The organism is Streptosporangium sp. NPDC004631 (assembly GCF_053601935.1).
The window spans coordinates 57041-287726 of the sequence record NZ_JBSGCR010000002.1; the positions used below are offsets into that span (position 1 = coordinate 57041).

Below are 230686 nucleotides of genomic sequence, written 5' to 3' on the forward strand. Positions count from 1 at the left end.
GTCGTGGCTCGTGCCCATTCGATCCGGCGTCGAGCACGTCGATGTGGAGCGTTCCATTGTGAGTGGCGACCGAGACGCTCACCCGGCCGCCGGGGACGCGGCCCGAGTCGGAGTGCCGTACGGAGTTCGTGACAAGTTCGGTGACGAGCAGCAGCGCGTCGTCGGCCTGGGGGTGGCCGACGCCCTCCAGCAGGTGGCGGACGTAGCGCCTGGCCCGGGGGACGGTCGCCACCTCCGCCGGGAGGTCGACCTGCCCCAGCAGCCCCGACGACGCCCTCACCGCGCCACCTCCGCGATCCACAGGAAGACCTCCCACGCCTCGGCCGGGGTGTTCGGGGTGCGGCCCCGGTCCCAGGTGAAGGCCGAGGTACGGCCTCGCCGCGCGCTCCTGATCGTCGGCCGTCCCGAGGGTGCGAAGACCTCCAGGCTCGGCCGCCCGCCGAGCGGGAACCTGACCGTGGCATCGAACCCGAACTCGTCCAACTCCCACGCCAGCCTCACCAGGTAACCGCCCCACCCTTCGAGAGTGCTCGCTCTCATCTGATCGCCGTCCCTTCGTCTGCTCCAAAGCCGCTCGACCCGAACTGTGTCTCTCGCTCCCAGCTCCAGATGGCTGGTGCACGGAACGAGAGACGTGACTCCCCGTGATGACTTACTCTCGGAGAGCACATGGTTAATCTGCACCTGCAAAACTGCACCTGCAAGCGCTTTGGCACAAACAGTCAAAGATTCATTACGATGCGTGATGGCCGTGTGGCCCAGGAAGGAGACCCATGACTGGCTTCTCGCCGACAGTCCGTCATCGACGCTTACTGCAGGAGTTGCGGCGACTTCGTAGTGCGGCCGGTCTCAAGCAGGAAGAAGTGGCCGACCATCTGGACTGGTCGGCATCCAGGATGACCAAGGTCGAAGGTGGGACATTGCGGATCTCCGTCAATGATGTCCGCGCCATGCTCCAGCTCTACGGCCTTCGCGATGGAGCCAAGTACGAAGCGCTCCTCCAGCTGGCCAAGCAGGCGAGGGAGCGAGGATGGTGGCACACCTACAGCGATGTCATCCCGCAATGGTTTCAGGTGTACGTGGGCCTGGAAGCGGAGGCGTCAGCACTCCGCAACTACGAATCTGATCTTGTCCACGGGCTCCTTCAGACTGAGGACTACGCTCGTGCCGTCTACAGAGCGGGGAAGGTGACAGATGCGCCCGGCGAGATAGAGCGACATGTCAGCCTCCGCATGGCTCGTCAGGATGTCATCACGCGGTCCGAGCGTCCCATGGACTTCTGGGCGATCGTGAACGAGGCGGCTCTGCGTCGTCGTGTCGGTGGTGCTCATGTCATGAAGGAGCAGCTCAAGCACCTCCTGGACATGTCGGCGCTGACCAACGTCACCCTCCAGGTCTTGCCGTATGCGATCGGCGCGCACGCGGCGATGCTCGGATCTTTCGCCGTCCTCTCTTTTTCGGAAGGAGGAAGTGAGGTTGCCTATCTGGAGTACATGACTGGGAGCCTTTATTTGGAAAAGCCCGAAGAGATCCGGGGATATACGCTGGCATATGACCACTTACGTGCTTCAGCCCTCGATCCCAGGGACTCGGTCGCCGCGATCGCGAAGCTCGTCAAAGAAGATCTTTAAGTGCTATGGAAGGAGATGCGGTGTCCTACGAGGAGCTGTCCGGGGCTATCTGGCGCAAGAGCACCCTTAGCGGTGGGAACGGTGGCAGCTGTGTCGAGATCGCCTCACTGACCAAAGGACGTGTCGGTGTCCGCGACAGCAAGGACCGTAGCGGACCAGCTCTGATCTTCGCCCCTAACGAGTGGCAGGCCTTCATTGGGGGGGTCAAGAGCGGGGAGTTCGACGATCTGGTCTGACCGTTATGGCGGTACGGCGTTGGCCGTTTTGCTGATGGCCGTACCGTCGGCTGAGACCTGACCGGAGGCCGTCTCCCAGGACGGTCATCCCTGTCCCCTGCGCGCCCATATTGTTATCAGGCTGGCCCGGCACATCGTGTCGAACTTGTCGGATCGGCGGTGCATCATGGCACTTCGTGGTGCACGCCGGTACGGACAGTGGCCGGCCGCTGGTGACGGGACGCGAAGGGTGGGGTGCAGGTGTCGGTTATCTCCGCCGTACTGCTCAAGGATCTCCAGAAGCAGGCGGCGCGTGTCGCCGACGACCTGCGTGAGCAGGCGAGCCGAGTCCCGGAGATCGGTGATCGGCTGACGGAGATGCACCGCGCGGCCAAGGGCATCGGCCGGACCGGCGAGAGCTGGAACGACTGGCTCACCGCCCAGTGCGCCCAAGCCGCCAGCTCCTGGGTGATCGCCTGCGCCTTCATCCGCTTCTGCGAGGACAACGACCTCACCGCCAACCGCTGGATCGCCTCCCGCGACGCCGCCGGGCACGCCACCTCCGAGGCGGCCGACGCTGAAGCTGCCTGGATTCAGCGCAACCCTCGCCTGACGGCCCGCGAGTGGCTGCGCGAGTCCTTCACCTGGCTCCGCTCCACCCGCGCCGGGCACGGGCTCTTCCCCGACACCGACTTCGTCTGGTGGTGGGACATCTCCGCCGACCAGGCCGAGGAACTGATCGCCGTCTTCCGGCGACGGGACGCGGACGGCATACGGCTGGCGCACGACGAGTTTTATAGCGCCGATCTGGACACCCGCTTCCTCGGCGACCTCTACCAGGACCTGTCCGAGCACATCCGCAAGCGCTATGCCCTGCTGCAGACCCCGGTCTTCGTCGAGGAATTCATCCTCGACCGGGTCCTCGACCCAGCGCTCAAGGACTTCGGCCTCGAAGAGCTCAAGCTGATCGACCCGACGTGCGGGTCGGGCCACTTCCTCCTTGGAGCGTTCGATCGACTGCTGGAGAAGTGGAGTGAATACAAGCCCGGCATGGATGAGCGAGTGCGAGTGCAGAAAGTGCTCGATGCCATTCACGGTGTCGATATTAATCCGACTGCCACGGCGATCACTAAATTCCGGTTGATGGTGACCGCGTTGAAAGCGTGCGAAGTCACTCGTCTTAACGCTCAGGACGCGCCTGCACTCAACCTCAATATCGCAACGGGCGACACGCTATTGTACGGTGGTGGCAAGCTCGGTGGCGGACGCCAGATGACTCTCGGTGTTCTAGACAATGATCCGCTCGCCTCGCACCTCTATGATTGGGAGGATGTCGACCAGTTCGAGGGTATTCTCGACTACAGTCGTTATCATGTCGTCATAGGAAATCCCCCTTACATTCAGGTCCAAGACAAGGCGCTCAACGAGGCGTATCGAGACCGATATAAGACCTGTTTTAGGTCTTATGCGCTTTCGGTGCCGTTCGCTGAGCTGTTCTTTCGGTTGGCGATTCAGGATAGCGGGCGCCCGGGACGAGTTGGTCAGATTACTGCTAACTCATTCATGAAGCGAGAGTTCGGCAAGAAGCTGATTGGTGACTTCTTTGCTTTTAAAGTGGACCTGACGTATATTGTTGACACCTCGGGTGCTTACATTCCAGGTCATGGTACACCGACCGTTATTTTGGTGGGTAAAAACCGTGATCGGAGCCGGCTATCTAAGGTTCGGGCTGTTCTCGGTGTTCGTGGTGAGCCCTCCCAGCCTGTTGATCCAGCCCAAGGTTTGGTCTGGCGATCCATTGTGGAAAATGTTGAATCTCCTGGCGTTGAAACTGACTACGTCTCTGTTGTTGATTTGCCGCGCGAGGACTTGGCTAGCTTTCCGTGGAGCTTGTCCGGAGGTGGATCATCAGCTCTTCAAGAGCTGATTGAGAGTGTATCTGTGGAGCGGCTTGGTGATCAGGTGCAGAGCATCGGTCGGACCACCTCTTCGGGTGAAGACAGCTTGTACTGGTTGCCGGATGTGCAGACAGCCTGCCGAGTCGGTGACGCTCCCTATGTGAGAGACCTGGTTATTGGCGATGCTGTAAGAGATTTTCGGGTCACAGATGTCGTGAAGATTCGAAATCCATACTCTGATCAGAGAAATTCAAAGCCGATTTCAAGTAGTCATTGGCTGGCCATGCGGAGCCTTTGGCCGGGTAGGGTTATTTTAGAGAATCGGATTATTTTCGGTAAATCTATGCGCGACCAAGGGAAGCCGTGGACTAGTCATCTGGAGAACTATTCTAGTAAGCTTGGAACACCGCTTGGGGTCACCTTTGCTTTTGTTTCAACTCACAATCAATTTGCTTTTGATCGAAATGGATCACTTTTTAATCGCACCGCACCGGTGATTAAGTTAGCGGAAAGAGCTGTGGAGGATGATTACCTGCGGTTGCTTGGGTTGCTCAACTCCTCTACTGCCTGCTTCTGGCTCAAGCAAGTGTGCCACGACAAGGGTAGTCAATCTGGCACTGGCGGGTTCATGCATGATGAGTGGGAGCGATTTTATGAGTTCACTGGGACAAAATTGCTGGAGTTTCCACTACCCAGTGATGCGCCGCTAGAGCGGGCTCATCGACTTGATGAACTTGCCCAGGAATTAGCTGCCGCCACTCCTCGGGTCGTCTGTATGCAAGCCGTACCGACCCGTGAAGCTCTCGCAGAGGCGCGAAAGCGATATAACGCGATTCGGGCTGAGATGATCGCCGTCCAGGAGGAACTGGACTGGGAGGTTTATCGGCTTTATGGAATCCTCGATGAGGATCTTGCTTACTCTGGCGATGACCTGCCTAGTTTGGCGCTAGGCGAGCGAGTATTCGAGATCGTGCTCGGCCAGAAGTTTCTTGGTGGGAATAGCGAGACCGTGTGGTTCGACCGGCATGGCTCCACGCCTATCCGCGATATCCCCTCCCACTGGCCGCAGGCGTACCAGGACCTTGTCCGGCGGCGTATCGAGGTCATCAAGGACAAGCCCCTGATGAAGCTCGTCGAGGCCCCCGAGTGCAAGCGGCGCTGGTCCGCCGAGCCGTACGAGAAGACGCGGGCCGAAGCCTTGCGCGACTGGCTGTTGGACCGGCTTGAGGACGAGAGCCTCTGGATCGTCGACGAGGCGCCCAGGACGCTGACCGTCGCCCAGCTCGCCGACCTCGTCCGGACCGACGCCGACTTCCGGCAGGTCATGGACCTCTACGTCGGCCGCCCCGACTACGACCTCACCTCCGAGCTGGTCGCCCTGCTCAAGGACGAGCACGTCCCCTACCTCGCCGCGCACCGCTACTCCGCCACCGGCCTGCTCAGGCGGCAGGACTGGGAGCACGTCTGGGCGCTGCAGCGCAGGGAGGACGCGGGGGAGAAGGTGGAGATCCCGGTCCCGCCGAAGTACGCCTCCAAGGACTTCGCGAACGTCTCCTACTGGAAGCACCGGGGCAAGCTCGACGTGCCCAAGGAGCGGTTCGTCGGCTACCCCGGCGCGCAGCGGGAGAACGACGCCACCCCCGTCTACGGCTGGGCGGGCTGGGACCACCTCAGGCAGGCCACCGCGCTGGCCAACATGATCATCGAGCGGAGCTACCCGGCCGACGACGAGCGGGCCGTGCCGCTGCTCGCGGGCCTGGCCGAGCTGGAGCCGTGGCTGCGCCAGTGGCACGGCGAGTACGTGGACCTCTACGCCGGCTCGCCCGCCGAGTACTTCACCGGATGGCTGGAGGCCCAGCTCGCCGAGCGGGGCCTGACCCGTGAGACGCTTGCCGCCTGGCGCCCCGAGGCCGGACGACGTGGCGCGAGAACCGTGAAGAGGGAGGGCTGAGGGCATGGCGACCCCGCTCAGGGACGTCCTCTACATCAGCGAGGAGCTGAGCGCGAACGACTTCGTGCTCAGGCTCAGCGACGGCGTCTCCCAGGTCAAGGCGACCCTGGAGAACTATGTCGTCACGCCGCAGCTCGCCGATGCCTTCGACGCCGCGCTGTCGCTGGTGAAGGGCGCGCTGGAGAAGAACACCAGCGACGCGGCGTTCCTGCACGGCTCGTTCGGCTCCGGTAAGAGCCACTTCATGTCGGTGCTGCACGCCATCCTCAGACACGACCCCGACGCCCGGGGTCTGCGCGGCCTGGAGCCGACGATCGCCAAGCACGACCGGTGGCTGGCCGGGCGGAACATCCTCTGCCTGACCTACCACCTGGTCGGCGCCGAGACGCTGGAGGCCGCCGTGCTCGGCGGCTACGTCGAGCAGATCCGCCACCTGAAGCCGGGGGCGTCGCTGCCCGAGGTGCACAGCACCGACGGCCTCTTCACCGACGCCGACAACCTCCGGGCCCGGCTCGGGGACGAGACGTTCTTCGCCGGGCTCGGGCAGACCTCCAACCCCGGCTGGGGCGACCTGGCGACCGGCTGGAACGCCGACTCCTACGAGGCGGCACGCCGGGCGCCGGTGGGCGACGCCACGCGGGGCAGTCTGGTCTCCGCGCTCGTCGGGGCCTACTTCACCGGATACACGCGCGGCGCGTCCTACCTCTCGCTGGACGAGGGCCTGGAGGTCGTCAGCGCCCACGCCAAGCGGCTCGACTACGACTGCGTCGTGCTCTTTCTCGACGAGCTGGTGCTCTGGCTCGCCTCGCGCAGCTCCGACCCCGCCTTCGTCGGCAGGGAGGGTTCCAAGGTCGCCAAGCTCGTCGAGTCGGCCTCCAGCCACCGCGCGCTGCCGCTGGTGTCATTCGTCGCCCGCCAGCGTGACCTGCGCGACTTCCTCGGCACGAACATCCCCGGCGCGGAGAAGCACGCCATCGGCGAGACCTTCCGCTGGTGGGAGGACCGCTTCAACCGGGTCACGCTGGAGGACCGCAACCTCCCGGTGATCGTCAAGCGCCGCCTGCTGAAGGAGCGGCCCGGGGCCGAGGGGGTGCTGGAGGGCGCCTTCGTCAAGGTGACCCGCGAGCCCAAGGTGTGGAACGTCCTGCTGGAGGGCCCGGACGGCTCCTCCGACGCGGCGGCGTTCCAGCACACCTACCCCTTCTCCCCGGCGCTGGTCTCCACCATGGTCGCGCTGTCCGGCCTGCTCCAGCGCGAGCGCACGGCGCTGCGCACCATGGCCGAGCTGCTGCGGCGCGGCCGTGGCGAGCTGACGATCGACGACATCATCCCGGTCGGCGACGTGTACGACGTGCTGATGGACTCCGGCGTCGTGCCGCTCACCGACGACATGAAGCAGCACTTCACCAACGCGCGCACGCTGTACGAGGACAAGCTGCTGCCCCGGCTGCTGGCCAAGCACCGGCTCGATTCGGCGGAGGCCGCCGGCGGGCTGCCACGCACCCACCCGTTCGTCACCGACGCCCGCCTGGTGAAAACCGCCCTGCTGGCCGCGCTCGCCCCCGGTGTCCCGGCGCTCGGCGCGCTCACCGCGCAGAAGCTCGCCGCGCTCAACCACGGCACCATCGCCACCCCGCTCAAGGGCATGGAGGCCCAGCGGGTCCTGGCGCTCTTCCGCGACCTGGCCGCCTCCGGGGTCAGCGAGATCCACCTCGCCGACGACCCGGCGAACCCACTGATCAGCGTCCAGCTCGCCGGGGTCGACTACGAGAGCGTGCTGGAGCGGGTCCTCAACCAGGACACCAAGGGCGAGCGCCGCCGTCTCGTCCGTGAGCTGATCTTCGAGTCGCTCGGCGTGAGCCTGTCGTCCGACACGATCAGCGGCGCCTACACCCACTCCTTCGTCTGGAGAGGCAGCCGCCGGGTCGTCGACATCGTCTACGGCAACATCCGCGACGAGGACGAGCTGGACCTGAACGCCCTGTTCGCCGACGGCGAGCGCTGGAAGCTGGTCATCGACTTCCCCTTCGACGACACCGGCCACGGCCCCGGCCACGACCTCGCCCGCTTCGAGAAGCTGGAGCGCGAGGGCGTCGAGAGCAGGAGCGTGGCGTGGATCCCCGCGTTCTTCACCCAGGAGCGCGAGCGCGACCTCGGCGAGCTGGTGGCGCTGCGCTACCTGCTGGCCTCCAACGACCGCTTCGAGCAGAACGCCAGCAACCTTTCCCTGCAGGACCGCGCCGCCGCCAAGGCCCTCCTCCTCAACCGGAGGGACACCCTGGAGGCCAAGATCAAGCAGGTCATCCAGCAGGCGTACGGCGCGGCGAAGCGTGAGCCCGCCGACATCGACACCACCCAGGGGCACAGCGCGCTCTTCGCCACCCTGGAGCCCCGGCTCAACCTCGGGGCGCCCGTCGGGGCGCGGCTGGCGGACTGCCTGCTTCACCTGCTCGACCAGATGCTCAGCTCGCAGTACCCCGACCACCCGAAGTTCGCGGGTGAGGTCCGCAAGCCCGAGACGGCCCTCGTGCTGCAGTACCTCGACAACGCGGCGGCCGACGAGTCGCGGCGCGTCCCCATGGCGCCCAAGGACCGCGAGACGATCCGCAAGGTCGCCAACCCGCTCGGCGTCGGTGAGGCGCTGGAGAACGCCTTCCTGTTCAACGCCGACACCTTCCCCTGGCGCAGGCGTTTCACCCAGCGCGCCGCCCAGGAGGGCCTCGACGAGGTCATCGGCGTCGACCGGCTGATCGAGTGGCTGGACCAGCCCCAGCCGCGCGGCCTGGACGCCTCCACCCGGGGTCTGGTCATCGCGGCCTTCGCCCTCGACCAGGACCGCGAGTGGTTCCACAACGGTGCCTCCGTGGCCAGACCGCCGCTGGAGCGCATCGACGGCGGCTACGAGCTGCGCCTGCCCCGCCTGCCCGACGAGACGACCTGGCGCAGGGCGGTCGACCGCGCGGCGAAGATCTTCGGCGTGCACGTCACGTCGCTGAGGACGGCGGCCAACGTCAACCGCCTCGCCTCCGACGTCCGAGAGCAGGTCCGCGAGCTGCAGACCCCCGCCAGGGAACTCGTCACCGTCCTCAACGCCCACCGCGACGTCCTCGACCTGACCGAGAACTCCGGCCGGCTCTCCACCGCCCAGGACGTCGCCTCGCTGGTCGCCAGGCTTCTCGGCGAGAGCGACGCCGCCGACCTCACCGAGGCGCTCGCGGACGCGAAGACCTCGGTCGTGGAAGAGGTCCTCGCCAAGTCGCTGAAGTCCGCGCGGGACGTCGTGGCGCGTCTGGAGGACATGGACTGGGGCCTGCTGGACGCCGTCGCCTCCATGTCCCACGACCCGCAGGCCGTCTCGACGCTGCGACACCTCCGAGACGTGGCGGCCCACAACGAGTTCCAGGTGTCGCTGGGGCCGGTGCTGGGAGAGACGCGGCGCACGGCTCAGATGATCCTGGCGAGACAGGCCAGAGTCGTCCCGCAGCCGCAGCCGCAGCCGCCCGCCGACCTCTCATCCTCCGGTTCGGCCGTGCCCGCGGGCCGGACCTCCGACCGGTCCGTCGTCGTGCCCGTCGACCCGGGCAACGGCAACGGCGCGGTGCCCGCGGCGAGCGGGTCGGCCACCGTCGGAGCCGCGCGGATCGCCGAGCTCCTGGAGGAACTGCGGGCCTTCGCGGGCCGGCATCCCGACGCGGAGATCACCGTCACCTGGAGCGCGCGCACGTGAGCGAGATCCGCCCGAACCTGGCCGCGGCGACCCCGCCACTGGTCCGCACGATCGTGCGCGACCTGCGGAGATCCGGCAGCAGGAAGCACGTGGTGGGCATCCAGGCCCGCCCCGAGTGGGCGGGCGACCAGGAGTTCCCCGTGGACGACAGGCCCGTGCGGGTCGAGGTCTGCCCCTCCCCGCTCGCCGTGCGTGAGGCGATGCTCCGGCACGGCGACGGCTACCTCGTCGTCCTGACCGACCTCGACGACGCCGACCTCGGCATCGGGATCCGTGCGCACCTGGCCAGGGGACGGCTGGTCACGCTGCGGCCCTGGGACATGCTCAAGCAGTCCTTCGAGGCACGGGACGTCGACCCGCTGCTGCTCGACGAGGGATGGGCCGCCGGAGCCCTGGCCCGCTGGGAGCCGGCCGACGGCTGGCCGAAGGCGCCCGGAGGCACGCTCACCCGCGACCACGCCCTCGGCCATCTCGCCTCCGCGGTATTCGGCGCCTGCCCGAACGGCAACCGCTACGTCTCGCCCGCCCACCCCGACGCGCTCGGACTGCTGCGCTGGAGTCTCGACCCGGTCGCCGTCAACCGGGTCACCTCGCTTCCGGTCGACATCCGCGAGGGGCTCGCAGACTGGCTGAGCGAGGTCACCGGGGTCGCCGGGACCTGGACGCTGCGCGCCGCCGAAGCCGGGCACGGAGGCGACGCCGTACCGCTGGCGCTGGTCGCCGGTCTGCTGTGGGGTGACGCGCGGGCCGCCGCGGAGGCTCGTGGCCTGGTCAGGGCCAGGGTCGGCGGGGCGGACCTGCCCGCGGAGCAGGCCCAGGCCTGGGCGAGGGCGGCGGACGCGCTGATCGGCCAGCTCGACCACTCGGACAGCCTGCTGGAGCGGGCCGAGGCGCTGCTGAAGGAGTTCAACGCGGAGAAGCTCCTCGTCAACTCCACCCTCCTGCCCGGCTCCTACACGCTGCGGCTGCGCGCCTTCGCCACCGCGCTGCGGCGATGCCTCCCGATTCCCGACGCCGGGGCGCTGGAGCAGCTCGAGAAGGCACACGCCACGCTCGTCGCGCACGAGCTGGCCGGGTTCAACGGCCGCACGAACGCGGCGCGGATGGCACTGCGGCTGGTCCGCCGGCTGGCCACCCCGGACGAGCCGGCCGCCACCCTCGCCGACGCCCTGCACGACCAGGTCAGGACGGGCTCCTACGTGGAGTGGGCCTTCCGGCGGGTGGACGACATCGACGACAGGGTCGCCGCGGTCTACCGGGAACTGCTGGCCACCGTCGCGGCCCGTCGAGGCGAACGCGACCGTAGGCTGGCGGATCATCTGGCCGTCGCGGTGGCCGCCGACAGTGACCCCGGAACCCTGGTTCCGATCGAGTCCGCGCTCGGCACGCTCGTGCGCCCGCTGGGCCGGTCGCTCCTCGTCGTCCTCGACGGCATGTCCGCGGGCGTCCTCGCCGAGCTGGCCGACAGCCTTGCGGACAAGCGGTGGACCGAACTGGTCGACTCCTCCCTCGGGCACAGGCGGGTGCTGCTCCCCGCCCTGCCAACCGTCACCGAGGCGTGCCGTACCAGCCTGCTCACCGGGGCGCTGCACACCGGCGGTCAGTACGACGAGAAGACGGCCTTCCCCGGCGCGGTCGGCGACGCGCAGGCCAGGCTGTTCCACAAGGACGACCTGCGAGCCCCTGACGGGCACGCCCTCCCCCCGGCGGTGAAGTCGGCGATCGAGGGGCCGGCCAGGGTGATCGGTCTCGTGCTCAACGACGTCGACGACTCGCTGGACAAGATGGATCCGACCGTCGAATGGAAGGTCGAGCGGGTGCGGCGTCTGTCGGCCCTGCTGGACAGCGCCCGCACCGCCGGGCGGCTGCTCATTCTCACCTCCGACCACGGCCACGTGGTGGAACGCGGCAGCACGCTGCGCTCCGGCACCGGTTCCGAGTCCGGGCGCTGGCGCCCCGGCAAGGTTCCGCCGTCGGATGGGGAGACCCTCTTCAGAGGCAGGCGGGTCCTGCTGGGAGGAGGGGGCGTCGTGCTTCCCTGGCGGGAGGACATCCGTTACGGCCACAAGCGCGCCGGTTACCACGGCGGCGCGTCCGGGGCCGAGGTCGCGGTGCCGTTCGCGGTGTTCAGCGCCACCTCCGTGGACGAGGTCGCCGGGTGGCGCCCCGCTCCGGCCCAGGAGCCCGCCTGGTGGAACAGCGCGGTCACGATCCGCCGGGGGGCGACGCTCGAACCGCCTCCCTCGAAGGCCCCCGACGGCCAGGCCGAGCTGATCGGTTTCGAGGAGATGGTCGCCGCTCCTTCCCGGCCAGGCTGGGAACGTTTCCTCGACGACCTCCTGGCCTCCGAGCTGTACGCCGCGCAGCGGGCCCGCGCGGGCAGGGCAGCCCCGGACGACGCACGCGTCCGCGCCGTGCTCGCCACGCTGCTCGCCCACGGGGGCCGCCTGCACGAGAGCACCCTCTCGGCGGTGGCGGAGGTTCCCGCCGCGCGGTTGAGAAACGTGCTGGCAGCGGTCCGCAGAGTGCTCAGCGTCGACGGCTACGATCCGGTAAGTTACGGCCTCGACGAGGTGACGGTTGAACTGGACATCGGCCTGCTCGCCGAGCAGTTCGGGGTCGCCAAACCGTGAAGGGCAGGGCGGGCCGTGAAGAACAGGGCGGGCCGTGAGGTCCGACGCAGGTCGCGAGGTGCGGTGCGGGCCGTGAGGGCAGGGGCAAGCAGTGAAGGTCAGTGAACGCCGCCGCCGCGAGGTGATCGACGCCCTGCGGCGCGGGACTGTTCCCTCGGCGGGGCTCGACCTGCTCGCCGTTGGGCTCGACCGCTTCACCGGTGCGCTGGACGCCGAACTGGACACGGCGGTCCAGGGTGGCTCCGTCTTCAAGGCGGTTCGCGGGGAGTACGGCTCGGGCAAGACGTTCTTCGCCCGGTGGCTGGCCGAGCGGGCCAAACAGCACGGCATGGCCGTCGCCGAGGTGCAGATCTCCGAGACCGAGACGCCGCTGCATCGGCTGGAGACCGTCTACCGGCGGCTCTGCGAGAACCTGTCCACGGCCGAGTTCCCGCCGAGCGCGCTGCGCTCGATCGTCGACGCGTGGATGTTCACGTTGGAGGAGGACGCGCTGTCCGCCGGTGTGTCCGAGTCGGACTCCGCCGCCCTGGACCAGGCCGTCGAGTCGCTGCTGGAGAAGAGGCTGGCCGAGGTCAGCCGGTCGGCACCCACTTTCGCCGCGGCGCTGCGCGGCTACCGTACGGCGGTCGCCGCGGGAGATCCGGCGACCGCCGAGGGCGTGCTCGCCTGGCTGGGCGGGCAACCGCACGTGTCGGCGTCGGCCAAACGGTCGGCCGGGGTGCGCGGAGACCTGGACCACTTCGGCGCGCTGGGCTTCCTCCAGGGACTGCTGACGGTCCTGCGCGACTCCGGCCATCCCGGGCTGCTGCTCGTTCTGGACGAGGTCGAGACGTTGCAGCGCGTCCGCTCCGACGTCCGGGACAAGGCGCTGAACGCGCTGCGGCAGCTTGTCGACGAGATCGACTCCGGCCGGTTCCCCGGACTCTACGTGCTCGTCACCGGAACCCCGGCGTTCTTCGAGGGACACCAGGGCCTGCAACGCCTGCCCCCGCTGGCCTCCCGGCTGGCGACCGACTTCACCACCGACCCGCGCTTCGACAACCCGCGTGCCGTGCAGATCCGGCTGCCGGGCTTCACCCGGGAGGGCCTGCTGGAACTGGGGGGCAGGGTCCGCGACCTCTACGCCGTGGGCGCCTCCCCCCGCGTCCCCGACCTGGTCGACGACGACTACGTCGCGTTGCTGGCGGAGGCGGTCGCGGGTTCGCTCGGAGGCAAGGTCGGTGTCGCCCCCCGGGTCTTCCTGAAGAAGCTCGTGGGAGACATCCTGGACCGGGTCGACCAGTTTCCCGACTTCACCCCCCGTGAGCACTACCGGCTCACCGTCGGTACCGCCGAGCTCAACGAGGTCGAGCGCAACGCGATGTCGGTCGACGACGTCGAGCTGGACGTCCTTTGAGCGCGGACGACCTCCACCCCGTCGTCCTGCACCACATCGTCAACACCCTGGGCTGGCCGGGGCTGCGACCGCTGCAGGAGGCGGCGGTCGAGCCGCTGATCGCCGGCTCGGACGCCCTGCTGCTGGCCCCAACCGCCGGAGGAAAGACCGAGGCGGCGATGTTCCCCCTGCTCAGCCGGATGGCCTCGGCCAACTGGCGCGGGATGTCCGTGCTCTACGTCTGCCCGATCAAGGCACTGCTCAACAACCTCCTGCCGCGTCTGGAGGGCTACGCGAGCTGGACCGGCCGCCGTGTCGCGCTCTGGCACGGTGACGTCTCCGGCACCCGGCGCAAGCAGATCCTGCGCGACCCGCCGGACATCCTGCTCACCACGCCCGAGTCGATCGAGTCGATGCTGGTCAGCGTGAACGTCGACCACCGGCAGTTCTTCGAGGGACTGCGGGCCATCGTGGTCGACGAGGTCCACGCATTCGCCGGCGACGACCGGGGCTGGCACCTGCTGGCCGTGCTGGAACGGCTCACCCACCTGATCGGCCGGCCGGTCCAGCGCGTCGGCCTGTCGGCCACCGTGGGCAATCCGGCCGAACTGCTCGCCTGGCTCCAGGGGTCGGGGAAGGGGAGCAGGCCGGGGAAGGTCGTGGCCCCGGAGGCGGTCGCCGTACCGTCGCGGACGCCATCCGGTGACGTCCAGCTCGACTACGTCGGGTCGGTGTCCAACGCCGCCGCGCTCGTCGCCACGCTGCACCGGGGCGAGAAGCGGCTGGTCTTCTGCGACTCCAGGCGGCTGGTCGAGGAAGTCGGTCACGCGCTGCGCGCCCGGGGCGTCACCACGTTCCTGTCCCACGCGTCGCTGTCGGCGGACGAGCGCCGCCAGTCCGAGCAGGCGTTCGCCGAGGCCCGGGACTGCGTCATCGTCGCCACCTCCACACTGGAGCTCGGCATCGACGTCGGCGACCTCGACCGGGTGATCCAGCTCAACGCGCCGTCCACGGTCGCCTCGTTCCTCCAGCGGATCGGCCGTACAGGGCGAAGACCCGGAACGGCCCGCAACTGCCTGTTCCTCGCGCTGGACGAGGAGTCGCTGCTACAGGCCGCCGGGCTCCTGCACCTGTGGGGACAGGGGTTCGTCGAACCGGTCGTCGCGCCCGCCGAGCCCCGGCACATCGTCGCGCAGCAGATCCTCGCGCTCTGCCTGCAGGAGCGCCGCGTCGGCGACCGGACCTGGCAGGAGTGGTGGAACGGCCTCGGCCCGTTCGGCCCGCAGGCCACCGTGATCCTCAGGCACCTGGTCGGCAACGGCTATCTCGACGGGGACGGGGGCATGCTCTTCGTGGGCCCCGAGGCCGAACGACGCTTCGGCCGCCGCCACTTCATGGAGATGACCGGGGTCTTCACCTCCGCCCCCGAGTTCACCGTGCTGTCCGGGCGCAGGGAGATCGGCCGGACCGACCCCGCGCTGCTCACCGAGCGGGTCGAGGGCCCCCGCCTGCTGCTGCTCGCCGGCCGTACCTGGCGGGTCACCTACATCGACTGGTCACGTCGGCGCTGCTTCGTCGAGGCGGCAGACGGCCGGGGCAAGGCCCGCTGGGGCGGCACCGGCTACGGCGGCCTGTCCCGCGCGCTGACCCAGGGCATGCGAGAGGTTCTCCTCGGGACGGATCCCCCCGTCCGGCTCAGCAGGCGGGCGGTCGAGCGACTCGCCGTCGTCAGGGAGGGCGCCGTCGACACCGTCCACCCCGGGGGAACCGTCATCACCCGGGATCCCGCGACGGACGATGTGCGCTGGTGGACCTGGGCGGGTTTCCGGGCCAACGCCACGCTGGCCGCGACCCTCGACGGCATCGCGGTGCCCGGTCAGCGAGTCGACGAGGTGTCCATTCGCCTCCGGAGCGACCTCACCCGGGAGATGTGGAGGGCCGGAACGGCCGACGCCACCGACCGGCTCTGCCTTCCCGACGTGGACGAGAGGGCCCTGCACGGCCTGAAGTTCAGTGCCGCCCTTCCGGAACGCCTCGCTGTCGCGACCCTGGCCACCCGCCTGGCCGATCTCGACGGTGCCGACACGACGCTCGGCCAAGCGGTCCGCTGGATGATGTCCCGGTAGGGGCCTTGACCGTTCGCCCTGGGTTTGGTCTCCGAACCAGGATTCCCGCGAACGGGGTGTGCCGGAAGCCGTCTCCAGGTGGGGGTCATCCGGGCTCGTTCATAGCGAGGTGGGCAGGCGCCGTGCGGAACCTCCCCGCTCAATGACAGGACCGTCGAACAGCTTGGACAGGAACCTCTGGGTTTCGGGATCCACGGCGTGGATGACGACGCCCCGGAGGCCACGGGTGAGCAGGACCTTGTAGGTGTTGCGGATCAGGCGATCGGCCTGCTCGTCGGTGACGTCACGCTTTTTGAGCTCCGGATCCCTGCTGGCTGTTCGGACGGTGACAAGTCCACCGTCGCGATAGACCAGGTCAGGGCCGATGATCACGCCGCTCCAGTCGTATTCGAAGCCCTGGGCGGTGTAGACGCAGCCGACCTGCCCGAAGCCGCCGTCCATGGTCGCCCACAGGGCGCTCGCGGGGGCGTTGCCCATGGCTCTGTCACCCTTGACGTTCCACGGACGGGACCAGTCGCCGACCTGGACGTCGTGGACGAGTGTGTCGTCCTTGCGGGGATCGCTCCAAGGCCAGCAGAAGCCGGCCGTCATCCGAGCCGAATAACCCCCGTCCAGCTTCGAACGGAGCGAGGCCTCGAGTTCGCGGGGGGATCCTGTGAGGGACACGGCGAAATGCTCGTCGCCCGCCCACGGCTCGGGAGAGCCACCGTCCAGGCCGAGAAGCCGCAGCACCCACTCCTGGTACGTTCTGCTGCCTCCGCACCGGAACTGCTCGTCGAGGGAGATCACGTGGACGGGGAACCCGCGGGCCTCCGCATGATTCCTGATCTCGGCGACCGTACCCATCTCACCAGGCCGTACGACCTGGTGTTCGTCCAGCAGGAAGACGGGAACCCGTGCGGCGTCGATCAGCTCGTCCACTTGGCGGCGATCGCTGCGGAGACGGGCCGGGGTGTAGCGGTTCTGTGACGTCTCCCGGATGCGATGTGCCTCGTCGCAGATGAGGACGTCAAGGCCGTTGCGCTCGGCTCTCATGAAACTGTTGAAGTATTTGAAGAGGTTCTTCACCCGGGAAGAGCCCTTTCCCGGAACGCGGCGCAGCGTCTCGGTGAACGAGCGGGATCCCGTGGCGTGCATGACGAGACGTCCCTGTCGCGACAACTCGCCCAGCAGGGAGAGCGCGATGACGCTCTTGCCGCTTCCCGGACCGCCGGTGACGATGACGACTTCCTTCGAATCGGCTCTGCGGGCACTGTCCACCGAGTTCAGCGCGATCTCGTACGCGAGCCGCTGCTCCGCCAGAAGAACGAACTGCTCCCGCTCCCTGATCTCCTGGGCGGCCAGCTTGAGGAGCTGTTTGGAGGGGCGGACGGCGCTGCCGAGCAGCCGGTCAGCCGCCTCGGCGCCGGAGTCGGGAGCGAACCGATCGCGAAGATAGGCGAGGAAAGCCCCGCGCCGGGACTTGGTGAACAGACGGCTCCGCTCGTCCTGGTCTCGCGCGTAGAGATCCTGGACATCGAGGTCGGCCGCGTTGTGGAGGTATGCCACGCCTCTGATCGCGTCGTCTCGGCCCTCCAGAGCGCCGACGAAGTCGGAGATGTAGTCGCAGTAGCCCTGGACTTGAAGCGCGGGGTGCAGTCTGGGGCCGCCGGGACCGCCTTCGACGAGGACGAGCTTCGGATCGTTCTCGAAGAGTTCGGCCTGGCTCCACTGCTTGAGCTCCACGACGACGTAGGCATCGCCCGCCGTACGGCGATCCACCCCCGCGAGCACGACGTCGGCGCGCTTGCTGGTCAGCGGGAGTTGGTATTCGACCAGCATCTCGACGCCGCCGAGACCGGCGTCGACCAGGTCACGGGCGAGAACCGGAAGACTGCGGTCCCAGGACCTGCGTTCGGCAGGAGAGGGGTTGATGCGCGACGTCCTTCTGAGGTGCTCGGCGATGACCTCGCTGAGCCGTCTTTCGGGAACCGAATCGTCGGTTGCCAGCGTGGTCAGACTTTCGGCCGAATGCCGAAATGCCGTCACGGACCTACCCCCAGGCAGCACGAGAGACTCGTGCGGTATGGGAGCGTGTCCGCGATCAGTCGATCAGCGGAAGCCCGTCGGGCCGCATCACTATGCGAAGCACATTACAGCGATCATCCGACAAAATCAGACGAGTGGCGGCGCCTTCCTGGCCGACCCACGATAGGTCTCCACGCTGTAGCGCCTGCCGCTCTCGTCGAGCTTGGCGTGGGCTGCGTCGATGAGGTCGATCTTCAATACGTCGGCGAGCCGGGTCAGATAGATCATGACGTCGGCCAGCTCGGATCTGAGACGTGTGGCCGTCCCCTGGTCGTCCATGACCTTCGCCGCTTCTTCGGGCGTCAACCACTGGAGCTCCGCGAGCAACTCGCCGACCTCGCCCGCCAAGGCCATGGCGAGGTTCTTCGAGGTGTGGAACTGCTCCCAGTCCCTGTCCTGTGCGAACCTCCGCAGTCTGTCGGTCAGCTCTTCCAGCCCTGTCATGGAAGCACGTTACAAGGAGACGCTCGGCTGGGAGCCGGCCGCGGGACGATGTCGGCGCACTGGCCACTGCTGCGGAAGGCCTGGGCCGACGTCGGCCGTCCCGAACCGCGGCAACAGCCGCTGCCCGAGCGTCACACGGCGTACCTGGACATGATGGCGCAGGTCATCGACGCGGGGCGGGACATCGAGGTCGCCCGGCAGCACGGCGCGCCGCCCATTCACTACCGGCGCCCTCATGGTGGAGAGCCACCTCATCGCCCTGCGGGACCAGATCCTCGCCTCCACCGAGGGGACGGTCGCGCGCCTCGCCGTGTTCACGGACGACGGGCAGGTGGCCGGCCGTTCACGGTGGACCACGGCCGGGTCCGGCTGACCGAGCTGGGCCTGCACTCCGCGCGCGCGGGCGTGCGCTACACGCCGAAGGAGAGCCGGCAGAAGCTGCTGATCGAGCGTTTCACCGGCAGGCCGCTGCCGCGGCGGCACTATCAGGGATCGCTCAGTGTGCTGCCCAGCTCGGAGGTCCCCGCGGAAATGCTGGCCGACCGGACGCGCTTCCTTCCGCTGTTCGTGGCCACGGCGTTTCAGCCGCAGATGGTCGACGCCCTCGCCGCTCGCCCCGACCGGACCGACTACAACCTTCCCGACCGGCTCCGGGAGATCAGAGATGTCGCGGACCAGGATGCCTATCCGCCCGCTTACCTGATCGAGACCGACGATCGCTCTCTGCTCGCCTACACCGCCGTCGGCGCCGAACGGGACGCCTTCCTCGAAGGTGTCTGCCGTGACGTGCCGGCGATCCACGCGAGGATCGAGGCGGAGAGTCGCGAGGATCCACGTGACCTGTGGACCCGATGGCTGGCCGACAACGCGCTCGGCCCCGGCCTGCCCCGGCAACTGCCGAACGGCGTCTGGCGGGTCGCCTTGAAACCGGCCGCCTTCGCCGGACCCCCCAAGTTGCCGCTGAGCCGCGTGGGCTCTTTCCAGCTGCGCGAGCGCCACTTCCTCCAGCTGTGGTGCGACGACGCGGCGCTACGCCGCCGCGCCGTCCAGGAAAGAGCCCTTGGTATGGCACGTCTGCGCGAGGTCCGTACCCAGGAGGACCTGGTCGCCCGGATCGACGGCCTGGCCACTCAGCTTGAGGTCACTCCCCCGACGCTCGCCCACCTGCGTGCTTACGCCACCAGCAGGCGCATGCACGACCACCTCGTCCATCTCGACGCACTCGAATAAGCAAAAGTAAATTGGCGACTTTGGTATGTATATTTACATGTCAGGGTTTGTCGATTATTGTCATTCTGGAAAATCTGGTGGCGTGATGTGCGATGACATCTCCATGCGATATCGGAGCATTGTTCTTCGTTATCGTGGCATGATCGAAGATCGAGAGCATTTCTGTTATACCGTGACCACGCCCCTTACCCTCGACGAAGCTCTCCGGCGCATTGGCGTGGAGAGGAGAGACCTCGTTCCGGCCGATGGGGTCGACACCCTGGCCGAGGAGGGACATCTCCTTATCGGACAGTACGGGCAGGCCGTTGTCACGTTCGACGAAGCCGGGGTCGGCCGCTTCCTCCGAGGCGAAGCCCTCGCGAGAGGGTGTGACCGCTGGGTCGTGCAATGGGACTTCTACAACCTGATGTTCAGCTATTCCTCCCGAGATGGCGGCGGCAGTTGGGACGAGGAGTTATGCGATGACGAGCGGTCTTCGGAGAAGATGGTCGAGGCATTGCGGGAGGGGCCCCTCGCGGAGTACGCCGACCTGTTCCACCGCTATGTTGAGATGGAGCGGGGTGATGTCGACGAGGAGGCCGACCCGGCCTACCTGCAAGCCGTCATGTTGACGGTCCTCGAACTGCGGACAGGTGTACGGCTCGACGACGGGCTCATCGACGGCCTTCCCTGCGCTGTCCGTGTCCCGCAAAGTCTGCGATAGAAGGGGTCGGCTGGGCCGCAGCCCTCTTGATCTCGATCGGTGCTCCAGGGTCAAGGACGAGAAGCTCTATCCCCGGGCCACGGCCGAGGGATTTCACGTCGTGCTGACCAACGACGCCCGGCGGATGCGGCGGCTTGAGCCGTACGGCGACGGCGTGATGGTCCGCGAGTTCCGCGACCACCTGAACAGCGAGCTCGCCGCCTGACGAGCGCATCGTCCGGGATGTGGCGATCGACTGACATCCTCGTTGCCGAATGTGATGATGTGTTCACCTGGTGTCATCGTCTTTTCCTGGCGGCGACATCTGACGTTCAGCGGTGAAAACAACCGAAGGGGTACGGTGGCAGTGGGGCGGATCGTGGGAGGAGCGGTGATGAGCATGCCTCTTGAGTCACCCAATCCCCTGGCCAGCGCTGTTCTGGCGGTGCTGAAGGCGGCTCGCGAGCTGGAGTTCGAGATCACCAAGACGAAGCTGGCGAAGCTGCTCTACCTTGCCGATCTGGAGGCCGTCGAGTCGGGGCGCACGCAGTTCAGCGGTGCCACCTGGCGGTGGGACAACTACGGTCCCTACGATCACGCGCTCATGCGTGCCGAGGACTGGGTGGTGGAGAGCGAGTTGGTGGAGCGCCGCGACAACCGGAACGCGGACTACGGCTCGTGTGTGCTCACCGTGACCGTCGACATCGAAGATCCGCTGGACACAGACGACATGGAATGTGTGCGGAAGGTCGTCCGCCTGCACGGCGGCAAGAGTCCGGCCGGTCTCAAGGATCTCTCCTACGAGACCGTTCCCATGGTTGAGGCGCGGGCGGGTGGTGAGCGGGGAGTTCTGCTCGATCTCAACCGCGCACGGCGCCGCAGGCAGGTGGCCGCCCTTCGGGAGCGGTTCCGTTCGCGGCGTGGAGTGCTGCCTCCGCAGCAGGACGATCCGGGGGCGGGGGAAACGCTGAGAGCGGAGTTCCTGGAGGCGAGAGACAGCCTCCGGCGGGCCAACGCGAAGACACTGGGTGATCAGTGAAGGCATCCATCCGCAAGGGTGGCGTCTATCTCGTATCCGATCGGTCGCTCACGATGCCCCCCAACGACCAGCGCAACTACCATCCGAAACGGCCAGTGATCGTTCTCAGCGGTGACGCGAAGAACGAGCAGGCCGACTGGCCCCTGGTGTATGTCGTCCCAACCTCGACGGCGACCACGCTCAAGACGGAATACTGCGTCAAGCTTGCCCAGGGAACCGGCAACCTGCCGAGTAAATGCTGGGTGCGGACGGTCTGCGCCCAGCCCTTCCTCAAAGAGGAGCTCGGTGACTACCTGGGACAGTTGCCGGCCCAGGTTCTCTGTCTGATCGAGGAGAATCTGTTCGCCTACATGGGTCTTGTCGACTGAGGGCGTAACGACTGGATCCAATCGCTTGATCCATGATCGTGATTTTCTGGAAGCGGAGGCCGAACGCCATGCGGGTGGTGTCACTGATCGGCCGGTTCGTTCCTGCCTGGCCCCCTTTCCAAGGGCCCCTACCGTCTTACCGAAGACCGTGGCGATGCCCCTATCCGGCTTTCGGCCGGACCCCGGCCCTATGGGTCAATGTCGTGCGGTGGAAGAGGGAACCTTCGCAGGGGCGGAGCGGATCTCCTCTTCGAGGGTGCTGACGAGTGCCTGGGCGGCCTGGCGCAGCCGTACGCGGCGGGCGCTGAGGTCTTCGGCGAACCGCCGGGCCGTCGGTCCCACCCACGTGGGCCGGCCGGTGAACTGGGCGTGGGCGGGGTCAAGCGCGGCCTCCAGGATGGCGACCCGCGCCCTGACCTCAGCCAGCGTCTGTTCCAACACCTGGCGCCGAGGGTTGGGCACCAGGCCCTCCGGCTGAGGATTCATACGCGCCTCTTCGGACGGGGGTACGTCGGATGGATCTATTGGACATTATTAGATCTACGGCACGTCGGCCAGTCCCGGAGGAATTCATGGCATGTTCTGTACGGCGCGGCGTCATGGTCTGTGCGGTGGCGTTGCTGGCGGTGTCCGGATGTGGGGACGGCGGCCCCACGGTGGCTCAGGCGGGGGAGACGCTCAAAGCTCACATCACCGAGCTGATGAAGAAGCGTTATGCCTTGGATATCCGCATCACCGATGCGGGTGGGCGTGACCTTCCTTGTGGTGAGGGCAGAGCCAAACGGACTTTTGCCGCCACCGGTAGAGATCCTGCCTCGCAAAGCGAGCCGGACAGTCTCAATACCCTCCTGCTGGGTACGCTTTCCGGGGTCGCTCCCTACCGTATTGTCGAAGACCGCGGTAACGCCCCCATCCGGCTTGCCAACGACGAATCCAAGACAAAGATCACCTTGGAGTCACCAGCCAACGGGCAGTACGCGGTCAGAGGCGAAACCGAGTGTCTTCCAACCTCGTGAGTTAACTGTCGAAGGCTAGACCACGTTCCCGGCCCCGCTTGCTGCCGCCCTCGAACCAGCTCGATGTGTCGTTGGACAGTGTTCCAAGCGCAACCTTGTCAGTGCCGCCCATGCCGTTGGCGGCCACCCACCTCTCGAAGGATTCAAGTCCCCGGTTGCCCTGTTTGATCAGGTCGGCGAAGGGTTTGAGGTTGCCCTTGGTGTCGGTTATCGCCACGCCGGGTGGGCACGTGGCCTGCCACTCGGCGGGTGTCACCTTCGGGGCGAAGCCGTTGGCCATGAGGAGTTGAGCGTAGGTGTGCTGGCGGCCGAGGGTCTCCATGGCGTCCCTCTTGTCCGCCCGGTCCACCCGGGTCTCGTCCTCTTCGCCGAAGACCTCTTGGACGGTCTCCTTGGTGGAGATGGAGGCGCTCAGCAGGAACCAGGCGTAATCCGCCGCCCTGATCGGTGAGAAGTAGAGGCTCAGCACTCCGATGCCGTTGTCACGGAAGTACTTCACAATGCTCTGTCGCTTTTTATCGATACTGTCCAGGTTGCCCTGGACCTTCTCGATGGCGGCCAGTTCGAAGCCGCGCAGGTTGCCCAGGGCGGTGAACACCTGGTCCATGCGCTTGACGTCTCCGGTGCTCCTGGTCGTCGCCGAGGCGTCGGCGATCAGTTTCAGGGTGAGGGCGCCCATTCTCTTTTCGAATGGGGTGAGGTTCTTGTCGGAGTCGGCGAAGGTCTTCAGGAAGCGGTAGGTGTCCTTCGGGCTCAGGGTGAACGCCGACGTCGTGCCGAAGGCCGAGGTGAAGGGCTTCAGCGTGCTCGCCTCGGTCATGTTGGCGTCGCCGATGTTCGCGCCCTCGACGAGTTCGGTGGCGTACGCGCCGGCCAGCTCCGACATGAAGATCCGGGCACCCGGCGCGACCTCCATCGGCGTGCCCGGCGCGTCGTCGGTGCCGTCGACGTCCCTGAGGTCTCCCATGATGGTCATGACATTGAAGGCGTACTTCGCGGCCTCGGGGCTGTGCGGGCCCTTCTCGTAGGCTCCTCCTATGGAGGCGAGCATCCGGCCGAACTCCGCGCTGACGTCGAAGTCGACGCTCGGATACCTGGAGGCGGGTTCAAGGCTCTTCGTGCGGTTGAGCTCGGTGAACAGATCTCTGAGGTCCTCACGCGACAGGGTGTCGAACAGACCCCTGGTCATCTCTGGGTTGTTCGCCAGGACGGGCAGGAACGGGGTGAGATCGGTCTTCCACCGCCGGGGGCGGCTGCCGTCGCCGGCGCCGATCGGCTTTCCCGCCCTGCCCTGCATGATCTCGGTGAGCCACGCGGTGGGGAACGTACCGTACTGGAGCAGAGACGCCAGACCGTCGTCCGAGGCTTTCCTGAGACTGCCCGCCTTCCACGCCGAGCCGAGGACCCCCGGCTGCGCGCGCAGCGCCGTGGCCAGGGCGCCGCTGATGACCCGCCGATGTTCGCCGTTCGCCTTCTCGCCGTACCTCGTCAGGCGGTGAATCATGGTGAGCACGCCTTCGGGGCCGAGGATCCGGAAGAACCCGGCGGTGAAGTAGGCGTCCCCCCGCTTGTCGGCGAGCTTGTCGAGGATCCGGTCGTAATCGGCGTCGGGCAGGCCGAGAGGGGAGGAGGGGAGGCGCTTGAACCGGGCGGCGAGTTTGGCGCCTTCCTTGGCGTTGGTCGCCGACGTCTTTCCCGTCTTCTCGTCGTAGGCCAGCAGTCCCCAGCTGATCGGGTCCTGGAGCCAGTCGCCGGTCCACGCCGAGACCTGCTCCGGAGTGCCGATCGCTCCTCCTATCATGGGGAGGTCCTGGTTGATCGTCTGCAGGCGTTCGCGCAGCCCCGGGAGCTCGTCGCCGATCCAGCCCTCGATCTCCCTGATCGGCCGCAGGGCCGTCGCCGACGTCTCGGCCGTGGCGAGCAACTGGCGGATCCGCTCGGACTGCTCGCCGATCACGTTGCGACCGCGTTCCAAGGCGGTGACGAAGCCCTGCATCAGATCGGGGTCGATTCCGGCGAAGTCCGGCGAAAGAGGCCCCGTTTCCGACGGCATCGACTCCACCATTCCCCTTCCGCTATTTTTAATTGTTTCACTCTAGCTTTGCGATGGGCGTATTCAGTCGCGGCTGAGAACCGAGGCGATGTGGAGTCCCGCCTTGTGGTGGACGGCGGATTTCTCGGTGTGCCCGGCGATGCCGCGCCACTGTTTGAGACTGTCGATGACAGCGGCCGACGTCGGCCGTGAGGAGAATCCCGGACGTGTCCGCGCTCCCCGGACACCCGTGCGAAGGCCGAGAGATCGCGGCTCGCGGGTCGGGGTCACAGGTGACACGCGCAACGGTCTGCTGAGACGGGAGGGCCGGAGGCCGAACCCGTGGAGAGGCGAGAATCAGTCCCACGTCCGGACGTCCGTCTTGATCCACGGACGTTGGCGGAGGCCCACACCGGTGGGGGCCGGGAGGTGGAGGAGCCTGGTCCGCGCCTCACCCATCAGGTGATTTCGGGGGTTTGGTGGCGGGGGAGCAGCCGTAGGTCATGAGGTAGATCTCCATGGAGATCGACCCGCTGGGGGCGGCGAGGTCGTGGAAGTTCCTGGTCACGGCCGTTCCGAAGATGCGCGGGTACGCCTCACGGATGGCCGTGTTGACCCGGGTGGCCAGGCGGACGCCGTCCCCGGCGGCGCCGTCGGCGCCGAAGGTCAGGACCATGCCCGCGTGCTGTCCCGCCAGGTGCTCCCGGTGTTTGAGCAACTCCTGCCGGACCTGCGAGGCCAGCGCGCCGTCCCCGACGCCGGGGGCGATCTGGAACGAGATCGTGATCGGCTTCGCCTGAACGTCTCCGAGGGGGCCGGTACAGGGGGAGGGAGTCGGCGAGGAGCCCGGAGGGCTCGGCCGGGCGGGTGCGGGATTCTTCTCCGCCGGAGGCGGGGTGGGTGCGGGGCTCTCCTCCACCGGGGGCCGGGCGGGCGTGGGGTTCTTCTCCGCCGGGGGCCGGGTGGCGTCGGGGGGAGGCTGCTCGGCCTCCGGCAGGGGCTGGACGATTTCCGGCAGGGGCCGGGCGGTCTCCGCCAGGGACTGGGCATGCGAGGGAGGCGGCGCCTGGGCGCCCAGCATGATGATCGTGACTCCGAGCAGCAGGTCGGCGAAGAGCCAGCCGGCCAGCAGGGGTGAGGCGGAGGTCCTTCTGCGGGCGGTCATCGCCGGGTCCCCTGGGGGGTGTCCGGGCCCTCGTCGACGCTTTCCGGGGCGGGAGGGCCGGTCGGGCCGGCCGCGAGCTGGAGCTCGGTGATCGCGTGCTTCAGGTCGGTGAGCTCGCCGTCCGTGAGCTCCCTCACCTTCGCCGGTAGTTCGGCCAGGACCTCTCCCAGTACGCCGGGGAGCCGGTCGAGCGTGTCGGTGACCCGTTCACCGAGGAGGTTGACGGCCTTCTCCGTCGATGAGCCGACCGAGTCGATCGAGACGGCCGCGCGGCCGACCGCGTAGCCGATGCTCGCCGTCGCGTCGACCAGCTTGTCGACCCGGGTGTCCAGGCCGGATACGGTGCCCTGGACCGACCTCATGGATCGTACGATCTCGTCGTTGAACGCGCGCCGCATGTCGAGGGTGGTCTGCGAGAGGGTCGTGGACAGCTGGTTCCCCGCGTTGGTCACCGCCTGACCGGTCCTGGACCCCGCGCTGTCGATCAGGGCTGAGGCCCGCACCACCGCCGCGGTGAGATCGTCGCAGGTGCTGTTGATGGACGCCAGGTGCTTGCCGAGGAGGTCGACGGCGTCGCCCACGTCGATCGCACTGGTGGCCAGCGCGTCCGTGGTTTTCCGCGTGGACTCCAGGCTCAGGGTGAGCGCCTCCACCAGCTCGGTGTGTGTCTTGCGCGCCATGACGCCGACGGAGCCGATGTCGGCCGCCACCTTGCCGAGCTCGGCTCCGAATCGGACGGGGGAGGAGAGCCGGACGCCGCCGAGCACCAGGCTCGCCTGGGTCGTCGCCCGGCGGAGCCGGACCCGGAGAGCCGCCAGTTCCCGCTCGGAGGTCTCTTCTCTGCCACTGCTCGTGACGTTCTCGAACACGGTCCAGAGGATGAGGCAGAAGATGGCCGCGAGGGTGCAGAGCGCGATGTTGTCGAACTTGAAGAACCCCGGCAGCCTGCCGTCGAAGCCCTGCTGCCACATCTCAAGGAAGGGCCGCCGGGCCGCCTCCAGCCCGTCGCTGTCGAGAACCTCGCCGTAGGCGCCCGTGGCCATCATCAGCCCGAGCCAGGTGATGAGGATCGGCACGAAGACGAGGGCGGGGCCGACGGCGGCGGCGAGTCCCCGGCGCCGTCCCGGTTTTCCCCGCGGGGACGCGGTCTCCGCCGCTTCGCCGTCCACCAGGATGGTGTCGTCGGGGGAGAAGGCGGCGAACAGGTCGATCTCACACCAGCGCTCGGCCTTGCCGGGGTCGGTGATCGCGTCCGCGAGGTCACGTAACTGGTCCTGGCGAGCCGTCAGACGGGGGTGGTCGGCGAGCTCGCGAAGCTCGGTGACAAGCTCCTGGTCCGTCACGGACAATCGACGTCCTCTCCTCAATGGCGCTGGGCACGGTCCCAAGGTCCGGATGGACCGATTCACGCCGCCGGGAGGCGTGATCATTTCGGCATACGGCGTATCTGTCAAAGGACGAAGGGGGCGATAGGCGGGTTTACCGCGGCGCGGTGTGAAGGTGGAATCGAGCGGCGCCCCGCCCCCGACCGTACCGGGCACAGGATGCCGAGTCCGCCGGGGCGGGTCCCGTCCAGCGTGAGTGATCGAAAGCGGAGGGAGGGCTGGGATGCCGGAGCGGCTGAACCAGGCCATGGATTACATCGAGCGCCACCTCGATCAGCGGATCGAGGTGGCCGAGCTCGCGCGGACCACCGTCACGTCGGAATACCACTTCCGGCGGCTGTGGATCCCCGTGGAGCGGACCACGGGCTGAGAGGGGGCCGGCCACCCCGGCCACCCCGGCCGCCGCGAACGGTTGGCCGATATCCGGTCACCGCGGCATCGGACGGACGGCACGTGCCGCCTCACGTCACCTCTTCTTGATATCGGCGTCTTCTCCGTGCGATGCCGCCTGCGACGGATGCGGCGGCCAGGAGTCCCAGGAGCAGCAGGATCCGTCCCCTGGGATGTGCCGTGAGGCGGCGTCTCATCCTTGACAGGAGGGAGCTCTCCGGGACGGGGTGAGGAGTGTCCCGGGGCGGGGCGGGAACCGCGTGGTAGACCTCGTCGAGGATGTGGTTGAAGCGGCGTTCTCGCCGGGTTCCCGCGCTCAGCGTCCGTCTCTTCCGGGTGTCGGTCCAGAACCTCCAGCCGACGGGGCCCGACAGGACGACGGCGGAGACCGCCCGTAGGTGCGCCTCGGTGATGGCGCGGAGCTCCCACATCATCAGCCAGTGGTTGACGATCATGTTGACGTACATGTGCGCGCGCTGTCTGTCCGGGTTCTCGGAGGTGAAGAACGCGCCCCAGCAGGCCCGGTACACGGGGTCCTCCATGGCCATCCGCATGAGGTCGCCGTGTAGCGCGCGCAGTGTCTGCTCGCGGTTCGCCTTGTTCTCGCGCGCCTGGAGGATCAGCGAGGCCGTCACGCCCATCAGTGCGAACACGGCGAGTACGGCGGAGGCGGCCCCGTAGGTCTGGCCGATGTCGCTCAGCCTGTTCCAGTCGGTGACCTGGTCCTTCAGGAGTGAGAGGAAGAAGGGGGAGACCACCACGAAGCCGGGCACCGCCAGAACCATGAGGAGGAGCAAGATGATGGTGAGAAGGCGGCGCCCGCTGCCGGCCAGTCGGCTGAGCGGGAGCCGCCTTCTCACTACCGAGACTCTCGACCGGCGGTCTGTAGTGGGGGAGGGAGGGCGGCGCGGTCGTTCTCCAGGAAGGTCAGGAGGTCCTCGGCCCGGGAGAAGAGGTCTTCGACCTCATGCCGGCAGGACTCCATCAACCGGGGGTCCACGATCTTCCGGGCGCCGCTCAGTGTCCCACCCTCGTCGTAGAGCACCTCGTACATGACCGACGAGCCCAGGATGACGAGCTCGGGCAGGGACCGATGGTCTCGCCCCCTCCCCAGGGCTTCGGAGTCCAGGATCCGGACCTGCTCTCCGGCTTCCGCCCTCAGCCGGATGAAGTACAGCTCCCACTGCAGGTAGGGCGTGTAGGGGCGCTCCACGACGCGGACCCGGCGCATCGGGAAACCCGGAGCCTCCAGGATCGGAGCCTGGATCTCCTGTCTGGTCTCGTCGACGATGCGCAGCGCCTCGTGCCAGTCTCCCCGGTTCAGCGCCTGCCAGCTGGGGTTGCGCGGTTCCCTGAACGATTGGCGGCATTCGAGCTTCCAGAACACCCCTTCGAGGTTCTGGAAATACGGCCAGAAATCGGAGAGATACTCCTCGGCACTGAGATTCTCCGCCCGATGTCTGCTTACATCGTCAAGCATCTGGTATATCCCGCTTCGCGGAGATGAGTTGGTTTCTGGGAATCACCACGAGACGTTCGTCGCGGCTGAGGCTCATCCCCTCGGGGAGCCGGTTCCGGTATGAATCGGTGAGGTCGCGGCCGATGACGGCGATGTCGCCATTGGAGAGTTCCCAGATGTCCGGGCAGTCCGGGCTCGCGGTCGTGTTTCCGAGTTCGAGGGGAGATTTCCCCAGGCGTCTGTGCAGTTCGGCGGCCGGATCGGCCTCCCACGGACGAGACATGGCGCTCCTCGTTTCGTAGATTTTTCCAGCGCCCACCGAGTTTCACACGACCCCTCCGGACGTGCAATGTTCCCCGCCGATCAGCCTTCCGTATCGCCATGGTCGCAATCCGTCCGGACAGGTAAGCCCTGGCCGCCGAGAAGAGGAGCCAGAAGTGATTCGGACACTCCGGTAGCCGGAGATGTATATGCCAAATATGAACAACCTTGATAATTGGCGGCAGGGTGTTCTCCGCAGGGCGGGGAGTTCAGACCGGAGCCTCGGCTCCCTTCCCCGAGTGACCCGCGCCCTTCCCCGAGTGAAAGGCCGGCCGGCTCGCTGCCGGAGCCGGCCGCCGGTGCCCACTCGCCTCGGTGCGGAGGACCCTCTCCGGGACATGGTCGTGATCACCGCCGGGTAGCCGGTGGGTGAGTGCCGAGACCCGGCGGCCCGGACCATGCCGCCGGGCCATCGGGCGCGCCTCCTCGGAGAGTGAAGGCGAGCCCTCTTCTCCGAGGAGGCGGTCAGCAGGCCGGAGAGGTCAGCGGATCAGCAGGTCGGCTCGCCGGCCCGCGCCGGGACGTTGACCGCGCTCCAGGCTGCCTTGACCGCGTTGAACTCGGTGCAGCTGCCCGGGAACAGCGCCTTGGCGCCCTTCAGGGTCGCCACCCGCGCCTTGGCGTGCGTCCACGGGATGGTCTTGCCGTTGAGCCCGGCCTGGAAGATCCGGCCGGCCTTCTGGATGCCGATGCCGGTCAGCTGGGCCGGGCCGGAGCAGACCGTGCTGGCGGGCTTGCCCGCCGGGTTGGTGCCCTCGGCCAGCAGGTAGAACCAGTGGTTCTGCGGACCGGCCGCGGAGTGCACCTCGGTTCTGGGGATGGCGGAGCTGTAGCAGTTCGGGTCGCCGACGGTGGACGGGTCGTACATGTAGCGGATCGGGCCCTGGCCGACCAGGTCGACCTCCTCGCCGACCGTGTAGTCCGGCGTGTCGAACCGGTTGGCGGCGTAGTGTTCGGTCAGCGCGCCGAAGATGTCGCCGGTCGACTCGTTCAGCCCACCGGTCTCGTTGCCGCTGCCCGAACCCCCGGCCCCGGAGTACTGGAAGATGGCGTGGCCGTACTCGTGGCCGACCACGTCCATGGGGGTGGCCTGCTGGTTGCCGGCCTGGTTGCGGCCGAAGTTGGTGTAGGAGCCGTTCCAGTAGGCGTTGACGTCGGCCAGGCCGACGCGCACGGGGAAGCCGCCGCCGGCTCCGGTGAAGCCGTTGCGGCCGAGCCAGTCGCGCAGCATGTTCCACTCGGTCTGCGCGGCGTACAGGGCGTCGACGCAGGCGGTCTCCAGGCTGGTCCCCGAGCCGTTGCCCCAGGAGTCGGTGCTCTTGGTGTAGGTGGCGCCGTTCTGGCCGCCGCAGCGCAGACCCGGCCGGGTGGTGTCGGTCATCGAGTATGAGCCCGAGGTCTGGATGGTGACCGGGTTGCCGTTGTAGAAGCTGTTGCCGGTGCCCTCCTTGACCTCGTCCACCTTGTCGATGACGGCGCCGGTGTGGGCGTCGACGTACACGTGCAGCACGCTCTCGGCGTGTTCGGTGCGGCCGGTGAGCGCCACCTCCCACGCCAGCGTGGGCTTGTCGGTGGCCGCGTGCACCACGAGTACGGGCGGGGCGGCGGTCTCGACGGTCGCGAGCTGGCCGCGGGCGGTGGCCGTGGCGGTGTCCGCGCTGACGGTGGCGTTGGTGTCCAGCTTCAGTGTGACGCGCTGGCCCGAGGTGACGTCCTCCACCCGCCCGCCCGCCCTGTCGGTGACGACGATCACGTCGCCGCCGTAGACCGGCAGGCCCTGGTAGGTGCGCTTGTAGTGCAGATACTGGATGCCCTGCGTTCCCACGACGACTCTGTCGCGGGTGAACCTGTCTCCTGAGGACTTGCGCAGGGACTGTGACTCCGCCGCCAGCGCCTTGTCGGCGGTGGCGATCGCACGCTCACGGCCCTTGGCGTCCGGTGGCGCGAAGGCGCTCTCGGAGCTCGCCGCGGGGGTCGGGTCCGTCAGCGCGTTGTTCTGCGCGTTCGCGCTGGTCGCATTCACGAGCGTGGATGTGGCGAGGGCGGCGACCGCCAGGACGGCGATCCCTCCCAACCTCTTTGTGGACCTCACTGCGAATGGCTCCTCTCGAAGACCCGTGGGGGGAAGGGGCTAAGGAGCCGTGGCCGGCCAGGGCTGAGCTAAAGGTGCCATCCGGAAGAGTTCTTACCAAAGTCCAAAACTCCATAACATTTAGATATGTAGCGTCACTTGGGCATTGTTACGGCACGTGTTCACCACGGTGCTCATCTCTCCGGGCAAGGGGCGCATCGCACGGCCGGGCGCGTGGCGGTCATGCCGCCCCTGATCTTCCGCCTTCGGAACGCCCGATTCGCCGCCCTCCACCGTCGCCTGCGAGAAGGCGACCCCGTCTCCGGGAGTCCGGTTCGCCGCCCCCGCGATTTTTTCCTGTTTTCCTATTCGTTGTGGCGAAAAAAGACAATTAACCCTTATGGAATGGACAATTCCGTTCGGTGTATGCGAATCGGGGTATGCGAATGCATTCCCGGTAAAGGCGTCGGCCGACGGGCTCTCCGCTCCGCCCGCGCGGTGAGCGGCGCGCGATACCTTCCGTGCGGCCGTCGGCGGCCTCCGCCGTCCCGTCGCGGATGGTGCCCTCACCCGTTCGGGGCTGCCCCTATGGCTGTTCGTGATCTGTGGAGGCCCGCTGTCCGGGATCCTGTCCGGGATCTCCCCGGCCGAGATCCGCCGAGAGGCCGAGCGTTATCGACCCGGTGATGTCACGGCCTTGGAACACGGGGCCGTGCACGGTGCCGCCGCTGATGGTGTTCGTCACGCCGCCGTCATCCGGGCGAGGTGTGGAGGTGGCCCCCTCGGAAGGCTCGCCGGGAGCGCGGCGGGTGAGCAGAAGGCCGTAGCCGGAGAGCCCGAGGCCGACGACGCCGACCAGGCTGCCCACCACACTCGCCAGTCTGTCCGCCTCGTCAAGCCCTATCGCCACGAAACAGCCGCCCAGCCCTGCCAGGGTCACGCCGATCGCACAGGCTCCCACCCACGTCAGCACAGGGCGCAGTCCGCTCATTTTCCGCTCTCACCGGCCGGTGGATTCGCTGGATCGCGTAGGTTCCGCACGCCCCAGGTTCGTCGGCCCTCGGGTGCCTGTCAACGCCGCCGATCGCCTTTCTCTCCGGGGAGTCCCCTCCCGGTCCGTGAGGGGTCTCCTCCGGGCGAGAGGATTCGACCGGCGGTGGAGCCGTCCTGGATAACCTGTGGCGAATGCCCTATGGGAGTGGTCTTCGCTGTGCCGGGCATAGAAGACCTGCCCATTTGAGCCGATGCCGCTCACGGTTGAGAGATGACCCCATCCTTCCTGTGGGACACCGGTGTCCCCTTGTGGAGTAGCCGATGGGGGAGTCGCCGGTGCTGTTGGACGGATAGGTCAGGCGGCCGTGCTGCTGCGCACCACCGCGTCGGTCTCATGGCTGGAGTGGCCGGATCTGTTGAGACGGCGGGGACTTCTGGGGAAGGGTGTAGGAGACGGTCAGTTTGGGGATGCCGGGGCCGCCCGCCTCGGCGGAGTCGAAGATGCGGCTGTAGTCCGGCCGGGAGGCCGACTCGTCCACCCCGCTGAGCATGATGCCGTGGTTGGCCGCGCCGTCGGCCCACGCCTGGACGATGCCGGTCATGGGCCAGGTCGTCGTCTGACGTGTTCCGCAGCGGGCGGAGTCCCTCGCCACTCCTTCGCCCGCGGTCGTGGTGGCCGGCTGGGTATGCCAGGTCAGCGTCCACTCGTCCCAGGCCGTTGTGATCCGCTGGGCTTTGATACCGGAGAGACCGTCGCCGCACCCGGTGGCGAAGTTCTGTGTCAGGGCCAGGGAGGCGCTCTGTACGGCACGGCCCGAGACGGCGGAGGTGTCGAACATGAGGAACGAACGGTCGATGAGATACGGGCCTGAGAAGGGGTCGGTGTAACCTCCCGCCCACAACTGGGTGTCGAGGTACTGGGAGTCTCTGTAGACCGCGGAGTTCTCGACCCAGGTGTCGGCCCGCACCCCGAGAGTGATGGTCGGATCCACGGTCACGGGGAATCGGGTGGCCGGATCGGCCAGAAATCGCGCGTCGGGGGTGAGCACCAGCGTTTGACGTCCCTCGCCGCCGTCTATCGCCGTGTCAACCGAGGTACGCCGTGATCCCCGCTCGCCGCCGCGCGCACCGCCGTCCCACATGATCGGCGGGGAACCCGCGGTGACCTTCTTGCCGCCGGCGTCGGTCAGCGTCAGACCGCCGTCCGCGCCGGTGCTCAGGCTCAGGCCCTTCGCCTGCACGGGCAGCCTGAACTTCAATGGCGCCTTCGGACGCTCGCGCAGCACCACATCGAAGCGGAACCCGGAGGTAAGCGCCGTCACCACGAGATCCGCACCGGGCGTGGCCGCGGCGTCTTTATAGGTGGCGACATTGCCGCTGATTGTTGGCCTGGGTAATGATTCCGGCCATATCAGCGCCAGTTCCTGACTCTTCTCTGCGACACGCATTGAGGCGAAGGGGCGGCCCTGCCCGCCGGCGGACAACTCCACCGCCACCTTGGCCCCGGAAACCCTGGGCCTGAGCACTCCATCACGCTCGACCAGTGAATTGTCGATCCAGGACCACGGCCCGCCTGCCGGTTTCACCCGGGCGGGGGCCGCATACGTGTCGGTCGTGATGTGACCGTCGGGGAAAGCCCAGGATTCGCTGTTCTCCGTCGCCGAACTCAGCACCTCGACCGGTCTTTTCTGTTTCCGTGCCTCCGCGACGGCGGCGCGCAGGCCGGCGTCCGGATCCTTGGGGCGGGGAAACGTCGCCGTCGTGTGCTTCGATGACGGAGCGCCTGGTGCCGGCTCTGCCCGTGCTGCGGATGCTGTGGTGGCGACGGCCGTCATCGACGCCAGTGTGCCGCTTATCGCCACCACTCCGACCATACGGCGTAGCTTCGCACCGGCTTTCCGGCGCCGTCCTCGTGGGATGGATTCATGATTTTGAAATGGGCCTAATGGGGATAGGCGATTCATGTCACTCCATCGAAATATGGACGCCATGGATAGCACAAGGGAACAGAAAACATTGACATGAGTCAAGCTTGACAGAGGGTAGTCAATTCACTACGAATATAAATATGCCCGGATCGATCCGAGCGGTATTCGCCTGCTCGGGCAATGTGGATCACGTGCCGGTAAACGGCCGGCGGCGGGGTGGGTACGGCCCGCGGTTCGCCTATTCGATGCCAAAACGTGATCGGGGCAAGGGAGTTCTCGGTTGTCGCCCTGCCGGGTCGACGGTTCTCACTTGCGAAGTGAGCCGGTGCCCACCGGGAAAGTCCGAGCGGACGGCGGTTCGAGGCTCGGGCCGGTTCCGGCGGCGGGCGCGCCTCGGTCCCGCTCGGCGTGTCCCTTCCCGGTCTGTCCGGTGAGGGGCCGGTGTCCCGGGTGGAGCGTTTCCGCTGGAGGGGTCAGTCCGGGTGGTGCTGGTGTTGCAGGTAGGCGGCGGTCTCGGGGTTGGCCGGGAAGTAGGCCTCGATGGCCAGTTCCGCGATCGTGATGTCCAGCGGGGTGCCGAAGGTGGCCATCGTGCTGAAGAAGGCGAGTTCGCGGTAGCCGCGCCGCAGGCGCAGAGGGACCACTATGTCCCCGGGGCCGGGCCGTTCTATCTCGGGTTCCGGCTGGTCGCAGGGGTAGCCGTCGAGTTCGCGCCAGAGCGCGGCCAGGTCGGGGTCGGCGGTGAGGCTGATCTGGCGGCGGAGCCGGTGCAGCAGGTGGGCCCGCCACTCGCCCAGGTTGATGATCCGCTGGGCCATCCCCCTGGGGTGCAGGCTCAGCCGGAGCACGTTGACCGGCGGGGTGAGCAGTTCAGGCGCGACACCGCGGAGCAGCAGGCCGGTGGCGGAGTTGCGGTCCATCAGGTTCCAGCGCTGGTCCACGACCACCGCGGGGTACGGCTCGTGCCCGCTCAGCACCTGGCCCAGCGCCTCCCTGACCGAGGCCATCTGCGGTGAGTTGAGGGGGGTCTCCGCGTAGACCGGGGCGAACCCTCCGGAGAGCAACAGGTGGTTGCGTTCGCGCAGCGGCAGTTCCAGCTCCTCGGCGAGGCGCAGGATCATCGCCCGGCTCGGTTTGGACCGGCCGGTCTCCACGAAGCTCAGATGTCTGGCGGAGATGTTGGCCTGGATGGCGAGATCCAGCTGACTCATGCGCCGGCGCTCCCGCCATTGCCGGAGAAGTTCGCCGACTGGCCGGGAAGCGCTGGTCGTGGTCACAAAACCCAAGATAACCGGTCTAACTTTGCGAAACCATTACCATGCGCATAATCGTGGAGAGTACCTGACAGCCCCCGGGGGGCAGGGATCCGGGAGGGCGTACGGCCCCTCGCGAGGGGGGCGGTTCCGGTCAGGGCGGATGGTTCTCGGTCCGGGTATGTGGGCGGGGTGGTGTCCCGGAACCGGGTGTGCGATGGCAGGTGCGAGCTGTGGAAGCCGATCGGCATCGCATCTTCCAGCCCGACCGCCGATTGAGGCTTGAAAATTCAAGGGATATGGTGATGAGTTGTGACGACGTTCCGGATCAGCGAGGCCGCGGCACTGCTCGGGGTCAGCGCCGACACCGTGCGCCGCTGGGTCGACACCGGTCGGCTGCCCGCGCAGCGTGACGACAACGGCCACCGCCTGATCTCCGGCGCCGAGCTGGCCGCGTTCGCGCGGTCCCAGTCGGGCCGCGACGACCAGGGCTGCGGCGCGTCCTCGGCCCGCAACCGCTTCCGGGGGATCGTGACCGAAGTGATCAAGGACACGGTGATGGCCCAGGTGGAGATCGCCGCTGGACCGTTCCGGGTGGTGTCCCTGATGAGCCGCCGGTCCGCCGACGAGCTCGGCCTGGAGCCCGGCGTGGTCGCGGTCGCGGTGGTGAAGTCCACCACCGTCGTCGTCGAGGTCCCCGAACCCCTCTGATCATTGGAGATCGCATTGAAACCGATCCGGATGGCATCGGCCGCGGTGGCCCTGCTGCTCGCGCTCACCGCCTGCGGCACCACCCGGGCCGCCGAACCGGATGCCGCCACCGGCACGGGGACGGGCGCCGGGGGCGGAACGGTGACGGTGTTCGCCGCCGCCTCCCTGACCGGGGTGTTCACCCAGCTCGGAAAGGACTTCGAGGCCGCGCACCCCGGTACGCGCGTCAGGTTCAACTTCGGCTCCAGCGCCACTCTGGCCCAGCAGATCGTCCAGGGCGCACCCGCCGACGTGTTCGCCGCCGCGAGCCCCGCCACCATGAAGACCGTCACCGACGCCTCCCTGGCGGACGCCCCCGTCACGTTCGCGCGCAACCGGCTTCAGATCGCCTTTCCCAAGGGCAACCCGGCCCGGGTCGACGGACTGAAGGACCTGACCGACCCCAAGGTCAAGGTCGCGCTCTGCGCCGTCCAGGTCCCCTGCGGCGCCGCCGCCGTCAAGGCCCTGGACGCCGCGGGCCTGAAGGTCACCCCGGTCACCTTCGAGCAGGACGTGAAGGCCACCCTGACCAAGGTCGAGCTCGGCGAGGTCGACGCCGCCCTGGTCTACCGGACCGACGTCCTCGCCGCCGCGGGGAAGGTTCAGGGGCTCGACTTCCCCGAGTCCGACAAGGCCGTCAACGACTACCCGATCGCGAAGCTGTCCAAGGCCCCGTCTGGAGAGCCGGCCGGGCAGTTCGTCGAGCTGGTCCTCTCCCCGAAGGGCCGGGCACTGCTGACCGGCGCCGGCTTCGAGCTCCCCTGAGGGGTTCCGGCATGGGAGCGGCTCACCGTACGGCGGGGCGGATGCCGTGGGTGCTGACCGTCCCGGCGGTCGGTGGGCTGGTGTTCCTGGTCCTGCCCCTGGCCGGCCTGCTGGTCAGGGCGCCCTGGTCCACGATGGGGGAGCGGCTGGCCGATCCGAGGGTGCTGGAGGCGCTCCGGCTCTCACTGGTCACCGCCACCCTCGCGACCGCGATCTGCCTGGTGCTCGGCGTGCCCCTGGCCTGGCTGCTGGCCAGGGGAGACCTCCCCGGCCGGCGATTTCTCCGGGCGCTGGTGACGGTGCCGCTGGTGCTGCCGCCGGTGGTCGGCGGGGTGGCGCTGCTGCTGGTGCTCGGCCGTAACGGCCTGGCCGGGCGCTGGCTGCACGAGGCGTTCGGGCTCTCGCTCCCCTTCACCACGGCCGGGGTCGTGGTGGCCGAGGCGTTCGTGGCCATGCCGTTCCTGGTCATCAGCGTGGAGGGCGCGCTGAAGGCCGCGGACTCGCGGTTCGAGGAGGCCGCGACGACCCTCGGCGCGTCCCGCTGGCGGGTGTTCAGCCGGATCACCCTCCCGCTGGTCGCGCCGGGGGTGTCGGCGGGGGCCGTACTCTGCTGGGCGAGGGCCCTGGGCGAGTTCGGGGCCACCATCACCTTCGCCGGAAACTTCCCCGGCACGACCCAGACCATGCCGCTCGCGGTCTACCTGGCGCTGGAGACCGACCCGGAGGCCGCGATCGTGCTGAGCCTGGTCCTGCTCGCGGTCTCGGTGGTCGTGCTGGCCAGCCTGAGGGAGCGATGGGTCGGCACGTCGTGATCGAGAGCAGGCTGGTCGTCGAGCGGCCGAGGTTCCGCCTGGACATCGAGCTGGACGTGGCGCGGGGGGAGGTGGTCGCGCTGCTCGGCCCCAACGGCGCGGGCAAGACCACCGCGCTGCGCGCCCTCGCCGGGCTGGTGCCGCTGACCGGCGGGCACATCCGCCTCGACGGTGAGCCGATCCAGGACGCGTCCGCCGAGCGGCGCCCGATCGGCATGGTGTTCCAGGACTACCTGCTGTTCCCGCACCTGTCCGCGCTGGAGAACGTGGCCTTCGGGCCGCGCTGCCACGGCATGTCCAGGAAGGCGAGCCGGCTCCTCGCCCGGGAATGGCTGGACCGGGTGGGCCTCGGCGAACACGCGGCCACCAGGCCGGGCGAGCTCTCCGGCGGACAGGCCCAGCGGGTCGCCCTGGCCAGGGCCCTCGCCGTACGGCCCCGCCTCCTGCTCCTCGACGAGCCGCTGGCCGCCCTCGACGCCCACACCCGTCTGGACATTCGGGCCCGGCTCCACCACCACCTCGGAGACTTCGACGGCGCCGCCGTCCTGGTCACGCATGACCCGCTGGACGCGATGGTGCTGGCCGACCGCCTGGTGGTGATCGAGAACGGCGCCGTGGTCCAGCAGGGGCCGCCCTCGGCGGTGGCCAGGCACCCCCGCACCGAGTATGTCGCCCGGCTGGTCGGGCTGAACCTCTACCGAGGGGTCGCCGACGGGCACGTCGTACGGCTGGACGGCGTCGCCTCCGGCGGGGCCGGGCGGCCGGTCTCTCAGGAGGACGGGCGTCTGGGCGATCTCTCCCCAGGTGGGGCCGGGTGGCTCGGGAGCATCACCCTCAACGTGGCCGAGTCCCAGTCCGGCCCGGTCTTCGTCGCCTTCCCGCCCTCCGCCGTCGCGATCTACCGCAGCCGCCCGGACGGCAGCCCTCGAAACCTCTGGGAGGCGACCGTCGGCGGGGTCGAGCGTCACGGTGACAGCGTGCGCGTGCTGCTCACCGGCCCGATCGAGGCCGCGGCCGACGTCACCGCCGCCGCGGTCGCTGAGCTGGATCTCCGGCCGGGCAGGCGGGTCTGGGCGGCGTTGAAGGCCACCGAGACCCACGCCTACCCGGCCTGACGGCCCGCCTTCGTCTGAGGGTTCGCCCCCGTCTGACGGTCCGCTCCGGGGCGCTCCGGCCGGGCGCCTCAGCCGGCGAGCGGTCAGCGGCGGCGGACCTTGGTGGTCAGCCGGTTGAGGATGCGTTCCCACTCGGTGCCGAAGGGGTTCTCCTGGACGAGGTAGGTCCAGGTGGCGGTGGGGCGTCTGAGACCCGCGCCGTCGAGGTCGAGGCCGTCCGGGGTGATCGTGGCGGTCTCGAAGGTGGCGATCGAGCGGGCCTCGATCTCGGCCAGCATGCGCTCGTAGGCGGGCTTGGCCTCCTTGTTGAACTCGTCGATCGGGCTGAGGCGGCCGAGGGCGCGCAGATGGATGCCCTCGCGGAGGTCGGCGAGGTCGGCGAGGTGGTCGGCCCAGCAACGGTCGAGGTGGAACAGCACGATCTGCCGGGCGGCCTCGTGCAGCACCTCCTCTCCCACGGTCTCCGCCAGCTCGGACCACCGTTCCGGGGCGGCCGCCGAGAGCGCGCTGCCGCCGGAGTGCCCGTGCAGGACCTTGTCACGCAGGTTGAGGACCAGACTCCGATGCTGTTCGAGCAGCCGGGTGTAGCGCCAGGTGTTGCGGTGGATCTCCATGTCGACGCCCTCGGCGACGCGCTGGGCGTGCCCCACGAGGTCGCGGTCGGGGACGCCCCTGGCGTACTCGTCGGCCACGTAGTGGGTGATCAGATCGTCCTCGCCGCTCACGAAGAAGACCGAGCCGCCCGGGTCGCCCTGGCGGCCGGCGCGACCGCGCAGCTGGTCGTCCAGGCGGCTGCTGGTGTGCCGGCCGGAGCCGATGACGTACAGCCCGCCAAGCTCGTCCACGCCGTCGCCGAGGCGGATGTCGGTGCCCCGCCCGGCCATCTGGGTGGAGACCGTGATCGCGCCGTGCTCCCCGGCCCGCGCGATGATCGACGCCTCCTCGGCGTCGTTCTTGGCGTTGAGGACCACGCACTCCAGCCCCCGGCCGCTCAGGGTCAGCGACAGCCGTTCCGACTCGGCCACGTCCAGGGTGCCGATCAGGATCGGCCGCCCGGTTGCGTGCACCTCGACGATCTCGTCGATCAGCGCGTGGTCCTTGTCCATCCGGTACTCGAACAGCCGGTCGGGCGCGTCGGTCCGCACGCACGGCCGGTTGGGCGGGACCACGGCCACCCTGAGGTCGTAGAACTCGCGGAGCTGGTCGCCGACCGCGACCGCCGTACCGGTCATGCCGCACTTCTGCGGGTAACGGGTGATCAGACCCTGGACGGTGATCGAGTCGAGGATCTCGCCGGTCGCCGAGGGCGGCAGCGCCTCCTTGGCCTCCACCGCGGCCTGCAGGCCGTCCGGCCAGCGCTGCAGCAGCGCCACCCGGCCCCGGGAGGGGTTGATCAGATGCACCTTGCCGTCGCGGACGATGTAGTCCACGTCCTTGGTCAGCAGGGCGTGCGCGTGCAGGGCGAGGTTGACCTCGGTCAGCGTGGAGGGGCTGTCGTAGAGGTCCACCTCCAGCGCCTGCTCCACGCTGTCGATGCCCTTGCCCGTCAGATGGACGTTGCGCGCCTGGTCGTCGAGCTCGTAGTGGTAACCCCTGACCAGCTGGCGGACCAGCGCCGCCATCTGGGGCACCGCGTCGCCGGGATCGGCGGCCCCGGCCAGCACCAGCGGCACCCTGGCCTCGTCCACCAGCACCGAGTCGGCCTCGTCCACCAGCGCCACGTCCGGCGCCGGCACGACCAGGTCGGCCGCGTCGGCGCACGTCCGATCCCGGAGCACGTCGAAGCCGATCTCGCTGACCGAGCCGTACGTCACGTCCTTGGCGTAGGCCGTCCTGCGCTCCTCCGGCGAGGAGGTCTGCCCGATCCAGCCGACCGAGACGCCCAGCGCCGCGTACAGCGGCCCCATCCACTCGGCGTCCCGCCTGGCCAGGTAGTCGTTGACCGAGATCACGTGGACGTGCTTGCCCTGCAGGGCGTATCCCGCGGCGGCCATCGCCCCGGACAGGGTCTTGCCCTCGCCGGTGGCCATCTCCGCGACGTTGCCGGAGAGCATCGCGAGCATGCCGACCAGTTGCACGTCGTACGGCCGGAGCCCCAGCGTGCGGTGCGCGGCCTCCCTCGCGACCGCGCAGAACTCGGCCAGGTCGTCCACCGACGGGGCGGGGAGCTCGTCGAGATCCCTGAAGCGCTCCTCCTGTGCTCCGGCCACGGCCACGGTCCGCTCGAAGGGGGCCAGATCGATCGAGCCGGGACGCTCCAGAAGCCGCCTGATGAGCTGAGTTATCGAGGCCACGTTCCCTCCAACGCCCGTCTCCGGGCTCACGTTCCCGGGCTCACACTCCCGCTTGCGCCTCACCGTACCGATCGGACGGATCACCGCGCGCCGCAGACCGCCGCGAGGAACGCCGGTTTCCGGCCCGCGCGACGGCTCACCCCGGCAGCCGGATTCTCCCCCTCTCTCCGAAGGTGAGCAGGCCGACGGCGCCGAGCAGCAGGACGGCCCCGCAGACCGCCTGCGGAGTGAGCCGTTCACCGAGAAGGAGCACCCCGATGATCGCCGCGCCGACCGGTTCGACCAGGGAGATCACGGTGGCCGTCGTGGCACGTACCGCTCCCAGCCCGGTGAAGAAGAGGCCGTAGGCGAGGGCCGTCGGAACCCCGCCGAGGTAGGCGACGATCGCCGAGGAGGCGAGCAGGTCGCCTTCGGGCAGCAGGCCCTGGGCCAGGGCCAGGGGCAGCAGGCAGACGCTCCCGACCGCGAAACCGCCCACGGCGACGGCGTACGGCTCGCCGGCGGAGGCCCGGTTGAGCAGGGTCACGCCCGCGCAGCCCGCCGCCGACAGCAGGGCCCAGCCGAGACCGGGCACCGAGAAGGTGACCGACCCGCTGTCCAGTGCCAGCAGGACCAGGCCGGCCAGGGCGGTCACGGTGGCCGCGAGCCCGGCCGGGCCAAGCCGTTCTCCCAGCAGCGGGTGTGCGCCGGCGGCCACCAGGACGGCCGTGGCCCCCATCGTGACCACTGTGGCCACGGCCAGGCCTGACTCGGCGATCGCCGCGAAGTACGCCGTCTGGTAGACGGCCATCGCCACGCCGGTGGTCACGATCCGCCCTGGGCCGGGCAGTCGCCCCAGCCCGAGGAGGCGGGAGGCCAGCAGCAGTATCGCCGCGCCGGTCGCGAACCGCCAGAACGAGACCGAGATGGGGCCGAGCCCACTCGTCCGGTGAAGAAGCGCCCCGGCGGCGCCGCCCGTACCCCAGGCGGTCGCCGCGATGGACACGTACAGCAGGCCCCGCCGTACGGAGACATGAGTCATGGAGATCTCTCCAGATGAGGTGGTTGTCGTCAGGCCGCAGATATGCGGGCAGCAGCCACCCACCGGACCGTTCGGATCCGGTTGTCAGGAGAGAGGACCGCCCGCTAGCGGGCGGTCGGCGGGGAAACGATGGTTATCGGCACACGTCAACCCTAACGAGACGATCGGCGATGCCTCCAGCCGTTATCCGAGCCCCCGGATCCGCCGTCGAACCTGACGTCACCTGACAGGTATGGGCGGAACGATGAGAGCCATGACGACGACTGCACAGTTTCTCGCCGTGAACATCGACTGCGCGGAGCCCAAGCGGCTCGCGGAGTTCTACGCGGCGGTCTTCGGATACGAGATCCAGCACGTGGAGGACGAGTACGCCGGGATCGGCGACGGCACGACGAGCATCTACTTCCAGCGCAACCCCGAACGCGAGGCGGCGGCCTGGCCCGGCCCGGGCAAGCAGTTCCACCTGGACGTCCGGGTCCCCGACGTGGACAGGGCGGTGGCGGACTATCTGGCACTCGGGGCGACCAGGCCCGACTTCCAGCCCGGCGGGGAGAACTGGACCGTGCTGGCCGACCCCGAGGGACACCTGTTCTGCGTCTGCCCGACCCGCGAGTGAGATGTGGCCCTTGGGGATACCCCCGCACCGGCTTGGGCGGCCTCTTACCCACTCGCCGGGCGCTCTAAGCTTGCGAGGTGACCCAAGAATCGCTCCTTTACCCATGCCCGATCACTTCCGGCAGGTGGTGATGACCTGGGTGGGGATGTCGATCGCTCTGATCGGTGCGCTGGGCTACGCCCTGGGGGCGGCTCTCCAGCAGTTCGAGGCGGTGTCCGAGGGGGCGTCGCTCAGGTTGATGAGACGGCCCCGCTGGTGGCTGGGCGGGGTGATCGGCTTCACCGGGGCGTCCCTGCACGCGGTCGCTCTGAGCCTCGCGCCGCTCGTCGTGGTCCAGCCGATCAGTGTGGCGACCCTGGTGTTCGCCGTACCGCTGGCCGCGGCGATGCACGGCAGGCGACCGCGGAAAGAGGAGATCATCGGGTCGATCGCGGTGGCCGTCGGCCTCCTCGGCCTGATGCTGCTCGTCCCTTCGAACGCCGTGCCGCCGCACATGACGGACGGGGAGGCGCTCGGCTTCCTCGGCTGCGTCGGGCTGATCGTGCTGATGACACACCTGTTCGCCCGGAAGGTGAAGGGGGCGGCCAAGGCGCTGCTGCTCTCGGTCGGAGCGGGCGCGGTGACCGCGAGTGTGTCCACCTTCGTCCGGGTGGTGGGGGGCGGCCTCAACGGGGATCTGAGCAGGCTGCTGACCTGGTTCACGGTCGTGATTCCGGTGTTGCTCGTCTGCGCGGTGGTACTGCTGCAGAAGTCCTACGAGGTGGGATACTTCGGCATCGCCTACGCGGCGGTCCAGGTGGTGGATCCCCTCACCTCCATTCTCGCTGGAGCGTTCCTCCTCGACGAGCCGATGCCGGCCGGGGTGGCGAACGTGATCCCCGCCCTCTTCGCCGCGGCGCTCCTGATCTGGGGAACCGTCACGCTGGGGCGGCTCTCCCCCGATCACGGCGGCGGCCACACCACCGCCCGCGAGGCGGCCTCGGCCGTCTCATAGGGCTCGTTTCAGTCCCGGGGCCGCCCAGCCGCGTCAGGTCCCGGGGGCGCCCATCCGAGAATGTCGTCCACCGCGCCGATCACGCGCCCCGGGGCGAGCCGCCAGGCGAGCGCCATCGCCGTGTCGCGCAGCCGTACGGCCTGCGGGTTGCGCAGCCGGGTGGCCCGGCAGATCGACGCGGACCTGGCCACGATCCGCGCGGTCCGCTCCAGGCGGGCCGCGGTGTAGCCGGCGAGCCCGGCGCCCCGGTCGGCGACGTGGGCCAGCACCACCGCGTCCTCGATCGCCTGGCAGGCGCCCTGCCCCAGGTTGGGGGTCATCGCGTGGGCCGCGTCGCCCAGCAAGGCGATCCTGCCCCGGTGCATCGCAGGCAGCGGGGTGGCGAGGTGGTGGACGTCGTTGCGGAGCACGTTCTCCGGCGAGGCGGCGGCGAGCAGCGCCGGGATCGGGTCGTGCCAGCCGCCGAACAGCCGGAGCAACTCGGCTCGCTGGTCCCCGCCGCCCCCGCCGGCCGCGGCCGTGTAGGTGGCGTAGCAGTAGGCGGACCCGCCGGCCAGCGGCATGATCCCGAAGACCCCGCCCCGGCCCCAGCTCTCGCAGGTCTGGCCGGGGACGCAGCCGCCGGGGACGAGCACCCGCCAGCTCGTGACCCCGGCGTAGCGCGGGCCGGGGTGGCGGGGGAACAGCGCGGCCCTGGTGGGGGAGTGGATGCCGTCGGCGGCCACCACCAGGTCGGCCTCCAGATCGCCCCCGTCGGTCGTCACCCGGCCGCTGTCGGGGTCGGCCCCGCTCACCGTGGTGCTCAGCCGGACCGTGCCGGGGGCGATCCGGGCCGAGAGCGCGTCGACCAGGTCGGCGCGGCGCAGCAGGACCACCGAGTCGCCGTGGCGGGCGGAGGCGGCCTCCTCGGTGGTCCTCATCAGCCAGCGGCCGTCGGAACGCCGAATCCCGGCCTCCCCCTGGACCGCCGACAGCTCGCGGATCTCGTCTCCGGCGCCGATCGTGTCCAGGGCCTTGAGCGCGTTGGCGGCGACGGCGAGCCCCGAGCCGACCGGCTCCAACGAGGGTGCCCGCTCGCACACCGTCACGTCCCATCCCCGCCGCTGGAGCGCCACGGCGGCCGTCAGCCCGCCGATGCCCGCCCCGATCACCACTGCGCGCGCCACGACCTTCTCCTCACCAACTACCCCCAGCGTGGACGCCCCGTCCTTCAGGCGGGTGAGGACGTCAACAAGGATGTAGTGACACTAAGGGGTGATATCCGCTGCCGTCGTCGGAGCCGGGACGCCTCCCCCTGAATGATCTCCGCTGACCGGCAGGTATCCGGGTTGTGTTAGTTCCATCACCTTTGGATGCCCGCGACCCCCGGCTGGGTATTGGATGACCAAGGATCTTCAGCGTTGTGGATCCACGTGCCCACCCACCACTCGACTCTCGGGAGTTCGCTGTGCCCGGCGGATCGATCTACGTGACGAGCGACGACCCGGTTCACGGATTGTCGCCCCAGGTCATGTACGAGCAGTTCTGGCGCAAGGAGGCCGACCAGCGCAGGAAGATGCGCTGGGTCAAGGCGGCGGGCGGCGTCGCCGTGGGCCTCGTGCTGGCCTACCGGTTCGCCATCCCGGCACCGGTGCTGGCCGGGCTCGTGTGCGGGGTGCTGGCCGGTGCCGCCGACATGCTCTGGACCTGGTACTCCTACGAGGCCACCGCGGTCTGGCGGGGCAGGCGCCGGGGCGAGACCATCACCGGAAGGCTGCTCCGCCGCAGGCTCGGCAGGCGCGGCTACCGCGTCCTCGACGGCCGCGCCGTACCCGGAGAGGCGTCGATCGACCACCTGGTCATCGGCCCCGGCGGCGTCTGGGCGGTCGACAACGAGGCATGGCACCCCGAGACCGAGATCGCCCGGTACGGTGAGCGGCTCTTCCTCGGCGAGAAGTACGGCTCGTCGGTGGCCAAGGCGCTCGTCGACGCCTCCGACTCGCTGGCCGCGGTGCTCTCGCGGGAGGCCGGCATCCCGGTGACGATCGAGCCGCTGCTCGCCGTACACGGCGGGGAACTCCGGCGTACGGTCACCGCCGAGGGTCTCACCCTGCTCAAACCGCGCCTGGTGGCGCGCTGGATCCTTTCAGGGTCGCGGATGGAGCTGGACGAGCAGCAGGTGGAGCTGCTCGCCAGGACCGCCGCCCGCGTCCTACGCCGCATGCCCTGAGATCCCCGCATGCCCTGAGCCTCCACGTTCTTTGCGTCCCCGCGTGTCCGGGTCGCCGGACGGCGTCACACCCCGATCCTCCGGTCTCCGGCCCTTGCCGTCTCGGTCCCGTCCGGCCAGGCCCCCGGGCTCCGCTGGATTTCGAAGTCCCGGCGGAAATACGCTATTCTTCAAGGGCTTCACGCGCCGCTAGCTCAGTTGGTTAGAGCAGCTGACTCTTAATCAGCGGGTCCGGGGTTCGAGTCCCTGGCGGCGCACAGCGGTTCCCGCCAGCGCGTTCACGGCTTCGGTCGTGGGCGCGCTGGTGGCATTCAGGGGCGGATTCGTCCCTCGCGTTAGCTTCATGTTCGCTCGAACGCCGCCCGTCCGGCGCAAACGGTCATCCGGCCGGCAGCCATCTCTCGGAATCCGCCCGCTTCCAGGAGTCGCTCTTTCCACACGCGTGGCCCCTCGCTCCGCTCGGGACTGTGCTCATTGAGGGCCGAGCCCCCCACCTCCGGAAGGGGGCTCGGCCCCCTGTGCCCCCCCGCTTGGGCCGTCCCCTCGTCGATCATCAAGGGCAGCGGCCTGCACCGTCTCAAGGAGCTCAGGCTTGGCTCACGCGGCCGGTCCGAGATCAGGATCATCTTCGCCTTCGATCCAACCCGATCAGCGCTTCTGCTGCTCGGTGGCGACAAGGCCGGCAACTGGGAGCGGTGGTACCGCGACAACATCCCACTGGCCGAACGGCCCTACATCGCCTACACCGTTGAAGAGGAGGAGTGACCATGCCAAAGCACACTCCGCAGGACTGGGAAATCCTGGAACGAGAGCTGTACGACGCCGGCGTCTCCCCCGCCGAGGTCGTAGCCGGAGCTCGCCGGCTGCTCGCCGAGACACGCGGGCGCCAACTCGCCGAGGCGCGCAAGCACGCTGGGCTCACCCAGAAAGACCTCGCAGTGGGCATGGGCGTGAGCATCGCGCGCATCTCCCAGATCGAGCACGGTGAAGTGACCTCCATCGAAGTCGTCGCCCGATACGTCGAAGCGCTCGGCGGACACCTCGACCTGGTCGCCGACTTCGGAGACCACACCATGAGGTTGCCCGTCAGTGACCGGCTCACCGACACCGCCGCATGACACCGAACCGAGCCGCCGCACGAGCGAACGCGTGCCGCTCGCGCCGCTGATCTCCAACGCCGGCTTCGCTTGTTCGTCAAGGTTCTCTGCCGGAGCGGGTTGTCCACAACTGGACGGGGCGCAGTGGGCTTCCCGGATTGCCGCCGATTGGTGGTTCAGGTATTGGTATTGGTAGTGGCGTCCGGATGGGCGGGTGGGTTCCGGGTCCTTCCACCCCCTGGGGACCTTGGCATCAGAGACGCACATGGATATCGCGCCCGGGGGATCGTCGGTCCTCTCCGCCGGAGTCGAAGGTGACTCCCTGAACCCCGTCCCCTGGAGGCCTTGCGGTGGCACGACGACGGACATCCGCCGGCCGGAGACCGCGTCGGCGTAAGGGCCGGCGCAAGCAGAGTGGGAACGGGCTCCTGTGGCCGGTTGGCGCCTTCGCCCTCGTGGTGGCCGTCGCCTGGCTCGTCGACATCGTCGCCGCCAACTGGGCGCTGGTCCTCGGCGTCACGATCGTGTCGATCGTGGGACTGGCCGGGGTGCTCCTGCTCCGCCGCCGGATGATCGAGACCCGGAGACGGGAGTGGCTGAGGGGCAACGCGCGCCTCGAACGCGTCGACCGTATGACGGGTGACCAGTTCGAAGTCCTGGTGGAGAGCCTGCTCCGGGACGAGGGTTTCCACCAGGTCCGTCGGATCGGCGGCAGCGGCGACGGCGGTGTCGACGTCATCGGAACAGCCCCTACCGGCGACCTCTTCGTCATCCAGTGCAAGCGCTGGAGCAACTCCGTGGGCTCGCCCGCGATCCGCAACCTCCTCGGCGCACTCCACGCCTATCCCGGCCACCGAGGCGTCCTCGTCACCACGTCGCACTTCACCGCCCCGGCCAGGGAGTGCGCCGCGAGCACGGATCTGATCCTGATCGACCGCGCGCGGCTCGTCGCCTGGCTGGCCGGCTCCTACGCCCTCGCCCCGCCGGTCCGCCGGAGGGGCGCCCCCTGGTCGCTGCCGAGGCGTGGTGCGCCTTTTCTTTGACCTGTGAATGAGCTGGAAACTCTCAAGAATCCGGATATTTCCGGCTTTGGCCTGACGGGGATATCGGGGATGGGCAGACCTTGCCGAGCCTGTCAGGGCGGCCCGGAGACGCCGGAAGCACCGGAGATGCGAGGAGCACCGGGGGCGCCGGAAGCGCCGGAGGTGCGACCGCCTCCGGGGGCGGACGGCATCGCCCGGGCGTGCAGCGCCCGCCGCCAGGACCCCAGCCGCGCCGACATCCGCGCCTCGACGGCACGGCCCTGAGAGTCCACCCACCCGCGCACCGGCCGGATCCCGTGCAGCGCGTTCAGCGTCCACACCTCCAGCCTCTGGAGATCGTCCGTGGTGCTGTGCTCGGCCTGGAGCCGGCACCTCCGGTCCAGGGCCAGTCGTTCCAGCATGACGCGGGTGACCGAGGGCAGCACGGGCAGGCCGGCGGCGGGGACGCAGAGCGTGTCACCCCGCCACCACACGAGCGCGGAGTGGGCGGCTTCGAGCGCGGTGCCGTCCTCGCTGTACAGCAGGGCGTCGTCGGCGCCCGCCGCCCGCGCGTCGGCCCGCAGGGCCGCCAGGGCCGCGAGGTCGGGCCCCTTCACCCCGGGCCGGGTGCGCGGATCGGACCGGGAGGGGATCCACAGGGCGACCGTGTCGCCCCTCTCCGGGGCGGGCCGCAGCCAGAGCGTCAGCTGCGGCGAAGGGGCGCGATACGCCTCGATCCGGGGGAACCAGTGTCCCTCCGTGGGAAGTTCGCGGCGGACCGCGGCCAGGAAGCGCCGTACGGCCTCCTGCGGAAGGGTGGGCGCGAGCCCGGTGCAGGACTGCCGGAACCGCCGCTCGTGCAGATCGAGCCCCCGGACCCTCCCATCCGTCACCAGCCAGGAGTCCACCACCGAGGGTTCGCCGCGCGGCTCGCCCCGATCGGGCGACCAGGCGCCGTCCGAGGACCAGAGAAGCCGCTGTCCGGCGGGCGCGGAGCCGCGGGGGACCGTCATCTGACCGCCGACCTCCCTTGCGTACGGCGAGGCGACGTGGACGCCCCGTGTCTCCTGTGATCCCGTGTCTCCCGTGTTCCGCCATGGGCATCTGCGGGCATCCGCAGACATTCTCCGGTATCTGCTGGCATTCGCAAGCGTTCACGGAGGTTTGTCACCATCTGTGGATCACTGTCTGTGGATCACGGTCTGCGGACGGCCGACATCGTCCGCGGCGCTCCGGGGCCGCCCCGGAGTCCTATTTTCGAGTAGGGCTCATGTTAGGTCTTGACTGGAGACCTGACAACGGCGGATGCTGTCGGCATTCCGCCCCCCCGCCGGTTGTGTGAGGTGCCCGTGGCCAGTTCCCGTTCCGTCATCCGGGTGATCGTCATCGCGTTGTCAATGATCGGTGCGGTGCTCCTGGCGGGCAGTACGGCCGGCGCCTCGCCACCCCGGCCGGGGGCCGGGGTCAACGCCCTGGGCGAACCGTTTACGGGCACGGCGCCCGACGGCACGGTCCGGGGCTTCGTCGACGCCCACAGCCACCTCATGTCCTACGAGGGGTTCGGCGGCAAGCTGCTGTGCGGCAAGCCGTTCGATCCCGGCGGCATCGCCAGGGCGCTGGTCGACTGCCTGGACCACCACCCGCACGGTGAGGCCGCCTGGTTCGAGAACTTCACCAGGACCGGCTCCCCGACCGGCACCCACGACCCGGTCGGCTGGCCCACCTTCAAGGACTGGCCCGCCTACAACTCGCTGACCCACCAGCAGGCCTACTACACCTGGATCGAGCGGGCCTGGCGCGGTGGCCTGCGCGTCATGGTCAACGACCTGGTGGCCAACCGGCAGCTGTGCGAGATCTATCCGCTCAAGCGGAACTCCTGCGACGAGATGGCCACGATCAGGCTGGAGGCCCGGCGGACCACCGAACTGCAGGATCACATCGACGCCGAGTACGGCGGGCCCGGCCGGGGCTGGTTCAGGATCGTGCGCGACCCCGCGGAGGCCAGGAAGGTCATCGCGGACGGAAAGCTCGCCGTGGTCCTCGGGGTCGAGACCTCCGAGCCGTTCGGCTGCCGCCAGAGTCTCGGCATCCCGCACTGCACCAGGGCGCAGATCGACCGGGGCCTGGACGAGCTGCACGGTCTCGGCGTGCGCAGCATGTTCCTCTGCCACAAGTACGACAACGCCCTGTGCGGGGTCCGCTTCGACTCCGGCACGCAGGGGGCGATCGTCAACCTGGGCAACCTGCTGAGCACCGGTACCTTCTGGAAGGCGGGGACCTGCACGGGACCGGAGCACGACAACACGATCGAACCCGGCGGGATCATCCCCGCCCCCCTGGCGAAGTGGCTGCCCCCCGGCGTCTCGTCGCCGGTCTATCCGCCGGCCCCGCACTGCAACGTCAAGGGCCTGACCGGCCTCGGTGAGTACACGCTCAGCGCGATGATGAGACGCGGGATGCTCGTCGAGATCGACCACATGAGTGTGAAGGCCGCCGACCGGACGCTGGACATCCTTGAGGCCGCCCGCTATCCGGGCGTGATCTCCTCCCACAGCTGGATGGACCCGGGCTACTACCGCCGGATCTACGGCCTGGGCGGCATGATCACGACCTACGGGTTCCCGGCCGAGCGCTTCGCCGAGGAGTGGCGCAAGACCAGGGGGCTCAGGAGCGGCGAGCACCGCGCCGGGTTCGGCTACGGCCTCGACGCCAACGGCATGGGCCCGCTGCCCGCCCCGCGCCCGAACAACTCGGCCAACCCGGTGACCTACCCGTTCAGGTCCTTCGACGGCGGGGTGACCCTGGACCGCCAGCGCACCGGTGAGCGGGTCTGGGACGTCAACGTCGACGGCGTCGCCCACTACGGCCTGGTCCCCGACTGGATCGAGGACATGCGGATCGTCGCCGGAGACGAGATCGTCCAGGACCTGGCCGCCGGGGCCGAGTCCTACCTGCGAATGTGGGAGGCGGCCGGCCCCCGCTGAGCCGACGCCCCCCGGAGCCCCCGAAGGCCCCCGGATCTCCGGGGGCTCCGGCGTAAACGACCGAGGCGCGAAAGGCCGCCGTTCTGACCGTGCGGCACTTGTCTCGCCCCTTCCTCAAGGGGATCGGGCCGCTTTCTTCTCTGTTCAGTCAGAGCGGGATGGCCTGTGCCGCGGGAGACCCGCGCCCTCATCGGGGCGTCACGCCGGGCCGGGGATGAGGTCGAGATCGTCGGGCGGATCTGGTCGGCTTCTTCGCCGAGCCGTTCCGCCCGTCGGGACCGCGCCTGCCTGGAGGGGGCCGTACGGCGGGGTGGTGTCTCCTCGCCTCGCCGCCGCAGGCGTCCGGTCTGTGACACCGGCATGCCGTTCGTTTTTACCCACTGTGGGGGAGAACTGTCGCTCGGGACGCTTGACACGTCAAAATTGATCCGTGGTCAGGATCGGATCGGCAGGGATGAGCGATTGTGAGCGTGGGCAACTTCCCCCAGTGCTGGGCCAGCTGTTCACCGGCGGCGGTGACGGGCGGGTGCTCTCGATCGAGTTGCCGCCGGGGGACGTGGTCTGGCCCGACCCCGGCTACTCACAGTTCTCACTCGACCACCGTCCGGCGTTCTGGCTGAGCGACACGGTGGTCTCCGGCGACCTCTGGGCCGGGCTGAGGGCCGAGCACGGGCGTTCGGGCCTCTGGCCGGTGCTGCTGGAGGACTCTGTTCAGCCGTGGTCGGCGGGACAGATCGCCCCGGACGCGGTGGCCGAGATCGACAACTACCATGCCGCCGCGTTCATGGCCGAGGTCTGGGCAGACTGGGTCCAGAAGGCCGATGCCGGGCAACTGGAGCTGCTCGACCCGTTCGGTCCGGGGTGTCCGGGACCGGCCCCGTCGGGCGAGCTCGCCGCCGACCCCGGCGCGGTCGCCGACTGGTACGCCGGGGTGATCGCCGAGCGCCGGACCCCGCTCGGGCTGGTCGCGGCCGACCGGGGTGCCGACGCGCTGGCCGTCATGGGGTGGCAGGGGGCGCTGAACCACAACGAGTGGATGGTCCCGCTGGCGGCCGTGGTGCGCAGCTGGGAGGACCGGTTCGGGGCGCGGCTGGTCGGCATGGGGTTCAACACCCTGGACCTGAGCGTCGCCGCGCCTCCGGTCACCCCGGAGCACGCCCTGCACGTCGCCGCCGAGCACTGGACGTTCTGTCCCGACAGCGTCATCTACAGCGCCGGGACGCTGATCGACTACGCCGAGCAGATCAGGGGGAGGAACGCCTGGTCCTTCTGGTGGGACTGACCGTCCGGGTCGCGGAGGCGGGACGGGCCGCACGGGTGAGGGCGGACCCGGCCGATTGGGCTCTCCGTGGATCCGTGGGCATATGCCGGGGCGGGCGGCGTCGTTGTGAGAAGGATCGGCGCACCGGCTGGGGGCGGCGGCTGCGACAATCGAGCGACTTGTTCGTAAAGCCCGTCTTCTTCGGGGATTAAGGGGAAGAAGCCGCAGGTCAGGTGGGTGATGACGATAAGATCATTAGGTAGGTTTCCTAATGGTTTCGCCGAACCTAACAGCGTGGAGTGAGGATGGTCAAGGCCTGGCCAATGGCTCTTTCTTGGCCGTTGAAGGTAGATCTTCTGGGGTTTTCATGGCTTTTGTTTTGCTTTGTCCCCATCTGGTAGGTAGTGTCCTAGTCGTTATCGGTCGGCGACTTGCCCTTCAGGAGAAGGAGCGGCCAACCGACGTCGAATCCCGAAGGCCCCCAGGGGGCCGCGGGAACCGGGGACCCACTTCATGGGGTGAATCCGCCGCAGGCCTGCGGCGGTAGGGCAACTCCAGCGCCCGAACCCGTCAGCTAACCCGGTAGACGAGATGGAGAGGAGATCCCCTTCATGGATCGCTGTATCGCCTTCGTCCCGGTGCCGCCTACCGTGTTCGTGCCGATCATCTAAGACTTCCTCGCCGCGCCCGGTCGCGGCACCACCTCGCATCGCGCCTCGCGTAGCGTCCGGCCCCTCCGGCTACGCCTTCTCTTCTCCGTGAGCGCGTACGCGTATACGCCCGTGTCTTCCTTGACCTCTTGTGCGGGCTGTCCTGTTCCCTCGCGAAAGAGTCTGCTTCCTATGCGTTTTTCCCCTCGTCTGCGCCATCACGTGTTCGCCGCCACCATCCTGGGTGCGAGCATCCTCACCTCCGCCGGCGTCGTCTCGGCACTCCCGGCCTCGGCCGACACCGGCTCCTCCTCGTCCGCCGACTCCGAGACCATCCTGCTCAAGGGCTCGACCAAGGCCTCCTACTTCTGGGACGACTCCTCAGGCCGGGCCGGGGACACCGGTCTGCCCGCGAGCGGCAAGCCCATGCAGAAGGGCATGATCGCGAGCCCGAGCTGGCCGCTGTTCACCGAGGGCTATGTCGTCTACAAGGGCAAGAAGGCCAAGTTCTTCGTCGGCGACCGAGGCCCCGGTATTCCCTCCAACAACGGTGTCATGATCGACCTTGACGCCAAGAGCTTCGCCGACCTGACCGGCGGCACGTTCAACCCCAGCACGCTGGGTGTGGACGGCGTCGGCGGCATGGGCCACATCAAGGTCGACTACGTCGTCACCAAGTGGGGCAACGGCGTGGGCAAGAAGAACCACCCCGTGGCGTTCGCCAGCGGCGCCTGGAAGGTCATGGACTCCAACCCGGCCGAGCCGCCGAAGGTCGTCCTCGCCGACCCGGCGCAGCCGAAGAAGGACCGGGAGGCCGACAAGACCGACCTCGCCGACGCGCCCGGGATCCTCATGCCCAACGGCGGCGTCGCCCCCGCGGCTCTCGCGCCGAAGGGCTTCCGGGACCTGAGCGGGTCACAGACCGCCCCCATCACCTCCGGCTCCGCCAACGCGCTGGCCGGCGCGGCGGGACTGGCCGCCGTGGGCGGCGCCACCTTCCTGATCGCCGGTCGTCTCAGCCGGTAGATCACGGAGCACCGCGCACCCCGGTGGATCACGGGCCGCCACATCCCGGTAGATCATGGGACGCCGCGCCCGGTGGGCCGTCAGGCGCCGCACTCCGGTGGATCACCGGTCGTCTCACCCCGGTGGGCCGCCGGCGAACGGGGTCGAGATCGCCGGGGCCCGCCGTACCGGAGGGTCAGATCTCCAGCTTCTCCTCGATGGCGCGCAGGCTGTGCCGCGCGAGCGCCAGGTTGGCCCTGACCCGGTCGAGGGCCATGTAGAGGAAGAGCCCCTTGCCGCCGCGGCCGGTGACCGGGCGGATCACGTGATACTGGTTGGTGAGCGTGATGAGGATGTCCTCGATGCCGTCCTTGATGCCCAGCGACTCCATGGTGCGCATCTTCGCCCTGACGACCTCGGTGTTACCCGCCGCCGCCACCTGGAGGTCGAGCTCCTTGGAGCCGCCGAGCGCCCCCAGGGCCATGCCGCTGTTGTAGTCCACGACCACCGCGCCGACGGCGCCGTCGATCGCCATCATCTCCTTGAGAGAGATGTCCATATTGCCCATTTCTACCTCCGGTCATTGAGTGGTCCATGTGCGGGAAGTGATGGCGGCCAGGTTCGCCGCCGTCTTGCGGCCTTCCAGTCGCAGCAGCCCGAGGTTGGCTCCCGGGCGGGCGAGGACTGTAAGGACGATCTTGGGGCCGGCCGCGTAGAGGGCCGTGTAACCGTGGGTGCCGGAGATCAGGGTCTCCTCGAAGGCGCCCTTGCCGGCCAGGCCCGTCATCCGGCGGCTGAGGGCCAGCAGGGCCGAGGAGAGCGCCCCGATCTGGTCGGCGGCACCGTTCACGTCGCTGGCTATCGGCAGACCGTCCACGCTGCACGCGATGCTTCCTTCCACGTCGGGGATCCGCTCGCGTAGCAGCGTCATCTCCCGGCGCACCTCATCACGTAGTTCCACGGGAATCCTCCTTCCGGTCCGCCTCAGCGTCCGCAGCCTTATCGGCATCGGGCCGAGCTCACGTGAGTGCCTCCAATGCGTTCCTGAGCCGGACGAGCAGGTTCACGTCGGTGGGGTCTCCCGTCGCCGGGGGAAGCCAGGGGGGTGTCTCGGCGGCGCCGGTCCAGCCCTCCCCCCAGCCGGCCCCGTTCCCCCATCCCGGCTCGTCCGCCCCGTCCGGCACGGCGTCTCGCCTCCTGGCGGTGCAGGCGGTACGTCTGGGCAGTCCGTCCGCCGACGCGCCGGGCGGTACGGCGGCCACCGTGCCGGCCGCCGCGGCGAGGGCGGCACCGGGTTCGGCGGCGGGCCCGATGACGGGGGCGGCGGGGAGCTCGCCCCTGGGCAGGCGGAGCAGCCCGGCCGCGGCCAGCTGCCGTACGGCCAGCAGCACCGAGTAGGCCGGCCGGCCGAGCCTGTGTGCCAGGTCGGCGGGGGTCGCCGTGGCATCGGCTCCCACCACCACCTCCCACTGCAGTGAGGTCAGCACCACCCCGTGGGCCGGGACGCGTCGTACGGGAACGACCGGAAGCGCGTCCAACTCGCTGGACGGCCAGACCTGGTTCAACTGCGCTCTCCTTCGCTTGCACTCCCGGAACAGTCCGGTCACGTCGAAGTGCCACTGGGCGCCGAGCCAGTGCCGCTCTCCCGGCTGGAAGGCGGACCGGCACGCCGTGGCGTCGGACAGGAAGTACGCGGCGTCGAGCACCGCGCCCAGTACGCACAGCTCCAGCTCGCCCCTGGTGAGCACGCCCTGGCGGATCAGCCGCAGGCCGCCGGGGCGGTCGTCGGTGGCGGCCCGCACGGCCTGTCGTACGGCATGGACGGAGACCCGGCCTGAGGAGGTCAGCAGGTCCTCCAGCGGCGGGGCGGCCGGGCTCTCGGCGTAGGTCACGCACCCGTCCGTGAGATAGAACGTTCCCGCCCCCTCCAGGCGGAGTGCGCCGGTGACGTGATCGCCCGCGAGCCCGCTGAGTACGTTCTCCACCGTCGGCACGGTTTCACGTTGTTATCAGTCGGCCGGAAAGGGCCTGAAGGTGGTGACGTGCCAGGGCCAGGTTGGCGCGCTGGGAATCGAGCCGCAGGTAAATCACCAGCGGACCGTCAAATACCGTTTCGAGTGGTTTTAATAAATGGTGTCCGTCGTCGGTGGTGATGATGACATCGCGGATCCGGACGGTCCCGCCGGACGAGGTCGAGGCGAGTCCGTCCACGGTCGCCCTGAGGGTCTCGCTCAACCCCGCGGCGGATCGTTCCACGTCGACGCGGCTGCTCCCGCCACGGGTCGCCACCGCCGTCCCGCTGGTCTGATCGATCAGGATCACGTCCAGCGCGCCGGGGATAGCCATGACCTCAGCCAGGCAGTCTTCGATTCCGAGCACGGGCTCTCCCTCGCCAGCGACTTCACAGCGTCGCTCGGTTAGCGTAGGGATACCACTTTGAATCCGGGAGTGTTAGACAAAAGTGAGATATGTAGGGGGAGAGGATCCGTTGCCTGGGTAGAAGATTACCCCTCCCGTGAGGGAGGTCTCTTCTTAGGTTTAGGTGATTAATGCATTTTCGTCCCGCCGAAAAGCGGTGACATGCTTCACGGGTGACTCCACGGAGGCGGCCGGCTCAGTTTTCGCGGCGGGGGAGGCGGGGAGGGGTCAGCGCCCGCAGCGCCACCGCGGAGAGCTCTTCGGCGGTGAGCACCCGGGGTTCGGTGACGGCCCTGGCCCGCACGTAGACCTCGCAGAGCCACTCCAGCAGCCGGGTCGCCTCGAAGGCCGCGGGCAGGTCGTCGCCGACGGTGATCCCGCCGTGGCTGGCCAGCAGCGCCGCCCGCCGGTCCTGGATCGCGGCGCCGACGTTGGCGGCCAGCTCCGGGGTGCCGTAGGTGGCGTAGCCGGCGACCCGGACGGTCCCGCCGAGCAGCAGCGTGTTGTAGTGGATCGCCGGTAGCTCGGTCATGGTGGTGGCGACCACCGTGGCGAAGGTGGAATGGGTGTGCACCACGGCGCGGGCGCCGGTCGCCGCGTAGACCGCCAGGTGCATGGGGGTCTCGGAGGACGGTCGCAGCTCCCCGTCGACCAGGTGTCCCTCGACGTCGATCACCGGGCAGGACTCCGGTTCCAGGTGGTCGAGGGCGATCCCGCCGGGGGTTACCGCGACCAGTTCGCCGACCCGGACGCTCAGATTTCCCGACGTCCCGATGACCAGACCGGCTTCGGCGGCCCTGCGGCCGTACTCACACAGCAGCCGACGCTGCTCCGCCAGCAACATGTCCTAAAAGTAGGGGCTTGCGGTGATGTGCGGCAAACGACCATTATCTGGTCTAGACCGGCTGACGGCCATGGGTCGTCGGGAATCGTGGATTCATTACTGTCTGACGGTTTGAGAGTCAATGATTTCGGGTGAATCGCTGGACATTGAGGATTGTTCCGTCAGAAGGCGCGCTCTTGAGCGCTCGGGATCCGGACGTGCCGCGGAGATGTCACGGCTTGGTCTAGACCGGCTTGGATCTCTTGACGGTGGACGTCGCGGATATGTGGGTTCGGGCACGAGTTCAGGAACTTTCCTTACTGATTTCCGATTCGGAAGGGGCGCGATGTCCAGCTCGGCTGGTACACCCGGAGACGTCACCCGGCGGCAGCTGTTCCGCCGGATCGGCCTGACCGCCCTGGCGGCGGGCCCCGCCACCGGGCTGCTCGGCGCGTGCGCCATCCCCGGGTCCGCCCCGGTGGCCACCTCCCCCGGCGGCCCGGTCTCCGCGGCCAACCCGTTCGGCGTCGGCGCCGCGGCCCCGCTCGAAGTGGTCATCTTCAAGGGCGGCCTCGGCGACGGCTACGCCACCGAGGTCCACGAGCCGCTCTACAGGAAGGCGTTCCCCAAGGCCACGGTCGAGCACATCGCCACCCAGCGGATCGCGCAGACCCTGCAGCCGCGCTTCGCCGGCGGCGACGTGCCGGACGTGATCGCCAACTCGGGCGCCGACCTCATGGACGGCGGAGCCCTGCAGCAGGAGGGGCAACTCCTGGACCTCACCGAGCTCTGGGAGGCCCCCGCCATCGACGATCCGAAGCGGAAGGTGCGCGACATGGTCGCCCCGGGCACCGTCGAGTCGGGTCTCATCGCCCAGCGGCCGTACCTGATGAACTACGTCTTCTCGGCCTACGGCCTCTGGTACGACTCCGTGCTGTTCGACAAGCACGGCTGGAGCCCGCCGGAGTCCTTCGAGGAGTTCAGGGCGTTCTGCGAGAAGGCCGAGGCCGTCGGCGTCACCCCGTTCGCCTACGCGGGCAGGAACGCCGCCTACTACGCCTACTGGATGATCCTCATCTCCGCGGCGAAGATCGAGGGCAACCAGTTCCTGATCGACCTCGACAACCTCGTCGACGGAGTCTGGAGGCGCGACTCGATCAGGCAGGCCGCCGCGGCCTGGGCCGAGATCGGCACGTACATGGACGGGGCGTTCGAGGGCCTGAGCCACACCGAGGTGCAGACCCAGCAGAACCAGGGCAAGGTCGCCCTCTATCCGTCCGGCTCCTGGCTGGAGAACGAGCAGAAGAGCCAGACCCCCAAGGACTTCAGGTACACCCTGGCGCCCACCCCCAGCGTCACCGCGGCGGACCAGATGCCGTTCGAGGCCATCAGGGCCGTGGCCGGTGAGGCGTATCTCGTCCCGGCCAAGGCCAAGAACCCCGAGGGCGGCCTGGAGTATCTGCGCATCATGCTCTCCAGGGAGGGCGCGCGGGGCTTCACCGAGAAGTCCGGCAGCCTCACCGTGGTGACCGGCGCCGCCGACGGCCTGCGCCTGTCACCGGGCAACGCCAGCCTCAGCGCCGCGCAGAACGCCGCCGGCGAGAACCTCGTCACCTTCAGCAGTTTCGAGAACTGGTACAGGGAACTGGAGACCGAGCTCCGCAGGCAGACGAACGCGCTGATGTTCGGCCGCGTCTCGGCCGACGAGTTCTGCGACGCCATGCAGAAGGCCGCCGACAAGACCATGGCGGACTCCGCCGTCACCAAGCAGAACCGGACGGTGTAGGCCCCGATGCGGTACGGCAGGCACCGGTTCGTCGTCGGCTTTCTCGCCGCGCCGGTGCTCCTCTACCTGGTCTTCGTGGTCAGCCCGTATGTTCAGGCGCTCTCCATCTCGCTGACCGACTGGAAGGGCGTCTCGGCCGGCCCCGGGTTCGTCGGCCTGGCGAACTACTCCCGGCTGCTGGACGACGAGGTCTTCTGGGCGGCGGTGCGGCACCACGGCGTTCTGCTGCTTGTCGTGCCGCCGGTCACCATCGCGATCGCGCTGTTCCTCTCCTTTCTGCTCAACCTGGGCGGTGGGCGGCGGGGCGGCCGGATGGCCGGGCTCGGGGGTTCGAAGGTCTACCGTGTGATCTTCTTCCTGCCCCAGGTCCTGGCGGTGGCCGTCGTCGGCGTGCTCTTTCAGGCGGTCTACCGCCCGGACGGGACCGGTGTCGTCAACGGCCTGCTGGGCAGGGTCGGCGTCGGGCCGGTCGGGTGGCTCGTCGACCCGGACCTCGCGCTGTGGTCGATCATCGGGGTGATGATCTGGCAGGCCGTCGGCTTCTACACGGTGCTGTTCTCGGCGAGCATGTCCTCCCTCCCCGGGGACGTGTTCGAGGCCGCCGCGCTGGACGGCGCGGGCCGGTTCACCCTCTTCTTCAGGATCACGCTTCCGCTGTTGTGGGACACCGTGCAGGTCGGCTGGGTCTACCTGGGCGTCGCGGCCTTCGACGGCTTCGCCCTGGTGCAGGTGCTCTCGGTGGACCGGGGCGGTCCCGACAGCTCCACGACGGTGCTCCCGCTGGAGATCTGGCGGACGGCGTTCACCTTCTCCAGGTTCGGCTACGCGTCGGCGATGGGGGTGGCGCTGTTCTTCATGACCATCACGTTCGCGGCGCTCACCCTGCGGGTGACCCGGCGCGACAGGGTCGAGTTCTGATGGCCGTGGAAGCCGCGGAAGCCGTGTGCCGCCCAGGGGCCGGCCTCCCCGCCCGGCCGCGCCGGCGCGGCCGTAGGCGCCGGCTGGGCGCGTTCGGCCCGCTGGCGCACCTCGCGCTGCTGCTCTGGGCGGCCCTGATCGTCGGCCCGATCCTCTGGACGTTCCTGGCCTCCTTCAAGACCACCACCGAGATCTTCGGCGACCCCGTCACGCTCCCGTCCTCCTACGCCTGGGACGCCTGGGGCCGGGCCTTCCAGAAGGCCCACATCGGCAGGTATCTGCTGAACACCGTCTCCGTGGTGGCGTGCGGCACCGCCGCGACCATGCTGCTCGGCTCGATGGCCGCCTACGTGCTGGCACGCCACCCGTTCCCCGGCAACCGGGTGATCTACTACCTGTTCGTCTCGGGCATGACCTTCCCGGTCTTCCTCGCCCTGGTCCCGCTGTTCTTCGTGGTCGGGAACCTCGGCCTGCTCGACACCCACCTCGGTGTGATCGTGGTCTACACCGCCTACTCGCTGCCCTTCACCGTCTTCTTCCTGTCGGCGTTCTTCAAGACGCTGCCCACCTCGGTGGCCGAGGCGGCGATGATGGACGGCTGCTCGCACACCAGGACGTTCTTCCAGATCATGGTGCCGATGGCCAGGCCCGGCCTGATCAGCGTCACGATCTTCAACATCCTGGGCCAGTGGAACCAGTATCTCCTGCCGCTGGTGCTGCTCTCCGGCAACGTCGAGGACAAGTGGCTGATCACCCAGGGGATCGCGAACATCTCCGTCAGCTCCGGCTACGAGGCCGACTGGCCCGGCCTGTTCGCCGCGCTGAGCATGGCGATCATCCCGGTCGTGATCGTTTACATCGTCTTCCAGCGCCAGATCCAGTCGGGCCTGACTGCGGGGGCCGTCAAGTGACGTCCCCGGCGGGGGCCGCGGGGGCGGCGCGCCGGGGCGCGGCCGGGCCTGGCGGTCCGGCGGCGGACGTGATCTCCTGGGCCGATGGACCTGCTTGACGACTCCGCGGTGGAACAGAGGCTGGCCGCCGTCCCCGGATGGCGGCGCGAAGGCGACGAGCTCCGCCGGACCATCAGAGCCGCCGACTTCCCCACCGCGATCCGCATCGTCGACGAGGTGGCGGTCGAGGCCGAGAGGCTCAACCACCACCCCGACATCGACATCCGCTGGCGCACCCTGCACCTGACCCTGTCCACCCACGACGCCGGCGGCCTGACCGAGCTGGACTTCACCCTCGCCGCCCGCATCGACGAGATCGCCGCCTCGCACGGCTGAGGTCCGGCCCCGGCCCCGGCGCGGCGGAGCGGGGCCGTGACGGATCCGCCGCGCCGGAGAGCGGGCGCCGGAAAGGGCCGGGAAGAGCACGGAAAGAGCACGGCCCGCGCCACCCGGAGGTGACGCGGGCCGTGTGTCCTGGTCGGGCGGGCCGTCGTGTTCAGGTCACGCCGGCCGTGCCCGGGGTCAGGAGGCCGGTCCGACCTGGACGGTCGCGCGGGCGCCGTCGTTCAGGACCGTGATGCGGGTGTTGGTGTCGGGCACCTTGACCCCGAGATCGGGGTTGGCGGCCGACCAGTAGACCCCGCTGTGGTCGTCGAAGGAGCGGACGCCGGGCTGGGAGCGGATGACCTTGGCCACGCCGTTCTTGTGAAGCTCGACCCGATCGCTGGCCGCCCTGCTGAAGGGGGCGTCGAACACCTGTGACCTGCCGTTGAGCAGTGTGAGGTCGGTCCAGGTCAGCGGGGTCGGGCGGGCGTCGATGGGCAGGATCATGCCCTCACCCGGGTGGTCCCTGGTGGTGTTGTCGGTGCGGTAGGTGTCCCAGAGCCAGACCAGCACGCCCTCCTGGTAGGGGTAGTGCTCGACGAGGTCGGTCTTGGCGGGGTCGCTGCGCCAGCCGAAGTTGTAGGGACCGGTCTTCAGGTAGGCGTTGTAGCCGGCGTACCGGCGGTTCTCCACCAGGTAGGCGCGGGAGTGGCTCTTCACGCCGACCTTGCCGATCCGGCTGAAGCCCACGGCGGTCCAGCCGTTGTCGCCGCTCTCCACGTCGTCCTGGACGACGCCGCCGATCGCGTCCACCAGGAAGCCGTTCTCCGAGGTGTTCGTGTCGGTCGAGTAGCGGAACCGGAAGTCGATCTTCTTGCCCGCGTAGGCGGTCAGGGGGAGGACAAGATCGTTCCAACCGCTGGTGCCGGTGATGCCGGTGGTGAACGGCGTGCCGCCCACGGTGCCGGGCACGGCCTGCCAGGTCTTGCCCCCGTCGATCGAGGCCTCGGGGTAGAGGAAGTCGTAGCCGTCCTCGATCTGGTACCAGACCTTGGCGGTCAGCTCGGCGGTGGTCAGTCCGGTGAGGTCGATCTGCCGGGTGAGCGTCTCGTTGAGATAGTCGCCCCTGCCGCTCCACCACTGGTAGGAGCCCTGCGCCGGGTCCACCAGCTCGGTGGAGACCACCCGCTTGGGCAGGTCGACGAGGACCGCCTGCGGATCCTTGGTGTTGTAGGAGCTGACGCCCAGGGTGTGCTTCGACGCCGTGGCGGCACCCGCCCGCTCGTAGTTCAGCCACCCGAGCTGGAGCTTGCTCCAGGCGTCCAGGTCGCCGGCGTACTCACCGGTCGGGCCGTTCTTCGAGCCGAGGTAGGACCCCGACGACATCAGCGACCAGTAGCCGACCGCGTTGTCGCCCGCCGAGGCGTACAGGTCGGGCAGGCCCAGGTCGTGGCCGAACTCGTGGGCGGTCAGGCCGACGCCGCTGTTCTCGCCCGCGGTCAGGTAGTCGCCGACCCAGATGCCGGTGTCGCCGATCTGGGTGCCGCCCTGCTTGTTGCCCGAGGGGCCCGCGGTGCCGCGCTGGTTCCAGTAGGCGAAGTAGCGGTGCGCCCACACGGCGTCGGCGCCCTGCGCGCCGCCGCCCCAGGTCTCGTCGATTCCGGCGTGCACGACCTGGTAGTGGTCGAGGTAGCCGTCGGGCTCGTTGAAGTCGCCGTCGTTGTCGTAGTCGTAGCGGTCCCAGACGTCGAAGGACTGCAGCTGCGCCTTCACGTCCTGGGCCGAGCGGCCACGGGCCAGCTCACCGGTGTACCAGGTGTTCACCGAGTCGCGGACCAGGTCCCAGTTGCTGTGGCAGATGCCGCTCTCGGTGCACCGGTCGCTGCCGTAGCGGGCCTCGTTGAACGGCACGCGCACCCAGTCGGAGACGTAGCCGTCCATGTCGTAACGGCCGGAGGACTGCACCTGGTAGAAGTTGCGCAGCGAGTTCGCCCCGGAGCGGTCGTCGAAGTACATGCCCTGGTAGGAGGACCGGCTGAAGTCGGGCTTCCAGAGGGTGTGGTTGTCCTTGCGCTTGTCCGGCTTGGGGATCTGGTTGTGCCGGGGGCCGGGCGTGCCGCCGTACTTGACCTGACCGTTGATCATGGTCTCGTTGTCGACCTGGTCGCCGAACTCGGCGAGCACGACAAAGATCCGGTCCTTGCGTTCCTGGTCCAGCTCGACGTACTTACGGCCGACGCGGACGCTCTTGCCCGCCGCGGAGCGCAGGTTCTGCCCGCCGGAGGTGATCGACTCGACGGCCTTCTTACGCAGCGACTGCTGCTCCTGCTGGAGCGGGCTGAGCTGGTTGTCGTGCCGATCGGCCGGTTTGGCGGTGTTCGCCGGCGCCGGGCGTGGATCGGCCGGGTCGGCGGAGGCGAGGCCGGGTACGGCCAGCGCCGCGGCCAGTCCGGCCGCTAGTAACACGGAGATTCTTCGCACTGGGGAGAAGTCCTTTCGGGGGTCCGCCCGGGCGTGGAGGCACGCCGGAGTGGAGGATCTTCAATGCGAAGTAATATGTCACATGTGATCTATTGGAACTAGGCCCCAATTTATGGAATACGGGACATCATGCGCTCCATGCCGTTGACCCAGTTGTTGCGGAGAGCGGCTATGGCGCCCTTCTGGTCCCCGGCGAGCAGGCGCTCGGCGATCCGGCAGTGCTCCTCGGCGGCACGTTCCATCGGGGTGCTCTCGCCGGCCACCAGGTGGGAGTAGCGGCGCATCCCGGCCTTGACGCTGGTGATCAGGTCGAGCAGCCGCTCGTTCAGGCAGCCGCCGACCAGCAGGTCGTGCCACTCGTCGTCGTGCCGCTCGATGTCCTGCTGCTCGGCGATGTTGTCGGAGAAATCCTGGGCGAGCCGGAGCAGTCTCGGCGCGATCTTCTCCAGGTAGACGGGGTCGGAGGTCTCCAGGGCCAGCGCCTCCAGCGCCGCCACGATGGCGCAGATCTCGCGGAACTCCTTCCGGCTCACCGGTGCGAACCGGAAGCCCCTGCCCTGGTTGCTCTCCAGTACGCCCTCGCCCGCGAGCGTTATCAGGGCCTCGCGCAGGGGGGTGCGGCTGACGCCCAGTTCCGCGGCCAGGGACGCCTCGTTGATGTCCGTCCCCGCAGCGAAGTCGCCTCGGTCGAGCCGGAGCATGAGCTCCTCGCGGATCTGCTCGCGGAGAGGGCGCCGCTCGATCGCCATGGCACTCCTTGTGTTGATCTTGTACGAAATCGCACCGCTTGACGCGATGCAAAATATTGTACTATGAATTCTGCATACAAAATATTACAGGTCGTAGATCGGAGTTATGGGTGGGTCTGACCAGAGTTCCCGGTCTCCTGTTCGGCGGTGACTATAACCCCGAGCAGTGGCCGGAGCATGTCTGGGACGAAGACGTCCGGCTGATGGCCGAGGCCGGGGTGAACATGGCGACCGTCGCCGTCTTCTCCTGGTCCCGCCTCGAACCCCGGCCGGGGGAGTACGACTTCGGCTGGCTGGACCGGATCATGGACCTCCTCCACGAGCACGGTGTCGCCGCCGACCTGGCCACCGCCACCGCCACCCCGCCGCCCTGGCTGGTCCGGGAGCACCCCGACGTGCTGCCGGTGGACGCGGCCGGGACGCGCCTGGACTTCGGCTCCCGGCAGAGCTACTGCCCCAGCTCCCCGGTCTTCCGCGCCGCCACGGTACGGCTGGCGCGCGTCATGGCCGAGCGCTACCGGGACCACCCGGCACTGGCCATGTGGCACATCGGCAACGAGTACGCCGACCACACGGTCGAGTGCTTCTGCGAGGAGTCGGCCAGGCACTTCCGCCGCTGGCTAGGGGCCCGCCACGGCTCGATCGACGGCCTGAACACCGCCTGGGGCACCTCCTGCTGGGGGCAGCACTACACCGCGTTCGACCAGGTCAACCCGCCCCGCAAGGCGCCGGGTCCGGTCAACCCCGCGCAGGTCCTCGACTGGCGCCGCTTCTGCTCCGACGCGCTGCTTGAGTGCTTCGAGCTGGAGAAGGCCGTGCTCCGCGAGGCCACCCCGGACGTCCCGGTGACCACCAACTTCATGAGCATCCTGCACGGCCTGGACTACTGGAAGTGGGCCGAGGCCGAGGACGTCGTCAGCGACGACGCCTACCCCGACCCCGCCGACCCCGCCTCGCACGTGGCCGTCGCGCTCAGCTACGACCTGATGCGCTCGCTGAAGCGGCAGCCGTGGATCCTGCTGGAGCAGGCCGCGAGCGCGGTGAGCTGGCGCGAGGTCAACGCGCCCAAGCCGCCGGGCCTGATGCGCCTGCACAGCCTGCAGGCCCTCGCCCACGGGGCGGACGGCGCGATGTTCTTCCAGTGGCGGCAGGCGAGGTACGGCCCGGAGAAGTTCCACTCCGCGCTGCTGCCGCACGGCGGAACCGCCGCGCGCGGCTGGCGGGACACCCTCAGGCTCGGCGCCGACCTCCGGCGGCTCGCCGAGATCGCCGGGTCGCGGACGGACGCCGAGGTGGCGCTGGTCCTCGACTGGGAGAGCTGGTGGGGGCTGGAGGCCCCCGAGTCGATGCCCTCCAACCGGCTCAGGCTCAAGGAGCTCCTGCAGGCGTGGTACGGACCGCTGCACGCCCGCGGCTTCGCGGTGGACCTCGTCCCGCCGGGCCGGGACCTGTCCGGCTACCGCGTGGTGATCGCCCCCAACCTCTACATGTGCACCGAGGAGCAGGCCGGGTGGCTGGCAACCTTCGGCGGGCACCTCGTCGTCGGCCCGTTCAGCGGTGTCGTGGACCCGGACGACCAGGTCCACGACGGCGGTGCCCCCGGCCCCCTGCGCCCCCTCCTCGGCCTGACCGTGGACGAGTTCTGGCCGCTGCCCGACGGCCGCGTCCAGCGGGTACGGCTCGCCCCCGGAACCCCGGAGGGCGAGCCGCGGGCCGTACCGGCGCGGACCTGGGCCGAGTGGCTCAGGGTCGCCGACGCCGAGGTGCTCGCCCGCTACGAGGGCGGGGACCTGGACGGCCAGGCCGCGATCACCCGGCGCGGGAACGTGACCTACCTCGGCTGTCTGCTCGACGACGTCACCCCGGTGCTCTCGGAGGTCCTGGCCGCCGCGGGCGTCGAGCCGGTGGCCGACGTGCCGCACGGTGTCGAGGCCACCCGCCGGGACGGCTACCTCTTCCTGCTCAACCACCAGACCTCCGCCGCCGTGGTCGACCTCCGGGAGCCGGGTGTCGACCTGCTCACCGGACGCGACCTGAGCGGCCGGATCGAGATCCCGGCCCGTGACGCCGTGGTGCTCCGCACCGCCCCCCGGCCGACCGGCGCCGGCCCCCGGACCGGCACCGCCCCCGAGGCCGGAACCGGCCCCCAGACCGGCACCGCCGCCCCCCGGCCGCTCGGTCCCGACCCCGAGACCGGAACCGGCCCCCGCCCCACCGGTCCCGGGGCGGGGCCGAGCGGCGCCGGCGCCGTCCCCCATGCCCTCATCGACGCTGGCGCCGGCCCCCTCACCGGCACCGGCGTCCAGTCAACCGAAGGAGAACGGTGACACATCCCTACATCCCCAACGCCGAGCCGGGCGTAAGGGCCGAGATGCTCGCCGCAATCGGCGCCGCGAGCGTCGAGGACTTCTACGCGGACATCCCGGCCGGCCTCCGCCTCGACCGGCCCCTGAACCTGCCCGAGCCGATGGCCTCGGAGCAGGAACTGGTCACGCACATGCGGCGGCTGCTGGCTCGCAACACCGACACGACCGAGGCCCTCAGCTTCCTCGGCCACGGCTGCTACCCCCACCACGTGCCGGCCGTCTGCGACGAGGTCAACGGCCGGAGCGAGTTCCTCACCGCCTACGCGGGCGAGCCGTACGAGGACCACGGCCGTTTCCAGGCGACGTTCGAGTATCTCAGCATGATGGCCGAACTCCTGGAGCTGGACGTCGTCAACGTCCCCACCTACGACGGCTACCAGGCCGCGGGGACCGCCCTGCGGATGGCCGCCCGCTACACCGGCAGGTCCAAGGTGCTCGTCAGCGGCGCCGTCGCCGCGGACAAGATGAGCAAGATCCGCGACTTCCTCACCCCCGACATCGAGATCGTCGTCGCCCCGGTCGGACCGGCGGGCGAGATCGGCGAGGTGCGGATCGACGAGACCTTCGCAGCGATCTACCTGGAGACCCCGAACGTCTACGGCGTCGTGGAGACCAGGGGCCGTGAGCTCGCCGACCTGGCACACGCCGCCGGCGCGCTGCTGGTCGTCTCCACCGACCCGATCTCGCTGGGCGTGCTCGCCCCGCCCGCCTCCTACGGCGCCGACATCGCCTGCGGTGACATCCAGTCGCTCGGCATGCACCAGAGCTACGGCGGCGGCCAGGCCGGATACATCGCCACCCGCGACGAGGAGCGCCTGGTCGCCGAGTTCCCCTCGCGGATCTTCGGCATCGCGCCCACCAAGGTCCCCGGCGAGTACGGCTTCGGCGACGTCTTCTACGACCGGACCTCCTTCGCCATCCGCGAAGAGGGCAAGGAATGGGTGGGGACCGCGGCCGCCCTGTGGGGCATCACGGCGGGGGTCTACCTCGCGCTGATGGGCCCCGAGGGCATGCGTGAGATCGGTGAGACGATCCTGGCCCGCACCCGCTACGCGATGAACCGGCTGTCGGAGGCCGGGGCCCGGGTGTTGCATGGCGACGCCATCCACTTCCGCGAGTTCGCGATCGAGGTGCCCTCGGCGGACGCGCTCCTGGCCGCCCTCCGTGAGCGCGGCATCTTCGGCGGTGTCCGGCTGGACGACCGCACGCTGCTGGTCTGCGTGACCGAGCGGCACTCCAGGGACGACATCGACAGGCTGGCGGCAGCCGTACAGGAGGAGCTCGCATGAGTGGGCACGCAGGAGAGCCGTTCGCCGAGCTGCCGGTCGCACCCAAACCGGGGCTGCGCCGGTTCCACCAGGCTCGCTGGGACGAGCCGATCATCTTCGAGCAGTCGCGGCCGGGGCGCCGGGGCATCGCTGTACCGGCCGCCGGTGTGCCGGCCGTGGAGCTCCCCGACTCGGTACGGCGCGCCACGCCGCCGAAGCTGCCCGAGATGTCGCAGCTGCACGTGCTGCGGCACTACGTCCGGCTGTCGCAGGAGAACCTCGGCGTCGACCAGGCCATCGCGGTCGGCCAGGGCACCTGCACCATGAAGTACAGCCCCAAGGTCAACGACCGCTTCGTCAGCGACCCCAAGGTGGCCGAGCTCCACCCGCTCCAGCCCGACGACACCGTCCAGGGCGTTCTGGAGATCTACTGGCGGCTGGAGAGGATGCTCAGCGAGATCTCCGGCATGCACCGGGTCTCGCTCCAGCCCGGCTCGGGGTCGGCCGCGATCTACGCCAACGTCTCGATGATCCGCGCCTACCACGCCTCGCGCGGCGAGGGGGAGCAGCGCGACCAGATCATCACCACCATGTTCTCCCACCCGTCCAACGCGGCCTGCGCCAAGACCGCCGGGTACGAGATCATCACGCTGATGCCGGACGCGGACGGCTACCCGGACATCGAGGCCCTGCGCGCCGCCGTCGGTCCCCGCACCGCGGCCCTGCTGATCACCAACCCCGAGGACACGGGCATCTTCAACCCGCGCATCGCGGAGTTCGTGGACATCGTCCACCGGGCCGGCGGCCTGGCCTGCTACGACCAGGCCAACGCCAACGGGCTGCTGGGCATCACCCGCGCCGCCGACGCCGGGTTCGACCTGTGCCACTTCAACCTGCACAAGACCTTCTCCACCCCGCACGCGTGCGGCGGCCCGGCGGCCGGAGCGTGCGGCGTCTCCGAGGCGCTCGTGCCGTTCCTGCCGGGCCCGACCGTGGAGTTCGACGGGGAGCGCTACCGGCTCGACGCCGACCACCCGCGGTCGGTCGGCAAGATCCGCCCGTTCCTCGGCGTCACCCCGAACGTGGTCCGCGCCTACGCCTGGGCCATGGCGCTGGGCGCCAAGGGCCTGCGCGAGGTCGCCGAGATCGCGGTGCTCAACAACAACTACCTGTTGCACAAGATCCTGCAGATCCCCGGCGCCTCGGCCCCCTGGGACCGGCGCCGCGTGGAACAGGTCCGCTACTCCTGGCAGGAGCTGTTCGAGGAGACGGGCGTGCACTCGGAGGAGATCGGCGTCCGCGCCGCCGACTTCGGCGTGCACTACTGGACCAGCCACCACCCCTTCGTGGTCCCCGAGCCCTTCACCCTGGAGCCGACGGAGTCCTACTCCCAGGAGGACCTCGACGAGTACGCCGCGATCCTCTCCAACGTCGCCGACGAGGCCCGTCGCGACCCCGAGTTCGTCAAGGGAGCCCCGTACAACCAGACCGTCCACAAGATCGACCAGACGTCGCTGGACGACCCCAAGCAGTGGTCGCCCACCTGGCGTGCCTACACCCGGAAGCATCTGACATGATCTCCGACCGGCCGGTGGCCTCCACCACGCCCCGGACCGCCGCGCAGCCGGCGGTCCCCGCCACGCGCAGGGCCGTCTCGCACGAGCCCGCGTCCCCGGGGAACGGAACCTTCACGGTCGGGTTGATCGTCAACCCGGTCGCGGGGGTGGGAGGCCCGGCCGGGCTCAAGGGCAGCGACGGCGCCGACGTCCAGCGGGAGGCACTGGCCAGGGGGGCCTCCCGGAGGGCCGCCGACCGCGCGGCGCAGGCCGTACGGGCCCTGCTGGCCCGGCGACCCGGCACCAGGATCGTGACCGTCGCCGGGGCGATGGGCGAGGACAGCGTGCGGGCCGCCGGCGGCGTCCCCGAGCTGCTGCGGCTCGTCCCCGGCGACCCGTCGTCCTCGCGGGACACCACGGCGGCCGTCGAGGCGATGAAGGACGTCGACCTGCTGCTGTTCGCCGGGGGGGACGGTACGGCCAGGGACGTGCTCGACGGCTCGCCGTCCTACCCGGTGCTCGGCATCCCCGCGGGGGTGAAGGTCTACTCCGGTTGCTTCGCGGTCAGCCCGGCCACGGCGGGGGTCATGGCCGCCGAGTTCGTCCCCGGCGCCCGGGAGGCCGGGCAATCCGGGGGCGCCGGGGACGCCGGTGGCACGATCGAGGCGGAGGTGGTGGACCTCGACGAGCGGGTCTACCGGAGAGGCGGGGTGAGTCCCCGGCTGTACGGAACGCTCCAGGTGCCCGCGGTCAAGGCGCGCCTGTCGGGCCGCAAGGTCGGCTCCTCGGCGGCGGCCCCCGGGTCGGCCGAGGGCATCGCCTGGGAGGTCGTGGCCCGGATGCGGCCCGGCGCCCGCTACATCCTCGGCCCCGGCGCCACCACCATGGCCCTCGGCCGGCTGCTCGGCCTGCCCACCACGTTGCTGGGGGTGGACGTGGTCCAGGACGGCGAGCTGATCGCCGCGGACGTGGCCGAGCAGGAGCTGCTGGACCTCGTCGAAGGACGGGAGAGCTACGCCGTCCTGTCGGTGATCGGGGGGCAGGGGTTCGTGCTCGGGCGGGGCAACCAGCAGATCAGCCCGGCCGTACTAAAAAAGATCATGACCTCCGGAGGGCTGGTCGTCCTGGCCACCCAGCAGAAGCTCGCCGATCTGGGTGGGCGTCCGCTGCTGGCCGACACCGGAGACCCGGAGGCGGACGCCCTCGTCGAGGGCCACGTCCGTGTCATCACCGGATATCGCGAGAGCGCGATGTACCGGATCCGTTCCGCTATGGAGGAGTGCCCGGCATGACCACCCTGACTCAGGCCCTGAACGGCAAGGTCGCCATCGTCACCGGCGGCGCGTCCGGCATCGGCCGGGCCACCGCGCTGCTCTTCGCCCGCCAGGGCGCGGCCGTGGTGGTCGCCGACATCGACGGCTCCGGCGCCGCCAAGGTCGTGAAGGAGATCGAGGCCGAGGGCGGCAGGGCGGTGGCGGCCGAGACGGACGTGGCCTCCGAGCCCGACTGCGAACGGGCCGTACGGACCGCGGTGGAGACCTTCGGGGGCCTGCACGTGCTGTTCAACAACGCCGGGATCATCCGCCGCACCACCGCCCTGGATCTCTCGGCCGACGAGTGGGACCGGGTCATGGCGGTCAACGTCCGCTCGGTCTTCCTGATGTGCAAGCACGCTATCCCCGCCATGACCGAGGGCGGCGCGATCGTGAACACCGGCTCCGGCTGGGGGCTCAAGGGCGGCGGCAACGCCATCTCCTACTGCGCCTCCAAGGCGGCCGTGGTCAACATGACCCGGGCGCTGGCCATCGACCACGCCAAAGCCGGAATCCGCGTCAACTCCGTCAACCCCGGCGACACCGACACCCCCATGCTCCGCGACGAGGCCCGCCAGCTGTCGGAGGACTGGACGGCCTTCGCCGCCGACGCCGCCGACCGCCCGATGGGCCGCTCCGGAACCCCCGACGAGATCGCCCAGGCCGTTCTCTTCCTGGCCAGTGACGCCGCCAGTTACGTCACCGGAGCGGCCCTGGTCGTCGACGGTGGCGGACTCGCGTAACCCACCCCCGTAATAAAAATCCCCCCAGGAGGCACACCGTGTCTTTTTCCGTTTCCAAAAAAGCTCTGGCCGCGGCGGCCCTCGCCCTGGCCGCCGTCACCACCGCCGCCTGTAGCGGCAGTGGCGGCGGCGCGTCCACCGGCGGCGCGTCCGCGGGCGGAAAAGTCACCATCAGGTGGTCCACCTGGGGCTCGGCCGACGACGTCAAGCTCTACAAGGGCTTCAACGACGACTTCATGAAGCGCCACCCGAACATCGTGCTGAAGCTGGAGTCGGTCCCCAAGTACGAGGACTACCACCCCAAGCTTCTGACCCAGCTCACCTCCAAGACCGCGCCCGACGTCTTCTTCGTCGGTGACGACCACGTCGGCAAGTTCGTCGCGGCCGGGGTGCTCGCCCCGCTCAACGACAAGCTCTCCGGCGCCGACAGCAAGAGCAGGCCCGAGGACTTCTTCGACGGCGTGTACGGCGGGGCCAAGAAGGACGGCCAGATCTACGGTGTGCCCAACGACACCAACCCCGAGGTGCTCTGGTACGGCAAGAAGGCGCTCAAGGACGCCGGGATCACCGAGGACCCGGCCGAGCTGAACGCGGCCGGCACCTGGACCATGGCCAAGTATCTGGAGATGAACGCCAAGCTCAAGGCCGCGGGCAAGGCCGGCTCCCTCTTCTGGAACTGGTACGGCTCGACCTACAGCGTCATCGGCGGCTTCGGCGGCAAGGTCTGGGACGGCGGCAGGTTCGTCGCCACGACCGACCCCAAGTCCCGCAAGGCCCTGGAGACCCTGGCCAAGGGATACGCGGACAAGACCTTCCTCTCCGTCGACGTGCTGCCCGCGGGCAACGGCGCCGAGACCCGGTTCCTCAAGGGCGACGCGGGCTTCTACGCCGGCGGTCGCTGGGTGATCGACGCGCTGAGGAAGGGCGGTGACCTGGCCAACTACGACATCGTGCCGTTCCCGTCGGAGACCGGCCAGCCGATGTCCGGCGCGGTCGCGGCCTCCTACCTCGCGCTGAACAAGGACTCCAAGAACGCCAAGGAGGCGTTCACCTTCCTGACCGAGTTCGTCAGCAAGGAGGGCCAGCTCCTGCGGCTCAAGGGCGGCGGCGCGGTCCCCTCGATCAAGGGCGCCGAGCAGGTCGTGCTGGACGACAACTACCCGGCGCACGCCCAGACGTTCCTCGACGTCCGGAACACCGGCTTCGCCAACTACCCCGACGAGGTCGCCGTGCCCGGCCTCACCAAGGAGATCAACGACCACCTGCTGAAGGTCTGGACCGGGAAGATCCCGTTCGAGCGGGGCATGACCGAACTCCAGTCCCTCGTCGACGGCAAGATCGGATAGGGGGCGTGGGCGCAGTCACCGGGACGCGCCCCACCCCGAAGACCCGGACCGCACGCGCGACGGCGCGCGTGCGGCACCGGGACGGCTGGTGGGCCGCCTTCTTCCTCGCCCCGCAGGTGCTCGGCCTGCTCGCGTTCCTGGTCTTCCCGCTCGGGTTCGCGATCGTGCTCGCGTTCATGAAGTGGGACGGGCTGGGGGAGAAGTCCTGGGTCGGCTTCGACAACTTCGCGGCCCAGTTCTCCGACCCCGAATTCGGCATCGCGGTCTGGAACACCGTCAAGCTGGCCTTCTTGACGGTCCCCGTGGGGCTGGCGCTCGCGCTGCTCGTCGCGGTCGCGCTGAACCACGTCAGGGGCAAGACCTTCTACCGGGTCGTCTACTTCCTGCCGGTGATCACCAGCTCGGTCGCGGTGGCCGTGATGTGGCAGGTCATCCTCTCCAGCGGCGACTACGGCGTCCTGAACACCACCGTGCGCGACTGGTTCGGCGTCACACTGCCCGACTGGCTCGACGACCCGGCCTGGGTGATGGTGGCCATCGCGGTGGTGACCATCTGGTCCTCGCTCGGCCTCAACGTCGTGATCTTCCTGGCCGGGCTGCAGACCATCCCGCCGTCGCTGGTGGAGGCCGCCCGCATCGACGGCGCCGGCCCGGTCCGCGTCTTCCGCTCGGTGACGCTGCCGATGATCTCGCCGACCCTCTTCTTCTCCACCGTGGTCGCGGTGATCAGCTCGTTCCAGGCTTTCGACCAGATCTACGTGCTGGTCAACCCGGCCCACAACGACGGTGCCCGCACGATCGTCTACCAGGTCTACGACCTGGGCTTCGTGGACTTCGAGTTCGGCATGAGCAGCGCCGCCTCGCTGATCCTGCTGGCGCTGACCCTGCTCGTCACCCTCGTCCAGTTCGGGGCGCAGCGGCGCTTCGTGCACTACGACTCCTAAGGGGACCGTCGATGGCTGCTACCCCCGGCATCCCCGTCTCCCGCCGCCTGGGACAGGCCGGCCTGCACGCCGCGCTCATCGCCGGCGGCCTGGCGATGCTCTTCCCGTTCGTCTGGATGCTGCTCACCTCGTTCAAGAGCGTGCACCAGATGCTCAACGCGCCGCTCGACTGGCTGCCCAACCCCTGGCGGGCGCAGAACTACCCGGACGCGTTCGGCGCGCTGCCCTTCGCCCAGGCGTACTGGAACAGCTTCTACATCGCGGTCCTCAACGTGGTGCTCACCCTGGTCACCTCGGCGATGGCCGCCTACGCCTTCGCCAGGATCCGCTTCCGCGGCTCCGGCCTGCTCTTCGGCCTCTTCCTGGCCACCCAGATGGTGCCGGTGCAGACGACCGTCGTCCCGCTCTACCTGATGCTGGCCCAGCTGGGCTGGGTCGACTCGCACCTGGCGCTGATCGTGCCCGGCTACGTGAACCCCTTCGCGGTCTTCCTGCTGCGCCAGTTCATCCGGGCGGTCCCGATCGAGCTGGAGGAGGCCGCCCGCATCGACGGCGCCAACCGCTGGACGATCTTCTGGCGGATCGTGCTGCCCAACATCAGGCCCGGCATGGGCGCGCTCGGCATCATCGTCTTCCTGGCCAGCTGGAACAGCTTCTTCTTCCCGCTGATCTTCCTGAACTCGCCGGAGCTGGCGACCGTGCCGCTGCTGGTCAGCCAGTTCGCCGGGCAGCACGGCGCCGTCGACTACGGCCTGACCCTCGCCGCCTCGGCCATCTCGGTCATCCCGATGATGATCGCCTTCCTGATCGGCCAGCGGCGCATCCTCAACAGCATGGCCATGTCCGGCCTGGGAGGACGCTGACCATGCTCGACCTTCGCGACCTGCGGACGTGCCCCTTCACCGACCGGGGCTCCCGGCTGCTGGTGATGGCCGCCGATGACGGCTCGCTCTGGATCGCCCGCGCCGAGTACGAGACCCGGCTGTCGGACGCCGTCGTGCTGACCGGGCTCCGGCTCTTCTCCGGGGACACCGAGCTGCCCGTACGGCACGCGCGCGCCGACCGGGTCTCCTTCGAGGGCGGCGTGGACCTGGTCTTCGCCGACGCCGGGACGCTGGTGCTGACCGGTTCGGGGGCGCGTGCGGCCTGGGACGGGGGCTCGGCGGAGGTCGAGGGCGCGTTTGTGCTGGTGGGGGAGGAGCGCCGGTACGACGGCCCGGAGCTGCTGGCGGCGGCCGAACGCCGGTGGCGGGGGTGGTTCGGCCGGATGCCGGCCGTACCCGAGGGGCTGCGGGAGCGGGCCGAGCAGGCGTGGTGGACGCTCGGCGTGAACCTGCTGCCCATCGCGTTCGCGGGGGGCCGCGAGGGCGTCGTCCCCTCCAAAATCGGATATGTCGGCGTATGGAACTGGGACGCGTACTTCCACGCCATCGCCCTGCGGCACGCCGACCCCGAACTGGCCCGCGACCAGATCCGCATCCTGCTGGACCACCAGCGCCCCGACGGCCTCATCCCCGACGTGGTCCACGACCTGGGTGTGCTCGCCGAGACCACCGACCTGCCCCGCTCCGACCAGGTCCGCCTGGCCCAGCACGTCGGCCAGGCCGTCGCCGCGGCCCCCGGCTCCGGCTCCGCCGGCTCCGGGCAGGAACAGGGGCAGGAGTCGGGACAGGAGCGGGCCGAGCCCGCGGGCCCCGTCGGCGGCGTGGTCCCGGTGACCAAGCCCCCGCTCACCGCCTGGGCCGTCTGGAAGATCCACGAAGCCGCCCCCGACCTGAACTTCCTCGCCGAGGTCTACGAGCCGATCACCCGCTCTCAGGAGTGGTGGCTGACCGTCTCCGACCCCGACGGGGACGGGCTCGCCGAGTATCTCCACCCCTACTCCTCCGGCCTGGACGACAGCCCGATCTGGGACCACGGCCCCAGGGCCGAGCCCCCGGATCTCAACTCCTACCTCGCCCTCCAGGCCGACCGCCTCGGCGACATCGCCGAGGCGCTGGGCCGTACCGGCGAGGCGGAGGCCTGGCGCGAGCGGGCGGCCCGGCAGACCGCGCTGCTGGTGACCCGGCGCTGGAACGGCCGGCGGTTCGTGACCCTGTCGAAATCCCTCCCCCCGGCGGAGGGCGGGCGGCCCCCGGCCGGGACCGAGGTGGCGACCCGGACCCCGCTGGAGCTGATGCCGCTGCTCACCGGGCGCCTGCCCAGGGAGATCGCCTGGCGGCTGGTGGCCGACCTCCTCTCGGAGAGCTTCTGGAGCGGGCATCCGGTGCCCACGGTGGCCTTCGACGATGCGGCCTTCGATCCGGAGGCGATGTGGCGCGGGCCGGTCTGGCTCAACGTCAACTATCTGCTGATCGAGGGACTGAACCGCTCGGGCTTCACCGAGGTGGCCGAGGAGCTGACCGGGCGGACCTTGGACATGGTGAACGCCGGTGGCGGCCTGTACGAGTACTGGAATCCGCTCACCGGCGCCCGCGCGAGCCAGGCCGTCGCCGGCTTCGGCTGGTCCGCCGCGCTCTTCGTGGATCTGGCCACCCGTCAGGCGTGACCGCCCGGCGGGCAGGGCAGACCGCGAGCGGGCCGTACGGCGCGGTGGCTCTGGCGTCGCTCATGGATCGCGGGCTCCTTCGCGATCGAGGAACCCCGTATGGCCTGTCCGCCTGCGGGGTTTCGCTTTACACAGGGCTGACGGGTGTCATAGTTGAGTCACACAGTGTGCAGGACGGGCCACACAACGTCGCAGTGAAGTCGGTGCGACGGGTGCGACGGATCGCGAGGACAGGCGTGTCTGGACAATCGACATCGAACGCCTCAGTCGAGTGGCGGGAGTTCGGCCGTGCTCTGCGCGCACGAAGGGAGCAGCGTGATCTGAGCCTGCGTGACCTCGCCGAGCAGGTCTGCTGGCATTTCTCAGTGATCGGCAAGTGGGAGCAGGGCAAAAACCGCCCATCCTTCGAGGCGGTCATGGCCCTTGACGCCAAACTCGGCGCCGAGGGTGAATTGGTGTCCCTCGCACTTCGTGCCTCAATGGCCGACACCGACCGGACACGAAGAGGTACGGTCGATGGCAAAACCTCACGCCAAGACGAGGATGATGAGATGGAACGCCGTGTCGCGTTGCAGTTCCTCGCCGCCCTTGGCGCCGGGACGATCGTGCCCGTCAACGTCGTTGACACGATCCTTTCCGGCGTGAATCGCGCGGCCGGTGAGGGAGACGATTTTTGTCTCGACGACTGGGAGGAGGTTGTCTGGGAATATTCCTACCAGCTCAACACCGGCCCATTCGGATCATTGATCCGCGACGTGTCGGCAGACTTGGTTGACATCGGCCGCCTTCTCGACGCGGGTCCATCTGAGTTCGTACGTGTTGGATTGTTCCGCATCAGCGCCCAGCTTTCCTTCCTGCTCGCCGAGGATCTCGCGAATGTCGGGGCGAGGAGCGCGGCTCGCCGGTGTTACCGTGCCGCTCATCGGTCCGCTGACGCCTCTGGCGATCGTGATCTGCGCGTATGGATGCGTGCAAAGGAAGCGCAGCGGGGGTTCTGGCAGGGGCGGCCCGAAGAAGTTGTCCTTCGACTGGCTGACGACGCCGTACGGCTGGCCGGAGACATCCCCAGCTCGGGAACTGCTGCGGCCTACAAGGCGCAGGCGTTCGCTCTGGCGGCACAAGGCGACGCGGACGGTGCCCGAGGCGCGCTGCGGCGCGTCGGCGACGTTTTCGAGCGACTGTCGACCAACGTCACCAACGACCCTCACCTCATGTGGGGCTTTCCGGAAACCGACCTTGTGTTTGGTACAGCATACGTTTCGTCTCTCATCGGAGACAGGCGAGAATCGCAACGGGCAGTGGATCATGCGCTCGCCCTTTATCCACATGAGCGCGTTTACGGCATCGCCAACCTGAGGCTCATCGAGATCATGAACGCCGTCCGACACCGGGACGACGTCTCAGGTGCTCTCGACTACGCTGTCTCGACCGGCCAGAACATCCCCGTTACCGCAGCGCGCCGGCGGATTACCGGTCAGATTGTCGAGGCCCTACCTCAGGAAACCCGCGCCCTTCCCGCTGCCCGCAAACTTCGCTTTTTAACCGCTAACCTAAGGTCATCCTGAGTAAGGGCTCATCGTGCTCCAGGGGACCTCTCTAAACAAGAGCACGCCTAATATTGGTGACGCAACCAGGCGGTGTGATGATCGCTGGTTGAGCAACTGAAGGAAATCGCGTTCCCCGCCGTACGAAAGCCCAGGTGAACAAGATCGGCCCCGCGAACGCGGGGATGGTCCGACCGATGGTGGGTTACGTGGGGCTATTGGATGACGGCCTTCCACCCGCCCCGTGTCAGGGTGACGCGGCCGTCCGGCCGGACCACCGCCCTGGCTCCACGCACGGGCAGCTCGCCGTGCTCCAGCCAGTGCCGACGGATGTCATCGACGAGGTCCCATAGCCGCCGCTTCCCTCCTTGATGGATGGCCGATCCTCCCTCGGGAAGGGAGGTCGCCCGCGCCCAGGAGCCGTCCTGGTGCCAGAGGTAGGCCGCGCGCTCGCCGCTGTCACCCTCGGTGAAGTCGTGCTGGATGCCAGGCTCGGTGATCTCCAGCATGGCTGCCAGGTCCCACGACTCTGAAGGGAAGACGACCGGATACGGGCTCAGCGCCACAGTCTCTCCCTCCCCGTCGGCTTGGGGCGGCCGATCAGGACGTGGTGGATACCTCCCGGCGCCCGCCCGGGTGGGCATGAACATCGCGCGCTCCCACTCGATGCGCCCCACCGCAACGCCGCGCTCGTTCTTGGTCGCCGTCAAGATCAAGGAGGTTCCGGCGATCACCGTGACCAGCCGTCCGCCCGGCCGCAACGCCTCCAGCCAACTCGGGGGAACGGGCCGGATCCCGACCATGGAAACGATGCGGTCGAAGGAGCCGGGAAGCTCCTTGCGGGCGTCCAGGGGCAGCATCGTCGGGCGGTACCCGATCGCGGCCAGTCGCTCGGCTGCGGCATCCACCAGGTAGGGGTCTACGTCCAGGCTGCTGACGTGGTGGTCGCCGAGCCGGTGGCAGAGCAGCGCGGCCGAGTACCCCGAGCCCGTAGCGACGTCCAGCACGTCGGCGCCCGGGTAGACGTCGCCGTACCCCAGTATGCGGACCACCAGGCTGGGCAGGGTTGATGAGCTGGTTGGCAGCCCCTCGCAGGTCGCTCCCGGCTCGGTGTGGTCGGCATGGTGGCCGTCGACCTGCGTGACCAAGGTCTGGTCGGCGTAGGTCGCGGCCAGCCACGCCTCCTCATCGCGCGGACCAGCCCAGGACATCCACTGCCCGAAGGGCACCCCATCCGGGGTATCCCACCAGGACGGGACGAACCGGTGGCGCGGCACCGACGCGACGGGTTCTCGCCACGACGAGTCCCGCCCCGTCACCGATTCGGCCAATCGGGCGGCGAATGCCTCCCAGTCCATGGGCGTGGCCTCTCTTCGCATTAGTCGGGGTCGCAGGGCTCGTACTCGGTTTCGGCGGGCGCGCAGTCGCTCCCGTCACCGGAACTCGGCTTGCAGTCCGGGTTGCAGGTCCGGTTGTGGCGCGGCGCGGGCACGGTGGCGACCAGCTCGCACCAGCGCGGGCCACCGATGATGTCGCCGAGCGGCGTCTCACGGACGTTGCCCGCCGTCATCCACCGGGACATGACGCAGGGCCAGACGTCCCCATCGGGGTTCACGGCCGCCTTGCCGTCGCCGCACCGCCCACAGAGCTTGGATACGTCGTTGACGGGCCGATCGCCGACGCCCCGGCCGTAGGGGCGAACCCAGTCCGTCCCGATGGTCACGACGCCCATGCTCTTGAGGTCTGCGATGGCCCCCTGCACATCTTGGTCGTCGTGGACGCCGACGATAGCGGCCCTGATTTTGATCCCCAGCTCCAGCGCCTTGACGATGTTGGCCCTGGTGCGAGTATGGCTGCCGACCCTGCCGGTGATGCGGTCGTGTTTATCGGCCTGAGCGGAGTAGTAGCTGGTCGCCAGAGAGACACCCGGCAAGCAGAACAGCCTCCACCAGGAGTCGCGGATAGCCACCAAGTTGGAGAAGACCTCCACAGTCGGACCATAGCCCAAGGCGACCAGCAGGATCCGCTCGAAATCCGGGTGGGTGGTCGGCTCACCACCGATGAGCTGGACGCGGGTCACGCCGAGGCCGGCGCCTTCCTCCAGCAGTTCCGTCCAGTCGGACAGGGCCATGGTGCCGTGGCCGCCGTTCGGGCCGGAGGCGGCGTAGCAGTGGAAGGGGCATTCGAGGGGACACTTGCCGGTCAGTTCCAGGTCCAGCCTGGTGAGGGTTGCGGACACGGGTTCTCCTTTCCGGTGGGGGTGGCTGACCTTGTGGAGGAGGCCGCTGGGGCGGCGGGGATGGTCGGCTCGGCGACCTGTCCTTCGCTGAACCCGGCGGCCATGGCGGTCATAGTTCGAGCGTTGAGGCGCGTTCACCTGGGCGTCTACAAGGTTTCACGAGATTGCAGGAACTCTCGTGCCCCCTCGATCAACTCGCGGGCTGCGGCCCCGTAGACGGCCTGCTCCTGAAGGGCTGTGAACGCCTTGAGGAAGAACGCGAGGTCCTCGGCCCGCGTTGTCTGGAAGCGCCCTGTCCACAATTCGCTGCGCACGAGGGAGGCGTCGAACATGTAGAAGCACTCGCCGCCCCAGAGCTTGCGGAAGCCCGGCGGAATGATCCCCAAGGCCACATTGGGCAGACGGGTGACACGCGAGAGGAAGTCGAATTGCTCGTTCATGGTGGCCAGGTCGCCGAAGGCGTAGGTAAGGACGGCGGCCTCCATGACGAAGCCATACATGTGGGCGGTGCCGCCGGTCACCAGGTGCTGGCGCTCCAGCCGCGCTTGGACCGCCTCCTCCACCCCGTCGAGCGGTAGTCCGTGAAGGGTGGCGTTGGCAGTGAGGACGCCTCGCAGGTAGCCGGGCGTTTGGAGGATGCCGGGCACTACGATGGCCTCATAGGCGCGCAGGAGCCTGGTCTGCTCATAGAGGGGGGTACCGGCCGCCTGGATGGCCTTCTGGCTCTTCTTACGGAAATCCTCCCGATACTCCTCCCACATGCGCCGTACGTCGCGGTAGACGGCGATCAGTTCGGGGATGAGCCGGTCCGCGCCGCAGGCAATGGGCCAGGCGCGGATGTCGTCTTCGGACGGATTCTGCCGGGCGTGCTCGATGCGCGAGATCTTGGTGGGGTGCAGGCCGGTGAGAACGGCCAGTTGCCTGCCGTTCAGCCCGGCGTCGCGGCGGAGATCCCGCAGCCTGATCCCGAATGCCTTCTTGGCTTCGGCCGACTGGTCTTGCACGGCTGGGGTGTCTTAAGCGGGCTTGTACTCGTGATGAGGGATGGCCAGAGCCCAGGCCGCCTTGAAGGCGTCCAGGCACAGCTTGACCACCTCAGGCTCGGTGTAGAGCTGGATTCCGGCGCGGTCCCCGTTGCCGTCAAGGACGTTGAACACGGCGGTGTGACCGTCCAGCACGAAGAAGTCATTGCCAGGCAGGGGCAGCGTGGAGGTCAGCCGCCGGGGGAGCCATCGCAGATCCTCGCCCGCGTCTACGGCCGGACCGCTGTATTGGACGGCCATCCGCTGATAATCCGACAGGGGTTCAGAGATTACGCGGACGCGCCGTAGACGCTCCCCGGCCTGCTCCATCTCCGCGACGCTGTCCGCCCAGACCTGATAGGAGGCCGCCACGGCGTCGAGATCGCCCGCCAGGAACAGTTCCAGGTCCTCGGCGTCTACCGCGTAGAAGTCGCGCTGTTCAAGTTTGAGGGTCTCGCGCACGTCCTTGAGCAGCTCCGACCGCTGCTTGGCCGAGATCAATTCCATACCGCTCCTCGACATACATCTGAACGAACCGCTCGGCCAGCGCCTCCGGGATCTCCAGAAACGTCTCGTCATCTCCGAGGGCGCGCAACTGAGCTCCGATGCCGTCTTCTCGGCGAATGCCCTGTACTACCCAGCTCTGGCGGTCCGTCCGGTAGAAAGCGGGGCAGTCGTCCTTCGTCTTGGAGGTGGGGCTTTTGCAGTAGAAGGTAAGCCGTACGTCATCGCCGTTGCTGGGGTGTTGCATGAGATTGCACCTCCGAGGTCGCGAATCGCCTCCCCGAGGGTGCATGCCGTTCCGACTCGCGTCAAGCGGTCTTGAGCGCAGTTGGCGGGCGAGGCGTTGGCGGGCTTCCTACGCTGAAGGAGAGGCTGAGACGGGCATGGTGGTTCACATGTCCCCGGGGTGTCCTCGCCGGGGAGGCTGGCGAGGACACCGGGGGCGACCGGCGCGGGTTTCCCACCCCTCTTGCGGGGTCTTCTGGGGTGGGGTGGTCGTCGGCGCTCTTCGTGGATCTGGCCGCGCGTCAGGCGTGACCGGCGGGGATGGTGCCGAGACGCCCCGCCTGGTAGTCCTCGAACGCCTTGACCAGCTCCTCCTGCGTGTTCATCACGAACGGCCCGTAGTGCGCGACCGGCTCGCCGATCGGCTCTCCGCCAAGCATGACGACCTCCAGCCCCGAGGTGGGCGAGGCGGTGATCGTGATGGTCTCGGCGTCGGTGGCGAGGCCCGGCCGGTTGCCGAAGCCCTCGAAGACGGCGAGCTGTCCAGCGCCGATGGGCGCCTTCTCCGCGCCGGCGCCGCCCTTGCCGGACAGCACGTACGCCAGGGCGTTGAAGTCCTTGCGCCAGGGCATCGTGAGTTGTGCGCCGGGGCTGACGCTGGCGTGGAGCAGGGTGATCGGGGTGTGGGTCGAGCCGGGACCGGTGTGCCCGGCCACGTCACCGGCGATCAGGCGGACCAGGGCGCCTCCGTCGTGGCTGCTGAGCAGGACGACCTTGGCACGTCCGATGTCCTGATATTTCGGGGTGAGCATCTTGTCCTTGGACGGCAGGTTCACCCAGAGCTGGATGCCGTGGAAGAGCCCGCCCTGCTGGACGAGCCACTCCGGCGGGGCCTCGATGTGCAGCAGCCCGGATCCGGCGGTCATCCACTGGGTGTCCCCGTCCGCGATGACACCGCCACCGCCGTGGGAGTCCTGGTGGACGAACGTGCCGTCGATGATGTAGGTGACGGTCTCGAAGCCCCGGTGCGGGTGCCAGGGGGTGCCCTTGGGCTCTCCGGGGGCGTAGTCCACCTCGCCCATCTGGTCCATCATGATGAACGGGTCGAGGTACTCGGGCTTGATCGTCGCCAGTGCCTTGCGGACGGGGAAGCCCTCTCCCTCGAAGCCGCTCGGCGCGGTTTCGACGGCGAGCACCTTCCGGCCGATTCCCAGGTCCTGCGGGATGCGGGGCAGGGTCAGCGGGTTCTCTACGGTCACGGCGGGCATGTGGGGCTCCTTTCTGCGGGGCTCGCCGGTATCAACTCAGTTGATTCTTCAACTATTCCGCGGGGGTGCCGCCACCCCTCAGCCGGACACCTCCGGCGGGACGAAGTCGACGACCGGGTCGCCGTCGTGCGGCGGCGACCCCCGGCCACGACGGCGTCCTCGGGGAGTGTGAACACGCGGTTTGACCTGAATGGATGACCGGCGGCGGCCGACCACCCCGCCGCCGGCGGCCCTTCAGGGCCGATCATGAGGAACCGACCGCCGGACGATGTCCTGCGCCTCGCGAAACGAAAGATCAGAGCGACTGGCCCCCAAGATCAGATGATCAATGGCCAGCAGGCAGTTCACGGCCTCTCGGCGCGTCAACATGGCGGTGTCGAATTCCAGCCCCAAGCGCACGCCGGTGGGAGCGGGATGATAACCCAGGTAGAATGCGTACCCTGTCGCTCCAGGTTCGATATCCCCGAATTCTCCGAAGGTCGGCGACATGTGGTCGAGCCTGTCCAGGGGAAGGCCGGATCCAGCTACGGGCAGGCACCATCCAACTATGTCATTCACCACGAAGGGAATTGAGGGGAGATCAAAATAGGGGTCCAGATCGCCGGAGACGGAACGTTTAAGTTGCTCTGAGTCAAGCGGGTTGTATTGGCTGTTGGCATACGCGGCCCGCGCTGACCTTTCGGCATTCCTGACGGTCGACGTGAAATCCGCCCCGTCGAGCGTGAATTCTGCGACTCCAAATTGAAACAGGTTTCCGCAAGATTTCGCCCAGGCCCCAGAGCGATTTGCGCATGCTATCTCTATGATCATGCCGGACTGTTCGGCAACGGTTGCGTATGCGAATGTCGCTGCTGCTAGAAGCAGCGTAGAAGGCGTGGTGGTGTATCGGCGCGCCGCGACTGACGCCGACGACGCGAGCCGGGGCGACACCATGGAGATGGTACGGGTTCCGTCGATCGAGTCGCCATGGCGCCGACGAGACTGCTCGGAGCCGTAGTATCGACGTAACACTTCTTCCCAGTATTTGATTGTGCGAGTATTGCGAGCCTGGCCGTCCGGGGACTGCTGATAGGCGGCTATCTCCAACTGCCGGAATGCGACACTGTTATTCTTTGGTGCTTTTCCCGGCGACAGCAGGGTCCTGAACTCCCGCTCAAAGAGGAAGCTTCCGAACCCATCCGTTGTCAGGTGGGAGAAAATAACCATAAGAAACGCAGGGGCTCCCGCCCTGCAGACGAGGCTTGCGCGGTAGGGCCACGTCGATCCCAGGTCGAACTCTTCCCCGTATAGCTGTACGAACAGAGACCGGCACTCTTCGGATTCGGCGGAAAATGAGTCCGGCCGGTGAATGACATCAATTTCCACCTTTCCGCTCCCCATGACGCGCTGCCTGAGACCGCCGTCCGCGTCAATTTCGTACACGGTGCGAAGGTTTTCGTGCCGCTCGATCAGGGCAAGAAACACCTCGGAAACACGCTCAAATGACACGTCTTCGGGAATCGTGATGAACGCGCCGATGTTGAATTGACTGCGTGTTCCCGCCTCGGCTCTGTGGATCATGTTCCACATATAGGTTTGTGCCCACGTAAACGGGCCGAGGCCGTCGGTAAGCCCGGAAAACTCAACAGTCAGCATATTCGATCCTCTCGGAGATCGGCAGCTAAGGCTCCAGCTCCAACTGGATCCAGGCGATCAGTCCGGGCATGGCCGTTTCGATCATTCGAAGGGCTTCGTCGAAGCCTTCCAGATCCCCGAAATACGGGTCTGGAATATTCAAATCCTGGCTACTGGCTGGATCAAATTCACGTAGCAGGCGAACCCGTAACGGGTCCGCGAGGCCGAGGAGAGTGGACTTGTGGCCTTCGTCCATCGGCACCAAAAGATCTGCGGTGAGATGAATGTCATTGACATGTGAGGCCGAATGTTCGGTTGGATAACCGTTCCGCGCCAATACCGTGATTGATCGCTCATCCGCAGGGTTGCCCGCATTCCAATCTTCTATGCCCGCACTGCTGACAGTCACTCTATCGCTTAGTCCAGCCTTGTGGAGATACTGTTTTGCGACGATCGCGGCCATGGGGGATCTGCAGATGTTCCCAGTACAGATGAATGAAACGTGCAAACGCTCCTCCAGCCCTTCGGTGGATGGGAGTTCCTATCTGAGAAACAGAGACCGAATCTCTCCGGGCCAGCCATGATAAGTTTCATCCGAAACTTCGAGTGACCTGTCGTGGCGATATCCAAACCATTTGCGTTTGTACACAAGAGAGAGCATCGCCCTGTGCTCTTGCGTCTTGTTGGGCGTTCCCCGATGCCAGAGGCGTGCGTCACGGATGATAATGGATCCCGCAGGGGCGTTGAGACGGCATGATGTCATCCTCATTGACCGAGCTTCGAGGTCGGCCGCGTGGCCTCCGCCCTCCCGGTCCGGAAGAAGATGACTTCCCGGCCAGATCTCGGTGCTTCCGTTCTCGACGGTGAAATCACACAGCAGGATGTTCACCGCGAGCATGAACGGGGGTGTCGGCAGTGAGATTTCCGAACCGAACAACAGCCGCACATCGCGGTGGATCTCCTGGAAATCGGAGCCCGGCTCACAGATGTTGGAATTGTAGTAGGCCAGTCGGGCGTCGCTCCCCAGCATCGACCGCACACAATCGAGGACGATGCGGCTCGCAAACACATCTGGATTGGAGAATACTCCGCGTATGGGAGGTTGTATCTGATAGTGGTTCTTCCCGCTGTGGCTGGACTCCAGGGGCTGGGCCTCGTCCACTCGCCGCAGCTCATCGTAGAGCTTCGAATACTCAACGCGAACCTGCTGGAGAAGCTCGGGACTCAGTGCCCGGGTGAGGACCGCATACCCTATGTCAGCGATCTGGTCGCAGACCTCGGAGAGCTCGAATTCCGGGCCGTCATGCATTTGCTTTTCCCTTTACACGGGTGCTCTTCTGGAGATCGCGGCCGGTGCCGACACCATAGAGGAATTCCTCTGCCGACAGCAGTTGTGGAAGCCTGTCCACCGACTTCAACCAGTAGTGGTGCTCACGCACGGGATTGATGATCGGCTTCGCTGGCCGGTCCTCGTGATCCAGCGCGAGCCGACAGTACAGATCGGGAAAGTTCACGCCGAGCTGCGCGAGAAAGAAAATCGACGAGTAGAAGCGCGCGGGCTGGACCTCCGTGGGGAGGGGGTTCCCCCGGCGATCATAGGTGAAGTCGACGCCGATTACGCCATGTGGTCGAGCACTGGTCGTATGGACACATCGAATCGCCAGCTCGTGCAGCCTCTCGTCCCATACGGTCCGCTGCGCGCCGGTGACACCGGTTACCCCGGAGGCGGTGGCCGAGGGATATTTCCAGGAGAGCCTCTCACGCAGTTGCGAGCAGACAAGGCTCCCGTCATACCAGAGTCCGCTGAAGGTGGCGGTCCGCGTGGTCAGCTTCTCTGCCGCCGTGAAGTCACACCAGCCCTCGTGTTCGTCCAACCACGCGTGAGCAAGCGCCGGCGAGCTGGTCGACAGGGAGCCCGAGCCGCCGCTTCCCCACCGACGTCGAAGCCAGACTTCGGGATGTCTCCGCATGACATCGTCGATGGCTGCGCCATCAGTGACAAGGACGGTATCCGGAACCGGGACACCGGCGCCCTTCAACGCCAGCCAGGTTTCCCATTTGTCCTCCATCCGGCGGTGGTCGGGTTTATCGGGAAGAAGCGTGGGGCGGACGAGGTCTTCGCGGGACTCGCTGATGGCGAGGAGCTGCGGGCCGGTGTCCGCGGCGTAGATCAGGTCGACGTCCTCGGCTTCGGCGATCTCGTTGATCGTGTCGACAAGGCCGGACGGATCTTGCCAGGAAATGAGATGTTTCCGGCTGGCCTCGCTCGTGTGAAAGTCTTCTACCGAGGTGTCCAGTCCCACAACCCGATAGCCACCGGCCGATTCGAGAGACCGGGTGAAGTTCAGACCCGTGCCGTCACCGGAGTTGATGACAAGAATGGACTTTTCAGAGGAGCGGGACATTGGGCAGTCCAAACACTGATGGATTGTTCCGGACCAGATCACGAAGATCGATGTCCTGTTCACCTGTCCAGGGCCTGAGCGGCGCGGCGAGGTCCGGATTGACGAAATACATGATGGCGATGCGATTGGCCAGCCTGTGGTTGCGCACCTGGTGGTCGAGGGGCGCGACCTTCCCTCCCGACAGGGCCGTAAGAACTGAGCCCGCCATGATGAGCACTTCGTTCTCGCCTGTTGAAACGGGTAGCGGTTCGTCCTGGTCCAGCCAGATCTCCAACCCGGGGGCGGTCGTGTGGATGACCGTCAACAGGTGGCCGTCCTCGTGGCGATCCTGGAGGAGATCGCGTGCCGACGACGATTCGGGGTAGAAGTTCACCTGCAGGTAGGAGGCCGCGGCGAAGGTGGACGGCTCCATATCGCCGAAGGTGCCGGCAAGGTGGGTTATGACGTCCGTCACGAAGGGAACGAGCAGGCCGCGCCAGGCCAGCAGAGAGTCCATGAGCGCGGTCAGACTCTCGGCTCCGGGGACCAGGTCCACTCGATCGTTCCACAGGGTGAAGCATTCATTGAGGTCGGGACGGTCGGGCGAGATCGAATACTCGATGCCTATGGGCCTGTAACCAAAGTTGAGGTCATGGCTGGAATGTCTTCTCTTGGCCTCCATCGGGAGGCCGAAGAACTCCCGGCTTCGGGCGAGGGCACTTTGCAGAACCATGCTCGCCCCCGCAGGGAGTGATACGGATGAGTAGCCGTTGGAAAGCAGATTTTCATTGGCTCTGTTGTCCAGGGGGTCGATCATCAACGTCCTCCAATGACGTCTCTTCAGGTCTTACGAGTCGGCGATAGAGTCGTTCGTAGCCGCTGACCATCTGCGGGGCGGAGAAGCTCCTCTCCGCAGCCGACCGGCAGTCCCTCGGACTGATCTCCCCCGTTCGGGATATATACCCGGCCAGGTCCTGCGGACGGTCCGCGACGAACCCGGTCACCCCATGCTCGATGAGCTCCGGAGTCGCCCCCATACGCAGGGCGACCACGGGGGTCCCACATGCCAGTGACTCGGCGGCGGTGAGTCCGAACGGCTCCTCCCAGAGCGTCGGGACGACGGTGCACCGTGCTTCTCGGTAGAGCTCCACCTTCTCGGCGAAGCCGACCTCGCCCAGTAGTTCCACCTGGCCGCCGAGCAGCGGCTGGATCTGGGTGCGGAAGTACTCCTCCTCCTTGGGAAACTCGACGGGTTTTGTCGCGACGAGCAACCGTAGCCCGGCTTCTTTCGCCGCGGTGATGGCCAGGTGCAGTCCCTTGCCGTACTTCATTCGGCCGATGAAGAACACGTAGTCACCCTTGGATGCGGAGTAGTCGAATCTCTCCAAGGGCAGGCCGTGATGAATAACATCACTCACGCGCAGATCCGGAATCATCGCGCGTTGAGCCGCACTGACGGCGACAAGATGAACCCGGTCATGGATCTGCTCGTAGAGCCGGCGTATCTGGCTCTCGCCCGGAGTCGTGTGGATTGTATGAACGACAGGCCTGACCCTTGACGCTATCGCTCCGAAGGCGGGACCGATCGGATCCGTGTGATCATGAATAACGTCGTATTGATCAGCATCGAGATAGGCTGCCAGAACATGGTTCAGCTCGAAGAACGGCGATTCGAACGACTTTCCCCAGCCCGGCGCCCTGGAATAGTAACTTCGTACTTCAGCCGTGGTCGTCGAGTCCCCGGAGGCATATACGGTCACGTGGTGGCCTCGCTTTACCAGCCCCTCGGCCAGGATGCTCGCTATCTGCTCGATAGCCCCATACATGGGTGGTGGCGTCGGAAGCCAGACGGGGGAGACAATCGCTATTCTCATGGGATTACCTGACGTTGACACGGTTCCTCCCGGTCAAACATCCGAAACAAAAGCCGACAACTCGGTGTCACTGCCCGCCTCCCGTTTGGGCAGTTGAGTCACCAAGGGGGGCTCGAAGGCGAGCGCACGGATCCGCTTTGAATAGCGCCTGCGCACATCAGTTCTCGGATGATCAAGATACATGGCGGGGAGAAACTCATCCATGGGAATGATGCCGCGGTGCAGATCAGAGGCCAGGAAGGCCTGCACGGCCGTGCGATTGACAAGGTATCCGTAGGATCCATAGCTGAAACCGGGTGCCAGAAACCCGTTCTCCCGCGGCGCATCCGGCTCCTGCGGATCGCGCCCGAGGTAAATAAGCATCGGTTCTTCCAGGTCGTCAAGGCTGTTGAGCCCCCGGAGCAGCCTGGTCTGGAAGTCGTCGGACAGGCTCACATCGTCTTCGAGAACGAGGAAGAGTGAAGCGGTCGTCCCCAGGGCGTCACGCCAGCAATGGAGATGGCTTATCGTGCAGCCGATCTCACCAAACCGCAGTGGCCGTCCCCACCAGCGGTGGTCGGACTCCATCTCCCACGGGAACAGCTCGTACCCATGTCGGGTAAGCTCAGCCCGATCAAGGTGAGCGCCGTCGAACGGGCCATTCCAGTCTGACGTGTAGTTGGCTTTGAAATCTTCAGGAAGAAGTTCTTGCATTTGATGGCGCCGATCGGCCCGGCGGCGAAGATTGACAACATAGACACGAAGGTCGTCGGACGTTATCATAAATGCCCTTCCAGCTAAGAACAGCTGTCGAATCAGCTTCCTCGATAACTTCAGAGCCGAAGAATGTCCAGTCAATCAGATTGGCAATTTGATATATCACATCACGTCACAACGCTCCCGCGCAAGAGCTTTTGTGACCTTGACGCATGTCGGCCTGTTCACCTCGGCCGGCCTTCTGGGGCCGCGAGAGCGGCGTAACTCCGGAAGAATTCGCCCGGAGCGTAAACAGTCAAGGCCCCGTTACGTCATGTGATTCCGCCGGGTTGGCCGGGCAGGCGGACGCGGTGGAAGGATCGGCTCAACAATTCCTGCCGGCCACTACGAATCCGCGAAATCCGGCAAGATCGCCTCAGCCGCGGCCCGCCGCTCAGCCTCCGCCGTACTGGCCAGTCAGGCTGCCGAGAGCGGCCGGTCCGCGAAGAGCCGGCCGCTCTCGGCGCGTGGTTCTTCACCAGGCGACGGGCAGGTGGCATACGCCGTAGACGAGGTCCTTCGCTCGGTAGTCGATGTCCTTCTCGGCGATGTCCAGGCGCAGGCCCGGCAGGCGGGTGAAGAGGGTCTCCACGGCTATCGTTGCCTCCATCTGGCCCAGGCCGCCCCCCAGGCAGCGGTGAATCCCGTGCCCGAAGCCGAGGTGCGCACGGCCGTCGCGCCGCGGGTCGAAGTCCTCCGGGCACGGGAAGACCTTCGGGTCCCAGTTCGCCGAGTGCAGATGGAGGATGACATGGTCGCCGGCCGGGATGGTGCGGCCCGCGATCTCGAGGTCCTCCTTCGCCACACGCACCGGGCCATGCTGGATCACGCTCCAGTACCGCAGCGACTCCTCCATTGCAGGCCGCGCCCAGCGGCTCGGGCCGCTTAGGAGTCGTGCCGTGAGCTGCTCATCTCGCAGGACCACCAGCACTGTCAGGCTGGTGACCGCCGAGGTCGCGTCCAGACTCGCTGCCAGCAGGAGCGTCGCGACGCCCACGGCCTCTTCCTGGCTGATGCCGGTCTGCTCCGCGTCGTCGCCGCCCATGCCGAAGAGGCTGCCCGAGACATGGCAGGGCAGCAGGTCGGCGAAGTACTTGACCAGGTCCGCTGTGCGCTTGTTCCCCGCGGTCAACTGGTCCACGAGCCGATTCGCCAGTTGTTCGATCGCAGGACGGCGGGCGGCTACGGCGGAGGCGCTGAATTCGCGGGTGAGCAGGCCACGGAATCGCTCGTGGTCCGGCGGATCCATGGAGAGGAACACGCCGGGACGTTGTTCCCGGTATGACAGTGGCACCAGCGGGTAGCCTTCGGTCGTCGCGTCCGAGCTCATGCGGCTGTCGCCGAGCAGGGCGCGGATGTCTGCGTGTCTGGTGACCAGCCAGGCCTTGCCTCCGTATGCGAGCTCGACCTCGATCGGCGCGCCGTCATGGCCCTCCGGGCGATAAGCGCCGAGCGGGGCGAACGGATCGTCCCGGGGAGCGGGGAACCTCACAGGGCACGTCCCCCGGGCCCGGTCGGTCGTTCCGGTACCGCTCATCGCACTCCTCTTTCATCATTCCGAATCAGGTGACTCCGCGCTTCGCGCATGCCGGCGAGCGCAGTGATGTAGTCCGCGAGACATACTTCGGGGCGCCACCCCAGAGCCTCGGCCTTGGAGATGTCAGCCAGCCCTCGGGCGCGGTCTCCTCGCCTGGCCGGCACCATCTGGACCGCGCCGCGAAACATCTGTGCGACGTCGATGATTCGATATTCCTGTCCACTGCCGAGCAGGTAGCCGTCGCCGTCGCCGTGCGCGGCACAGACCAGCACCCCCGAGACGATGTCGTCGACATGGGTGAAGTCGCGGGTCTGGGTGCCCGGCTCCGCGACCGTCAAGGGTCGGCCCGCGCGCATCTGCTCTTCAAATATGCCGATCAACGTGGCGTAGGGGCCGACGGAGATCTGGCGCGGGCCGTAGACATTGTGGAAGTAAGTGATGACGTATTTCAGTCCATACCAGGCGCCGACGTTGCGGATGTACTCGACATTCTTCGCCTTCATCCAGGCGTAAGGGCTCAGATGCTCTTCGACGCCCTGATCTCCGAACTTCGAGCTCGACCCCGCGTACACCAGACGCGCCCGGTGCGCGAGGCACAGGTCCACCACCGCCTTCGTACCGAGGAGGTTGGACCTCCAGACCTGGTCCAGCTCGCTGAAGGAGCGCAGGACACGCGAGTACTCGCCGAGGTGATAGACGGAGCTCGGCGACGGGAGGGAACGGTCGGCCCAGAGCCGGGAGATCTCAGCAGTCTCTCCCTCGACATACTGGACCCTGGGGTCATCCGCGTGGTTCTCCTTACTGCCGGTGAAGTAGGAGTCGACAGACACGATCGACGACTCGGGGTACGTACGCAGCAGCCCGGGGATCAGATGACTGCCGATGAAGCCCGCCCCGCCGGTGACCAGGATCAACTCGTCACTCACAGCCGCCGTCCGGTGTGGTCGGCGCGGTCCCTGGTGGCACGGTTCATCAGTTGCTCGGTGATGAAGGCCTGACGGCTCTTCCCCGCGAAGTATGCGTCCGCACGTTGCGGGCGGTGCCGGAGACCGGCTGACGGATCTCGGCCGCCGGGGATGGCCGAGATCAGCGCCGTCGGACCCGGCTGGCAGAAGTAGGCAATGGAGAGGCGGTCGTGGCCGGCGAGCTCCGGGGGAGGCGCGACGACGCGGTGCACGGCACTCCGGAAGCGCTCCTCCGTCCACACGGCCATCAGGTCGCCGACGTTCACCACGAAGGACTCCGGGACGTCCGGCACCTCCCGCCAGATCCGGTCGCGGCAGAATACCTCCAGGCCGCCGGCCCCTTCGTCGCGGTGCAGGATCGTGAGCGAACCCCAGTCGCGGTGGGCGATCTTACGTAGGCCATTGGCCAGGCCAAGAGCCTGGTCCTGGTCCTGGTCCAACGCCGGATAGTGGTTCGTGGTCAGACTCGACATGTTCGGCTCGAAGCAGGGGGCGAACCAGTCCTCGGCGACGCCGAGTGAGATCGCGAACAGCCGCATGATCCGCGCCGCCAGATCGCCGGCGGCGGACATGTAGGCGCGGTACGCCTGAACGAAGCCGGGGATGGGCGGGCATTTGTTCGGCAGGCAGAGGGCCGGGTCGACGTCCTCGCCCAAGGCGGCCCGCGCGCCCGGTTCACCGAGGGCGTTGATGGTGTAGGCCTCGACGGGTTCGATGCCGCGGGACATCAAGCCGCGCAGAAGCGGGTCGGCAGGGTCGGCCGTGAGGCCCGATCTCGCCTCGTCAGGGCCGCAGAACAGTTTCCGCGTCATGGTTCGCAGATCATTGACCAGATATGGCGGGATGCCGTGGCCGATGACGATGAAGAAGCCGTTGCCTTCGCAGGCCGCGCGGATCGCCGCGGCCGTGTGCGCGCAGGTCTGGGGGTGCGCGGTGTCAACCCCTGTGACATCGATGACCGGGAGCCAATCGGTGGCTTCGGCCGGGAGCGGGGTCGTATGGCTGGCGGGTGTCAGTTCCATGCGGGCCGTCCACGGCGCGGCCGCGTCGGCCGCGCGGACTTCGTATCTGGATACCGCCTCGCGTGCATACACTGCACCTCATCTCATCGTCGTTGGTCCGGGCCGGAGATCAGTGGTCTGACGGTTGCGCGCGATCGCCGGAGGCGGTCGGCCACACAGCGGCGCCGAGCTCCGCGGGCAGGCCGGCCCGCCCGATGATCAAAGTCCGTACACCTGCCGCCCGGCCCTGCCCGCGATCCCATTCGCTGTCGCCGACGAAGAGGGTCTCGTGCGGGCGTAGGCCGAGACGGGACAGCGCGAGCACGAGGGCGTCCGGCGCCGGTTTCGCCAGCGCGTCCTGGCGGGCGACAGTCAGCGGGACATCGAGACCGCCCGCTTCGAGCAACGCCTGCGCGTCCTCGCGGGAGCGACCTGTGCATACGCCCACTGCGACGCCCCTGTGCCTGAGGCCGTCCACCACTTTGACGGCGTGCGCGACCGGCCGCGGGCGCACGGTCCTCAAGACTTCTCTTAGCGCACTGCGATACGCGAGGAGTGCGGCGTTCGCCTGGTGGGGGCCGACGAGCTCGCCGAGGGTGGCGAGGTCGGTCGGCCGTTGGGCGTGAAAGAGCCGGACCGCACTGACCCGTTCGGCGCCAAGGGCCTTTACGGCCCGACGCAGGCAGCTCGCATGGATTTCCCAGGTGTTGAGCAGGGTGCCGTCCAAGTCGAACACCACTCCACGCAGTTGCCCATCTGGCGAATCCTCGTCAGGGTGCGTCACCGTGCCTCTTTCGCGTGCATAGCCAGTCCGACATCTCGGGCCCGTGGGGTGCGTTGTGCGAGCGTGAGCGTGGTGTTGATCAGGCCGAGGGCAAGCGCCGCACCGCTGCCCATACCGAGACGCAGGCCAAGGTCCAGTAACGGCTCCAGGCCCAGCGCCCCAAGCAGCGGTGGATGTCCGGGTTCGGCCGAACGGTGCCCGGCGACGAGATAACCCGCCGTCTCAGGGCGCAGACGGACGGCGAGCAGCGCGGCGACACCGGTGATGAACCCGTCAAGAACGATCACTTTGCGCTCGGCGGCGGCGGCGAGGATCACCCCGACGTTGCCGGCTATCTCAAAGCCGCCAAGCGCGGCAAGGAGCGCGAGAGGGTCGTCGGGCAGTCCGCGTACGCGCTCCAGGGCCCGTTCGACCAGTTCGCGTTTACGCTGCACGCCGAGGTGGTCGATTCCGGAGCCGGGACCGACGACCAGCCCCGGCGACGCGTCCAGCATGCGGGCGGTCAGGGCGGCGGCGGCCGTGGTGTTGCCGATGCCGATCTCGCCGACCGCGATCATGGGCTCCGTGCCAAGGCGTTCCCGCGCATAGCGAGCGCCGCGGAGTATCGCCCGTTCGGCCTGGTCGAGTGTCATCGCATCGTGGGTCCGGATGTCGCGAGTACCCGGTGCCACCTTGTACTCCTGATCCCCTACCGGGTCGACCAACCCGAAGTCCGCCCAGGCGACGCGGGCGGAGACGCTCTCGGCGATGATGTTGATCGGGGCACGCCCCGATCGGATGAGCTCCAGGACGTGGCCGCCGACCTCCCGAGGAAAGGCCGACGTGCCGTGCCGCGCCAGGCCGTGGTCGGCGGCGATGACACTGACCACGGAGGGCAGCAGGCCGGGGTCGGCTTCGCCGCGGATCATGGCGATTCGGCCAACAAGGTCGTCAAGCCGGCCGAGGGCGCCGGGAGGCCGCGCGAGGGTGCGCAGGCGCAGGGCGGCCAGCCGGCCCATCCCCGGGGCGAGCGGGGTGACCCGGCCGCACAGCGCCGCGACGGTCTCGCCACCGAGAGGGGACATATCGGTCATCGAGAGAGGCCCCGTTCTTGGACCAGGCCCGCGGCCAATGCGGACATGTGAATGACGAAACGCTCATTGGTGAAGTGCTTCGCGATCCGGCGGCGGCCTGCCCCTCCCCGCGCGGCGGCCTGCTCCGGATCGGTCAGGGCGCTGCGCAGAGCGTGCGCGAGGGCTCCCGGATCGAGCGTGCGGTGTCCGAGCGGGCCCCCGACCGGCACGGGGTAGCCGTACCTGCCGTCCGGGATCAGTTCTCTGAGGGAGTCGACGGCGCTGGCGACCACTGGCCGGCCAAGGGCCAGCATCTCCGCGCAGACGTAACAGAAGGACTCCCAGACGCTCGGCACCACGGCGACGTCGGCCACGGACATCCACCCCAGTACCGTGGTGCGCGGCAGGCCGCCGAGCAGGGTCACGCGATCGGCCACCCCGCGTTCCTCGGCGAGCCGCAGTAGCGGCTGTTCCTGAGGGCCGGAGCCAAGAAGTACGAGGTGGGGGAGTGCCGTGGATCCGCTGGCCGGTCGTTCCACCGGGCCGAGACCCGCCAGCGCGGTGATCAACTGGGTGAAGCCCTTGACCGGGACGAGCCGTCCGCAGGCTACGACAAGAGGGGTACGCGGACCGGCGGGTGTCGCGGCGAGCAGTGCGTCCCGCCGCTCCAGCCGGGTGTCGTCGCGCTCTGTCGAGGCCATCTCCTCCAGGTCGACGCCGAGATGTACGACCTTGTGCCGGAAGGCATCCGTTCCGTACTGCCGGGTGATCGAGTCGCGAAGCGCCTCGCTGATGAAGACCGTGAGATCGCTGCCGAGCAGTGCCTTGCGCTCGATGTCCATCAGATGCGCGTGGTCGGAGGAGACCCCACTGGTCACCTGGTGCGCGCCGGGATCGTACGGGGTGATCGCACGAAAGTCCTGCAGCAGGATATTGATGAGCGGGACGCCGTGAGCACGGGCGAACAGGCTCGCCTCCGGGTAGCAGAACAAGTCGGGCAGGGCGACGATGTCCGGCGGCCCGACGCCGTCGGTCAGGCGCCTGGCGGCGTCGTACAACTGCCTATGGGTGCGCAAACTGTCATCGCTGAGGCCCGAGTTCGCGTTGTAAACGGAACCGGTGCCCACGCGTAGGACGGTGACGCCGTCCCCATCCTCGCTCCGCTCGATGCCCGCGGTTGGATCGGCGGTGACGACTGCGACCTGCCAGCCGTGCCGCGCGAGACCGACAGCGAGGTTTCGGGTGACCAGACTGGTGCCACCGACGATGACCGGCGGGTATTCGCGAGAGAAGATCGTGATCCTTCGGCCCGTTATCATACACCTGACTCCTTGTAGGCCACCAGGTCACCGAGGACGAGCACGTCCATCTCGGTCTTGAGGAAGCAGCGCACCGCGTCGCCGGGAGTCTCGACCATGGGCTCCTCGTTGTCGTTGAAGGAGGTGTTCAACAGCACCGGGACGCCGGTGAGCGTGCCGAAGGCTTCCAGCAACGCCTCAAGCCGAGGATTGAGGGTGCCCTGTACGGTCTGCAGGCGCGCGGAGCCGTCGACATGTGTGACGGCGGGGATCACCGAGCGCTTCTCGGGCCGCACCTCCGGCACCATGAGCATGTACGGCGCTGGGACGGCCGTGGTGAAGTACTCCTCCTGCCGCGCGCTGAGCACGATCGGCGCGAAGGGCCGGAAGCGTTCGCGGTGCTTGACCTTGGCGTTGATTCTGTCCTTCATGCCCGGGTCGCGAGGGTCGGCGAGAATACTGCGGTTGCCCAACGCCCTCGGGCCGATCTCCGAACGTCCCTGAAACCAGCCCACGATCGCGCCGGAGGCCAGTTCTCGTGCCACATGCGCGGACAGGTCCCGTGGCCGCTCCACACGCAGCCGACCGGCCTCGCCGGCGAGCGCGGCCTCGATCTGCGCGCGACCGTAGTCGCGCCCGAGGTAGGGGGAGAACGGCTCGGCAGCCGGTTCCCACATGTGCCCGCCGATGACGTGGTAGCCGTAGAGGGCCGAACCAAGGGCGGTGCCGCTGTCGCCCGCGGCGGGCACGATGTGAACGCGTTCGAAGCCGGTGTGCTCAAGGAGCTTGAAGTTCGCCACGCTGTTGAGGGCGACACCGCCCGCCAGGCTCAATTCCTTGAGGCCGGTGCGCTCGTGGAGCCAGCGCGCCAGGGTGATGACGATCTTCTCGGTGTGCTGTTGGACGGCGTAGGCGAAGTCCGCGCGGACCTCGTCGAGCTCTGCCGGGTTCGCCGCCGCGGCGAGTTCTGTTTCGATGAAGGTTCGCAGGCCGATCTGCTGGGCAGTGGACTGGCGGAATTCGCCGTCGGTAAGGCGGTAGAAGCCGCCGAGCCGCTCCGTGTAGCGCGGGGAGCCGTACGGGGCCAGGCCCATTGTCTTGCCGGGGGCGCCCATGCCTCCCGACGTGAACAGCCCGATGGCCTTGGAGACCGCCTCGTACATCCAGCCGACAGAGTCCTCGTAGGGGTCCTCGGAGCGGCGGTCGGTCAGGGTGACGCGGCCGTGCTGGGCGCGCAGGACCTTCGGTCCTTCAGGGGACGCCTCGTAGAAGGTGACGGTCTCGCCGAAGATCCGGCCCTCCTCGACGACCGTCGACCCCCGACCGTCCATGACGAGGACCGCGGCCCGCTCGAAGGGAGAGGTGTAGAACGTGCTCGCGGCGTGCGCCAAGTGGTGGCCCATCCATCGCACTCGGTCGCGTAGGCGCAACGTGTAGACGGGATTGACGAAGTCGTTGGCCACCACGAGGTCGACGCCGTCCACGTCGATTCCCGCCTCGGCGAGAACGTAGTTCGCCGCGAGGCAGCGCTGCAGGCGCGGGCCGAGGCCGAAGGCGATCTTCTTCCGGGTCAGCCGTTCCTCCTCCACGGCTGATATGACCACTCCGTCCTGCACCAGCGCGGCGCAAAAGTCGTGGTGCGACCCTCCGAGTCCCAGTACGCGCAACGCTCTCCCCCTCCTAGACTTCGACGTGGTCACTTGCCGGCCAGACGCGCCACGACTGGCGCGAAAGCCTGGGCCTGCGAAGAGGGCAGCACCCAATAGCTGATACCGAAGCGTTCCCGGCGCCGCTTCAGCCGCTCGCAGACCTCATCGACGGTTCCGACGAGGGCCAGGGGGGAGTCCAGCGCTTCGGCGGGTGGCAGCCCGAACATCCGTGCGAGGACCCGGTCGGCGTAGCGGGCGCTGTCCGGCACGATGGCGGCGGCAAACAGCAGACACTGGAGCTCCGGCTCAGAGGTACGCTCGCTGGCCGCCTCGCGCACCCACCGCACGCGTTCGTCGAACCGCTCCGCGCGAGCCGAGAGGCCGAAGGTGCTGTCCTTCGTACCGGAGGAAAGCTGGGCGGAGAGCGAGACGATGTCGGCTTGGCGGGCGGCCGCGCGTAGCATTCGGGGGCCGCCGCCACCCATCGTCCAGAGCGCGGGGCTCGGACGGGGCTCACCGACCGCGCCGTCCACACGGTGGAAGCGCCCGTCGAAGGTCACGGTGCCCTCGTCCCACAGACGGCGAAGGATCGAGACGGCCTCCTGCGTGCGCTCGATCCTGTCACCGGCGGATTCGGCGCGGACGCCCGCGCGAGCCGCATCCGAGGCGAGCCAGCCCGCGCCCACCCCGATCTCAAGTCGTCCGGGGGCGGCGAGGTCGAGCGTGGCGAGTTCCTTGTAGAGGACGGATGGCTGACGGAGCTGGGCGCCCAGCATCAGAGGCCCGAGGCGGACCGTCCTGGTGAAGCCGGCGGCGAGGGCGAGGGCGACCAGTGGGCCCCATTCGCGGTTCATGTGGTCGGGTACGAGCAGCGAGTAGCCGATCTCCTCGCAGCGTGAACAGAGGGTTTCCCAGTCGGTGACGGTCTGGGCGCCGCCGGCGAGCACGCCGAACCGGAAGGGGCGCGTGCCACTCATCGCGGATCACTCCCGCACGCGCCGTACGGTGCCGGAGTCTGCGGCATGGCGGTCATCTCCGTGAGGCGTGCGTAGGCATGCGGGCGGCGGTGGGGGGCGCCCCAGATCGAAGTGGCGCGGTAGGCGCGCAGCGCGGCCAGGTCGAGGTCGACGGTCACTATCCGCTCCTGGCCGTCGGCCAGCGCAAGGGTGTGGTCGCGCGGACGGCCCCTCTCCACCGCGCGGCCGTCAAAGACGCATGAGCGCCCGTTCATCCGCGGGAGGGGGTAGTTGGCGATGGCGACGGCCACCGAGTTCTCGAAGGCCCGTGCCCTGACCTGGCCGATCCGGTCGTCGCACAGCAGCGAGGCATTGGGGCAGACCACAAGTTCGGCGCCTTCGAGGGCCAGGACGCGACAGGACTCAGGCTGCTCCCGGTCGAAGCAGACCATCACGCCGAGCCGGACTGGCCCGGCGGCCGTTTCCACATCCGTCACGTGGAAGCCGTCGCCTGGATCGAAGACCCGCTCCCAGGTGAAGTCGCAGGTGTGGACCTTGCGATAGACGTGCGCGAGGCGACCTCCGCTGTCGATGACGGCGGCCGCGTCAGCTATCCGACCGGCACGCGAGTCCAGATAGGTGATCACCATGGCGAGACGCTCTCGAACGGCGATCTCCCGGAAGGCGCCGACCCACGGTCCGGACGCGTCCGTGGCGAGAGCTCGCCATCGCCGGGCTTCGGACTCATCGGAAGAGCATGGCGCGTAGCCGGTTTGCCAGAGTTCGGGGAACACCACCAGGTCGGCGCCGAGACGTGCCGCCTCAGTACAGGCCGCGAGCCCGCGCCGCAGGTTCTCGTCCGGATCACCGGGCATCGCGCGGCACTGGATCAGGGCGAGGTGCATCAGCCCTCCTCGGCGAAGGAGCCGACGTCGGCGGCAGGGAAGTTCATGGACCGTACGGGAACGGGGCCTCGCAGGCGGGCGGAGACGACGGCCGCCTCAAGCATGGCCATGGTTCCGAGGTTGTTCGTGGCTTCGCCCCAATGTCGCCTTCCGGTGATCAGCGCGTCGGCGAAGTCGTCGAGCGGGCGTGAGATCTGAAGCACCGGATCATGGTCGAAGGCCGCGTCCGCGGTCCTGGCGAAATCTTCGGCGGATTTGTCCTGGGTGAGCTCTCTGCGGACGACTCCTGCGCCGTCCCATTCCGCCGTGCCGCCTGGGCCGGCCGCTCGCCACGTTCCGCCCCAAGGGGTGGGCAGAGCCGGCGCGCACCAGGTGCCCGTGTAGTGAAACCGTGAGCCGTCGGTCATCTCGAAGAGGGCAGCGGCCTCGGCTGCACCGCGATAGCCGCTGCCTGCGCGCTCGACCGCGTCACAGTACACCGATATCGCGGAACTGCCGGTGAGCAGGCGCGCCGCGTCGAAGGCGTGCACCGCCATGTCGGTGAGCAGAGGCTGGTCGAGGTCCGCGCGGAAACCGGCGCCCGGGTAACTGCGGCTGAAACGCGCGTGAAGCGTATACAGGCCGCCGAGCTCCGCTATCGCCCGCTTGAACGCCGCGATCCCCGGCTGGTGGCTGCGTGACTGGCTGACCATCAGGATCCTGCCGCGGGCGTGGGCTTCCCGGGTCAGCGCCACCGCTTGATCGAGTTTTGTGGCGAAGGGCTTCTCCGTCAGTACCGAGAGACCTGCCTCCAGCGCCTGAGTGATCATCGGCACGTGCTGGTCGGGAGGTGTGGCATTGACACATGCGTCTGCCGCGAGATTCGGCAGCGCCCACAGACTGTCAGCCACGGGGAGGCCCGGTAAGCGCAGCCGCAGGGCAGCGCCCTTGGCCTGGCGTGGGTCGGCATCGACGATCCCGGCCAGTTCGAAGCACTCATGCCGGTGGACGGCGCGTGCCCAGGCCAGACCCATCGCGCCCGCGCCGGCGAGTACTACGCGGATGGGGCGACGGTGGACCCGCTGGCTGGGGGTCACTGGAGTTGTCACGGGTACGGGTCCTCCTGCGCGCGGTTGGTGGCCAGGGACAGAAAAGTCGGCGCCCCGTGGTGGGTGATCAGGTTCGGGTCCTCGTCGGCGATTCGCCAGGTACAGGCGCCGATCGAACGGTGCGGCGGCCAGAGGGATGGGCTCAGGAACGACCAGTCGGTCAGCAGGTTGACGAGGTGCGGGTCGATCGCCGTCCATGTGCCGCCGTCCCGGACCTCTGTCCAGGAGTGCTCCATCGAGTACGGCACGGCGATGAAGAATCCGAAGGCGCAGCGGGAGGCCAGACCCATGTTCCGCGCTTCGTGAGTGAGGAAGAGCGCGGCAAGGCCGCAGTCCGCGAGTCCGGTCTCGGCCAGAAAGCCGAGGTCGGCGCGGAGGTCCTCGGGCAGCAGGTGATATCGCAGAGGTCTCGCGAGAGCGGCCAGTTCCCGCAGTCCCTCCTGGTGGCTGGGTTCGGGGCGTTCGATACGGCGGCGCAGCCCGCACCGGTGTCCCTCGGAATCCGGGGTGAAGCCAGGCAGGGTGCGCAGGGTGTCGCTGAGCTCATACGCGCATTCACCTGAGTGTCCCGGTGATGGGCAGCGGGCCTCGACGTGAATCTCGAAGACGGTGGACGCGGCTCGCGCGGCGGCGACGAGGCTGTTGGCCCAGCCACGCATCGCCATGGCGCGGGCGGTGGGTAAGCGCAGATTAAGAGCTGTATTGGTGAGGTCGAGGCGGTCGTAGAGCCACCCTCCCCGGGTTTTCGCGCAGGGCAGTCCGAGATCGGTGAGACGACCAAGCAGGGGGCGGGAGATCTGGTGCTCCCAGGCGGCACGGCGCTCGTCCTGGACGAACTCGCGGTAGCGGTCGGGGACGCGCCGGACGCGGTCGACGACAACGGAGAGAGCAGCCTCGGTGGGTTCTTCGACGGCAGGCGGGGCCGCGCCGGCCATCAGGCGGCATTTGCCAGGCGACCGAATCCGGTGTTGACGTGCTCCGGACAGGACAGGCCGGCACGCCTGTTCAACAGCAGGCCGATGTCCGCAGGGTCGGCCGGGTGGACATCGGCGACGGCGATCCGCATGGCGATTCCTTCCAACGAAAATGGGATTTCGGGAAACTGGAACGTAAGAAGATCTCTTGTCGGACCGTAAATGTCGTGATTGGGTTGCGTCAACCCGCCGGTTCGGACGGCGGGGCGGGCATACCGCTCTCCAGCGCCATCCTGCGACATACTCAGAGTGAAGAGGCAATGACACCCCTGAATAACCGGTGGTCCATCAAGCGGGGCGTCCGTGGACAGTGCATCGTGAACAATGTCCGCGACACACCGCACCGACTTCTTTTAGAATAGAAAGGCTTCCGGCCGACCGTCGGCCGTTCGCCTGTCCCGCCACTGCCTACCCGGTTGATTTCGGTGCGGGACCACGGGAGTTGTTTGACGCTCTGCCCTCTTGAGCGGGTTATCGTCGCCGTGGTGACCGTGCTCAGCGCGTCCACGGCCATCACCCCCGCCTAATGGCGCCGCGCACCGGCCTTCTCGGCTCATCGTCTAGCAGGAGAAAACGAGTGGATCCCCACAGTGGTCTTCGGCCTGCCTCCGGCAGGCCGCGTATCGTCTTCGCTGTCGACGAAGCGTTCTGCCTTCCGCTTACCGTCACGTGGCAGTCCCTGCGCGTCGCGAGCCCTGAGCTGTGCGACACGCTGCAGGTCGATGTGCTGTACGAGGAGCTCGCGGAGACCTCGACCGGGCGTTTGCGGCAGCACGCGGACAGGTTGGGACTGCGTGTCGTGCTACGCCAGGTGAATCTGAAGCCGATCCACTACCCCACCGCGTTTGGTGGAGCTCACGCGAACTATCTCCGCCTCATCATTCCCGAGCTGTACGAGGACTGCGATCGGTTGCTGTACCTCGACTCCGACCTGCTTATCCGGGGCGACCTCCGCGGTCTTCTCGACACGGACCTCGCCGGGGCGCCGATAGGCGCTGTCCGCGACCCGCTCAACCCGCTCGTCGGGCGAGGCAGAGCCCTGCCCGGATGGTCGAAGCTCGGCATCCCCGCCTCTCGTGAATACTTCAACTCCGGGGTCATGCTGATCGATCCGGCGGTCTGCCGGCAGCAGGAGCTCTTCCGCCGCGCGGTCGACTTCATCGCCACTCGCCCCGAGCACATCCGGCTGTGGGATCAGGATGCCCTGAACTGGGCCGCCGAGGACCGATGGCACCGACTCGACCCGCGCTGGAATGTCTTCCCGATATCGGCGCTCGTGCGCACGCCCTGGGTCCGCTACACCACCGAGGACATTGTTCCGTTCGACGAACTGGCTGCCATGGAGGCTGAGCCGGCGATCCTGCACTACGCGAGCCCGGCCAAACCCTGGAGGGGCCTGTTGCCCGAGGGGCCGTCCGCCTCGCTCTACCAGAACTTCCTGCGCACCGTGCAGGACTACGACAGGGAAGCCGCTGCGAACCTTGCCTGACCCTGGGGCCGGGCCCTTCGTCAGAGCCCTCGGCAGCCACGGTCGTGACCGCTCCGCCTACCGTCATCTACCCAAGGAAGTTCTCATGGCCAACCGCCAGCTCATTTTGGACACCGTCTTTCAGCGCCTGCGTGAGGTCATCCCCTCGATGCGGGACACTCCGCCGGACTCCGAGAAGGATCTGCGCGAGTACCCCGAGTTCGACTCCCTCGGCGTCCTGGAGATGCTCGTGTGGCTTGAGTCGGAGTTCTCACTGGTCATCCCCGACGAGGAACTGGTCGTGGATCGGTTCTCCAGCCCGGCGAAGATCGCTGACTACGTTCTGGCGGCGCAAGGCTGAGGCCGTGGCGCGCGGCGGCTCCTCTCCCGGGGCCGCCGCTTGTCCTTGATCGCCCTTCGTCACCTCTGGATTGGGAGCCTCACATGATCGAGCCGAGCATCTTCGCCGCCGTCGCCGAGTCCGCAGGCCGTGGTGGAACGCCCGCGTTGTCAGCCGGCGACCGCACGTGGAGCACGGCCGAGTTGCTCGGTGGCGCGGAGGTCCTCGCCGCGCGACTCGGCCGCCTCACCCTTGGGGTCACGCTGGCCGCCGAACTCACCCATCCCGTGGCCGCCGCGCTGGTGACGCTCGCCACCGACCTCGCCGGTGTCCGCCTCGTCCATCGCGATCCAGGCGCGCCCGCCATCACGACGGACGCGTCGGGTCCGCTCGTGCACGACGGAACCAGAAGCCTGCCGGCACCGGTCGAGACACAGTTGCCCGACGTCTGCGGCCTGCCTGCGCTCTGGTTCCGGCCGGGCTGTGGGGACCGGCAGCCGATCACGGAAGACATACCAGCCGGTGCCCAGATATTCCTGACCTCTGGCTCGACGGGCGAACCCACCGGAGTCGTGCGGAGTGCTCGGGCCGTACTGGAGGACGCGCGGCGCGTCGCGGACTTCCTGGGCTACGGGCCCGGTGCGCCGGTGGTGTGCACCGCGCCGCTCTTCCATGCCTACGGGTTCAACTACGGCCTGATCGCCCCGCTGCTGTCCGGCGCGCCCGTGCGTGTCCTGCCGAGCCGCTCGCTGCCCTCACGTTGGGCGGCCGCCGTTCACACGGCCGGTGCTGTGATACTCATCGGCCTGCCCGTCCACTACGGGCTTCTGACCACGGATCCGATGGCCGGGGAGTCGGCGCCTGGCTTGGCGGGACTGCGTGCGGGCGTGTCGGCGGGGGCGCCTCTGACCCCGGCAACCCTCGCCCGCGTCAGCGAGGTCCTGCCCTTCCCGCTGTACAACTGTTACGGCTCCTCGGAGGCCGGGGCCGTCACGCTGACTCCGGTCACCGTCAGGGAGAGTTCCGGATTCATCGGCGCTCCGCTGCCTGGAGTCGATGCGCGTGTCGACGACGGCGAGTTGCTTCTGCGCACTTCGTCTCTGGCTCTGGGGAGGACGGGACCCTACGGGAGCGGGAGCCTGACACCTCTGACCGATGCCGAGGGCTGGTATCACACAGGCGATCTCGCGGAGCCGTGCGGCATGCCTGGTGACGTGGCGGACACGGGCCTGCGGCTGTGCGGCCGAACCGGATCCGTGATCAACGTCGCTGGGGAAAAGGTTACCCCCGCGCAGGTCGAGCAGCTCATCGCGGGCCACGCGGGGGTCGTCGAGGTGCAGGTGCGGGCCGAACCTGACGCGACGCGGGGCCAGGTCCCCGTGGCACGGGTGGTGCTGCGGCCCGGAGTGGGCACGGATGAGCTCGCCGGCTGGTGTCGCGAGCGGATGGCGCCTCACCAGGTACCGCGCCGCTTCGAGGTGGTCGCCGGTATCCAACACTCCGCCAGCGGGAAGCCCTTAGCCTGGTCGACCGTGACCGAGGAGCCATGAGCGCGGCCGCCGGCATCTGGTCTTCCTCCATCCAGGCCTTGGACCGCCTCGGCGTCGTCGGCAGACTCCTGATGACCTCCGACGGGACAATCACCGCGATGCTGGAGGAGATCACCGGTGATCGTATCGTCACCGCGGACCTGGCGCGTGGCGGACGGGCGCCCGGTCGCGCGGCCGCGATCCTCGGACACGCGCCTGGCCAGGGGGCCCTTCTGGTGCGCTCCACCAACCTCGTCGGCGCCGCGTCGGGTTTGACCTATGTACGGGCCCGTACGGTGCTGGTGCCCGACGCGCTGCCGCGCGAGGTGTACCGGGACCTGATGGGGACGCGGGAGACTATCGGCAGGCTTCTCCGGTACCACAGGGTTGAGACCTTCCGTGAACCGCTTGGCGGTCGGCTGCTAAGGAAGGGCGAGAACCCAGACCCGTTGGACGATGACATCGCGGCGGTTGCGGACAGGGCGGTCGACGGGCCGGAGCCCGAGCCGGTCGCCGGGGCCTGCCGGACCTACCGGGTGTTCATCGGCGGCAGGCCGGCGGCGCTTATCGGGGAGGTTTTCGCAGCGGTCTGCTTCGTGTGCGACTGCGACCCACCCGTCGGAGCCCGTTGACCGCCCGCGTCAGCCCCACGTTCAGATCACCGGCGCCTCACGGCTCCGCCAAAGGAAAGACTTGACATGACGAGAACACACCTCAGCAGGGACGCTTGGTGATCGCCCGGCTCCGCGAACGCGACGAGATCGTGTTCTTCGCCTTCCTCTCGCGGGTGCACGTCGGGCTCGCCGGCGCCTGGTGGCTGCTGATCGTCGTTCGTGGTGTGCTGCCGGCTGTATTGACCATCCTGATAGGAGAGCTGGTCGGAGCCGTGGAACAGGGCCTTCCACTCGCGGAGCCGCTGGCCGCGACCGGGACGGTGTTCGTGCTGATCCAGCTACTCGCGCCCGTGCACGCTCAAATGTGCGGCAATCTCGGTGACCGGCTGGCTGACCGGTTGCATACCCTGCTGGGGCGGGCCACGTCGCTTCCCTCAGGACTGGCGCATCTGGAATCACGCAGGCTGGCCGAGCGGCTGGCCGTTGCCCAGGACTTCAACCTCGGCATCTCGGGTCCGCCCATGTCGATCTCCATCGGCCTGATCACCGGCGGACTGGTGGAGTTCGTCGCCGGGCTCGCCCAGACGGCGGTTCTCTTCACCTATCACTGGTGGGCGGCGCTCCTGGTGGCGGGAGCCTGGCTCTCGACTCACTGGCTTCTGCGGGAGAGCAGTTCCTGGGACCGTGACACCGACGACGTGCTCGCCGCACAGCGCACCGCCGAGTACACCTACCGGCTGGCGGTGGACGCGCCCGCGGCGAAGGAGCTGCGGATCTTCGGCCTGAGCGAATGGACCGTGGCGAGGTTCACCGCCGAGCGCAGGAAGCTGATCGACCTGCGCCGACAGGCCACTCGACTGCGGCGGCGTCCGATTCGGTGGGGCATCGTCGTCCTCGTCGTCGCGAACGGGCTCATGTTCTGGTCGCTGGCCGCGGAGGCGTCCTCGGGTGCCGTGTCCACCGGCCAGGCGGTGATGTTCGCTCAGGCCACACTCGGCACGGCGGCTCTGGCCTTCGGCGGGATCAACTGGGCACTGCCCCCCACAGCCGAGTCCGTTGCCACCGCGCTCAGCCTGCGCGAGGTGATGAGGGAAGCCGGAGAACTGCCTTCGGGGGGTCGCAGCGCCGAGGGGCTGCCGTCGGCCGGCATCCACCTGCGCGACCTCTCCTTCCACTATCCCAACGATGCGCGTCCCGTGTTCAACGGACTGGACCTGACGATCGAAGCCGGCAGATCTCTCGCCGTCGTCGGAGTCAACGGAGCCGGAAAGACCACCCTGGTCAAACTCCTGTGCCGGCTCTACGACCCCACAGGCGGAGCGGTCGAAGTGGACGGAGTCGACATCCGGGAGTTCGACCTTGAGTCCTGGCGCGGTCGGGTCGCCGCGGTCTTTCAGGACTTCCTGCGCTATCACATGCCGCTCCGTGACAACGTGGCGCCTCTGGGGGCCCCGGAGGAGGTGATCGTGGCAGCGCTCGCCGAGGCCGGCGCGCTGGACATGGTGGATCTCGACACGGTCCTCGCCCGAGGGTACGAGGGCGGTACGGACCTGTCCGGCGGCCAGTGGCAGCGGGTCGCGCTGGCCCGGGCTCTGGCCGCGGTGCGCCTGGGCGCGGGTGTGGTGATTCTCGACGAGCCCACGGCCCAGCTCGACATCCGTGGTGAGGCGGAGATCTTCGAGCGTATCCTCGCGGCGACCCGCGGGATGACGACGATCCTGATCTCGCACCGCTTCTCCACCGTCCGGCACGCCGACCGGATCTGCGTGCTGGAGGAGGGCCGGGTGGCGGAGCTCGGCACGCACGCGGAGCTTATGGCCGCGGGAGGGCGCTACCACTCGCTCTACACGCTGCAGGCATCCCGGTTCACCGTGGTCAACGGGGACACCATGGAGACGGAAGAGGCTGGGGCATGATCCGCAGAGCGGGCGGAGCACGGGCCGCCGAGGAGACGTCCGACCCACTGCCCTCCTCACTCATCTCGCTGGGCCGCTCGCTGCGCATGGGGTACCGTTCCAGTCCCGGCCTGATCCTGATCGCCTTGGTCACCACATTGGCCGGCGCCGCGCCTGACGCGCTGTTCGCCCTTGGCCTGGCCGCGCTGGCGAACGCGATGGCCGGAGGCAGCCACGGCGAGATCTTCGCGAGCGCGGGCCTGCTGGCGCTCATGGCAGCCTCCAACTGGCTGCTGGGCCTGGTCGGCGACCGGGCGAACCGGCGTTTCGCCGATCGCGCGTCTGTCCACGTGGAGTCGCACATCGCGAGCCTGCAGGCGGGTGTGGCCACCCTTGAGCACCACGAGCGCCCCGATCAGCTCGATCGCATCTCCGTGCTTCGTGATCACGCACCGGCGCTCAGTGATCTCTACCAGCAGCTGTTCGATCTTTTCGGCGCTGCGCTGAGGCTGTTGATCACGCTCGTCCTGCTGTGGTCCGTGCACCCGTTCCTGGTCCTGATGGCCGTGTTCGCCATGCCCACGGTCTTGGTGTCGGGCCGCCGCGCGGCGGCCGAGAAACGCGTGGAGGAGGCTAGTGCGAGCCACAGCCGACTCGCCCGCCACCTGTTCCTGCTGGCCACCTCAGCCTCCGGGGGAAAGGAACTGCGTGTCGCCGGAACCGGCGGTCTGGTGCTCGACCGGAGGCACGCGGCCTGGGAACGGGGTTACCATCCGCTGGCTCGAACGCGATGGGTGAGCGCGCTCTGGCAGTCCGGGGCGCTGGCACTCTTCGGTGCGGCGTTCATGACCGCGGTGGCGTACGTGGCGACGCATGGCTCGGGCAGGGCCGGAGCGGTCCTGCTGGTGCTTTCCGCAGGCAGCCGGCTCTCCGGGTACATCGGGCAGACGATCGGCCAAATGCACTTCTTCCGCACGATCTGGCTGGACTGTTCGCGCAAGCTGGCGTGGCTTGAGGACTACGCGAAAAGTCGCGAGGGGGCAGCGGACCTGCGTGCGCCGTTACACCTGCGGCGGGGGATTCGCCTGGAAGGGGTGAGCTTCAGATATCCGGGTACTCAGCGCGTCGTTCTGGACGACATCAGCGTGGAGCTTCCCGCGGGGTCCGTTGTCGCTCTCGTCGGGGAGAACGGAGCGGGAAAGTCGACTCTGGTGAAGTTGCTGTGTGGTCTCTACACGCCGACCTCAGGCCGGCTCACCGCTGACGGTGTCGACCTCGCGCGTGTCGCCCCCGCCGCGTGGCGCCGTCGGCTGACCGGCGCCTTCCAGGACTTCTTCGCGTTCGAGTACCGGTTGCAATGCTCGGTAGGGCTTGGGGACCTGAGGCGTGAGGGCGATGAGAAAGCCGTTGTGGCGTCCTTGGAGAAGGCGGGCGCCGCGGACCTGGTGGCATCGTTGCCCTCAGGCGTGCGGACGCAGCTGGGGGCGAGTTGGCCGGGCGGGGTCGACCTTTCGCACGGACAGTGGCAGCGCGTGGCCCTCGCCCGTGGCTTCATGCGCGAGGACCCGTTGCTGACGGTGCTCGACGAGCCGACATCCGCGGTGGACGTGGAGACGGAACACGCCCTTTTCGAGCGGTACGCCGCCCTTGCGCGGTCAGGCGCGGAGGCCGGCACCGGCGGGGTCACGCTGCTGGTCTCACACCGGTTCTCAACGGTGCGGATGGCGGATCTGATCATCGTGCTCGACGGATCGCGTCTCGTGGAGCAGGGCTCCCATGAGGAGCTGATGGCGAAGGACGGGCACTACGCGGAGCTCTACAACATTCAGGCAGCCGCTTATCACAGAGGCCTGGTCTGAGAGAGCCGAATCCGCGAGACCAGGAGCGATTTCGATCCATCATTCTGACGGGAAGGCCGCAATGGCGGACTATCGACTGGACATGCTGGCCGGCAAGCGCATCTTGATCACAGGACACTCCGGTTTTCTCGGTTCCTGGCTTGCTGGTATGGCCGTGGGCCTTGGCGCATCGGTCACCGGCTACTCGCTGAGCGCGCGTACCGTGGAGGCGGAGCGCGCGGCGTGGTTGGCACTCATCGGTGTGGGCAACATCGACGGCGACGTGCGTGACTACCGGGCGTTACTCGGTGCGGCCGGTCGCGACGGCTGCGACCTGATCATTCATCTCGCGGCCCAGCCGATCGTGCTGGCTGGCTACGAGGACCCGCGCGGCACTCTCGAAGTGAACATCAACGGGACCATCAACGTGCTTGAGGCGGCCAGGATCGCACGGCCCCGCGGGGTGATCGTCCTCAGCTCGGACAAGTGCTACCGCAACCAGTCCTGGCGCTGGCCGTACCGGGAGGTGGACGAACTTGGCGGGGGTTGCCCGTACAGCGCCTCGAAGGCCGCGGCGGAGCTCGTCCTGGAAGCGTACGCGGGGCTCTATCGCGCGGGCCCGGACGACCTCGGGGCTGCCTCCGTGCGCCTCGGAAACCTGGTGGGCGGTGGCGATTTCGCCGACCGCCTGGTGCCCAACTGCCTGCGCAGTTTCGCCGCGGGGCTGCCCGTGCGTTTGCGCGACAGTACGGCGGTGCGGCCGTGGCAGCATGTCCTTGACGTCGCTCACGGGATCTTGCTCCTGGCTGTGGCGATGCTGGGCGGGCGCGTTCCGGCCGGCGAGGCGTACAACTTCGCTCCGCCGTACGAAGGCGCCAGCGTCCGCGAGCTGACCGAGGAGTTGGCCCGAGCCTGGGGCGGGGTGACGATCAGCGGGGAGGATCAGCCGGGGCCGTTCCACGAAGAACGCACCCTGCGCCTGGATGGCCGGAAAGCCGCCGAGGAGCTGGGCTGGGAGCACCGGTTCGACCTGTCCAGGACGGTCCTTGAGGTTGTTGAGTGGCACCGGGGCGTGGAGCGGGGGGTGTCTCCTGCGGAGATGACGACGACTCAGATCAACCGTTTCCTCGTCGGTCTCGGTCGCCCGGCATCGGCACCGGGTTTCGTGCCTGCTCGCGTTGGCGATTCCATGCCGGCCCGCCGCCGTCGACCACGAGCGACGCGCCGGTGACGAAGTTCGAGGGAGGACTCGCCGGGAACAGCGCGGTCCGCACGATCTCTCTGGGAGACCGCTTCGGCCCATGGGGCGAGCCGCCGCCTCGGTGCTGCCCTGGAACCATCACATCCCGCGATCCTGAAACACCGAAATACGTTGGGTGTGAATGCATATGGTCCAGGGCGGTGTTGTGGGTCGGCTTTGCGGCGGATCAGAGGTATTGCGCCTCTTGCACTAAACGCGTTTCGTAATTACTGTGTCTTAAGGTGCAGGTGATCAAGTCGCCGGGCTGATATTTCTTGCGCTGGACACGCGGTTTGGAAATTGCTTGTCGCATATAAAGGCTCCGGGTGCGGCAAATCGTCGTGGGGCAAGAGTGGACTTGGATTGTTCGATGTAAGCGAACGCCGCAGGTGTGATATGTCCATCATGTTCCGCGACACATGGCCGTCGAGCAGATCCGGGCGCCGTGCGAGGAATTGCCGGACGATGCCACAGGCGTCCCCCTCGGGGCGGCGCCGTCCGCCGGGAGACCGACCAGGCGGAGCCGAGGAAGGTGGGCCGATGCGAGAAGTGCTCGCCGGCAAGGTCGCGGTGGTGACCGGTGGGTCGCCTGGTGTCGGCCGGGGCGTCGTCGAGCGATTGGTACGGGACGGCGCGACCGTGGTGGTCGGCTTCCGGGAGAGCGCTTCCGCCGCCGAGGAGGTGGTCACTCGCGCGAAAGTAGCCGGTGGTTCCGCTTACGCCGTCAGGGCGGATTTGACGTCAACCGCGGAGGTCAGGCACTTCTTTGACGAAGCCGATGAGCTGGCGGGACGGATCGACATTCTCGTCAACAACGCGGCGGTGATGATTCGCTCAAAGTTCGCCGACACCACGGAAGAGGACTTTGGCGCGATCATGACCGGCAATGTGAAAGCGCCGTTTTTTGCCATTCAGCAAGCCGCTCTTCGGATGTGTGAAGGCGGTCGTATTGTGAACATATCGTCGACCGCCACGACGCCGGCCCATCCCGCACAGGCCGCCTATTCGGCGAGCAAGGCGGCATTGGATCAGATGACGCGTGTGGCCGTGTGGCGATACCTCAGAGGGCGATCGCTGGTCGGAGAGCAGGATCAGGCTGAGAAAGGCATGCGGGAAATATATGCGACCGGTGTCGACGAGGTGGCCTGCCTCGTCGACTTCGGCGTCTCGGAGGCTGTCGTTGTCGAGACGGTCGGCCGGTTGATGGAAATACGGGCGAAGCTGCGAGTCCAGCCGGAGCAGGGAGCCCGCTGAGCGGCGTCAACAGTGCCTCACCATCCTCCCCCGGTCCTGGATCGGGCTCATTTCCAAGAGAAGGCAATGTCATCAGAATCGTTTGAAGCATCGAAGGAAGAAAAGGTCAACATAATTGCTCTAGCGGCCGTGCGGGCATACGTGCGCAGGACAATCGCGCAAGTCGTCGAGCGGGAAGCGCAGGAGCTGGACGGGCCGGATGCGTTGCGTGAGTTGAACATGGACTCCCTGACACGCATGAACATCACTCTGCGGTTCGCAGCTGACCTCGGCGATGTTCCTCCAACACTGATGTTCGAGTACATGTCAGTGGAAAGCCTGGCCGAATTTCTGAGAAGGGACTATGAGCATCGATTGAGGAACGTTGTCGGCGACGACTCGCCGATCTCCGTCGAGGCCGCACCTGTACCGAATCGGCAGCGGGTGAAGAACCCGGATTCGCGCCCCTCGGACGAGATCGCGGTTATCGCGGTCACGGGGCGCTATCCCGGAGCCCCGGACATCGAAACCCTGTGGGGCAATCTGCGGGAAGGGGTCTCCAGCATAAGGGAGGTTCCGGAAGACCGGTGGGACTGGCGACCACACTTCGACGAGCGGCGAGGGCGGGATCAGAAATCGTACGGCCGCTGGGGTGGCTTCATCGACGGCGTAGCCGACTTTGATGCCGACTTCTTCGGAATTCTTCCGCGAGACGCGGTCAACATGGACCCTCAGGAACGCTTGTTCCTGGAGACATGCTGGCATCTACTGGAGCAGGCGGGACAGCTTGGCATCACCACCCATGAGTCGAGAACAGGCGTGTTCTTCGGCACGATGAACTCCACGTACGGGAAGATCGGTGCAGCCGACTGGCCCATGGGCAGGCTGGACGGAGCGAGCTCCGCCCCATGGTCGATCGCCAATCGTGTGTCCTACTTTTTCGACTTCCACGGTCCGAGCTTCGCGGTCGACTCGGCGTGCTCGTCGTCACTCACGGCTGTTCACCTCGCCTGTGAGAGCCTGCGGCGCGGCGAATGCCGAGCGGCCATTGCCGGCGGAGCGAACCTCCTCCTGCACCCGTCACATCTGGTCGGGCTGTCCATGGCTGGCATGTTGTCGTCCGACGGGGCCTGCAAGGTCTTCGATGCCGCAGCCGATGGCTTTGTGCCAGGTGAGGGAGTCGGGGCCGTCCTGCTGAAGACCCTGTCCGACGCGCTTGCCGACGGCGACGAGATCTGGGGAGTCATCAAGGGCAGCGCCGTCAACACGGCCGGACGTACCTCCGGCTTCACGGTGCCGAACCCCGTCGTTCAGTCGGACCTGGTGGCGGCGGCCATCGCTCAGGCGGGGGTGGACCCGCGCACGATCACGTACGTGGAGGCACACGGCACCGGTACGGAGCTCGGTGACCCGATCGAAATAGCGGGACTGTCCCGGGCCCTCACCGTGGACCGATCGGAGGCCGAGGCGTGCGCGATCGGCTCGATCAAGGCGAACATCGGACACCTTGAGGGAGCCGCCGGCGTCGCGGGACTGACAAAGGTGCTGCTCCAGCTCAGGCACCGCGAGATCGCACCCTGCGTCAACCTGAATGAGCTCAATCCCAAGATCTCCACGGGGACGCTCTGGTTCCCGCGTGTTCTTACCCCGTGGGTGGCGGCTGTGGAGGATGGGCGAGAGGCGCCGCTCCGAGCAGGTGTTAGTTCGTTCGGGGCCGGTGGAGCCAACGCGCATGTGATCGTCGAGGAATTCCGTTCCCCGAGAGCGTCTGGCGACGGCGTCGCTCCGCGGCCTGTGGAACAGCTGATTCTTCTTTCGGCGCGCTCTCCGGCGCAGCTCCGCGCTCTGGCCGTCGCCCTGGCGGGCTCTCTGCCGCGGAGACGAGACGAACCAGGTGAACTCGAACGGCTGGCGTACAGCACACAGATCGGCCGAAAGGAGATGGCTCAGCGGGCCGCGGTCATAGCCCATGATCTCGCGTCGCTGCGTGTCTCGCTGGAGGCTTTCGCCGAGGGCGGCGAAACGACGGGGGTCTTCGCCGGGTCGGGCCGTGAGGCGACGGGGCGCCATCATCTATTTGAGGACGAGGAGGGGCAGGAGTTCGTCCAAGCCTTGCTGCGAAAGCGTCGGCTCGGCAAGCTGGCGCAACTCTGGGCCGACGGAGCTTCGATTGAGTGGCGGCAGTTGTGGAGCGCCGGCACTCCAGGGCGGACCGAGTTGCCGGCCTATCCGTTCGACCGCAGGCGACACTGGGCGTTCGAAGGGACCGCATCACCTGTGGTGCGGAGGCGTGAGGACGTTCCTGAAGAACGGTCCAACCCGATCACCGGCCATCACGCCATGGTTGAGCGTGACATGCGCCTCATCGCCTGTGGATTCCTGCTGGTCGGCCCGGGTGAAGTCGACGTCGAGGCCGATCTCATGGAACTCGGGTTCGATTCGATCTCCCTCGTCCAGCTAACCGCACGGTTAGGGGAGATGTATGAGCTGGACATCGAGCCGGTCGTCATTTTCGACCATCCGAACCTGGCCGCGCTCAGTAGCTATCTGATGACGGAACACCCTTCCGCGGTTGAGAGGCGCTACGAGGCCATGCTGGAAGAGGCCGGGGGAGTCACCTGACGGCTGATGTTGATTCTTCAACTATTCCGTGAGGGTGGGATCACCCCTCAGCCGAACACCTCCGGCGGGGGGACGGGGATGACGACCGCGTCGCCGTCGTGCAGCGGCGGCGCCCCGGCGACGAACCTGGTCAGATCCTGGCCGTACACGCACCGGGCCTGGTTGAGGCCGCCCGCGGCCCGGCGGGTCAGATCGGCGAAGGGAAGCTCAACGCGGGAGGCGGCGACGATGAGGTTGCCGAAGCGGCGCCCCCGCATGACGCCGGGATCGGCCAGCAGAGCCAGGTGACGGAAGGTGCCGCCGACGGTGGCGAGCACCCGGCGGGCGAAGGCCAGGCCCTTGCCGTCGGCGACGTTGAGCAGCAGGGTCCCCGCCGGGCGCAGGACGCGCGCCACGTCGCCCATGTACTCGCAGGTGGCCAGGTCGATCGGCATGGTGGCCCCGCTGAAGGCGTCCAGCACGAACAGGTCGGCCGAGGAGTCGGGGAGAGCGGCGGTGGCGGTACGCCCGTCGAGCACCCTGACCTTGAGCCGGGGCACCGACTTCAGCCTGAGCTGGTCCCTGACCAGCTGGACGAGCCCGCCGTCCGGCTCGGCGACGACCTGCCACGACCCCGGGCGGGTCGCCGCGACGTAGCGGGGCAGCGTGCAGGCGCAGCCGCCCACGTGCACGGCGGAGAGCGGGCCCTCGTCGAGCAGGTCGATCACGACGGCCATCAGCCGCACGTACTCGAAGTCGAGGTAGGTGGGGTCGTCCAGGTCCACGTAGGACTGGGGCACGCCGTCCTTGGAGATCACCCACCCCGAGGGCCGGTCGAGGTCGCCCAGGAGGTCGACCTCGCCGAAGCTCACCGGGTAGCGGCCCGGCATCGGTTCCCGAGGTTGGCGCCTGATCACTTTTGCCCTACTTTCCACCGCCGTTGAGGTACAACCGGGGGGACACCCTTGGGAGAAACCGTATGCGTAGCCGAGCGCTCCTCACGCTCATCGCCGTAGTGCTCCTCGTCATCGGCGTGAGCGTCTACGCCCTGCTGCGGTCGGGCGGTCCCGAGGGGGCCGCCGAGGCGGCCGACCCCGGGGAGACGGGCCGGGCCTACCTGGCGCTCTGGGAGCGGAGCGACCTCGCCGGGATGAGCGGCCTGGTCGCCGACCGGCCCGCCGACTTCGTCGAGCGGCACCTCGCGTTCGCCCGCGACCTGGACGTCGAGTCGCTGAGGCTCACCCCCGGAACGCTCAGGCGCCAGGACGGGCAGACGGCCGAGCTGCCGTTCCAGGGGGTCAGGACGATCAGGAACCGGGGCGAGTGGCCGTTCGAGTCCACGCTGCGGCTGACCCTGCGGGACGGGCGCTGGAGGGTGCTCTGGGCGCCGGAGACGATCCATCCGGCCCTCGCGGGCGGCGGGCGGATCGAGTTCAAGGAGATCCAGGCCCCCGCCGCCGAGCCGGTCACCGGCTCCGGCGACCCGATCCCGCACGACAGCGGCGCCGAGAGCTACTTCGGCCTGTTCGGCGACGGCCGGCAGGCGACCGGGAACGGCTACGCGATCGAGGCGGTCCAGGCGGACGGCGGGAGCCGGGAGCTGATGGTCTTCCAGCCGCCGGAGGTCAAGGGGACTCCCACCACGCTCTCCCGGCCGGTCCAGGCCGCCGCGGCCCGCGCGCTGGACGGCGTGTCCCAGCCCGCCGCGATCGTCGCGGTGCGGAGCAACACCGGTGAGGTGCTGGCGGTCGCCGACCGGCTGGGCGGGGGGAACGGCGGGCAGAACGCCTTCCGCGGCTACTACCCGCCGGGCTCGACGTTCAAGGTGATCACCGCGACCGCCCTGCTCGTCGGCGGCCTGACCCCGGACTCCCCGACGGACTGCCCCGCCTCCTACACGCCCGCCGGCGGCCGTCCGTTCGGCAACGCCGAGGGGCACAGCGCCCCGGGGCCGATCAATCTGACCACCGCCTTCGCGATCTCCTGCAACACGGCCTTCATCGAGCAGTCGGCCAGGCTGCTGCCGGACGGCGGCGGCCTGGTGCGGGCCGCCAGGCTGTTCGGCTTCAACAGGGACATCGAGGGGCCGGGGGTCTGCGGCAGGATCCGGCACCCGGAGGGCGCCGACCAGCTGGCCTCCGCCGCCATCGGCCAGGGGGCCGTGGTGGCCAGCCCGCTCTGCATGGCCCTGGCGGCCGCCGCCGTACAGGACGGCTCCTGGCACCAGCCGGTCGTGATCCCGGGGAGCCCGCAGGGCAGACCGGTCCCGCTGCCGGCGAAGGCGGTCACCGGCCTGCGCGCGATGATGAGGGCGGTCGTGTCGGCCGGTACCGCCTCCTCCAGGGGGCTGCCCCCCGGTACGGCGGGCAAGACGGGGACCGCCGAGGCGGGGGGAGGGAGGGAGCACGCCTGGTTCATCGGCTACCGGGGCGACACGGCCTTCGCCGTCTTCGTGAAGAACGGCGGCACCGGCGCCCAGGCGGCCGTCCCCATCGCCGCCCGCTTCCTCCGGGCGCTCTAGCCGGTGTGACGGCGGGGCCGCCGGCTCGGGCGAATCTGTCAGGAGGATCACAACCTACGGTGCCGTAACTTACGTTACCGTAGGTTCATGACCACGACCGCTGCCGAGGGATCCCCCCTCCCAGGGGCGGGCAAGCCCCGCCTCCGTGGCTGGCTGCACGCCGGAGCCCTGCCCGTCGCGCTCGTCGCCGGCTTCGTCCTCGTCGCCCTGGGGCCCACCCCGCAGTCGCGGCTGGCCGCCGCGGTCTACGCCGTCACCTCGGGCCTGCTCTTCGGCATCTCGGCCACCTACCACCGGGGCACGCTCTCGCCGCGCCTGGAGGAGGTGCTGCACCGTCTCGACCACGCCAACATCTACCTGATCATCGCGGGCACCTACACGCCCTTCGCGCTGCTCGCCCTGGACGGCCCGGCCCGCCCGGTGGTCCTGGCCGTGATCTGGGCGGGGGCCGTCGCCGGGGTGCTGTTCCGGGTGCTGTGGACCTCGGCCCCCCGGTGGCTCTCCACGGCGCTCTACATCGCCCTGGGCTGGACGGCCGTCTTCGTGCTGCCCCAGCTGGTGGCGGGCGCCGGGGCGGTCGCGGTGCTGCTGGTCCTGGCCGGCGGGCTGCTCTACACCGCGGGCGGCGTGGTCTACGGCCTGCGGCGCCCCGATCCCTCACCCCGCTGGTTCGGCTTCCACGAGGTCTTTCACGCCCTGACCGTCGCGGCCTACCTGGTCCAGTACGTCGCGGTCTCCCTGGTGGTCTACGCCGCAGGGTAGCGGGCCGGTCCGTTCCGCGCGTCGGAGGCCGGGCCCGGGAGGGGGCCGGGCGGCCGGAAGCCCTCTCCGGGGTGATTCACCTGAATCTGCGATAGACCCGATTTGACGGAATCACGGTGTCGTATTGGAGATCTTCGGGAAATGATCGGAACACACGGGGTCGATCGCACCGGGGGGTCGCATGGAAGAGCTGTCTCGCAGCTGGTGGGTGTATCTGGTCCGGGGGATCTGCGCGATCCTGTTCGGCGTGCTGGCCCTCATCTGGCCGGCCATCACCATCCTCGCGCTGGTCGTCGTCTTCGGTGCCTACGCCATCGTGGACGGCGTGTTCGCCCTGTTCGGCGCGGGCCGGGGGAACGGCTCCGGCTCCCGAGGCTGGATGATCTTCTACGGCGTCGTCAGCATCCTGTTCGGCGTCACGGTCTTCATCTGGCCCCGGATCACCGCGCTCGTCCTGCTCTTCTTCATCGCGGCCTGGGCCGTCGTCACGGGCGTCCTGGAGATCGTGGCGGGCATCCGGGTGCGCAGGACCGTGGCGAACGAGTGGATGTTCATCGTCAGCGGCGTGCTGTCGGTGATCTTCGGCGTCCTGTTGTTCATCTGGCCCGGCGCGGGCGCGCTGGCCGTGATCTGGCTCATCGGCGTGATGGCCATCCTGTACGGCATCTCCCTGGTGGTGCTCTCCTTCCGGGTCAAGGCGCTCGGCTCCCAGGGACCCGGAGCCTCGGGAACCACCCCTCGTGTCGCGTGATTGCCGGATAATCTCCAGAAAAATCTGGTCGTGCACGTAATGTATCCATATAGATGCGTCAACATCGGAGAATCATCCTCCTGACCCAATGTGGAGGGAACATGGACGTGCACGGCCGTCTCGCCCGTCATCTGCTGGTCGACGGTTACCGATTGGTTCTGGACCTCGAACAGAGCCGGGGATCCCGGCTCGTCGACGCCCGCACCGGCCGGAGTTATCTGGACTTCTACACCTTTTTCGCGTCGGCCCCGCTCGGCGTGAATCCGTTCGACGACGATCCGGACTTTCTGGCCCTGCTCGGCAGAGTCGCCGCCAACAAACCCGCCAACTCCGATCTCTACACCGGCCACCTCGCCGACTTCACCGAGACCTTCGCCCGGGTGCTCGGCGACCCGGAGTTGCCGCACCTGTTCTTCGTGGAGGGCGGGGCCCTCGCCGTCGAGAACGCGCTGAAGTGCGCCTTCGACTGGAAGAGCCGCCGCAACGAGGCGGCGGGACGCTCCGCGGAACTGGGGACCAGGGTGCTCCACCTCACCCGCGCCTTCCACGGCCGCAGCGGCTACACCCTCTCGCTCACCAACACCGACCCGGTCAAGACCGACCGTTTCCCGACCTTCGGCTGGCCCCGGATCGAGGTGCCCGCGATCCACCACGGCGACGTCGAGGCGGCCGAGGAGCGGGCGCTGGCCCAGGCGCGGGCGGCCTTCGAACGCCATCCGCACGACATCGCCTGCTTCATCGCCGAGCCGATCCAGGGCGAGGGCGGTGACAACCACATGCGGGCCGAGTTCCTGCAGGCCATGGAGCGCCTCTGCCACGAGCACGACGCGCTGTTCGTCCTGGACGAGGTGCAGACCGGTGCGGGGATCACCGGCACCCCCTGGGCCCACCAGCAGCTCGGCCTCCGCCCCGACATCGTGGCCTTCGCCAAGAAGGTCCAGGTCGGCGGCATCATGGCGGGCCGCAGGGTCGGCCTGGTGCCGGACAACGTGTTCCAGGTCAGCGGCCGGATCAACTCCACCTGGGGCGGTGGGCTGGTGGACATGGTCCGTTCCCGCCGGATGCTGGAGATCGTCGAACGCGACGATCTGATCCGGCGCGCCGGGGAGCTCGGTCACGAGCTGCTCGCCGCGCTGCTGAAGGTCCAGGACCGCTTCCCCGAGCAGGTCGGCAACGCCCGGGGACGCGGTCTCATGTGCGCCTTCGACCTGCCGGACGCCGCCCGGCGCGACCGGCTGGTCAGCCGGCTCAGGCAGGACGAGGGGGTGCTCGTGCTGCCCTGCGGAGAGCGGTCGGTACGGCTCCGCCCGGCGCTGTCGGTCACCGCCGAGGAACTGTGGGAGGGCGTGGCGGCCCTCCAGCGGGTCCTGGAGACCTCCCCGGACCCGGACCCGGAACTCCCGGCGTAGAGGGTGATCCCGGCCCCTGGCTCAGGGCCAGGGGCCGGGACGCCCGCCGGCCTCCGGCTCGCGGGCGCGCCCGGGGTTCAGAGGTGCCGGGGGTCCTCCCCGGTGGTCCGTCCCAGCCAGAGCTCGATCGCGGTCAGCCGTGAATCCGCGCCGAGCTTGGCGTAGATCCTGTTCACATGGTTCTTCACGGTCTTCTCGCTGAGGAACAGACGCTGGGCGATCTGCCCGTTGGAGCAGCCCGTGGCGATCAGCTCCATGACCTCGGCCTCGCGCCTGCTCAAGCCCGTCACCACTCTGGGTTCGGCGTCGAGCGGTGCGTCGTCGACTCTCATCCGGCCTCCGAGGGCAGGCAACACGGTCAGGTCGCCGAAACCCCCGGTCTCACGGCGTAGCGATAGCAGTGAGCATAACCTGCGACATCAGTCTTTGGTGGGCAAGTCCGCATCGGAGGAAAAGTGGAACGGCCGGTCCCGAGGGACCGGCCGTTCTCTCCGGGGTGAGCGAGGGGACTTGAACCCCCGGCATCTAGGACCACAACCTAGCGCTCTGCCAACTGAGCTACGCCCACCATGTCCGCCGCGGCGGCACATGAAAAGTGTAGCGGTCTTTGGGAGTCGTTTCGCACCCGGTTTTCGCGGCGCGGGCTCAGGTGACGCGGGTGGAGACGCTCTCGGCCACCTCGCGGGCGGTGGCGGAGTCGGGGCCGGGCTGGGGCACGAAGACCGCCGCGCGATAGTAGCGCAGCTCCCTGATGCTCTCCACGATGTCGGCCAGCGCGCGGTGACCGCCCTGCTTCTCGGGTGAGGCGAAGTAGACGCGTGGGTACCACCGCCGGGCGAGCTCCTTCACCGAGGACACGTCGATCATCCGGTAGTGCAGGAACGTGTCCACGCCCGGCATGTCGCGCGCGATGAAGGACCGGTCCGTGGAGATCGAGTTGCCGCAGAGCGGCGCCCGCTTCGGCTCCGGGATGTGGCCCTTGATGTAGTCGAGCACCAGGGCCTCGGCCTCGGCCAGCGTGACGCCCCCGCCAAGCACCTCCAGCAGCCCGGAGGCGGTGTGCATCTCCCTGACCACCTCCGACATCTGCTCCAGCGCCTCGGGCGGGGGCTTGATGACCACGTTCACACCCTCGTCAAGCTGGTTCAGCTCGCCGTCCGTGACCACGCAGGCCACCTCGACCAGCGCGTCTCGGCCGAGGTCGAGCCCGGTCATCTCACAGTCGATCCAGACCAGCAGGTCACTCATAGCCTTCAGGGTAGTACTCCCTTCAGGAGATCTTGAGCGAGTCGAGTACCCGGTCGGCCACCGAGAAGTCGAGGTTGTCGGGCACGGACATGTACATCAGCGCCGGGCGCCTGCCCGCTCCCCGGTCCACGATCACGAATGTGGCCCGTTCCTTCTTCCACTTCCAGCCCTTGGCCCGGGCCTCCCTGGAGAAGTCGAGGTCGAACGTGAACACCCAGGCGTCCTTGCCGCTCACCTTGACGGCCTTGTCCTTGACGACCTTCCGCTCGTGGGCGGGACTGTAGAAGGTCGGTTCGACCGCGTGCAGCAGCGTCGCGGCGACCCCGTGCATGCTGCGGACCCCGTCGTAGCCGAACTTGTCGGGAAGCTCACCGGTGAAGACGTTGCCGAGCCAGTTGTTGCCCCGGCCGTCGTAGTCCTCGTGGGACATCGCCACGGCCCCGCTGGTCCACACGAACCCGATCGGGTCGGTGCCCGTACCGACGGGCACCCGCCACGGGCTGCCGGGGAAGAGGTAGGACATGCCGGTCGCGGGGTCCTGGATGCGCCCGTCCTGCGGCCTGGGCAGCTCGGCCGTGGTCTCGGGCCGGGGGGTCTCCTGAGGCTCCCGCGTGTACGGCGGCTCGGACGTCTGGGGGGAGGGCACCCCCTCCTGAGTCGGCGGAACCGAGGGCGGCGTGGGGTCGCCGGCGGACGCCCGGCCCCGGGGGTTCACCAGGAACATGGCCGCGACCACGATCCCGACGATCAGGATCACCACCCCGCCGCCCCCCAGGATCCACGGCCACGGGCTGCTCTTACGCGGTGGTGGGCCGGCGGGGAGGCCGTACCCTCCGGCGGGCAGCCGCATCGTGCCGCCGGCCGGGACCCCGCCGGCCCAGTGCGGCTGCTCCGGCCGCGTCGCCATCGGCCCCTGAGGGGGTCCGGCGGGCGAGGGCCACGTTCCGGTGGCTGTCGGCCCCCCGGCGCTCTCCGGCGCCCCAGGGGCCCCTGTGGGGCCTGTGGGGCCCATGGGCCCGGCGGTTCCGGTGGAACTCATGGGTCCGGCCGGTCCGGCGGGGCCGACCGGCGCGGACGGCGGTGCCGGCTGCTGGGGAAAGGCGCCGGTCTGGGGCGCCCGTGGTCCGGCCGGTGCGGCCGGACCGGCGGGGGCGTCGGCCGGGTGCGTGGCATCGGTCCACTGGTTGCCGTCCCACCACCGCAGCTGCGGTGAACCGTAGGGATCGGGGTACCAGCCGGCGGGGGTCTGCGTGGTCATGGCCGTCAGAGTAGTAAGAACCGGTTTGCCATGCATTGTGGACCTTGGGGCCTCACGGGCACCTGTAGGTGAAACTCGCCTTGTCCTGGAGTTTCCCGCCCGGCGGTAGCGGAGAGAGCAGCCGCAGGGTGGCCGTGCCCTTGAAACTCCCCTCACCCTTGACCGTCCACTCCAGGCTCACCTCGTGTGAGGTCTCCCCGGCGGGCACCGTGTCGGTCTGCTCGATCGGGGCCTTACGGTCGCTCCGTCTCCACTGGTAGTGGACCTCCCCGGCCGAGCCGTTGGTGGTGATCGTGCCCATGATCCTGACGGTCGTGTCACACCCCTGTGCCTTCTTCGGCGCGGTCGCCCGCACCTCGCTGACCGCCAGCGGGGCCGTCTGGCCCCGCAGCAGCCAGACGGCCAGGGCGCCCGCGATCATCAGCGCCAGGATCACCGAGGCGAGAGCCGTACGGCGCCGGCGTCGCCTGGCGGGCGCGCCCACGGTGCGCAGCCGGTCGGACGGGGGGACGGTCTGCTGCTGGTCCCGGCCGGCCCGCCAGATCTGCGCCGCGGTGGTCTCCGTCGGCACCCCCGGGCCGAAACGCACGACGGCCTCTCCCGTGGTCCCGGTGTTCGCGGTGTTCCCCGCGTTCGCGCCGCCTCCGGTGTACCCCGGGCTCCCGGTGTTCGCGCCGCCTCCGGGGTGCCCGGCGTGGATCTCGCCGGTCCTGGGGACGTGCAGCAGCGTGACGATCTCCCCCTCGTCCGGCGGCGGCGCCACCGGGGCGGGGGGCGCCGCCTGGGCGGGCGCCTCGTGGCCCGGCCAGTGCCGCGCCACATCCACCAGCCCGTTTCGCGCGGGGAACCCCGGCAGCAGGTCGCGTCCGGCGAGCAGGGCGTCGCGGGCCGCGGCGAGCCCGTGGAGGGAGGCCGTCGCCGCCGCCCGCTCCAGCACCTCGGCGCCCCGGGGGAAGGGGGCGGCCCAGCTCGCGGCCAGCTCGCGGGCCAACGAGGCCCAGGCCGCCACGTCGTGCTCGGCGGGGGAGGGGCGCCCGTTCAGCGCGTCGGCCAGCCCCCGTGCGGCGAGCAGCGCCGACCCGTCGGCGGAGATCACCACGGTGCCGGGGCGCAGCGCCCCGTGGGAGAGACCGGCTGCGTGCAGGGCCAGCAGCGTCCGCGCGGTCTCCAGCAGCACGGTGGCCGCCGCGCCCGCGTCGGGCCCGGGGGCGCCCGGAGACCCCGGGGACGCGGTGAGCAGATCGGCCACGGTCGGGCTCGCCGGCTCCGAGGTCAGCAGCCAGACCTCGTCCCGGGCCGCGATCAGGTCGGCGACCGGGACCAGCCCGGTCAGACCGCCCCGGAGCAGTTCACGGTCCGCGACCACGGCCGCGACCAGCCGGTCGCGGGCCGCCGGATCCGAGATCCACCGCGGATCGAACCTGAGCGCGCCGCCCGGCCGCCCGCCGGGCGTCATCGCCGACGACCAGGTGCCCAGTTCGTCGGAGCGGCTCCGGCCGGTCAGCCGGAATCCGGCGACGTTCCCCCGGTCAGTATTCATGATCTTGTGCCCGTCCCGCCGTCTACCGCCGCCTTCGATGCCGACCGGCTAAGCCGCGTTTCACCGCCAGTGTGAACGGAACGGCGCCGCTCGTCACCAGTCCGAGGGCCAGGAGTGCCGAGGGGGCCGTCTCGATCGGGGGCGAGGGCGGGTCGGTCAGCGTCGGCGGCTGCTCACCCCCGCCGCTGGGGGTCCCGGACGGTTCGCCGGACGTGCTCTGCGAGGTGGAGGGGGTGGGGGTGGGCCGCGTCGGCCTTACCGTCGGGGTGGGGACGGGGGCGGTCGTCGACCTGGTCGGGGTGGGGGTGGGGGGCGTCGGCGGCGAGGGGGGATCCGGATTGCCGAGCGGGGAGCTCTCCTCCTCCGTGGGCGTCGGGGAGGGCGGCTTCGTCGGGTTCTTCGCCGGTTTCCTGGTGCGGGTCGGCGTCGGCTTGGGCGTCGGGGCCGGTTTCCTGGTGGGCGAGACCGTCGGCAGGGTGGCGGGTGCGCTCGCGGTCGGCGCGGCCGTCGGCGCCGGCTTGGGCGTGCTCTCCTCCGCCGAGGGGTCCGCCGAGGGATCCAGGGTGGGTTCGTCGGTCTCCGGGGGGATGATCGACTCCACCGGGTCGGAGGGGGCCGGGCTCGGCGAGGTGATCAGGCTCTGCGCCTTGATCTCGGTGGGTTTTCCGGAGGCGACCAGCACCGCGGTCACCCCGCCGATCACCGCGACACAGCCGACGCCGACCAGGATCTTGACGCTCAGCCTGCTCAGCGCGGAGGTGCCCCCGTGCCCGCCGAGACGTGTCTCGGCCAGCGAGGTGTCGGCCCCGGGCTTGCCGGTGTCCAGCGGGAGCAGCGCGGGCAGGAGCGCGGCGAGCCCGGCCAGGCGGCGACGGCCGCGCTCGTGCCAGTCCGCCCCGTAGGCGTCGGCGGCCACGGCCTCCAGCTCGGCGAGGAAGGCGGCGGCGGTCGGCGGACGGTCGGCCGGATGTTTGGCGAGCCCCCGCTCGACCAGGCCCTGCAGGGCGGGGGGCACCTCCTCCACGGGCGGTGGCAGGATCTGGTGCTGCCTGGCCAGGGCGGCGATGTTCGTCGCGCGAAAGGGCCGGGTGCCGGTCAGGCACTCGAAGAACACCGCGGTGGCGGAGTAGACGTCGGTGGACGGCCCGGCCGGGGCGCCGGTCCACTGCTCGGGGGCCATGTAGGGCGGCGTGCCCGCCGGGGTGTCCCCGTCCCCCGAGCGGATCGCGATGCCGAAGTCCACGAGCTTGCTCGTGCCGTCGGCCTCGACCATCACGTTCTCCGGCTTGAAGTCGCGATGCACGACACCGGCCACGTGGGCTGTGGACAGTCCCATCAGGGCGCCCTTGAGCACGACCAGCGCCGCCTCGGGGCCGGTCGGCCCCTCCGAACGGAGGATCGCGCGGAGCGCGACGCCGTCGACCAGCTCCATGACGATGGCCGCGCCCTCGCCGGTCTCGATGTAGTCGTAGAGCCGCACGACGTGCGGGCTGTCCAGGGTGTTGAGCACCCGCGCCTCGTGCCGGAAGCGGGCCACGAAACCGACGTCGCCCCTGAGCTCGTCGGAGAGATACTTGATCGCTACCAGGACGTCGTCGGCGTCGTGCCGCGCCATCACCACGCGTCCGGCCGCACCCGTCCCCAGCTCGCGTAACTCGGTGTATCCGGGGACGCGCCAGCCTGATGGCGTGCCGTACATAGCGGTCTCCTCAGTTGCCTGGGCCCCCACCCATAACAGACGGACCGTAGCTTAGTCATAGATCGCAAAATTCCGCGCACAAATCACAAATCAGTCTCGGGACGCGGGGAGAGCCGGTGCCGATCGGGACGCGATGTGCTCGGGGACGTCCAGGTCCGCGGTCATGGCGGGGTCGGGCTCGGGGGCGCCCCACGACTGGTGAAGCGGCAGCACCCCGGCCCAGATCGGCAGCGCGTAGTCCTCCTCCTCGTCGCTCGGCGGTCCCTGCCGTACCTTCACCGACGCCTCGGCCAGGGAGAGGGCGAGTACGGCGGTCGCCGCGAGCTCCTTCCGGTTCGGCGGGCGCGCGGCGTCCCACTGTCCCGGGGCGAGCTGCTCGGTGATCGCCCGCAGGGCCGCCAGCCGCTCCTCCTCGTCACGCACCGGCCGGGGGCGGCCGTAGATCATGGCGGAGCGGTAGTTCATCGAGTGGTGGAAGACCGACCTGGCCAGCACGACGCCGTCCAGGTGGGTCACCGTGACACAGACCTCGCCGGTACCCCGCAGGGAGAGGGAGCCGGTCGAACCGTGGAGGTAGAGGGTGTCGCCGATCCGGCCGTAGCCGGTGGGCACGACCATCGGGGACCCGTCGACCACCACGCCCAGATGACAGACCAGCCCGGCGTCCAGCACCGCGTACAGGTCCGCGCGATCGGTACGGCCCCGCTCCTTGGAGCGGGCGAGAGCGGTACGGGGAGTCGTGGAGAGCATGGTTCTAATCTAGAGAGAAGTGGATATGGAAAACATGTCCACTTCCTGTTGCTTTTGGGAGACCACTTTGCCGCGTACCCCCGTCGACCTGCCCCTCTCGGTGGACCGCGAGGCCGCCACGCCCCTGAGCGTCCAGCTCGGCGACCGGCTGCGCGCGGCCATGCGCGACGGCACCCTCGCCTCCGGCGAGCGGCTGCCCTCCACCCGTGCCCTCGCCCGCCGGCTCGCGGTCAGCCGCACCGTGGTGACCGAGGCGTACGGGCAGCTCTACGCCGAGGGCTGGCTCGACGGCCGCCACGGCTCCGGCACCTACGTGGCCGACCTGGCCGGCCCCGCCCTTCCCAGCGGCTCGGTCCTCCCCGCCCTCCCCGGCGCCTCCGCGCTCCCCGTCCCCGGCGCCTCCGCCGCAGGGGCGCAGGTCGACCTGCGCCCCGGCAGGCCGTGGGTCCGCGACTACGACAAGGCGGCCTGGCGCAGGGCGTGGCGCGCCGCGGCCGACCTGCCCCCGGGAGACGACCCCGACCCCTACGGCCTGCCCAGGCTCCGCGAGGCCCTGGCCGGGCATCTCCGCAGGGTCCGGGCGGTCGCGGTCGGGCCGGAGCACGTCATGGTCACCCGGGGCACCGGCAACGGCCTCGACCTGGTCGCCGCCACGTTCCTGCGGCCCGGCGACCGGGCGGGCGTGGAGGAACCCGGCTACCGGGTCGCCAGGAACGTCTTCGCCGCGCGGGGCGCCGAGGTCGTGCCGTGCCCCGTCGACACCGACGGCGTCGTGGTGCACGGGCTCCCCGACGACCTGCGCGTCCTCTACACCACCCCGGCACACCAGTACCCTCTCGGCGGGCGCCTGCCGGTGCCGCGCAGGGAGCGCCTGATCGCCTGGGCCCGCCGTACCGGGGCGCTCGTCGTGGAGGACGACTACGACGCCGAGTTCCGCTACGACGTCGCCCCGCTGCCCGCCCTGCACGGCCTGGACCCCGGCCGGGTGATCCTGCTCGGCACGCTGTCCAAGTCGCTGGCCCCCGACGTCGGGGTCGGCTGGCTGGTCGCCTCGCCCCACCTCCTCGCCGCCGTCGCCGGAACCCGCGACGACCTGGCCGACCGTACCGGCGGCCCGGTGCAGCAGGCGGTGGCCGTGCTCCTGGAGCGGGGCGATCTGGACCGGCACCTGCGCCGGATGCGCCTGGAGTACGCGCGCCGCCGGGCCGTGGTGGTGGACCTCCTCGGCTCCCGGGTCACCGGCGACACCGCCGGGCTGCACGTCATGGTCGAGCTGCCCCGGCACACGGTCGGCCCCCTGGTGGAGGCCGCGGCCGCGCGCGGCGTGCTGCTCGAAACGGCCGACCGCCACCACCACGGCGTCCCCGCCAGGCACGGTCTCGTGATCGGCTACGGCTCGGCCTCGCTGGCCGAGGTCAGACGGGGGGTGTCCGTCGTCGCCGAGCTGGTCGAACGGTTCGGGGTACGGGCGGCGGAGGGGCCGGGGGAAGATCTCCGACCACCGGCAGGGCGCGGTGGGCGTAGAGCGGGTCGACGGGCAGCACGTGCCGTCCCCACCACCGCGCCACCTCGGGCTCCGGCGAGGGATCGGTGAAGCCCGGCAGATAGTCGTCGTAGGGCGGGTCGTAGAGATAGCCGGTGGCCACCCCGTGCCGCTCCAGCTCCACGATCGCCGCCTCCCGGTCGGCGACCAGCAGCGGCACCCGGAACAGCGGCTGGTCCAGCCGTCTCCGTACCGCCCCGGCCGCCGTGGGCAGCTCGGCGAGCGCGGCCACCCCGGCGATCCGCCGGGCCCGCTGCCCCGGCAGCGTCCGCAGCCGCCTGGACTGGTACCAGCGGGAGATCCGGCCCCGCCTGGCCCGGTAGTCGTGCAGGTCCGCCTGGACCCACGTGTCGAAGGGCGGCAGTTCCGGCACCTGCCTCAGCGCCGTGACCAGGTTCTCGGGGCGCGGCGCGATCCGGTGGCCCTCGCGCCGCTCCTCCATGCCCAGCGCGCGCATCACCCGCAGCGCGGGTCTGACCAGGTTGAGCCGGACCGCCGTGTGCTTGACCACGGAGGCCAGCACCGTGCGGATCTCGGCCGCGAGCACCCGAGGCTGGAGCAGGCGGTCCCGCTCGGCCTCCAGCGCGCGCAGATCGGCCCGGTGCTCGACCGCGAGCACCCCGCCCGACCCGGCCCCGGCGTGCTTGGACAGGCTGAACACCCCGGCCACCCCGAACGTGCCGAGCGGCCTGTCCTCGACCGTGCTCTCCATGGCGTGCGCGACGTCCTCGATCACGGTCTTGCCGGCGAACGCGGTCACCCGGTCCGGCAGGCCGTACAGGTTGGTGGTCAGCACGGCGTCCACCAGGTCGAGATCGACGGCGTCGACGTCGATGTTGCCGTCGTCGGGGGAGAGCGGCGCGATGACCGGCCGCAGCCCGGCGGCCAGCACCAGGAACAGGATCTCGTCGGCGGAGATCGGCGACATGAGCAGCCGCTGGCCGGGGGCGCACCAGTGCCGCAGCGCGAGATACAGGCCGAGCCGGTTGGAGGGCAGGGCCAGGCAGTGACGTCCGGTCCGGGCGGCCACCAGGTCCTCGGGGCTCACCGGGCGCTCACGGCGACTGGATGGAGGTGCGCAGGCGCCCGAAGGTCTTCAGCAACCGGTCGGCGGTGCTGCGCAACGCCGGGTTGGCGAGAACCGTGCCCCGGGCCTTGCGGACCGGCACCCGCACCACCCAGTGCAGTCCGGCGCCGGTGCTCGGCCGGGCGATCCGGCCCTCGGCCACCTGGTACTCACCGTTCTTGAGCTTCTCCTTGTACTCCTTCTCGCCCCGGCCCATGTCGATGACCTCGATCCCCGCCTGGGCCGCCTTCTCGGCCATGGCCAGGTGGTGGATCAGACCCGGGGAGTACTTGGCGAAGGAGACGTCGTAGGCGGGGAACCAGCCGGCGAGGGTGGTGGCGGTGCGCACGCCGAAGTGACCGGCCACCGGCCGCCCGTCCACGTAGAGCATGTCCAGCACCCCGCCGAAGTGCTCGGTGTCGGTGGAGAGCAGCCGTTCGACCAGCTCCACGATCCACGGCCGGGAGAACCGGTCGGCGCGGCCGGTCCGGCGGTACTGGTCGGTCTTCCAGCCGAGCAGCGTCTGCAGCGCCGCCGGCTCGACGGTGGCGTAGTCGTGGCGGAGCGGCCCCGCGTCCCGCTGAAGCTTGCGGGTCTTGTAGGCCGTGGAGCGATAGGTCTTGCCCGAGCTCAGTTTGATCGTCTCGATGTAGGAGTCGTAGCCGTCCCGCAGATCGATGATCGGTGACGGATGCCTGGTGTGCCGTTCCGACAGCAGCGGCTGCCCGGCCACCAGGTGGTCGAACTCGAACACCCCCAGACCACAGGACTTGATCAGCCGCTGGGGGTCGAGTTCGATGTTCTTGGCGTGGACGAGGCCCTGCGCGTCGGTGAGCCCGGCGGCCACCGGCCTGCCGATGCCCATCGGGTGCCGTTCGAACGGGAAGAACCCCACGGTGTCCGCGCCGTCGTGCAACACCGCCACCCGGACTCGATCCTGCAACTCGCCGACGGCGACCGTGAATTCAGGCGACAGGAACGGGTTGTCGAAAGCCGGATCGGCCTCCTGTAAGGCCCGCCATCGGCTGATGTCGGGCGCCCCGAGATCACGAGGGTGAACGATAGAGACGCGCATGAGCTCCCACTGGGGTGTGCGGTTTCCCCGACGCCTTCCAGCATGGATACGTGCAGGACGTGTGAGGCCCAAGTATGCAGGTTGGCGCGTAATGTAACGGTAAAGGATTGGACGTACCACTGGCTCTTCTGAGGCACAACGTTTCGGCCTCTCATCTTGGGCCCCCGGCGTGGGCCGGTTTCCCCGACCCGGGTGGTGTTCTCACCCGGGTGGCGTTCTAATGGGTGGCCATGAGCACCCCTGGCATCGACCGTACCCGGCTGACCGGGTGGATGGCGGCCAACGTCCCCGATGCCGGGGAGCCCACCGGGATTTCCCTGATCTCCGGGGGCAGGTCCAACCTCACCTACCTCGTCGAGACCGGGGGACGCCGCCTGGTGCTGCGCCGACCCCCGCTGGGGCACGTGCTCCCCACCGCCCACGACATGAGACGCGAGTGGCGGGTCGTCTCCGCCCTCGCCCCGACCCCGGTCCCGGTGCCCCGGGCGGTCGCCTTCTGCGGCGACGAGGACGTGATCGGGGCGCCGTTCTACCTGATGGAGCATGTGGACGGCCTGGCCGTACGGAGCGGGGCCGAGGTCGCCGGGCTCGCCCCCGAGCGGGGCCGGCGGCTGTCGGAGAGGCTGGCCGAGGTGCTCGCCGCCGTCCACGCGGTCGACCCCCGGCGGGTGGGGCTGGCCGACTTCGGCCGCCCGGAGGGATACATGGCCCGTCAGCTGGAACGCTGGGACCGGCAGTGGGAGCGGTCACGGACCCGTGACCTGCCCGGCTACGACCGCCTGGTGGCCCGGCTGCGCGCCCGCCTGCCCGCCCGCTCGGCCTCGGCGCTGGTCCACGGCGACTACCGGCTGGACAACACCCTGGTACGGCTCGCGCCCGACCCCGAGATCCTCGCCGTCGTCGACTGGGAGATGTCCACCCTCGGAGACCCGCTGGCCGACCTCGGCCTGACCCTGACCTACTGGCAGGACCCCGGCGACGAGGAACGCGCGTCCATCCCGGTGGCCACCGGCGTGACCGTCGCCCCCGGCTTCCTCACCGCCCGGGAGTTCGCCGCCCACTACGCCGCACTCTCCGGCGCGGACCTCTCCGACCTGGACTTCTACCTGGCGTTCGGCAACTACAAGCTCGCGGTGATCGTGGAGGGAATCCACGCCAGGTTCAGACAGGGTAAGACTGTGGGGGAGGGTTTCGAGCAGATCGGCGCGGCCGTCCCCACGCTCGTCGACCGGGCCCACCGGGTGCTGGAGGGCTGAGCAGCCGGACCGGGAGGAGACCGTGGACGATCCTCATGGGTTACCCGCCGGACCGGCGTCTACGATAGAAGTCTCAAGTGTTCTGCAAGTCACCTTGACTAATGTGATGACGCAGCTGATAACGCTTGTCTGTGAACCGCGCCGGATCGCGGTCACGTCCGTCGTCGCTGTGGAACGCTCTCATTGGACCAGAGGCGAGGATTGAGGCGAGGGTGATACCGACTAACGGACGGCACCAGAGACGGCGCCCGAGCTGGCCGGTCGCACTGGGGGCGGGATGCGTCGCGCTCGTGCTTCTCGTGGTGATCGTCGTCATGGCCACCAAACCCGACAAGCCTCGGGGGGAGGCTCTGCGGATCCCCCCCGAGCAGCCGGCGCCCGTCCTGCAGGAGCCCCCGGCAGGCAAGGAGTGGCCGCGCTGGGGCGTCACCCACACCGAGTTCAGCGGCGACGCCGAGCCCGCCGGGGCGGGCGACGCCGCCTCGCACGTCCTCAGCAGGGTTCCCCTGGTGCAGAACCAGCACATCATGGGCTGGGGCGCGGACAACCCGGAGCCTGTCCCCGGCAGGCACGACTTCCGCAACCTCGACCGCCGGATCCGGTTCATGGCGGACTCCCAGGCGATCCCGGTCGTCACGCTCTGCTGCGCGCCCGACTGGATGAAGGGCGGCACCGAGGGGCGCACCGACTGGGGGGCCCTGGAGACCGCCCCCAAACGGGAGAGGTTCGACGACTTCGCCAAGCTGGCCGCGACCGTGGCCAGGCGTTATCCGACCGTCAAGCACTACATGGTGTGGAACGAGTTCAAGGGTTTCTGGAACCCGGGGACCAACCGCTGGGACGCCGAGGCGTACACCGAGCTCTACAACAAGGTCTACACCGCGCTGAAGGCGGTGAACAAGGACATCAAGGTCGGCGGCCCCTACATCCCGATCGGGAGCAACCGCAGCGGCGGCGGATCGGAGCTGCAGGGGGCCTGGGGTGTCGTCGACCAGCGTGACCTGGACGCCGTCGAGTACTGGATCGACCACAAGAAGGGCGCCGACTTCATCGTGGTGGACGGCGCCTCGATGACCAAGGACGCAGGGCTCTTCCCCGACGAGTTCACCGCGCTGGGCAAGTTCAGCGCGGTCACCACCTGGCTCAGGGAGAAGAGCGGCAACCTGCCGGTCTGGTGGGCCGAGTGGTACGTCGCGCCGGAGAGCACCGACTGGACCGAGGAGCGCCGCACCGCCGTGCAGACGGTGGCCATGATGGAGTTCGCCACAGGGGGCGCCACCACCGCCCTCTACTGGAACCCCCAGCGCAAGGCCGGCCAGAGCTGCGCGGGCTGCCTCTGGCGCCCCGGACGGGGCGACGAGCTGCCGATGGCGGGCATCCTGAGCGGCTTCACCAAGTGGTTCCCCGCCGGCACCCCGCTGGTGACGGTCACCTCCAGCGACCCCAAGGTGCGGGTGCTGGCCCAGCAGCGTCAGCTCGTGATGGTGAACACCTCCAACGCCGCCGTCACCGCGACGGTGGACGGCAAGAGCTTCACCCTCAATCCGTACGAGGTCAGATGGAGCGAGCGGAACCGGGCCTAGCCGGACCGGCCGCGAGAGGGCCTGCGCCAGTTGGTGAACCAGCGCAGGCACCACTCGACCGGCCCGTAGCGGTGACGGCGCAGCCACAGCCGGCTGTAGCCGACCTGGATCGCGAAGATGGCGACGGCGATCGACACCACGGTGAGCGGGCTGAGCTGGTCCACCAGCCCCAGCCCGTAGCCGGTGAAGATCAGCGAGCAGATCAGCGACTGGCCCAGATAGTTGGTCAGCGCCATCCGGCCGGGCGGCACGAGGACGGCGGTCAGCCGCGGCGCCGAGGGGAGCAGCCGCAGCAGGGTGGCCGCGTAGGCCGCGGCCAGCAGCGGCGCGGTGAGCAGGTCCACCGCCTGGCCGAACATGTGGTAGGCGCTTCCGCAGCCCGACCAGGTCGAGTGCGCGTGGACCATCGCCCCGACGATCCCGACGGGGAACCCCGCCCACTGGATCCCGCGTAGCTCCGCGGTCCGCCCGGACAGGTCGGTGAGCATCCGCTTCTTGCCGACGGCCAGCCCGATCAGGCATGCGGCCAGCACCGCGGGTCCCTGGAAGAAGACCCGCAGCACGACGATCTTGCCGAGCTTGTGCAGGTGCTCAGAAATGATCATGCTGACCGAGCCGTGCAGGGCCGCGTCTGACCTCGCCGCCTCGGCCGCGCCCCCGGCCACCGTCCCGGAGGCGTCGGTGCCGTTCAGGGCCAGTACGGCCAGCAGCCCGAACCCCACCGCGAGCGTTACGGTCAGCGCCACCGCGGTGATCACCGCGGTCCGCGGCCTGATCCCCCGCACGGTCAGCAGGACCAGTCCCACCACCGCGTAGGTGGCCAGGATGTCCCCGGGGAACAGCAGCACCGCGTGGGCCAGGCCGAGCAGCAGCAGCCCGGTCAGGCGGCGCAGGAACCGGGGCACGAAGGCCGCCCCCGAGTTCGCCGCGGAGTCGAGCTGAAGGGTGAAGCTGTAGCCGAAGAGAAAGGAGAAGAGCAGGTAGAACTTGTTCTCGAAGAACACGGTGACAATCCAGCGCACCTCCCAGTCCAGCGGTGCGGAGAAGGCGGGCTCGGCCAGCCCCGCCATCCGGTATCCCGAGGCCAGGTAGGCGATGTTGACCACCACGATGCCGAACAGCGCGAACCCGCGCAGCGCGTCGACGGCGGCGATCCGCCGGGCCGTACCGGTTGGGGGTGTGGTGGTCCCCAGCGGACCGCGGTGTTCCCCGTTGACCATCCAACCGTCCCTCGACATACCGTGCTGTATCGCACGCCCCCCGGCAAATAGTGATCATTATGCCGGGGGAAAGGCACTCCCCGGGGAGACCGCGTTCCTATTGGAGCTGGTTGAAGCCGATGACGATGAACCGCTCGATCACGACCGCCACGGCCAGCGCGAACGCCGGAACCGCGACGAACAGGATGCGCCGCCTCGTCCTGGCGGTGCGGTCGAGACCGCGCAGCCGGTACATCTCATAGGCGAACAGGGCGACCCAGGTGACGCCCAGGGCGCCCAGGCCGATCGGGGTCAGCGGTGATCCCCGGTCGCCGAAACCCGTCAGGGGCTGCGGCTGCGGGATCTCGGCGTCCTTCGGATAGGACTTCAGCGTGTAGACGGCGGCGTCCGTGCTGTTGAAGACCCGCTTCAACTCCGGTGACGCGTCCAGGGCGGCACGGAACCGGCTCGCCCAGTCGTCGGGGAAGCCGTGGTTGAGCTGAAGGTAGGCCGCCTGCCCCCGGCTGGCGACGAGATAGGTGTTGGGCGGCAGGACACGGAACTTGTCGATCACCGAGGAGAGCTGCGCCGGATTCTTGTCCACCAGCACCTGCTGGTAGGAGATCTTGTCGAAGTCCCGCTCCCCCCAGGGGATGGTGGGCGTGACCTCGGGGCCGATCATCGGGACCAGGTACAGCACCCGGCCGCTGGGCTCGTCGTGCTTGTAGACGTAGTGCATCGCCCGCACCTCGTCCTTGGAGACCCGCTCGAACTGCTCGTTGCCGTAGCGGGCGACCAGGAAGGACATCGACAGCACCAGCGCGCACCCGGCGGCCAGCAGCAGGGAGAGCCGGCGGGTCAGCTCCGGGTTGAACCGGATGTTGCGCCTGCGGATCGGCACCGTCTCCTCGGGGGCCTCCGCCGTACCGGCGGGCAGGTTCGGGAAGAAGGCGTAGGCGGCCAGGATGCACGCGCCGGGCAGCGCGAACAGGTAGATCCGCAGGCCGATCTCGCCGCCGTAGCTCTGCAGGCCCAGGGCGAGCACCGGGATGCAGAGCAGGAGCAGGGCGGCCCGGTCGCCGACCCCGCGGCGCAGGCGGCGTAGCAGCCCGGTGGCGGCCAGCAGCAGGATGAGGGCGCAGATGCCGAGCCGGGCCATCAGCACGAACGCGTGCCGGGGGTCGCTGCCCTCGATCCGGTCGCCGGTGTTGCGCTGGAGGTTCTCCAGGATCCGGCCCAGACCGCCGAAGAGCTGGTCGATGTGCCCGCTCCAGAAGGTGACCGTCTGGTAGCTGATCCAGGCGAGCACCATCAGGCCCAGGAAGAACGGCAGGGCCCCGCTGAGCGAGGAGCGCCGCAGCAGGATCAGGCCGGTCAGCACGCCGAGCATCATGAACGGCGTGATCTGGTGCGAGGCGGTGGCGGTCCCGAACAGGCCGATCAGCACGATGAGCATGATCGACCGGTCGTACACGCCGGTGGAGTGGGCGAGCTCGCCGGGTGTCAGCCCGTCCAGCCTGGCCAGCAGCCGCCGGATCCGGCCCTTGGCGGGCATCGGCTTCTCGCGGGGCTCCACCTTGCCGAACCAGCGCAGCACGATCGCCACGAAGGCCAGGTAGATGGCGTAGGTGAAGCCCTGGGATGAGAGGTAGTCCTGGCCGATCCACTGGACGATGACGAACAGCAGCGCCGCGAACCAGCGGGCGCGGGTGGTGGCCACCACCTGGCGCAGGATCAGCACGAACGGCAGCAGGTAGAGCAGGTTGGAGAGCAGCGGCGTCCACCGCATGATCGTCGTCAGGTCGGTGACCCCGGCGGCCTTGGTGACGAACGCGAGCAGCGCGAAGAACCCCGGCCAGGCGAAGCGGGCGTCGAGGACGGGGGAGGAGGTCCCGGTGCGGTTGATGAACTCCACGAAGCCCGCGTGCACGTAGGCCGTGTGGAAGCGGGGGGTGTCCTCGATCAGGGCGGCGGCCCCGTGCAGGGCGAAGGTGATCGCCGCGATCTGGAAGAGCAGCAGGAACTTGCGGTCGGTGTTCTGCGCGATCGTGACGAAGAAGGCAGTGATCATCAGCAGGATCGCGATGAACGCGGTGCTGGGCAGCGCCGAGATCAGCCCCAGGCCGTCGACGTGGGTCAGGTCGACGCCCCGCAGCGGTCCCGGCGCCACGCGCAGGGCCAGGACGTACATGACCAGGCCCTCGACGGTGAGCAACGGCGGCAGCCAGGTGCCGGCCGTCCGCGTCAGCCTCTCGGCCCACGAGGGCCTGTCCTCGGGCGTCGCGGCCCCGGGGGCGTGGACGGCCGCGGGGGTGGCCGGCGGCGGACCGGCGGTGGTGCGGCTGGTGGCGTCGGCGGAGAGACCCCGTGCCCGGGGCGCCGGGGCCGGCGGGACCGGAGTGGGCGGGGCCGGGGTCGGCGGGACCGGAATCGGGGGGGCCGGGGGAAGGCGCAGGTTCACCGTGCTGTCGGCTCCGTCGTCGCCGCCGGGCTCGCCGCTCTCGCGCTCCGGGGCCGTGATCTCGGAGACGTCGATGACCGAGGTGTCGACGATCGAGAAGTTCAGAATCGAGGTGTCGTCCGCCTCGGGGGCGTCCGCGTCCTCCACGGGGAGGGCGTCCGCGCCGGAGGCCCCGGCGGACGACGGGACCGGGGGTGTGCCCGTCTCCGGGCCGTCCGCCTTGGGGACGCCGTCCTCCGGCTCCCCGGCGACCTCGCGGACGGGGATCCGGAAGACGGCGGTGGCCGCCGGATCGTCGTCGCCGGAGGTCTCGGAGGGCGTGCCCGGAGGCCGCTTCTCCGGTCCCGGTCCGGCGTGCGCCTCCGTGGGGTCCTCCGAGGGCGAGGGGTGGGTGGAGCCGGTCTCCCCGTCCTCGGCGGCCCCCGCCGCCTCCGTTGTCACGTCATTACCTGCCCGTTGCCTCACGTCTAACATCATGGGGGCTACGCGGACCCGGGTGTGACGGTCACCTGGGCAGTTTCGCCATGTTTGAGTATTTTGCGTAGACCGGGGAAGATCGTCAGGGCGATCAGAGTCTCGCTCAGCAGCAGCGCGTACCCCACCGCGTTCACCCCGGCGCGGGGGAACAGCAGCAGGGTGCCGGTGAGCACCAGAACCGCCAGGCACACCTGTACGGCCGCCAGCCTGCGGGCCTGCCCCAGGGCGCGCAGCCCGCTCAGATAGATCTCGATCAGCACCCGGGGGAGGACCGCCACCGCCATCAGCTGGAGCAGCAGCGTGCCCCGGTCCGCGAAGCCGGCACCGAAGACGCGCAGGATCAGAGGGGCCACGAGAACCGTCACCGCCACCACGGGAACAATGATCATGAAGGCCCGCCGGAGCGCCCTGCGCGAGTTCGACGCCAGCCGGTGCCGCTCGAAGGCCCCCTCCACGGTGAGCGAGGTGGCCATGTTCATCGCCAGCAGCTCGATCAGCGAGCCCAGCGTGTGCGCCATGGAGAAGTAGCCGAAGGTGACCTCGTCCACCCGGGCGGCGATCAGGACCGGGATCAGGTAGACGCTCGCCAGGATCGACAGCGTGCCGGGGTAGTCGCCCGACAGGAACCGGCCGACCTCGCGGAGCGCGAGCGGCCTGGCGGTGCTCTCGGTCTGCCTGACGTGCCGGGGGACGACCTTCCGGAAGATGAAGATGTTGATCGGGATCAGCGCCATCGCGGCGGGGATGATCCAGGAGACGAAGATGCCGTCGCGGGGCAGCGCGAACGCCAGCCCCACCAGCATCGCCATCTTGACCAGGCCGTAGCCGAGGCTGTTCACCGGCACCCAGGTCGCCTTGCGGAGCCCGGCCAGCGTCACGTCCTGCAGGGTGAACACCGACCAGACCAGCACCGCCACCAGGAAGAACAGCCCGGGGCCGAGACCGCCCAGCGTGGCGTAGGTCGGCCCCCACCACGGCAGCGTGATCAGGAACCCGAGCGCGGCCGTCATGCCGGTGGCCCCGGCGATCACATACGCCCGGACGATGAGCTCGGGGGTACGGCGCCCGGCCACCGGGATGAACCTGGCCAGCGCCCCGACGAACCCCAGGGCGGTCAGCGAGGCGAACAGCCGCATGGCGGTGATCACGGCCTGGCCCCTGCCGAAGTCGGCCGGCTCGTAGAGCTGGGCCGCCAGCCACCAGTACCCCATGCCGAGGACGGCGGTGATGGCGGTGTTGGCCATGAGCGCGTAGCCGTTGCGGAACAGCGGATTGCGGAGATCACGCAGCAACCGCCGCCGCAACCCGGCGAGCCGTCCCGCAGGCCGCTCGCCCACCGTCGCGCTCATGCCCTACCTCCCCCCACGCCCGAAGACGCGCTCCCTACGCGAGACCACGTACCCGGCGCAGGCCGTATCGGGTGCGCCTGACGACGGCGTAGCCCTTCGTCAGCACACGCTCCTTCATGTAGATCAGTGGAACCTGACTGCCCTCGACCGCCCGGCCGAACATCTTCATCGAGGTGCCGTCGGTGACGGTCAGGCGCGGCAGCGCGAGCACGTCGTGCCGGTCGGCGGCGATGGCGTTGTTCACCGCGCAGGCGGCCCAGTAACCGGCCCGCCGGACCTCCCGCCGGACCCGCACGCTGGAGTAGCCGTACGGATAGGCCATGGTGGAGACCAGAGCGCCGATCTTGTCCTCCAGCAGGGCCTTGTTGCGCCGCAGCTCCTGACGGAGCCGGTCGTCCGGCAACTGGTCCAGCTGGGGGTGGCTGTGGCTGTGACCGCCGATCTCGACGCCGCAGGAGGCGGCCTCGCGGGCCTGGCTCCAGGACAGCATCACGTCGAGCGGCCGGCCCGCCGCGTCCTTGCCCGCGTCACTGACCCAGCCGCTGGTCAGGAAGACCGTCGCGGGAAAGTCGTGGCGCTCCAGCACGGGCAGCGCCTCGCTGTGGAAGTCGGCGTAACCGTCGTCGAAGGTCACCACGACCGGCCGCTCGGGAATGGAGCGCCCGTTGTTCCTGTGCAGCGAGGCGACCAGGTCGGCCACGGTCAGCGGGGTGAAACCGTTCTCCTTCAGGTAGGAGAGCTGCTCGGCGAAGGCCGAGGGCCGCACGGCCAGCGGCCTGGTCTCCGCGTTGGGCCGATCGGAGATCGAGTGGTACATCAGAATCGGCACGCGGATCATGACTTCGACACCTTCAACCGGAGGGAACCGACGATGTAACCCCAGGTGGTCCAGGCGAGTCCGATCACGATCGCGCCCGCCCTGCCGAAACCGGACAGGTCACCGCGGAGCGCCTCCCCGGCGCCGCGCAACGCGCCCAGCGGCAGGGCCTTCAACGCGTGCGCCCGCTCGCTGGCCAGCCCGTCCCCGGCGCCCACGCTCCGGGTGACGAGCGCCTTGGACAGGCCTTCGGCGTAACACCGGGACCGGAAGTAGGCGAACCTGGAACGTACGGCCGACACCTTGTGGCCGATCACCGCGTCCGGCTCGAACAGCATCACCGCGCCGGGGGTCCGCTGGGAGAGCCGGATGCAGAACTCGGTCTCCTCACAGCCCAGCGGCCGGGGCCTGCGCCCCTGCACGCTGCGCCCGATGCCGGTGTGGAACCCGCCGACCCCGAGTACGGCCTCCCTGCGGAAGGCCGCGTTGCCCCCCATGACGTTGCGGATCGGCGCCCGCCGGGTGGGCATGCCCCGGTAACTGCAGCCCACGGTCCAGTCGAACTCGCGGGGAAACCAGCCGGGACGGCGTCCCGTCGCCCAGAGCGGCCTGGTCAGGCCGCCCACCCCCACGACGGCCGGGTCCTCGAAGCCCTCTTCCAGCGCTTCCAGCCAGCCGGGTTCCGCTACCGCGTCGTCGTCCAAATACGCCACAATGTCGCCGGAGGCGGTCGCCGCGCCGGTGTTCTTGCCACCGGACAGCCCCTTCTCCTGCGTGTTCTCCACCACGGTCACGCCGGGATACTCCTGCTTGAGCCTCAGGTGCAGGTCCGCGTTGTAGTCGACCACCAGGATGATCTCGTCCGGCCTGCGCCGCTGGCTCTCGACGGACTCGACGGCCTCCCGGATGTCCTCCCAGCGTTCCTCGGTGTAGACACAGATGACGACACTGGTCCTCATGGCTATGCGGCGCCCTGGTCCGCCGCGGGGGCGGCGGCGGCGGGCTCGGGCACAACGGCGGCGGGACGGCCACGCCACTCCCGGAGAATGGTCTTCAGCACCCGGATGCCGTCGCGGACGGCGTGCAGGTTGCTCTCACCGTGAATCCGGCAGCGCTCGTGGCTGGGCACCTCCTGGACCTTGAGCCCCGCCTTGGCGGCCCTGATGTTCATCAGGGTCTCCACCTCGAAGCCGTCGCAGTCCAGGTTGAGCGCGTCCAGGTGGCGCGCCCAGAAGGCGTTGTAGCCATAGCAGAGGTCGCTGTAGCTGGTGCCGTAGATCCGGTTCACCAGGCCGGTCAGCACCTTGTTGCCGAACTTGCGGTTGAAGGTCAGGTCGTCGCTGCCGCCGCCGGTCGCGTAACGCGACCCCTTGACGAAGTCGGCCCCGGTGACCAGCGCGCCCACGAACTGGATGATCTCCCGGCCGTCGGTGGACCCGTCGGCGTCGATCATCACGATGATGTCGCCGGTGCAGGCGGCGAAACCGGCCGACAGCGCGTTGCCCTTACCCTTGCCGGTCTGGGTGATCACACGGACGTTGGGGCGCAGCCTCTTGGCGACGGCGATGGTGTCGTCCACCGAGTTGCCGTCGACCAGCACGATCTCGTCGATCCACTGCGGCAGCGTGGCGAAGACGTGCGGGAGGTTCTCCGCCTCGTTCATGGCGGGGACCACGACGCTGACGGTGGGGGAGATGGCCACGTGAGGAGTGATCGGGGTGAAACGCTCTATTGGTGGCATCGCCCGCAGTGGGGGCTTGGTGGTGTGCTTGACGATGTCGGGACTCATGAACTCTGTCCTTCCGGGTGAGCGGTCGTCATGGACGACGGACGGACGGACCCGGAGCCAGACGCGGCCTGAACGATCGGCGGCAATGGCAAATGCGCTGAGGGATGCATGGGAGGGTCCTGGCGAATGGTGTTCGGTGTGAGGGTGTTCGTGGGGGGCGCTTCGTGGGGGAGCCGGCTCAGCCCACTCCCCATGGTTCCTTGACGACGGGGGTGGCTGATTGGTTCTGCGCGGAGGTGCGCATGCGGCCGAAACGTTTCAGCACCCGGTCGGCAAGACGATATAGGTGGGGACGGTCGGTGACGATGGTGCGGGCCTTGTTGACCGGGGCGCGCCCCATCCAGTGGACGGCGGCCGCCGGGGAGGGGCGCGACACACGCCCCTCGGCGACGAACAGGTCACCGGTCTTCAGCCAGCCCTTGTACTCGCGGCCACCCTTGCCCATGTCCACCTGGCGCAGGCCCGCGCCGGCCGCGTGCTCCGCCATGTAGAGGTGGTGCATGATGCCGGGGGAGTAGCGGGCGAACTCGATGTCGTAGGCCGGGAACCAGCCCACCAGGGTGTGCGCCGTGCGCAGGCCGAAGTGGCCGGCGACGGGCGTGTCCCCGGCGTAGACCATGGTCAGCACTCCGGCGAAGGTCTCCGAGCGCTCCGAGTGCATCTCGTCGAGCAGCCGGACGATCCACGGCTGGGCGAAACGGTCCACCCGGCCTGTCCGCCGGTACTGGTCGGACTTCCAGTTCATCAGGGTGCGCAGGGTCTCGGGGTCGGCCGAGTCCCACTCGAAGCGGAGGTCGCCCTGCTCACGGCCGAGCTTGCGCTCCTTGTAGCGGACGGTCTTGTAGTTCTTGGGGGATTTCGCCCGGACCTGGTCGATGTAGGAGTCGAAACCGGAACTCAGATCCATGACCGGCGCCGGCCGTACGTCCGACTGGTGGGCGGCGAACGTCGCCTGCCCGGCGACCAGGTGGTCGAAGTCGAAGACCGAGAGCTTGCAGGCGCGCAGCAGTGACCGGGCCTCCATCTCCAGATCGGGGCTTGAGATCAACCCGTGACAGGTGGTGAGGAAGCCCCCCAGAGGCTTGCCGATCCCGAAACTGTGGCGCTCGTAGGGGAAGAATCCGACGATCTTGCCGCCGTCCTGGATCACGGCCACCCGGACGTAGTCGCGCAGGCGGCCCATGGCCAGGGCGAACTCCACGGACAGAAAGGGATTGTCGAGGGACGGGTCCGCCCCCTGTAACTCCCGCCATCGGAGGATCTCGGACTCTCCGAGGTCACCCGGGCGAACAACGGCAACGTTCACCTTGACCTGGCCCCCTGTTCAGTCTGCAAGCTTCCGCTCCCCCGGTACAGCACGCGTAACACGTATATGAAGCCGCCGAGCACCGCGATCGTCGCCACCCCTGCGCGGGGCGACCACGCGTCAAAGGACAGCATGGCAACAGCAAGGAGAACGTTCACCACCAGACTTGCCGCCGCCCCGACCGATAGTGCCGCAAGAGGGTCACGATCACGCAACAGTCCTACCACCGCGGCCCCCGGCACCACCAAAAGGAACAGGGGGGTCAGCACGAGACGTAGCGGGGTGTTGATCCCGGCCAGCGCGATCACGGCCCCCGTCACGCACGCGAGGGTGACCGCCCACTTGAGCACCCTGCGGTTGGTCGACATCTCCGCCTCTCCCGGCTTGGTAATGGGGTGGTCGATCGCTCTTTCATGCCATCAATCACTCCGCACGGACGTCAATGGCGACGTTTGGCCCCAGTCCATGGTTTACCGGATCGCAAAGAGAAGTAGCGGCATTATCCAGCGCGAGGCCAAAGGATCAAGCCTTCCCGGACGCCGGGTCCACCGCTGTGAAGAGGGAGGACACCGGTGTCGAAGGCGGGTCCTCTGAGGCCCCGGAAGCCTGTGGTGCAGGGGTTTCCCACGATATCGCAGAATCGGCCCCGCCCTCGGCGGCCCCGGAGGGGACGCGCGGGAGACCGCGCTCGCCCACGCCGGTGACAGTGACCCAAATCACGCCTCCCGTTCCGGCCCCGAGCCGCCCCGTCCGGGATCGCCGGGACGCCCGCCGTACCGCGGGCGGTCAGCAGTGGGGGGCGCAGATCCGGCGCTTCATGCCCTGCAGGAAGAACCTGCGGACCTCCAGGACGTCCTTGGCGATGTAGGCCTCGCCGCCGGTGGCCTTGGCCAGGGCGTCCATCTGACGCTTGCCCTTGGGGGCGTCGGGGCCGAAGGCGATGATCAGGATGCTGACCGGCTTCTCCGGGTTGTAGCTCTCCCGGAGCGTTTTCAGGATCTCCAGGTCGCCGATCCCGCCGTCGGGGTCGTCGTTGCCCGCGCCGTCGGTGAGGATCAGCACCGTGTTGATCTTGTCGCTCTGGTACTCCTCGGTCATCTGCCGGTAGGCGGCGGCGAGGGTGTCGTTGAGCCCGGTGTCCCCGGTCGCCTTGGCCCTGATCGTGGCCAGCCTCTGGTTGATCAGATCCCGGCGCAGGACGCCGTCCAGGTTCTCGGTCAGCGGGCCGACCGGAACCGTCTCCCGGTAGTCCCGGCCCTGCCGGTCGAGGTGCGTGGAGAACTCCCAGAACCCGATCTCGCTCTTGACGGGGAACAGCCTCATGCCCTCGACGGCGATCTTTGTGATCGCCTGCATCCTGGTCAGGCCGGTGCCGGGCACCGGGAGCGCCATGGTGCCCGAGACGTCCAGCAGCGTGACCAGCCTGGTGCCGAGGTTCAGTCGCGACCACGACTGGGAGAGCCGCGCCACGGTGGCGGCGTCGGGCGTCTCCAGCGTCTTCGGGGCCTTGGCCTGGAAGCCGCCGGTGCCGGCGACCGCCGTGCCGCCCTGACCGTCCGGGGTGCGGAAGCCCTCCGCCCGGAGGATCTTCCTGGCCGCCTCGGTGCCGAGCTCCTTCTGGAACGCCTCGGCGGCACCCCGGGCCGCGGTGTTCTTGGTGGTGATCACCAGGGGGTAGTCGAGGTTCAGCGTGCCCTCGGCCGGATAGAGCGGCACGGCCGGGACCTCCGGCCTCCTGGTGGTGTTGAACGCCCAGACGGCCTGCTCCGAGGCGATGCCGACCGGGGCCCGGGTCCCCTTGACGCCGAGGCTGGCCAGCAGCGCGTCCTGGTCGCGGGCTGTCGATCCGGACAGCGCCTTGAGGGCGCCGACCAGCTCCTCCTGGCCGATGCCCGAGGCGTTGGCCACCCCGGAGGCGGCCAGCAGCGCACCGAGGCCGGCGGCGTTGAGCGAGGGGTCCAGCGCGAGCACGCGTACCCTGCGGCCCGGCCCGTCGACGTTGGCCACGTTCGCGGCACTGATCATGCCGACCCAGCTCGCCTCGCCCAGGTTCTTCTGCAGGCTCGGGATCACCGAGCCCGCGGCCACCATGACGATGGGGGAGTGGGCCGTCGACGGCCCCGGGGCGGGCGCCTGCGGGTTCTTCGCCCGCAGACCGGTCACCCAGAGCGACGAGTCCGGGATCCACGCGTCCATCGCGCCGACCTTGCCGCCGCTGCCCGCCAGCCCGGAGGCCACCGTCGCCGAGACGCCCTTGGTCACCGTGACGACGGCGCACCCGTCGCCGACCCGGTGACCGGCCTTGTTGAAGCCCTGCGCGATCCGGGACACGGCGGGCTGGATGTCGGGTGAGGCGGTGACGCGCAGGGCGATCCGGTCCCCGGAGCATTCGCGGTCCCGGCTGACGATCGCGAAGGCGGCGACGCCGAGCAGCACCGCGAGGGCGACGGAGCCCACCAGCGGGGCCAGCAACCGGCCGGGCCCGCCACGGCGCCGCCGGGTCGGCGCCCTGTGGGAGTTGTAGCCGTCGTCGAGCTCATCCGTCCGGTGACGTCCGCCCACGGTGCCCTCTTCGGTGTCGATGTCCTGGAGCTAGCGGGTCACCTTACCGGGAGGTTCTCCACAATATTCACAGAACCGTACTGTTGCCCCTTATCCCAGCAAAACGCCCTTCTTGTCGTAGGTGGCACCGTACGAGACCCCGTCAGTGGTGGCAGGAGTGTCCGTGCCAGGCTTCGCGGCCCTCCCGTACGGCCGCCGCCGCCAGCAGCACCGCCATGGCCGGATCGGCCCACCACCACCCGATGCCGTTCAGGGCGATCCCGGCCAGCACGCCCGCGGCGAGCAGCGCGCAGAGCAGGTTCTGGGTGCCCTCGCCCGACGTCGCCGCCGAGTCCAGCCGGGCGCCCAGCCGCCGCTTGGCCAGGCCCAGGATCGGCATGCCGACCAGGCTGACCGTCGTCACCGCCACCCCCAACGCGCTGGGGGTGGCCCGATGCCCCGCCTGGAGGTCGTAGGCCACATGGAGCACCAGATAGGGGGCGAGGAGCCAGAAGCTGACCGCCACCGCCCTGCGGGCCTTCCCCTCGGCGTCCCGCGACAGGGTCCGCGACCCGGTGAACCGCCAGACCACGATGAGGCTCGCCAGCGCCTCCACCAGCGCCGAGGTGCCCCAGCCGATCAGCGCGACCGAGTGCGACCCCAGCCCGGCGGTGAGGCCGAGCGCGCTCTCGGCGCCCAGCCAGGCCAGCGTGACCAGGGAGAGCGCACGGGCCCTGCGGGCGTCGCACAGCCACTCGTCGTTCGCCGGTCGAGCCAGCACGCTCTGGTCGGTCACGGTGACCCCCCGATACCTAAATATCAACCCTCCGTAACATACACGTCACTCCATGTGGTGTTGGTGTGAAGCTCTCGACGGAGATCGCGACGGCGTAGTCTCCCCGGGAAACGAGTCAGCAGATTCTCGGGTTCTTGTTCTCGGGTCCTTGGGGGAAATCCGTGCCGTTCACGCCCAGCCATGTCGCCGCCGTGCTGCCGCTGATCTCGTCGGCCCGGACGCGCCGGATTCTGGACCCCTGGGCACTGGCCCTCGGTGCGATGGTGCCGGACCTGCCGATCTTTCTGCCCTTCCTGCCGGACTACATGAGCTGGCACTCCCTCCGGGGAGTCCTCACGATCGACCCGCTCGCCGTCGTCGTGCTGCTCACCGTCTTCCACGGCCTGCTCCGCGAGCCGCTGACCGCGCTGCTGCCCCCCGGACTGGTGGGCCGGGCCGCCTCACTGGCCCCCCGGGCGTACGGCGTGCGGCAGCTGCCCGCCGTGATCGCGGGCGGCGTCGTCGGCGCCTTCACCCACAAGCTGTGGGACTCCTTCACCCATGTCTACAGCCAGGACATCTGGGGCTGGGAGTGGCTGGCGGCCCCGGCCGTCGGCCCGCTGCCGACCTTCCGGGTGCTGCAGTACCTCTCCACCGTGGTGGGCCTGGCCGTGGTGGCCTGGTGGGCCTGGCGCGGGCTGTCCCGGATGGAACCGGTGACCCCGCCCGAGCGGCTGATCCTCCCCGCCCCGGTACGGCGCGGCGTGATCCTGGCGGCGGCCATCGCCACCCTGATGGGCGCGGCGGTCTGGCCGAGGATCTATCCGGCCTTCGGCAGGGTCGAGACCCTCACCAGGATGGGAGCCGGGGTGGTGGTCGGCTGCTGCCTCCTGCTGCTCCTGTACGCGGTGATGTGGCAGCTCAGGCGGGTCATGGCAGTATTCGAAGGTGCCTAACACCTCAGACTCCCCCCTGGCCGACTACACCGGCCTGCGCGACGTCGAGCTGCGCAAGAGCCTGGAGGCCGAGCACGGCCTCTTCATCGCCGAGGGGGAGAAGGTGATCCGCCGGGCCGTCGCCGCCGGCTACCCGGTGCGCTCGGTGCTGCTGACCCGCCGCTGGACCGACTCCCTCGCCGACCTGCTCGACGAGCTGGGCGACCGGGTCCACGTGGTGGACGACGACGCGATGGAGGCGATCGCCGGGTTCCCGGTGCACCGGGGCGCCCTGGCCGCGATGGAACGCCGGGAACTCCCCGCCGTCACCGAGATCCTGAACGGCGCCACCACTCCCGGAGCCGCCTCCGGAGCCACCCTCGGGGCCGCTCCAGGCGTTACCTCCGGAGCCGTGCCGGAAGACCTCGCCGGGGGCGCCGGCCGAGGCCCCCACCGCGTCCTGGTGCTGGAGGACCTCGTCGACCACGGCAACGTCGGCGCGATCTTCCGCTGTGCCGCAGCCCTGGGCGTCGGCGCCGTGATCCTCTCGCCCCGCTGCGCCGACCCGCTCTACCGCAGGTCGGTGAAGGTCTCCATGGGCGCGGTCTTCGCCATCCCGTACGCCCGGATGACCAACTGGTACGACGGCCTGGCGGAACTCCGTACGGCGGGCTTCCAGACGCTGGCCCTCACCCCCGACCAGTCCGTCACCCCCATGGACGGGGTCGCCATGGCCGACCGGGTCGCCCTCCTGCTCGGCTCGGAGGGCGACGGCCTCTCCTCCCGCTGGCTGCACGAGGCCGACGAGCCGGTGTGCATCCCGATGAGCCCGACCGCCATGCACCTGGGCGTCGACTCCCTCAACGTCGTGGCCGCCGCGGCCATCGCCTGCCACGCCCTGATGCGCGAAACCCCCGCACCCCCGTCCGCCCGGCGGCCCTGACCCCTCCAGGCCGGGCCGGGGCGCATCGGGCCCAGGCCCGGCCTCCCCCCGGCTCAGCGTTGATCTTTACATGGGGTGCGATTGCGGGGATGTCCGGTTCGGTCGTCAACGCGTTAGACGTCGTCGGCGGGGTCCTGGGTGCCGGAGGTCTGACCGCCCGCCCAGTTGAGAAGCCGGTTGGCGGTCTGGAAGCGGCGGTCGGACCTGGCGTCGCCGAGGATCACGCCGATGAGCCGGTGGCCGTCGCGGTCGGCGGCGAACGACAGGCAGTAGCCGGCCGCCCGGGTGTAGCCGGTCTTGAGGCCCAGCGCGCCGGGGGTCTTGCCGATCAGCTTGTTGGTGTTGGTCCAGGTGTGGGCGCGGTGCGTCTTCGAGGTGGGCACGGTGTGGCGCCGGGTGGAGGCGATGGTCAGCAGCGTCGGGTCGCGGAGCGCGATCTCGGCCAGTCTCGCCTGGTCCCGGGCGGTGGAGTGGCCGCCGCTCGGCTTGGGCAGCCCGTCGGGGTTGGTGTAGCGGGTGCCGGTCAGGCCCAGCGAGCGGCCCGCGGCGTTCATCTTGGCCACGAATCTGGCCTGGCCCGGCCCGTAGACGCGGGCCAGCGCGTGGGAGGCGTCGGCCCCCGAGGGGAGCATCACCCCGTAGAGCAGGTCCCTGACGGTCAGCCGCTCTCCGGCGCGGAGCGAGGCGCCGGTCGCGTCGTTCGTCGCCGCGTGCCGTACGTCGGCGGCGTTGATCGTGACGATGTCGTTCAGCCCGGCCTCGCGGAGCACGACGTACGCTGTCATGACCTTGGTCAGGCTGGCCACCGGCATCCGTCTGGTCGCCTGTTTGCTCAGCTGGATCGTTCCCGTGGTGGCGTCGTAGAGGTAGGCCGCCCGCGCCACCACCGCCGGGGCGGCCGGGGCGGCGCGGTGTGCGGCCCGCGGGCCGGGTCCGGTGGGCCGCCGAGCATGTGCGGGCGTGGCGAACCCGCAGGCCAGGGTGGTCAGGGTGGCGCAGACGATGAGGCGGATTCCCCCGATTTGCATGTGCAGCATGCTGGCAGAAGGGGCCGTCATTTTGCGGATCTTGGCGTTTTGGCGATGAAAATGTTGACGTCCATGTCGTAACGCCGAGATCGGCGACATATGCCATCCGCGGACCACCGGTCGCGGGCGGAGGGCGAGGGGTCAGACGGGGGTGAGTTCGTCCGATGCGTGCCGTGTGGACCTGTGCCGCCGCCAGCGGACGAAACCGGCGATCGCCGTGATCGCCACGGCGACGGCGCCCCCCGCCAGCAGCGGCGACTCAGTGGCCAGCCTCAGCCAGCCCCAGATCACCGAGTACAGGCCGAAGGAGGTCACCGGCACCCACGTCAGGCAGCCCAGCGCGCTGGCCACCGTGTACCAGGGGTAGGAGACCCGCAGCACCCCCGCCACCCAGGGCAGCGTGTGGCGCAGGCCGGGCACCCAGAAGCAGCCGTAGACGGCGAGCGCCCCCCACCTGCCGACGGCCGCCTCGACCTTGCGGATGCCCTCCGGGCTGATCTTCCGGCCCACCCGGGAGGAGTAGAGACGGGGGCCGAGCGTGCGGCCGACCCAGTAGTAGCACTGGAAGGCGCCGAACAGGCCGATGCCACCGATAAGCACCCAGAGCCACAGTGGCATGCCCAGAACGGATGCCGAAGTGGGATCGGGGATGCCTGCCGCAAGAAGTCGCACTGTGAAACATCACCGCCACGGTAGCTCTCTTCACCGTACCAGATCTTAGGACAGGCTTACCTGACCATACCCGGCGGAGTCCCTCTAAGCGGAATGCGGCAGAGCCTCTGCAACCGGACGTCAAGCAGAGATCAACCCTTCTGCCGTACCCATGTAGATAACGGAAAGGGAGGAACCCGTCATGAGTCCGCGGAGCAGCGTGGTGCCGATAGTGGCCAGCGGAACGGCGAGCGTCGTGAAACTGCTGGTGGCCACGCTCGCCTTCACCGGCGCCTACGTGGGGGTGGAGGCGTCCCAGGGGGCCTCTTCCGGAGCGCGGGCGCGCGTCACGGCGGACACGGGCACGACGGCGGGTACCACCGCGGGCATGGCCGAGGACACCGTCGCGACCCCCTGGGCGGCCGCCGGCGCACCGGAACGGACCGTGGTGCTGTCCTACGCCTCGGCGGAGATCAGCACGGTCGCCAGCGACACGGCGGAGGACAGCACGGCGGAGGCCGGTACGGCGATCCAGGCCGGCACCGGGAAAGCCGGTACGGCGCATGGGGGTACGGCGGCCCAGGCCGACGCCGGGGAGGCCGGTACGGTCGCGGCTGGCGCCGCCGAGAGCGGCGTGGCGCGGGCCCCGGCCGTGGGCACGGTCACGGTCAGCCCGCTCCCCGCGCCCGAGCCGTGTGACCGGCCGTACCGGGTCCAGAGCGTGATCGACAACCCGCACCCCGACGGGGTCGTCTCCTACGACTGGCGCCTGCAGCGCTGGAGCAGGGACACCCGGACGTGGCGGACCTACCTGAGCGGGAACTCCGGCTTCACCGGCAGGAGCCAGGTCGTCGAGTGGCAGCCGCACGTGGTCGGCAACCCCGGCTGGTACCGGGTCACCCTCTCGATCTCCGGTGCCCCGGCCCTGCGCAGCGCCAAGTTCCTCGTCAGTTGCTGAGCGAGCGCTGCGCCGCCTCGACCCAGCGGGTCACCCCGACCCGCTGAGCCACCGCGAGGGCTTTTTCGTAGTGGGGTCTCACCGCGTCCGAGAAGCCGAGTCGCAGCGCCAGGTCACCGAGGGTCAGCGCGACCGGCCAGAGCGCCACCACGCCGGTACCGGCCCCCGCGATCCGCTCGGAGAACGGCTTCAGCGTGTCGTAGGCCTCGATCATCCGCTCCCTGTCGTCCAGCAGCATGCCGGCCAGCGCCCGCCAGATCATCGCCAGCTCGTAGAGGAAGTCGGGGCGCACCGGGGTCTTCACCGCGATGACCGCCCGCGCGTCACGGGTGTGCCCGGCCGAGGCCAGGGCCACCGCGTAGGCGTCGAGGGTCCACTTGGCCCCGCGCTGGTGGGCCTCGGCCAGCGGCTCCACCATCTCCGCGGCCCGGCCGTTGACCAGGTGCAGGCAGAACGCGGTGATCAGCGGCAGGTCCTGGCGGCCTTCGAGCATGCCGGCGCGGGCGGTCAGCCGGGCGGCGTCGCGGTAGGCGCGCTCCGCGCCGGCGAAGTCACCCGCGATCATCAGGCGCTGTCCGGCGTACCAGGCGCCGACGGCGGCCGGGGCCGGCAGGCCGTATCGCCTGGCGAGCCGCTCGGCGGCGGCCACGTGCGCGTCGGCGTCGGCGAACGCGCCGGAGGCCGCGGCGCACTCCATCAGCACCAGATGCGCCAGGGCCTGGACCGACACCTGGCCGGTCGCCTCGCCGACCTCCAGCAGCTCCCGGCCGATGACCTCCCGCTCGCCGACGGGGGTGATGCCGTAGGACTGGCGTAGCCGCCCGCTCAGCGCGGTCGCCAGCAGCGCGGGGTCGCCGCTCCGCCGGGCCAGCTCCTCGGCCTCCAGCGACGCCTGCTCGCCCCGGGGGGTGGCCGAGCCCTCCAGCTCCAGCGCGAGCGTGGCCAGCAGGCTCGCCCGCAACGACTGTTCGGCGGCGGGCAGCTCGACCAGCGCCTGCTCGGCGACGTCGACGATCTCCCACGCGGTGCGGGTGAAGTCGCGGGCCATGCCCTTGTGCGGCACGGCCAGGGAGGCCGCCACCCGCGCGGTGAGCTCCAGGTTGCCCAGCGGCAGGGCCGCGTCCATCGCCTCGCGCCGCCGCCTGCGGGCCGCGGCCATGTCCCCGCACAGAGCCAGCGCCTTGATGAGGTTCAGGGTCAGCAGCAGGCGGTCGCGGGTGCTGTCGGGGGTGTGGGTGATGCCGGACCGGTCGAAGGCGGCGATGGCCTTCTCCCACAGTGAGGCGGCCTCACGGTGGGCGAAGCGGCGCTCGGCCTGTTCGGCGGCGAGCCCTGCGTAGTGCACCGCCTTGATGGCCGTCTCGGTGGTGCCGGCCGCGTCGTAGTGGTGGGCGAGCGCGGCCACGTCGCCGGGGGTCCTGTGCTCGATCACCGTGGCCACCGAGGCGTGCAGCCGGGAGCGGCGCAGCCGGGAGGCGTCGGAGTAGACGGTGTCGCGGACCAGGTCGTGGTCGAAGCGGAGCATGCCGGGGCCCGGCTCGGTGACCAGCCCGGCGAGCAGCGCGGCCTCCACCGCGTCGACCACGGCGTCCTCGTCACCCGTCACGTCCACCAGCACGTCCACGTCGACGTCACGGCCGATCACAGCGGCCTGAAGCAGGATCTGCTGGGCCGCCGAGGGCAGCCGGGAGATGCGCCGCCGCAGCACGTCGCGGACCCCGGAGGGCACCCCGGAGATCACCTCGGCGGCCGTGGCGCGGTCGCTCACCGCCTCGGCGTCGAGCAGGCGCACGGTCTCGCGGACGAAGAAGGGGTTGCCGCCGGTCCGCTCGGCGATGCTGTTGACCGCGTCCTCGTCCACCTCGCGCACGCAGGTCGCCCGGACCAGCTCTGCCACCGCCTTGGGGTCCAGGCCGGTGAGCCCCACCCGGACGGGGCCCAGCCGGGCGAGCGCGGCGAGCACCTCGGCCTGCTGGTCGCTCAGCTCGCTGTCCCTGCAGGTCACCACCAGCAGCACCCGGCTGGTGGCCAGCAGGCTCGGCAGCGCGCGCAGCAGCGCGAGGGTCTGGTCGTCGGCCCAGTGCAGATCCTCCAGCGTCAGCAGGATCGGCGTCTCCTTGGCGACGGCGGCGAGATAGCCGCCCACCGCCCGGTGCAGCCGGAAGCCGCCGGAGACCTGGTCCTCGTCGGGCTCGGGGGCCGCGTCGTCCAGCAGGGGCGCCAGCAGGTGGGCGTACTCGCCGGGACCGGCGGCGTTCACCAGCGTGCGCAGGATCTCCACCCACGCCCAGCCGGGAGGGGTGGCGCTGCTGTCGGGGCAGGCGCCGGAGGAGATGCCCCAGCCGTCGTCGGAGAGCCGCCTGGTCAGCTGGCGGACCAGCGTGGTCTTGCCGGCACCCGCGTCGCCGCCGACCACCGCGACGGTGAAGCGGCCGGTCCTGGCGGCGGCGGTGACCAGCCGGCTCAGCTCGGCGTCCCGGCCGACGAACGGCTCGGGCTCCAGCGGCGGCAGCTCCATCGGGGCCAGCGCGGGCCGGGGCGGCCAGGTGTCGGCGGGCATCGCGGGGCGCAGCCGGCCGGGCGGGGTGGCGAGCTGCAGGCCGGGGTCCTGGGCCAGGATGTCCGACTCCAGCTTGCGCAGCGCCGGTCCCGGGTCGATGCCCAGCTCCTCGGCGAGGATCGCGCGGGCCCGGCGCAGCGCGGCCAGCGCCTCGCCTTGCCGCCCGCACCGGTACTGGCCGAGGGCGAGCAGCCGCCAGCCCTCCTCGCGGAGCGGCTGCTCGGTGGTCAGCGCCTCCAGGTCCGGTACGGCCTCGGCGGGCATGCCCAGGCGCAGGCCGCTGTCGGCGTGCCGCTCGCGGGCCACCAGGCGCAGCTCGGTCAGCCGGTTCACCTCGGCCTCGGCCCACGGCTGGTCGGCGAAGTCGGAGTACGGCGTGCCGCGCCAGAGCCCGAGGGCCTTCTCCAGCCGGGCCCGCGCCGAGGCGGGGTCGTCGCCCTCCAGGTGCTCTCCGGCCGTGCGGACCAGTGTCTCGAAGCGCAGCGCGTCCACCTGGTCGGCGGCGACCCGCAGCGCGTAGCCGGAGGCGACGGTCACCAGCAGCCTGTTGGGGCCCCCGCGCGGGCGGCCGGGTTCGAGGACCCGGCGCAGACGGGAGATGTAGACCTGCAGACCGGACTGCGCGCTCTTGGCCGCGTCGTCGTCCCACAGGTCGTAGAGGAGTGAGTCGACAGGCACGACCTGCCCGCGTGCGACCAGCAACCGGGCGAGGACGGCACGCTGCCGCAACCCGCCCAGGTCAAGCTCGTCATCACCGGAGTGTGCCTCGACCGGACCGAGAACCCGGAACGCCACCATGTCAGCCGCCACGCTATGCGGGCTTTCGAATCGCGCACAAGGTCTTTCCCAATCTAGCGGCCGATCGGCTCCTTCGCGGGGGCCCGGACGGTGTTGTCGCGCCGGCGCAGAAGCGCCCACGCGCCGAGCGCCAGGCCGCCGAAGGGGATTTCGACAGTGTAGGTCCAGAAGCCGAAAAGCAGTGCAGCGGCCGTCGCGGAGTCGAGCGGCGCACCGAAGAAGACCAGCGCGCCGACCGTCCCCGCCTCCATGATCCCGGTCCCGCTCGGGGTCACCACGGCGGTGGTCAGCACCCTGGACAGGGCGAACACGGCGATCGACTGCGCCAGCCCGGGGTAGGCGCCGGTCGCCTTCAGGCAGCAGACCAGGATCAGCCACTGGAGCCCGAGAAAGAAGATCATGCCCAGGGTCAGACCGGGCCAGCGATGCCTTACCACCTCGGAGGTGTCGGCGCGCAGCCTCTCCAGCGCCCCGGAGAGGGCGTGCTCGCCGGGACGGCTCCGGTGGGGGAGCAGCCGCGTGGCGGCGTCGAGGGCGCGGCCGAGCACGGCGGCGGCGCGGTCCCAGTAGAGGGCGGTGGTCACCAGGGCGACCAGGGCGAGGATGGACAGCGTGCCCACCCAGCCGGCCTTGGCCACGGCCGGGCTGAGCCGCTCCCCGCTGACCAGCAGCGCCAGGATGCCGGCCGCGGGCAGCAGGAAGCGGAACAGGGTGTTCCAGATGCCGCTGGCCAGCGTCGACACCACGACGGCCCGGAGCTGGAAGCCCCAGCCCTTGGTCATCGCGATCGTCATCGCCACCCCGGCCGCGCCGCCGAACGGCAGCAGGTTGCTCACCGCGCTGCCCGCCGCGTTCAGCGTCAGAGCCTGCGGATGGGTGAGACCGGGCAGTGAGGCGGTCAGCACGAACGTGTAGGCGAGCAGGCTGGCCAGCCAGACGACGGCCATCAGCGCGACCGTCTGCCAGTTCAGGCGGGCGAACTGGGCGCCGATCTGTGACCACGAGACGTGCTTGCCGGTCAGTGCCTCCACGATCTGCGGCAGGAACCGCACGAGCGTGGCGGCCAGCGCCAGCGACGCGATCGACAGTCCGATCTGGACCCATTTGTTCTTCATGTAACCCCCCAGACCAAGTGTGCCGGTCCGGAGCTCATCCTTGGGGAGGAACTTCGAACGGATGCCTCAGCCGGGTGCCGGGCGGCAGGCCGCGCCTGACGTACCACTCGGTACCGAAGACGAGACGGTAGAGCGGCTGCGGGAGCTTGAGCATCACCCCCAGCGTGCGGGTGTCCGCCCCGGTGGCCTGGGAGGCGTGCGCGGCCATGCTCGCCCGTTTCCGCCGGGCGAAGCGCCGTACGTTCACCCGGTGGGTGATCTCCTCACCGGGGGAGTAGGCCCGCTCGAAGGCGCGGACGTCCAGCTGGGGATAGAACCTGCGGATCAGCCGGAGTCCCCTGAGCAGCGGGTCGCGGTTGACCGTGGCCTCCAGCACGATCGGGGTGCCCGCGATCTCGGCCGCCCGGCCGCCGACCCGGTGCACCTGGACGTGGTCGGGGTGGCCGTAGCCCCCGGCGGGATCGTAGGTGGTCAGCAGGCCGGCGTCCTCCTCGGTGAGGATCGCGGCGAGGCGGCGGGCGGCCTCCTCGGCGTCGGCGTCGATGAACGCGTTCTCCGGCCGGTCCTCGGCGACCCCGCCGCCGGGGGCCAGCCCGGAGTCGCCGTAGCCGAGATTGACCACCCGGGCGCAGCCGAGCGCCGCGGCCGACCGGTACAGCTCGGTGATCCGCGCGGCGCCCAGCGCCTCACCGGGCTCCAGGTCGGCCTGGCCGCGCTCTCCCGAGGTGGCGACCACGAGCACCACCCGGTGTCCCTCGGCGGCGAGCATCGCCATGGTGCCCGCGGTCAGCAGGGACTCGTCGTCGGGATGGGCGTGGAAGAACACAGCGGTCTTGACGGTCTTGATCGCCTTCACTCCGTTCGCGCGTCTCGGGCCGCCCGGACGGCCCTCGTCACGGCGAGATCCGCGGGAGGGATCCGGTGGGCACGCAGGCATGATCTCACGCGGGGCTACGCTGGCACGGTGAGGATCCTCCACGTCAGTGACTGTTACCTGCCGCGCCTCGGTGGGATCGAGGTGCAGGTGGCCGATCTGATCCGGATGCAGCGCCAGGCCGGGCACACTGTCGAGGTGGCGACGGCCACCCCCGGGGAACCCCTGCCCGGCGTGTATCGGATCGTGGCGAAACTCCCCTTCGACCTGCCCGTTCACCCGTTCGGGGTCGGCCACCTGCTGCGGCTGATGACGGTGCGCCGCCCCGACGTGGTGCACGTTCACACGGGCGCCGTCTCGCCGTTCGCCTGGATGGGCGTCCGCGCCGCCGTCCGCGCGGGACTGCCCGCCGTGGTGACCGTGCACAGCATGTGGGACCCGGTCACCCGCGGGGTCTACCGGGCGCTGCGGCTGCTGGCGGAGTGGCATCGCTGGGGGCTGGTGGGCACCGCGGTGAGCGAGGCCGCGGCCCTGCCGATCCGCGCGGTGGCCGGGCGCGAGGTGCCGGTGCACGTGGTCTCCAACGGCCTCGACGTCTCCGGCTGGCGTGCCCCGGAGCCGGTACGGCACGAGCCCGGCGGTGCGGTCCACGTCGTCGCCGTGGGACGGCTCGCCCCCCGCAAGCAGCCGGTCCGGCTGCTCAGACTGCTGAAGGAGGCCCGCGCCCAGGTGCCGAAGGAGATCGTGATGCGGGCCACCGTCGTCGGTGACGGCCCGGCGCGCTCCCAGATGGAACGCTATCTGCGGGCCAACGGGATGAGCGGCTGGGTCTCGCTGCCCGGCCGCTACAGCCGCGACCGGATCCGCGAACTGCTGGCCTCGGCGGACGTGTTCGTCGCCCCGGCACCCCGGGAGTCCTTCGGGCTGGCGGCGCTGGAGGCCAGGTCCGCGGGGGTGCCGGTGGTCGCGCGGGCCCAGAGCGGGGTGGCCGACTTCGTCCGTCCCGGCAAGGAGGGCCTTCTCGGCAAGAGCTTCGACGGCCTGGTCGCGGCGGTGGCCAGGCTGGTCGGCGACCGCGAGCTGCGCGCGTCGATCGCGGCGCACAACCGTGCGACCGAGCCCGTCCGCAGCTCCTGGCCGGCGGTGCTGGAGGGCTTCGAGCGGTGCTACGAGGAGGCCCGAGTCCTCAGAGGCTGACCGGTACGGGCGGGCGGAACGGGTCCGGAGTCCACACCGGAGATCACCGGTCCGGGCCGGGAGACGGGCCGGAGTTCGCGCCGGGGCCGGGCGGAGGAGGGTGACCCGCACGGGCCGGAGAACGGCGAACGCCCCCGTCGGACGACCGGCGGAGGCGTTCGAGTCGATCGTACGGCCGCCGCGCCGCGCTGCCCCCCGCAGGCGGAGCGGCGGCCGTACCGGGAGTGCCCCTTCTCCCCGAAGGGGCACGGGCTCATCAGGAGCAGGAGGTGCTGATCGCCGTCTGAAGATCCTGCGACTTCTTGGTCATGTCGCCCACCGCGGCCCCGATGGCGGCCGGGTCGCTCGCGTCGATCTTCAGCTTGCCCCACGAGGTGGAGAAGTCGTTGAGCGCGGTGGCGAGGTCGCCCTCGGCCTTGCCGGCCAGAGCCTTCAGGTCGGCGGAGAACTTCTGGTTCGCCTCGTTGAACTTGGCGATGTCGGTGCCGATCGCGGCCACGTTGCCGGCGTAGCCGGTGACGAGCTGTCCCACCTCGGCGCAGGCCGCGGTGTTGCCGGATCCCCCGCAGGCGGCGGTCAGGGAGAGAAGTACGGCTCCCGCGACGGTGGCGGCGGTGCGGCGGGAGGAGAGGGCGGAGAACATTTATACCTTTCGTGGCATCTCGTGACAGGTGGGACAGTAGGCGGATCTCCTTGCGGATCACTTTCATGACGCTTACAGGAGGGACTCCTGTTACGCAGGGTGATTTCGAGTCGTCTTTGGGTAAGAGGGCGGCATGGCTGAGGCGACGATCGAACCCGATTCTGCCCAGCACTCGCTCAAGCGGGTGATCGGGCGCAAGGTGCTGCTGCTGTTCGTGGTGGGAGACATTCTGGGCGCGGGAATCTACGCCCTGGTCGGAAAGGTGGCCGGATACGTCGGCGGCGCGCTCTGGCTGCCGTTCCTTGTCGCCTTCGTGCTGGCCACGCTGACCGCGACGGCCTACGCCGAGCTCGTCGGGAAGTATCCTCGGGCCGCCGGCGCCGCGCTGTACGCCAACAAGGCGTTCAACATCCCCTTCGTGACCTTCATCGTGGCCTTCGCGGTGCTGATGAGCGGGATCACCTCGGCGAGCGCCGCGGCCCGGGCGTTCGGCGGCAGATACCTGAACGAGTTCGTCTCACTGCCGGTGATCGTCGGCGCGTTCGCCTTCCTGGGCCTGGTGACGCTGGTGAACCTCGCCGGGATCTCCGAGTCCGTCAAGGTCAACGTGGTCCTGACGGTCATCGAGGCGTTCGGCCTGCTGGTCATCATCGCGATCGGCGTCTACGCGCTGCTCTCCGGCGACGGCCAGCCCGCCCGCGCCCTGGAGTTCCACCCGGCCAACGGCGCGTTCCTCGGCGTCCTCGGCGGCACCGCGCTCGCCTTCTACGCGCTGATCGGCTTCGAGGACTCGGTGAACCTCGCGGAGGAGTCCAGGAATCCGCAGCGTGACTATCCCCGCGCGCTCTTCGGCGGCCTGGCCCTGGCCTCGGTGATCTACCTGGCGGTCGCGTTCACCGCGACCACGCTGGTGGACACCGAGACGCTGATGACCTCGACCGGCCCGCTCCTGGAGGTCGTCAAGGTGGCGGGTCTCGCGTTCCCGCCCAAGCTGTTCGCGCTCATCGCGCTGCTCGCGGTGGGCAACACCGCGCTGATCAACATGATGATGGCCTCCCGGCTGGTGTACGGCATGGCGCGGGAGGGGATCGTGCCCAAGGTCTTCGCCACGGTCCACGCGACCAGGGCCACCCCGTGGGTGGCCATCCTCTTCACCGTGGCGGTCGCGGCCGTGCTGGTCGCCACCGGCGACGTGGGCAACCTGGCCGACACGACGGTGCTTCTGCTGCTGCTCGTGTTCACGCTGGTCAACGTCGCGGTCCTGGTCCTGCGCGGGGACCCCGTGGAGCACGACCACTACCGGGCGCCGAGTTGGATGCCCGCGCTCGGCGCGGTGGTCTGCCTCGTGCTGGCGCTGCCCGTCACCGGACGCGGCGGGGACGTCTACGTCCGTGCCGGCGTCCTGATCGCGGTCGGTGTGCTGCTGTGGTTCGTCAACAGGATGTTCCTGTCAGAACGGGAGCGCTCGTCCTGAAGGTGTGCGCAGGTCGAGAGAGGTGGGCCGGCGCGGCGGACGAGGTTTATGGGTAATAATGATCCGTTTCATATCGGGCTTCCGTTTTTTGGGGTTTGGGAGAGACTACGTCAACCAACCGGCATGTTGGAACACCTCACCATGGCCAAACCGGAACTCTTTACATAAGTCACGTGGGTTCTCCCGGTCTCCCCCATACGAGAGCGCGGGGCGGAACGGCCCGGCCGCCTCCCGGAGCCCCCGGCCGCCGCTCTCCGCTCTCCGCACGGCCTGGGCAGGGAGGGCCCGCGTGTCCTCCGCCGTACGGCGGGGAGGCGTCCTGAGAGGGGACGCGCGGTGGAGCCGTGCTGCCCGGGGTTCCCTTCTCCGCCGGACCCGCCCACCTCGTATGAGACAGTTACACGGCCGGGAGAGGTCTGGTACAGAAGGTTGATCATGTTCGTGGGAAACGAGCCGGAGTCGAGTTTCACCGCCACGTCCGGACTGCACGGCACGACACTCGTGGTGCGGGCAAGCGGAGAGCTGGATCATTACCACACCCCGATCCTGCGGGCGGAGCTCGACAGGGCCTGGAGGGTTCTTCAGTCGCCGACCCTGATCATCGACCTCTCGGCTCTCACCTTCTGCGACTCCTCCGGCATAGGCGAGCTGCTCCAGGCGCGGCACCGGGGCCATCTCGCGGGGGTCCGGCTCATCCTCACCGGCATCCAGGGAAACCTGGCCCGACGTCTCAACCTCGCCGGTCTGACCCAGGTGTTCGAGGTCCTCCCCTCCGTCGCCGAGGCCCTGGAAATCGCCTGACGCGGTGACGGCGCGTGCCCGCGCCGGGGAATCCCCCCGGCCGATCGGGGCCACCCGCGCGGCGCGTGCCCGGCCGGCGACACACCCCCGTGTGCCTTCAGGCGGTCGCGGGTTCCCGCCGGGCCGCGACGGGCTCGGCCGTACGGCGGACGCGCTCGCGCAGGATGGTCCGCAGCACCCGCAGGCCGTCCCGTACCGCGTGCAGGTTGCTGACCCCGTGGATGCGGCTGCGCTCGTGGCTGGGCACCTCCCGGATCACCAGCCCGGCCCGGGCCGCGCGGATGTTCATCAGCGTCTCGATCTCGAAGCCGTCGCAGTCGAGGGCGAGGGCGTCGAGGTGACGGGCCCAGAACGCGTTGTAGCCGTAGCAGAGATCGGTGTAGCGCGTGCCGTACAGCCGGTTGGTGGCCAGTGTGAGCAGCCGGTTGCCGAGCGACCGGAGCGGGCTGATGTCGTCCGACCCCCCTCCGGCGGCGTAGCGCGAGCCCTTGGCGAAGTCGGCGCCCTCGACCAGCGCGGTCACGAAGGAGGCGATCTCCCGGCCGTCGGTGGACCCGTCGGCGTCGATCATGACGATGACGTCGCCGGTGGCGGCGGCGAACCCCTCGATGAGGGCGTTGCCCTTACCCCGGCGGCTCTGGGTGACGACGCGCAGGCCGGGCCTGAGCGCCCTGGCGACCGCGACCGTGTCGTCGGTGGAGTTGCCGTCGACGAGGACGACCTCGTCGATCCAGCCGGGCAGGGTCGCGAAGACGTGCGGCAGGTTGGCCGCCTCGTTCATGGCGGGAACAACCACGCTGACACTGGCGGTGAAGGGAGCGCTGTTCTTCATGGGGGCAGGATGACCCCGTGCCCCTGCAGATGGCTTGACGTCCTCTTGAAACGGCCGCGTCCTGCTACTGTGACCTGCCATTATGCCTGTCAGGCAGGTCACGGCGGGACGACCTCTCTCTGAGGCCGTCCCGCCGCCGGAGGCCGTGCCGGCTGCCGGAGAACCCCCGGCCGTGGTAGGTCGCCTCGGCCGTGGCAAACCACGCTGGCCGGTGTAAATCACGCCAATCATCGGAAACTGCGCCAGCCGCCGAAAACCGCCCTGAGTCAAACGTTCTGGGCCTAAAAGGGAAGTGCCTTGCCCGACGGAGTGCGGAGGTCGAGCGGCATCGGCTCACGTGGGGGACGCGGGCGCTGGATGACGTGGATTTTTTTCACGGTTCCGCTCCTTTCTGGGCTTGATCACCGAGTGGTACCCATGTGGAGGCCAAGAATCACCTATCTGCGTATCACGTGAAGCACACCGGCCACCCGTTCCGCGGCCGTGGCGACGTCTTCGGCCTGCCCGATACGGCCGGCCCAGGACAGCCAGAACCACCACTCGCCGTCCTCCTCGTGGGCGGCCAGGACGTCCTCGGTCATGGTCGGCGCCATCGGGTTGACGACGTGCAGACGCGGATGGAGTCCCGGGGACGACTTCAGCCGCACGTGCAGGGAGTGCGACTCCAGGTGGGAGGCGAGCCGCCGTAGGTGGGCGATGGCCTCGCCGCGTTTTGCCGTCATATAGATCACTCCTGGCGTCATTGATGGCTTTCATGTGAAGAGTGATGTTTGGAGGGATGCGAGGCAATCGCCCCTCTGGTGGACCGGTGTGGGATCAGCGGCATACCTGGGAAAGCCGCCGCCGTTCCGTGGAGAACCCGCGGGTAAAGGGAATGCAATGTACGAGCGTGCTTACGCCGTGGTGGGCTCTCGTTAATCTTGTGCGAACAGCGAGCGGGAGGCGCCGTGGCCCGAGGTGAGCATTCGCCCGCCTGCGCGAGATGCTGGCGCGGGCAGGCCGAACCATAGCTGTGGTTCCCCCGGCAGACCGCCCAGGCCGTCCACGGCTGCTGCGGGGGGAGCCTGCTCAAGGCGCACCGGCCGGCCCGGGGGTGGTCGGCCAGGCAGGTCGTGCGGGAGTTGGAGGAGCCCTGCGAGCAGCAGAGTCCGGGCGAGGTGCGGGCCGGCGTCGACCTGCCTGGCGCCTCTACCGGGCCAACACGGTACGGCTCGGCCTGGCCGGTGACTACGACTCATCGAGGACGGCATGGATGATCTTGAGGCGAGGGAGTTCATCGACCTGAATGTCACCGGCGCGTACGTCGGCGAAGGAACACCTGCCTTCACAACGATCTATCGGCAGTTCGCTCGGCCTCGCGGTCTCTTTTGGTGTATGTCCTCATGCGGTCGCGGCGTCCTCTATGCGGGCGGTGTCGGGGCGGGTGGCCTCGTGCCGTGCGATGAAGGCCTCGATCCAGCCGGCCCGGTCGGCGGACCGGTCCTGTTGTGGTCGGGGGTGAGGCGATCGTCTCGGCTTGCCTGGTGGGCGTGAGGGCGAAACCGCGGTTCGGTGATGTCGCGGCCGTTGTAGGCGAGGTTGCCGCAGGTGGAGCGGCACCATGTCTGGTCAGGGCCCGCGTCGGACGGGAGGCCGAGGGTGAGTTTCGCGGTGCTGATGCCCGCCCGGTCGATGGTCTTCTTGCCGCTGATGGCGACGGGATACCGGAGCGCCGTGAAGGGGGGAGAGGAGGGGAGAAAAGTGGAGAAGGGGTGGAAAAGAGAGAAGGGTGGGGAAGTATCGCGCATGTCCTGTGGGAAAGGTGGGGATCAATATCCAGGTTTCCGGCCGGAGAAACGGAAAGTGACTACGGTGAACAGCTATGCGGACCGTCGGAAGAAAAACAAGAAAAACAGGTTTACTTCCGACCCGGTCAGGCTGTGGTGCTCCGGGTGAAGTCGTCCCGCGGCTGACCGGCGGTCCGCCGCGTCGCCGGCTGACCTGCCGCCTGTCGGCCTGTCCCGAGTGCTGAATCTGCCCCGGGTGCTGGACCGGTCCCGCCGAGGGGTGGTCGCGGTCGGTCACCGTCGGTTCCGCTGAGAGGAACCGCGGCGAAGGGGCGCTGACGAGATGCGGGCGCGGGGTGGGACCGTGGGGTCGGTGGGATCGGCGGCGATGAAGGGCCGGAGGTGTTCGGCCGGGCGGGACGCGACGGGGCCACTGAGCCCGGGGAATCGGGGGTGCTACGCGCTACGGCGCCTGCCCCCCACCATGGTGGGACGCTCCGCCGCCTGGTCTTTCTGCACTTCGGCGATGGCGGCGAGGATCGCTCGGGAGATCTTCTCTCGGGTACGACTCCGTATGGATTTTCGAGTGTCCCGCAGGAGGGACTTTACTTCCTCCTGGTCTTTGAGCAACTCATTGTCGGGCAAAGTGGACGACCGTACGTATTCGATGGGCTCCATCACGTAGATCCCATCGGGAGAGTCGTTCTTCAAGGCCGCTCCCGCCTCTCTATGTAACTGTATCGTCATTGAAGAGGGCCTCCTTACGCAAGAGTCTTCGGTATGCATTTGACCGCACCACCAGTTGGACCAGGACGTAGACGAGGTTGGCGCCTGCGAGATAGATGAGCGCGGACCACCACCATCCCACCTGGATGCCCAGTACGGCTGTGGAATCACCGACTTGGCCGGCGGCCTTGCCCAGCGGATCTGGCTTGTCCTGTTGAACCGCACCCGAGACGATAAACAGGACAGAAGCCGCTATAGATGTGAAACCCCCCAGAATAAGTGAGCAGCGGGCGGCAAGCGATGATCGAAGTACCGCCTCGGTGTCGGAGGCGAAGCCGAACCACGAGGCGGCGACCGCGGGAAGGACCAGGAGTACGGCGGGGATGTCGCTGTCGCGCGCGAGTCTTGTCATCTCGGCGACGCCGACCGCGCCGATCAGCAGGAAGGAGGTCACCGCCGTGATGGCCGCGCTGGCCAGCGTGCCCGGCGGCACCTCCCCGAAGGAGGCGGTGAGCCTGATGTTCTGCTGCTGCAGGCCGGCGAACCCGCGCATGTAGAGGTGGGCGTAGTGCTGCCCCCGCTTGCGGAGGAGCTGGAAGTAGGGCTCGTTGTCGCTGGCGGGCCTCACGTGGGCGCAGCCCCCGGAGCCGTCCGTCTCGACCTCCGATCTGCTCAGCTTCTGGCCGCACTCCGCGCAGCGGAGCGTCTGCTCCATCAGATACTGCGACTCCGGGGCCCTGACCTGCAGGTGATAGGACTGGGAGTTGTGCGCCATACCCGGGGACATCTGCACCGTCACCGGGCGCAGGCCCAGCATCAGCCGGAGCCAGTGACGGAGCCGTTTGGACTTGTTCGGCGGGATGGTCGTCCGGCTGTAGGAGATCTGCAGGCGCCGGGGGCCGGGCATCTCCGGCACGACCGCGACCACGGGGAAGGCCTGGGCGAGGGTTCTGAGAAACTCCCGGAGCCAGGTGACGGTCTGCGCCTCGTCGTCGCCCTTTCCGGTGATGCCGATGTGGGCGAGACCCGCCTGGATGGTTCTCTCGGTTGTTTTGAGGGAGGGGGTCGTGTTGCCGCATATCAGCATGAGGAAGAGGGCCTCGGCCGTGTCGATCCCCTCCGAGGCCGCGCCCGCCCCGCGGTCGTTCTCCCGCAGGGCCGCCTGGATGAGGAAGTGCAGTGACGAGGAGATGAGCTGGATCGTTTCCTCGTAGCAGAGGATGTCGAGATCTCGGCCCTCTCGGTCCCGCACATGGAAATTATCGATCATTTCCTTCTTGGGGCAGTTCAGTATGGGCACGTATATCTCTGAATTGCCGGCGTCCTCGTCGCCGGACCGGCCGCCGTCTCTGTTCTCGGTGACCTCTCTGCGCTCCCAGGAGGCGTCCAGCAGGGCATCCGACAGGGAAAGCTCCACCCTGACGTCCTGAACGATTACGCGGCCTTCGAGGGAGACGGTCTCCACCGTGCGCATCCGCGACTTCTCCGGCTGGAGGACCAGCGAGACGAACATCGGCAGGGAGATCATCTTGTCCGACAGCGCCGCCTCGGCGCGGAGGTCGAAGACCCGCTGCAGGTCCGGGATGCTCATGTCCAGCGCGGACATGCCGCTGCCGTCGGCGGTGGAGGGCACCAGGGGGGTCGCGCGTCTTCTGTACCGGTAGTTGATCACAAAGACGATCAGCGTTGTGAACGCCACCCAGGCGAGGGCCAGCGGGGGGCGCGGATGAAAGATCGACTGTGGCCCGGACGCCGCGAGAAAGGGCGACTGCCAGGGCAGCCGAAAGAAGGCCAGCCAGCCCAGTATCGCGGACACGAACCCTGCCGAGAGCGAGAAGATCCTGTGCCAGCTCATTGGATGATTGCGCAACCTCTCCGGTCTCATGCGAGCGGTTCCGTCTCGCTTACCATGGAGAAATCGCTTCAATGGCACTCCCGGTTTACCGGCTGGGGCGCCGGAGTGTCTTCTTAATGAAATTGAGACCGGAAGGCAAGGTGAATCTCTAATCTTCTATGGAAGATGCGAATTTAACCGGTAAACGCCCACAGACTCCTCAAATGTCGCTAAAGCCTACAGTTTTCCCAAACTGGACATGATCTGTGTCGACTCGACAGATGTCGTCGGCTCCGGAGTGGCCTGACGGAGCGGAGGCGTTTCCGCCGAGGAAAGACCGGGAGAGATCGAGGAGGGCTGGGAGGACCGGGAGTGCCGGTAGGGAGCGAGGAGGGCCGGGACCGGGGCGAGAGGGCTGGGAAGGGAGCCAGGGGCCGGGGTCGGGGGCGAAACCGGACCGGGGCCCGGTGTGGCGACCCTGAGGGGGGCCGCACCACCTTCGACGGTCTTCGCGCAGCTCACGGCTGTGGCGGCGGCGGAATCCCCCTGGTGCGGGCACTACTCCTCCCCGGATCCTCTCGGGGATCGGTCAGGGGCGACTGGGGATCATTTCGGGTGTTCCATGGCGGGCGCCGTCGTCATGGTTGAGTCATGGGGAGTCAAGTTTTTTCCGGATCCGGGATGATCCTTGCCGGCTACACGGCGATCGGCGCCGGGAGCGTGGCGATGCTGGGCCTGCACGTGATCACCGGTCTCGATCCGGTGCACACCGTGATCAGTGAGTACGCGTTCGAGCCGGACGGCTGGCTGCTGCCCGTCTCCCTGACGTTCTTCGCCGTCGGCGCGGCGGCTTTCGGGGGAGCGCTGGCCCGGCGCGGCCACGACCGCGGGGCCGCGGCGCTGGTCTGCGCCTGGGGACTGTGCATGGTGCTGATCGGGGCCTTCCCCACCGACGAGCCCGGGGTGCCGCTGTCCATGTCGGGGGGCATCCACCGGTACGCGGCCTTCGCGGCCTTCCTGATGATGCCGGTGGCGGGCCTGATCCTGGCGGGGCGCCACGCCACCGGCCGCCACGCCCGGTTGATGCGCCTGCTGAGCCTGGCCTCGCTGGGCGTGCTGCTCCTGGTGGTGATCCCCTACGTCGTGCGGATGTTCGGGGTCGAGCTGACCAACGACGACATCCCTGCCGGAGTGGCCCAGCGGTTGGTGGTGGGCTTCGAGGTGGCGCTGCTGGCACTGCTCGGCCTGGCGCTGGCGGCCCGGCGTGGCGGCGACCACGCCGCCCGCCCGCGCCCCTCCGCCTCCGGTGCGTGCCGTCCGCACGGGACCATCCCGCACGGGAGAGCCACCCGGGCCGGAGACCTCACCCCGGTGGGACGGCTCTCACCGGGCTCGTCGCTCTCACCAAGACCGTAGCTGCGTGGCCCATTCTGCGGAGAAGACCGGATTTGTCGTTCGGCTGCCGTACGCTCCCCGAAAATCGATCAACGGAGAGGTGTGGCATGGCGGCGCGGAGCACGTACCTGGAGCTGTCCGAGGATGGCGGCGGCTCCCACAAGTTCTATGAGGTCGTGCACGACGTGCTGCAGGTGACGATTACCTATGGCCGGATCGGTGAGCAGGGCCAGTCCAAGATCTCGGCCTTCGCCAGCGAGGAGAAGGCCGCGGCCGTGGCGGCGAAGAAGATCGGGGAGAAGGTCCGCAAGGGATACGCCCCGGCGGTCCGCGGAATGCGCCAGCGCCGCGCGGTCACCCGGCGCAGCGTGGAGAGTGTCCGCTCCACCGCCACCCAGGCGCCGGTGCTCTGGCGCTTCGCCAGCGGCGCGGCGGCGTTCGGCATCTTCGTCGACTCCGAGCGCTGCTGGGTCGGCAACCAGAACGGCGACGTCTACACCGTCACCCACGGGGGCACCGTCACCGGCCGGTTCCGGCTGCCCGACGGTGTGAAGTGCATCGTCGCCGACGACTTCTGGATCTACGCGGGGGCCGACGACGGCAAGGTCTACGACCTCAGCGGGAAGGTGCCCCGGCTCGCCTACGAGATCGCCGAGGATGTCGATATCTACTGGCTGGACATCCACGACGGAGTGCTGGGCGTCTCCGACCGGGCCGGACGGATCACCACCATCGACCACGAGGACGAGTTCCAGTGGGCACGCAAGGGCCGGGGCGACTCGGCCTGGATGGTCCGCTGCGACGACGAGGCCGTCTACCACGGCCACTCCACCGGCGTGGCCCGGTACGACGCCGCCGACGGCGCTCCGGTCTGGGAGGCCGGCCTGGCCGGTGCGGTGCTCTTCGGCTGGCAGGAGGCCGGGTCGGTCTACGCCGGCACCTCACGCGGTGCCGTGCACCGGCTCCGCAAGTCCGACGGCGCGACCGAGGCCGTCTACCGCTGCGACGCCACCGTCTTCTCCTGCGCCACCGCCCCCGACGGCCGCTACGTCTTCGCCGGGGACAACCACTCCTCGATCTACTGCTTCGACCAGAGCGGCGAGCGCCTGTGGAAACTGGCCACCGGCTGCGGCTCGGCCTTCTCCATGCAGCATCTCGACGACCGCCTCTACATCGTCACCACCGACGGCACCCTGGCCTGCATCGACGCCACGGAGGAGGCGATCAGGGCGGCCCAGGCGGGTACGGTTCCCGAGCCGGTGGACGTCAAGGCGGCGGCCGGCCTGGCCGCGGTGGAGCCCGCCGCGGCGCTGGAGACGGTGGTGCTGGACGCCGTCTCCACCATCGGTGGCGGCGTGGTCGTGGAGTGCTTCCGGGAGGGTGACCGGCTCCGGGTGCGGGTGGTCAGCGAGGGCTACGACCCGCGCTGGAACGTGCAGTTCCCCAAGGGGGTGCGCGAGGCGGGGGTCCGGTATCTCGTGGAGGGCGTCCGCAGCTCCGGGCGCGGCGGCTTCTACCGCGCCTACGGCGACATCAGGCGCCTGCTCTGAAGAGAGCCGTACGGCCCCGCCACCCGGTGCGCGGGCGGCGGGGCCGTACGGTGTCCAGCGATCCGTCAGGGGCCCGGCGGGGGAACCCGGCCCGGCGGCGGACGTCCACCGGGTGACAACCCGTCAACGCCCGGCGCCGTACCGCCCGGTGCCGTACCAACGGGTGCCGTACTAACGGGTGCCGCCGGAGCCGTCGAGTCCGGCACGGCGCAGCGCGTCGGCCATCGCGCCGCCCGGCGCGCCGCCCTGCCGTCCGCCACGGCCGCCCTGCTGCTGCCGGTCCCCGCGTCCCCGCTGTTGCCGGCCTTCGCCTCCCCGCCGGTCTTCGCCTCCTTGCCTGCCCTCGCCACCCTGCTGACCTTCTCGCCTCTGCCGGCCGTCACGCCGTTCGCCGCCGGTCTGGTCGCGGCGGCCGGAGCCCTTCGCGGGCTCGTCCTCCAGCCGGAGGGTGAGCGAGATGCGCTTGCGGGGGATGTCGATGTCGAGCACCTTTACCCGGACGATGTCACCGGGCTTGACCACCTCGCGCGGATCCCTGACGAAGGTGTGCGACAGCGCCGAGACGTGCACCAGGCCGTCCTGATGCACGCCGACGTCGACGAACGCCCCGAAGGCCGCGACGTTGGTGACCACCCCCTCAAGCAGCATGCCGGGCGTGAGGTCGGAGATCTTCTCCACGCCCTCCTTGAAGGTCGCGGTCTTGAAGGCCGGGCGTGGGTCGCGGCCGGGTTTCTCCAGCTCGGACAGGATGTCGGTGACGGTCGGCAGGCCGAAGGTGTCGTCGGTGAAGTCCTGGGGGCGCAGGGACCGCAGCACCGAGCCGTTGCCGATCAGGTTCGGGAGATCGGCGCCGGTGGTCCGCAGGATCCGGCGCACCACGGGGTAGGACTCGGGGTGCACGCTGGAGGCGTCAAGCGGGTCGTCCCCGCCGGGGATGCGCAGGAAGCCCGCGCACTGCTCGAACGCCTTGGGGCCGAGCCTGGCGACGTCCTTGAGCGCTCTGCGGGAGCGGAACGGGCCGTTGGCGTCGCGGTGGTGGACGATGTTCTCCGCGAGGCCGGCGCCGATGCCGGAGACCCGGGTCAGCAGCGGCGCCGAGGCGGTGTTGACGTCCACGCCGACCGCGTTCACGCAGTCCTCGACCACCGCGTCGAGCGAGCGGGAGAGCCTGCTCTCGGCGAGGTCGTGCTGGTACTGGCCGACGCCGATCGACTTTGGGTCGATCTTGACGAGCTCGGCCAGCGGGTCCTGGAGGCGGCGCGCGATGGAGACGGCCCCGCGCAGCGAAACGTCCAGGCCGGGGAGCTCCTGGGAGGCGAAGGCGGAGGCGGAGTAGACCGACGCCCCGGCCTCCGACACCACGATCTTGGTCAGCCCGGGGACCAGTTTCACCAGCTCGCCCGCGAGCCTGTCGGTCTCCCGTGAGGCGGTGCCGTTGCCGATCGAGACCAGCTCCACGTTGTGCGCCCTGGCGAGCGTGGCCAGCGTGGCCAGCGACTCGTCCCAGCGGCGGCGCGGCTCGTGGGGGTAGATCGTGTCGGTGGCCAGGACCTTGCCGGTGGCGTCCACCACGGCGACCTTCACGCCGGTGCGCAGGCCGGGGTCCAGCCCCATGGTGGCGCGGCTTCCCGCGGGGGCCGCGAGCAGCAGGTCGCGCAGGTTGGCGGCGAACACGCGCACCGCCTCGTCCTCGGCCGCCTGCCACATGCGCATCCGCAGGTCGATGCCGAGATGGACGAGGATGCGGGTGCGCCAGGCCCAGCGGACCGTGTCCGTCAGCCACCTGTCGGCGGGGCGCCCCCGGTCCGAGACGCCGAACCGGTGCGCGATGCTTCCCTCGTAACCGCCTGTGGGCTCGGTCTCCGGCTCCAGGGTCAGCGTGAGGATCTCCTCCTTCTCCCCCCGGAACATCGCCAGGATCCGGTGGGAGGGCAGCTTGGTGAACGGCTCGGCGAAGTCGAAGTAGTCGGAGAACTTGGCCCCCTCCTCCTCCTTGCCCTCGCGGACGGCGGCGACCAGGCGGCCCTTCGTCCACATGCGCTCGCGCAGCTCCCCGACCAGGTCGGCGTCCTCGCCGAACCGCTCGACGAGGATCGCCCGAGCGCCGTCCAGCGCGGCGGCGGCGTCGGCCACCCCCTCGCCGACGAAGGCCGCCGCGGCGGTCTGCGGGTCGGTCCGCGGGTCGGCGAGCAGGCCGTCGGCGAGGGGTTCGAGCCCGGCCTCCCTGGCGATCTGCGCCTTGGTCCGCCGCTTGGGCTTGTAGGGCAGGTAGATGTCCTCCAGCCGCGCCTTGGAGTCGGCCGCCGCGATCCGCGCTTCGAGGACCTCGTCAAGCCTGCCCTGGCCGCGGATCGACTCCAGGATCGCGGCACGCCGCTCCTCCAGCTCACGCAGGTAGCGCAACCGCTCCTCAAGCGTGCGCAGCTGCGCGTCGTCGAGCGTCTCGGTGGCTTCCTTGCGGTAGCGGGCGATGAAGGGCACCGTGGCCCCGCCGTCGAGCAGCTCCACCGCCGCCCGCACCTGCCGTTCGCGCACACCCAGCTCTTCGGCGATCCGCTGATGAATAGACGTCGTCACGATCTCTCTTCCCTTGTGATGGCAGCCACCAAGCTACCGCGTCGGCTCCTGGCGGGACCGGCCGGAGAGACGGGTCGGGGGAGAGTCCCGCGCCGCGAGTCTCTCCAGCGCCGGTCCGGTGAGGCGATAGGGGACCCACTCGTCCAGCGAGACCGCGCCGAGCGACCGGTAGAACTCGACGGCCGGGGTGTTCCAGTCGAGAACCGACCACTCGAACCTGCCGTAACCGCGCTCCACGCAGACCCGGGCGAGCGCGGCGAGCAGCCGCACGCCGTACCCCCGGCCCCGGTGGTCGGGGTGGACGAAGAGATCCTCCAGGTGGATTCCGTGCCGGCCGAGCCAGGTGGAGTAGGAGACGAACCAGAGGGCGAAGCCCGCGACCTCCTTCCCGTCCTCCCCGGTGGCGGCGATGTGGCAGAACACCGCCGGGCCGGTCCCGAAGAGCGCGTCGTGCAACTGCTCCGCGCTGGTCTCGACCTTCTCCAGCGCCCTCTCGTACTCCGCGAGGCCGCGGATCATGTCAATGATCGCCGGAACGTCCTCCGGCGTTGCGGGACGAATCATGATGGAAGTTTAGGCTGGCCGGAAAGGCGGAGCCCGTCGCGCCCCGGGGACGGCCCCGCCGTGTCTCAGGTACGGGCGAAGCCGAGCAGGGCCACGTCGTCGGGTTTGTCCTGACCGTCGACCAGGGTGAGTACCGCCTCCAGCTGGGCGTCGAGGTCGAGGCCGGCGACCCTCGTCATCTCGGCGCGCAGCCTGCTCATGCCGCTCAGCACGTCCATGGAGCGGTTCTCGATGATGCCGTCGGTGTAGAGGAGCAGCTGGTCGCCGCGGTCCAGGCGGCTCTCCGCCGTGGGGAAGACCATGGCGGGCAGGGCGCCGATCAGCGGGGCGAGCGCGCCGCCGAGGTAGTCGGCCTCCCCGCCCGCCCTGCAGACCAGGACCGGCGGGTGACCCGCGCTGGCGTATCGCAGCCACCCCGTGGACAGCGAGAGCCGCACGCACAGGACGGTGGCGTGCATGCGGTCGTACCGGCCCGTGGTCATCCGGTTGAGGCGTCCGAGGATCCGGCCGGGATCGGGGTCCTCCAGGGCGTAGGCCCGGAGCGCGTTGCGCATCTGCCCCATGGCGGCGGCGGCCCTGACCCCCTTGCCGACGATGTCGCCGATCACCAGCACCACCTCGTCACCGGAGACCCGGATCACGTCGTACCAGTCGCCGCCGACGCTCGCCTCGCTGTTGCCCGGCAGGTATCGGCCGACGATCCTGGTGCCGTCGATCTCGGGGACCTCGGGGAGCAGGGCGAGCTGCAACGTGGTCGCGACCCGGTGCTCCAGCTCCAGCTGCCGCAGGTTGTGCAGGCGCGCGGAGGTGAGCTGGGCCAGCTGCCGCAGCACCGTGTCGTCGGTGTCGTCGGCATCGCCGGGCGGGCCGATCCGAAGGCCTGACGGTCCGTGGAGATCGGGCGGTCCGGTCTGGAGAGCGCCGCCGGGCGTGGACGGCACCGGGGCGTCCGGGGCGTCCGGGGCGTCCGACAGAAGCCGGCCGTACTGCTCCGCCAGCTCAAGCACCTCGGGCTCCGAGGTCGCCTCGTTGATCGCCAGCGCGGCCTCGGTCAGCCCCCGCAGCCGGCGGTTGTGCCGGGAGCGCAGGGCGGCCAGCCGCAGGACTCCGCGTACCCGGGTGAGCAGCTCGCGTGCGGAGAACGGCTTCACCAGATACTCGTCGGCCCCCGCGACGAGCCCGGCCAGAGACTCCTCCTCACCGGCCCTGGCCGACAGCAGCATGATCGGCACGCTCCGGGTGCCCGCGTTGGCGCGCAGCCTGCGGACCAGCTCCAGACCGTCCGTGCCGGGCATCATCACGTCGGCGACGATCAGGTCGGGGGCCTGCCTCATGGCGGACTCCAGGGCGGAGCCCCCGTCGGCCACCGCCGTCACCGTCCAGTGGGGACTGAGCAGACGGACGAGATAGTCGCGCAGGTCGGCGTTGTCGTCGGCGACGAGGATTCGCCCGGGGGCGGCGCCGCCGGGGGAGACCGCCGGCGAGCCCCCGTCCGCCGTGCCGCGCCCGGCCCCCTCCTCCAGGCCGGGCAGCCAGGACGCCATCTCGTCCGACCCCTGCTCGTACGGCGTGACGGCCTCACCCAGCTGATCCTGGGGAAGGTGCGCGGAGCCGTACGGCAGGGTGACCGTGAAGGTCGTCCCCCGGCCGAGGAGGCTGTCCACCTCGATCCGGCCGCCGTGCAGGGCGACCAGCTCGCGGACCAGCGCCAGGCCGATGCCCATGCCGTCGTGCCTGCGCGAGGGTGAGCCGGGGATCCGGTGGAAGCGTTCGAAGATGTTCGGGATCTCGTGCTCGGCGATGCCGATCCCGGTGTCGGAGAACGTGACCGTCGCGCAGCCGTCGCCGGGCCGGACACCGACCGTGACGCCGCCGGTGAAGGTGTGCTTCAGAGCGTTGGAGAGCAGGTTGAAGACGACCCTCTCCCACATGCGCCGGTCGATGTGGACCGGCTCGGGCAGCGGTTCCCCCTCCACCCGCAGGGTGAGCCCGGCGCTCTCCAGCGCCGAGCGGAACACACTGGCCAGCTCGCCGGTCTGCGCCGCGAGGTCCGTCCGCTGGTAGTGGGCGCGGGCCCGGCCGGAGCCGGCGCCGGTGAAGTTGAGCACATCGTTGACCAGGGCGAGCAGCCGCAGCGCGTTGCGGCGGGCCGTCCGGAGCACGGCCTGGTGGCCGGGGCCGAGCGCGGGGTCGTCGAGCAGCTCCTCCAGTGGCCCGAGGATCAGGGTGAGCGGGGTGCGCAGCTCGTGGCTGACCGTGGCGAAGAAGGCGGTCTTGGCGCTGTCGAGCTCCGCGAGCGTCCGCGCCTCGCGCCGTTCCCGCTCGTGGGTCCGTGCGGCGGACAGCGCCCGTGACACCCCGGACGCGAGCACCTCGAAGAACTCCTGGTACGGCCCGCCCGGCTGCAGGCGGGGGTTCACCCCGCACACCAGCAGCCCCTGGAGTTCGGTGCCCGAGGTGATGGGCACCGCGACCGCCTGTTCGGAGGCGCCGAAGCGCTCACCGGGGACCGTCGTGACGCCGCCGTCTCCGGCCACGGACCGCAGGAGGTCGTCGTCGGCGGCGATCCGTTCGGGAGCCGCGTCGTGCGGCAGGGCGATCCGCAGATCCCCGTCGTCGTCGAGGAGGTAGACCAGGCTGAAGGGTACGTCGTCGCGCGCGTCGGCGAGGGCCGACACGGTGGCCCTCGCCACGTCCACCCGCGTGGTCATCCCGCTCGTCGCCACGCCGACCAGGCTCAGTGTGCGCATCCTGCGCTCTCCCAGCACCCGGCCGGTCGTCTCGCTGACCAGGCACAGCACCCCGCCGACCGTGCCGTCGGCCAGGTGCACGGGGCCGTAGGAGACGTCGAAGTAGGTCTGCTCCAGAAAGCCGTGCCGTCGCAGGAGGAAGGGGTGGTCCTGGGCCCAGAAGGGTTCTTCGGTGTCGCGCACCCGGTCCAGCAGCGGCTTCAGGACCTCCCAGGTCTCCGACCAGTTCTCCGCGGCGGGCCGGCCGAGCGCGGCCGGATGCTTGGCGCCGATGGTGGGGATGTAGGGGTCGTTGTAGATGGCGATGTACTCCGGGCCCCAGAACAGGACGATCTGGGCGCGAGCCGAGAGCGCGATGTCGACCGCGCTCCGCAGCGGGGCCGACCATCGGCCGATCGGGCCGAGCGGGGTGGCCTCCCAGTCGTGCCGGCGGATGCGCTCGCCCATCTCCCCGCCGCTCACGGGGCCGCCCTTCTGCATCTCACTCCTGGCGTATCAGGTAATGTGACGATACCTGGTCGACGAGCGGATCCCCCGGTGAGGACATGGCCATTCGCCTGGAGAGACGGACGGACCCCGACGGTTCGCGCGTGCTCCTCCTGGCCGGCGACCTCGACCGGGCCGCGGCGCGTCCGCTGGCCGCCGCCCTGAAGGACGAACTCGACCATCCGCCCCGTCGGCTGGTGTTCCAGATGACGCGGGTGTCGTTCTGCGACTCGTCGGGCATCGTCATGCTGCTGGAGGCCCACTCCGAGGCGGCGCGCCTGGGCGCGGAACTCGTCCTCGCCGGTCTCGGCCTGCATCTCCGGGAGCTCTTCCGGATCTCCGCCCTCGACCAGATCGTCCGTGTCGTGGAAGAGTCCCGTGACTGAGGGGGCCCGTGGCGGCGGGCGGAGGGTGTCGTCGTTCCCGATCGCCGGTGATCTCGCCGAGATGCGGCGGCGGACCCGCGAGTTCCTGGCTCCGGCGGTCCTGGACGAGTTCCGGGAGATGAACTTCGTCCTCGCCGTCAGCGAGGCGGCGAACAACGTGCTCGACCACGCCGGCACCGACGGTCTCGTCACCCTGCGGTACGACGACCACCGGGTCGTCGCGGAGGTCCGCGACGAGGCCGGGCTGCTCACCGACGCCGGGACGGGGCTGGTCGCGCCGCCCACCGGGGCCCGCCGGGGCTACGGGCTCTGGCTGATGCGCCAGGTGTGCGACGCTGTGGAGATCCTCCACGACCCCGCCGGATCCACGGTCCGGCTCACGATGCTGCGCCCCTGATCGGCACCGCGTCTCTCCGGGACGTCTCCCGGTCGTGTCTCCTCAGCCGCGCCGCCCGGTCGCGTTTTCCGGGGGTGTTCCGGCGCCCACCCGCGTCCGTTCCCGGTTCCGGTGTCGCGGCGGCCCGGCGGAGACCGGCGCATCAGGTCCGCGGCAGCGGGTCCCCGCGCTCTCCGATGCGGGTCGCGCACCCGCGGATCTGCGCCTCGTCGAACCGCTGTACCCCCGGGAGCTGGATCAGGGCCGCCCGCAGCGCCTCGTAGACCTCCTCGACCGGCCGGCCGCCGTGGGAGGCGGCGACGCGCCGCACCACCTGGGCGGCCCGGCCGTCGAACTCGGGTTCCCTCGTGGCGGCGGCACGCGTGGCCACATCGCGAAGGGCGGCGTTGTCCATCGTGATACGGACGCGAGACATCCTCGGTTCCCCCCGGAATCGGCATAGCCTGTCCGCCCACCCTAGAAGCCGTGAAGTGGCCGGTCACGTACCTGCCGGGGTGTCGCGCGCCGGAGATCCGCGGGGAACGGCCGAGGCCACGGGCGGCCGGGGGAGACCCGGGTGGGCTCAGCGGGGGGCCGGCAGGCTTCCCTGAAAGCCCTGCCGCAGGGATTCGTTCACATCCGGGTCGATCGGGAAGGCCGCGGCCAGCCGGGTCATCTCCAGCAGACGGCCGAGAAACCCGTGGACGCCCGCCAGCCGCAGCCAGCCGTTCTGCTCGTAGGTGCGGCGCAGCGTCGTCAGCAGCGTCCAGACCCCGGTGGAGTCGCAGAAACCCAGCTCCGTCGCGTCGATGATGATGCGGACGCGCCGGCGGGCCAGTAGATCGGAGAGCACTTCCTCAAGCCGCGGGGCCGAGGTCCTGTCCAGGTCGCCGACGAGCGACACCACCGAGAACCGTGGATGGTCGCTCACCGTGACGGAAAGCCGAGTCATGATGCCCCGCTGTCTGCAGCTGTTGAGACAGCGCCCTTATGGGAGCCGTACAGAGACGGAAACCACTCCACCCACCGTACGCCCATGGCTCATGACAGTTCAACGGTGCGGCGGTCGGCCACATGCGGCCATGTCGCCGTCCGCGCGGGAGCCGGGCGGGACCTCCGCGGGCCCGGCGTGCCCGGGGCCGCGGGGTCCGTCTCGGCCCGAGGCGTGTTCTGTGGATCTCCACCCCCGCCGGGATCACCCGGCCGGCACCCCGCTGTCGCCCATAACCCCGTTATGAGCTTCTTCTCCACCTTGCGGGGCGTCCGTCCGGCCGATCTCCGCCACGGCGGAGACCCACAGAACACCCCTAGATGCCGGCCGCGGCGATGTGGTCGGCCGCCGGGTTCCGCCACTCCACCGGGTGGAGATGACAGCCGTGCTCGTCACGGTGATCGGCGTCGGCGTCGTCGAACCACTGCCCGCCGTCCGCGAGGTAGCGGAAGCGGATCGGCTGCTGGGAGGGGACGGTGAGGGTCACCTGGTAGGTGCCGTTCTCCTTGCGCTCCATCGGGTGGGCGTAGGGGTCCCAGCCGTTGAAGTCGCCGACCAGTGAGACCCCGCCGACGGGCCGGTCGAACGGCACGGTGAAGGTGAGCTTGACCTTCCCGTTCTTGGTGGGCTTACCGCGCTTGATCATCGAGATTCTCCTGACATCACTGTCTCCGTGGGCAGCCGGCCGTGATCTCGGTGACGGTGGGACGCGAAGGTCGCGTCGGCTCCGCGAACGCGTGCCTCGCGCAGCGGGCCGCGATCGGGATGCCGGCACCCGGTCACGGCTGGCGGTAACGATCCCCATGGATCGTTACCGCCAGTCATCGCGCCACAACACGGGGTGTCGATTTTTGATCGGGATCTCGTCCGATCTTGACTGAATCGTGATGCTTGACCGGTTCGCGTTGAACCTGGCAATGCAGAGGGATCGTGAGTGACGTCACAGAAGCCCTGAGTGCGGGAAGATCGCTAAAGATGTCCTTGGACGTACCGTCTTCGCCCCATTGCTGCTGATAGGGGACTTCGTCGGCCCGATACGCGGCGGGGCCGCGCCCCTGCCGGGACGCGACCCCGCCGTCACCGCCGCCCGGCTCGGTCAGACTCCGGCACGCGACGGCATCCTGCCCTCGGTGTAGGTCGTCTCGGCCATCTCCTCCCGCCTTTCCCGCCTGCTTTCGAGGGTCTCCTCAATACGCAGGGCGACACCCATCGCGAAGAAGGTGGGTGCCCACTGGCCGATGAAGATCCCCCACCGGTCGGCCCGGTCCGTTCCGGCGTTCTCCATCGACCTCGATGTCAGCCAGGCGGCCAGGGACAGCCCGATGGACGCGACCCCGGCCATGTACATCGTGCCGGATTTTATGCCCATTTTATGGAGCGTATTGATCATTTCATCCCCCCGATGATGGTTCGTTGTTATCGGTACCCTTTCGGCACATATGTAGTCATATGTAATTGAGCGAGGTAATCGCCGCCGAGGTCGGGGGTTCTGTCAGGCGTCCGGGGTGTCGACGCGATCGGGACCGCCGATCCGCCTGAGCAGCTTCTCGCGGCGCCCCTCCAGCTCGTCGGCCAGGGCCTCCTGCTGGTCGGCCATGGCGATCAGTGACGACCGCTCGGCGGCGTCCGTCGGGCCGAGGTCGCCGACCTGTACGCGCAGATCGGCGGCCTCGGTGCGGAGCCTCATCAGATCCGCTTCCACCTGGCGGAGTTCTTCTTGAATGCTCATCCGCTGTCCATACCCGCATCCCACCCGCCGATTCCCGGCGCCGATCCCGGGCTCCCGGAATCCGTGGCCGGCGTCTCCCGTTCCCGATCCGCGGTTCCCGATCTCCGCTTGGGAACCGCGGGACCGTGTGCCCATCTCCGGCGTACGGTGAGATCTCCACTTTGGTGCCCGCTGAAAGGTCTCCGTTGGAGCAAGATCTAATGTCGGGAATGTCTTCTACGCGGGACCGAGGTCGCCAAAGTTGTACGATCCGCGTCTGAAATGTGAAACCGTTGCACCGTCTGAAGGGCGACAGGGAGCGATCATGGGCATACACCATGCCGAAGACGGTGCGACGCGGGACGACGTCCTCGCCCACTCGGGCGGCGGCCCCACCATTCTGCGGATCCTGCTGGGCACCCAGTTGCGGAGGTTGCGCACCGCCAACGGGATCTCCCGGGAGGACGCCGGATACGCCATCCGCGCGTCCCACGCCAAGATCAGCCGCCTGGAGCTGGGGAGGGTCGGGTTCAAGGAACGCGACGTCGCCGACCTGCTCACCCTGTACGGCGTGACCGATCCCGACGACAGGGCGCCGCTGCTCACCCTGGCCCGGCAGGCCAACGCCCCCGGCTGGTGGCACAAGTACGGTGACCTGCTGCCGGGCTGGTTCGAGGTCTACGTGGGCCTGGAGCAGGCGGCCTCGATCGTCCGGACCTACGAGGTCCAGTTCGTCCCGGGTCTCATGCAGAGCCCGGAGTACGCCCGCGCGGTCATCATGCTCGTGCACGGCACCGCGTCCGCCGAGGAGATCGACCGCCGGGTCGCGCTCCGGATGGCCCGGCAGCGGCGCCTGACCAGACCGGAGGCGCAGACCCTGTGGGCCGTGGTGGACGAGGCCGTGCTGCGGCGCTCCATCGGCGGGGAGAAAGTCCTGGCCGCGCAGATCGACCACCTGCTGAAGGTCACCGAGCTGCCCAACATCAGGTTGCAGATCATGCCGTTCCACCGGGGTGGGCACGCGGCGGTGGGCGGCCCCTTCTCCATCCTGCGCTTCCCCGAGCGGGAGCTGCCCGACGTGGTCTACCTGGAGCAGCTCACCAGCGCGCTCTACGTGGACAAACGCGAGGAGACCGACCACTACATGCAGGTCATGAACTGCCTGTGCGTCCAGGCGTACTCGGTCTCCGAGAGCAAGGGCTTCCTGCGCGACCTGCGCAGGGGGTTGCCGGATATGTGACTTTTGTGGGCTCGCGACCTTCGTAAAGGGAGTGAGCCCGGGTTGCGGGTGATCGGCGGTCTCCGCCCCGCTGGTTCGATTGGACCTGAATCGCGTGCTCTCAGCGGCAGGTCTGGGCGTCTTCTCAACGCCGTGAGTCGAACCACCTCAAAGGAGGCCGCGTGGGTGAAGGTTGGAGAATGCTCGATCCGCCGATCGGGCACCGTACGGGAGAACGGCCGGGACGAGGACCGGGCGCCATACCGCGGAGCGACCTGCCGGTGGGCCCGTACCGGAGACCCGAGGGCCGATGACCTCGTCGCTGAACTCCTCGAACTTTCAGAATTCTAGCAATTCCCCTGATTTACCGAATATCCCGGATCTCGGGAATCTTTCAGACGGCAGGCCCCTCCGGGTGGCCGTCGTGGACGACCATCGGCTGATCTGGTCCGCGCTGACGATGGTGCTGCAGCAGGCGGGGCAGCAGATCGTCGCGGTGGCCGCCTCGGTCGACGCGCTGGCGGGCACCCCCGATCCCGACGTCGTCGTGTGCGAACTGCACCTGCCCAGGGGGCCGTCCGGCACCGAGGCCGTCAGGCGGCTCGTGGGCCGCGGGCGGCGGGTGCTCGTCATGTCCGGCACCACCGATCCCGAGACGGTCCTGGACGCCGTCGAGGCCGGGGCCGGGGGGTTCGTGGAGAAGTCGGAGGACCCCGACTGCTTCGTGACGGCGGTGGCCGCGGTGGGGCGGGACGGATTTCACGTGTCGGCCCGCCTGGCCGGCTACCTGCTGGAGGATCTGCGCCGTCGCCCGCTGGCCGTGAACGACCTTGGAGTACGGCACCTGCGGGTGCTCAGGGCGCTCGCGCGCGGCGACACGGCCGAGGAGGTCTGCCGGGATCTGACGGTGAGCCGGGCCGACCTCGCCGAGCTCGTGACGGCGGCGCTCGAAGCCGGTCGCAGGCGGCGCAGGAGATACCGTCCCTCGCCCAGGGAACGGGAGGTGATGACACTCCTGGCGTGTGAGGGCCTGTCCCGCAAGGAGATCGCCGACCGGCTGGGTATCGCCTCCTGGACGGTCACCAGCACCCTGGAGAACCTGCGGGGCAAGTACGTCAGGCTCCACCCCGAGGTGGCCCGGAGCATAAGACCGAGCGCCGCTGCCCTGCTCTGGGCGATGAAGCTGCGACTGTGCGAGCGGGCGTCGGCCGGGTGACCGTCTCCGGGGCCGCGTGGCGGGCGGCCCCGGTCAGGCCACCCGGCCCCCGGCCCCCCGCCACCCCGGTGAGATCGAGACCGGGGTGGCGGGGCCTGGCAGGCCGGGCCGTTCGCGCCCGCCGGCGCGGAGACGGGCCGTGCCCGCACGGTGTCGTGCTCCGGTGGGGAAGCGCGACACCGCGGTGCCAGGAGGAGGACGGTGCCGTATCCGTCCCATGCAAAACGGGTACGGCACCGCCGGGTATGGCGGCCTGGTCAGCCTCTGAGCAACGAGACGCCCCAGGCGGACAGGGCGCGGCGGATCGGCTCGTGGATCATGCCGCAGCCGACGTCCGTCCCACCGCTCAGGATTCCGTGGGCGTAGTTGCCGTAGAAGACACCGCTGCCGCTGTCACCGGGGCCGTCGCAGGCGTCGCTCCAGGTCATGCCGGCGAGTGTCCGGTTCGGGTAGGAGACTGTGGAGTTGACCTCGCTGACGATGCCGCAGGTGTAGCCGGTGGTGGAGCCCTGCTTGCAGACGTAGGAGCCGACGTAGTCGGCCTCGGTGCCGCGGACGGGGGTCTGGTAGAGCACCCAGCCGCGGGGCCGCCACCAGCTCGGGTCGTCGACGGAGACGATCGCGGAGTCGCCGTACCAGCCGAAGGTGTAGTCGGCGACGCTGCCGACGTTCTGGTAGCCGTAACTGTAGGTCGAGACGTCCCACCAGGCGCCCAGTTCGGCGCAGTGACCGGCGGTGAGCATGTAGTAGGAGCTTCCCGAGTAGGTCATGAAGGCGCTGGTGCACCGGGCGTTGCCGCCGAAGATCGCCAGACCGGAGCGGAGTGGCGGGTCACAGGCGTAGTCGTCGTAGCAGTAGAGCTTCACCGACCGGTGCGCGTAGGTGGAGACGGTCACGGCGCTGCCGAAGGTGGTTTTCGCCCAGCGGATGACCTCCTGTTGCGCGGGCGTCGGTTTCGAGCCCTCCAGGCTGCTCAGCCTCACCACGTTGTCCGGTGTGACGATGCCGGTCTGCAGGCCGCTGTCGGCGCCCTTGTTGACCTCGGCCACCCGCTTCGCCAGCTCGGTCGTGACCTGCTGAAGGTGCGCGAAGCTGTGGCGGACCGGCACGCTGACGGTGTCGGCCGCGCCGGCCGCCAGCGCGGCCGACCTCACCTGGTTCGCCGCGCCGGTCTCCGTGACGCCGACGGTGAGCTTGCCGCCGTTCCGCTGGTCGATCCAGGCGCCGCCGAACGTCGTGCCGAGGTTCTCGCTCATCGTGTCGGCCAGCTTCGTCAGCGCCGGCTGGCGGTCGGCGCGGCGCCGCGCCTCGGTGAGCGAGATGTTGAAGTCTTTCGCGATCTTTCCGGTGAGCGCCTGCTCCTGGGCCCGCTGGGCCTGGGCCTGCTTGGCCTGCTCCTGGGCCTGCTTGGTCTCCGTGGTCGGGGCCGGTGAGGCCGGGGGGGAGGAGGGGACGCCGGGGTCCTCCGAGCCGCCGGCCAGGGCGGGCGCCGGACTTGAGAACGCGATCAGCGTGGCGGCCATGGTGAGGGCCATGGCGATGGGTCTTGTCTTCGCCTTAAGCATCGAGTTGCCTCCTGTGTGGGGGGTGAGGAACTGCCGCGAGGCTGCCCACAGTTCCGTGCAATATAAAATTGCAATGTAAAGCGTAAAATACTATGAGTAAAGAGTCAGAGTCCGAAATGGGTGGAGTCAGAAGGCCGGAAGCCCGGACCCGGCCGCCCCCGGGCCTGATCGTGCCCGGGCCCGGCCGCCCCTGGACCTGGTCGTCTCCGGGCACGCCGACCCGGGATCGTCACCAGGTCGGCCGTCTCCGCCCGCGCTCAACGCCGCCCGCGCTCGACCGGGTGCTCCGGCGGGCATGGTGATCGGCGGACGGGTCGACGCGCGTCCGCCGTGGGCGGGCCCCTCAGGTCCAGCTGCGGACGTGGCCGAGGTGACGCCGCATGCTCTCCTCGGCCTTTCCGGCGTCACCTCTGACCAGCGCGTCCAGGAGCCTGCCGTGCTCAAGGGCGCAGGCGACCAGCTCGGCCCGTTCCGGTGGCTTCGCCAGGCCGTACAGCCGTGAGCGGTTGCACAGGTCGTGGGCCATCTGGACCAGCATCCGGTTGCCGTTGAGCGTGAGCAACTGGGTGTGGAAGCGGCGGTCGGCGTCCAGATAGCGAGACACGTCGCCCTTCACGGCCTCGGTCATGACCTCGTCCGCCAGGGCCCGGAGTGTTCCGGTCGCCTCGTCGGTGATGGAGCCGGCCAGTCTGCCGACCGCCGGCACCTCGATGAGCTCACGCATCTCGATGAGCTCGTCGAGGTCACGGGTGGACAGTGGCACCACCCGGAAACCTCGATAGCGGATGGCCTCGATCAGCCCGTCGTTCACTAAATCGATCATGGCCTCGCGGACCGGCGTAGCGGACACTCCGAACTGCTCGGCCAGCGCGGGGGCGGAATAGATCACGCCCGGCCGCATTTTCCCTGTGACCAGGGCAGCTCGAAGTGCATCGGCGACCTGCCTCCGAAGGCTGTGTCGCCCTCCGATATTCGGCAGGCCGACCAACTCGTCGGCGAGCGCGCTCATAGGACCCCTCCCAACACGCACTGCTAGCGTACCGTTCTCAGCCTGGTCGTTCACCGTCGGCTCGGTTGTTTCGAGCGCGACCCTGTGTGCCAGGTGACATCGTTTCCGTGATCGGACCGTCAATTGAGCGGATGCACCTCGGGATGTGTGTTCCACCACCGGCTGAAAACCGGGTTGTCGTCCACGTGATCGGAGAAGGCCCCGGCCAGGCCGCGGTAGAGCGCCGTGGCCCCCTCGTTGCTCAGCCGGTCCCGGCGCCAGGCCATGACCAGCCGGGCGACCTGGGGTTCCCCGGCGAGGGGGCGGACCACAGTGCCGGGTGGCGGGGGCCAGGAGGGGTCCACCAGGCGCACTCCGTGCCCGTCGGCGACCAGCGGCCGGGCCGCGCCGCTGGGGGCCTCGTAGAGCACTCTGGGCTCGAAGCCCGCCGTACGGCAGGACGCCCGGAGCGCGGCCAGTGATCCGTCGTCCGCGCCCGGCGGGCTGATCCAGGCGTCGTCCTTCAGGTCGGCCAGACTGATCTCCTCGTGCTCCGCCAGCGGATGGGCCGCCGACAGGGCGATGAATATCGGATATCGGGGGATCAGGGTCCGGCTGACGACCGGGGCCACCAGCGTGACGTCGAACCCCTCGATGATGCCCAGCAGCGCCGCGTCGAGGTGGCCGTGGGTGAGCGCCTCGGCCAGCAGCACCGTGGACGGTTCGATGCGGAGCGAGATCTCCCGGCCGGGCAGCGTCTCGCTGACCCGGCCGACGATGCTCCCCACGCAGGCCAGATGCACGCAGCCCAGGCGTAGGACCCCGGTGGGGCCCGAGGGCATGCGCATGTCGCCGAAGAGCGCGTCGACCTCCGACAGGACGATCCGGGCACGGGCGATGACCTGGCGTCCCAAGGGGGTCGGCTCCACTCCGGAGCGGCTGCGGACGAAGAGCGCTCCGCCGACGAGGCTCTCGACTCGATGGAGCTGGTTGGTTATGGCCGGCTGGGACAGGCCCATCCGGGCCGCAGCCCGTGTGACGCTGCCCGTCTCCGCGATTGCGCAGATCATGCGGAGGTGCCTGGTATCGAGGTCCATAACCAAGGATTATGCGACAAGTAATGACCAACAGCCGGGTCTTGAGAGCAAACTGCCAGTACCCCTCCCTCCCGGGAAGGCCTTCCCGGGGCCACCCGGCCGTGAATCACGGCCTGCTCGTTGACGAATCCGCGACACGCGCGCGCAGGAGTGCGACGTGACCTTGACTGCTGGGCCAGGCCGCTCGACCCCGTTTCCGGCTCGTTCCTCGGCATCACGCCAATGCTCTCCTCCGAGCCTGGTCGAAGGTGACAACCATGCCTCAAACAACTCAGATAGTCGATGGGTACCTCCCTCTCCTGGCCGGCGGCGGCTTCCCGGCCTGGCCGTTGCCGCTGGACGGGAAGGGTGTAGAGGTCGCGAGGTCGGCCGTGCGAGCCGTGTGCGGCGAGTTCGGCATACCGTCCGACCTGACCTACGACGCGACGGTGATCACGTCTGAACTGGTCACGAACGCGCTCGTGCACGCCTACCAGACGGTACGGGTACGGCCGCTGGTCGGCGGCCCCGAGATCTGGGCCTACCTCAGCCGGCGGGCCCATCCGGAAATCGTGATCAAAGTCTTCGACTCCGCCCCCTGGCGGGGTCCGATTCACCATCCTGCGCTCCGTCCACCGTGGGACGCCCCGAACGGGCGCGGGCTGGAGGTCGTGAACGCGCTGACCGCCGAGTGCGGCGGACGGTGGGGTGTCCATCCGACCCGCGGCCGGATCGGCGCCTGGCCGACGTCCGGCAAGGCGGTGTTCTTCACCCTGCCGATCCCGGACGGCTCCGGCCGGGCCCTTCCGGTGTCGTCCGAGCCGAGGTCCCCCCGGCAGTCGGCGGAGCGGATCCACGCGCTCCTGGGCGCCCGGGGGCTGCGGCCGCAGCTCTCCGCCGACCGGGGGATGGCCGTGATCTGCGCGCGTCCCGGGGTCCACGTATGGGTCCGTGAGGACTCGCTCTCCTACCGTCTTCCGGGACGGGAGGTCGTCCGGCATCCGTGCTTCGACGAGATCGAGGTCGTCGAGCGGGTGGTCCGCCACTGCGAGGAGTTCGCCGAGGTGAACGGCGTCGTCGGCCCACCACCGCCCTTGGACGTACTGCTCTGATATCGACTCTGAGGCGACCGCACCGCGGTCGCCTCTTTTTATTTGTGGACCGTTGTAAATTCTTTTTATTTATGGACCGCTGTAAAAAAGAGATACCCGATCCATAGCGAAGAATTATGTAGTAATTTATGAGCGTGGACCGAGTCCCGCCGTAAGAATTCGGGCAGAAGGGTCCCTTCTCGATCCTCCGGGTGTGAAGCCCCCGGAGGCAGCGCGACTCCCGCCGACTTACCGACGGAGCCGCCGGCCTTATCCAGATTGGTTTCGGTTACTCCAACCAACCTCATGTCCGTTCATGGATTCCCCCCGGAGGTTGCACGTGAAAATCGCACCGTCTCGCCGCGAGTTAGGAAGCCGCACGTCGGCTCTGCTCGCACTCACCATGGGTCTGGGACTTGTCTTCCAGACCCTGGTGGTTTCGCCGGCGAATGCAGTTCCGAAGCCTCCGCCCGTCAAGATACGTTCCGCTGAGGACGGGTCGAAGCACGTTCAGAAGACCCCGCTCGCGACCAAGGAGCGGCCGCCGATGTCCGCGTCCAAGGACGCGCTGCGCCACGACTACGACGAGCCCCAGGCTGCGACGAAGCACCCCAAGCCGTCGATGATGAAAAAGGGCAAGGCCGCGGGCAAGACCACGGCCAAGGCCGCTGTGTGTAGTCCGAGCGACTTCACCAGCCGCTCCGGCAGCGCCCTGGTCCAGCAGATCAAGGCCTCGACGACCGACTGTGTCAACAGCCTGTTCAGCCTGACCGGCACCGACGCCTCCGGCGCCTTCCGCGAGTCCCAGATGACCGCGGTCGCCTACGCGCTGCGCGACAACGGCGCGAACTACACCGGAGACAACAGCGCGAGCACCGCTCAGCTGACGCTGTACCTGCGCGCGGGCTACTACGTGCACTGGTACGACACCAGTGTGGGCACCTACGGGCCCGCGCTGAAGACGGCGATTCAGTCCGGCCTCGACTCGTTCTTCGGAAACCCCAAGGCCTTCACGGTGAGCAACGCCAACGGTGAGGTTCTCGCCGAGGCGATCACCCTTATCGACAGCGCCGAGGAGAACGACCGATACCTCGACGTGATCAAGCGGATGCTCACCGACTACAACAGCTCGTATGACGCGTCATGGTGGATGCTGAACGCGGTCAACAACGTTTACACGGTGCTTTTCCGCGGTCACCAGGTTCCGGCGTTCGTCACCAAGGTGCAGAGCGACCCGAGCATTCTCACCACCCTTAACTCCTTCGCGGTCAATCACATCAGCCTGCTCACCACCGACCGCAGCTACCTGGCCTCCAACGCGGGCCGTGAGCTCTCCCGCTTCCTTCAGCACTCCACGCTGCTGACCCAGGTCAGGCCGAAGGTCAAGGACCTGCTCACGCGGAGCAGCATCACCGGCCCCACCGCCTCGCTCTGGGTCGGCGTGGCCGAGATGACGGACTCCTTCGACAAGGCCAACTGCACCTATTACGACACCTGTAACCTGCAGGAGCGCCTCGCGGCCAGCGTCCTGACCGTCAACTACACCTGCAGCGCCAGCATCAAGATCCGCGCTCAGGACATGAACTCCAGCGAGCTGGCCGACAGCTGCCGGAGCCTCACCAGCCAGGACGCCTACTTCCACAACAAGGTCAACGACGGTGGCCGTCCGGTCGCGAACGACAACAACACGACCATCGAGGTCTGCGTCTTCAACTCAAGCACCGACTACCAGACCTATGCCGGTGCGATGTTCGGCATCGACACCAACAACGGTGGCATGTACCTGGAGGGCGACCCGGCGGCGGCCGGCAACCAGCCGAGGTTCATCGCCTACGAGGCCGAATGGGTGCGGCCCACCTTTGAGATCTGGAACCTGAACCACGAGTACACGCACTACCTCGACGGCCGGTTCGACATGTACGGCGACTTCGGCGCGGGAATCACCACCCCCACCATCTGGTGGATCGAGGGCTTCGCCGAGTACATCTCCTACTCCTACCGCGGGGTCAACTACGACGCGGCCATCACCGAGGCGGCCAAGCGGACCTACGCGCTCAGCACGCTGTGGGACACCACCTACTCCCACGACACCACCCGCATCTACCGCTGGGGCTACCTGGCGGTGCGGTACATGTTCGAGAAGCACCCCTCGGACGTCGCCACGGTCCTTGGCTACTACCGGAGCGGCAACTGGAACGCCGCCCGCTCCTTCCTGACCAGCACGGTCGGCAGCCGCTACGACAGCGACTGGTACACCTGGCTGGCGGCGTGCGCGGCGGGCTCCTGCACCGGCGGTGGCGGCGGTGGCGGCGGCAACCAGGCGCCGACCGCGGGCTTCACGTTCAGCTCCAACGGCCTCGCCGTGAACTTCACCGACGGCTCCAGCGACTCCGACGGGACGATCGCGTCCCGTCAGTGGAACTTCGGTGACGGCGCGACCTCGACCTCGGCCAACCCCGCGCACACCTACAGCGCCGAGGGCACCTACTCGGTGAAGCTGACCGTCACCGACGACGGCGGCGCGACCGGCACGACCACGCAGCAGGTCACGGTGTCGACCGGTGGCGGATCCACCACCCCCGAGTGCACCGGCGGCGACGTCCGTCAGCTCGGTCAGAACTGCCAGCGCAGCAACCTGTCGGCGACCGCCGGCAACTACTACTACCTCTACCTCGCCGTTCCGGCGGGCACCCAGAGGCTGACGGTCACCTCCTCGGGCGGCACCGGAAACGCCGACCTCTACTACAGCAACTCCACCTGGGCGACCACCTCGGCCTACACCCAGCGTTCCACGGGTGCCACGAACGCCGAGACCCTGACCATCAACAGCCCCGCCGCCGGGTACGCCTACATCACCCTGCACGCGAAGCAGGCCTTCAGCGGAGTCACGGTCAAGGTTCAGTAACCGACACACCGTAACCGGTCAGACAGAAGGCCGCCGGGGCCGGACCACATGGTCCGGCCCCGGTTTCGTCGTCGCCGCCGGTACGCGCGTCCGTGCGGAGATCAGAGTTCGGGCTCGCCGTCCTCGACACGGTAGGTCTTGGTCCACGTGGCACCACACTGGCAGCGGGACAGTTCGGCCAGCTCGCCCATTTCGGTTACGGCCAGACCATGACTGAGACGGATGTGAACATGGTTGCTCATGGTGGATCGACTTCCATGTGATCGTTCATCGCCCCGGCTGGGCGGCGGATGCGGATTCCCTGGCGTCCGGCGGGGCGGCGATTACGCCACCGGCCCCGCCTCGATGAAAATTTTCCTCATCGTCACCCAAAATATGTGATGACAGGACAAACATATCCCAAACCCCCAAAGAAGACATAGAGCTACATAAGAGGACGTAAGGGGTGTCGTCGGGGTCACGTCGGATCCCGTGCCGTACGGCCCGCCGGCCGGTGGGCACATCGGCTGAATCAGAGATCACACGTCGACCGGTACGGCAGGGACGGCAGGTAGGCCGCCCACTCCTGCCGGGTGAGGTCGCGGCCGACGGTCCGGCAGGTGTGCGCCGTCGCGGCGCGCGGGTCAAGAGGCCAGTGGATGATCCGGCCGTCCGCGCCGCCGGAGACGAGCGTGCCGTCGGCGGCGAAGGCGAGCCCCCGGACGCGGGAGGTGTGCCCGGTGAGGGTCGCGACGCGGCGCCGGGCGCCGACGTCCCAGACCATGACGGTGTGGTCGTCACCGGCGGAGGCGACGAGCCTGCCGTCCCCGCTGAAGGCGAGGGCCTGGACGGCGGAGGTGTGCCCGCTCAGCGTGGAGATCTCCGCGTGCGTCCCGGCGTCCCAGAGCTTGATCGTACGGCTGTCGCCCGCGGTGGCGATCAGCCTCCCATCGGGGCTGAGAGCGATGTCCTGGACCCCGCCCTGGCCGGTGGCCATCCCGTCCAGCCGCTTGCCGGTGGAGACCTCCGTCGTGATGAGGAAGCCGGCCGGGCTGATCGACAGGATGCGGCGCCCGTCCCCGCTGAAGACCTGCGCGGTGGCGATGAGGCCCGGTTGCTCTATCTTGAGCGCGACGGGCGCCGCGAGGTCGTCGAGGTCCCAGAGGAAGGTGCCCAGCCCCGCGGCCGTGAGGAAACGCCCGCCCGGGTCGAAGGTCACATCGGTGGAGGCGCCCTGACCCCGGTAGATGAGAGGCGCCGTCGCGTGCCTCCGGCTCCGGACGTCCCAGACGGTGACGGTGTGGTTGCGGGTCACCGCCGCCAGCAGGAGCCCGTCCGGGCTGAAGGCGACGGCCTGGACCACGTCCGGATGCCCGGCGAGCAGGGCGACCGGCCTGCCCTGGGCGTCCCAGAGCCGCACGGTTCCGTCGGCTCCCGCCGAGGCGACGGTCCGCCCGTCCGGGCTGACCTTGATGTCGTTGACCGGTGCGCTGTGCCCGGTGAACGGCGGGGGCACGCGGCGCAGCGAGACGGTGCCGCCGAGTCCCGCGGTGGCGAGGATCGCGCCGTCCCCGCTGAGCGCGAGCGAGGTCGTCTCGGTGCGTCCCCGATCCTGGTAGACCTGGACGGGCTCGTCGCGGTCGAGATCCCAGACGGTGACCTCCCCGTTCTCGTCGGCCACCGCCACCTGCGAGCCCACCAGGGCGGAGGCCGTCCAGGCGTACGAGCCGCGCAGGTCGGGTCTGGAGAGCCGGACCGGCCGGTCGCGTTCGAGGTTCCACAGGTCGACGCCGCGCGCGTCGCCGGAGGTCGTGAGGTGGCGCCCGGCCGGGCCGAAGGCGAGTGTGCGGGTCCCCGGCGCGGGCACGGTGACGAGCCTCCGTCCGGTGGCCGCGTCCCAGATGACGGGCCGGTGGGTCTCGTCGGCCGAGGCGAGGACCCCGCCGTCGGGGCTGAAGGCCAGGGAGGTGACGGGGGAGGAGCGCTCGCGCAGGATCCGGCGGCGGCCGGTGGACAGGTCGTGCAGGGCGATGCCGCCCCCGCCGGCGCCGGTCGCGACCTTCGTGCCGTCCCGGCTGAGGGCCATGGCCGGGGTGAGACCGGTCTCGGTCAGCCGGGTCACCCGCCTGCGGGTGGGCACGTCCCACAGCACGACGGATCCGGATCCGGACTTCGAGTCGACGAACGCCCCGGCCAGCAGTCTTCCGTCGCCGCTGAACGCCACGGCCCTGGCGAGGCCCGGCTCACCCTCCAGGGTGGCGGTCCGGGTGCCGCGCACCGGATCCCACAGGGCGATCGTTCCCCTGCTGTGCGCGGAGGCCAGCAGTGAGTGGTCGGGGTTGAACGCGATGTCGTAGGCGGTGGGACCGCCGACGTTGAGGTCCACCCTCGGGCGGGCGGTGGCGGCGCTGAGGAGGGCCCCGAGCGTCTCCTCACCGGGAGAGAGGCGGTAGGCCTCGACCGCGAGCAGCCCCGCCAGCCGGGGATCGTTCGAGAGCAGCGATCTGGCCTGCAGGGCCAGCCGCCCGGCGAAGGCGGCCCGCTCCTGCCGCCCGGCCTCGCCGCTCTGCCGTACGGCCAGCACCCCGCTGACCACGGCCACCACGAGCAGCGCGGCCATGCCGGCGACCAGGCGCTGGAACAGGCGGGTCCGGCGTCTGCCGCGATCGTGCTCGGCCTCCTCCCAGGCGCCGGCCGCCCGCAGGAACGAGCTTTCGAGCCTGTTCGGCTCCTCCGGGTGATCCCCGGCCCAGGCGCGGGCCGCCATCAACTGGGCTCCCCGGTACAGCGCCCCCTGATCGCGGCCCAGCGACTCCCAGGTCTGGGCGGCCTCGGTGAGCCGCCGGTGGACGAAGAGGTTCGCCCGGTCGTCGGTGAGCCAGCGGTGCAGGCGCGGCCAGGCCCGGATCAGCGCCTCGTGGGCGATCTCGACCCTGTCGTCGTCCAGGACGATCAGACGCGCCTCGGCCAGGCGGTGCAGGACCTCGACGGTGACGGCCTCGTCGGACAGGCCGTCGAGCTCGGCCCGCGCGATGGGCCGCCGGGTGTCGTCGGTGCCGTCGCCGAGCGCGGAGAGCCGCAGGAAGATCCGGCGGGCCGTCTGCCTCCGGTCCTCGGTGAGCTCGCCGTAGACCCGCTCGGCCGTCTGGGAGATCGCTCCGCGTACGCCGCCGATCGCGTGGTAGGCGGACATGCCGAGGGTGGTCCCGCTCCTGTGCCGCCAGGTCTCCAGCAGCGCGTGTGAGACGAGAGGCAACGCGCCGGGCTCCGCCGCCGCGTCGGCGAGCACCGTGGTGAGCAGGTCGGGGTCCACGTCGATCCCGGCCAGGGCCGCGGGGCGGGTGACGGTCTCCCGGAGGTCCGCGGCCGACATCGGCCCGACGAGCAGCTGGGCCTCGCCGTCCAGCGCGTCGACCAGGCCGGGGTACTGGGTGAGGTGCGCCAGGAAGTCGGCTCGCACCCCGAGCACCACGGTGACGCGGCGGCCGGGGCCGCGGGAGGCGTCGAGCAGCGCGTCGATGAAGCGACCGCGTTCGTCCGCGTCCGCGCAGAGGGTGAACACCTCCTCGAACTGATCCACCACCACCAGCGCCCGGATCTCGCCGGGCTGGGCGGCCAGCGCGGTGCGGACGGCGATGTCCAGCGCGGCCGGATCGCGCCACAGCTCCTCCCGCAGCCGGTCGGCGTCCACGCCGGACAACTTCGCCACCTGGCCGGACAACGTCTCCAGGGGGTGCGCGGACGGTGTCATCAGCACGCTCCACCGGCGGCTCCCCTCCGGCAGGCCGCCGAGCAGGCCCGCGCGCAGCAGCGACGACTTCCCGCTTCCCGACGCGCCGAAGACGCCCACCACGGGCAGTCTCGCGACCTTGTCCGTCAGCCGGTCGATCAGGTGCGAGCGGCCGAAGAACCACCCCGCCTGTTCGGGCTGGAAGGCGGTCAGTCCCTGATAGGGGCAGGGCTCGTCGGTCCGGTCCGCCGGCTCGACGCCGGCCAGGGCCGCCGAGGCGTCGAGCCAGCGAACCCGCCACTCCTCGGGGTCGCCGCCGCACGCCTCGGCGTAGGCCAGCGCCACCTCCAGCGAGGGGAGCCGCTCGCCCTTGGCCGCGTCCGCCAGTGTGCTCGGCGAGTAGTGCGCCCGCTTGGCCAGGTGGCGATAGCCGGGCGTGCCCGCCTGCTCGCGTAGCCGCCGCAGTCGCCAGGCGAAGCGCTGAACGGGGCCGGCCTCGGGATCCACGGGATTCTCCGGGCGACCCACTGCCCACCCCCATTGACCGCGATTGTTTGTCGGGTTTTCCAGCCTGGTGCCGGACAACTATCGCACGGCTAGACATGGCTTCTCGATCCGGAAACATGGTCCGTTGAGAACGGAGCTACTGTGCGCTTTGTCGTCCTTGGTTCGGTAGAGATGTCGCCGGACGGGAGACCGCCGTCCCCGCTCGCCCCGAGGCACCGGGCCGTGCTGGCCTATCTGCTGCTCCACGCCCGGCAGGTGGTTCCGGCCGAGCGGCTCGTCGAGGCGCTGTGGGGAGGCGCGCCGCCGGATACCGCCCGCACGCAGATCCAGGCGTCGATCTCGGCGATCCGCCGCCTGCTCCGCGAGGAGAGGACGGACGAGGTGCTGCTGACCCAGCCCGCCGGATACGTGATCCGCCCGGAACCGGGCTGTCTCGACCTGGACCGGTTCACCGCCCTGACGGCCGAGGCCCGCGCCGAGGAGACGAGAGACCCCGGCGCCTGTGCCCGGCACCTGCGGGCCGCCCTGGATCTGTGGCGGGGATCCGCGCTCGCCGACGTGACCGCCGCCTACGCCGCCGGCACCCGGTTACGGTTGGACGAGCAGCGGCTGGCGGCGTTCGAGCGCCTCGCCGACGCGGAACTCTCCCTGGGCCGGCACGACGAGCTGGCCGGTGAGCTCGCCGCCGTGGTGGAGGCGAACCCGCTGCGCGAGCGGCTCTGCGGGCAGATGATGCTCGCGCTGTACCGCTGCGGCAGGCGGCCCGACGCGCTGCGCGCCGCGCGCGACCTGCGCGACGCCCTCGCCGACCAGCAGGGGCTGGACCCGAGCAGGCCGTTCGCCGACCTTGAGCTGGCGATCCTGCGCGGCGATCCCGCCCTGGACCACCGTTCGCCGCAGAACGACGCCCCCACCCCCGGCACCGTTTCCGCGCCCGATCTCGATCCCGGCCCCGATCTTGATCCCTGCCCCGGCCCCGGCTCTGTCCCCGGCCTTGGCCCTGGCACCGGCACCGGGCCTGAGCCCGGACGCGGTGCCGTCGCCGACGCGAGACCGGCGCAGCTCCCCGCGGCCACGCAGGACTTCGTCGGCCGGGCGGCCGAGATCGAGTGGCTCGACGAGTCGCTTCCCGGCCCCGGACGGACCGGGGCAGCGGTGACCGTCACCACGATCACCGGGGCCGGCGGGGTCGGAAAGACCGCACTGGCCCTGCACTGGGCGCACCGGGTGCGCGACCGGTTCCCCGGCGGCCAGCTCTACGTCAACCTGCACGGCCACTCGGCCACCCCGCCGGTGCGTCCCGCCGACGCCCTGGCCAGGTTCCTGCGCGCCCTGGGCGTGCCCGCCGACCGGATCCCGGCCGACCCCGAGGAGGCCGCCGACATGTACAGGACACTGACCTGTGACAGGCGGATGCTGATCCTCCTCGACGGTGCCGGCGGCCCCGGCCAGGTCCGCCCCCTGCTGCCCGGCGGCCCCGGCAGTCTCGTCCTCGTCACGGGCCGCGACCGGCTCGGCGGTCTCGTCGCCCGGGACGGCGCCCGGCCGCTGAACCTCGACGTCCTCACCCCCGACGAGGCCACCGCACTCCTGACCCGGATCATCGGCCGCTCCCGGGCGGCGGCCGAGCCGGACGCCGTCGCGGCACTGGCGTACACGTGCGGCCACCTGCCCCTGGCGCTGCGGATCGCCGCCGCCCGCATGACGTCCAGGCCACACTGGACGGTCCGCGACCTGACGGCGAGGCTGGCCGACGAGCGGCGCCGCCTGGACGAGCTGAGCCTGGGGGAGACGCGGATCAGGACCGCCTTCGCGCAGAGCTACCGGGGCCTCGGCCCCGCGGAGGCCACCCTGTTCCGGCGGCTGAGCCTGCTCGGCACCCCCGAGTTCGCCCCCTGGACGGCGGCGGCCGTACTGGACGGTGATCTGGCCTCCGGGCAGGATCTGATCGAGAACCTGGTGGACGCGCAACTCCTGAAGGTGGTCGGGCGCGACGGCGGCGGATGGGCGCGTTACCGCTTCCACGACCTCGTCCGGCTCTTCGCCAGGGAACGCGCGTTCGACGAGGAGCCGGAGACGGAACGGGCCGCCGCGGTCAACCGGGCGCTGGGCCGCCGGCTCGCGCCGGCCGAGGAGGCGCACCGCGGACGGTACGGCGAGGATCTCGCCGCCCCCTCCCCCGCGAGCGGATGCCGCGCGTTGTCCGTTACCGGGGGAACGCGCCCGGCGACGCGGCGATGACCCACGGCCCTCCGCCGTTCAGCACTGCTCGGGCCTGGTCCACTCGTGGTCGTACCTGCCGTGTAACCGCTCGACGAAGCGCACGACACGAGGGCCGTCGAACGTGTCGAGGCGGTCGATCCGCCCCCAGGCGGTCAGGGCCAGGCCGTGCGGCAGTCCGGCGTACGGGGCCAGGACGACGTCGCGCGCATGGCGTTTCGCGATCGAGCGCAGCTCCTGGACCGTCCTCAGCGGGGTGTCGGCGGCGTAGAGGATCGCGACATGGCCGTGTTCGAGCGCGTGCACCGTCAGGCCGTCGGGGACGGGGCTGTCGTAGATTCCGGGGGCCAGGGCGAAGGAGAAGTGCGGGCCGGAGGTGGGCGGGTTCGAGTTGTAGGTCGTCGACTCCGCCTCCTTCCAGGGGATGTGCGGGCTCGCGATGACCGGCACCCGCGTGCCGGGCAGGCAGGGTTCCGGGCCCCGTTTCCCGGCGGCGGCCTTGGAGCCGACCGTTCTGCCGACGATCGCACCCCACTGGTCGTTCACCAGCGCGGCCACGATCGCCAGGATGACGACGGCCACACCGGCCCGCCAGAACAGCCGCCGGTTCACCGCAGCCTCCCCTGCCGGCGCAGTCGCCGTTCCCGCACCGCCAGCAGCGGTGGGAGGCCGTACAGCGCCGCGAGATACGCCAGCGCGCAGAGGGAGGCCCAGAACGCGGTCGTGTCGACCGCCGCGCTCGCCACGTTGGCGGTCACCCACGTGGTCATCGCGATGATGTAGGGCACCGCGAAGTGAAGGAACATCCAGGTCATCGTGAGAACTCCCAGAACGTGTACCGGTGCGAACCACCGGGCCACTCGCCGGTCGTGGTCGCCGGCGGACGCCAGTTCGGCCTCCTCGGCGGAGGTGAGCCGCAGCAGCCGGCCCTTCGCCACCAGCCAGGTGGTCCGGTAGAGGTTGTGGCAGCGCAGGGCGTTGGCGAGCACCGCGTACCCGTCGCTGCGCAGGGGCACGGCCGCCCACTGCCACACGATGCCCAGCACCTGTTGCAGTACGACCACCCCGAGGAAGCGGTCGAGGACACCCGGCAACTGCAGAAACTCCTCCCGGTACAGCAGCCGCAGCCCCAGCGCCGTCGCGAGCACCGTCGCGTCGAACGCCATGCCCGCGAGGAACGCCCCGTAACGCCTGTTCCGGGGGATCGCGACGAGCTGGGTCAGATCCGACTCGAACACCAGGTAGACGCCGCGGTGGCTGATCCGGAAGGTGGCCGGGACGCCGACCGCGCGGCCCGCCAGCCAGTGCCACGCCTCGTGTGCGGCACCCAGGAGCAGACCGACCGGCATGTAGGCGAGGACCGACAGGACGGGGTCGGTGAGGAACCAGAGGTCCTCGGCGGTCGGCCGCAGATCCCCGCGTACCGCGAGCACCCCGGCCGCGAAGGTCGTGGCGAGCGCGTAGAGGGTCCACGCGGTGCGGCCGAACAGCGGCCGGACCGATCGCGCGCCGACCCCCTCGATCCAGGAGACGGGGCGGCCGTGGTGCGCCCGGCCCCCCTCACCGGCCGGGGTCAGCAGTCCGGCGCCGTCGAGCCCGGAGAGGAAGTCGTCCCCGTCCACCTCCTCTCCGGCGGACTCCCCCGCGAGCCGGATCGCGTCGCCGAGCGACGCGCCGTTCTGCAGGGCGGTGACGAACACGGCGCCGGCCTCGGGAACCGCGACGTAGATACGGAGATCCGGGCGGCCGAGCACATACGCGTCACCGTCATGGGTGACCGTGATGCGCGCGACGCGGTCGTTGAGCCCTGTCTCCACCTGGATTCCCCTTCACGTTCGCGACGGTGCCCCGCCGTTACGGCGGGGCACCGCACACCATCCGGCCCGCCCCTACGAGCAGGTGTCCGGGGCGCAGTTGTGCGTAAGGCGCACGTCCTCGATGTGCCTGATCTCGATCTTCAAATCGATCACCTCCTCCCGTTCGCGTCGTGTTCCGGCCGAGCCGTGATGGGAGCGGCTCGGTCCAGCGTGAGAGGTCGGCCTACGCGGCGGCCCATACGCCCGCCGTGCGCACGGCTGTGCGTACGGCGGTTGTCCGCCCGGCGGCGAACGCGCGGGTGCGCGTTCCGCGTCGCCCGGCCGCGTGGCCCCTCAGAGCTTTCTTATGACCCTGCCGATCACGCGCTCCCGCGGAATCGTGCCCCACGCCCGAGAGTCGAGGCTTCTCCGGTTGTCGCCGCGGAGGAACACCCGCCCGGCGGGCACGCGCTCGGCCGAGCCGGCCCGGTTCGGAGGGCACGGGTCCCCGGCGACCGCGACCAGGCGCTTGACCATCAGATCCGGTAGCTCCGCGGCGAGGTCCGCCGGCCGGTCGCCGTACAGGCCCGTCGTCCGCACGGCGACGATCGCCCCCCGTCTCGGCAGTCTGCGCGAGCGCAACAGCAGGACCCGATCACCGTCCAGCAGGCTCGGGGACATGCTGGAGCCCTGCACCGTGAGGACCGTCAGGCGGGTCCGGGCCACGACCAGGAGAAGACCGGCGACGAGCGGAACGGCCGCGAGAGCGATCAGAGTCACCGCCCGCTCCCCTCGGCGGGGCGTCGCTCACGCGTCCGCATGGGCGGCGGCGCGTAGTGCGAGGGCCTTCTCGACGTCCGCCGTCTCGGTGCCGACCGCGGTGATCCTGCCGTTGTCGAGGGCGAGGAACATGGGAACCCCCGGCAGGTTGAGCCCCGTGGAGATCTGGCTCGCCTCCGGGTCGACGACCACCCGGCTCGCGGCCCGGGCCGCCCGGACCAGGTCATCGCCCTCGTCGGGGTCGCCCAGCACCAGCACCAGCACCCTCTCGCGAGGCAGCCCCTTCGCGATCCGGAGGAACTCCGGCATGTGCACCCGGCAGGCGCCGCAGGAGGAGGCGAAGATCCCAACCAGGACCTGCCCCTTCTCGAACTGCCCGTGGTCGACGGCCACACCGTCCACCGTGCCGGCCGAGAACTCGGGGAACGCGGCTCCGCGCACCGGGCCGCTGCGCCGTACCGGAGTCGCCTCCAGGACGCCCAGGCGCGAGGTGTGGTCCCTCAGTCGCCGGATCACGGCCACGGTCAGGAGGAGATCGAGCAGGAGCAGAACGGTGATCAGGGCTGCCGCCGCGACGGCGAGGGAATTCATCGGATACCTCGGAGGCTTCTCGAATCGGTGGTGAAGGCCAGGTCGGCGATGTCTCGCCAGTAGAGGACGGCGCCGAGCAGCGTCGCGGCGACGACACCGGTCAGTACGGCCCAGCCCGCGTCGAGGGGGATGGGCGCCGCGGAACGCCATGCGAGGGCTCCGCACAGCAGGACGGCGAGCAGGGCGCCGTTCCTGACCACGGTGGCCCGGCTGATCATCTCCGCCGATCCGCCGAAGCACCGGCACTCCTGCCGGTCGCCGCGCCGTAACGTCAGAACGGCGGCCGTGGAAAAGCCGCAGAGCAGCAGGGCGCTGAGTGCGAATCCCCACGGGGTCGTCGTGGGGAAAAGCATGAGAATCGGTACGGCCGCCTCGCCGGTGACCGCGGCCATCGCGACGGCGCGAATTCTTCCGCCCCGCTTGAGTGTGGTCAGCCCGGCGACCGAGACGAGATGGGAACGCCACGCGTCACGCCTGCGTGTTTTCGTGGCCGCCGCTATCAGGAAAAGCGCCCCGAAGAACACTCGGACCCCGAATGCGATATAGGTCATGCCGTTCCTCCCCTCGGTCGCCCCGGGCCGCCGCCCGGGGCCCGGGATCTCCATGTCCCGGACCCCGGTCCAGCTCAGGCCGGGAACGTATGATCAACGGCCCTGGGCTGGATGTCCGCCCCGCGCGTCAGACGCAGTAGAGGGTGCCGTTGCACCGGTAGCAGCACCAGAGCTTGCCGGGGTTCTGGCTTCCGGTGGCGGGACCGCCCATGACCTGGCAGTCCGGGGGGACGCACGCCCCCGCGGACGCCTGCGGCAGCATGAGGTCGAGCACGTGGTCGATTACTTTGGACATCGGTACTCCCCGTGGTGGTTTTCGGGTGACGGCCCCCGCTCGGCCGTCTTGGGCCGGCCCGGTGGATCAGGGGCAGTAGATGCTGCCGTTGCATCGGTAGCAGCACCAGAGCACCCCGACCCTGCCTCCCCATTCGTAGGAGAGCCACTGGCAGTCGGGGGCGACGCACGCGCCCGCCGTCTCGCCGGGCAGCAGGGAGTCGAGCATTCGGTCAAGTAGCCTGGCCATTCCGTACTCCTTTGTTTCGCGAGTGATAGGGCGCCTGAATGTTCGCCGGCTGATTGCCGGCCCTGAGATCCGGCGCCTGAATCGAGTCTGGCGATCGCCGCTATTGGGCCGCTGTGCGTCCGCTATGCGAAACCCCCAAGGTCGCATAGCCGCCGAACAGCGGCGGCTGAGATTCTCGATCCAGATATCCGGCCGTCACCGAGGAGCGCGCACATGATGAATCGGAAGGAGGGCGGCCAGAAGGACACCGTCGAGAAGGTGACACCGCGCGGGGCGGTCACCGCACTGCGGAGTGTCGCGGGTCTGGCGTGGCGGGCCGCCCCCGGAGCCCTCGTCACGCTGACCCTGCTGACGGTGGCCACCGCCGCCGCGCCGGTGGCCACCGCGTGGCTGACCAGGCTGGTGCTCGACCGGCTGGTGGGCTCGGGTATCCCGGCCGTGCTCGCGCTGGCCGTCGGCCTTGCCGCGGTGGGGCTCGTGGCCGCGCTGCTGCCGTCGGCCGCGCAGTACGTGCGAGGCCGGCTGAACCGGGCCGTCGGGCTGCGCACCCTGGACCGGCTCTACGCCGCGGTGAACTCCTTCGGCGGCCTGGCCCGGTTCGAGGATCCGGTGTTCCAGGATCGGCTGCGGATGGCGCAGAGCTCGGGGACACAGGCCCCGGCCCTGCTCGTCGGGGGCGGTCTGCGCATCGCCGGCGGGGCGCTGACCGCGATCGGCTTCTTCGGGGCGCTGCTGGTGGTCAGCCCGCTGATGACCGTGGTCGTCGTGGTGGCGGCCTTCCCCGCGCTCCTCGCCCAGCTGGCGCTGTCGCGACGGCAGGCGGCGGGCATGTGGGTGATCAGTTCGGCGCACCGCCGCGAGTTCTTCTACGAGAGGTTGCTCTCCAGCCTTGAGGCGGCCAAGGAGGTCCGGCTGTTCGGCATCGGCGACTTCCTGCGCGACCGGATGCTCGGTGAACGGCGCGGAGCCGACGCCGAACGCCACCGGCAGGAGGGGCGAGAGTTCGGGGTGCAGGGCGCGCTGGCGGTGCTCAGCGCCGCGGTGGCCGGGGCCGGACTGATCTGGGCGGTGCTGGCCGCCGGGCGGGGCACGCTCTCCGTGGGAGACGTGTCGATGTTCGTGGCCGCCGTGGTCGGGGTGCAGGGCGCCCTGTCCAGCCTGGTGGAGTCGCTGGCCGACGGTCACCAGCAGCTGCTCATGTTCGGGCACTACACGGCGGTGATCGACGCGGAGTCCGACCTGCCGCCTCCGGCGGCCCGGCGCCCGGCGCCGCTGCCGGAGCTGCGCATGGGGATCGAGCTGCGGGATGTCTGGTTCCGCTACGACGCCGACCAGCCCTGGGTGCTGCGCGGGGTCAACCTGTTCATCCGGCGTGGCGAGGCCGTCGGCCTGGTCGGGCGGAACGGCGCGGGCAAGAGCACCCTGGTCAAGCTCCTGTGCAGGTTCTACGACCCGACCAGGGGCAGCGTGCTCTGGGACGGCGTCGACATCCGCGACGTGCCGGTGACCGAACTCCGCCGGCGGCTGAGCGCGGTGTTCCAGGACTACATGTCCTACGAGCTGACCGCCGCGGAGAACATCGCCGTGGGCGATCTGGCCGCGCTGGACGCCCCCGGCCGGATCGCCGCCGCCGCCCTCGGCGCCGGCGTTCACGACGTGCTGGCCGAGCTGCCGCAGGGGTACGACACCATGCTCAGCCGGCTCTTCTTCAGCAACGGCGACAAGGACGACCCGAAGACCGGAGTGCTGCTCTCCGGCGGCCAGTGGCAGCGGGTCGCCCTGGCCAGGGCGTTCCTGAGCGCCGAGCAGGACCTGCTGATCCTTGACGAGCCCAGCTCCGGCCTGGACGCCGAAGCCGAGCACGACATCCACACCCGGCTCAGGGAGCGCCGGGCCGGCCGTACCAGCCTGCTCATCTCCCACCGGCTCGGCACCCTCCGCGACGCGGACCGGATCGTGGTCTTCGAGAACGGCCGGATCGCCGAGATCGGAGACCACGCCACCCTGCTGGCCCAGGGCGGCACCTACGCCAGATTGTTCACCCTCCAAGCCACTGGATACCGACCGGATCCTGCTGGTATCACCATCTGAGGAGCACAACATGATCAATCGAATTCTCGACTCCCTGTTGCGGCACGCGACGGCGGGGGCGTGTATCCCGCCGGACTGTGAGTACCGGGGGTCCGGGGCGCTCAGGTTGGTCTGCTGCTACCGCTGCGACGGAAGCCTGCACTGCACGATCGCGGGCTAGCTCCGCTGAGGCCGCGGCGGAAGAGGGGGCTCAGGATCCTGTCACGTCCTGCATGAGGTCGACCCGCACGGTGAACTCGGGATGGTTCTCGATCGTCTGGTGCACCTTGCATCGGTTTCCGGCACGGACCAGCGCGTCGACCTGGGGCTGGGTGAGTCCGGCGGGGAGGGTGTAGGTGACCCGGACGGCACCGAAGCGCACCGGGCGGGGCACGCTCTCCGCCGCGACGTCGACGCGGGCGCCGTCGACGTCGATGCCCTGGCTCTGGGCGTAGTCGACGAGCGTCGCGAGCATGCAGGAGCCCAGACCGCTGAGGAAGAGCTCGGTGGCCATCCACCTCCCCTCGACGGCGCCCCACTCCGTGGCGACCTCGGCCCGGCCGTTCCCCACGGTGAAGCTCAGATTTCCCTCGTGCTTGACGAATATCGCGGTCTCCATGACGTACTCCTCTGTGTTCGATGACTGTTTCGGAAGCGGTCGGGGTCGGTTCAGCGGGCGGCGAGTTCCTCCACCGGAACGAACTCGTGGTCGTAGCCGAAGTAGCGGGGGCCCACCAGGGCCAGGCCGGCGGCCGACCGCCAGCGTGGGTGACAGGGCAGTCCGAGCACCACGACGCGGAAGCCGTAGCGCATGGCCTCGGTCGTGACCGGTTCGCCGGTGTCGGCGTTGAGCACGCAGATCAGATCGGGAACCGAGGCGACGACCCGTCCGTCGCGCCGCGCCAGCAGGTGCTCGTTCTGGAACGACAGGGTCAGCCGGGCGCCGTCGTCGCCGCCCAGGCCCAGCAGGGTGGCCTCACCCCTGGCGAACCCGCCCTCCGTACGGCGCTCGACGTCCGCCACCTTCCCGGTGAACAGCACGGCGCCGTCCATCTCGGCCGCGACCGCCCGGGCGGCGTCGGAGTGCCGTTCGCGGCAGATCCGTACGATCTCCCCCAGCCGCCGTGCCAGGGTCAGCGTGTCGGGCACCAGTGCCGAGCGCGCCTGCTCGCCGCTCATCGGGTAGAGCGCGATGGAGGCCGAACACCCCATGTCGGCGGTGGCCGACCGGGCCAGCCGTTCCGACCAGCCGTTGTCCACGGTGCGCAGCACCACCGAGTTCCCCTTCTCGTCGGACATCGCCATCGGGCTGGTGGAGATCCCGTCCAGGGTGGGCAGCACCATCTGCAGTTCGGGGAACGCCCGTCCCATGCCGTCGCCGTCGATCAGCGGCAGACCGGTCTCGGCGGCGGTGACGATGGGCGTCATCGAGTTCAGGCCGCCGGCCTCCAGGCAGGCCACATGGGTGACGGTCCTTCCCAGCACCGCCTGCAGAGACTCCAGGGCGTTCCGGAACTCCGGCCCGGCCGGGGGCTTCTCCACGATCACGGTGGGCGCCCCCATGATCCCGGTCATCACCACGACGGCGTCGTCGGGCACATCCGCGGGTGCCACCAGTGACACCGGGCCGCGCTCGCGCAGCACCCGCTCGGCGAGCAGCCGCCCCAGGTAGGGGTCTCCGCCTCCGCCGGTGCCGAGAATCGCCGCGCCGCGGGCGATGTCGGAGAGGTCCGCGACGCCGATCAGCCTTCTCATGCCTTACTCCCCAGTCCGAGGTTTCCCACTGCCTTGACGCGGACGCGGACCGAATTGCCGGGCAGGTAGGCGATCGGCAGCTCGTCGACCTCGACGATGCGGATACTGTCCGGTGAGGCTCCGGCGAGCACGGCCTTCTCGACGGCCTCGCTCTCGGCCTGCTCGATGATGGCCTTCCTGGACCGCCGGCCCACTGCGACGATCTTGTCGACCTCCCCGCCGACCTGCGCGATGGCCGCGCCGATGGCGTTGGCGACCGAGAAGTGGCCGGGCCGGACCACCTTGTCGAACCCCGGCAGCCGATCGGGGAGCAGCACGCTTCCGCCGCCCACCAGAACGGCGGGGATCGGCTCGGCGGAGGTGCGCATCATGTCGGCGGTCTCCGCCACGCGCGTGGTGATCCGGTCCAGGCCCCGGCGGACGGTCTCCCCGCTCAGCGCCGCCACCCGCGCGGGGTCGCCCAGGTCGACGAGACCGCCCGCGACCGCGAGGTCGGTGGCGGTGAGCGTGTCCCCGCCGAAGACACGGGCCCGCAGGCCCAGCTGAAAGCCGACGCTCCGCGGCCCGACCTCGACCCGGCCGTCGCCGAGGTCGACGACGCTGCCGCCGCCGATGCCGATCGACATGACGTCGGGCATCCGGAAGTTGGTCCGCACCCCGCCGATGTCGACCTCCGTCGTCGCGGGGCGGGGGAACCCGGCGACGATGACGCCGACGTCGGTGGTGGTGCCGCCGACGTCCACCACCACGCAGTCGGTCAGGTCCGACAGGAGCGCGGCCCCCCGCATCGAGTTGGTGGGGCCGGCCGCGAAGGTCATGACGGGGTAGCGCCGGACGAACTCCACGTCCATCAGCGTGCCGTCGTTCTGTGACAGATACAGCGGCACGTCCAGCCCGGCGGCCTTGAGCGCCGCCGTGAACCCGCCGGTGATGTGGTCGGCGACCTCCAGCAGGCTCGCGTTGACGACCGTCGCGTTCTCCCGCTCCAGCAGGCCGATCCTGCCGATCTCGTGGGAGAGCGATATCTTCAGCGACGGCAGCCGGGCGGTCAGCAGGGCGGCGGCCTCCAGCTCCATCTCGTGGTTGACCGGAGAGAAGATCGAGGAGATGGCGACCGTCCCCACCCCCTTGCCCGCCAGGTCGTCCGCCACCCGGTGGAGCTCGCCGGGGTCCAGGGCCGAGATCTCCCGGCCGTCGAACTCGTGGCCGCCGTGACAGAGATACACGTGGTCGCCGACCGCCGACCGCAGCCGCTGTGGCCAGTCGGTCAGCGGCGGCAGTCCGGCGGCGGCCGGCAGGCCCAGCCGGACGGCCGCGGTGGGAGCCAGGCCGCGCGCCTCGATGACCGCGTTGGTGAAGTGCGTGGTGCCGATCATCACCGCCTCGATGGCGCCCGGGTCGAACGGCCGCTCCCCGGCGAGGGCCGCCAAGGCGGCGACGACCCCCTCGGTCACATCCGCCGTGGTCGGGCTCTTCACCGAGCCCAGTACGGTGTCACCGCTCATCAAGACCGCGTCGGTGTTCGTACCGCCCACGTCAATGCCGATATGCACAGATCCTCCTTATGGCGCCGGATCCTTCACATGACGCCGGAGCTCATGACGCTGAAGTTCATGGCACCGGAGCTCGTCACGACGCTGGATCGGCTGTTCGGAACCGGGGGGAGCCGCCCCGCGAACCTTCCCGCGCGGCTCCACCCGGGATGTGGCCTAACCCTCCGCGCCGGGCTTCACCAGCCCGGCGTCGGCGGGTGCGGTGACCGTGACCCTCAGGGTGTCCCGGCGGACCAGCCCCAGCCTGCCCAGCACGACATAGCCGAGGAAGGCCACGGCCAGCGCGTTGATCGCCGGGATGCCGATCTGGACGAAGTGGCCGACGAGTGAGCCGGCCAGCCAGGCCACCAGGCTGGCCGGCACCCACTCCGGAGCGTCGGCCGGGAGCCCTCCCCGGGCCCGCGACAGCTCCAGGTCCGCCCGCCAGGCGCGTACCACGAAGTATTCCGCGATCATGATGCCGGCCACCGGCGGGATCAGGATCCCGAGGAAGGTCAGGAAGCCGATGAAATGTCCCAGGATCCCGGTCGCCGACAGTATCGAGCCCACGATGCCGACGAAGATCGTGATCTGACCCCGGCCGATCTTCCAGCCGGTCAGCACGTCGACGACGTTGACCAGTCCCAGCGTGGAGGAGTACAGATTCCAGTCGTTGATCTTCACGATGGACGCGATCAGCACGATCGTGCCCAGCAGCCCGCTGGTCGTGGTGATGATCGCCACGATGTCGGAGGTCCGTACCGCGTGAGCCAGCAGCACGCCGCTGAGGCCCACCACGTACTCGCCCAGCGTCACCCCGATCACCGTCTGCTTGATCACATCGGCGGTCGTGCGGTTGTAGCGGGTCATGTCCGGGGTCATCACCGCGCCGACGATGAACCCACCGGCCACCAGTGTCGCCCCGGCCGCCAGCGACAACGGCTGTCCGGCCGGTTCGGACGCGAGAAGCTCGCCGAGGGAGTGCCGGGACAGCTCATGCCAGACCGCCCACGCGGCCAGCACCAGGAAGGCGGGCACCGTCACATAGGCGGTCCACGCCATGCCGCGGAAGCCGAACACCACGATCGCGGTGACCGCGATCCCGCCGACAAGCGACCAGACCGGTACCGACAGGCCCCCCACCAGGGAGTGCAGCCCCTCGGCGAACACCGCGTTCTGCACTCCGAACCAGCCGATCAGGCTGATCGCGATCGTCAGGCCGATCAGGGCCGACCCCTTGCGGCCAAAACCGGTCCACCGCGCGAGCACCGACGTCGACAGCCCCTCGCGGACCCCCGCGATGCCGACGAAGATCGTGACGATCTCCAGCAGCACCGATCCCAGGGTGATCGCGAGCACGGCCTGCCAGAAGGTCATGCCCATCCCCAGCGTCGCGCCCAGCAGGAACTGAGCCAGCGCGGAGAGCTGACCGAACCTCTGGGTCGCCACCGACCACCATGAGTAGCGGGCCTCGTCGGGCACCCGTTCGAGTGAGTAGTCGTCCTGACCGAGCGAAGGGTCGGTGGTCTCTGGATGCTTGGTACGTTTCACAACTGACCTCCGTCAGATGCCTTGCCGCAGAGCACGTTCTCTGTCTGACCCGTGACGTGCGGATCGCCGCCCGGTAGCGACCAGGCTAAGTTGAGACCTCCGTCACACCAATGGGCTGATTGCTGCGCAGACATCCGCTCTATGTGCAATCGGCACATCCTGCCCATTCGGCTTAGACTGGCCGGGTGAACGTCACGGCCGACGACGCGGCCGATCTCGGACTGGGCGCCGTGCTCCTGGGCTCCGGCGGCGGCGGGCGCACCACCGCGGCCGAACAACTCCTCCGGCGCACCCTGCGCGCGCACGGGCCACTGCGGATGATCGCCGCCTCGGACCTGGCCGCGACCGATTCGGTGGCGTGCGTGGGCGCCGTGGGCTCCTCCACCGTGATGATCGAGCGCCTGCCCGGCGGGGAGGAGTTCGTCCGGGCCGTCAGGTTCCTCGAACGTCACCTCGCGCAGCCGCTCGCCGCGGTGCAGCCCCTGGAGATCGGAGGCGTCAACGGGCTGCTCGGTGTCGCCGCCGCGGCATGGCTGGATCTGCCGCTGATCGACGGCGACGCCATGGGGCGCGCCTTCCCGAGGCTGGACCAGACCGTTCTGGCCGGGGGCTCACCGCCCGCGGTCGCGGTGCTGTCCGACCCCGCGGGCAACGTCGTCATCCTGGAGTGCCGCGACGACGCCTCCGTCGAGCGCGTCGTGCGCGCGGCGTTGCCCGCGCTGGGCACCTGGGCCGCGGTCGCCCTGCACCACGGAACCGCCGGCCGGTACGCCAGTCACTCGATCACCGGGTCGGTGAGCCGGGCACTCACCCTGGGCGCCCTGCTGCGCCGGGCCCAGGACGACCCGGCCTGCCGGGCCCGGTTCCTGAGAGCCGCCGACGCGTCGGTGATATTCCACGGCAGGGTGCTTCACGTGCAACGCGACCGGTCCGCCGACCACATCGGCGGCACCGCCTCGATCCAGCACGGCGCCGAGCCGGCCCGCACACTCCGGCTGGAGTTCGCCAACGAGTACATTCTCGCGCTTGACGACGGGCTCGTCACCGCCCGCGTACCCGACGTCGTCTGTGTGCTCGACGCCCGCACCTGGCGGGCCGTCACCGTGGAGGAGATCGTGGCCCAGCAGGTGGTGGAGGTGGTCCGGCTTCCGGCGCTCAAGGAGTGGACGGATCCGGCCCGGCGGCACCACGTCGACCTGGAGGCCTACGGCCTCGCCAGGATCGACCGGCCTCCGGCGGACCAGACGTGAAACGCGTCGTCGTCCAGGACTTCCTCGCGACGGAACCACTCCGCGACGCCGTTCTGGTCGGCGGCGCGGCGGGGCTCGGCGCGCCGGTGACCGACATCGCCCTCGTGGAGCCGGACGACGTGCTGAGCGCGCCGATCCCGGCGAACTCGGGCGTCGTCTTCGCCGTCACCTCGGGCAAGGGCCCGCCGAGACGCCAGCACCTCGTCGACGTGCTCCTGCGGCGTACCCACATCTGCCGCGCCCGCGTGCTTTTCGTCTGGGACGGCGGTGGTGAGATGGCGTCCGCCACCTGCCGCCTCGCCGACCGATTCTCCCTTCCCCTGATCCGGGTGCCGGACGACGTCACCCCGCTGGAGCTCGCCACGACCCTGCGCACCACGACCCTCTCCCCGCAGATCGCCCAGAGCGCCACGCTGCTCGAACTGAACCGGCTGCTGCGATCCGCGAACCGCTCGCTGCCCGGCATGCTGCGGGTCATCGGCCGTGTGCTGGACGCGGAGGTCGCCGCGTGCACCGCGCAGGGGATCCTCCTCGCGGGCGGCCCCCCGGCGACCCCCGTCGAGGAGATCGTCGCCGTGCGCGCGGTGACCACGCTCGTCACCCCCGTTGCCGCCGCGACCGCGGCCGCCGCGATCACCGCGGCCACCGCCACCGCCCCGGTCACCGCCGCGGTCCTGCCCGTCCTGGGGCCGTCCGGCACCCCCACCCTGTGGATCATCGCCGAGCGTGATCGAGTCGGCCCGCAGTGGCGGGAGACGGCCGAGCGGGCCCTCGCCCTCGCACACGGCGAGCTCTCCGCCTGGCTGACCCGTGAGCGGATCCAGGCCGAACGCGACGCGCGCCTGCGCAGCACCCTGCTCACCGAGATACTCGACCACGGGGACGCCCTCCCCGGGCACATCGCCGAGCAGGCGACCATGGCCGGCTGGCAACTCACCGGATGGCACACCGGAATCCACATCGCGGTCGCCGGCGCCGCGGGGGCGCCGGCCCCGCCCGCCGAGACGCTGGTCGACGCCATCGCCAGAGCCGGTCTCGACATCGGCCCGCTGGTCCAGCGCACCGATGGCTGGTCGACCTGGCTCACCAACCCGAAGGCGCCGCTGCCCGCCCATACCCACGCCATCGTGAAAGCCCTCGAAACGGGGCTCGCCGCCCTCGGCGCGCGTCCGCCGGGTCAGGCGCTCGTCGCCGGAATCGGCACACCGGCACCAAACGTCGAAGGCATCGCGGCCACGCTCGCCGAGGCACGTCAGGCGGCGGTCGCCGCCTCCGCGGGCAACTCCGGCACGGTACGGCGGGTGGAGGACCTCGGCGCCTCACGCCTGCTACTCGGCTGGTACACCTCCCGGGCGTTCCACGACTACGCCCGCCAACTGCTGGCCCCCCTGCTCGACCCCGCGGAGCGGAACCTCTTCGCCACCCTCGAAACCTATATCGACCAGTCATGCTCAACCGGCCGGACGGCACGGGCGCTCGGCATCCATCGCAACACGGTCAGCCAGCGCATCGCACGGGCCGAACGTCTCCTCGGCATGCCGCTGACCCACCCCGACTCCCGTCTCGCCCTCCAGCTCGCGGCCCGCGTCCTCCGCGTCAACCCCCACGAGGAGGAGTTCCGCCAGGTCTGACACGGTGAACCGCGGAACCTGTGCCGCGCGCCGCCCACCCGCCGCCTGCCCGCCGTCCGCCTCCACCGCGCGTCTCCACGGTGCCTTCCCGATGTCTCCACGGTGCGGGCCCCTCGCGGTGGGCGCCGTGAGGAGCCCGCACCGTCACCGGGTCAGGCCGCCTTCATCCAGGGGAGGGTGAACCGGGCGAAGACGATGCCCCCGGTGTCACCGACCTCGTAGAGGGTGGCGACCTGCCCGTCGTCGAGGACGGCCGTCGTCGAGTAGCCCGCGCTCCCCGGCTTTACCAGGGCCCGGGTCGGCCAGCTAGCCCCGTCGTCGCCGGACAGCCGGACGGTCAGGTCGTTTCGGGCGGTCGGGTGGGCGTTGTTGCTGAACAGGACCGTCCTGGTCCGGGGCGGCGCGCCGTTGGCCCCCTGCCGGCCGGGGAGCAGGTAGGACGACTCGTCCGCGTTGCAGAGCGGATCGGTGAGCACCGGGCTCGCGGCGGCGGCGCCGAACGTCCGGCCGCCGTCGGCGGAGGTGGCCAGGAAACGCGAGCGGCTGCTGTTGTGCCGCATGTTCTGCGCGATGTCGCCGTTGCCCCGCTCGACGGCCTTGCTCTCGTTGACGTCCCCGGCCGCCGAGGATCCACGCCGCCAGGTGGCGCCGTGGTCGTCGCTGTAGATGTTCGCCGCACGGGAGGTTCCCGCGGCGTCGCGGTACACGATCGGCTGGATGAGCCGGCCGCTGCTGGCCTGGATCCCGTGTCCGGAGGAGGCGAAGAGCTGCCGCCAGCCCGGGTCCTTGACCGAGGGGTTGAGCTCGACCGGCGCGCTCCAGCCGACGCCGTCGTCGGTGCTCTTGATGTACTGAACGTGCAGGCTGTTCGGGTCGTCCTTGGCGTTGGACCCCGACGCCGCCGCCCAGAAGCTGATGCCGGGGCGCGGTGAGTAGGTGTAGAAGACGTAGACCGCCCCGGTCGAGCGGTCGACCAGCACGCTCGGATCGCCGGCCCCCTCCGAGGTCGTGGCCGCGTGCCGGATGACGCGCGGCGGCTCCCAGGTGAGGCCGTCGTCGGTGCTCCGCATCAGAACGACCTGGATGTTGTTGGTGCCGCCCCCCAGGTCGTAGGAGCCGTCGACCCGCGCGTCGGCGACGGCGATGACCGTGCCGTCGTTGGTGACCGCCATGCCGGGAATCCGCACGGAGGCGGCGGTGCCGGTGTAGTGGCCGTTCGGCCCGTTGAGCCCGGTGATGGCCGTACCGGTGTTCAGCAGGGTGGTCGTGTTCATCTGGGGGGTGCCGGTCTCCAGCCCGCAGCGCGCGATGCCCGTCTGGGTGTGGTCGAAGCCGCTCGCGGTGGTGCGCAGGCTGTACGGCGTGCCGGCCGGGACGGTCCAGTAGCGCAGCGCGTTGCCGCCCGCGGCGACGGTCTGCGTCCAGGGCGAGCCGGACCTGCCGGGCCAGGTGACGGTGAACGTCTTGGCGGCGGTGGTGCGGTTCTCCAGGACCAGCTGCAGCCGGCCGCCGGTGCAGTCGAGACTCGTGAGGGCCGACATGCCGCCGCCGCAGTGGAACAGGCCGCTCTGGGTGCCGTCATAGCCGGTGGGGGTCGTGGTCCGCAGCGTGTACGGCGTGCCGGGCGCGACGGTCCACTGCAGCAGGGCGCTGTCGCCCGGGGCGACGGCACGTGTCCACGGCGAGCCCGAGCGGCCAGGCCAGGTCACCGTGAAGGTCTGGGGGGCGGTGGACCCGTTGTCGAGCACGAGGTGCAACCGGCCGAGCGAGCAGTCCGCTCCGACGGTCGCGGACACATCGGGGACGGCCGCCGACGCCGGGGGAGCGGACAGGCCGAGGACGGTGGTGAGAGCCAGGGCGAGAGCCACGGTTCCGCGCAGGAGTCTTTCCGGTAAGGGTGTCATGGTCGATCACTCCTTCGGCCGAGGGGGGCGAGCGGCCTGGGGCCGCTCGGGGCGGATAACCGGAGGTACGACATCAGACGTCGTATGTCTGCGATGACAATAAACTTCCATATTTCCCCCAGTCAAGAGATCCGTCACGCCGCCAAATTCGGATATATCGGGATATGGGGTACGGAAACTGGTTATGGAGCTGGTCGGACCCGGGGTGACCTGACCTTCTCGGGGTGCTGTCCCAGGTCTGGGCCGGGGGCGCCCGGACATGGCACGCCGCCCCCTTCTTCTCGGTGGTCCACCTGCTGAACGGCCGACGCGAACCGGCGGGCGATGCTCGTCGGGTGGGTGATGGCGGTGCCGACCACGACCGCGTGCGCCCCCCGCCGGATGGCCTCGGCGGCCTGCTCCCCGGTCTGGATCCGGCCCTCCGCGACCACCGGGACCGGCAGGTCACGGGCGAGCCGGGCGACCAGATCGAGGTCCGGGCCCGGCCCCTGACGCGAGTACGGCGTGTACCCGGCAAGGGTCGTGCCCACGACGTCGGCCCCCGCCTCGGCCGCGGCGAGCCCCTCCTCGTAGGTGGACACGTCGGCCATGATCAGCCGTCCGGTGCGCTCGTGCACCGCGCGGACGGTCTCGGCGAGCGTACGGCCGTCGGGGCGGGGACGGCCGGTGGCGTCGACGGCCACGATGTCGGCGCCGGTCTCGGCCACGGCGAGCGCGTGCTTGAGCGTCGGGGTGATGAGGACCTCGCCGTCGCCGTCCTTCCACAGGCCGATGAGCGGCAGGTCGAGCGCGGCCCGGATCCGGCGCAGGTCCGCGAGCCCCTGGGCGCGGATGCCCGCGGCCCCACCGGCCGCGACCGCCCGCGCCATCCGGCACATCGTGCCGGCGTCACGCATCGGCTCGCCGGGGTAGGCCTGGCAGGACACCACGAGACGGCCGCGGAGCGCGGCGAGGATCGGATTCACCGGGCACCTCGATCGTCATCGGGAGAACCGGGGACGGGCCGGTTGTCATCGGGGAGCCCGGAGGCCGATCGGTTCACCACGTGGACTCCAGGGCCAGCCGGGCGGCGCCGAGCAGCGCGGCGTCGCCGCCGAGCGCGGACGGGACGACGGGAAGGCCGCGCAGCGTGGGCAGGACTTCGGCGCGGACCGCGTCGCGCAGGGGCCGCCACCACGCCTCCCCGCACCCGGTGACGCCTCCGCCGACCACGACGATCTCCGGATCGACGACGTTCAGCAGACCTCCGATCGCCGATCCGAGCGCCGTCGCCCCCTCGACGAGGACCGATAGGGCGAGGAGGTCGCCGTCCGCGGCGAGACGGGCGACCTCGGCCAGGTGGGTGACCTCGGCGCCGGCGCGGCGGCGGTACTCCGCGAGCAGGGCCGGGCCGGACGCGACGGCCTCGACGTGGCCGCGCGCGCCGCACGGGCAGAGGCGGCCGTCCCCGCCGGGGGCGGGGAGGTGGCCGACATGCCCGGCCGTCGAGTGCGCGCCGTGCCGTACCCGGCCGTCGAGGACGAGGGAGGCGCCGACCCCGGTGCCGACCACCACCAGCAGCACGTCGGCGTGGCCGGCGGCGGCGCCGCGCCACCGCTCGCCCCGCGCGTGCGCGTGCACGTCGTTGTCCACGGCGACCGGCAGGCCGACCCTGCGGGACAGTTCCCCGCGCAGGTCGGTCCCCGCCCATCCGGCGAGGGTGCCGGTGGCCGAGACGACCACGCCGCTCCGCGGGTCCACCACCCCGGCGCTGCCGACACCCACCGCCGTGACCCTCCCGGAGTCACCGGCGAGCTCGCGGACCAGTCCGGCCGCGGTGCCGAGCACCGCGTCCCGGCCCCGGGTCGCGGGGGTCGGCAGGGTCCGTACGGCCAGCAGGGCGCCCGAGGAGTCGACCAGCCCGGCGGAGGTCTTGGTGCCGCCGATGTCAACGCCGACGACGAGGGTCACCGTAGCCCGGCCTCCTCCAGACGGGCGGCCACCTCACCGGTCTCGGCGGCGGTCAGCTCACGCATGGGCGGGGAGACGGTCGCGCCGGCGATGACGCCGCGCAGGGCGAGCGCCGTCTTGAACGCGCCGACGCCTCTCGTGCTGCCGCCCGCGGTGGCCGGGGAGGCCGCCTCCACGATGCGGAACAGCCGGGTCAGGCGGTCCTGCTCGGCTCTGGCGTCGGTCCAGCGCCCCTCGGCGCAGGCCCGGAGCAGGCGCACGTAGCCGTGCGGGTCGACGTTGCCGAGTCCGGGCACCGCGCCGTCGGCGCCGGCGAGCATCATCGCGTCGACCACGACCTCGTGCCCGGTCAGCGCGGAGAATCCCGGCAGTCCCGCCGCGCCGAGCACCACCTGGCGGAAGCCGGCGTCGTCGCCGCTGGAGTCCTTGAGCCCGTCGACGACCCCGTCGGCGGCCAGCGACAGTATCCGGTCGGCGGAGAGCTTGGTGTGCACCGACACCGGCACGTCGTAGGCGAGCATCGGCAGGCCGACCGCGGCCTTGACGGCCCGGAAGTGACGGTCGACCTCCACGGGGTGGACGCGGGCGTAGAACGGCGCGGTCACCACGGTCGCGTCCGCGCCGAGCTTGGCGGCGATCTCGGCGCGCTCGATCACCCGGGCGGTCGTCGTCTCGATGCATCCGGCCAGTACGGGGACCCGGCCCGCGGCGGCCCGCACCACGGTCTCCAGCGACTTGTCGCGGCGGGAGTCGGTGAGGAAGGCGGCCTCCCCGGAGCTGCCGAGCGCGAACAGGCCGCTGACACCCGCCTCGATCAGGAACTCCACCAGCCGTCCCAGCGACGGCACGTCGACCTCTCCATCCGGTGTCAGGGGGGTGACGAGCGGAGGGACGACGCCGCTGAAGCGGGGCTCACGGGAACTCACGGGATGCTCCTTACCGGGGATTCGGGATGAACACAGTGCCAGGAGTGCCGGCTGTCCCGGCCTGCCGACGTGCTCGCCGGGAACCGTCCCGCGCACTCGTCGGTGGCCTTCCAGCAGCGGGTGCGGAACGGGCAGCCCGACGGCGGACGCGTCGCCGACGGGACCGGGCCGGTCAGCACGATCCGCCCGGAGTCGTCGAGCAGGCTCGGGGTGGCCGAGAAGAGCGCGTGCGTGTAGGGGTGGCGGGCCCGCGACGTCACGTCGGCGGCCGAGCCCTCCTCGATCACGCGGCCGAGGTACATGACCGCGATCCGGTCGGCGAGGTAGCGGACGGTCTGGATGTCGTGGGAGATGAAGACGAGGCCGAGGCCCAGGTTCGCGCGCAGGTCGACCAGCAGGTTGAGCACCTGCGCGCGGACCGAGACGTCCAGGGCGCTGGTGGGCTCGTCGGCGACGACGACGTCGGGTTCGAGCGCCAGGGCCCTGGCCACGGCGACCCGCTGGCGCTGGCCGCCGGAGAGCCGGCCGGGCAGCGAGTCGGCGATGTGGCCCGGCAGCCCGACCAGGTCCAGCAGGTCGCGTACCCGGGCCTCGCGCTGCCGTACGGTCCCGCGCAGGTGGACGTCGAGCGGGTCACGCAGGATCCGCCGGACCGGAAGGCGCGGGTTGAGCGCGGTGGAGGCGTCCTGGAACACCACGCCGACGGAGGTGCCGAAGCTCTCCCGCCGTGTCCTCGGCCGCATGGACCACAGGTCGTCGCCGTAGAAGCGCGCCGTTCCCGAGGTGGGTGGCTGGAGGCCGACCATCACCTTGGCCAGTGTGGACTTGCCGCAGCCCGACTCGCCGACGACACCGAGGATCTCACCCCGGCCGACGGACGCCGTGACGTCGGTGAGGGCGTAGACCCTGTCCCGGCGCATCACTCCGGCGCCGCGTACGGTGTGTACAACGTGAACTTTTTCGAGGCTTATAACCGGTTCGTTCATATATGTCACCCTTCGTGAATGACACCTGGGTGAAAGCAGGCATGGGCGTGCCGGTACGCGTCGCCGGAGAGCTCAGGCCGTGACGTACGGCACACCTCCGTGGCGGACGCGCACCGATCGGCGAAACGGCAGCCGGGCCCGAAGTCCTGTGGGGCGGGTACCACGCCGGGTATCTGGTGCAGCCGCTCCGAGCCGGCCTCCAGGGAGAGCACCGAGCCCAGCAGGCCGCGCGCGTAGTGGTGGCGCGCGCCGGACAGCAGCCGGGGGGTCGTGCCGACCTCCGCGAGCCGGCCCGCGTACATCACCGCGACGCGGTGAACGAGCTCGCCGACCAGGCCGAGGTCGTGCGAGACGAGAATCATGGCGAAGCCGAGCTCGTCGCGGAGCCGGCCGAGCACCTCGACCACCTGGGCCTGCACGGTCACGTCGAGCGCCGTCGTGGGTTCGTCGGCGACCAGCAGGCGCGGGTCGCGCGAGAGCGCCATCGCGATCAGCACCCGCTGGCGCTGGCCGCCGGACAGCTCGTGCGGGTAGCTGCGCGAGGTCCGCCGGGGATCCAGGCCCACCAGCTCCAGCAGCTCCCGCGGGGTACGGGTGCCACCCCGCCTGGTCAGCTGCCGCAGCTGGCCGCCGACGAGAACCGAGGGGTTCAGCGACGACATGGCGTCCTGGTAGACCATGGCGATCTCCGGGCCGGAGATCGCCCGCCGCTGCCGGGGCGACAGGGGGAGAACGTCCCGCCCGTCGTAGACGATCCGGCCGCCGACCCGCGCGCCACGGGGCAGCAGCCCCATGACGGCCAGGCTGGTCAGGCTCTTGCCGCACCCCGACTCCCCGACCAGGCCCAGGGTCTCGCCCGTCCGTACGTCGAAGGAGAGCGACTGCACGACGGGGACGTCGCCGTAGCGCTGGGGGAAGCCGATCGTGAGGTTCTCCACCGACAGCAGCGGGCGTGCCGAGGGCGACAGCGGCGCGACCCTGGGCGGCCGTTCGGCCGTGACGGCGGCGAGCCTGGCGAGCGCGGTGTCGACCCCGTCATCCGTGTCGCGCGCCGGGCCGTTCACCGCGCCGTCCTCCACCGCGCCGTCCTCCACCGTTTCGGCCGAGGCCGGTAGGGCCCCTGTGGCCTCCGGAGTCCGGAGGCCGGCCGTGCGCGGGGCGGACCAGGCGTCGGTCAGCCCCTCGGCCAGCAGGTTGAGCGCCAGCACCGTGACCAGGATCGCCAGGCCGGGGAAGAACGTGGCCCACCAGCCGCCGGCCAGGACGATCTGCCGGCCGTACGCCAGGACGTTGCCCCAGCTGGGCGCCGGGTCCTGGATGCCCGCGCCGATGAACGACAGGCTGGCCTCGAAGACGACGGCGTCGGCCACCAGCACGGTGGCGAAGACCAGGATCGGCGCGGCGCAGTTGATCGCGACGTGCCTGGCCAGGATGTGGCGGCGGGACGCGCCGATCACTTTCTCGGCGGCGACGTAGTCCTCGCCGTACTGCGCCAGCACGTTGGCCCGCACGACGCGGGTGAGCTGCGGCAGGTACAGGAAGGCGATGGTGCCGACCAGCATCGGCAGGTTGCGGCCGAAGACGGCCACCAGTACGGCGGCGAGCGCGATGCCGGGGAAGGACATGATCACGTCGAGGACGCGCATGACGGTCTCGCCGGCGGCCCTGCGTGAGGTGGCCGCGAGGCCGCCGAGCACCGCTCCGGCCAGCACCGCGACGCCGGTGGCCCCGAGACCGATGAGCAGTGAGGACCGCGCGCCGTACACCACTCTGGCGAACACGTCGCGGCCGGCGCGGTCGGTGCCGAACCAGTGCGCGGCGTCCGGAGGGGTGGCGGGGACGCCGGTCGCCAGCGGGTCGCCTCCGACCAGCGGAGCCAGTACGGCGAGCAGCCCGATCGCGGTGAGGACGGCGAGGGAGACGCGCGCGACCGGGGACAGCCCGGACAGCCGGGAGAGCCGGAGGCCCGGGCGCGACAGGCGGGAGACGAGCCGTGGCCGCAACATGGTCACATCACCCGGATCCGCGGGTTGACGACGAGATAGAGCAGGTCGACGACGAGGTTCACCACGAGGAACGCCAGCGCGATCGTCAATACCGACCCCTGGACCAGGGCGACGTCGCCGTTGGTGACGCCGTCGAGGATGAGTTTTCCCATGCCGGGCAGATCGAAGATCGTCTCGATGACCACGGCACCGCTCAGCAGATACCCCACCCGCAGGCCGAGCACGGTCAGCGGGGTGATGAGCGCGTTGCGCAGCGCGCCGCGGATCACGATCCACCGGGGCAGGCCGTTGCCCGTGGCGGTGCGGACGTAGTCGCGGTCCAGCTCCTCCACCATCGAGGTCCGCACCAGCCGTGTCAGGGAGGCCGCCACCGGCACGGCGACCGCGATCGCCGGGAGCGTGAGCGACCGGAGCCACCCGGCGGGGGAGTCGGCGGGGTTGACGTAGCCGCCGGTCGGAAAGAGCTCCACGCCGAGCGCGAACTGCTGGATGAGCAGGATGCCCAGCCAGAACGAAGGGATCGCCACCCCCGCGACGGACACCACGCGGGTGAGCTGGTCCGGCCAGCGATCGCGGTACAGGGCCCCCACGACGCCGAGGATCAGGGCCAGGGTCACGGCGAGGACGAGACTCAGCAGGGTGAGCTGCATGGTCAGCGGGAAGGCGGTGGTGATGCGGTCGACCACCGGCGCGGCGGGCGGGGCCGTGTAGCCCAGGTCGCCCTGGACCAGCTGCCCGAGGAAACGCGCGTATCGCAGCGGCAGCGGGTCGTCCAGCCCGTGGGCCGCCGCGTAGGCCGCCCTCGCCTCCGGGCTCGCGCTGTCCCCGAGGGCGTTGTACGCCGGGTCGTTGGGCGAGAACCGCAGGACGACGAAGACCAGCATGGTGACCCCGACCAGCATGAGCGGCAGGGTCACCAGCCGCCTGGCGGCCAGTCGCAGAAACGCGGACATGGTCTCCTTCTCGTCGCCGGTGGGTCGGGCCGCCGTCCGCGGGTCAGGCGAGATCGACGTCGAGGAACGACAGGCCCGTGGTGGGGATGGGCCGGAAGCCGGTGATCTTCTTCTCGTTCCAGGCCGTGGGCAGCTTGCGGTGCAGGATCGGGTAGAGCGGCGCCTCCTCGGCGATGATGTCGACCGCCTCGGCCCACAGCCTCCGCTGTTCGGCCGCGTCGTCACTTCTGGCCGCCTTGTCGAGCAGCTCAAGCACCTTCCCGGCCTCCTTGGTGCCGTCCCAGCGGAACCGCTTCTGCGGCCACAGGCCGTCGTAGAACCAGCGCAGCAGCAGGTCCATGTCGTTGCCGAAGACCGAGGGGTCGCCGGGCGCGACCAGGACCTGGAACTCGCCGGGGTCGACCTTGTTGGTGTACTGCCCGCCGGACTGGCCGATGTCGAGGGTGGTGGTCACACCGACGGCGTCCCAGCCCTCCTTGATGACCGGGACGGCGTCCTTCACCCAGCCGGTGTCGGTGGTCACCATGGTGACGTTCAGACCGGAGACCCCGGCCGCCTTCAGCAGCGCCTTCGCCCTGCCGGGGTCGTATCCGTAGACGGTCGACGCCTTGACGTAGGCCGGGTGGGTCTGCTGCACATAGCCGGTGGCCGCGACGGCGTTACCGAGCATCGCCGTCTTGATCACCTTGTCGGTGTCGATGGCGAGGTGCAGCGCCTGGCGCACCCGCCTGTCGCCGAAGGGCTGCTTGGCGCAGTTGAACATCAGGAAGAGCAGGCCGAAGGACTGCACGGCCTCCAGCCTGTTCCGCTGGGCCACCCGGGCGGCGTCGATGTAGGGAACGTCCTCGATGGCCGCGACCCGGCCGGACTCCAGCGCGGTGACGCGGGCGGAGGGGTCGGACAGCAGCCGCCAGACCATGCTCTTGACCTTGGCGGGACGAGGGCCGTTGTAGGTGTCCCACCTGGCAAAGACGATCTTGTCTTCCTTGGTCGCCTCGACCAGCCGGTACGGACCCGATCCGACCGGGTGAGCGTCGAAGCCGGTCTTGTCCTTCTCGACGACCGCCTTGGGCACGATCTTGACGACCGCGAGCCGCTCCTTGAGGAGGGGGAAGGCGTACTTGAGCTTGATCTCCACCGTGCCGTCGGCGGCCGCGGTGACGCTCTCGATGAACGGGATGAACTGCACCATGAGCGAGGCGTTCGCCGGGTCCATCACGCGCTGAAAACTGAAGGCCACGTCGGCGGCCGTCACCGGAGAGCCGTCGTGGAAGGTCGCCCCCTGACGCAGCGTGATCTTGTAGGTGGTGTCGCCGGTCTTCTCCAACTCGCCCGCCGCCAGCGCGGCGTACGGCTCCCTGGTGGCCGGGTCGAGGTCGAACAGCGCCTCGAAGACGTGCAGGTTGGCGGCGACCGGGGTCGCGCCGGAGGACGTCATCGGGTCGAAGCCGGTCGACAGGGCGTAGGATATGCCCGCCTCGATCGTGTCTGTGGCGGCCGTCTGTGTCGCGTTGCCGGTCGAGGCCGGCCCCGAGCAGGCGGACAGTGAGCCCGTGAAAGCGGCGGCGACACTGAAGGTCCCCACGACCTGTAGGAATCCGCGGCGGTCCAGGGACGTGCCGGTGGGTTGGTTCACGTCGTCCACTCCTCACTGATCGTGGGTCTGGAGCCTGTAAGAGGTTCGAACCTTGTCTGATGTCTGATGTCCGATGCCGGTAAGGTTGGAATGTAGACGGGCACAGGACGAGAGGGCAAGATGTTGGTCGAGATCGATTCCATCTCGCGAGGGTCACGAGGTGCGATGCCGCGCCAGCACGAGGTCGCCGAGCGCATCAAGCAGTACATTCTGCAGAATCGTCTGGGGCCGGGTGACGCCCTGCCGACAGAGGCGGAGCTGTGCGCCGCCATCGGTGCCAGCCGTTCCAGCGTCCGCGAGGCGATCAAGACTCTCACGGCGCTCGACATCGTCGAGGTGCGTCACGGTCACGGCACATATGTCGGGCGGCTCTCCCTCGCCGCCCTCGTCGAAAGCCTCGCCTTCCGGGGCCTGCTCAGCCGCGCCGACGACTTCAGGGTCCTCTCCGAGCTGGTCGAGGTCCGCCAGACCATAGAGCAGGGGCTCGCGGTCTCCATAGTCGCCGCGTTCGACGACACCCTCCGCTCCGACCTGGCCGAACTCGCCAACCAGATGGGCGAGCGCGCGGCCAGGGGTGAGGCGTTCATCCAGCAGGACCGCGAGTTCCACCTGCTGCTCATGGAGCCGCTCGGCAACGAGCTGATCACTCAGCTCACCGCCGCGTTCTGGGACGTCCACGCCATCGTGGCGCCCACGATGCACGCCACCCCCGAGTCGGTGCGGGAGACCGTCGAGGCGCATCACGCCATCGTCGACGCCGCGGCCTCCCGCGACATCACCCGGTTCTCGGAGGCCGTCGCGGCCCACTACGCCCCGATCCGGAGGCATCTCCAGGCGGGTCGACAGCTCTGACACCCGGGCGGGGGCGGTCATGGCGGCGATGCGGGCCAGGACACCGGCGGGGCAACCGGGGCGGCCGGGCCGATCGCCGAGAGGGCGAGCGGGTCCGGACGCGAGGGTCGCGGTAGGACCTCCCCGCCCGGCGGTGCGTCACCGCCCCGGATCTCGCCGCGGACATGGGGCCGGCATGGGTGACGCTCCCGCTCACCGTGTTCGCCGAAGAACATCCCCGCGGACGCGGGGCCGACCTCAGGCGGTGGCCGAGGCGACAGTGGCGATCAGGTTCATCCCCGCGGACGCGGGGCCGACGAGCCGATGGCCCGCTACAGATCATCCCCGCAGGCGCGGGACCGGCTACGGATACCGCGGCAGCCACGCCGGCGCGGTCGGATCACCCCCGCAGGCGCGGGGCCGACCCTTGTTCACCCGCGGCTTTAACGGTGCGAGGGCAGGGCGTTCGCTGGAAGCCTAGCTGGTGGATGCCTCATCGTGAACTCCGTGTTGACCTTGTGGGGGCGGGGCCGACACTCCGGACGGTGGTCATCCCTGCGGGTGTGGGGATTGTAGCCGGGGTGGTGGCAGGGGCGTAGGACTATTCCGGAGAGTGTGGGGTCACGTCGGCAGGCAGGGGCGGTTCACCGCAGGTACGTAGCGGGCGCCGACGGTGCGGTCCGGGACATTCGGGAACGCGGCGAGCCATATATGCCGGGTATGTCCGTTGCCGCTTTCGCGCCCCGATTCGTGGCCACCTCTAGAGTGGCTGGTGGTGCCGTTTTCGGCGCTTGTGGGATTTTTCATGAAACGTACGCCAAGGTCATTTAAGGCCCCCTTGACGGCTTTCCCCATAATGGGATGTCCGCTGCCGTCTAATTTGTTCACATTCGTGCGCTTCGGGGCTCGGCTATGCGGTTGACGTAGGGTTAGTGTCCTTTGGTGGGATCCATGCAGGGGCGATGTCACGGCAGGCTGCCCTGAACGCTGTCGGACACTCCCGTGCGTGCGCTGAGCGTACGGTTTTCGGTGTGATGATGCGACAGTCAATGTCTTCTTTAATCCCTTTGGTGTGCGCTATTAACTTCATCTGTTTTGAGGTTGAAGGCATGTGATGGCCGATTGGTGTCACCTTGTTGTGAATGGACAACGGCACCTTGGGGCCGATCTCCGTAGACATTTTCCTCGATCTGCGATCTCATATCTCCGCAGTCCTCTGTGGATTCTTCCGAGATATGGAGAGACGTATGACCAATTCGCGAAGAATGATGAGGGTCGCCGTCGCGTTCGCGGCGGTAATCGGTTTTGGGGCCGTCGACGCGTGGCCGTCTACGGCGGCAGCGGCGCCGCCGCAGGATCTCCGGATCACCCGCTTCCTCGGTGAGCAGCGGCTACCCCACAAGATGGAGTTCGGCGGAACCACCGTCGGCGGCCTGTCCGGTCTCGACCGTGATCCGCTCACCGGCACCTGGTACTTCATCTCCGACGACCGATGGCGCTACAACCCGGCCCGCTTCTACACCGGCCGGCTGAACATCAACCCGGTGACCGGAAAGTTCACCGGGGTCAACCTCACCGGGGTTACCACCCTCCTGCGCCCCGACGGAAGCCCCTACCCCGCCTATGGCCAGCCTGAATCCGCCGACCCCGAGACGATCCGCTTCGATCGGTGGAGCCGCAGGCTTCTGTGGGGGCACGAGGGCGACCGGCCGGACGAGACGCACCCCACCGTTCCGGTGTCCGACCTGTTCGTCCGCTGGGCCGACACCGAAGGGCGGCACCTCGGCGAGCTGCCGCTTCCCGGCAACCTGAAGCTGACCGACACCACCAGTGGTCCGCGGCGTAACTTCGGGTTCGAAGGGCTGACCTTCACGCCGCACACGATCGCGGCCATCGTGGAAGGCCCACGATATGAGGACGGGGAGCTCCCGACCGTCGAGCACGGCGCACCGGCCCGCATCACCGTGTGGGGTCGCGACGGACGGCTGCGCGGGCAGTACGCCTATCCGATCGATCCGCTGCCGGCGGCACCGATCCCGCCGACCGGCCACTCCGACAGCGGCGTCTCGGAGATCCTGGCGATCGACGACCACCGATACCTCGCACTTGAGCGCTCCTGGATCGAGGGCGTCAACTACCGGGTCAAGCTGTACGAGATCGATCTGCGCGGCGCCACGAATGTGCTGACCAGGGACAGCCTCACGACCGGCGGATCATACCGTCCGATCTCCAAGCGTCTCGTCTCCGACCTCAGCTCGATCCGGCCACCGGTGCAGAACCTTGAGAGCCTCGCGTGGGGGCCGCGCCTCGCCACAGGCGAGTGCACGCTGGTGATCGGCTCCGACGACAACTTCGGCTCCGAAGAGGTCACCCAGTTCCTGGCCTTCGCCGCCCGGGGCTGCTGACCACGGTCCACCTCTGTCCGGCGGCATCCGAGGCGGCCCGCCTCGGCCCCTCGCCCAGCCGCCGGACCGATCGGACGCTCTCATCGGCCTGGCTGATGTAGCGCGGGAGGTGCGCCGGCCTTCGAACATCGCCGGGAACAGGCCGGTCCGCAAATGCCTCCCGGGAAACGTCTTGCGCACGGTGGCGGAAGGGGTTGAGGTGACCGTTCAACCTCCGGCAGGTCCGCCGGCGAGGGCCCGAATGCGAATGGCCGCGATGGTGCGGTGCTGAGCCTGTCTGAATCACGCCGGGTTTATTGAAGGCCGTAATGGTATGGGCGGCCACCCCGTATTATCAGCCCCCTGGACCCGGGTTCGACCTTTGAGACATGATGCTGCCCGTTCGAGTCATGGTTTGAAGGGGACAATTCGCGTGGCCGATCTTCGAGGCGACATGGCGGCGTTTATCCGTCGGCCATGGTTTTGGTGCCGGGATCAGCAACTCCCGCGCCTTCTTGTCACCGGTTGCGACGCGATCGAAGCCGCCGAGGAACTGGCCGCCCCGTTCACGGACTACCTGCCCACCGCGTTGGTGCGCGAGTCCGAACACGGCTCGGTTCCCGCGCTGGTGGCCGCACTGGCCGGACCGCAAGGGCAACTGGGCAAGCCAGTGGGCGGATCGTTTCTCCCGGCGCCGCGTTTCCCCCTCGCGCAGTTCGTGCTCTGGGCCCGGGTGCAGAAGGCCACGCCGGTTCCGGACGTCAAGAACTGGCCGCCGGACCCGCAGTCACATGAGGGCTTTCAGACGTTCAAGGAGCGACTGAACGACTGGAGACGAAAGACCTCGGGCGAAGGCGGAAGATGGAGGCTGGCCGCCGACTTCTTCATCGGACGTGCCGCACTCACATGGGTGCCGTTGGGGACCCTCGTGTCATGGCTGGCCGCGGGGCCGTCCGACCTCGTCGGTGTGCTTCCGTGGCTGCTCGGCCTTCTCGTGGCGCTGGTCGGTATCATCGCTCAAGGTCTCGGGTCCATTCGTGGTTCGTTTTTCTACGGCTGGTTCAGGCGGCAGCCGTTCGTGAGGCGGAAGCGGTGGGAACGACTCGCCTGGTACGCCTTGCGCCTGGCCAACGCGACCGACGACGACATCGAGAAGCTGTTGGTGCATGCCCTGTGCGAGGACCTCCGGCAGGCATATCAGAAATGGCCCATCCCATGGCCGAGCTGGGGACGCGGGCTTTACTGTCTCCTGCGTATCGAGGTCAACGACGCCAAGGGGGTCAATGCGCGGTTTCTGCGGCTGCTGGAGGACACGTGCGAAGAGACCGGGCTGCCGGTTCCCATGGTGGTGCTCGCCGCGGTGCCCGATGAGCTGGCGGGGCCCTGGACGTCCGCCTCCCCGATGGAACTGGGCAGGCTCATGGGGAACGTCAGGAAGTGGCGGCGCAAGCAGCTCCGGCGCCGAGCGCCCCTCCGGCTCGTGGTCCGCGCCGGCGGCCACGGCCCGCTGCCCGATCCGCCGTACAGGCTGAAGCCCTGGCGGCATCAGGCTCGTGCGTTCGGCTACTGGGGCGTTGTACTCCTGGGGGTGCCGGGTCTGGTCGTCTGGTTCGCGGTGAACAACCTCAGCGACAGGGCGGCGCACTGCGGCGGGCTCGCGTATGTCGAGCGAATCGGAGACGAGTGCGTCGGCGTCGTCAACGCCCCGGAGGCCGCACCCGACGGCCTGTTCGCCCGCCAGATCGACGCCCTCGTGAAGAAGATCGACAAGAACAACGCCTACGCCATCAAGACTGGGCGGTATGTGAGCCTAGTCCTGTTCGGCGAGTACTCGATCAAGAAGCTCTCGGACGATGACAGCAGGTTCGCCAGCGCGGTTTCCGAGTTGATAGCCGCGGAGGAATACCAGCGAGACATTTCGAGCACTCCCCGCCTCCGGATCCTGATCGCGAACGCGGGAGACAACTACCGGCAGGGGAGGCGGGCCGCCGAACTGGTCTCTGAGCTGGCCGAGAGGGACCCGCACGTGGTAGGTGTCGTGGGACTGGCACGCAGCGTCGAAGGTGTGGAGCAGGCTGTCCGTCAGTTCGACACCGCGAAGATCCCCGCCCTGGCGACTACGGCCACCGCCGACCACCTCGGGATAATCGACCGCAACCCCTCCCCCTACTACTTCCATGTCAGCCCGACGAACTTTCGCGAAGCGACGCTCGCCGCGCGTTTCGCGCACAGGACCCTGCTTGCCCATAAAAAAACCGCGTCAGCGGTGATCGTGCAGGACGGCGCGCGCGAGGACATCTACACCAGCAACCTCGCGGAGGATTTCGCCACGGCACTCCGGACAGAGCACATCACAGTCGGCTCTCCGGTGTCGTACGGCGCCTCCCGGGACGGCATGTCCACTGCCGTCGCCAAGGCGTGCGAGCGAGGCACCGACATCTTCATGTATGCGGGGCGGGCGCCCGAGTTCATCGATTTCCTCAGGGCACTCGAAGGGAGCAGCGAATGCGGCGGGGGTGTGCTCAAGGTCCTCGCGGGCGACGATGTCATCAAGGTCGTCGCCGACCACAGCGTTGAGATCACGGCCATGAAGCAGGTAGAGGTCCACTATGTGGCGCTGGCCAGTCGTGAGATGTGGCGAGGGATCGCGCACCCGACCGGGTTCATCAGTGGCCTGCTGGCAGGGAGGCATGCGAACGTCGTGGACGACAGCCTCATCCTCACCTATGACGCGCTCGACGTGATCTACCGGGCCGCCGACAAGGCGTATCGACCGGGAGACCAGTTGCCGAGCCGAGGTGACGTCCTGTATCGGCTCTCCAAAACCTCGGGCGAGTCGGCCTGGGGCGGGTCGGGCGGTGTGATCAACTTTGGCGGGAAGGAGCGACACGACCCGGTGGACAAGGCGCTCTCCATCATGAAGGTCGAGGGCGGGTCGTCGGTATCAATGATCCGCTGCGGCGCGATGGACGCCGACGAGCGCCCGCCCACCGATCCACGCTGCATCGATCTGCCCGACGCGCCGGAGAACACACCATAGGAAGCGTTACAACAGCGGCGGAGCCGTACGGCGCGCCGTGGCATCGGCTCTGGACACTCAATGCGCATGGATTTCCGGTCCTTGCCCGGCGTGGCACTCCACCGGACCGCGCCCCGGCGCTCCCAGACCACCCGGCGAGGTCAGGACGTGCCCGCCGCATGACATCGACATCGCACACACGAAGGCCCCCCGGGATTCCCCGGGGGTCCCTCGTCTCAGCCCCGGAATCGTTCCGGCTGTCTCCGGAAAAGCCGCTCCCACCTGGGAAAACAGGGCCAAGGGCATTTCGCGTATCTTTCACGACCACGGCGGCTGCCTGAGCCGTGCGGGCCGCACACATGGAAAAGACCAGGTCAGAGTAGAGATGGCCTGGTCTTGGTTGCGCGCCCTGCAGGATTCGAACCTGCGACCGTCGGATTAGAAGTCAGGAGCACAGCAAGGGCTGACTGCATCGTCTAGCTGCACGAACGTCGTTCTCGTTCACATGCTGGCCCTCGTTTGGGGAAGCATTGGGAGCGATCATGACTTCAAAAGCCCTGGTAGGTGCTGGTAGATGCCGATAGGCGAAGGTCCATATCTATACATCCCTTTTGAGAGTATCGCGGATTCTTCGCCTACCGGCTAACCTGCTACTACAGCTCGATGCCTAGCAGACGAGTTATTGCTGCGATGGTGAGGAATAGAGCGATCAGGGCGGCGGTTCGGTGCCAGCGGTCCAACGCATACCGGACTGTCCGCCCTGTTTCTGTTATGAGTCTTGATAGCCATCCTTCGGGGGACTCGATCATCTTTTGCACCTCCTCTCGGGGAGATACTTTCTAGGTGGAGTCGACCTAGGTCAAGCTGGCATCCCGATTTTCGGGATGTATAAAGCAGCAACAGGATGGGGAATTTTCAACCCCTGGTGGAAAATCTATATCCAAGATCACTTATTGTGCGATGTCGAGTGCTATACATGTCGAGGGCTCGACATCTTAAATCAGACGAAAGTGGCATTTGGTGGCAGGCAAAGCGCAGGATCGCATGCATGTCCTAAAAGGACAAAGCGCCAACGATGGTTCATTGGGTACCGTTGAGGGCACTTTCCTTTTGGCGAGGATAAATCTCGCGAGGAATTCAGCTTCTATAGCAGAAGAAGTTAAAGCGGCACTTGCTCTAACTAAAACAAGGAAGATGTGGGAGATGAGTTTTACTCGCGAGTCGAGAACTCTCGCTATTCGGCGCCACGATGCTTACCGTGACGAAGTTGTGGAAACTGTAAATGTAAAGCACATAGAGCGACAGGCGGTAATAGATCCTGACTTGACGTCAAAAAAGCTCTATAAGGAAATCGTTGCCACAGAGGCGATTAAAGGCGTTGCAAGAGAGGTCACTCGGGTAACTTCTATCTGGGAAGTTGAGGATCGAAACGACTGGATTAACTTCCCGGAAGTATTTGTCTTCGCGACTGCGCGCGAGGCGATTTCGCTGCATTCTTCACTGCTCGCGCAACTAACGGAGCGTGAAGATCTGCTGGATTGCGATGATGTGGTCCCGCACCTTCCGGTACTTCTGGCTTCACACTATAAAAGTGTTGCTTGTACGGCAGATCCGGTCGCGCCTCAAGTGCCTAAAAAGGAAAAGGATGAATATGTCGATATTGATTCACTGAAGTCGATGGCGGTTGCGCAGAGAAGTGGTGGAGGTAGTTCGAGGAGTGCACTAAAAATCCTGGCGTTAGACTTGTATAGGCGAGGGGAGAGGAATATTCGATCCATAAGCCAGGCGACTGGTTTGGCTAGAGATACGATATATCTTCTTCTTTACGCTGAAGGTTTAAAAGACTTTCCTTTATCGCATGTCGTTTTGGATCTTCGGGAAGAAATTACCTCTAAGGTGAGCCAAAATGGGATGCCGGCACCGTCTGTTGGTGAGATATCCGATCGCTGGAATATATCGAGAAAAGACGCCGATAAAGTTCTCGCAATACTCCGAGCTTCCGATATTATTCGCGCTGTTCCGGGGAGAGGGGCGGTGATAAATAAGCCCGAGAGTTGATCGGGAGTAAGAAAGATCAAGGTTGATTGACCTTTTATTTTTGGGAAAACTTTTAGGGCTGTGCTCACTGTGCATGGGTGGCCAACCTGGAACCAAGCTTGACGGGTGCCGCGCGCGGGTAACCAGAGCGTTTATATTCAGCTCTGCTATATGTCAGATCATGCTGCTGTAGTGAGTTGTACCCATGGGATATCAGTGGTCTTGATGATCTGGTTGGGCCCGATAAACCGAGAGGTCACTAGAATCCCAGCGTCGTGAGCCGCTTGGCCGGCATGGCTTGCTGAGGCGTCCTCGATAAGCCATGGTGTCAGATGGTCGCCGCAGTCGAATGCGTCAACCGCAGTCTTAAGGACACAACTTTCTGTCGCGATTCCGCAGATGTAGATGTCAGTCCATCTGTGGTCACGGACGAGAGCTTCTCCCTCTTCGTTGAAGAAACTGTATACGGTCTTGTCGACAACGGCTGTTACCTTATTTGCATAGGAAATTAGCTCAGGAACGATGTCGGTCTCAGGTGATTCCATGAGCTTGGACCACTTAAATAGCTGCTCAAAATTGCTTCCGGAATAATTGAAGTACCGGGTGAAAACTACGTCACCACCCGCAGTCTGCCACTGGTCTACCAGATTCACGATAATCGGGATGACGTGTGCCGACTGTTCCCGTACAAACTCGTTCTGGACATCTACCACGATTAGAACCGCAGAACTGTCAAACACGAGCTTACCTTTCACTGGTTTCTCTTAGGATGTCGATCGCTTGAGACAGGTGGTCGATAAGACCACTCGTATCCAGAATGGCAGTGCGCATGGACCTGTGCTGCCCGGTTTCCTGCGGCCGGGCGCTGGTCAGCCGAGATCGAACGCCACGCAGAAAGCGCCAGCCGTACGACTCAGGCACTTCGGGGTCGATTCCTTGTTCCAACTTGCCTGTTGATGTATTCGCAGTAGGCCCAGATCGCCTGAGTGGCCAGTTCGATAGTGACAAGCTCGTCTTCTGCTAACGCGCGCCGGGGCCCTGAGGTCGGGCGGGGGTTTTCGCTGGTCTCGGTTGTGTGCCCCTGTTGCATGCGACAGTGGACGTGTGCTGACATTGCCGTCACGCTTCCCGTACTCTTCGTTGGGCGCTCGACAGAGGTCACGTGCCTACCCGCTAGTTTGTTGGGCTTCAAGCAAATCCCGTAGCTCATCAATCGTTAGCCATGTCGCCGTTCGGTGGATCATTCGGTGGCAGTTGGAACAGATGAGAGCAAGATCCTGAAGCCGTGTAAGGGTTTTGCCTGTGACATTGAGCGGCGTTCGATGATGACACTCGATGTAGTCCAACCCTCTTGCGCCGTACGTGCGGTAGAAGTCGAAGCCGCATGCCTCGCACGCAATCGCTATGCCTTTTCGCTTGGCTTCAGCGATCTTTTTTCGCTTGAGCTTTGGGTCTCGTTCGCGTCGTAGATGTGCCTTGAGAAGCACGCCGCCTTCTTCGGCACCCAGATCATCAACTAGATCAGGGTCGGGAAGCCTTGGCGCGGTTCGGTCCCAAAGAAGCAATGTATTCTTGATCGACTCTGCAAGGGTATGCATCTCGGCTGTCCGGTCGAGGAAGTCTTGCAATACCTCGCGGTCGAGTCGGTTGCCGTTGGTGGGCTTACCCTTGTAATTTGGATGGCAGGTGATGATGTCGGATGTCTTACGCTCAACGCCAGCCGGGTTACGGAAGTCTGGGCGGCGTCTGTCGAGCGGATGGATCGCCGGGCTCTGCAACAGTTGAGAGAGTTCTACCGCACGACGATCCTCTTGAGCCAACGTCTTCCACTCGTTCGCCTCGGCTACGGCGCACACGAGCACGATCTCGTCACGAGTCCAGTCCGGATTGCGGAGATAGCGAACGGTAAAACCCAGTGCGCGAAGTCGCGTGGCAACCGTCTTATCTCCACCTGTGAAGTCCCCCGACCTCCAAGGGCGATCTCCGCTGACTCCATGGGCATACCCGAAGATCGCCTTGGAGTCGTACAGTTCACCGTCCAGCTCAAGATAGTAGGCCTTCGCGGGGTGGAACCCCGCTGACTCAAGAAACCTTTCACGGCCAAGCCTCTTAAATTCGGCGACGGCGTCGAGCACTGCGGGGGCTGTTACGTCAGCGAACGTCACAGCGCCGAATGTAGTGCGTCCCGACGGCACTTCGCGGGCATAGCGCGGACACAGTACGGGCCTGACTCTGGCTCTCAACGTGGTCGGACTGGACGCGCCGGCCAATCGCTCTCATCGGGTGCAGGGGCGTCCGATGCGGACTCTGGCTCTGGCCGAGGCGGTGTGCTCCCTGAGTCACGCCGATCCCACCTGCGGTGGGGCCCGTGCGCTGGTGTGCGCCTTGGGAAGGCATTGGGAAGGATCAACCGCAATCCACCGGTGTCAGCCGTACAGCACCGGACATGGAGAGAGGGCCCGTGCCCGGCATCACTGCTGGTCACAGGCCCTCTTGGCTGCTTACGAGACGTGCGCCCTGCAGGATTCGAACCTGCGACCGTCGGATTAGAAGTCCGATGCTCTATCCAGCTGAGCTAAGGGCGCTCCCGCCTAATTGTGCATGATCCGCGGAGTGTCCATGCATCGGTTTTCCGTCCGTGTCGCAAGGATCACTCCACGGCCGGGACCGGCCGTGTGAACGGGGGGTGGCGGTGATGGTGGCCTGGGAAGTGTACCCGAGGGAGGTCCGCTCGGCATCGCCATCACTCCGTCGGCGACGCCTGGGGAGCGGGGCGGCGGACCGGTGCAACCGAGGGATGGCCGGTCCTGTGGAGAGGGGGCGGGGGCTTCCGGGGGGGCAACCTGAACCGTTCTTTTCGGCGCGCGGATCGGTCTAGGCTCGTATGCCATGTTCGTCGCCACCGTCCAGCACGAGGAGATCCCTTTGGTGGGCGGTGACGTGACCGCCGGGGTGGTGCGGGTCGGGGACACCGTCCGCAGGCCCTGCCGGTCCTCCACGCGCTCGGTGCACGCCTTGCTGCGGCATCTTGAGGCGGCCGGGTTCGACGGCGCGCCCCGGGTGGTGGGGGTGGACGGGCGGGGACGGGAGATTCTGAGTTACGTCGACGGTGTCTCCGCGCCCAGGCCGCTGCCCGCCTACGCGGTCACCGACGGGTCGCTGGCCGCCCTGGCGATGCTCGTACGGCGGTTTCACGATGCCTCGATGGGGTTCGTCCCGCCGCCGCGCGCCGTATGGGAGGCCGGGTCCAACGACGACGCGGCTCCGGAGCTGATCGGTCACTGTGACATCAACCTCGACAATGTGATCTTCCGTGACGGGCTCCCCGCCGCGCTGATCGACTTTGACATGGCCCGGCCGACGACCCGGCTGTTCGACGTGGTGACCGCCCTGCGACACTGGGCTCCGATCGCCGATCCGGTCGATCTGGAGCCGCTCCAGAGCTCTCTGGAGGTCGGTCCCCGGCTGCGGGTGTTCTGTGACGCGTACGGCCTGGCGGCACGCGACCGCCGCCGTCTTCTGGACCTCGCCC

Annotated in this window: 194 protein-coding genes, 3 tRNA genes, 2 pseudogenes and 1 riboswitch (2 of these 200 cut by a window edge); of the genes and pseudogenes, 83 read left to right on the plus strand and 116 right to left on the minus strand. The window is 69.1% G+C overall.

Annotated features, from left to right (window positions below; translation table 11 throughout):
• Positions 1 to 280, minus strand: the 5' portion of a protein-coding gene (locus ACWEF2_RS01935) for an ATP-binding protein (protein WP_453811127.1). 131 nt of this gene lie to the left of the window's left edge; the window shows 280 of its 411 coding nt (coding positions 1-280); it begins with the start codon at positions 278 to 280; its stop codon lies beyond the left edge, outside the window.
• Positions 277 to 540 carry a hypothetical protein gene (locus ACWEF2_RS01940; RefSeq protein ID WP_453811128.1) on the minus strand — a complete coding sequence of 88 codons (264 nt, stop codon included), beginning with the start codon at positions 538 to 540 and terminating at the stop codon, positions 277 to 279. The genes ACWEF2_RS01935 and ACWEF2_RS01940 overlap by 4 nt, the downstream gene beginning before the upstream one ends.
• A gap of 233 nt (positions 541 to 773) precedes the next feature.
• Between ACWEF2_RS01940 and ACWEF2_RS01945 the strand changes: the two genes are divergently transcribed.
• The 7 genes from ACWEF2_RS01945 to ACWEF2_RS01975 all read left to right on the plus strand — a co-directional run bounded on the left by ACWEF2_RS01945 (position 774) and on the right by ACWEF2_RS01975 (position 15556).
• Positions 774 to 1631 carry a helix-turn-helix domain-containing protein gene (locus ACWEF2_RS01945; RefSeq protein ID WP_453811129.1) on the plus strand — a complete coding sequence of 286 codons (858 nt, stop codon included), beginning with the start codon at positions 774 to 776 and terminating at the stop codon, positions 1629 to 1631.
• 20 nt (positions 1632 to 1651) lie between these two features.
• The gene (locus ACWEF2_RS01950; protein ID WP_453811130.1) at positions 1652 to 1867 is read left to right on the plus strand and encodes a DUF397 domain-containing protein; all 216 of its coding nucleotides are present in this window, start codon (positions 1652 to 1654) and stop codon (positions 1865 to 1867) included.
• Between the two features lie 240 nt (positions 1868 to 2107).
• The gene (pglX, locus tag ACWEF2_RS01955; protein ID WP_453811131.1) at positions 2108 to 5695 is read left to right on the plus strand and encodes a BREX-2 system adenine-specific DNA-methyltransferase PglX; all 3588 of its coding nucleotides are present in this window, start codon (positions 2108 to 2110) and stop codon (positions 5693 to 5695) included.
• Between the two features lie 4 nt (positions 5696 to 5699).
• Positions 5700 to 9422 (plus strand): DUF6079 family protein, encoded by a 3723-nt coding sequence (locus ACWEF2_RS01960; RefSeq protein ID WP_453811132.1) that lies wholly within the window; start codon positions 5700 to 5702, stop codon positions 9420 to 9422.
• Entirely contained in the window at positions 9419 to 12055 is a 2637-nt protein-coding gene (gene pglZ / locus ACWEF2_RS01965) for a BREX-2 system phosphatase PglZ (protein ID WP_453811133.1), read from the plus strand. The genes ACWEF2_RS01960 and pglZ overlap by 4 nt, the downstream gene beginning before the upstream one ends.
• A 91-nt stretch (positions 12056 to 12146) precedes the next feature.
• Positions 12147 to 13451, plus strand: a complete 1305-nt coding sequence (gene brxD / locus ACWEF2_RS01970) for a BREX system ATP-binding protein BrxD (protein WP_453811134.1) — start codon at positions 12147 to 12149, stop codon at positions 13449 to 13451.
• Positions 13448 to 15556 (plus strand): DEAD/DEAH box helicase, encoded by a 2109-nt coding sequence (locus ACWEF2_RS01975; RefSeq protein ID WP_453811135.1) that lies wholly within the window; start codon positions 13448 to 13450, stop codon positions 15554 to 15556. Before brxD ends, ACWEF2_RS01975 begins: the two co-directional genes overlap by 4 nt.
• A 99-nt stretch (positions 15557 to 15655) precedes the next feature.
• Here the strand turns inward: ACWEF2_RS01975 and ACWEF2_RS01980 are convergent, their stop codons facing one another.
• Complete coding sequence (locus ACWEF2_RS01980; RefSeq protein ID WP_453811136.1) at positions 15656 to 17584, minus strand: DNA/RNA helicase domain-containing protein; 1929 nt, start codon at positions 17582 to 17584, stop codon at positions 15656 to 15658.
• 126 nt (positions 17585 to 17710) lie between these two features.
• Positions 17711 to 18067: a nucleotide pyrophosphohydrolase gene (locus ACWEF2_RS01985; protein ID WP_453811137.1), complete on the minus strand. Its 357-nt coding sequence runs from the start codon at positions 18065 to 18067 to the stop codon at positions 17711 to 17713.
• A 235-nt stretch (positions 18068 to 18302) separates the two neighbouring features.
• On the opposite strand from ACWEF2_RS01985, the gene ACWEF2_RS01990 reads away from it, so the two are divergent.
• The 5 genes from ACWEF2_RS01990 (at position 18303) to ACWEF2_RS02010 (ending at position 21386) form a co-directional block, all read left to right on the plus strand.
• Positions 18303 to 18440, plus strand: a complete 138-nt coding sequence (locus tag ACWEF2_RS01990; RefSeq protein WP_453811138.1) for a hypothetical protein — start codon at positions 18303 to 18305, stop codon at positions 18438 to 18440.
• Positions 18416 to 19297, plus strand: a complete 882-nt coding sequence (locus ACWEF2_RS01995; RefSeq protein WP_453811139.1) for a hypothetical protein — start codon at positions 18416 to 18418, stop codon at positions 19295 to 19297. The genes ACWEF2_RS01990 and ACWEF2_RS01995 overlap by 25 nt, the downstream gene beginning before the upstream one ends.
• Positions 19298 to 19382: 85 nt before the next feature.
• A complete protein-coding gene (locus ACWEF2_RS02000; protein WP_453811140.1) occupies positions 19383 to 20000 on the plus strand; it encodes a hypothetical protein in 618 nt (205 codons plus the stop codon).
• 373 nt (positions 20001 to 20373) lie between these two features.
• On the plus strand, positions 20374 to 21018 hold the full coding sequence (locus tag ACWEF2_RS02005) for a hypothetical protein (protein WP_453811141.1): 645 nt from the start codon (positions 20374 to 20376) through the stop codon (positions 21016 to 21018).
• On the plus strand, positions 21015 to 21386 hold the full coding sequence (locus ACWEF2_RS02010) for a type II toxin-antitoxin system PemK/MazF family toxin (RefSeq protein WP_453811142.1): 372 nt from the start codon (positions 21015 to 21017) through the stop codon (positions 21384 to 21386). The genes ACWEF2_RS02005 and ACWEF2_RS02010 overlap by 4 nt, the downstream gene beginning before the upstream one ends.
• A 195-nt stretch (positions 21387 to 21581) precedes the next feature.
• Here ACWEF2_RS02010 and ACWEF2_RS02015 read toward each other — a convergent pair whose 3' ends face one another.
• Entirely contained in the window at positions 21582 to 21872 is a 291-nt protein-coding gene (locus ACWEF2_RS02015; protein WP_453811143.1) for a hypothetical protein, read from the minus strand.
• Between the two features lie 125 nt (positions 21873 to 21997).
• Here ACWEF2_RS02015 and ACWEF2_RS02020 point away from each other — a divergent pair, with 125 nt between their 5' ends.
• A complete protein-coding gene (locus tag ACWEF2_RS02020; protein ID WP_453811144.1) occupies positions 21998 to 22402 on the plus strand; it encodes a hypothetical protein in 405 nt (134 codons plus the stop codon).
• 1 nt (position 22403) lies between these two features.
• Here the strand turns inward: ACWEF2_RS02020 and ACWEF2_RS02025 are convergent, their stop codons facing one another.
• The 3 genes from ACWEF2_RS02025 to ACWEF2_RS02035 all read right to left on the minus strand — a co-directional run bounded on the left by ACWEF2_RS02025 (position 22404) and on the right by ACWEF2_RS02035 (position 26948).
• Positions 22404 to 24455, minus strand: coding sequence for a hypothetical protein (locus ACWEF2_RS02025; RefSeq protein WP_453811145.1), 2052 nt, complete (start codon positions 24453 to 24455; stop codon positions 22404 to 22406).
• A 430-nt stretch (positions 24456 to 24885) separates the two neighbouring features.
• Positions 24886 to 25599: a hypothetical protein gene (locus ACWEF2_RS02030; protein WP_453811146.1), complete on the minus strand. Its 714-nt coding sequence runs from the start codon at positions 25597 to 25599 to the stop codon at positions 24886 to 24888.
• Complete coding sequence (locus ACWEF2_RS02035) at positions 25596 to 26948, minus strand: hypothetical protein (RefSeq protein WP_453811147.1); 1353 nt, start codon at positions 26946 to 26948, stop codon at positions 25596 to 25598. The genes ACWEF2_RS02030 and ACWEF2_RS02035 overlap by 4 nt, the downstream gene beginning before the upstream one ends.
• Positions 26949 to 27207: 259 nt before the next feature.
• Here ACWEF2_RS02035 and ACWEF2_RS02040 point away from each other — a divergent pair, with 259 nt between their 5' ends.
• Positions 27208 to 27354, plus strand: coding sequence for a hypothetical protein (locus ACWEF2_RS02040; RefSeq protein ID WP_453811148.1), 147 nt, complete (start codon positions 27208 to 27210; stop codon positions 27352 to 27354).
• A gap of 91 nt (positions 27355 to 27445) precedes the next feature.
• Here ACWEF2_RS02040 and ACWEF2_RS02045 read toward each other — a convergent pair whose 3' ends face one another.
• The 7 genes from ACWEF2_RS02045 to ACWEF2_RS02075 form a co-directional block, all read right to left on the minus strand.
• Positions 27446 to 28234 carry a DUF6082 family protein gene (locus ACWEF2_RS02045; RefSeq protein WP_453811149.1) on the minus strand — a complete coding sequence of 263 codons (789 nt, stop codon included), beginning with the start codon at positions 28232 to 28234 and terminating at the stop codon, positions 27446 to 27448.
• Positions 28234 to 28854 carry a DUF6879 family protein gene (locus tag ACWEF2_RS02050; protein WP_453811150.1) on the minus strand — a complete coding sequence of 207 codons (621 nt, stop codon included), beginning with the start codon at positions 28852 to 28854 and terminating at the stop codon, positions 28234 to 28236. Before ACWEF2_RS02050 ends, ACWEF2_RS02045 begins: the two co-directional genes overlap by 1 nt.
• Positions 28847 to 29116, minus strand: a complete 270-nt coding sequence (locus tag ACWEF2_RS02055; protein WP_453811151.1) for a hypothetical protein — start codon at positions 29114 to 29116, stop codon at positions 28847 to 28849. Before ACWEF2_RS02055 ends, ACWEF2_RS02050 begins: the two co-directional genes overlap by 8 nt.
• A 528-nt stretch (positions 29117 to 29644) precedes the next feature.
• On the minus strand, positions 29645 to 31246 hold the full coding sequence (locus tag ACWEF2_RS02060; protein ID WP_453811152.1) for a M4 family metallopeptidase: 1602 nt from the start codon (positions 31244 to 31246) through the stop codon (positions 29645 to 29647).
• A 565-nt stretch (positions 31247 to 31811) separates the two neighbouring features.
• On the minus strand, positions 31812 to 32216 hold the full coding sequence (locus tag ACWEF2_RS02065) for a hypothetical protein (RefSeq protein WP_453811153.1): 405 nt from the start codon (positions 32214 to 32216) through the stop codon (positions 31812 to 31814).
• A 394-nt stretch (positions 32217 to 32610) separates the two neighbouring features.
• Positions 32611 to 33540, minus strand: coding sequence for a DNRLRE domain-containing protein (locus ACWEF2_RS02070; protein ID WP_453811154.1), 930 nt, complete (start codon positions 33538 to 33540; stop codon positions 32611 to 32613).
• A 1079-nt stretch (positions 33541 to 34619) separates the two neighbouring features.
• Complete coding sequence (locus tag ACWEF2_RS02075) at positions 34620 to 35423, minus strand: helix-turn-helix domain-containing protein (RefSeq protein WP_453811155.1); 804 nt, start codon at positions 35421 to 35423, stop codon at positions 34620 to 34622.
• A gap of 288 nt (positions 35424 to 35711) precedes the next feature.
• Here ACWEF2_RS02075 and ACWEF2_RS02080 point away from each other — a divergent pair, with 288 nt between their 5' ends.
• From ACWEF2_RS02080 to ACWEF2_RS02095, 4 genes are read left to right on the plus strand one after another with little or no spacing between them, the layout of a single operon-like run.
• Positions 35712 to 36110: a TOBE domain-containing protein gene (locus tag ACWEF2_RS02080; protein ID WP_453811156.1), complete on the plus strand. Its 399-nt coding sequence runs from the start codon at positions 35712 to 35714 to the stop codon at positions 36108 to 36110.
• A 30-nt stretch (positions 36111 to 36140) separates the two neighbouring features.
• Positions 36141 to 36914 carry a molybdate ABC transporter substrate-binding protein gene (gene modA / locus ACWEF2_RS02085; RefSeq protein WP_453811157.1) on the plus strand — a complete coding sequence of 258 codons (774 nt, stop codon included), beginning with the start codon at positions 36141 to 36143 and terminating at the stop codon, positions 36912 to 36914.
• 11 nt (positions 36915 to 36925) lie between these two features.
• Entirely contained in the window at positions 36926 to 37726 is an 801-nt protein-coding gene (locus ACWEF2_RS02090; protein WP_453811158.1) for an ABC transporter permease, read from the plus strand.
• Positions 37708 to 38841: an ABC transporter ATP-binding protein gene (locus ACWEF2_RS02095; protein ID WP_453811159.1), complete on the plus strand. Its 1134-nt coding sequence runs from the start codon at positions 37708 to 37710 to the stop codon at positions 38839 to 38841. Before ACWEF2_RS02090 ends, ACWEF2_RS02095 begins: the two co-directional genes overlap by 19 nt.
• An 83-nt stretch (positions 38842 to 38924) precedes the next feature.
• Here ACWEF2_RS02095 and secA2 read toward each other — a convergent pair whose 3' ends face one another.
• Positions 38925 to 41135, minus strand: a complete 2211-nt coding sequence (gene secA2, locus ACWEF2_RS02100; protein WP_453811160.1) for an accessory Sec system translocase SecA2 — start codon at positions 41133 to 41135, stop codon at positions 38925 to 38927.
• Positions 41136 to 41271: 136 nt separating this feature from the next.
• Positions 41272 to 42156, minus strand: a complete 885-nt coding sequence (locus ACWEF2_RS02105) for a DMT family transporter (RefSeq protein ID WP_453811161.1) — start codon at positions 42154 to 42156, stop codon at positions 41272 to 41274.
• Between the two features lie 253 nt (positions 42157 to 42409).
• On the opposite strand from ACWEF2_RS02105, the gene ACWEF2_RS02110 reads away from it, so the two are divergent.
• Entirely contained in the window at positions 42410 to 42772 is a 363-nt protein-coding gene (locus tag ACWEF2_RS02110; RefSeq protein ID WP_453811162.1) for a VOC family protein, read from the plus strand.
• A gap of 103 nt (positions 42773 to 42875) precedes the next feature.
• Positions 42876 to 43766: a DMT family transporter gene (locus ACWEF2_RS02115; protein WP_453811163.1), complete on the plus strand. Its 891-nt coding sequence runs from the start codon at positions 42876 to 42878 to the stop codon at positions 43764 to 43766.
• Positions 43767 to 43774: 8 nt separating this feature from the next.
• Here the strand turns inward: ACWEF2_RS02115 and ACWEF2_RS02120 are convergent, their stop codons facing one another.
• Positions 43775 to 44932, minus strand: coding sequence for an FAD-dependent oxidoreductase (locus ACWEF2_RS02120; protein ID WP_453811164.1), 1158 nt, complete (start codon positions 44930 to 44932; stop codon positions 43775 to 43777).
• A gap of 281 nt (positions 44933 to 45213) precedes the next feature.
• Here ACWEF2_RS02120 and ACWEF2_RS02125 point away from each other — a divergent pair, with 281 nt between their 5' ends.
• The 5 genes from ACWEF2_RS02125 (at position 45214) to ACWEF2_RS02145 (ending at position 48115) form a co-directional block, all read left to right on the plus strand.
• Positions 45214 to 45975 carry an NERD domain-containing protein gene (locus ACWEF2_RS02125; protein ID WP_453811165.1) on the plus strand — a complete coding sequence of 254 codons (762 nt, stop codon included), beginning with the start codon at positions 45214 to 45216 and terminating at the stop codon, positions 45973 to 45975.
• Between the two features lie 183 nt (positions 45976 to 46158).
• Positions 46159 to 46232 (plus strand) — tRNA-Lys (locus ACWEF2_RS02130).
• A gap of 217 nt (positions 46233 to 46449) precedes the next feature.
• Positions 46450 to 46740, plus strand: a complete 291-nt coding sequence (locus ACWEF2_RS02135; RefSeq protein WP_453811166.1) for a type II toxin-antitoxin system RelE/ParE family toxin — start codon at positions 46450 to 46452, stop codon at positions 46738 to 46740.
• Between the two features lie 2 nt (positions 46741 to 46742).
• Positions 46743 to 47093 (plus strand): helix-turn-helix domain-containing protein, encoded by a 351-nt coding sequence (locus ACWEF2_RS02140; protein ID WP_453811167.1) that lies wholly within the window; start codon positions 46743 to 46745, stop codon positions 47091 to 47093.
• Between the two features lie 329 nt (positions 47094 to 47422).
• Positions 47423 to 48115 (plus strand): restriction endonuclease, encoded by a 693-nt coding sequence (locus tag ACWEF2_RS02145; protein ID WP_453811168.1) that lies wholly within the window; start codon positions 47423 to 47425, stop codon positions 48113 to 48115.
• A 92-nt stretch (positions 48116 to 48207) separates the two neighbouring features.
• Here ACWEF2_RS02145 and ACWEF2_RS02150 read toward each other — a convergent pair whose 3' ends face one another.
• Positions 48208 to 49107: an aminotransferase class IV gene (locus ACWEF2_RS02150; protein WP_453811169.1), complete on the minus strand. Its 900-nt coding sequence runs from the start codon at positions 49105 to 49107 to the stop codon at positions 48208 to 48210.
• 336 nt (positions 49108 to 49443) lie between these two features.
• On the opposite strand from ACWEF2_RS02150, the gene ACWEF2_RS02155 reads away from it, so the two are divergent.
• The 3 genes from ACWEF2_RS02155 (at position 49444) to ACWEF2_RS02165 (ending at position 54015) form a co-directional block, all read left to right on the plus strand.
• A complete protein-coding gene (locus ACWEF2_RS02155) occupies positions 49444 to 51078 on the plus strand; it encodes a Coagulation factor 5/8 type domain-containing protein (RefSeq protein ID WP_453811170.1) in 1635 nt (544 codons plus the stop codon).
• A 454-nt stretch (positions 51079 to 51532) separates the two neighbouring features.
• Positions 51533 to 52360 carry a DUF4253 domain-containing protein gene (locus ACWEF2_RS02160; protein ID WP_453811171.1) on the plus strand — a complete coding sequence of 276 codons (828 nt, stop codon included), beginning with the start codon at positions 51533 to 51535 and terminating at the stop codon, positions 52358 to 52360.
• A 431-nt stretch (positions 52361 to 52791) separates the two neighbouring features.
• Positions 52792 to 52943: riboswitch (cyclic di-AMP (ydaO/yuaA leader) on the plus strand.
• Positions 52944 to 53181: 238 nt separating this feature from the next.
• Complete coding sequence (locus tag ACWEF2_RS02165; protein WP_453811172.1) at positions 53182 to 54015, plus strand: hypothetical protein; 834 nt, start codon at positions 53182 to 53184, stop codon at positions 54013 to 54015.
• Positions 54016 to 54190: 175 nt separating this feature from the next.
• On the opposite strand, the gene ACWEF2_RS02170 is transcribed toward ACWEF2_RS02165, so the two are convergent.
• From ACWEF2_RS02170 to ACWEF2_RS02190, 5 genes are all read right to left on the minus strand, one after another.
• Positions 54191 to 54562 carry a hypothetical protein gene (locus tag ACWEF2_RS02170; protein ID WP_355592507.1) on the minus strand — a complete coding sequence of 124 codons (372 nt, stop codon included), beginning with the start codon at positions 54560 to 54562 and terminating at the stop codon, positions 54191 to 54193.
• Between the two features lie 12 nt (positions 54563 to 54574).
• On the minus strand, positions 54575 to 54955 hold the full coding sequence (locus tag ACWEF2_RS02175; RefSeq protein ID WP_355592509.1) for a roadblock/LC7 domain-containing protein: 381 nt from the start codon (positions 54953 to 54955) through the stop codon (positions 54575 to 54577).
• Between the two features lie 58 nt (positions 54956 to 55013).
• Positions 55014 to 55988, minus strand: coding sequence for a hypothetical protein (locus tag ACWEF2_RS02180; protein ID WP_453811173.1), 975 nt, complete (start codon positions 55986 to 55988; stop codon positions 55014 to 55016).
• A 4-nt stretch (positions 55989 to 55992) separates the two neighbouring features.
• On the minus strand, positions 55993 to 56373 hold the full coding sequence (locus ACWEF2_RS02185) for a roadblock/LC7 domain-containing protein (protein ID WP_453811174.1): 381 nt from the start codon (positions 56371 to 56373) through the stop codon (positions 55993 to 55995).
• Positions 56374 to 56608: 235 nt separating this feature from the next.
• Complete coding sequence (locus ACWEF2_RS02190; protein WP_355592515.1) at positions 56609 to 57256, minus strand: class II aldolase/adducin family protein; 648 nt, start codon at positions 57254 to 57256, stop codon at positions 56609 to 56611.
• A gap of 325 nt (positions 57257 to 57581) precedes the next feature.
• Here ACWEF2_RS02190 and ngcE point away from each other — a divergent pair, with 325 nt between their 5' ends.
• From ngcE to ACWEF2_RS02210, 4 genes are all read left to right on the plus strand, one after another.
• The gene (ngcE, locus tag ACWEF2_RS02195) at positions 57582 to 59021 is read left to right on the plus strand and encodes an N-acetylglucosamine/diacetylchitobiose ABC transporter substrate-binding protein (protein WP_453811175.1); all 1440 of its coding nucleotides are present in this window, start codon (positions 57582 to 57584) and stop codon (positions 59019 to 59021) included.
• Positions 59022 to 59027: 6 nt separating this feature from the next.
• Positions 59028 to 59939, plus strand: coding sequence for a carbohydrate ABC transporter permease (locus ACWEF2_RS02200; RefSeq protein ID WP_453811176.1), 912 nt, complete (start codon positions 59028 to 59030; stop codon positions 59937 to 59939).
• Positions 59939 to 60850: a carbohydrate ABC transporter permease gene (locus ACWEF2_RS02205; protein ID WP_453811177.1), complete on the plus strand. Its 912-nt coding sequence runs from the start codon at positions 59939 to 59941 to the stop codon at positions 60848 to 60850. Before ACWEF2_RS02200 ends, ACWEF2_RS02205 begins: the two co-directional genes overlap by 1 nt.
• 84 nt (positions 60851 to 60934) lie before the next feature.
• Positions 60935 to 61225: a 4a-hydroxytetrahydrobiopterin dehydratase gene (locus ACWEF2_RS02210; protein ID WP_453811178.1), complete on the plus strand. Its 291-nt coding sequence runs from the start codon at positions 60935 to 60937 to the stop codon at positions 61223 to 61225.
• A 186-nt stretch (positions 61226 to 61411) separates the two neighbouring features.
• Here the strand turns inward: ACWEF2_RS02210 and ACWEF2_RS02215 are convergent, their stop codons facing one another.
• A complete protein-coding gene (locus ACWEF2_RS02215) occupies positions 61412 to 63694 on the minus strand; it encodes an immune inhibitor A domain-containing protein (RefSeq protein ID WP_453811179.1) in 2283 nt (760 codons plus the stop codon).
• 110 nt (positions 63695 to 63804) lie between these two features.
• Positions 63805 to 64443, minus strand: a complete 639-nt coding sequence (locus tag ACWEF2_RS02220) for a GntR family transcriptional regulator (RefSeq protein ID WP_453811180.1) — start codon at positions 64441 to 64443, stop codon at positions 63805 to 63807.
• 110 nt (positions 64444 to 64553) lie between these two features.
• On the opposite strand from ACWEF2_RS02220, the gene ACWEF2_RS02225 reads away from it, so the two are divergent.
• The 10 genes from ACWEF2_RS02225 (at position 64554) to ACWEF2_RS02270 (ending at position 78092) form a co-directional block, all read left to right on the plus strand.
• Complete coding sequence (locus ACWEF2_RS02225; RefSeq protein ID WP_453811181.1) at positions 64554 to 66770, plus strand: beta-galactosidase; 2217 nt, start codon at positions 64554 to 64556, stop codon at positions 66768 to 66770.
• Positions 66767 to 68098: an aminomethyl-transferring glycine dehydrogenase subunit GcvPA gene (gcvPA, locus tag ACWEF2_RS02230; RefSeq protein WP_453811182.1), complete on the plus strand. Its 1332-nt coding sequence runs from the start codon at positions 66767 to 66769 to the stop codon at positions 68096 to 68098. Before ACWEF2_RS02225 ends, gcvPA begins: the two co-directional genes overlap by 4 nt.
• Positions 68095 to 69654 carry an aminomethyl-transferring glycine dehydrogenase subunit GcvPB gene (gcvPB, locus tag ACWEF2_RS02235; RefSeq protein ID WP_453811183.1) on the plus strand — a complete coding sequence of 520 codons (1560 nt, stop codon included), beginning with the start codon at positions 68095 to 68097 and terminating at the stop codon, positions 69652 to 69654. Before gcvPA ends, gcvPB begins: the two co-directional genes overlap by 4 nt.
• The gene (locus ACWEF2_RS02240; protein ID WP_453811184.1) at positions 69651 to 70925 is read left to right on the plus strand and encodes an ATP-NAD kinase family protein; all 1275 of its coding nucleotides are present in this window, start codon (positions 69651 to 69653) and stop codon (positions 70923 to 70925) included. Before gcvPB ends, ACWEF2_RS02240 begins: the two co-directional genes overlap by 4 nt.
• Positions 70922 to 71689 carry an SDR family NAD(P)-dependent oxidoreductase gene (locus tag ACWEF2_RS02245; protein WP_453811185.1) on the plus strand — a complete coding sequence of 256 codons (768 nt, stop codon included), beginning with the start codon at positions 70922 to 70924 and terminating at the stop codon, positions 71687 to 71689. Before ACWEF2_RS02240 ends, ACWEF2_RS02245 begins: the two co-directional genes overlap by 4 nt.
• 38 nt (positions 71690 to 71727) lie before the next feature.
• Positions 71728 to 73035 (plus strand): ABC transporter substrate-binding protein, encoded by a 1308-nt coding sequence (locus tag ACWEF2_RS02250; RefSeq protein ID WP_453811186.1) that lies wholly within the window; start codon positions 71728 to 71730, stop codon positions 73033 to 73035.
• A gap of 5 nt (positions 73036 to 73040) precedes the next feature.
• Positions 73041 to 73979, plus strand: a complete 939-nt coding sequence (locus ACWEF2_RS02255) for a carbohydrate ABC transporter permease (protein ID WP_453811187.1) — start codon at positions 73041 to 73043, stop codon at positions 73977 to 73979.
• 11 nt (positions 73980 to 73990) lie between these two features.
• A complete protein-coding gene (locus ACWEF2_RS02260; RefSeq protein WP_453811188.1) occupies positions 73991 to 74842 on the plus strand; it encodes a carbohydrate ABC transporter permease in 852 nt (283 codons plus the stop codon).
• A 2-nt stretch (positions 74843 to 74844) separates the two neighbouring features.
• The gene (locus ACWEF2_RS02265; protein ID WP_453811189.1) at positions 74845 to 76527 is read left to right on the plus strand and encodes an amylo-alpha-1,6-glucosidase; all 1683 of its coding nucleotides are present in this window, start codon (positions 74845 to 74847) and stop codon (positions 76525 to 76527) included.
• Positions 76528 to 76763: 236 nt separating this feature from the next.
• Complete coding sequence (locus ACWEF2_RS02270; protein WP_453811190.1) at positions 76764 to 78092, plus strand: helix-turn-helix domain-containing protein; 1329 nt, start codon at positions 76764 to 76766, stop codon at positions 78090 to 78092.
• Between the two features lie 194 nt (positions 78093 to 78286).
• On the opposite strand, the gene ACWEF2_RS02275 is transcribed toward ACWEF2_RS02270, so the two are convergent.
• The 25 genes from ACWEF2_RS02275 to ACWEF2_RS02395 all read right to left on the minus strand — a co-directional run bounded on the left by ACWEF2_RS02275 (position 78287) and on the right by ACWEF2_RS02395 (position 102237).
• The gene (locus ACWEF2_RS02275; protein WP_453811191.1) at positions 78287 to 79429 is read right to left on the minus strand and encodes a methyltransferase domain-containing protein; all 1143 of its coding nucleotides are present in this window, start codon (positions 79427 to 79429) and stop codon (positions 78287 to 78289) included.
• A 20-nt stretch (positions 79430 to 79449) separates the two neighbouring features.
• Positions 79450 to 80310: a radical SAM/SPASM domain-containing protein gene (locus tag ACWEF2_RS02280; protein ID WP_355592547.1), complete on the minus strand. Its 861-nt coding sequence runs from the start codon at positions 80308 to 80310 to the stop codon at positions 79450 to 79452.
• Between the two features lie 146 nt (positions 80311 to 80456).
• Complete coding sequence (locus tag ACWEF2_RS02285; protein WP_453811192.1) at positions 80457 to 81314, minus strand: helix-turn-helix domain-containing protein; 858 nt, start codon at positions 81312 to 81314, stop codon at positions 80457 to 80459.
• A 12-nt stretch (positions 81315 to 81326) separates the two neighbouring features.
• A complete protein-coding gene (locus tag ACWEF2_RS02290; protein ID WP_453811193.1) occupies positions 81327 to 81839 on the minus strand; it encodes a DUF6879 family protein in 513 nt (170 codons plus the stop codon).
• Positions 81772 to 82083, minus strand: coding sequence for a hypothetical protein (locus ACWEF2_RS02295; RefSeq protein ID WP_453811194.1), 312 nt, complete (start codon positions 82081 to 82083; stop codon positions 81772 to 81774). Before ACWEF2_RS02295 ends, ACWEF2_RS02290 begins: the two co-directional genes overlap by 68 nt.
• A 280-nt stretch (positions 82084 to 82363) precedes the next feature.
• On the minus strand, positions 82364 to 83329 hold the full coding sequence (locus ACWEF2_RS02300) for a pirin family protein (RefSeq protein ID WP_453811195.1): 966 nt from the start codon (positions 83327 to 83329) through the stop codon (positions 82364 to 82366).
• A gap of 234 nt (positions 83330 to 83563) precedes the next feature.
• Positions 83564 to 84964 (minus strand): condensation domain-containing protein, encoded by a 1401-nt coding sequence (locus ACWEF2_RS02305; protein WP_453811196.1) that lies wholly within the window; start codon positions 84962 to 84964, stop codon positions 83564 to 83566.
• Positions 84965 to 84989: 25 nt separating this feature from the next.
• The gene (locus ACWEF2_RS02310; RefSeq protein ID WP_453811197.1) at positions 84990 to 85451 is read right to left on the minus strand and encodes a low molecular weight protein-tyrosine-phosphatase; all 462 of its coding nucleotides are present in this window, start codon (positions 85449 to 85451) and stop codon (positions 84990 to 84992) included.
• 33 nt (positions 85452 to 85484) lie between these two features.
• Complete coding sequence (locus ACWEF2_RS02315) at positions 85485 to 86252, minus strand: phytanoyl-CoA dioxygenase family protein (protein WP_453811198.1); 768 nt, start codon at positions 86250 to 86252, stop codon at positions 85485 to 85487.
• Entirely contained in the window at positions 86245 to 87348 is a 1104-nt protein-coding gene (locus tag ACWEF2_RS02320) for a hypothetical protein (protein WP_453811199.1), read from the minus strand. The genes ACWEF2_RS02315 and ACWEF2_RS02320 overlap by 8 nt, the downstream gene beginning before the upstream one ends.
• Complete coding sequence (locus tag ACWEF2_RS02325) at positions 87332 to 88144, minus strand: 2OG-Fe(II) oxygenase family protein (protein ID WP_453811200.1); 813 nt, start codon at positions 88142 to 88144, stop codon at positions 87332 to 87334. The genes ACWEF2_RS02320 and ACWEF2_RS02325 overlap by 17 nt, the downstream gene beginning before the upstream one ends.
• Positions 88113 to 89201 (minus strand): glycosyltransferase family 4 protein, encoded by a 1089-nt coding sequence (locus ACWEF2_RS02330; RefSeq protein WP_453811201.1) that lies wholly within the window; start codon positions 89199 to 89201, stop codon positions 88113 to 88115. The genes ACWEF2_RS02325 and ACWEF2_RS02330 overlap by 32 nt, the downstream gene beginning before the upstream one ends.
• Positions 89202 to 89234: 33 nt before the next feature.
• The gene (locus tag ACWEF2_RS02335) at positions 89235 to 89963 is read right to left on the minus strand and encodes a glycosyltransferase family 25 protein (RefSeq protein ID WP_453811202.1); all 729 of its coding nucleotides are present in this window, start codon (positions 89961 to 89963) and stop codon (positions 89235 to 89237) included.
• A gap of 448 nt (positions 89964 to 90411) precedes the next feature.
• Positions 90412 to 91473 carry a cytochrome P450 gene (locus ACWEF2_RS02340; RefSeq protein ID WP_453811203.1) on the minus strand — a complete coding sequence of 354 codons (1062 nt, stop codon included), beginning with the start codon at positions 91471 to 91473 and terminating at the stop codon, positions 90412 to 90414.
• Positions 91470 to 92399 carry an NAD-dependent epimerase/dehydratase family protein gene (locus tag ACWEF2_RS02345; protein ID WP_453811204.1) on the minus strand — a complete coding sequence of 310 codons (930 nt, stop codon included), beginning with the start codon at positions 92397 to 92399 and terminating at the stop codon, positions 91470 to 91472. Before ACWEF2_RS02345 ends, ACWEF2_RS02340 begins: the two co-directional genes overlap by 4 nt.
• Positions 92396 to 93460 (minus strand): 2OG-Fe(II) oxygenase family protein, encoded by a 1065-nt coding sequence (locus ACWEF2_RS02350; protein WP_453811205.1) that lies wholly within the window; start codon positions 93458 to 93460, stop codon positions 92396 to 92398. Before ACWEF2_RS02350 ends, ACWEF2_RS02345 begins: the two co-directional genes overlap by 4 nt.
• Before the next feature lie 109 nt (positions 93461 to 93569).
• Positions 93570 to 94223 carry an HAD family hydrolase gene (locus ACWEF2_RS02355; protein WP_453811206.1) on the minus strand — a complete coding sequence of 218 codons (654 nt, stop codon included), beginning with the start codon at positions 94221 to 94223 and terminating at the stop codon, positions 93570 to 93572.
• Positions 94220 to 95296 carry a nicotinate-nucleotide--dimethylbenzimidazole phosphoribosyltransferase gene (locus tag ACWEF2_RS02360; RefSeq protein WP_453811207.1) on the minus strand — a complete coding sequence of 359 codons (1077 nt, stop codon included), beginning with the start codon at positions 95294 to 95296 and terminating at the stop codon, positions 94220 to 94222. Before ACWEF2_RS02360 ends, ACWEF2_RS02355 begins: the two co-directional genes overlap by 4 nt.
• Positions 95293 to 96594 carry a glycosyltransferase family 4 protein gene (locus tag ACWEF2_RS02365; protein WP_453811208.1) on the minus strand — a complete coding sequence of 434 codons (1302 nt, stop codon included), beginning with the start codon at positions 96592 to 96594 and terminating at the stop codon, positions 95293 to 95295. Before ACWEF2_RS02365 ends, ACWEF2_RS02360 begins: the two co-directional genes overlap by 4 nt.
• Complete coding sequence (locus tag ACWEF2_RS02370) at positions 96591 to 98240, minus strand: carbamoyltransferase family protein (RefSeq protein ID WP_453811209.1); 1650 nt, start codon at positions 98238 to 98240, stop codon at positions 96591 to 96593. The genes ACWEF2_RS02365 and ACWEF2_RS02370 overlap by 4 nt, the downstream gene beginning before the upstream one ends.
• Positions 98241 to 98269: 29 nt before the next feature.
• Positions 98270 to 99199, minus strand: a complete 930-nt coding sequence (locus ACWEF2_RS02375; protein ID WP_453811210.1) for a TIGR03621 family F420-dependent LLM class oxidoreductase — start codon at positions 99197 to 99199, stop codon at positions 98270 to 98272.
• Entirely contained in the window at positions 99196 to 100083 is an 888-nt protein-coding gene (locus tag ACWEF2_RS02380; protein ID WP_453811211.1) for a carbon-nitrogen hydrolase family protein, read from the minus strand. The genes ACWEF2_RS02375 and ACWEF2_RS02380 overlap by 4 nt, the downstream gene beginning before the upstream one ends.
• On the minus strand, positions 100083 to 101171 hold the full coding sequence (locus ACWEF2_RS02385; protein WP_453811212.1) for a Gfo/Idh/MocA family protein: 1089 nt from the start codon (positions 101169 to 101171) through the stop codon (positions 100083 to 100085). Before ACWEF2_RS02385 ends, ACWEF2_RS02380 begins: the two co-directional genes overlap by 1 nt.
• Positions 101168 to 102106, minus strand: a complete 939-nt coding sequence (locus tag ACWEF2_RS02390) for a transglutaminase domain-containing protein (RefSeq protein WP_453811213.1) — start codon at positions 102104 to 102106, stop codon at positions 101168 to 101170. Before ACWEF2_RS02390 ends, ACWEF2_RS02385 begins: the two co-directional genes overlap by 4 nt.
• Positions 102106 to 102237 (minus strand): hypothetical protein, encoded by a 132-nt coding sequence (locus ACWEF2_RS02395; protein ID WP_453811214.1) that lies wholly within the window; start codon positions 102235 to 102237, stop codon positions 102106 to 102108. Before ACWEF2_RS02395 ends, ACWEF2_RS02390 begins: the two co-directional genes overlap by 1 nt.
• 485 nt (positions 102238 to 102722) lie before the next feature.
• Between ACWEF2_RS02395 and ACWEF2_RS02400 the strand changes: the two genes are divergently transcribed.
• The 9 genes from ACWEF2_RS02400 to ACWEF2_RS02440 all read left to right on the plus strand — a co-directional run bounded on the left by ACWEF2_RS02400 (position 102723) and on the right by ACWEF2_RS02440 (position 114924).
• Positions 102723 to 103634, plus strand: a complete 912-nt coding sequence (locus ACWEF2_RS02400) for a glycosyltransferase family 8 protein (RefSeq protein WP_453811215.1) — start codon at positions 102723 to 102725, stop codon at positions 103632 to 103634.
• An 85-nt stretch (positions 103635 to 103719) separates the two neighbouring features.
• On the plus strand, positions 103720 to 103974 hold the full coding sequence (locus tag ACWEF2_RS02405) for an acyl carrier protein (RefSeq protein ID WP_453811216.1): 255 nt from the start codon (positions 103720 to 103722) through the stop codon (positions 103972 to 103974).
• 83 nt (positions 103975 to 104057) lie between these two features.
• Positions 104058 to 105503 (plus strand): class I adenylate-forming enzyme family protein, encoded by a 1446-nt coding sequence (locus ACWEF2_RS02410; protein WP_453811217.1) that lies wholly within the window; start codon positions 104058 to 104060, stop codon positions 105501 to 105503.
• Positions 105500 to 106114, plus strand: a complete 615-nt coding sequence (locus ACWEF2_RS02415) for a hypothetical protein (RefSeq protein ID WP_453811218.1) — start codon at positions 105500 to 105502, stop codon at positions 106112 to 106114. The genes ACWEF2_RS02410 and ACWEF2_RS02415 overlap by 4 nt, the downstream gene beginning before the upstream one ends.
• Before the next feature lie 98 nt (positions 106115 to 106212).
• The gene (locus ACWEF2_RS02420; RefSeq protein WP_453811219.1) at positions 106213 to 108012 is read left to right on the plus strand and encodes an ABC transporter ATP-binding protein; all 1800 of its coding nucleotides are present in this window, start codon (positions 106213 to 106215) and stop codon (positions 108010 to 108012) included.
• The gene (locus ACWEF2_RS02425; protein WP_453811220.1) at positions 108009 to 109850 is read left to right on the plus strand and encodes an ABC transporter ATP-binding protein; all 1842 of its coding nucleotides are present in this window, start codon (positions 108009 to 108011) and stop codon (positions 109848 to 109850) included. Before ACWEF2_RS02420 ends, ACWEF2_RS02425 begins: the two co-directional genes overlap by 4 nt.
• Positions 109851 to 109911: 61 nt before the next feature.
• A complete protein-coding gene (gene rfbG, locus ACWEF2_RS02430; RefSeq protein WP_453811221.1) occupies positions 109912 to 111060 on the plus strand; it encodes a CDP-glucose 4,6-dehydratase in 1149 nt (382 codons plus the stop codon).
• 549 nt (positions 111061 to 111609) lie between these two features.
• Positions 111610 to 112323: an SDR family NAD(P)-dependent oxidoreductase gene (locus ACWEF2_RS02435; protein WP_453811222.1), complete on the plus strand. Its 714-nt coding sequence runs from the start codon at positions 111610 to 111612 to the stop codon at positions 112321 to 112323.
• Positions 112324 to 112389: 66 nt separating this feature from the next.
• Positions 112390 to 114924 (plus strand): beta-ketoacyl synthase N-terminal-like domain-containing protein, encoded by a 2535-nt coding sequence (locus ACWEF2_RS02440; RefSeq protein ID WP_453811223.1) that lies wholly within the window; start codon positions 112390 to 112392, stop codon positions 114922 to 114924.
• Positions 114925 to 114971: 47 nt separating this feature from the next.
• Here the strand turns inward: ACWEF2_RS02440 and ACWEF2_RS02445 are convergent, their stop codons facing one another.
• The gene (locus ACWEF2_RS02445; protein ID WP_453811224.1) at positions 114972 to 115820 is read right to left on the minus strand and encodes a spermidine synthase; all 849 of its coding nucleotides are present in this window, start codon (positions 115818 to 115820) and stop codon (positions 114972 to 114974) included.
• Positions 115821 to 115882: 62 nt separating this feature from the next.
• On the opposite strand from ACWEF2_RS02445, the gene ACWEF2_RS02450 reads away from it, so the two are divergent.
• The 4 genes from ACWEF2_RS02450 (at position 115883) to lat (ending at position 120346) form a co-directional block, all read left to right on the plus strand.
• Positions 115883 to 117424, plus strand: coding sequence for a penicillin-binding transpeptidase domain-containing protein (locus ACWEF2_RS02450; protein WP_453811225.1), 1542 nt, complete (start codon positions 115883 to 115885; stop codon positions 117422 to 117424).
• A gap of 87 nt (positions 117425 to 117511) precedes the next feature.
• Positions 117512 to 118186: a PAQR family membrane homeostasis protein TrhA gene (trhA, locus tag ACWEF2_RS02455; RefSeq protein ID WP_453811226.1), complete on the plus strand. Its 675-nt coding sequence runs from the start codon at positions 117512 to 117514 to the stop codon at positions 118184 to 118186.
• Positions 118187 to 118367: 181 nt separating this feature from the next.
• Positions 118368 to 118937, plus strand: coding sequence for an HdeD family acid-resistance protein (locus tag ACWEF2_RS02460; RefSeq protein WP_453811227.1), 570 nt, complete (start codon positions 118368 to 118370; stop codon positions 118935 to 118937).
• Positions 118938 to 119038: 101 nt separating this feature from the next.
• Entirely contained in the window at positions 119039 to 120346 is a 1308-nt protein-coding gene (gene lat / locus ACWEF2_RS02465; RefSeq protein WP_453811228.1) for an L-lysine 6-transaminase, read from the plus strand.
• A 77-nt stretch (positions 120347 to 120423) separates the two neighbouring features.
• On the opposite strand, the gene ACWEF2_RS02470 is transcribed toward lat, so the two are convergent.
• The 8 genes and pseudogenes from ACWEF2_RS02470 to ACWEF2_RS02505 form a co-directional block, all read right to left on the minus strand.
• Positions 120424 to 120678 (minus strand): helix-turn-helix domain-containing protein, encoded by a 255-nt coding sequence (locus ACWEF2_RS02470; protein WP_453811229.1) that lies wholly within the window; start codon positions 120676 to 120678, stop codon positions 120424 to 120426.
• Between the two features lie 163 nt (positions 120679 to 120841).
• A tRNA-His gene (locus ACWEF2_RS02475) sits at positions 120842 to 120914 on the minus strand.
• Positions 120915 to 120991: 77 nt separating this feature from the next.
• Positions 120992 to 121594, minus strand: coding sequence for an oligoribonuclease (orn, locus tag ACWEF2_RS02480; RefSeq protein WP_453811230.1), 603 nt, complete (start codon positions 121592 to 121594; stop codon positions 120992 to 120994).
• Between the two features lie 22 nt (positions 121595 to 121616).
• Positions 121617 to 122501 (minus strand): hypothetical protein, encoded by an 885-nt coding sequence (locus ACWEF2_RS02485; protein ID WP_453811427.1) that lies wholly within the window; start codon positions 122499 to 122501, stop codon positions 121617 to 121619.
• 249 nt (positions 122502 to 122750) lie between these two features.
• Positions 122751 to 122888: pseudogene (locus ACWEF2_RS02490) on the minus strand (DUF2510 domain-containing protein); the annotation flags it as partial.
• A gap of 16 nt (positions 122889 to 122904) precedes the next feature.
• A complete protein-coding gene (locus ACWEF2_RS02495; RefSeq protein ID WP_453811231.1) occupies positions 122905 to 124392 on the minus strand; it encodes a hypothetical protein in 1488 nt (495 codons plus the stop codon).
• Positions 124393 to 124414: 22 nt separating this feature from the next.
• On the minus strand, positions 124415 to 126091 hold the full coding sequence (locus tag ACWEF2_RS02500; RefSeq protein WP_453811232.1) for a serine/threonine-protein kinase: 1677 nt from the start codon (positions 126089 to 126091) through the stop codon (positions 124415 to 124417).
• 90 nt (positions 126092 to 126181) lie between these two features.
• On the minus strand, positions 126182 to 126841 hold the full coding sequence (locus tag ACWEF2_RS02505) for a pyridoxamine 5'-phosphate oxidase family protein (protein ID WP_453811233.1): 660 nt from the start codon (positions 126839 to 126841) through the stop codon (positions 126182 to 126184).
• A gap of 67 nt (positions 126842 to 126908) precedes the next feature.
• Here ACWEF2_RS02505 and pdxR point away from each other — a divergent pair, with 67 nt between their 5' ends.
• On the plus strand, positions 126909 to 128435 hold the full coding sequence (gene pdxR / locus ACWEF2_RS02510) for a MocR-like pyridoxine biosynthesis transcription factor PdxR (RefSeq protein WP_453811234.1): 1527 nt from the start codon (positions 126909 to 126911) through the stop codon (positions 128433 to 128435).
• 568 nt (positions 128436 to 129003) lie between these two features.
• On the opposite strand, the pseudogene ACWEF2_RS02515 reads toward pdxR, so the two are convergent.
• Together ACWEF2_RS02515 and ACWEF2_RS02520 are read right to left on the minus strand one after the other, a co-directional pair.
• Positions 129004 to 129432 (minus strand): annotated as a pseudogene (locus ACWEF2_RS02515) (DegT/DnrJ/EryC1/StrS family aminotransferase); the annotation flags it as partial.
• Between the two features lie 7 nt (positions 129433 to 129439).
• Entirely contained in the window at positions 129440 to 130525 is a 1086-nt protein-coding gene (locus ACWEF2_RS02520) for a GNAT family N-acetyltransferase (RefSeq protein ID WP_453811235.1), read from the minus strand.
• A 230-nt stretch (positions 130526 to 130755) separates the two neighbouring features.
• Between ACWEF2_RS02520 and ACWEF2_RS02525 the strand changes: the two genes are divergently transcribed.
• Together ACWEF2_RS02525 and ACWEF2_RS02530 are read left to right on the plus strand one after the other, a co-directional pair.
• Positions 130756 to 131781 carry a phosphotransferase family protein gene (locus ACWEF2_RS02525; RefSeq protein ID WP_453811236.1) on the plus strand — a complete coding sequence of 342 codons (1026 nt, stop codon included), beginning with the start codon at positions 130756 to 130758 and terminating at the stop codon, positions 131779 to 131781.
• 212 nt (positions 131782 to 131993) lie between these two features.
• On the plus strand, positions 131994 to 133364 hold the full coding sequence (locus tag ACWEF2_RS02530; protein WP_453811237.1) for a GH39 family glycosyl hydrolase: 1371 nt from the start codon (positions 131994 to 131996) through the stop codon (positions 133362 to 133364).
• On the opposite strand, the gene ACWEF2_RS02535 is transcribed toward ACWEF2_RS02530, so the two are convergent.
• The 10 genes from ACWEF2_RS02535 to ACWEF2_RS02580 form a co-directional block, all read right to left on the minus strand.
• Complete coding sequence (locus ACWEF2_RS02535) at positions 133361 to 134584, minus strand: DUF418 domain-containing protein (protein WP_453811238.1); 1224 nt, start codon at positions 134582 to 134584, stop codon at positions 133361 to 133363. The two genes, ACWEF2_RS02530 and ACWEF2_RS02535, sit on opposite strands and share 4 nt — an antisense overlap.
• A gap of 97 nt (positions 134585 to 134681) precedes the next feature.
• Positions 134682 to 137465 (minus strand): hypothetical protein, encoded by a 2784-nt coding sequence (locus ACWEF2_RS02540; protein ID WP_453811239.1) that lies wholly within the window; start codon positions 137463 to 137465, stop codon positions 134682 to 134684.
• Between the two features lie 41 nt (positions 137466 to 137506).
• Positions 137507 to 138850, minus strand: a complete 1344-nt coding sequence (locus ACWEF2_RS02545; RefSeq protein ID WP_453811240.1) for a lipopolysaccharide biosynthesis protein — start codon at positions 138848 to 138850, stop codon at positions 137507 to 137509.
• Positions 138851 to 138884: 34 nt separating this feature from the next.
• Positions 138885 to 139688 (minus strand): polysaccharide deacetylase family protein, encoded by an 804-nt coding sequence (locus ACWEF2_RS02550; RefSeq protein ID WP_453811241.1) that lies wholly within the window; start codon positions 139686 to 139688, stop codon positions 138885 to 138887.
• Positions 139685 to 140626, minus strand: a complete 942-nt coding sequence (locus ACWEF2_RS02555) for a glycosyltransferase family 2 protein (protein ID WP_453811242.1) — start codon at positions 140624 to 140626, stop codon at positions 139685 to 139687. The genes ACWEF2_RS02550 and ACWEF2_RS02555 overlap by 4 nt, the downstream gene beginning before the upstream one ends.
• A 2-nt stretch (positions 140627 to 140628) precedes the next feature.
• Complete coding sequence (locus ACWEF2_RS02560; protein ID WP_355592597.1) at positions 140629 to 141456, minus strand: glycosyltransferase family 2 protein; 828 nt, start codon at positions 141454 to 141456, stop codon at positions 140629 to 140631.
• Positions 141457 to 141634: 178 nt separating this feature from the next.
• Entirely contained in the window at positions 141635 to 142762 is a 1128-nt protein-coding gene (locus tag ACWEF2_RS02565; RefSeq protein ID WP_453811243.1) for a GNAT family N-acetyltransferase, read from the minus strand.
• Complete coding sequence (locus ACWEF2_RS02570; protein WP_355592601.1) at positions 142759 to 143130, minus strand: hypothetical protein; 372 nt, start codon at positions 143128 to 143130, stop codon at positions 142759 to 142761. The genes ACWEF2_RS02565 and ACWEF2_RS02570 overlap by 4 nt, the downstream gene beginning before the upstream one ends.
• 418 nt (positions 143131 to 143548) lie before the next feature.
• The gene (locus tag ACWEF2_RS02575; RefSeq protein ID WP_453811244.1) at positions 143549 to 145324 is read right to left on the minus strand and encodes a substrate-binding and VWA domain-containing protein; all 1776 of its coding nucleotides are present in this window, start codon (positions 145322 to 145324) and stop codon (positions 143549 to 143551) included.
• Positions 145325 to 145466: 142 nt separating this feature from the next.
• Positions 145467 to 146099, minus strand: a complete 633-nt coding sequence (locus ACWEF2_RS02580; protein WP_453811245.1) for a hypothetical protein — start codon at positions 146097 to 146099, stop codon at positions 145467 to 145469.
• Positions 146100 to 146260: 161 nt separating this feature from the next.
• On the opposite strand from ACWEF2_RS02580, the gene ACWEF2_RS02585 reads away from it, so the two are divergent.
• Complete coding sequence (locus tag ACWEF2_RS02585) at positions 146261 to 147034, plus strand: DUF4184 family protein (protein ID WP_453811246.1); 774 nt, start codon at positions 146261 to 146263, stop codon at positions 147032 to 147034.
• The gene (locus tag ACWEF2_RS02590; RefSeq protein WP_453811247.1) at positions 147027 to 147956 is read left to right on the plus strand and encodes a TrmH family RNA methyltransferase; all 930 of its coding nucleotides are present in this window, start codon (positions 147027 to 147029) and stop codon (positions 147954 to 147956) included. The genes ACWEF2_RS02585 and ACWEF2_RS02590 overlap by 8 nt, the downstream gene beginning before the upstream one ends.
• A gap of 113 nt (positions 147957 to 148069) precedes the next feature.
• Here the strand turns inward: ACWEF2_RS02590 and ACWEF2_RS02595 are convergent, their stop codons facing one another.
• Together ACWEF2_RS02595 and ACWEF2_RS02600 are read right to left on the minus strand one after the other, a co-directional pair.
• Entirely contained in the window at positions 148070 to 148984 is a 915-nt protein-coding gene (locus ACWEF2_RS02595) for a D-alanyl-D-alanine carboxypeptidase family protein (RefSeq protein ID WP_453811248.1), read from the minus strand.
• Between the two features lie 141 nt (positions 148985 to 149125).
• A complete protein-coding gene (locus ACWEF2_RS02600; protein ID WP_453811249.1) occupies positions 149126 to 149602 on the minus strand; it encodes a DedA family protein in 477 nt (158 codons plus the stop codon).
• A gap of 235 nt (positions 149603 to 149837) precedes the next feature.
• Here ACWEF2_RS02600 and ACWEF2_RS02605 point away from each other — a divergent pair, with 235 nt between their 5' ends.
• A complete protein-coding gene (locus ACWEF2_RS02605; protein ID WP_453811250.1) occupies positions 149838 to 150593 on the plus strand; it encodes a hypothetical protein in 756 nt (251 codons plus the stop codon).
• Here the strand turns inward: ACWEF2_RS02605 and ACWEF2_RS02610 are convergent.
• From ACWEF2_RS02610 to ACWEF2_RS02620, 3 genes are read right to left on the minus strand one after another with little or no spacing between them, the layout of a single operon-like run.
• The gene (locus tag ACWEF2_RS02610) at positions 150583 to 153963 is read right to left on the minus strand and encodes a BTAD domain-containing putative transcriptional regulator (RefSeq protein ID WP_453811251.1); all 3381 of its coding nucleotides are present in this window, start codon (positions 153961 to 153963) and stop codon (positions 150583 to 150585) included. The two genes, ACWEF2_RS02605 and ACWEF2_RS02610, sit on opposite strands and share 11 nt — an antisense overlap.
• A gap of 41 nt (positions 153964 to 154004) precedes the next feature.
• Complete coding sequence (locus ACWEF2_RS02615; protein WP_453811252.1) at positions 154005 to 155066, minus strand: lysylphosphatidylglycerol synthase transmembrane domain-containing protein; 1062 nt, start codon at positions 155064 to 155066, stop codon at positions 154005 to 154007.
• Between the two features lie 34 nt (positions 155067 to 155100).
• Positions 155101 to 155922, minus strand: a complete 822-nt coding sequence (locus ACWEF2_RS02620; RefSeq protein WP_453811253.1) for a PIG-L family deacetylase — start codon at positions 155920 to 155922, stop codon at positions 155101 to 155103.
• A gap of 108 nt (positions 155923 to 156030) precedes the next feature.
• On the opposite strand from ACWEF2_RS02620, the gene ACWEF2_RS02625 reads away from it, so the two are divergent.
• Positions 156031 to 157137 carry a glycosyltransferase family 4 protein gene (locus ACWEF2_RS02625; protein ID WP_453811254.1) on the plus strand — a complete coding sequence of 369 codons (1107 nt, stop codon included), beginning with the start codon at positions 156031 to 156033 and terminating at the stop codon, positions 157135 to 157137.
• 256 nt (positions 157138 to 157393) lie between these two features.
• Here the strand turns inward: ACWEF2_RS02625 and ACWEF2_RS02630 are convergent, their stop codons facing one another.
• Positions 157394 to 157780 carry a hypothetical protein gene (locus ACWEF2_RS02630; protein ID WP_453811255.1) on the minus strand — a complete coding sequence of 129 codons (387 nt, stop codon included), beginning with the start codon at positions 157778 to 157780 and terminating at the stop codon, positions 157394 to 157396.
• A 133-nt stretch (positions 157781 to 157913) separates the two neighbouring features.
• On the opposite strand from ACWEF2_RS02630, the gene ACWEF2_RS02635 reads away from it, so the two are divergent.
• Positions 157914 to 159254 (plus strand): APC family permease, encoded by a 1341-nt coding sequence (locus ACWEF2_RS02635; protein ID WP_453811256.1) that lies wholly within the window; start codon positions 157914 to 157916, stop codon positions 159252 to 159254.
• A gap of 435 nt (positions 159255 to 159689) precedes the next feature.
• Positions 159690 to 160055, plus strand: a complete 366-nt coding sequence (locus ACWEF2_RS02640; RefSeq protein ID WP_453811257.1) for an STAS domain-containing protein — start codon at positions 159690 to 159692, stop codon at positions 160053 to 160055.
• A 97-nt stretch (positions 160056 to 160152) separates the two neighbouring features.
• Here the strand turns inward: ACWEF2_RS02640 and ACWEF2_RS02645 are convergent, their stop codons facing one another.
• The gene (locus tag ACWEF2_RS02645; RefSeq protein ID WP_453811258.1) at positions 160153 to 160887 is read right to left on the minus strand and encodes a glycosyltransferase family 2 protein; all 735 of its coding nucleotides are present in this window, start codon (positions 160885 to 160887) and stop codon (positions 160153 to 160155) included.
• A gap of 437 nt (positions 160888 to 161324) precedes the next feature.
• Positions 161325 to 161609, minus strand: coding sequence for a hypothetical protein (locus tag ACWEF2_RS02650; protein WP_453811259.1), 285 nt, complete (start codon positions 161607 to 161609; stop codon positions 161325 to 161327).
• 916 nt (positions 161610 to 162525) lie between these two features.
• On the opposite strand from ACWEF2_RS02650, the gene ACWEF2_RS02655 reads away from it, so the two are divergent.
• Complete coding sequence (locus tag ACWEF2_RS02655) at positions 162526 to 162822, plus strand: hypothetical protein (protein WP_453811260.1); 297 nt, start codon at positions 162526 to 162528, stop codon at positions 162820 to 162822.
• Positions 162823 to 163380: 558 nt separating this feature from the next.
• Here the strand turns inward: ACWEF2_RS02655 and ACWEF2_RS02660 are convergent.
• Positions 163381 to 165234: a hypothetical protein gene (locus ACWEF2_RS02660; RefSeq protein ID WP_453811261.1), complete on the minus strand. Its 1854-nt coding sequence runs from the start codon at positions 165232 to 165234 to the stop codon at positions 163381 to 163383.
• 660 nt (positions 165235 to 165894) lie between these two features.
• On the opposite strand from ACWEF2_RS02660, the gene ACWEF2_RS02665 reads away from it, so the two are divergent.
• Both ACWEF2_RS02665 and ACWEF2_RS02670 read left to right on the plus strand, forming a co-directional pair.
• Positions 165895 to 166629: a DUF998 domain-containing protein gene (locus tag ACWEF2_RS02665; protein WP_453811262.1), complete on the plus strand. Its 735-nt coding sequence runs from the start codon at positions 165895 to 165897 to the stop codon at positions 166627 to 166629.
• Positions 166630 to 166715: 86 nt separating this feature from the next.
• Complete coding sequence (locus tag ACWEF2_RS02670) at positions 166716 to 168158, plus strand: WGR domain-containing protein (RefSeq protein ID WP_453811263.1); 1443 nt, start codon at positions 166716 to 166718, stop codon at positions 168156 to 168158.
• 171 nt (positions 168159 to 168329) lie between these two features.
• Here the strand turns inward: ACWEF2_RS02670 and ACWEF2_RS02675 are convergent, their stop codons facing one another.
• From ACWEF2_RS02675 to ACWEF2_RS02685, 3 genes are all read right to left on the minus strand, one after another.
• Complete coding sequence (locus ACWEF2_RS02675) at positions 168330 to 170735, minus strand: Tex family protein (RefSeq protein WP_453811264.1); 2406 nt, start codon at positions 170733 to 170735, stop codon at positions 168330 to 168332.
• 33 nt (positions 170736 to 170768) lie between these two features.
• Positions 170769 to 171299 carry an N-acetyltransferase family protein gene (locus tag ACWEF2_RS02680; RefSeq protein ID WP_453811265.1) on the minus strand — a complete coding sequence of 177 codons (531 nt, stop codon included), beginning with the start codon at positions 171297 to 171299 and terminating at the stop codon, positions 170769 to 170771.
• 65 nt (positions 171300 to 171364) lie between these two features.
• A complete protein-coding gene (locus tag ACWEF2_RS02685) occupies positions 171365 to 174511 on the minus strand; it encodes a SpoIIE family protein phosphatase (protein WP_453811266.1) in 3147 nt (1048 codons plus the stop codon).
• Between the two features lie 83 nt (positions 174512 to 174594).
• Here ACWEF2_RS02685 and ACWEF2_RS02690 point away from each other — a divergent pair, with 83 nt between their 5' ends.
• A complete protein-coding gene (locus tag ACWEF2_RS02690; RefSeq protein WP_453811267.1) occupies positions 174595 to 174921 on the plus strand; it encodes an STAS domain-containing protein in 327 nt (108 codons plus the stop codon).
• Complete coding sequence (locus ACWEF2_RS02695; protein WP_453811268.1) at positions 174914 to 175318, plus strand: ATP-binding protein; 405 nt, start codon at positions 174914 to 174916, stop codon at positions 175316 to 175318. Before ACWEF2_RS02690 ends, ACWEF2_RS02695 begins: the two co-directional genes overlap by 8 nt.
• 142 nt (positions 175319 to 175460) lie before the next feature.
• Here ACWEF2_RS02695 and ACWEF2_RS02700 read toward each other — a convergent pair whose 3' ends face one another.
• From ACWEF2_RS02700 to ACWEF2_RS02720, 5 genes are all read right to left on the minus strand, one after another.
• A complete protein-coding gene (locus tag ACWEF2_RS02700) occupies positions 175461 to 175733 on the minus strand; it encodes a hypothetical protein (RefSeq protein ID WP_453811269.1) in 273 nt (90 codons plus the stop codon).
• Between the two features lie 147 nt (positions 175734 to 175880).
• Entirely contained in the window at positions 175881 to 176249 is a 369-nt protein-coding gene (locus ACWEF2_RS02705; RefSeq protein WP_355599266.1) for an STAS domain-containing protein, read from the minus strand.
• A gap of 355 nt (positions 176250 to 176604) precedes the next feature.
• Positions 176605 to 176934: an isoamylase early set domain-containing protein gene (locus ACWEF2_RS02710; RefSeq protein ID WP_453811270.1), complete on the minus strand. Its 330-nt coding sequence runs from the start codon at positions 176932 to 176934 to the stop codon at positions 176605 to 176607.
• Between the two features lie 450 nt (positions 176935 to 177384).
• The gene (locus ACWEF2_RS02715; protein ID WP_453811271.1) at positions 177385 to 177678 is read right to left on the minus strand and encodes a hypothetical protein; all 294 of its coding nucleotides are present in this window, start codon (positions 177676 to 177678) and stop codon (positions 177385 to 177387) included.
• A 102-nt stretch (positions 177679 to 177780) separates the two neighbouring features.
• Positions 177781 to 178017 carry a hypothetical protein gene (locus ACWEF2_RS02720; RefSeq protein WP_453811272.1) on the minus strand — a complete coding sequence of 79 codons (237 nt, stop codon included), beginning with the start codon at positions 178015 to 178017 and terminating at the stop codon, positions 177781 to 177783.
• A 304-nt stretch (positions 178018 to 178321) separates the two neighbouring features.
• On the opposite strand from ACWEF2_RS02720, the gene ACWEF2_RS02725 reads away from it, so the two are divergent.
• Both ACWEF2_RS02725 and ACWEF2_RS02730 read left to right on the plus strand, forming a co-directional pair.
• Positions 178322 to 179236: a helix-turn-helix domain-containing protein gene (locus ACWEF2_RS02725; protein WP_453811273.1), complete on the plus strand. Its 915-nt coding sequence runs from the start codon at positions 178322 to 178324 to the stop codon at positions 179234 to 179236.
• A 403-nt stretch (positions 179237 to 179639) separates the two neighbouring features.
• Positions 179640 to 180431, plus strand: a complete 792-nt coding sequence (locus ACWEF2_RS02730) for a response regulator (RefSeq protein ID WP_453811274.1) — start codon at positions 179640 to 179642, stop codon at positions 180429 to 180431.
• Positions 180432 to 180688: 257 nt separating this feature from the next.
• Here the strand turns inward: ACWEF2_RS02730 and ACWEF2_RS02735 are convergent, their stop codons facing one another.
• From ACWEF2_RS02735 to ACWEF2_RS02745, 3 genes are all read right to left on the minus strand, one after another.
• A complete protein-coding gene (locus ACWEF2_RS02735; protein WP_453811275.1) occupies positions 180689 to 181996 on the minus strand; it encodes a S1 family peptidase in 1308 nt (435 codons plus the stop codon).
• Between the two features lie 343 nt (positions 181997 to 182339).
• A complete protein-coding gene (locus tag ACWEF2_RS02740) occupies positions 182340 to 183005 on the minus strand; it encodes a GntR family transcriptional regulator (RefSeq protein ID WP_453811276.1) in 666 nt (221 codons plus the stop codon).
• 119 nt (positions 183006 to 183124) lie between these two features.
• On the minus strand, positions 183125 to 184054 hold the full coding sequence (locus ACWEF2_RS02745; RefSeq protein WP_355599258.1) for a LysR family transcriptional regulator: 930 nt from the start codon (positions 184052 to 184054) through the stop codon (positions 183125 to 183127).
• Between the two features lie 284 nt (positions 184055 to 184338).
• Between ACWEF2_RS02745 and ACWEF2_RS02750 the strand changes: the two genes are divergently transcribed.
• Positions 184339 to 185172: an ATP-binding protein gene (locus ACWEF2_RS02750; RefSeq protein ID WP_453811277.1), complete on the plus strand. Its 834-nt coding sequence runs from the start codon at positions 184339 to 184341 to the stop codon at positions 185170 to 185172.
• 526 nt (positions 185173 to 185698) lie between these two features.
• A complete protein-coding gene (locus ACWEF2_RS02755; protein ID WP_453811278.1) occupies positions 185699 to 188056 on the plus strand; it encodes a collagenase in 2358 nt (785 codons plus the stop codon).
• A 101-nt stretch (positions 188057 to 188157) separates the two neighbouring features.
• On the opposite strand, the gene ACWEF2_RS02760 is transcribed toward ACWEF2_RS02755, so the two are convergent.
• Both ACWEF2_RS02760 and ACWEF2_RS02765 read right to left on the minus strand, forming a co-directional pair.
• Positions 188158 to 188298, minus strand: coding sequence for a hypothetical protein (locus ACWEF2_RS02760; protein WP_355599255.1), 141 nt, complete (start codon positions 188296 to 188298; stop codon positions 188158 to 188160).
• A gap of 269 nt (positions 188299 to 188567) precedes the next feature.
• Complete coding sequence (locus ACWEF2_RS02765) at positions 188568 to 192272, minus strand: nSTAND1 domain-containing NTPase (RefSeq protein ID WP_453811279.1); 3705 nt, start codon at positions 192270 to 192272, stop codon at positions 188568 to 188570.
• A 141-nt stretch (positions 192273 to 192413) separates the two neighbouring features.
• Here ACWEF2_RS02765 and ACWEF2_RS02770 point away from each other — a divergent pair, with 141 nt between their 5' ends.
• Positions 192414 to 194513, plus strand: a complete 2100-nt coding sequence (locus ACWEF2_RS02770) for an AfsR/SARP family transcriptional regulator (RefSeq protein ID WP_453811280.1) — start codon at positions 192414 to 192416, stop codon at positions 194511 to 194513.
• 18 nt (positions 194514 to 194531) lie between these two features.
• Here the strand turns inward: ACWEF2_RS02770 and ACWEF2_RS02775 are convergent, their stop codons facing one another.
• The 7 genes from ACWEF2_RS02775 to ACWEF2_RS02805 all read right to left on the minus strand — a co-directional run bounded on the left by ACWEF2_RS02775 (position 194532) and on the right by ACWEF2_RS02805 (position 198733).
• Positions 194532 to 195104, minus strand: coding sequence for a DUF3105 domain-containing protein (locus tag ACWEF2_RS02775; RefSeq protein ID WP_453811281.1), 573 nt, complete (start codon positions 195102 to 195104; stop codon positions 194532 to 194534).
• Complete coding sequence (locus tag ACWEF2_RS02780) at positions 195101 to 196309, minus strand: hypothetical protein (RefSeq protein ID WP_453811282.1); 1209 nt, start codon at positions 196307 to 196309, stop codon at positions 195101 to 195103. The genes ACWEF2_RS02775 and ACWEF2_RS02780 overlap by 4 nt, the downstream gene beginning before the upstream one ends.
• Before the next feature lie 333 nt (positions 196310 to 196642).
• Positions 196643 to 197068: a S26 family signal peptidase gene (locus tag ACWEF2_RS02785; RefSeq protein WP_453811283.1), complete on the minus strand. Its 426-nt coding sequence runs from the start codon at positions 197066 to 197068 to the stop codon at positions 196643 to 196645.
• A 27-nt stretch (positions 197069 to 197095) separates the two neighbouring features.
• Positions 197096 to 197659, minus strand: coding sequence for a TlpA family protein disulfide reductase (locus ACWEF2_RS02790; protein ID WP_453811284.1), 564 nt, complete (start codon positions 197657 to 197659; stop codon positions 197096 to 197098).
• Positions 197656 to 198210, minus strand: a complete 555-nt coding sequence (locus ACWEF2_RS02795) for a MauE/DoxX family redox-associated membrane protein (protein ID WP_453811285.1) — start codon at positions 198208 to 198210, stop codon at positions 197656 to 197658. Before ACWEF2_RS02795 ends, ACWEF2_RS02790 begins: the two co-directional genes overlap by 4 nt.
• 127 nt (positions 198211 to 198337) lie before the next feature.
• Entirely contained in the window at positions 198338 to 198505 is a 168-nt protein-coding gene (locus ACWEF2_RS02800; RefSeq protein WP_453811286.1) for a hypothetical protein, read from the minus strand.
• Between the two features lie 66 nt (positions 198506 to 198571).
• Entirely contained in the window at positions 198572 to 198733 is a 162-nt protein-coding gene (locus tag ACWEF2_RS02805) for a hypothetical protein (protein ID WP_453811287.1), read from the minus strand.
• 213 nt (positions 198734 to 198946) lie between these two features.
• Between ACWEF2_RS02805 and ACWEF2_RS02810 the strand changes: the two genes are divergently transcribed.
• A complete protein-coding gene (locus ACWEF2_RS02810; RefSeq protein WP_453811288.1) occupies positions 198947 to 200824 on the plus strand; it encodes an ABC transporter ATP-binding protein in 1878 nt (625 codons plus the stop codon).
• 10 nt (positions 200825 to 200834) lie between these two features.
• Positions 200835 to 200984 carry a hypothetical protein gene (locus tag ACWEF2_RS02815; protein ID WP_453811289.1) on the plus strand — a complete coding sequence of 50 codons (150 nt, stop codon included), beginning with the start codon at positions 200835 to 200837 and terminating at the stop codon, positions 200982 to 200984.
• Positions 200985 to 201014: 30 nt separating this feature from the next.
• Here ACWEF2_RS02815 and ACWEF2_RS02820 read toward each other — a convergent pair whose 3' ends face one another.
• The 4 genes from ACWEF2_RS02820 to ACWEF2_RS02835 all read right to left on the minus strand — a co-directional run bounded on the left by ACWEF2_RS02820 (position 201015) and on the right by ACWEF2_RS02835 (position 205641).
• A complete protein-coding gene (locus tag ACWEF2_RS02820) occupies positions 201015 to 201422 on the minus strand; it encodes an OsmC family protein (protein WP_453811290.1) in 408 nt (135 codons plus the stop codon).
• Between the two features lie 50 nt (positions 201423 to 201472).
• The gene (locus ACWEF2_RS02825) at positions 201473 to 202558 is read right to left on the minus strand and encodes a DUF917 domain-containing protein (RefSeq protein WP_453811291.1); all 1086 of its coding nucleotides are present in this window, start codon (positions 202556 to 202558) and stop codon (positions 201473 to 201475) included.
• Positions 202555 to 204111 (minus strand): hydantoinase/oxoprolinase N-terminal domain-containing protein, encoded by a 1557-nt coding sequence (locus ACWEF2_RS02830; protein ID WP_453811292.1) that lies wholly within the window; start codon positions 204109 to 204111, stop codon positions 202555 to 202557. Before ACWEF2_RS02830 ends, ACWEF2_RS02825 begins: the two co-directional genes overlap by 4 nt.
• Positions 204112 to 204267: 156 nt before the next feature.
• A complete protein-coding gene (locus ACWEF2_RS02835) occupies positions 204268 to 205641 on the minus strand; it encodes a purine-cytosine permease family protein (RefSeq protein WP_453811293.1) in 1374 nt (457 codons plus the stop codon).
• Positions 205642 to 205826: 185 nt separating this feature from the next.
• On the opposite strand from ACWEF2_RS02835, the gene ACWEF2_RS02840 reads away from it, so the two are divergent.
• On the plus strand, positions 205827 to 206891 hold the full coding sequence (locus ACWEF2_RS02840; protein ID WP_453811294.1) for a DUF917 domain-containing protein: 1065 nt from the start codon (positions 205827 to 205829) through the stop codon (positions 206889 to 206891).
• Positions 206888 to 208522: a helix-turn-helix domain-containing protein gene (locus ACWEF2_RS02845; RefSeq protein ID WP_453811295.1), complete on the plus strand. Its 1635-nt coding sequence runs from the start codon at positions 206888 to 206890 to the stop codon at positions 208520 to 208522. The genes ACWEF2_RS02840 and ACWEF2_RS02845 overlap by 4 nt, the downstream gene beginning before the upstream one ends.
• Before the next feature lie 152 nt (positions 208523 to 208674).
• Here the strand turns inward: ACWEF2_RS02845 and ACWEF2_RS02850 are convergent, their stop codons facing one another.
• The 8 genes from ACWEF2_RS02850 to ACWEF2_RS02885 form a co-directional block, all read right to left on the minus strand.
• Positions 208675 to 210426: an exo-alpha-sialidase gene (locus ACWEF2_RS02850; RefSeq protein WP_453811296.1), complete on the minus strand. Its 1752-nt coding sequence runs from the start codon at positions 210424 to 210426 to the stop codon at positions 208675 to 208677.
• Positions 210427 to 210608: 182 nt separating this feature from the next.
• The gene (locus ACWEF2_RS02855; RefSeq protein WP_453811297.1) at positions 210609 to 211391 is read right to left on the minus strand and encodes an N-acetylmannosamine-6-phosphate 2-epimerase; all 783 of its coding nucleotides are present in this window, start codon (positions 211389 to 211391) and stop codon (positions 210609 to 210611) included.
• Between the two features lie 73 nt (positions 211392 to 211464).
• The gene (locus ACWEF2_RS02860; protein WP_453811298.1) at positions 211465 to 212376 is read right to left on the minus strand and encodes an ROK family protein; all 912 of its coding nucleotides are present in this window, start codon (positions 212374 to 212376) and stop codon (positions 211465 to 211467) included.
• The gene (locus tag ACWEF2_RS02865; protein WP_453811299.1) at positions 212373 to 213302 is read right to left on the minus strand and encodes a dihydrodipicolinate synthase family protein; all 930 of its coding nucleotides are present in this window, start codon (positions 213300 to 213302) and stop codon (positions 212373 to 212375) included. The genes ACWEF2_RS02860 and ACWEF2_RS02865 overlap by 4 nt, the downstream gene beginning before the upstream one ends.
• A complete protein-coding gene (locus ACWEF2_RS02870) occupies positions 213299 to 214288 on the minus strand; it encodes an oligopeptide/dipeptide ABC transporter ATP-binding protein (protein ID WP_453811300.1) in 990 nt (329 codons plus the stop codon). Before ACWEF2_RS02870 ends, ACWEF2_RS02865 begins: the two co-directional genes overlap by 4 nt.
• Before the next feature lie 5 nt (positions 214289 to 214293).
• A complete protein-coding gene (locus ACWEF2_RS02875; protein WP_453811301.1) occupies positions 214294 to 216294 on the minus strand; it encodes a dipeptide/oligopeptide/nickel ABC transporter permease/ATP-binding protein in 2001 nt (666 codons plus the stop codon).
• Between the two features lie 2 nt (positions 216295 to 216296).
• Entirely contained in the window at positions 216297 to 217247 is a 951-nt protein-coding gene (locus tag ACWEF2_RS02880; protein ID WP_453811302.1) for an ABC transporter permease, read from the minus strand.
• Positions 217248 to 217290: 43 nt separating this feature from the next.
• On the minus strand, positions 217291 to 218883 hold the full coding sequence (locus ACWEF2_RS02885; protein ID WP_453811303.1) for an ABC transporter substrate-binding protein: 1593 nt from the start codon (positions 218881 to 218883) through the stop codon (positions 217291 to 217293).
• Between the two features lie 165 nt (positions 218884 to 219048).
• Here ACWEF2_RS02885 and ACWEF2_RS02890 point away from each other — a divergent pair, with 165 nt between their 5' ends.
• The 4 genes from ACWEF2_RS02890 to ACWEF2_RS02905 all read left to right on the plus strand — a co-directional run bounded on the left by ACWEF2_RS02890 (position 219049) and on the right by ACWEF2_RS02905 (position 227175).
• Complete coding sequence (locus ACWEF2_RS02890) at positions 219049 to 219735, plus strand: FadR/GntR family transcriptional regulator (RefSeq protein ID WP_355599246.1); 687 nt, start codon at positions 219049 to 219051, stop codon at positions 219733 to 219735.
• A gap of 1226 nt (positions 219736 to 220961) precedes the next feature.
• Positions 220962 to 222119 carry an esterase-like activity of phytase family protein gene (locus ACWEF2_RS02895; protein ID WP_453811304.1) on the plus strand — a complete coding sequence of 386 codons (1158 nt, stop codon included), beginning with the start codon at positions 220962 to 220964 and terminating at the stop codon, positions 222117 to 222119.
• Between the two features lie 412 nt (positions 222120 to 222531).
• A complete protein-coding gene (locus ACWEF2_RS02900; RefSeq protein WP_453811305.1) occupies positions 222532 to 225138 on the plus strand; it encodes an ABC transporter substrate-binding protein in 2607 nt (868 codons plus the stop codon).
• A gap of 999 nt (positions 225139 to 226137) precedes the next feature.
• A complete protein-coding gene (locus ACWEF2_RS02905) occupies positions 226138 to 227175 on the plus strand; it encodes a hypothetical protein (RefSeq protein ID WP_453811306.1) in 1038 nt (345 codons plus the stop codon).
• A gap of 158 nt (positions 227176 to 227333) precedes the next feature.
• Here the strand turns inward: ACWEF2_RS02905 and ACWEF2_RS02910 are convergent, their stop codons facing one another.
• The 3 genes from ACWEF2_RS02910 to ACWEF2_RS02920 form a co-directional block, all read right to left on the minus strand.
• A complete protein-coding gene (locus tag ACWEF2_RS02910; protein WP_453811307.1) occupies positions 227334 to 227909 on the minus strand; it encodes a cysteine hydrolase in 576 nt (191 codons plus the stop codon).
• A gap of 411 nt (positions 227910 to 228320) precedes the next feature.
• Positions 228321 to 229289, minus strand: a complete 969-nt coding sequence (locus ACWEF2_RS02915; protein WP_453811308.1) for an HNH endonuclease — start codon at positions 229287 to 229289, stop codon at positions 228321 to 228323.
• 376 nt (positions 229290 to 229665) lie between these two features.
• Positions 229666 to 229739 (minus strand) — tRNA-Arg (locus tag ACWEF2_RS02920).
• A 304-nt stretch (positions 229740 to 230043) separates the two neighbouring features.
• On the opposite strand from ACWEF2_RS02920, the gene ACWEF2_RS02925 reads away from it, so the two are divergent.
• Positions 230044 to 230686: the 5' portion of a phosphotransferase enzyme family protein gene (locus tag ACWEF2_RS02925; protein WP_453811309.1), read on the plus strand. The gene runs 161 nt beyond the window's last position; the window shows 643 of its 804 coding nt (coding positions 1-643); its start codon is at positions 230044 to 230046; its stop codon lies off the right edge, out of view.

Bases quoted from the DNA above. Each gene is read 5' to 3' on its own strand.
- ACWEF2_RS01940 (WP_453811128.1), bottom strand. From the start codon at position 540: ATGAGAGCGAGCACTCTCGAAGGGTGGGGCGGTTACCTGGTGAGGCTG.
- ACWEF2_RS01945 (WP_453811129.1), top strand. From the start codon at position 774: ATGACTGGCTTCTCGCCGACAGTCCGTCATCGACGCTTACTGCAGGAG.
- ACWEF2_RS01960 (WP_453811132.1), top strand. From the start codon at position 5,700: ATGGCGACCCCGCTCAGGGACGTCCTCTACATCAGCGAGGAGCTGAGC.
- ACWEF2_RS01985 (WP_453811137.1), bottom strand. From the start codon at position 18,067: ATGACAGGGCTGGAAGAGCTGACCGACAGACTGCGGAGGTTCGCACAG.
- ACWEF2_RS01990 (WP_453811138.1), top strand. From the start codon at position 18,303: ATGGTGGAGAGCCACCTCATCGCCCTGCGGGACCAGATCCTCGCCTCC.
- ACWEF2_RS02000 (WP_453811140.1), top strand. From the start codon at position 19,383: ATGTGCGATGACATCTCCATGCGATATCGGAGCATTGTTCTTCGTTAT.
- ACWEF2_RS02005 (WP_453811141.1), top strand. From the start codon at position 20,374: ATGAGCATGCCTCTTGAGTCACCCAATCCCCTGGCCAGCGCTGTTCTG.
- ACWEF2_RS02015 (WP_453811143.1), bottom strand. From the start codon at position 21,872: ATGAATCCTCAGCCGGAGGGCCTGGTGCCCAACCCTCGGCGCCAGGTG.
- ACWEF2_RS02025 (WP_453811145.1), bottom strand. From the start codon at position 24,455: ATGCCGTCGGAAACGGGGCCTCTTTCGCCGGACTTCGCCGGAATCGAC.
- ACWEF2_RS02030 (WP_453811146.1), bottom strand. From the start codon at position 25,599: ATGACCGCCCGCAGAAGGACCTCCGCCTCACCCCTGCTGGCCGGCTGG.
- ACWEF2_RS02040 (WP_453811148.1), top strand. From the start codon at position 27,208: ATGCCGGAGCGGCTGAACCAGGCCATGGATTACATCGAGCGCCACCTC.
- ACWEF2_RS02050 (WP_453811150.1), bottom strand. From the start codon at position 28,854: ATGCTTGACGATGTAAGCAGACATCGGGCGGAGAATCTCAGTGCCGAG.
- ACWEF2_RS02055 (WP_453811151.1), bottom strand. From the start codon at position 29,116: ATGTCTCGTCCGTGGGAGGCCGATCCGGCCGCCGAACTGCACAGACGC.
- ACWEF2_RS02065 (WP_453811153.1), bottom strand. From the start codon at position 32,216: ATGAGCGGACTGCGCCCTGTGCTGACGTGGGTGGGAGCCTGTGCGATC.
- modA (WP_453811157.1), top strand. From the start codon at position 36,141: ATGGCATCGGCCGCGGTGGCCCTGCTGCTCGCGCTCACCGCCTGCGGC.
- ACWEF2_RS02090 (WP_453811158.1), top strand. From the start codon at position 36,926: ATGGGAGCGGCTCACCGTACGGCGGGGCGGATGCCGTGGGTGCTGACC.
- ACWEF2_RS02095 (WP_453811159.1), top strand. From the start codon at position 37,708: ATGGGTCGGCACGTCGTGATCGAGAGCAGGCTGGTCGTCGAGCGGCCG.
- ACWEF2_RS02105 (WP_453811161.1), bottom strand. From the start codon at position 42,156: ATGACTCATGTCTCCGTACGGCGGGGCCTGCTGTACGTGTCCATCGCG.
- ACWEF2_RS02110 (WP_453811162.1), top strand. From the start codon at position 42,410: ATGACGACGACTGCACAGTTTCTCGCCGTGAACATCGACTGCGCGGAG.
- ACWEF2_RS02115 (WP_453811163.1), top strand. From the start codon at position 42,876: ATGCCCGATCACTTCCGGCAGGTGGTGATGACCTGGGTGGGGATGTCG.
- ACWEF2_RS02140 (WP_453811167.1), top strand. From the start codon at position 46,743: ATGCCAAAGCACACTCCGCAGGACTGGGAAATCCTGGAACGAGAGCTG.
- ACWEF2_RS02150 (WP_453811169.1), bottom strand. From the start codon at position 49,107: ATGACGGTCCCCCGCGGCTCCGCGCCCGCCGGACAGCGGCTTCTCTGG.
- ACWEF2_RS02160 (WP_453811171.1), top strand. From the start codon at position 51,533: ATGAGCGATTGTGAGCGTGGGCAACTTCCCCCAGTGCTGGGCCAGCTG.
- ACWEF2_RS02165 (WP_453811172.1), top strand. From the start codon at position 53,182: ATGCGTTTTTCCCCTCGTCTGCGCCATCACGTGTTCGCCGCCACCATC.
- ACWEF2_RS02170 (WP_355592507.1), bottom strand. From the start codon at position 54,562: ATGGGCAATATGGACATCTCTCTCAAGGAGATGATGGCGATCGACGGC.
- ACWEF2_RS02190 (WP_355592515.1), bottom strand. From the start codon at position 57,256: ATGTTGCTGGCGGAGCAGCGTCGGCTGCTGTGTGAGTACGGCCGCAGG.
- ngcE (WP_453811175.1), top strand. From the start codon at position 57,582: ATGTCCAGCTCGGCTGGTACACCCGGAGACGTCACCCGGCGGCAGCTG.
- ACWEF2_RS02200 (WP_453811176.1), top strand. From the start codon at position 59,028: ATGCGGTACGGCAGGCACCGGTTCGTCGTCGGCTTTCTCGCCGCGCCG.
- ACWEF2_RS02205 (WP_453811177.1), top strand. From the start codon at position 59,939: ATGGCCGTGGAAGCCGCGGAAGCCGTGTGCCGCCCAGGGGCCGGCCTC.
- ACWEF2_RS02210 (WP_453811178.1), top strand. From the start codon at position 60,935: ATGGACCTGCTTGACGACTCCGCGGTGGAACAGAGGCTGGCCGCCGTC.
- ACWEF2_RS02220 (WP_453811180.1), bottom strand. From the start codon at position 64,443: ATGGCGATCGAGCGGCGCCCTCTCCGCGAGCAGATCCGCGAGGAGCTC.
- gcvPB (WP_453811183.1), top strand. From the start codon at position 68,095: ATGAGTGGGCACGCAGGAGAGCCGTTCGCCGAGCTGCCGGTCGCACCC.
- ACWEF2_RS02240 (WP_453811184.1), top strand. From the start codon at position 69,651: ATGATCTCCGACCGGCCGGTGGCCTCCACCACGCCCCGGACCGCCGCG.
- ACWEF2_RS02245 (WP_453811185.1), top strand. From the start codon at position 70,922: ATGACCACCCTGACTCAGGCCCTGAACGGCAAGGTCGCCATCGTCACC.
- ACWEF2_RS02260 (WP_453811188.1), top strand. From the start codon at position 73,991: ATGGCTGCTACCCCCGGCATCCCCGTCTCCCGCCGCCTGGGACAGGCC.
- ACWEF2_RS02265 (WP_453811189.1), top strand. From the start codon at position 74,845: ATGCTCGACCTTCGCGACCTGCGGACGTGCCCCTTCACCGACCGGGGC.
- ACWEF2_RS02275 (WP_453811191.1), bottom strand. From the start codon at position 79,429: ATGGACTGGGAGGCATTCGCCGCCCGATTGGCCGAATCGGTGACGGGG.
- ACWEF2_RS02290 (WP_453811193.1), bottom strand. From the start codon at position 81,839: ATGGAATTGATCTCGGCCAAGCAGCGGTCGGAGCTGCTCAAGGACGTG.
- ACWEF2_RS02295 (WP_453811194.1), bottom strand. From the start codon at position 82,083: ATGCAACACCCCAGCAACGGCGATGACGTACGGCTTACCTTCTACTGC.
- ACWEF2_RS02300 (WP_453811195.1), bottom strand. From the start codon at position 83,329: ATGCCCGCCGTGACCGTAGAGAACCCGCTGACCCTGCCCCGCATCCCG.
- ACWEF2_RS02305 (WP_453811196.1), bottom strand. From the start codon at position 84,964: ATGCTGACTGTTGAGTTTTCCGGGCTTACCGACGGCCTCGGCCCGTTT.
- ACWEF2_RS02315 (WP_453811198.1), bottom strand. From the start codon at position 86,252: ATGCATGACGGCCCGGAATTCGAGCTCTCCGAGGTCTGCGACCAGATC.
- ACWEF2_RS02320 (WP_453811199.1), bottom strand. From the start codon at position 87,348: ATGTCCCGCTCCTCTGAAAAGTCCATTCTTGTCATCAACTCCGGTGAC.
- ACWEF2_RS02325 (WP_453811200.1), bottom strand. From the start codon at position 88,144: ATGATCGACCCCCTGGACAACAGAGCCAATGAAAATCTGCTTTCCAAC.
- ACWEF2_RS02330 (WP_453811201.1), bottom strand. From the start codon at position 89,201: ATGAGAATAGCGATTGTCTCCCCCGTCTGGCTTCCGACGCCACCACCC.
- ACWEF2_RS02335 (WP_453811202.1), bottom strand. From the start codon at position 89,963: ATGATAACGTCCGACGACCTTCGTGTCTATGTTGTCAATCTTCGCCGC.
- ACWEF2_RS02340 (WP_453811203.1), bottom strand. From the start codon at position 91,473: ATGAGCGGTACCGGAACGACCGACCGGGCCCGGGGGACGTGCCCTGTG.
- ACWEF2_RS02350 (WP_453811205.1), bottom strand. From the start codon at position 93,460: ATGGAACTGACACCCGCCAGCCATACGACCCCGCTCCCGGCCGAAGCC.
- ACWEF2_RS02360 (WP_453811207.1), bottom strand. From the start codon at position 95,296: ATGACCGATATGTCCCCTCTCGGTGGCGAGACCGTCGCGGCGCTGTGC.
- ACWEF2_RS02365 (WP_453811208.1), bottom strand. From the start codon at position 96,594: ATGATAACGGGCCGAAGGATCACGATCTTCTCTCGCGAATACCCGCCG.
- ACWEF2_RS02375 (WP_453811210.1), bottom strand. From the start codon at position 99,199: ATGAGTGGCACGCGCCCCTTCCGGTTCGGCGTGCTCGCCGGCGGCGCC.
- ACWEF2_RS02380 (WP_453811211.1), bottom strand. From the start codon at position 100,083: ATGCACCTCGCCCTGATCCAGTGCCGCGCGATGCCCGGTGATCCGGAC.
- ACWEF2_RS02390 (WP_453811213.1), bottom strand. From the start codon at position 102,106: ATGGCCGGCGCGGCCCCGCCTGCCGTCGAAGAACCCACCGAGGCTGCT.
- ACWEF2_RS02395 (WP_453811214.1), bottom strand. From the start codon at position 102,237: ATGCGGATCGCCGTCGCCGATGTCCACCCGGCCGACCCTGCGGACATC.
- ACWEF2_RS02405 (WP_453811216.1), top strand. From the start codon at position 103,720: ATGGCCAACCGCCAGCTCATTTTGGACACCGTCTTTCAGCGCCTGCGT.
- ACWEF2_RS02410 (WP_453811217.1), top strand. From the start codon at position 104,058: ATGATCGAGCCGAGCATCTTCGCCGCCGTCGCCGAGTCCGCAGGCCGT.
- ACWEF2_RS02415 (WP_453811218.1), top strand. From the start codon at position 105,500: ATGAGCGCGGCCGCCGGCATCTGGTCTTCCTCCATCCAGGCCTTGGAC.
- ACWEF2_RS02425 (WP_453811220.1), top strand. From the start codon at position 108,009: ATGATCCGCAGAGCGGGCGGAGCACGGGCCGCCGAGGAGACGTCCGAC.
- rfbG (WP_453811221.1), top strand. From the start codon at position 109,912: ATGGCGGACTATCGACTGGACATGCTGGCCGGCAAGCGCATCTTGATC.
- ACWEF2_RS02435 (WP_453811222.1), top strand. From the start codon at position 111,610: ATGCGAGAAGTGCTCGCCGGCAAGGTCGCGGTGGTGACCGGTGGGTCG.
- ACWEF2_RS02440 (WP_453811223.1), top strand. From the start codon at position 112,390: ATGTCATCAGAATCGTTTGAAGCATCGAAGGAAGAAAAGGTCAACATA.
- ACWEF2_RS02450 (WP_453811225.1), top strand. From the start codon at position 115,883: ATGCGTAGCCGAGCGCTCCTCACGCTCATCGCCGTAGTGCTCCTCGTC.
- trhA (WP_453811226.1), top strand. From the start codon at position 117,512: ATGACCACGACCGCTGCCGAGGGATCCCCCCTCCCAGGGGCGGGCAAG.
- ACWEF2_RS02460 (WP_453811227.1), top strand. From the start codon at position 118,368: ATGGAAGAGCTGTCTCGCAGCTGGTGGGTGTATCTGGTCCGGGGGATC.
- lat (WP_453811228.1), top strand. From the start codon at position 119,039: ATGGACGTGCACGGCCGTCTCGCCCGTCATCTGCTGGTCGACGGTTAC.
- ACWEF2_RS02470 (WP_453811229.1), bottom strand. From the start codon at position 120,678: ATGAGAGTCGACGACGCACCGCTCGACGCCGAACCCAGAGTGGTGACG.
- orn (WP_453811230.1), bottom strand. From the start codon at position 121,594: ATGAGTGACCTGCTGGTCTGGATCGACTGTGAGATGACCGGGCTCGAC.
- ACWEF2_RS02485 (WP_453811427.1), bottom strand. From the start codon at position 122,501: ATGGCGACGCGGCCGGAGCAGCCGCACTGGGCCGGCGGGGTCCCGGCC.
- ACWEF2_RS02495 (WP_453811231.1), bottom strand. From the start codon at position 124,392: ATGAATACTGACCGGGGGAACGTCGCCGGATTCCGGCTGACCGGCCGG.
- ACWEF2_RS02500 (WP_453811232.1), bottom strand. From the start codon at position 126,091: ATGTACGGCACGCCATCAGGCTGGCGCGTCCCCGGATACACCGAGTTA.
- ACWEF2_RS02505 (WP_453811233.1), bottom strand. From the start codon at position 126,841: ATGCTCTCCACGACTCCCCGTACCGCTCTCGCCCGCTCCAAGGAGCGG.
- ACWEF2_RS02520 (WP_453811235.1), bottom strand. From the start codon at position 130,525: ATGCGCGTCTCTATCGTTCACCCTCGTGATCTCGGGGCGCCCGACATC.
- ACWEF2_RS02525 (WP_453811236.1), top strand. From the start codon at position 130,756: ATGAGCACCCCTGGCATCGACCGTACCCGGCTGACCGGGTGGATGGCG.
- ACWEF2_RS02535 (WP_453811238.1), bottom strand. From the start codon at position 134,584: ATGGTCAACGGGGAACACCGCGGTCCGCTGGGGACCACCACACCCCCA.
- ACWEF2_RS02545 (WP_453811240.1), bottom strand. From the start codon at position 138,850: ATGAGCGCGACGGTGGGCGAGCGGCCTGCGGGACGGCTCGCCGGGTTG.
- ACWEF2_RS02550 (WP_453811241.1), bottom strand. From the start codon at position 139,688: ATGATCCGCGTGCCGATTCTGATGTACCACTCGATCTCCGATCGGCCC.
- ACWEF2_RS02555 (WP_453811242.1), bottom strand. From the start codon at position 140,626: ATGAGGACCAGTGTCGTCATCTGTGTCTACACCGAGGAACGCTGGGAG.
- ACWEF2_RS02560 (WP_355592597.1), bottom strand. From the start codon at position 141,456: ATGAGTCCCGACATCGTCAAGCACACCACCAAGCCCCCACTGCGGGCG.
- ACWEF2_RS02570 (WP_355592601.1), bottom strand. From the start codon at position 143,130: ATGTCGACCAACCGCAGGGTGCTCAAGTGGGCGGTCACCCTCGCGTGC.
- ACWEF2_RS02595 (WP_453811248.1), bottom strand. From the start codon at position 148,984: ATGCAAATCGGGGGAATCCGCCTCATCGTCTGCGCCACCCTGACCACC.
- ACWEF2_RS02600 (WP_453811249.1), bottom strand. From the start codon at position 149,602: ATGCCACTGTGGCTCTGGGTGCTTATCGGTGGCATCGGCCTGTTCGGC.
- ACWEF2_RS02605 (WP_453811250.1), top strand. From the start codon at position 149,838: ATGAGTCCGCGGAGCAGCGTGGTGCCGATAGTGGCCAGCGGAACGGCG.
- ACWEF2_RS02615 (WP_453811252.1), bottom strand. From the start codon at position 155,066: ATGAAGAACAAATGGGTCCAGATCGGACTGTCGATCGCGTCGCTGGCG.
- ACWEF2_RS02630 (WP_453811255.1), bottom strand. From the start codon at position 157,780: ATGTTCTCCGCCCTCTCCTCCCGCCGCACCGCCGCCACCGTCGCGGGA.
- ACWEF2_RS02635 (WP_453811256.1), top strand. From the start codon at position 157,914: ATGGCTGAGGCGACGATCGAACCCGATTCTGCCCAGCACTCGCTCAAG.
- ACWEF2_RS02640 (WP_453811257.1), top strand. From the start codon at position 159,690: ATGTTCGTGGGAAACGAGCCGGAGTCGAGTTTCACCGCCACGTCCGGA.
- ACWEF2_RS02645 (WP_453811258.1), bottom strand. From the start codon at position 160,887: ATGAAGAACAGCGCTCCCTTCACCGCCAGTGTCAGCGTGGTTGTTCCC.
- ACWEF2_RS02650 (WP_453811259.1), bottom strand. From the start codon at position 161,609: ATGACGGCAAAACGCGGCGAGGCCATCGCCCACCTACGGCGGCTCGCC.
- ACWEF2_RS02660 (WP_453811261.1), bottom strand. From the start codon at position 165,234: ATGAGCTGGCACAGGATCTTCTCGCTCTCGGCAGGGTTCGTGTCCGCG.
- ACWEF2_RS02665 (WP_453811262.1), top strand. From the start codon at position 165,895: ATGATCCTTGCCGGCTACACGGCGATCGGCGCCGGGAGCGTGGCGATG.
- ACWEF2_RS02670 (WP_453811263.1), top strand. From the start codon at position 166,716: ATGGCGGCGCGGAGCACGTACCTGGAGCTGTCCGAGGATGGCGGCGGC.
- ACWEF2_RS02680 (WP_453811265.1), bottom strand. From the start codon at position 171,299: ATGATTCGTCCCGCAACGCCGGAGGACGTTCCGGCGATCATTGACATG.
- ACWEF2_RS02690 (WP_453811267.1), top strand. From the start codon at position 174,595: ATGGCCATTCGCCTGGAGAGACGGACGGACCCCGACGGTTCGCGCGTG.
- ACWEF2_RS02700 (WP_453811269.1), bottom strand. From the start codon at position 175,733: ATGTCTCGCGTCCGTATCACGATGGACAACGCCGCCCTTCGCGATGTG.
- ACWEF2_RS02705 (WP_355599266.1), bottom strand. From the start codon at position 176,249: ATGACTCGGCTTTCCGTCACGGTGAGCGACCATCCACGGTTCTCGGTG.
- ACWEF2_RS02710 (WP_453811270.1), bottom strand. From the start codon at position 176,934: ATGATCAAGCGCGGTAAGCCCACCAAGAACGGGAAGGTCAAGCTCACC.
- ACWEF2_RS02715 (WP_453811271.1), bottom strand. From the start codon at position 177,678: ATGATCAATACGCTCCATAAAATGGGCATAAAATCCGGCACGATGTAC.
- ACWEF2_RS02720 (WP_453811272.1), bottom strand. From the start codon at position 178,017: ATGAGCATTCAAGAAGAACTCCGCCAGGTGGAAGCGGATCTGATGAGG.
- ACWEF2_RS02725 (WP_453811273.1), top strand. From the start codon at position 178,322: ATGGGCATACACCATGCCGAAGACGGTGCGACGCGGGACGACGTCCTC.
- ACWEF2_RS02735 (WP_453811275.1), bottom strand. From the start codon at position 181,996: ATGCTTAAGGCGAAGACAAGACCCATCGCCATGGCCCTCACCATGGCC.
- ACWEF2_RS02740 (WP_453811276.1), bottom strand. From the start codon at position 183,005: ATGAGCGCGCTCGCCGACGAGTTGGTCGGCCTGCCGAATATCGGAGGG.
- ACWEF2_RS02745 (WP_355599258.1), bottom strand. From the start codon at position 184,054: ATGATCTGCGCAATCGCGGAGACGGGCAGCGTCACACGGGCTGCGGCC.
- ACWEF2_RS02750 (WP_453811277.1), top strand. From the start codon at position 184,339: ATGCCTCAAACAACTCAGATAGTCGATGGGTACCTCCCTCTCCTGGCC.
- ACWEF2_RS02755 (WP_453811278.1), top strand. From the start codon at position 185,699: ATGTCCGCGTCCAAGGACGCGCTGCGCCACGACTACGACGAGCCCCAG.
- ACWEF2_RS02760 (WP_355599255.1), bottom strand. From the start codon at position 188,298: ATGAGCAACCATGTTCACATCCGTCTCAGTCATGGTCTGGCCGTAACC.
- ACWEF2_RS02790 (WP_453811284.1), bottom strand. From the start codon at position 197,659: ATGAATTCCCTCGCCGTCGCGGCGGCAGCCCTGATCACCGTTCTGCTC.
- ACWEF2_RS02795 (WP_453811285.1), bottom strand. From the start codon at position 198,210: ATGACCTATATCGCATTCGGGGTCCGAGTGTTCTTCGGGGCGCTTTTC.
- ACWEF2_RS02800 (WP_453811286.1), bottom strand. From the start codon at position 198,505: ATGTCCAAAGTAATCGACCACGTGCTCGACCTCATGCTGCCGCAGGCG.
- ACWEF2_RS02805 (WP_453811287.1), bottom strand. From the start codon at position 198,733: ATGGCCAGGCTACTTGACCGAATGCTCGACTCCCTGCTGCCCGGCGAG.
- ACWEF2_RS02810 (WP_453811288.1), top strand. From the start codon at position 198,947: ATGATGAATCGGAAGGAGGGCGGCCAGAAGGACACCGTCGAGAAGGTG.
- ACWEF2_RS02815 (WP_453811289.1), top strand. From the start codon at position 200,835: ATGATCAATCGAATTCTCGACTCCCTGTTGCGGCACGCGACGGCGGGG.
- ACWEF2_RS02820 (WP_453811290.1), bottom strand. From the start codon at position 201,422: ATGGAGACCGCGATATTCGTCAAGCACGAGGGAAATCTGAGCTTCACC.
- ACWEF2_RS02825 (WP_453811291.1), bottom strand. From the start codon at position 202,558: ATGAGAAGGCTGATCGGCGTCGCGGACCTCTCCGACATCGCCCGCGGC.
- ACWEF2_RS02850 (WP_453811296.1), bottom strand. From the start codon at position 210,426: ATGACACCCTTACCGGAAAGACTCCTGCGCGGAACCGTGGCTCTCGCC.
- ACWEF2_RS02870 (WP_453811300.1), bottom strand. From the start codon at position 214,288: ATGAACGAACCGGTTATAAGCCTCGAAAAAGTTCACGTTGTACACACC.
- ACWEF2_RS02875 (WP_453811301.1), bottom strand. From the start codon at position 216,294: ATGTTGCGGCCACGGCTCGTCTCCCGCCTGTCGCGCCCGGGCCTCCGG.
- ACWEF2_RS02880 (WP_453811302.1), bottom strand. From the start codon at position 217,247: ATGTCCGCGTTTCTGCGACTGGCCGCCAGGCGGCTGGTGACCCTGCCG.
- ACWEF2_RS02890 (WP_355599246.1), top strand. From the start codon at position 219,049: ATGCCGCGCCAGCACGAGGTCGCCGAGCGCATCAAGCAGTACATTCTG.
- ACWEF2_RS02895 (WP_453811304.1), top strand. From the start codon at position 220,962: ATGACCAATTCGCGAAGAATGATGAGGGTCGCCGTCGCGTTCGCGGCG.